At 59.0% G+C, this 230,686-nt stretch carries 202 protein-coding genes, 3 tRNA genes and 1 pseudogene (2 of these 206 running past the window's edge); 108 read left to right on the forward strand and 98 right to left on the reverse strand.

Annotation, left to right across the window (positions count from 1 at the left end):
- The 3 genes from secD to BLU25_RS19650 form a co-directional block, all read left to right on the forward strand.
- On the forward strand, positions 1-506 hold the end of the coding sequence (gene secD, locus BLU25_RS19640) for a protein translocase subunit SecD (protein ID WP_016779596.1). 1,363 nt of this gene lie to the left of the window's left edge; the window shows 506 of its 1,869 coding nt (coding positions 1,364-1,869); the start codon falls outside the window, past its left edge; the stop codon is at positions 504-506.
- 9 nt (positions 507-515) lie between these two features.
- Complete coding sequence (gene secF, locus BLU25_RS19645; protein ID WP_016779597.1) at positions 516-1,430, forward strand: protein translocase subunit SecF; 915 nt, start codon at positions 516-518, stop codon at positions 1,428-1,430.
- Between the two features lie 122 nt (positions 1,431-1,552).
- The gene (locus tag BLU25_RS19650) at positions 1,553-2,080 is read left to right on the forward strand and encodes a glycine zipper 2TM domain-containing protein (RefSeq protein ID WP_016779598.1); all 528 of its coding nucleotides are present in this window, start codon (positions 1,553-1,555) and stop codon (positions 2,078-2,080) included.
- A gap of 157 nt (positions 2,081-2,237) precedes the next feature.
- Here the strand turns inward: BLU25_RS19650 and suhB are convergent, their stop codons facing one another.
- Entirely contained in the window at positions 2,238-3,053 is an 816-nt protein-coding gene (gene suhB / locus BLU25_RS19655; protein ID WP_016779599.1) for a type III secretion system regulator SuhB, read from the reverse strand.
- 144 nt (positions 3,054-3,197) lie between these two features.
- On the opposite strand from suhB, the gene trmJ reads away from it, so the two are divergent.
- The 21 genes from trmJ (at position 3,198) to BLU25_RS19760 (ending at position 22,005) form a co-directional block, all read left to right on the forward strand.
- Positions 3,198-3,968 (forward strand): tRNA (cytosine(32)/uridine(32)-2'-O)-methyltransferase TrmJ, encoded by a 771-nt coding sequence (gene trmJ, locus BLU25_RS19660; protein WP_029611256.1) that lies wholly within the window; start codon positions 3,198-3,200, stop codon positions 3,966-3,968.
- A gap of 2 nt (positions 3,969-3,970) precedes the next feature.
- Positions 3,971-4,747, forward strand: a complete 777-nt coding sequence (cysE, locus tag BLU25_RS19665; protein WP_029611257.1) for a serine O-acetyltransferase — start codon at positions 3,971-3,973, stop codon at positions 4,745-4,747.
- 260 nt (positions 4,748-5,007) lie between these two features.
- A complete protein-coding gene (iscR, locus tag BLU25_RS19670) occupies positions 5,008-5,499 on the forward strand; it encodes a Fe-S cluster assembly transcriptional regulator IscR (RefSeq protein ID WP_003443378.1) in 492 nt (163 codons plus the stop codon).
- Positions 5,500-5,548: 49 nt separating this feature from the next.
- Positions 5,549-6,763 (forward strand): IscS subfamily cysteine desulfurase, encoded by a 1,215-nt coding sequence (locus BLU25_RS19675; RefSeq protein WP_016779603.1) that lies wholly within the window; start codon positions 5,549-5,551, stop codon positions 6,761-6,763.
- A gap of 96 nt (positions 6,764-6,859) precedes the next feature.
- On the forward strand, positions 6,860-7,246 hold the full coding sequence (gene iscU, locus BLU25_RS19680; RefSeq protein WP_007929523.1) for a Fe-S cluster assembly scaffold IscU: 387 nt from the start codon (positions 6,860-6,862) through the stop codon (positions 7,244-7,246).
- Positions 7,247-7,313: 67 nt separating this feature from the next.
- Entirely contained in the window at positions 7,314-7,637 is a 324-nt protein-coding gene (gene iscA, locus BLU25_RS19685) for an iron-sulfur cluster assembly protein IscA (RefSeq protein ID WP_016779604.1), read from the forward strand.
- Between the two features lie 8 nt (positions 7,638-7,645).
- Positions 7,646-8,167 carry a co-chaperone HscB gene (gene hscB, locus BLU25_RS19690; protein ID WP_029611258.1) on the forward strand — a complete coding sequence of 174 codons (522 nt, stop codon included), beginning with the start codon at positions 7,646-7,648 and terminating at the stop codon, positions 8,165-8,167.
- Positions 8,168-8,217: 50 nt separating this feature from the next.
- Positions 8,218-10,080 carry a Fe-S protein assembly chaperone HscA gene (gene hscA, locus BLU25_RS19695; RefSeq protein WP_083369790.1) on the forward strand — a complete coding sequence of 621 codons (1,863 nt, stop codon included), beginning with the start codon at positions 8,218-8,220 and terminating at the stop codon, positions 10,078-10,080.
- A gap of 3 nt (positions 10,081-10,083) precedes the next feature.
- Positions 10,084-10,425 carry an ISC system 2Fe-2S type ferredoxin gene (fdx, locus tag BLU25_RS19700; protein WP_016779606.1) on the forward strand — a complete coding sequence of 114 codons (342 nt, stop codon included), beginning with the start codon at positions 10,084-10,086 and terminating at the stop codon, positions 10,423-10,425.
- A gap of 12 nt (positions 10,426-10,437) precedes the next feature.
- Positions 10,438-10,638, forward strand: coding sequence for a Fe-S cluster assembly protein IscX (gene iscX, locus BLU25_RS19705; RefSeq protein WP_016779607.1), 201 nt, complete (start codon positions 10,438-10,440; stop codon positions 10,636-10,638).
- Between the two features lie 94 nt (positions 10,639-10,732).
- On the forward strand, positions 10,733-11,158 hold the full coding sequence (gene ndk / locus BLU25_RS19710; RefSeq protein ID WP_016779608.1) for a nucleoside-diphosphate kinase: 426 nt from the start codon (positions 10,733-10,735) through the stop codon (positions 11,156-11,158).
- 28 nt (positions 11,159-11,186) lie between these two features.
- Positions 11,187-12,335 (forward strand): dual-specificity RNA methyltransferase RlmN, encoded by a 1,149-nt coding sequence (gene rlmN / locus BLU25_RS19715; protein ID WP_016779609.1) that lies wholly within the window; start codon positions 11,187-11,189, stop codon positions 12,333-12,335.
- A 12-nt stretch (positions 12,336-12,347) separates the two neighbouring features.
- Positions 12,348-13,106, forward strand: a complete 759-nt coding sequence (gene pilW / locus BLU25_RS19720; RefSeq protein WP_016779610.1) for a type IV pilus biogenesis/stability protein PilW — start codon at positions 12,348-12,350, stop codon at positions 13,104-13,106.
- Positions 13,106-14,095: a RodZ domain-containing protein gene (locus tag BLU25_RS19725; RefSeq protein ID WP_083369791.1), complete on the forward strand. Its 990-nt coding sequence runs from the start codon at positions 13,106-13,108 to the stop codon at positions 14,093-14,095. The genes pilW and BLU25_RS19725 overlap by 1 nt, the downstream gene beginning before the upstream one ends.
- Before the next feature lie 3 nt (positions 14,096-14,098).
- The gene (gene ispG, locus BLU25_RS19730; protein WP_016779611.1) at positions 14,099-15,208 is read left to right on the forward strand and encodes a flavodoxin-dependent (E)-4-hydroxy-3-methylbut-2-enyl-diphosphate synthase; all 1,110 of its coding nucleotides are present in this window, start codon (positions 14,099-14,101) and stop codon (positions 15,206-15,208) included.
- Between the two features lie 22 nt (positions 15,209-15,230).
- Positions 15,231-16,520: a histidine--tRNA ligase gene (hisS, locus tag BLU25_RS19735; RefSeq protein WP_016779612.1), complete on the forward strand. Its 1,290-nt coding sequence runs from the start codon at positions 15,231-15,233 to the stop codon at positions 16,518-16,520.
- Between the two features lie 40 nt (positions 16,521-16,560).
- Complete coding sequence (locus BLU25_RS19740; protein ID WP_016779613.1) at positions 16,561-17,202, forward strand: YfgM family protein; 642 nt, start codon at positions 16,561-16,563, stop codon at positions 17,200-17,202.
- Positions 17,195-18,346, forward strand: a complete 1,152-nt coding sequence (gene bamB / locus BLU25_RS19745) for an outer membrane protein assembly factor BamB (RefSeq protein WP_016779614.1) — start codon at positions 17,195-17,197, stop codon at positions 18,344-18,346. The genes BLU25_RS19740 and bamB overlap by 8 nt, the downstream gene beginning before the upstream one ends.
- Positions 18,347-18,484: 138 nt before the next feature.
- Entirely contained in the window at positions 18,485-19,954 is a 1,470-nt protein-coding gene (gene der, locus BLU25_RS19750; protein WP_016779615.1) for a ribosome biogenesis GTPase Der, read from the forward strand.
- A 123-nt stretch (positions 19,955-20,077) separates the two neighbouring features.
- Positions 20,078-21,226: a pyridoxal phosphate-dependent aminotransferase gene (locus tag BLU25_RS19755; RefSeq protein WP_016779616.1), complete on the forward strand. Its 1,149-nt coding sequence runs from the start codon at positions 20,078-20,080 to the stop codon at positions 21,224-21,226.
- Positions 21,214-22,005 (forward strand): amidohydrolase, encoded by a 792-nt coding sequence (locus BLU25_RS19760; RefSeq protein ID WP_029611259.1) that lies wholly within the window; start codon positions 21,214-21,216, stop codon positions 22,003-22,005. Before BLU25_RS19755 ends, BLU25_RS19760 begins: the two co-directional genes overlap by 13 nt.
- 200 nt (positions 22,006-22,205) lie before the next feature.
- Here BLU25_RS19760 and leuA read toward each other — a convergent pair whose 3' ends face one another.
- Positions 22,206-23,885, reverse strand: a complete 1,680-nt coding sequence (gene leuA, locus BLU25_RS19765) for a 2-isopropylmalate synthase (protein ID WP_016779618.1) — start codon at positions 23,883-23,885, stop codon at positions 22,206-22,208.
- A 579-nt stretch (positions 23,886-24,464) separates the two neighbouring features.
- Here leuA and BLU25_RS19775 point away from each other — a divergent pair.
- The 7 genes from BLU25_RS19775 (at position 24,465) to BLU25_RS19805 (ending at position 32,825) form a co-directional block, all read left to right on the forward strand.
- Positions 24,465-25,214, forward strand: coding sequence for a hypothetical protein (locus BLU25_RS19775; RefSeq protein WP_029611260.1), 750 nt, complete (start codon positions 24,465-24,467; stop codon positions 25,212-25,214).
- A 59-nt stretch (positions 25,215-25,273) separates the two neighbouring features.
- A complete protein-coding gene (locus tag BLU25_RS19780; RefSeq protein WP_016779620.1) occupies positions 25,274-25,804 on the forward strand; it encodes a CS1 type fimbrial major subunit in 531 nt (176 codons plus the stop codon).
- Between the two features lie 145 nt (positions 25,805-25,949).
- On the forward strand, positions 25,950-28,457 hold the full coding sequence (locus BLU25_RS19785; protein WP_083369792.1) for a TcfC E-set like domain-containing protein: 2,508 nt from the start codon (positions 25,950-25,952) through the stop codon (positions 28,455-28,457).
- Positions 28,458-28,761: 304 nt separating this feature from the next.
- Complete coding sequence (locus BLU25_RS19790; RefSeq protein ID WP_228795875.1) at positions 28,762-29,820, forward strand: hypothetical protein; 1,059 nt, start codon at positions 28,762-28,764, stop codon at positions 29,818-29,820.
- A 176-nt stretch (positions 29,821-29,996) separates the two neighbouring features.
- Complete coding sequence (locus tag BLU25_RS19795; RefSeq protein ID WP_139803906.1) at positions 29,997-31,187, forward strand: hypothetical protein; 1,191 nt, start codon at positions 29,997-29,999, stop codon at positions 31,185-31,187.
- A gap of 298 nt (positions 31,188-31,485) precedes the next feature.
- Positions 31,486-32,304, forward strand: a complete 819-nt coding sequence (locus BLU25_RS19800; protein ID WP_016779624.1) for a winged helix-turn-helix domain-containing protein — start codon at positions 31,486-31,488, stop codon at positions 32,302-32,304.
- Positions 32,304-32,825, forward strand: coding sequence for a hypothetical protein (locus BLU25_RS19805; RefSeq protein WP_016779625.1), 522 nt, complete (start codon positions 32,304-32,306; stop codon positions 32,823-32,825). The genes BLU25_RS19800 and BLU25_RS19805 overlap by 1 nt, the downstream gene beginning before the upstream one ends.
- Here BLU25_RS19805 and BLU25_RS19810 read toward each other — a convergent pair.
- Together BLU25_RS19810 and xseA are read right to left on the reverse strand one after the other, a co-directional pair.
- Positions 32,822-33,646, reverse strand: coding sequence for a peptidoglycan DD-metalloendopeptidase family protein (locus BLU25_RS19810; RefSeq protein WP_016779626.1), 825 nt, complete (start codon positions 33,644-33,646; stop codon positions 32,822-32,824). The genes BLU25_RS19805 and BLU25_RS19810 overlap by 4 nt on opposite strands.
- 3 nt (positions 33,647-33,649) lie before the next feature.
- Positions 33,650-35,029, reverse strand: coding sequence for an exodeoxyribonuclease VII large subunit (gene xseA / locus BLU25_RS19815; protein ID WP_169716027.1), 1,380 nt, complete (start codon positions 35,027-35,029; stop codon positions 33,650-33,652).
- A gap of 80 nt (positions 35,030-35,109) precedes the next feature.
- Between xseA and BLU25_RS19820 the strand changes: the two genes are divergently transcribed.
- From BLU25_RS19820 to guaA, 4 genes are all read left to right on the forward strand, one after another.
- Positions 35,110-35,856 carry a sulfite exporter TauE/SafE family protein gene (locus BLU25_RS19820; protein ID WP_016779628.1) on the forward strand — a complete coding sequence of 249 codons (747 nt, stop codon included), beginning with the start codon at positions 35,110-35,112 and terminating at the stop codon, positions 35,854-35,856.
- Positions 35,857-35,950: 94 nt separating this feature from the next.
- A complete protein-coding gene (locus tag BLU25_RS19825) occupies positions 35,951-36,499 on the forward strand; it encodes a sugar ABC transporter ATPase (RefSeq protein ID WP_083369794.1) in 549 nt (182 codons plus the stop codon).
- A 294-nt stretch (positions 36,500-36,793) separates the two neighbouring features.
- Positions 36,794-38,263 (forward strand): IMP dehydrogenase, encoded by a 1,470-nt coding sequence (guaB, locus tag BLU25_RS19830; RefSeq protein ID WP_016779630.1) that lies wholly within the window; start codon positions 36,794-36,796, stop codon positions 38,261-38,263.
- A gap of 103 nt (positions 38,264-38,366) precedes the next feature.
- Entirely contained in the window at positions 38,367-39,944 is a 1,578-nt protein-coding gene (gene guaA, locus BLU25_RS19835; RefSeq protein WP_016779631.1) for a glutamine-hydrolyzing GMP synthase, read from the forward strand.
- Positions 39,945-40,103: 159 nt separating this feature from the next.
- Here guaA and BLU25_RS19840 read toward each other — a convergent pair whose 3' ends face one another.
- From BLU25_RS19840 to BLU25_RS19850, 3 genes are read right to left on the reverse strand one after another with little or no spacing between them, the layout of a single operon-like run.
- Positions 40,104-40,646, reverse strand: a complete 543-nt coding sequence (locus BLU25_RS19840) for a hypothetical protein (RefSeq protein ID WP_083369795.1) — start codon at positions 40,644-40,646, stop codon at positions 40,104-40,106.
- 25 nt (positions 40,647-40,671) lie between these two features.
- A complete protein-coding gene (locus tag BLU25_RS19845) occupies positions 40,672-40,998 on the reverse strand; it encodes a hypothetical protein (RefSeq protein ID WP_016779633.1) in 327 nt (108 codons plus the stop codon).
- Positions 40,999-41,022: 24 nt separating this feature from the next.
- The gene (locus BLU25_RS19850) at positions 41,023-41,334 is read right to left on the reverse strand and encodes a hypothetical protein (RefSeq protein ID WP_016779634.1); all 312 of its coding nucleotides are present in this window, start codon (positions 41,332-41,334) and stop codon (positions 41,023-41,025) included.
- 116 nt (positions 41,335-41,450) lie between these two features.
- Here BLU25_RS19850 and BLU25_RS19855 point away from each other — a divergent pair, with 116 nt between their 5' ends.
- Positions 41,451-42,008, forward strand: coding sequence for a hypothetical protein (locus BLU25_RS19855; protein WP_020467774.1), 558 nt, complete (start codon positions 41,451-41,453; stop codon positions 42,006-42,008).
- A 302-nt stretch (positions 42,009-42,310) separates the two neighbouring features.
- Positions 42,311-42,967, forward strand: a pseudogene (locus tag BLU25_RS23895) (trypsin-like peptidase domain-containing protein).
- A 123-nt stretch (positions 42,968-43,090) separates the two neighbouring features.
- On the opposite strand, the gene treR reads toward BLU25_RS23895, so the two are convergent.
- Complete coding sequence (gene treR, locus BLU25_RS19865; protein WP_016779638.1) at positions 43,091-43,795, reverse strand: trehalose operon repressor; 705 nt, start codon at positions 43,793-43,795, stop codon at positions 43,091-43,093.
- A gap of 197 nt (positions 43,796-43,992) precedes the next feature.
- Between treR and treP the strand changes: the two genes are divergently transcribed.
- The 7 genes from treP (at position 43,993) to tadA (ending at position 53,531) form a co-directional block, all read left to right on the forward strand.
- Positions 43,993-45,435, forward strand: coding sequence for a PTS system trehalose-specific EIIBC component (gene treP / locus BLU25_RS19870; RefSeq protein ID WP_016779639.1), 1,443 nt, complete (start codon positions 43,993-43,995; stop codon positions 45,433-45,435).
- Positions 45,436-45,555: 120 nt separating this feature from the next.
- Positions 45,556-47,202 (forward strand): alpha,alpha-phosphotrehalase, encoded by a 1,647-nt coding sequence (gene treC, locus BLU25_RS19875; protein ID WP_016779640.1) that lies wholly within the window; start codon positions 45,556-45,558, stop codon positions 47,200-47,202.
- A 142-nt stretch (positions 47,203-47,344) separates the two neighbouring features.
- Positions 47,345-48,568, forward strand: a complete 1,224-nt coding sequence (locus BLU25_RS19880) for a maltoporin (RefSeq protein WP_016779641.1) — start codon at positions 47,345-47,347, stop codon at positions 48,566-48,568.
- A gap of 59 nt (positions 48,569-48,627) precedes the next feature.
- Complete coding sequence (gene ptsP, locus BLU25_RS19885; protein WP_016779642.1) at positions 48,628-51,153, forward strand: phosphoenolpyruvate--protein phosphotransferase; 2,526 nt, start codon at positions 48,628-48,630, stop codon at positions 51,151-51,153.
- A 2-nt stretch (positions 51,154-51,155) separates the two neighbouring features.
- On the forward strand, positions 51,156-51,431 hold the full coding sequence (locus BLU25_RS19890) for a PTS transporter subunit EIIB (RefSeq protein WP_016779643.1): 276 nt from the start codon (positions 51,156-51,158) through the stop codon (positions 51,429-51,431).
- A gap of 235 nt (positions 51,432-51,666) precedes the next feature.
- The gene (locus tag BLU25_RS19895; protein WP_083369796.1) at positions 51,667-53,043 is read left to right on the forward strand and encodes a multicopper oxidase family protein; all 1,377 of its coding nucleotides are present in this window, start codon (positions 51,667-51,669) and stop codon (positions 53,041-53,043) included.
- A complete protein-coding gene (tadA, locus tag BLU25_RS19900) occupies positions 53,043-53,531 on the forward strand; it encodes a tRNA adenosine(34) deaminase TadA (RefSeq protein WP_016779645.1) in 489 nt (162 codons plus the stop codon). Before BLU25_RS19895 ends, tadA begins: the two co-directional genes overlap by 1 nt.
- Positions 53,532-53,638: 107 nt before the next feature.
- Here tadA and cmoB read toward each other — a convergent pair whose 3' ends face one another.
- The 6 genes from cmoB to lon all read right to left on the reverse strand — a co-directional run bounded on the left by cmoB (position 53,639) and on the right by lon (position 59,659).
- Positions 53,639-54,595 carry a tRNA 5-methoxyuridine(34)/uridine 5-oxyacetic acid(34) synthase CmoB gene (gene cmoB / locus BLU25_RS19905; protein ID WP_016779646.1) on the reverse strand — a complete coding sequence of 319 codons (957 nt, stop codon included), beginning with the start codon at positions 54,593-54,595 and terminating at the stop codon, positions 53,639-53,641.
- Entirely contained in the window at positions 54,592-55,335 is a 744-nt protein-coding gene (cmoA, locus tag BLU25_RS19910; RefSeq protein ID WP_016779647.1) for a carboxy-S-adenosyl-L-methionine synthase CmoA, read from the reverse strand. Before cmoA ends, cmoB begins: the two co-directional genes overlap by 4 nt.
- A gap of 84 nt (positions 55,336-55,419) precedes the next feature.
- Complete coding sequence (locus BLU25_RS19915) at positions 55,420-56,055, reverse strand: lysoplasmalogenase (protein WP_016779648.1); 636 nt, start codon at positions 56,053-56,055, stop codon at positions 55,420-55,422.
- 1 nt (position 56,056) lies between these two features.
- Positions 56,057-56,449: a protease inhibitor I42 family protein gene (locus tag BLU25_RS19920; protein WP_016779649.1), complete on the reverse strand. Its 393-nt coding sequence runs from the start codon at positions 56,447-56,449 to the stop codon at positions 56,057-56,059.
- A gap of 75 nt (positions 56,450-56,524) precedes the next feature.
- Complete coding sequence (locus tag BLU25_RS19925) at positions 56,525-57,019, reverse strand: hypothetical protein (RefSeq protein ID WP_016779650.1); 495 nt, start codon at positions 57,017-57,019, stop codon at positions 56,525-56,527.
- A 210-nt stretch (positions 57,020-57,229) separates the two neighbouring features.
- Complete coding sequence (gene lon / locus BLU25_RS19930) at positions 57,230-59,659, reverse strand: endopeptidase La (RefSeq protein WP_029611265.1); 2,430 nt, start codon at positions 59,657-59,659, stop codon at positions 57,230-57,232.
- Positions 59,660-59,984: 325 nt separating this feature from the next.
- Here lon and BLU25_RS19935 point away from each other — a divergent pair, with 325 nt between their 5' ends.
- Positions 59,985-62,327 carry a putative bifunctional diguanylate cyclase/phosphodiesterase gene (locus tag BLU25_RS19935; RefSeq protein WP_016779652.1) on the forward strand — a complete coding sequence of 781 codons (2,343 nt, stop codon included), beginning with the start codon at positions 59,985-59,987 and terminating at the stop codon, positions 62,325-62,327.
- A 67-nt stretch (positions 62,328-62,394) separates the two neighbouring features.
- Here BLU25_RS19935 and BLU25_RS19940 read toward each other — a convergent pair whose 3' ends face one another.
- From BLU25_RS19940 to BLU25_RS19950, 3 genes are all read right to left on the reverse strand, one after another.
- The gene (locus tag BLU25_RS19940) at positions 62,395-64,812 is read right to left on the reverse strand and encodes a glucose/quinate/shikimate family membrane-bound PQQ-dependent dehydrogenase (RefSeq protein ID WP_016779653.1); all 2,418 of its coding nucleotides are present in this window, start codon (positions 64,810-64,812) and stop codon (positions 62,395-62,397) included.
- A 130-nt stretch (positions 64,813-64,942) separates the two neighbouring features.
- The gene (locus BLU25_RS19945; protein ID WP_020467775.1) at positions 64,943-66,325 is read right to left on the reverse strand and encodes a carbohydrate porin; all 1,383 of its coding nucleotides are present in this window, start codon (positions 66,323-66,325) and stop codon (positions 64,943-64,945) included.
- Between the two features lie 266 nt (positions 66,326-66,591).
- A complete protein-coding gene (locus tag BLU25_RS19950) occupies positions 66,592-68,628 on the reverse strand; it encodes a TonB-dependent receptor (protein ID WP_016779655.1) in 2,037 nt (678 codons plus the stop codon).
- Between the two features lie 218 nt (positions 68,629-68,846).
- On the opposite strand from BLU25_RS19950, the gene BLU25_RS19955 reads away from it, so the two are divergent.
- Complete coding sequence (locus tag BLU25_RS19955; RefSeq protein WP_016779656.1) at positions 68,847-69,077, forward strand: VF530 family protein; 231 nt, start codon at positions 68,847-68,849, stop codon at positions 69,075-69,077.
- A gap of 7 nt (positions 69,078-69,084) precedes the next feature.
- Positions 69,085-69,723 (forward strand): Pr6Pr family membrane protein, encoded by a 639-nt coding sequence (locus BLU25_RS19960; protein WP_029611266.1) that lies wholly within the window; start codon positions 69,085-69,087, stop codon positions 69,721-69,723.
- Between the two features lie 117 nt (positions 69,724-69,840).
- Here BLU25_RS19960 and BLU25_RS19965 read toward each other — a convergent pair whose 3' ends face one another.
- The 3 genes from BLU25_RS19965 to BLU25_RS19975 form a co-directional block, all read right to left on the reverse strand.
- Entirely contained in the window at positions 69,841-70,623 is a 783-nt protein-coding gene (locus BLU25_RS19965) for a siderophore-interacting protein (RefSeq protein ID WP_016779658.1), read from the reverse strand.
- Complete coding sequence (locus tag BLU25_RS19970; protein WP_016779659.1) at positions 70,620-71,189, reverse strand: PadR family transcriptional regulator; 570 nt, start codon at positions 71,187-71,189, stop codon at positions 70,620-70,622. The genes BLU25_RS19965 and BLU25_RS19970 overlap by 4 nt, the downstream gene beginning before the upstream one ends.
- A gap of 198 nt (positions 71,190-71,387) precedes the next feature.
- Complete coding sequence (locus BLU25_RS19975) at positions 71,388-74,498, reverse strand: transglycosylase domain-containing protein (RefSeq protein WP_037000958.1); 3,111 nt, start codon at positions 74,496-74,498, stop codon at positions 71,388-71,390.
- A 394-nt stretch (positions 74,499-74,892) separates the two neighbouring features.
- Between BLU25_RS19975 and BLU25_RS19980 the strand changes: the two genes are divergently transcribed.
- Positions 74,893-76,299 carry an amino acid permease gene (locus BLU25_RS19980; RefSeq protein WP_016779661.1) on the forward strand — a complete coding sequence of 469 codons (1,407 nt, stop codon included), beginning with the start codon at positions 74,893-74,895 and terminating at the stop codon, positions 76,297-76,299.
- A 100-nt stretch (positions 76,300-76,399) separates the two neighbouring features.
- Here the strand turns inward: BLU25_RS19980 and BLU25_RS19985 are convergent, their stop codons facing one another.
- The 3 genes from BLU25_RS19985 to BLU25_RS19995 all read right to left on the reverse strand — a co-directional run bounded on the left by BLU25_RS19985 (position 76,400) and on the right by BLU25_RS19995 (position 84,456).
- Complete coding sequence (locus tag BLU25_RS19985) at positions 76,400-77,500, reverse strand: OpgC family protein (protein WP_016779662.1); 1,101 nt, start codon at positions 77,498-77,500, stop codon at positions 76,400-76,402.
- Positions 77,501-77,635: 135 nt separating this feature from the next.
- On the reverse strand, positions 77,636-82,627 hold the full coding sequence (locus BLU25_RS19990) for a dermonecrotic toxin domain-containing protein (protein ID WP_016779663.1): 4,992 nt from the start codon (positions 82,625-82,627) through the stop codon (positions 77,636-77,638).
- A gap of 209 nt (positions 82,628-82,836) precedes the next feature.
- A complete protein-coding gene (locus BLU25_RS19995) occupies positions 82,837-84,456 on the reverse strand; it encodes an FMN-binding glutamate synthase family protein (protein ID WP_016779664.1) in 1,620 nt (539 codons plus the stop codon).
- Between the two features lie 264 nt (positions 84,457-84,720).
- On the opposite strand from BLU25_RS19995, the gene BLU25_RS20000 reads away from it, so the two are divergent.
- From BLU25_RS20000 to BLU25_RS20010, 3 genes are read left to right on the forward strand one after another with little or no spacing between them, the layout of a single operon-like run.
- Complete coding sequence (locus BLU25_RS20000; protein ID WP_016779665.1) at positions 84,721-85,200, forward strand: NUDIX hydrolase; 480 nt, start codon at positions 84,721-84,723, stop codon at positions 85,198-85,200.
- Positions 85,200-85,838 (forward strand): LysE family translocator, encoded by a 639-nt coding sequence (locus tag BLU25_RS20005; protein ID WP_016779666.1) that lies wholly within the window; start codon positions 85,200-85,202, stop codon positions 85,836-85,838. The genes BLU25_RS20000 and BLU25_RS20005 overlap by 1 nt, the downstream gene beginning before the upstream one ends.
- 12 nt (positions 85,839-85,850) lie before the next feature.
- On the forward strand, positions 85,851-86,363 hold the full coding sequence (locus BLU25_RS20010; protein WP_016779667.1) for a GNAT family N-acetyltransferase: 513 nt from the start codon (positions 85,851-85,853) through the stop codon (positions 86,361-86,363).
- A gap of 577 nt (positions 86,364-86,940) precedes the next feature.
- On the opposite strand, the gene metR is transcribed toward BLU25_RS20010, so the two are convergent.
- The gene (gene metR, locus BLU25_RS20015) at positions 86,941-87,858 is read right to left on the reverse strand and encodes a transcriptional regulator MetR (RefSeq protein WP_016779668.1); all 918 of its coding nucleotides are present in this window, start codon (positions 87,856-87,858) and stop codon (positions 86,941-86,943) included.
- A gap of 107 nt (positions 87,859-87,965) precedes the next feature.
- Between metR and metE the strand changes: the two genes are divergently transcribed.
- On the forward strand, positions 87,966-90,275 hold the full coding sequence (gene metE, locus BLU25_RS20020; RefSeq protein WP_016779669.1) for a 5-methyltetrahydropteroyltriglutamate--homocysteine S-methyltransferase: 2,310 nt from the start codon (positions 87,966-87,968) through the stop codon (positions 90,273-90,275).
- 273 nt (positions 90,276-90,548) lie between these two features.
- Here the strand turns inward: metE and BLU25_RS23800 are convergent, their stop codons facing one another.
- Positions 90,549-90,818 (reverse strand): hypothetical protein, encoded by a 270-nt coding sequence (locus tag BLU25_RS23800; protein WP_228795950.1) that lies wholly within the window; start codon positions 90,816-90,818, stop codon positions 90,549-90,551.
- Between BLU25_RS23800 and BLU25_RS20025 the strand changes: the two genes are divergently transcribed.
- Positions 90,801-93,404: a Tc toxin subunit A gene (locus tag BLU25_RS20025; protein WP_324187941.1), complete on the forward strand. Its 2,604-nt coding sequence runs from the start codon at positions 90,801-90,803 to the stop codon at positions 93,402-93,404. The genes BLU25_RS23800 and BLU25_RS20025 overlap by 18 nt on opposite strands.
- Before the next feature lie 16 nt (positions 93,405-93,420).
- Positions 93,421-97,431 (forward strand): Tc toxin subunit A-related protein, encoded by a 4,011-nt coding sequence (locus BLU25_RS20030; RefSeq protein ID WP_083369798.1) that lies wholly within the window; start codon positions 93,421-93,423, stop codon positions 97,429-97,431.
- A gap of 136 nt (positions 97,432-97,567) precedes the next feature.
- Here the strand turns inward: BLU25_RS20030 and BLU25_RS20035 are convergent, their stop codons facing one another.
- The 5 genes from BLU25_RS20035 to BLU25_RS20055 all read right to left on the reverse strand — a co-directional run bounded on the left by BLU25_RS20035 (position 97,568) and on the right by BLU25_RS20055 (position 103,734).
- Entirely contained in the window at positions 97,568-98,959 is a 1,392-nt protein-coding gene (locus BLU25_RS20035; RefSeq protein WP_016779672.1) for a sigma-54-dependent transcriptional regulator, read from the reverse strand.
- Complete coding sequence (locus BLU25_RS20040; RefSeq protein ID WP_016779673.1) at positions 98,956-100,716, reverse strand: sensor histidine kinase; 1,761 nt, start codon at positions 100,714-100,716, stop codon at positions 98,956-98,958. The genes BLU25_RS20035 and BLU25_RS20040 overlap by 4 nt, the downstream gene beginning before the upstream one ends.
- A gap of 69 nt (positions 100,717-100,785) precedes the next feature.
- A complete protein-coding gene (locus BLU25_RS20045; RefSeq protein WP_083369799.1) occupies positions 100,786-101,655 on the reverse strand; it encodes an alpha/beta hydrolase in 870 nt (289 codons plus the stop codon).
- Positions 101,652-103,046 carry an aspartate aminotransferase family protein gene (locus tag BLU25_RS20050; protein ID WP_016779675.1) on the reverse strand — a complete coding sequence of 465 codons (1,395 nt, stop codon included), beginning with the start codon at positions 103,044-103,046 and terminating at the stop codon, positions 101,652-101,654. The genes BLU25_RS20045 and BLU25_RS20050 overlap by 4 nt, the downstream gene beginning before the upstream one ends.
- Positions 103,039-103,734, reverse strand: coding sequence for an MtnX-like HAD-IB family phosphatase (locus tag BLU25_RS20055; RefSeq protein WP_016779676.1), 696 nt, complete (start codon positions 103,732-103,734; stop codon positions 103,039-103,041). The genes BLU25_RS20050 and BLU25_RS20055 overlap by 8 nt, the downstream gene beginning before the upstream one ends.
- A gap of 218 nt (positions 103,735-103,952) precedes the next feature.
- Here BLU25_RS20055 and BLU25_RS20060 point away from each other — a divergent pair, with 218 nt between their 5' ends.
- Positions 103,953-104,711: a MipA/OmpV family protein gene (locus BLU25_RS20060; RefSeq protein WP_016779677.1), complete on the forward strand. Its 759-nt coding sequence runs from the start codon at positions 103,953-103,955 to the stop codon at positions 104,709-104,711.
- Between the two features lie 28 nt (positions 104,712-104,739).
- On the opposite strand, the gene BLU25_RS20065 is transcribed toward BLU25_RS20060, so the two are convergent.
- The 11 genes from BLU25_RS20065 to BLU25_RS20115 all read right to left on the reverse strand — a co-directional run bounded on the left by BLU25_RS20065 (position 104,740) and on the right by BLU25_RS20115 (position 117,209).
- Positions 104,740-105,066 carry a GlpM family protein gene (locus BLU25_RS20065; protein ID WP_169845903.1) on the reverse strand — a complete coding sequence of 109 codons (327 nt, stop codon included), beginning with the start codon at positions 105,064-105,066 and terminating at the stop codon, positions 104,740-104,742.
- 8 nt (positions 105,067-105,074) lie between these two features.
- Entirely contained in the window at positions 105,075-106,352 is a 1,278-nt protein-coding gene (gene aauR / locus BLU25_RS20070; protein ID WP_228795929.1) for a two-component response regulator AauR, read from the reverse strand.
- A gap of 44 nt (positions 106,353-106,396) precedes the next feature.
- Positions 106,397-108,301 carry a two-component sensor histidine kinase AauS gene (gene aauS / locus BLU25_RS20075; protein ID WP_083369801.1) on the reverse strand — a complete coding sequence of 635 codons (1,905 nt, stop codon included), beginning with the start codon at positions 108,299-108,301 and terminating at the stop codon, positions 106,397-106,399.
- A 168-nt stretch (positions 108,302-108,469) separates the two neighbouring features.
- The gene (locus BLU25_RS20080) at positions 108,470-109,204 is read right to left on the reverse strand and encodes an amino acid ABC transporter ATP-binding protein (RefSeq protein ID WP_016779681.1); all 735 of its coding nucleotides are present in this window, start codon (positions 109,202-109,204) and stop codon (positions 108,470-108,472) included.
- Positions 109,201-109,875 carry an amino acid ABC transporter permease gene (locus tag BLU25_RS20085; RefSeq protein WP_016779682.1) on the reverse strand — a complete coding sequence of 225 codons (675 nt, stop codon included), beginning with the start codon at positions 109,873-109,875 and terminating at the stop codon, positions 109,201-109,203. Before BLU25_RS20085 ends, BLU25_RS20080 begins: the two co-directional genes overlap by 4 nt.
- Positions 109,875-110,621: an amino acid ABC transporter permease gene (locus tag BLU25_RS20090; protein WP_016779683.1), complete on the reverse strand. Its 747-nt coding sequence runs from the start codon at positions 110,619-110,621 to the stop codon at positions 109,875-109,877. The genes BLU25_RS20085 and BLU25_RS20090 overlap by 1 nt, the downstream gene beginning before the upstream one ends.
- A 202-nt stretch (positions 110,622-110,823) precedes the next feature.
- Positions 110,824-111,753 (reverse strand): glutamate/aspartate ABC transporter substrate-binding protein, encoded by a 930-nt coding sequence (locus BLU25_RS20095; protein ID WP_016779684.1) that lies wholly within the window; start codon positions 111,751-111,753, stop codon positions 110,824-110,826.
- Between the two features lie 317 nt (positions 111,754-112,070).
- Positions 112,071-113,609, reverse strand: a complete 1,539-nt coding sequence (gene glpD, locus BLU25_RS20100; RefSeq protein WP_016779685.1) for a glycerol-3-phosphate dehydrogenase — start codon at positions 113,607-113,609, stop codon at positions 112,071-112,073.
- A gap of 273 nt (positions 113,610-113,882) precedes the next feature.
- On the reverse strand, positions 113,883-114,638 hold the full coding sequence (locus BLU25_RS20105) for a DeoR family transcriptional regulator (protein ID WP_016779686.1): 756 nt from the start codon (positions 114,636-114,638) through the stop codon (positions 113,883-113,885).
- A gap of 124 nt (positions 114,639-114,762) precedes the next feature.
- Positions 114,763-116,268: a glycerol kinase GlpK gene (gene glpK, locus BLU25_RS20110; protein WP_016779687.1), complete on the reverse strand. Its 1,506-nt coding sequence runs from the start codon at positions 116,266-116,268 to the stop codon at positions 114,763-114,765.
- An 89-nt stretch (positions 116,269-116,357) separates the two neighbouring features.
- A complete protein-coding gene (locus BLU25_RS20115; protein WP_016779688.1) occupies positions 116,358-117,209 on the reverse strand; it encodes an MIP/aquaporin family protein in 852 nt (283 codons plus the stop codon).
- Between the two features lie 369 nt (positions 117,210-117,578).
- Between BLU25_RS20115 and ybaK the strand changes: the two genes are divergently transcribed.
- Complete coding sequence (gene ybaK / locus BLU25_RS20120; protein WP_016779689.1) at positions 117,579-118,049, forward strand: Cys-tRNA(Pro) deacylase; 471 nt, start codon at positions 117,579-117,581, stop codon at positions 118,047-118,049.
- A 16-nt stretch (positions 118,050-118,065) separates the two neighbouring features.
- On the opposite strand, the gene BLU25_RS20125 is transcribed toward ybaK, so the two are convergent.
- Together BLU25_RS20125 and argF are read right to left on the reverse strand one after the other, a co-directional pair.
- Positions 118,066-119,175, reverse strand: a complete 1,110-nt coding sequence (locus tag BLU25_RS20125; RefSeq protein WP_083369802.1) for an ABC transporter ATP-binding protein — start codon at positions 119,173-119,175, stop codon at positions 118,066-118,068.
- Entirely contained in the window at positions 119,172-120,092 is a 921-nt protein-coding gene (gene argF / locus BLU25_RS20130) for an ornithine carbamoyltransferase (RefSeq protein ID WP_029611270.1), read from the reverse strand. The genes BLU25_RS20125 and argF overlap by 4 nt, the downstream gene beginning before the upstream one ends.
- Before the next feature lie 389 nt (positions 120,093-120,481).
- Between argF and grxD the strand changes: the two genes are divergently transcribed.
- On the forward strand, positions 120,482-120,823 hold the full coding sequence (gene grxD, locus BLU25_RS20135) for a Grx4 family monothiol glutaredoxin (protein ID WP_016779691.1): 342 nt from the start codon (positions 120,482-120,484) through the stop codon (positions 120,821-120,823).
- A 90-nt stretch (positions 120,824-120,913) separates the two neighbouring features.
- Here the strand turns inward: grxD and bfr are convergent, their stop codons facing one another.
- A complete protein-coding gene (gene bfr / locus BLU25_RS20140) occupies positions 120,914-121,384 on the reverse strand; it encodes a bacterioferritin (RefSeq protein ID WP_016779692.1) in 471 nt (156 codons plus the stop codon).
- A gap of 198 nt (positions 121,385-121,582) precedes the next feature.
- Positions 121,583-121,801, reverse strand: coding sequence for a bacterioferritin-associated ferredoxin (locus tag BLU25_RS20145; RefSeq protein WP_016779693.1), 219 nt, complete (start codon positions 121,799-121,801; stop codon positions 121,583-121,585).
- 219 nt (positions 121,802-122,020) lie between these two features.
- Here BLU25_RS20145 and BLU25_RS20150 point away from each other — a divergent pair, with 219 nt between their 5' ends.
- On the forward strand, positions 122,021-122,623 hold the full coding sequence (locus tag BLU25_RS20150) for a peroxiredoxin (RefSeq protein WP_016779694.1): 603 nt from the start codon (positions 122,021-122,023) through the stop codon (positions 122,621-122,623).
- A gap of 77 nt (positions 122,624-122,700) precedes the next feature.
- Here the strand turns inward: BLU25_RS20150 and rnt are convergent, their stop codons facing one another.
- Positions 122,701-123,375 carry a ribonuclease T gene (rnt, locus tag BLU25_RS20155; protein ID WP_016779695.1) on the reverse strand — a complete coding sequence of 225 codons (675 nt, stop codon included), beginning with the start codon at positions 123,373-123,375 and terminating at the stop codon, positions 122,701-122,703.
- A complete protein-coding gene (gene pyrC, locus BLU25_RS20160) occupies positions 123,372-124,418 on the reverse strand; it encodes a dihydroorotase (protein ID WP_016779696.1) in 1,047 nt (348 codons plus the stop codon). Before pyrC ends, rnt begins: the two co-directional genes overlap by 4 nt.
- Positions 124,419-124,573: 155 nt before the next feature.
- On the opposite strand from pyrC, the gene BLU25_RS20165 reads away from it, so the two are divergent.
- Positions 124,574-125,479 carry a flagellar protein MotY gene (locus BLU25_RS20165; protein WP_016779697.1) on the forward strand — a complete coding sequence of 302 codons (906 nt, stop codon included), beginning with the start codon at positions 124,574-124,576 and terminating at the stop codon, positions 125,477-125,479.
- Between the two features lie 127 nt (positions 125,480-125,606).
- The gene (locus BLU25_RS20170; RefSeq protein WP_016779698.1) at positions 125,607-126,824 is read left to right on the forward strand and encodes an argininosuccinate synthase; all 1,218 of its coding nucleotides are present in this window, start codon (positions 125,607-125,609) and stop codon (positions 126,822-126,824) included.
- 76 nt (positions 126,825-126,900) lie between these two features.
- On the opposite strand, the gene BLU25_RS23485 is transcribed toward BLU25_RS20170, so the two are convergent.
- Entirely contained in the window at positions 126,901-127,677 is a 777-nt protein-coding gene (locus BLU25_RS23485; protein ID WP_139803956.1) for a hypothetical protein, read from the reverse strand.
- 968 nt (positions 127,678-128,645) lie between these two features.
- On the opposite strand from BLU25_RS23485, the gene BLU25_RS20180 reads away from it, so the two are divergent.
- Positions 128,646-129,272: a response regulator transcription factor gene (locus BLU25_RS20180; RefSeq protein ID WP_029611271.1), complete on the forward strand. Its 627-nt coding sequence runs from the start codon at positions 128,646-128,648 to the stop codon at positions 129,270-129,272.
- Between the two features lie 85 nt (positions 129,273-129,357).
- Here the strand turns inward: BLU25_RS20180 and BLU25_RS20185 are convergent, their stop codons facing one another.
- The 4 genes from BLU25_RS20185 to metG form a co-directional block, all read right to left on the reverse strand.
- A complete protein-coding gene (locus BLU25_RS20185; protein WP_016779702.1) occupies positions 129,358-129,540 on the reverse strand; it encodes a PA3496 family putative envelope integrity protein in 183 nt (60 codons plus the stop codon).
- Between the two features lie 106 nt (positions 129,541-129,646).
- Complete coding sequence (gene nth, locus BLU25_RS20190) at positions 129,647-130,285, reverse strand: endonuclease III (RefSeq protein WP_016779703.1); 639 nt, start codon at positions 130,283-130,285, stop codon at positions 129,647-129,649.
- A 58-nt stretch (positions 130,286-130,343) separates the two neighbouring features.
- Positions 130,344-131,336, reverse strand: coding sequence for an electron transport complex subunit RsxB (gene rsxB, locus BLU25_RS20195; protein WP_016779704.1), 993 nt, complete (start codon positions 131,334-131,336; stop codon positions 130,344-130,346).
- Positions 131,337-131,541: 205 nt separating this feature from the next.
- Positions 131,542-133,593 carry a methionine--tRNA ligase gene (metG, locus tag BLU25_RS20200; protein WP_016779705.1) on the reverse strand — a complete coding sequence of 684 codons (2,052 nt, stop codon included), beginning with the start codon at positions 133,591-133,593 and terminating at the stop codon, positions 131,542-131,544.
- A 181-nt stretch (positions 133,594-133,774) separates the two neighbouring features.
- On the opposite strand from metG, the gene apbC reads away from it, so the two are divergent.
- Positions 133,775-134,869: an iron-sulfur cluster carrier protein ApbC gene (gene apbC, locus BLU25_RS20205; protein WP_016779706.1), complete on the forward strand. Its 1,095-nt coding sequence runs from the start codon at positions 133,775-133,777 to the stop codon at positions 134,867-134,869.
- Between the two features lie 234 nt (positions 134,870-135,103).
- Here apbC and BLU25_RS20210 read toward each other — a convergent pair whose 3' ends face one another.
- Positions 135,104-135,313, reverse strand: a complete 210-nt coding sequence (locus BLU25_RS20210) for a cold-shock protein (protein ID WP_002554837.1) — start codon at positions 135,311-135,313, stop codon at positions 135,104-135,106.
- A gap of 352 nt (positions 135,314-135,665) precedes the next feature.
- Here BLU25_RS20210 and dcd point away from each other — a divergent pair, with 352 nt between their 5' ends.
- Both dcd and BLU25_RS20220 read left to right on the forward strand, forming a co-directional pair.
- The gene (gene dcd, locus BLU25_RS20215) at positions 135,666-136,232 is read left to right on the forward strand and encodes a dCTP deaminase (protein WP_016779707.1); all 567 of its coding nucleotides are present in this window, start codon (positions 135,666-135,668) and stop codon (positions 136,230-136,232) included.
- Between the two features lie 93 nt (positions 136,233-136,325).
- On the forward strand, positions 136,326-136,532 hold the full coding sequence (locus BLU25_RS20220; RefSeq protein WP_016779708.1) for a hypothetical protein: 207 nt from the start codon (positions 136,326-136,328) through the stop codon (positions 136,530-136,532).
- A gap of 13 nt (positions 136,533-136,545) precedes the next feature.
- Here the strand turns inward: BLU25_RS20220 and BLU25_RS20225 are convergent, their stop codons facing one another.
- The 7 genes from BLU25_RS20225 to BLU25_RS20255 all read right to left on the reverse strand — a co-directional run bounded on the left by BLU25_RS20225 (position 136,546) and on the right by BLU25_RS20255 (position 143,010).
- Positions 136,546-137,667 carry a succinylglutamate desuccinylase/aspartoacylase family protein gene (locus BLU25_RS20225; protein ID WP_029611272.1) on the reverse strand — a complete coding sequence of 374 codons (1,122 nt, stop codon included), beginning with the start codon at positions 137,665-137,667 and terminating at the stop codon, positions 136,546-136,548.
- A gap of 165 nt (positions 137,668-137,832) precedes the next feature.
- Positions 137,833-140,295 (reverse strand): penicillin acylase family protein, encoded by a 2,463-nt coding sequence (locus BLU25_RS20230; protein WP_016779710.1) that lies wholly within the window; start codon positions 140,293-140,295, stop codon positions 137,833-137,835.
- Between the two features lie 165 nt (positions 140,296-140,460).
- On the reverse strand, positions 140,461-141,099 hold the full coding sequence (locus BLU25_RS20235) for a glutathione binding-like protein (RefSeq protein WP_016779711.1): 639 nt from the start codon (positions 141,097-141,099) through the stop codon (positions 140,461-140,463).
- 201 nt (positions 141,100-141,300) lie between these two features.
- A complete protein-coding gene (locus tag BLU25_RS20240; RefSeq protein WP_037000964.1) occupies positions 141,301-141,516 on the reverse strand; it encodes an SEC-C metal-binding domain-containing protein in 216 nt (71 codons plus the stop codon).
- 7 nt (positions 141,517-141,523) lie between these two features.
- Complete coding sequence (locus tag BLU25_RS20245) at positions 141,524-142,009, reverse strand: LEA/WHy family protein (RefSeq protein WP_016779713.1); 486 nt, start codon at positions 142,007-142,009, stop codon at positions 141,524-141,526.
- A gap of 22 nt (positions 142,010-142,031) precedes the next feature.
- Positions 142,032-142,508 (reverse strand): YchJ family protein, encoded by a 477-nt coding sequence (locus BLU25_RS20250; RefSeq protein ID WP_016779714.1) that lies wholly within the window; start codon positions 142,506-142,508, stop codon positions 142,032-142,034.
- 4 nt (positions 142,509-142,512) lie between these two features.
- On the reverse strand, positions 142,513-143,010 hold the full coding sequence (locus BLU25_RS20255) for a DUF6231 family protein (protein WP_016779715.1): 498 nt from the start codon (positions 143,008-143,010) through the stop codon (positions 142,513-142,515).
- A 157-nt stretch (positions 143,011-143,167) separates the two neighbouring features.
- Between BLU25_RS20255 and BLU25_RS20260 the strand changes: the two genes are divergently transcribed.
- From BLU25_RS20260 to BLU25_RS20270, 3 genes are all read left to right on the forward strand, one after another.
- A complete protein-coding gene (locus BLU25_RS20260) occupies positions 143,168-143,857 on the forward strand; it encodes an OmpA family protein (RefSeq protein ID WP_016779716.1) in 690 nt (229 codons plus the stop codon).
- Between the two features lie 126 nt (positions 143,858-143,983).
- The gene (locus BLU25_RS20265) at positions 143,984-144,262 is read left to right on the forward strand and encodes a DUF1145 domain-containing protein (RefSeq protein WP_016779717.1); all 279 of its coding nucleotides are present in this window, start codon (positions 143,984-143,986) and stop codon (positions 144,260-144,262) included.
- Positions 144,255-145,013 (forward strand): hypothetical protein, encoded by a 759-nt coding sequence (locus BLU25_RS20270; protein WP_016779718.1) that lies wholly within the window; start codon positions 144,255-144,257, stop codon positions 145,011-145,013. The genes BLU25_RS20265 and BLU25_RS20270 overlap by 8 nt, the downstream gene beginning before the upstream one ends.
- A 135-nt stretch (positions 145,014-145,148) precedes the next feature.
- Here the strand turns inward: BLU25_RS20270 and BLU25_RS20275 are convergent, their stop codons facing one another.
- Entirely contained in the window at positions 145,149-145,613 is a 465-nt protein-coding gene (locus BLU25_RS20275) for a CopD family protein (RefSeq protein WP_016779719.1), read from the reverse strand.
- A 98-nt stretch (positions 145,614-145,711) separates the two neighbouring features.
- Between BLU25_RS20275 and dinG the strand changes: the two genes are divergently transcribed.
- From dinG to BLU25_RS20310, 7 genes are all read left to right on the forward strand, one after another.
- Complete coding sequence (gene dinG / locus BLU25_RS20280) at positions 145,712-147,856, forward strand: ATP-dependent DNA helicase DinG (protein ID WP_016779720.1); 2,145 nt, start codon at positions 145,712-145,714, stop codon at positions 147,854-147,856.
- A 95-nt stretch (positions 147,857-147,951) separates the two neighbouring features.
- Positions 147,952-150,303, forward strand: coding sequence for a beta-galactosidase (locus BLU25_RS20285; protein ID WP_016779721.1), 2,352 nt, complete (start codon positions 147,952-147,954; stop codon positions 150,301-150,303).
- 112 nt (positions 150,304-150,415) lie between these two features.
- A complete protein-coding gene (locus tag BLU25_RS20290) occupies positions 150,416-151,561 on the forward strand; it encodes an EstA family serine hydrolase (RefSeq protein WP_016779722.1) in 1,146 nt (381 codons plus the stop codon).
- Between the two features lie 340 nt (positions 151,562-151,901).
- A complete protein-coding gene (locus BLU25_RS20295) occupies positions 151,902-153,047 on the forward strand; it encodes an EstA family serine hydrolase (protein ID WP_016779723.1) in 1,146 nt (381 codons plus the stop codon).
- Between the two features lie 108 nt (positions 153,048-153,155).
- Positions 153,156-154,280, forward strand: coding sequence for an OmpA family protein (locus BLU25_RS20300; RefSeq protein ID WP_029611273.1), 1,125 nt, complete (start codon positions 153,156-153,158; stop codon positions 154,278-154,280).
- Between the two features lie 23 nt (positions 154,281-154,303).
- On the forward strand, positions 154,304-154,951 hold the full coding sequence (gene pdxH, locus BLU25_RS20305) for a pyridoxamine 5'-phosphate oxidase (protein ID WP_016779725.1): 648 nt from the start codon (positions 154,304-154,306) through the stop codon (positions 154,949-154,951).
- A 190-nt stretch (positions 154,952-155,141) separates the two neighbouring features.
- Positions 155,142-155,606: an outer membrane lipoprotein gene (locus tag BLU25_RS20310; protein ID WP_083369803.1), complete on the forward strand. Its 465-nt coding sequence runs from the start codon at positions 155,142-155,144 to the stop codon at positions 155,604-155,606.
- 72 nt (positions 155,607-155,678) lie between these two features.
- On the opposite strand, the gene BLU25_RS20315 is transcribed toward BLU25_RS20310, so the two are convergent.
- The 5 genes from BLU25_RS20315 to BLU25_RS20335 form a co-directional block, all read right to left on the reverse strand.
- Positions 155,679-156,278: a hypothetical protein gene (locus BLU25_RS20315; RefSeq protein WP_016779727.1), complete on the reverse strand. Its 600-nt coding sequence runs from the start codon at positions 156,276-156,278 to the stop codon at positions 155,679-155,681.
- A gap of 111 nt (positions 156,279-156,389) precedes the next feature.
- Complete coding sequence (gene nhaA, locus BLU25_RS20320) at positions 156,390-157,568, reverse strand: Na+/H+ antiporter NhaA (RefSeq protein WP_016779728.1); 1,179 nt, start codon at positions 157,566-157,568, stop codon at positions 156,390-156,392.
- Positions 157,569-157,953: 385 nt separating this feature from the next.
- Entirely contained in the window at positions 157,954-159,564 is a 1,611-nt protein-coding gene (locus tag BLU25_RS20325; RefSeq protein WP_016779729.1) for an NAD(P)/FAD-dependent oxidoreductase, read from the reverse strand.
- A 91-nt stretch (positions 159,565-159,655) separates the two neighbouring features.
- The gene (locus BLU25_RS20330; protein WP_029611274.1) at positions 159,656-160,327 is read right to left on the reverse strand and encodes a COG3650 family protein; all 672 of its coding nucleotides are present in this window, start codon (positions 160,325-160,327) and stop codon (positions 159,656-159,658) included.
- Between the two features lie 168 nt (positions 160,328-160,495).
- Positions 160,496-161,095 carry a short chain dehydrogenase gene (locus BLU25_RS20335; protein ID WP_016779731.1) on the reverse strand — a complete coding sequence of 200 codons (600 nt, stop codon included), beginning with the start codon at positions 161,093-161,095 and terminating at the stop codon, positions 160,496-160,498.
- Positions 161,096-161,199: 104 nt separating this feature from the next.
- Between BLU25_RS20335 and BLU25_RS20340 the strand changes: the two genes are divergently transcribed.
- The gene (locus BLU25_RS20340; protein ID WP_016779732.1) at positions 161,200-162,108 is read left to right on the forward strand and encodes a LysR family transcriptional regulator; all 909 of its coding nucleotides are present in this window, start codon (positions 161,200-161,202) and stop codon (positions 162,106-162,108) included.
- 58 nt (positions 162,109-162,166) lie between these two features.
- On the opposite strand, the gene BLU25_RS20345 is transcribed toward BLU25_RS20340, so the two are convergent.
- The 5 genes from BLU25_RS20345 to BLU25_RS20365 form a co-directional block, all read right to left on the reverse strand.
- A complete protein-coding gene (locus BLU25_RS20345) occupies positions 162,167-162,868 on the reverse strand; it encodes an ABC transporter ATP-binding protein (protein WP_016779733.1) in 702 nt (233 codons plus the stop codon).
- Positions 162,869-163,636 carry a high-affinity branched-chain amino acid ABC transporter ATP-binding protein LivG gene (gene livG / locus BLU25_RS20350; protein WP_016779734.1) on the reverse strand — a complete coding sequence of 256 codons (768 nt, stop codon included), beginning with the start codon at positions 163,634-163,636 and terminating at the stop codon, positions 162,869-162,871.
- Entirely contained in the window at positions 163,633-164,889 is a 1,257-nt protein-coding gene (locus BLU25_RS20355; RefSeq protein WP_016779735.1) for a high-affinity branched-chain amino acid ABC transporter permease LivM, read from the reverse strand. The genes livG and BLU25_RS20355 overlap by 4 nt, the downstream gene beginning before the upstream one ends.
- Positions 164,886-165,809 carry a high-affinity branched-chain amino acid ABC transporter permease LivH gene (gene livH / locus BLU25_RS20360; RefSeq protein WP_016779736.1) on the reverse strand — a complete coding sequence of 308 codons (924 nt, stop codon included), beginning with the start codon at positions 165,807-165,809 and terminating at the stop codon, positions 164,886-164,888. Before livH ends, BLU25_RS20355 begins: the two co-directional genes overlap by 4 nt.
- A 248-nt stretch (positions 165,810-166,057) precedes the next feature.
- Positions 166,058-167,185, reverse strand: coding sequence for a branched-chain amino acid ABC transporter substrate-binding protein (locus BLU25_RS20365; protein ID WP_085984365.1), 1,128 nt, complete (start codon positions 167,183-167,185; stop codon positions 166,058-166,060).
- Between the two features lie 135 nt (positions 167,186-167,320).
- On the opposite strand from BLU25_RS20365, the gene BLU25_RS23490 reads away from it, so the two are divergent.
- Both BLU25_RS23490 and BLU25_RS20370 read left to right on the forward strand, forming a co-directional pair.
- Entirely contained in the window at positions 167,321-167,539 is a 219-nt protein-coding gene (locus BLU25_RS23490) for a hypothetical protein (protein WP_139803957.1), read from the forward strand.
- 5 nt (positions 167,540-167,544) lie between these two features.
- Entirely contained in the window at positions 167,545-167,850 is a 306-nt protein-coding gene (locus tag BLU25_RS20370; RefSeq protein ID WP_016779739.1) for a DUF2288 domain-containing protein, read from the forward strand.
- A 155-nt stretch (positions 167,851-168,005) separates the two neighbouring features.
- Here BLU25_RS20370 and BLU25_RS20375 read toward each other — a convergent pair whose 3' ends face one another.
- Positions 168,006-169,991: a bifunctional diguanylate cyclase/phosphodiesterase gene (locus BLU25_RS20375; protein ID WP_016779740.1), complete on the reverse strand. Its 1,986-nt coding sequence runs from the start codon at positions 169,989-169,991 to the stop codon at positions 168,006-168,008.
- Between the two features lie 263 nt (positions 169,992-170,254).
- The gene (rapA, locus tag BLU25_RS20380) at positions 170,255-173,101 is read right to left on the reverse strand and encodes an RNA polymerase-associated protein RapA (protein WP_083369804.1); all 2,847 of its coding nucleotides are present in this window, start codon (positions 173,099-173,101) and stop codon (positions 170,255-170,257) included.
- 172 nt (positions 173,102-173,273) lie between these two features.
- Here rapA and BLU25_RS20385 point away from each other — a divergent pair, with 172 nt between their 5' ends.
- The 3 genes from BLU25_RS20385 to ccoM all read left to right on the forward strand — a co-directional run bounded on the left by BLU25_RS20385 (position 173,274) and on the right by ccoM (position 174,090).
- Positions 173,274-173,591 (forward strand): hypothetical protein, encoded by a 318-nt coding sequence (locus tag BLU25_RS20385; protein WP_016779742.1) that lies wholly within the window; start codon positions 173,274-173,276, stop codon positions 173,589-173,591.
- Between the two features lie 79 nt (positions 173,592-173,670).
- The gene (locus BLU25_RS23615; RefSeq protein WP_016779743.1) at positions 173,671-173,832 is read left to right on the forward strand and encodes a hypothetical protein; all 162 of its coding nucleotides are present in this window, start codon (positions 173,671-173,673) and stop codon (positions 173,830-173,832) included.
- Between the two features lie 147 nt (positions 173,833-173,979).
- The gene (ccoM, locus tag BLU25_RS23900) at positions 173,980-174,090 is read left to right on the forward strand and encodes a cytochrome c oxidase subunit CcoM (RefSeq protein ID WP_016779744.1); all 111 of its coding nucleotides are present in this window, start codon (positions 173,980-173,982) and stop codon (positions 174,088-174,090) included.
- 260 nt (positions 174,091-174,350) lie between these two features.
- Here ccoM and BLU25_RS20390 read toward each other — a convergent pair whose 3' ends face one another.
- A complete protein-coding gene (locus BLU25_RS20390) occupies positions 174,351-175,823 on the reverse strand; it encodes an inorganic phosphate transporter (protein ID WP_083369805.1) in 1,473 nt (490 codons plus the stop codon).
- 352 nt (positions 175,824-176,175) lie between these two features.
- On the reverse strand, positions 176,176-176,376 hold the full coding sequence (locus BLU25_RS20395; RefSeq protein ID WP_016779746.1) for a hypothetical protein: 201 nt from the start codon (positions 176,374-176,376) through the stop codon (positions 176,176-176,178).
- 716 nt (positions 176,377-177,092) lie between these two features.
- Between BLU25_RS20395 and pcaR the strand changes: the two genes are divergently transcribed.
- The 9 genes from pcaR to pcaC all read left to right on the forward strand — a co-directional run bounded on the left by pcaR (position 177,093) and on the right by pcaC (position 186,577).
- Positions 177,093-177,935 (forward strand): pca regulon transcriptional regulator PcaR, encoded by an 843-nt coding sequence (pcaR, locus tag BLU25_RS20400; RefSeq protein WP_029611276.1) that lies wholly within the window; start codon positions 177,093-177,095, stop codon positions 177,933-177,935.
- A 288-nt stretch (positions 177,936-178,223) separates the two neighbouring features.
- Entirely contained in the window at positions 178,224-179,570 is a 1,347-nt protein-coding gene (pcaK, locus tag BLU25_RS20405) for a 4-hydroxybenzoate transporter PcaK (protein ID WP_016779748.1), read from the forward strand.
- 156 nt (positions 179,571-179,726) lie between these two features.
- Positions 179,727-180,584, forward strand: a complete 858-nt coding sequence (locus tag BLU25_RS20410; RefSeq protein WP_016779749.1) for a CoA transferase subunit A — start codon at positions 179,727-179,729, stop codon at positions 180,582-180,584.
- Positions 180,581-181,363 (forward strand): CoA-transferase subunit beta, encoded by a 783-nt coding sequence (locus BLU25_RS20415; protein WP_169846386.1) that lies wholly within the window; start codon positions 180,581-180,583, stop codon positions 181,361-181,363. The genes BLU25_RS20410 and BLU25_RS20415 overlap by 4 nt, the downstream gene beginning before the upstream one ends.
- Positions 181,360-182,565 (forward strand): 3-oxoadipyl-CoA thiolase, encoded by a 1,206-nt coding sequence (gene pcaF / locus BLU25_RS20420; RefSeq protein ID WP_169846300.1) that lies wholly within the window; start codon positions 181,360-181,362, stop codon positions 182,563-182,565. Before BLU25_RS20415 ends, pcaF begins: the two co-directional genes overlap by 4 nt.
- Before the next feature lie 117 nt (positions 182,566-182,682).
- Positions 182,683-183,975 (forward strand): MFS family transporter, encoded by a 1,293-nt coding sequence (locus BLU25_RS20425; protein ID WP_016779752.1) that lies wholly within the window; start codon positions 182,683-182,685, stop codon positions 183,973-183,975.
- A gap of 44 nt (positions 183,976-184,019) precedes the next feature.
- Entirely contained in the window at positions 184,020-185,372 is a 1,353-nt protein-coding gene (locus BLU25_RS20430) for a 3-carboxy-cis,cis-muconate cycloisomerase (protein ID WP_016779753.1), read from the forward strand.
- A gap of 11 nt (positions 185,373-185,383) precedes the next feature.
- Positions 185,384-186,175 carry a 3-oxoadipate enol-lactonase gene (gene pcaD / locus BLU25_RS20435; RefSeq protein WP_016779754.1) on the forward strand — a complete coding sequence of 264 codons (792 nt, stop codon included), beginning with the start codon at positions 185,384-185,386 and terminating at the stop codon, positions 186,173-186,175.
- Between the two features lie 9 nt (positions 186,176-186,184).
- The gene (gene pcaC / locus BLU25_RS20440; RefSeq protein ID WP_016779755.1) at positions 186,185-186,577 is read left to right on the forward strand and encodes a 4-carboxymuconolactone decarboxylase; all 393 of its coding nucleotides are present in this window, start codon (positions 186,185-186,187) and stop codon (positions 186,575-186,577) included.
- A gap of 211 nt (positions 186,578-186,788) precedes the next feature.
- Here pcaC and BLU25_RS20445 read toward each other — a convergent pair whose 3' ends face one another.
- The 3 genes from BLU25_RS20445 to BLU25_RS20455 are packed head-to-tail and all read right to left on the reverse strand — an operon-like array spanning position 186,789 to position 192,553.
- Complete coding sequence (locus BLU25_RS20445; protein ID WP_016779756.1) at positions 186,789-188,240, reverse strand: AdeC/AdeK/OprM family multidrug efflux complex outer membrane factor; 1,452 nt, start codon at positions 188,238-188,240, stop codon at positions 186,789-186,791.
- Positions 188,237-191,398 (reverse strand): efflux RND transporter permease subunit, encoded by a 3,162-nt coding sequence (locus BLU25_RS20450; RefSeq protein ID WP_016779757.1) that lies wholly within the window; start codon positions 191,396-191,398, stop codon positions 188,237-188,239. The genes BLU25_RS20445 and BLU25_RS20450 overlap by 4 nt, the downstream gene beginning before the upstream one ends.
- A gap of 3 nt (positions 191,399-191,401) precedes the next feature.
- Positions 191,402-192,553: an efflux RND transporter periplasmic adaptor subunit gene (locus tag BLU25_RS20455; protein WP_016779758.1), complete on the reverse strand. Its 1,152-nt coding sequence runs from the start codon at positions 192,551-192,553 to the stop codon at positions 191,402-191,404.
- A gap of 265 nt (positions 192,554-192,818) precedes the next feature.
- Between BLU25_RS20455 and BLU25_RS20460 the strand changes: the two genes are divergently transcribed.
- The 3 genes from BLU25_RS20460 to BLU25_RS20470 all read left to right on the forward strand — a co-directional run bounded on the left by BLU25_RS20460 (position 192,819) and on the right by BLU25_RS20470 (position 195,201).
- Positions 192,819-193,475 carry a TetR family transcriptional regulator gene (locus BLU25_RS20460; protein WP_029611277.1) on the forward strand — a complete coding sequence of 219 codons (657 nt, stop codon included), beginning with the start codon at positions 192,819-192,821 and terminating at the stop codon, positions 193,473-193,475.
- A gap of 395 nt (positions 193,476-193,870) precedes the next feature.
- Positions 193,871-194,569 (forward strand): CoA transferase subunit A, encoded by a 699-nt coding sequence (locus BLU25_RS20465; RefSeq protein WP_016779760.1) that lies wholly within the window; start codon positions 193,871-193,873, stop codon positions 194,567-194,569.
- Positions 194,570-194,571: 2 nt separating this feature from the next.
- A complete protein-coding gene (locus BLU25_RS20470; RefSeq protein ID WP_016779761.1) occupies positions 194,572-195,201 on the forward strand; it encodes a CoA transferase subunit B in 630 nt (209 codons plus the stop codon).
- 174 nt (positions 195,202-195,375) lie between these two features.
- Here the strand turns inward: BLU25_RS20470 and fdxA are convergent, their stop codons facing one another.
- Both fdxA and mutS read right to left on the reverse strand, forming a co-directional pair.
- Positions 195,376-195,699, reverse strand: a complete 324-nt coding sequence (gene fdxA, locus BLU25_RS20475) for a ferredoxin FdxA (protein ID WP_016779762.1) — start codon at positions 195,697-195,699, stop codon at positions 195,376-195,378.
- Positions 195,700-195,828: 129 nt separating this feature from the next.
- Entirely contained in the window at positions 195,829-198,408 is a 2,580-nt protein-coding gene (gene mutS, locus BLU25_RS20480; protein ID WP_083369806.1) for a DNA mismatch repair protein MutS, read from the reverse strand.
- 189 nt (positions 198,409-198,597) lie between these two features.
- On the opposite strand from mutS, the gene BLU25_RS20485 reads away from it, so the two are divergent.
- From BLU25_RS20485 to recX, 5 genes are all read left to right on the forward strand, one after another.
- Positions 198,598-199,323, forward strand: a complete 726-nt coding sequence (locus tag BLU25_RS20485) for a LexA family transcriptional regulator (RefSeq protein WP_081481022.1) — start codon at positions 198,598-198,600, stop codon at positions 199,321-199,323.
- 299 nt (positions 199,324-199,622) lie between these two features.
- On the forward strand, positions 199,623-199,967 hold the full coding sequence (locus BLU25_RS20490) for a phage holin family protein (protein ID WP_016779765.1): 345 nt from the start codon (positions 199,623-199,625) through the stop codon (positions 199,965-199,967).
- 23 nt (positions 199,968-199,990) lie between these two features.
- A complete protein-coding gene (locus BLU25_RS20495; RefSeq protein ID WP_186350406.1) occupies positions 199,991-200,521 on the forward strand; it encodes a CinA family protein in 531 nt (176 codons plus the stop codon).
- A gap of 83 nt (positions 200,522-200,604) precedes the next feature.
- Positions 200,605-201,711: a recombinase RecA gene (gene recA / locus BLU25_RS20500; protein WP_016779767.1), complete on the forward strand. Its 1,107-nt coding sequence runs from the start codon at positions 200,605-200,607 to the stop codon at positions 201,709-201,711.
- An 8-nt stretch (positions 201,712-201,719) separates the two neighbouring features.
- Positions 201,720-202,187, forward strand: coding sequence for a recombination regulator RecX (gene recX / locus BLU25_RS20505; RefSeq protein ID WP_029611278.1), 468 nt, complete (start codon positions 201,720-201,722; stop codon positions 202,185-202,187).
- A gap of 385 nt (positions 202,188-202,572) precedes the next feature.
- Here recX and BLU25_RS20515 read toward each other — a convergent pair whose 3' ends face one another.
- Positions 202,573-203,688 carry an LOG family protein gene (locus BLU25_RS20515; RefSeq protein ID WP_016779769.1) on the reverse strand — a complete coding sequence of 372 codons (1,116 nt, stop codon included), beginning with the start codon at positions 203,686-203,688 and terminating at the stop codon, positions 202,573-202,575.
- Between the two features lie 206 nt (positions 203,689-203,894).
- A complete protein-coding gene (locus BLU25_RS20520) occupies positions 203,895-204,305 on the reverse strand; it encodes a PA3611 family quorum-sensing-regulated virulence factor (protein WP_016779770.1) in 411 nt (136 codons plus the stop codon).
- Positions 204,306-204,552: 247 nt separating this feature from the next.
- Between BLU25_RS20520 and BLU25_RS20525 the strand changes: the two genes are divergently transcribed.
- The 3 genes from BLU25_RS20525 to BLU25_RS20535 all read left to right on the forward strand — a co-directional run bounded on the left by BLU25_RS20525 (position 204,553) and on the right by BLU25_RS20535 (position 206,699).
- On the forward strand, positions 204,553-205,308 hold the full coding sequence (locus BLU25_RS20525; RefSeq protein WP_083369807.1) for a tRNA-uridine aminocarboxypropyltransferase: 756 nt from the start codon (positions 204,553-204,555) through the stop codon (positions 205,306-205,308).
- 302 nt (positions 205,309-205,610) lie between these two features.
- Positions 205,611-206,261, forward strand: coding sequence for a response regulator transcription factor ErdR (gene erdR, locus BLU25_RS20530; RefSeq protein WP_016779772.1), 651 nt, complete (start codon positions 205,611-205,613; stop codon positions 206,259-206,261).
- A gap of 75 nt (positions 206,262-206,336) precedes the next feature.
- Positions 206,337-206,699, forward strand: coding sequence for a diacylglycerol kinase (locus BLU25_RS20535; protein ID WP_016779774.1), 363 nt, complete (start codon positions 206,337-206,339; stop codon positions 206,697-206,699).
- Here BLU25_RS20535 and BLU25_RS20540 read toward each other — a convergent pair.
- Positions 206,696-207,622 (reverse strand): LysR family transcriptional regulator, encoded by a 927-nt coding sequence (locus BLU25_RS20540; RefSeq protein ID WP_029611279.1) that lies wholly within the window; start codon positions 207,620-207,622, stop codon positions 206,696-206,698. The genes BLU25_RS20535 and BLU25_RS20540 overlap by 4 nt on opposite strands.
- A gap of 117 nt (positions 207,623-207,739) precedes the next feature.
- Between BLU25_RS20540 and fpr the strand changes: the two genes are divergently transcribed.
- A complete protein-coding gene (gene fpr / locus BLU25_RS20545; protein WP_016779776.1) occupies positions 207,740-208,519 on the forward strand; it encodes a ferredoxin-NADP reductase in 780 nt (259 codons plus the stop codon).
- Between the two features lie 126 nt (positions 208,520-208,645).
- Here fpr and tsaA read toward each other — a convergent pair whose 3' ends face one another.
- From tsaA to rimO, 5 genes are all read right to left on the reverse strand, one after another.
- Complete coding sequence (gene tsaA / locus BLU25_RS20550; RefSeq protein ID WP_016779777.1) at positions 208,646-209,341, reverse strand: tRNA (N6-threonylcarbamoyladenosine(37)-N6)-methyltransferase TrmO; 696 nt, start codon at positions 209,339-209,341, stop codon at positions 208,646-208,648.
- A gap of 133 nt (positions 209,342-209,474) precedes the next feature.
- A complete protein-coding gene (locus BLU25_RS20555; protein WP_016779778.1) occupies positions 209,475-209,936 on the reverse strand; it encodes a YehS family protein in 462 nt (153 codons plus the stop codon).
- Positions 209,937-210,012: 76 nt separating this feature from the next.
- Positions 210,013-210,723, reverse strand: coding sequence for an rRNA pseudouridine synthase (locus tag BLU25_RS20560; protein ID WP_016779779.1), 711 nt, complete (start codon positions 210,721-210,723; stop codon positions 210,013-210,015).
- Between the two features lie 71 nt (positions 210,724-210,794).
- Positions 210,795-211,259, reverse strand: a complete 465-nt coding sequence (locus BLU25_RS20565; protein WP_016779780.1) for a GNAT family N-acetyltransferase — start codon at positions 211,257-211,259, stop codon at positions 210,795-210,797.
- A gap of 104 nt (positions 211,260-211,363) precedes the next feature.
- Positions 211,364-212,704, reverse strand: a complete 1,341-nt coding sequence (rimO, locus tag BLU25_RS20570; RefSeq protein ID WP_016779781.1) for a 30S ribosomal protein S12 methylthiotransferase RimO — start codon at positions 212,702-212,704, stop codon at positions 211,364-211,366.
- 304 nt (positions 212,705-213,008) lie between these two features.
- Between rimO and BLU25_RS20580 the strand changes: the two genes are divergently transcribed.
- Positions 213,009-214,910 carry a potassium transporter Kup gene (locus BLU25_RS20580; RefSeq protein ID WP_016779782.1) on the forward strand — a complete coding sequence of 634 codons (1,902 nt, stop codon included), beginning with the start codon at positions 213,009-213,011 and terminating at the stop codon, positions 214,908-214,910.
- A 170-nt stretch (positions 214,911-215,080) separates the two neighbouring features.
- Here BLU25_RS20580 and BLU25_RS20585 read toward each other — a convergent pair whose 3' ends face one another.
- The 5 genes from BLU25_RS20585 to BLU25_RS20605 all read right to left on the reverse strand — a co-directional run bounded on the left by BLU25_RS20585 (position 215,081) and on the right by BLU25_RS20605 (position 219,988).
- Positions 215,081-216,361, reverse strand: a complete 1,281-nt coding sequence (locus BLU25_RS20585; protein WP_016779783.1) for a virulence factor family protein — start codon at positions 216,359-216,361, stop codon at positions 215,081-215,083.
- Positions 216,361-219,003, reverse strand: a complete 2,643-nt coding sequence (gene mprF, locus BLU25_RS20590) for a bifunctional lysylphosphatidylglycerol flippase/synthetase MprF (RefSeq protein ID WP_016779784.1) — start codon at positions 219,001-219,003, stop codon at positions 216,361-216,363. The genes BLU25_RS20585 and mprF overlap by 1 nt, the downstream gene beginning before the upstream one ends.
- A 259-nt stretch (positions 219,004-219,262) precedes the next feature.
- A tRNA-Met gene (locus BLU25_RS20595) sits at positions 219,263-219,339 on the reverse strand.
- 161 nt (positions 219,340-219,500) lie between these two features.
- Positions 219,501-219,577, reverse strand: a tRNA-Met gene (locus tag BLU25_RS20600).
- Between the two features lie 334 nt (positions 219,578-219,911).
- Positions 219,912-219,988, reverse strand: a tRNA-Met gene (locus BLU25_RS20605).
- Positions 219,989-220,276: 288 nt separating this feature from the next.
- On the opposite strand from BLU25_RS20605, the gene dinB reads away from it, so the two are divergent.
- On the forward strand, positions 220,277-221,338 hold the full coding sequence (gene dinB, locus BLU25_RS20610; protein ID WP_016779785.1) for a DNA polymerase IV: 1,062 nt from the start codon (positions 220,277-220,279) through the stop codon (positions 221,336-221,338).
- 103 nt (positions 221,339-221,441) lie between these two features.
- Here the strand turns inward: dinB and BLU25_RS20615 are convergent, their stop codons facing one another.
- The 4 genes from BLU25_RS20615 to BLU25_RS20630 form a co-directional block, all read right to left on the reverse strand.
- A complete protein-coding gene (locus BLU25_RS20615; protein WP_016779786.1) occupies positions 221,442-222,395 on the reverse strand; it encodes a hypothetical protein in 954 nt (317 codons plus the stop codon).
- Between the two features lie 17 nt (positions 222,396-222,412).
- Positions 222,413-224,128 carry a proline--tRNA ligase gene (locus tag BLU25_RS20620; RefSeq protein WP_083369808.1) on the reverse strand — a complete coding sequence of 572 codons (1,716 nt, stop codon included), beginning with the start codon at positions 224,126-224,128 and terminating at the stop codon, positions 222,413-222,415.
- 102 nt (positions 224,129-224,230) lie between these two features.
- On the reverse strand, positions 224,231-225,775 hold the full coding sequence (locus BLU25_RS20625) for an AmpG family muropeptide MFS transporter (protein ID WP_083369809.1): 1,545 nt from the start codon (positions 225,773-225,775) through the stop codon (positions 224,231-224,233).
- A gap of 42 nt (positions 225,776-225,817) precedes the next feature.
- On the reverse strand, positions 225,818-226,171 hold the full coding sequence (locus BLU25_RS20630; RefSeq protein ID WP_016779789.1) for an MGMT family protein: 354 nt from the start codon (positions 226,169-226,171) through the stop codon (positions 225,818-225,820).
- Between the two features lie 139 nt (positions 226,172-226,310).
- Between BLU25_RS20630 and BLU25_RS20635 the strand changes: the two genes are divergently transcribed.
- Entirely contained in the window at positions 226,311-227,324 is a 1,014-nt protein-coding gene (locus BLU25_RS20635; protein ID WP_029611280.1) for a DUF481 domain-containing protein, read from the forward strand.
- A gap of 163 nt (positions 227,325-227,487) precedes the next feature.
- On the opposite strand, the gene BLU25_RS20640 is transcribed toward BLU25_RS20635, so the two are convergent.
- On the reverse strand, positions 227,488-228,246 hold the full coding sequence (locus BLU25_RS20640) for an SDR family oxidoreductase (protein ID WP_016779791.1): 759 nt from the start codon (positions 228,244-228,246) through the stop codon (positions 227,488-227,490).
- 52 nt (positions 228,247-228,298) lie between these two features.
- On the opposite strand from BLU25_RS20640, the gene BLU25_RS20645 reads away from it, so the two are divergent.
- The 4 genes from BLU25_RS20645 to groL all read left to right on the forward strand — a co-directional run.
- Complete coding sequence (locus BLU25_RS20645) at positions 228,299-229,024, forward strand: HugZ family pyridoxamine 5'-phosphate oxidase (protein WP_016779792.1); 726 nt, start codon at positions 228,299-228,301, stop codon at positions 229,022-229,024.
- Positions 229,025-229,095: 71 nt separating this feature from the next.
- Positions 229,096-229,566 (forward strand): FxsA family protein, encoded by a 471-nt coding sequence (locus BLU25_RS20650; protein ID WP_016779793.1) that lies wholly within the window; start codon positions 229,096-229,098, stop codon positions 229,564-229,566.
- A gap of 241 nt (positions 229,567-229,807) precedes the next feature.
- Positions 229,808-230,101 (forward strand): co-chaperone GroES, encoded by a 294-nt coding sequence (locus BLU25_RS20655; RefSeq protein ID WP_016779794.1) that lies wholly within the window; start codon positions 229,808-229,810, stop codon positions 230,099-230,101.
- A 49-nt stretch (positions 230,102-230,150) separates the two neighbouring features.
- Positions 230,151-230,686 carry the 5' end (the start) of a chaperonin GroEL gene (groL, locus tag BLU25_RS20660; RefSeq protein WP_016779795.1) on the forward strand. The gene runs 1,105 nt beyond the window's last position, so the window shows 536 of its 1,641 coding nt (coding positions 1-536); it begins with the start codon at positions 230,151-230,153; its stop codon lies beyond the right edge, outside the window.

Here is a 230,686-nt window from a genome sequence, read left to right on the forward strand (position 1 = left end):
CTGACAACATCACCAAGGGTATCGATGCTTCCTTGTGGGGCATGCTGTTCGTGTCGATCTTCATCATCGCCATCTACCGTTTCTTCGGTGTGATCGCGACGGTGGCACTGGCGGGCAACATGGTCTTGTTGCTGGCGCTGATGTCGGTGCTGGGTGCAACCCTGACCCTGCCGGGTATTGCCGGTATCGTGTTGACGATGGGTATGGCGGTCGATGCCAACGTACTGATCTTCTCGCGTATCCGTGAAGAGATTGCCAATGGCATGACACCGCAGCGGGCGATCAATGAAGGTTTCAACCGTGCCTTTACGGCCATTGTTGACTCCAACCTGACAACCCTGCTGGTCGGCGGGATCCTTTTCGCCATGGGTACCGGGCCGGTCAAAGGCTTCGCGGTGACCATGTCGCTGGGTATCTTTACCTCGATGTTCACGGCCATTATGGTCACCCGCGCACTGGTCAACCTGGTGTATGGCGGTCGGGACTTCAAGAAGTTGTGGATTTAAGGGGCTGCCATGTTACGTACAATCAACTTCATGGGCGTTCGCAACGTAGCGTTCGGCGTCACTGTACTGCTTACCGTGCTGGCCTTGTTCAGCATGTTCCACAAGGGCATGAACTACGGCCTGGACTTCACCGGCGGTACGCTGATCGAGCTGACCTACGAGAAGCCGGCTGACCTGACCAAGGTGCGCAATGAGCTGGTTACGGCCGGTTTCCACGATGCCGTGGTGCAGAGCTTTGGTGCGACGACCGACTTGCTGGTGCGCATGCCTGGCGATGATCCGCTGCTGGGCAACAAGGTAGCGGCTGCGCTGGGCCAGGCAGATACCAGCAACCCGGCGGTGATCAAGCGCGTCGAGTTCGTTGGCCCGCAGGTAGGTGAAGAGCTGCGCGACCAGGGCGGCCTCGGCATGCTGATGGCGCTGGGCGGCATCATGCTGTACCTGGCGTTCCGCTTTCAGTGGAAGTTTGCGGTCGGCGCGATCGTGTCCCTGGTTCACGACGTAATCGTGACGATGGGTATCCTGTCGTGGTTCCAGATTACCTTCGACCTGACGGTATTGGCGGCGGTGCTGGCGATCATCGGTTACTCGCTCAACGACACCATCGTGGTATTTGACCGGGTGCGCGAGAACTTCCGGGTGCTGCGCAAGGCCAGCCTGATCGAGAACATCAACATCTCGACCACGCAAACCCTGCTGCGCACGATGGCGACCTCGATCTCCACCTTGCTGGCCATTGCCGCACTGCTGATCTTCGGCGGCGACAACCTGTGGGGCTTCTCGATTGCACTGTTCGTGGGTGTATTGGCGGGTACCTACTCGTCGATCTACATCGCCAACGTGGTGTTGATCTGGCTGAATCTCAGTGCAGAGGATCTGATCCCGCCTGCAGCGAGCGAGAAGGAAGTCGACGACCGTCCATAACTCATAGTTATCGACAGGCTGTCACCTAAAAGGCGCGAGTTATTGAACTCGCGCCTTTTTTTATGCTCCAACTCCAGGATTGGTGTGGGACTGTTCCCACTTAAGATGGTCTGGAGGTTCACGTGAACAAGTCATTGCTGGTGGGTGCTGTACTGGGTGCTGTCGGTGTTACAGCCGGTGGTGCTTTTGCCACTTACAGCTTGGTGAAAGGCCCTGAGTCTGCGCAGGTGCTGGCCGTTGTGCCAGTTAACCAGCAGGTCAAAACGCCGCGTGAGGTGTGCAAGGACGTGACTGTGACGCGCCAGGCGCCGGTCAAGGATCAACATCAGATCGTCGGCAGCGTGATTGGCGCAGTGGCTGGCGGTTTGCTGGGTAATCAGGTGGGTGGCGGTAACGGCAAAAAGATTGCCACGGTTGCCGGTGCGGTGGGTGGCGGTTATGCCGGTAACAAGGTGCAGGAAGGCATGCAGGAGCGTGATACCTACACCACGACCCAGACGCGCTGTAACACCGTCAATGACATCAGTAGCAAGGTCGTTGGCTACGACGTGCGCTATTCGTTGAATGGCAAGGAAGGCAAGGTGCGCATGGATCATGAGCCGGGCAATGAAATTGCCGTGGACAAAGAAGGCAAGCTGATCCTGAATTAAGTTCTTGTGGGAGCGGGCTTGCCCGCGATGCAGGCGGCGCGGTCTGTCAGGCAAATCGCGGTGATGCTATCGCGGGCAAGCCCGCTCCCACAGTGGGTTGAATTCAAGGCCAAAAAAAAGCACCCCGAAGGGTGCTTTTTTTGTCTGCGGTATTCGCTTAGCGTTTCAGCGAGGTTGGCAGGTGTGGCTGGATTGCAGTCAGAACGGCTTTGAAGCACTTGGTGTTACCGGCAACGATATGACCTTTTTCAAGGAAGTCGTGGCTACCGGTAAAGTCGCTGACCAGGCCGCCTGCTTCTTGAATCAGCAGTGCGCCTGCAGCCATGTCCCACTCGGACAGGCCCGACTCCCAGAATGCGTCGAAACGACCTGCAGCCACATAGGCCAGATCCAGGCTGGCAGCGCCTGCACGGCGGATACCGGCAGTCTGGCCAACCAGGCTGCGGAACATGCCCAGGTAGTTGTCCAGGTTGTCCATCTGGTTGTCGCGGAACGGGAAGCCCGTGCCCAGCAGGGCGCCTTCGAGGCTGGTGCGACCGCTTACACGCAGGCGGCGACCGTTCAGTTGTGCGCCACGGCCACGGCTGGCAGTGAATTCTTCCTGGCGAACCGGGTCGAGTACCACTGCGTGCTCAAGACGGCCACGGTATTTGCAAGCGATGCTGACGGCGAAATGTGGAACGCCGCGCAGGAAGTTGGTGGTGCCATCCAGTGGGTCGATGATCCACAGGTAGTCTTCACCTTCACCGCTGCCTGGGTGCATGCCGGTTTCTTCACCGAGGATGCCGTGCGTCGGGTAAGCCTTGCGCAGGGCGTCGATGATTTTCTGTTCAGCAGCACGATCGACTTCAGAGACGTAATCCTTGGCGTCTTTTTCGTCAACCTTGATGGTATCCAGGCGCTCGATGGAGCGGAAAATCAATTCACTGGCGCTGCGGGCGGCGCGCAGCGCGATATTCAGCATGGGCTGCATGGACGTTTCACCTAAGGTTGTTAAAGAAAGCCGAATATTCTATCAGAAAACTTTGGTAGATGAAGGTTTGCGTTAGCTTTCGTAGCTTATGACGTTTTGCTTAGGTAAGATTTGCTCCCTTTTGCTGGTCTGTGAGCGCTTCCATTGCTGCCTAATATTCGTGTCGTTCTGGTCAATACCAGCCATCCCGGGAACATCGGCGGTGCTGCGCGTGCCATGAAGAACATGGGGTTGTCGCGGCTGGTTCTGGTTGAGCCAAGGGTGTTCCCGCACCATGAAGCCGATGCGCGGGCCTCGGGTGCCGGCGATATTCTGGAAAACGCAGAGGTTGTCGCCAGCCTTGAAGATGCCCTGGTGGGCTGCAATCTGGTGCTCGGCACCAGTGCTCGCGACCGCCGTATCCCCTGGCCACTGCTGGACCCGCGCGAGTGCGGGCAAAAAGTGGTTGCAGAGGCGGCCCAGGGTGCTGAAATCGCGTTGGTGTTCGGTCGTGAAGATTCCGGCCTGACCAATGACGAGTTGCAGCGCTGTCACTTCCATGTGCATATCCCCTCGGATCCCGAGTTCAGTTCCCTGAATCTGGGTGCCGCCGTGCAGGTGCTCAGCTACGAAATCCGCATGGCCTGGCTGGCGGCCCAGGGTCAGCCGAGCAAGATCGAGAAAGAAGAAGTGGCGTCCACCAAGAGTGGCGAGCTGGCGACCATGGATGAGCTGGAGCGCTTTTACGAGCATCTGGAACAAACCCTGGTGGCCATTGAATTCATGGATCCGGAAAAGCCGCGTCACCTGATGGCGCGCCTGCGCCGGCTATATGGGCGCAGCGCTGTCAGCCGTGCCGAGATGAATATTTTGCGTGGCATTCTCACCGAAACCCAAAAAGCAGCCCGTGGCGAGCTGCTCAAGCGCAAGGATTAATGATGTTCGAGCGTCTGCGTGAAGATATCCAAAGTGTGTTTCATCGTGATCCGGCTGCGCGCAATGCTTTTGAGGTGCTGACGTGTTATCCGGGGATGCATGCGATCTGGATTCACCGCTTGTCGGCGCTGTTGTGGCATGCCGGCTGGAAGTGGCTGGCGCGCCTGGTGTCCAATTTCGGGCGCTGGCTGACCGGGATTGAGATTCACCCGGGGGCCAAGGTGGGGCGTCGCTTCTTTATCGATCACGGCATGGGTATAGTGATTGGCGAAACCGCTGAAATCGGTGATGACGTGACCTTGTACCAGGGCGTGACCCTGGGCGGCACCAGTTGGAACAAGGGCAAGCGCCATCCCACTCTGGAAAATGGCGTTGTTGTCGGTGCGGGTGCCAAAGTGCTGGGCCCGTTCACGGTGGGGGCGGGGGCCAAGGTCGGCTCCAATGCGGTGGTGACCAAGGCTGTGCCGCCGGGTGCAACCGTGGTCGGTATTCCGGGGCGGATCATTATCAAGAATGACGATGAGACCGAGGCCAAGCGCAAGGCAATGGCCGAGAAGATCGGTTTTGACGCCTACGGTGTCAGCGAAGACATGCCGGACCCGGTCGCGCGGGCCATTGGCCAGTTGCTCGACCACCTGCAGGCCGTCGACGGCAAGCTGGACGGGATGTGTGGCGCGCTGAAAGACCTGGGCAGTCCTTACTGTGCGAAAGATCTGCCTGAGTTGCGTGAAGAAGACTTCGCCAGCGTGAAGGACAAGGATGAAAGCAAGGCGGTGTAAGGCTCGTGGGCTGAATTAGCTGTGGGAGCGGGCTTGCTCGCGATGGCATCACGGCGATCCCCCTGAAGGGTTGCGTGGGCCCCATCGCGAGCAAGCCCGCTCCCACAAGATATGTGTCATGTGCCATTACGCCGCAGACCCTGCTACAATGCGCGCGCTCTTTTGCGGGTAATCCCGACTAAAGTACTAGGTCTAATAGTTGACTTAATTAGTCGGGTATAACATACTCGCCCTCATTCCGAATTCCGTGGTACCTGTCCATGAGACTGACTACAAAAGGCCGTTACGCCGTAACTGCAATGCTCGATTTGGCGTTGCACGCACAGCATGGGCCGGTGTCCCTGGCCGATATTTCCGAGCGCCAAGGCATCTCGCTTTCCTACCTTGAGCAACTGTTTGCCAAATTGCGCCGCAGCAGTCTGGTTTCCAGTGTGCGTGGCCCAGGCGGCGGCTATCAGCTGTCGCGCGACATGCAGGGCATCCAGGTAGCTCAGGTGATCGATGCCGTGAACGAGTCGGTCGACGCAACACGTTGCCAGGGCCTTGGCGACTGCCATGCCGGCGACACCTGCCTGACCCACCACCTGTGGTGCGACCTCAGCCTGCAAATCCACGATTTTCTCAGCGGTATCAGCTTGGCTGATCTTGTCACTCGCCGTGAGGTACAAGAAGTAGCCCAGCGTCAGGATCAGCGCCGCTGTAATGGCAAGGCGCCGCACCTGGATAAGATCGAAGCGTCCGCCGTCGAGTGATTGCATAAAAACGACGGTGCGCCAGCCAGCCTGATTTAGGAGATAGTCCATGAAGTTGCCAATTTACCTCGATTACTCAGCCACTACCCCGGTTGATCCGCGCGTTGCTCAAAAAATGAGCGACTGCTTGCTGGTTGACGGGAACTTCGGTAACCCGGCCTCGCGTTCCCACGTATTTGGCTGGAAAGCCGAAGAAGCGGTCGAGAACGGTCGTCGTCAGGTCGCTGACCTGGTCAATGCCGACCCGCGTGAAATTGTCTGGACCTCCGGTGCGACCGAAGCCAACAACCTGGCAATCAAGGGTGCTGCGCATTTCTATGCCACTAAAGGCAAGCACCTGATCACCGACAAGATTGAACACAAGGCCGTTCTCGACACCATGCGCCAGCTGGAGCGTGAAGGCTTTGAAGTGACTTACATCGAGCCGGGCACCGATGGCCTGGTAACACCCGCGATGGTTGAAGCCGCGATGCGCGACGACACCATCCTGGTTTCCATCATGCATGTGAACAACGAAATCGGCACCATCAACGACATCGCTGCCATTGGTGAGCTGACTCGCTCGCGCGGCGTGTTGTTCCATGTTGATGCGGCACAGTCCACCGGCAAGGTGGAAATCGACCTGGCCAAGCTGAAAGTCGACATGATGTCCTTCTCGGCACACAAGACCTACGGCCCTAAAGGGATCGGCGCACTGTATGTAAGCCGCAAGCCTCGCGTGCGTATTGAAGCTGCCATGCACGGCGGTGGTCACGAGCGCGGCATGCGTTCGGGTACGCTGGCCACCCACCAGATCGTGGGTATGGGCGAAGCGTTCCAGATCGCCAAAGAAGAAATGGCCGCTGAAAACATCCGGATCAAGGCGTTGAGCGATCGCTTCTTCAAGCAGGTTGAACACCTTGAAGAACTGTACGTCAACGGCAGCATGATCCACCGCGTACCGCACAACCTGAACCTGAGCTTCAACTACGTTGAAGGCGAGTCGCTGATCATGGCACTCAAGGATCTGGCGGTGTCGTCCGGTTCGGCCTGTACTTCGGCCTCCCTGGAGCCGTCCTACGTATTGCGTGCCCTGGGTCGCAATGACGAGCTGGCGCACAGCTCCATCCGCTTCACCTTCGGCCGTTTCACCACCGAAGAAGAAATCGATTACGCCGCGCAGAAGGTTTGCGAGGCTGTTACCAAGCTGCGCGCTCTGTCGCCGCTGTGGGACATGTACAAAGACGGCATCGACATCTCGAAAATCGAATGGGCGGCGCACTAACAATTTAAGTTGCCGTAAGTAGACGCTGTAAGCGCAGCGAACAGCAGCTTTTACAGCGTCTCAAGAGCAACTCTCTGATGAGTGAGGATTAGTACCATGGCTTACAGCGAAAAGGTCATCGACCACTACGAAAACCCGCGCAACGTCGGCAAGATGAACGCGGAAGACCCGGATGTCGGCACCGGCATGGTCGGCGCCCCGGCGTGCGGCGACGTAATGCGCCTGCAGATCAAGGTTAACGAGCAGGGCATCATTGAAGATGCCAAGTTCAAGACCTATGGTTGCGGTTCGGCAATCGCTTCCAGCTCCCTGGCTACCGAGTGGATGAAAGGCAAGACTCTGGATGAAGCAGAGACCATCAAGAACACTCAGTTGGCCGAAGAACTGGCTTTGCCACCGGTAAAAATTCACTGCTCGGTACTCGCTGAAGACGCCATCAAGGCCGCCGTTCGCGATTACAAGCAGAAGAAAGGTTTGATCTGATCCGTGCTGCCTGTGCCCTTGATGGCGCAGGCAAGGTGAAGAAACTGGCAAAAGGTAAGGAGTCACGATGGCTATCAGCATGACAGAAGCGGCTGCGCGACACATTCGCCGCTCCCTTGATGGGCGCGGCAAAGGTGAGGGGATTCGTCTGGGTGTTCGCACCACGGGCTGTTCCGGTCTTGCCTATGTGCTGGAGTTTGTCGATGAAGTGGGCGAAGAAGACCAGGTCTTCGAAACCCATGGCGAAAAAGTGATCATTGATCCAAAAAGCCTGACATACCTTGACGGCACCGAACTGGATTTCGTCAAGGAAGGCCTGAACGAAGGCTTCAAGTTCAATAACCCTAACGTGCGCGGTGAATGTGGCTGCGGCGAAAGCTTCAACATCTGAGGCTAGTCGTGGGTACTCCTTGTCATTTTGCTTTGTTTGAGCTGCAACCGGGTTTCAATCTGGACCTCGATCAGCTGGCTGTGCGTTATCGAGAGTTGGCGCGCGGTGTTCACCCGGATCGCTTTGCTGATGCTTCCGAACGCGAGCAACGTCTGGCGCTGGAACAGTCCGCCAGCCTAAATGAGGCCTACCAGACACTCAAAAGCCCTGCCAAGCGCGCGCGTTATCTGCTGGCATTGAAGGGTGGCGAGTTGCCGCTGGAAGTTACGGTGCACGATCCCGAGTTTCTGATGCAGCAGATGCAGTGGCGCGAAGAACTTGAAGATTTGCATGACAGCGCCGATATGGCCGGTATTGCAGCATTCAAGCGTCGACTGAAAGTCGCTCAGGAACAACTGAACGACAGCTTCGCTGCTTGTTGGGATGACGCTGCGCAACGCGAACAGGCCGAACGCCTGATGCGGCGCATGCAGTTCCTCGACAAGCTCACTTACGAAGTGCGCCAGCTAGAAGAGCGCCTCGACGATTAACTCCGTGCTTCCCTGATGGCACGCCTGATTACAGATAAGTCCTGATTACGATGGCCCTACTGCAGATCGCCGAACCCGGCCAAAGTCCTCAACCGCACCAGCGTCGTCTGGCTGTGGGGATCGACTTGGGCACTACCAATTCGCTGGTCGCTGCGTTGCGCAGCGGCCTTTCCGAGCCTCTGGCCGACGCAAATGGCAATGTCATTTTGCCGTCTGCGGTGCGCTATCACGCTGATCGCGTCGAGGTAGGTGAGTCGGCACGTCTGGCGGCCTCCAGCGATCCTTTCAACACCGTGCTGTCGGTCAAGCGCCTGATGGGTCGTGGTCTGTCCGACGTCAAGCAATTGGGCGAGCAGCTGCCTTACCGCTTTGTGGGTGGTGAGTCGCACATGCCGTTTATCGACACTGTGCAGGGCCCGAAAAGCCCGGTTGAAGTGTCGGCTGAAATCCTCAAGGTACTGCGTGAGCGCGCCGAAAAGACCCTGGGTGGCGAGCTGGTAGGGGCGGTAATTACTGTTCCTGCCTATTTCGACGATGCCCAGCGCCAGGCCACCAAGGACGCTGCCAAACTTGCCGGCCTTAATGTGCTGCGCCTGCTCAATGAGCCGACTGCTGCGGCGGTGGCCTATGGTCTGGATCAGTCTGCTGAAGGCGTTGTGGCTATTTATGACCTGGGCGGGGGCACGTTCGATATCTCGATCCTGCGCCTGACCGGCGGTGTGTTTGAAGTACTGGCCACCGGTGGCGACAGCGCCCTGGGCGGCGATGACTTCGACCATGCGATCGCCAGCTGGATGGTGGCAGAGGCCGGTTTGTCGGCCGACCTCGATCCGGGCACCCAGCGTACCTTGCTGCAAGCTGCTTGCGCCGCCAAAGAAGCGCTGACCGATGCGTCCTCTGTAACCGTTGCCTTTGGTGACTGGCAGTCAGAGCTGACCCGCGAAGCCTTCGATGCGCTGATCGAACCGATGGTGGCGCGCAGCCTCAAGGCTTGCCGCCGTGCCGTGCGCGACGCCAATATCGAGATTGATGACGTTCAGGCCGTGGTCATGGTTGGCGGTTCGACCCGCGTGCCTCGCGTGCGCGAAGCCGTCGCCGAGATGTTTGGCCGTGAGCCGCTGACCGATATCGACCCTGATCAAGTGGTCGCCATTGGTGCTGCGATCCAGGCCGACACCCTGGCGGGCAACAAGCGTGATGGTGGCGAGCTGCTTCTGCTTGATGTGATTCCCCTGTCCCTCGGTCTTGAGACCATGGGCGGCCTGATGGAAAAGGTCATTCCGCGCAATACCACGATCCCGGTGGCGCGTGCGCAGGACTTCACCACCTATAAAGATGGCCAGACGGCCATGATGATTCATGTGCTGCAGGGCGAGCGCGAGCTGATCAGCGATTGCCGTTCCCTGGCGCGCTTTGAATTGCGTGGCATTCCGCCGATGGTGGCCGGTGCCGCGAAAATTCGCGTGACCTTCCAGGTGGATGCCGATGGTCTGCTCAGTGTGTCGGCCCGCGAGCTGGGCTCGGGTGTTGAAGCCAATATCCAGGTCAAGCCGTCCTACGGCTTGACCGACGGCGAAATTGCCAAAATGCTCAAGGATTCGTTCCAGTACGCCAGCGACGACAAGGTTGCCCGCGTATTGCGTGAACAGCAGGTGGATGCCCAGCGTCTGATCGAGGCTGTGCAAGCAGCTCTCGAAGTCGATGGCGAGCGTTTGCTGGATGCCGAAGAGCGTATGGTCATCGAGCTGCAGATGCAGGAGCTGTCCGAATTGTTGAAAGGCACCGATGGTTACGCCATCGAGCAGCAGACCAAGCGTCTGTCGCAAGTGACCGATGCCTTTGCTGCCCGGCGCATGGACTTGACCGTCAAGGCCGCCCTGTCGGGTCGCAACCTGAATGAAATCGAGGAATAACTGATGCCGCAGATCATTTTTCTGCCACACGCCGAGCATTGCCCGGACGGTATGGTTGTAGAGGCTGAGACCGGCAAGACCATTCTCGAAGTGGCCCACGACAACCACATCGAAATCGAAAGTGCCTGCGGTGGCGTCTGTGCCTGCACCACTTGTCACTGCGTGATTCGCGAGGGTTTCGACTCGCTGAACGAGGCTGACGAGCTGGAAGAGGACTATCTTGATAGAGCCTGGGGCCTGGAAGCGACTTCGCGCCTGAGCTGTCAGGCCCGCGTTGGCACTGAAGACCTTACCGTCGAGATTCCGAAGTACTCGCTCAACCATGCTGCCGAAGCGCCGCACTGATAAGGAATTGGCATGAGCCTTAAATGGGTTGATGTGCAGGAAATCGCCATCCAGCTGGCTGAAGCTCACCCGGATGTCGATCCGCTCTCGGTGAATTTCGTCACGCTGCGCAATCTGGTCATGGCGTTGCCGGAGTTCGACGATATCCCTGATCGGGGTGGCGAGAAGGTTCTCGAAGCCATCCAGGGTTTGTGGATCGAAGAAGCCGACTAAGCTTGTAAACGACGTAATTATGCAACGCCCAAGAACCCGCGTATAATTCGCGGGTTTAATTTTTCGCTTAAATCACTGTTTCTGGAGTTACACCATGGCTGTTCAACGTACTTTCTCCATCATCAAGCCTGACGCCGTTGCTAAAAACGTTATCGGCAAGATCGTTACCCGTTTCGAAGACGCTGGCCTGAAGGTTGTAGCTTCCAAACTGAAGCAACTGTCCAAAGCTGAAGCTGAAGGCTTCTACGCTGAGCACAGCGAGCGCGGCTTCTTCGGCGACCTGGTTGCTTTCATGATCTCCGGTCCTGTTGTTGTTCAGGTTCTGGAAGGCGAAAACGCTATCGCTCTGAACCGCGAGCTGATGGGCGCTACCAACCCTAAAGAAGCAGCTGCCGGCACTATCCGCGCTGATTTCGCTGAATCCATCGACGCTAACGCTGTTCACGGTTCCGACTCGGAAGCCGCTGCTGCACGCGAAATCTCGTACTTTTTCGCAGCTACTGAAGTAACCACTCGCTAAGTATTGGCTTGTGAGTGAGGGTGAAGACATGATTGCAACGACTGGCAAAACCAACCTGTTGGGTTTGACTCAACCGGAAATGGAGAAATTCTTCGACTCAATCGGGGAGAAGCGTTTCCGTGCCGGTCAGGTCATGAAGTGGATTCACCACTTTGGCGTCGATGATTTCGACGCCATGACTAACGTCAGCAAGGCCTTGCGCGACAAGCTCAAGGCCATTGCTGAGGTTCGTGGGCCTGAAGTCGTCAGCGAGGACATCTCCAGCGATGGCACCCGTAAATGGGTGGTGCGCGTAGAGTCCGGCAGCTGCGTCGAGACCGTTTATATTCCCTCGGGCAAACGTGGCACCTTGTGCGTTTCGTCCCAGGCTGGCTGTGCCCTGGACTGCAGTTTTTGCTCCACCGGCAAGCAAGGCTTCAACAGCAACCTCACCGCCGCCGAAGTGATCGGCCAGGTGTGGATTGCCAACAAATCCTTTGGCAGCGTCCCGGCAACCATCGACCGTGCCATCACCAACGTGGTGATGATGGGCATGGGCGAGCCGCTGCTGAACTTCGACAACGTCATCTCTGCCATGCACCTGATGATGGATGACCTGGGTTACGGCATCTCCAAGCGCCGGGTGACCCTGTCTACCTCCGGCGTGGTGCCGATGATCGATGAGCTGGCCAAGCACATCGACGTCTCCCTGGCGTTGTCGCTGCACGCACCCAATGACGCATTGCGCAGTCAATTGGTGCCGATCAACAAGAAGTACCCGCTGGCCATGCTGCTTGATTCCTGCCGCCGCTACATGGCGACCCTGGGCGAAAAGCGCGTGTTGACCGTGGAATACACCTTGCTCAAGGACGTGAACGATCATGTTGATCACGCCCGTGAAATGATCGAGCTGTTAAAAGACACGCCGTGCAAGATCAACCTGATCCCGTTCAACCCGTTCCCGCATTCCGGCTATGAGCGCCCGAGCAACAATGCCATTCGCCGTTTCCAGGAGCTGTTGCAGCAGGCCGGCTACAACGTGACCGTGCGCACCACCCGTGGTGAAGACATCGACGCGGCGTGCGGGCAGCTGGTAGGGCAGGTCAATGACCGTACCCGCCGCAGTTCGCGCCTGATCGCGGCCCGTGAGCTGAGTGCCGACGCCGATACAGCGCAAAACGCTGCTTCTGCGCCCTGAGAGAGGACATTCATGATCCTGCGCGCTGCGCTTCCGGTCGTTTTGGTCAGCTTTTTGGCTGGCTGCGTGTCATCGGGTGATTCAGGCCCGATGGCTGGCGACAAAGGGCGTAACGAGGCGCGTCAGGCTTATGTTCAGCTGGGGCTGGGCTATCTGCAGCAAGGGCTGACCGAACAGGCCAAAGTCCCTTTGCGCAAGGCCCTTGAACTCGACAGGAACGACCCGGACACCAACGCCGCACTGGCCTTGGTGTTTCAGGCCGAAATGGAGTTTGCCCTGGCCGAACAGGCCTTCCGTACCGCGCTCAACGGTCGGCCTGGCGATGCCCGGATCCTCAATAATTACGGCAGTTTCCTGTTTCAGCGTCAGCGCTATCAGGAAGCCAGCGAGCAGTTTCAAAAAGCGGCGGCAGACAACCTTTACCCGGAACGCTCCCGTGTCTACGAAAATCTGGGTATAACGTCCCTTGAGTTGGGGCAGCGTGAAACGGGGCGCCAGCAGCTTGAAAAAGCCCTGCGCCTGAACCCTCGGCAACCCCGTGCACTGCTTGAAATGGCCGAGATGGCCTATCAGGACAAGCAATATGTGACGGCGCGAGACTTTTACGATCGTTTTAGCCTGCTTAGCGGGCAAAATGCACGTAGTCTATTGCTTGGTGCGCGACTGGCGAGTGTTTTCGACGAGCGTACCCCAACTGCCAACCATGGCCAGCAACTACAACGACTCTATCCCGGCACGCCGGAATATCAGCAATACCTGTCGGAGCAATGATGAAAGCGGCGCAACCCGAAGTTCTAGCAGCGACTCGTGTCAATCCCGGTGAGACCCTGCGTCAGGCCCGTGAAAACAATGGCTGGACGCTGGCTGAAGTCGCCTTGAAACTCAATCTCACGGCCAGCTCCCTGAGCAACCTTGAGACGGGCGCGTTCGACAAGCTGCCCGGGCATACCTTTGCCCGTGGCTACATCCGCGCCTATGCCAAATTGCTGGGCATGGACCAGGCAGCCCTGGTGCGTGAGTTTGACCTGTACACCGGCACTGATGCCAACGGCAGCAACGTGCACAGCCTGGGTCGCATAGAAGAGCCAGTGCGTGTGTCGCATACCATCTTGCGTATCGTTAGCCTGTTGCTGCTGATTGCCGTAATCGGTGGCGGCTTTATCTGGTGGCAAGACCAGACGTCGATGCGTGCCAAGGATCTGATTGGCCTGGCCCCGGAACACGTTGAAGTCGAAGGGGCTGACGGCACAACCCGCATTCATCCGCTGGACGAGCCTGAAGATCAGGCAGTCGCCGAGGCCAAGGCCGAAGGCGAAACCCCACCAGCGACCGAAACGCTGCCAGAGCAGGGCGCAACCACCGCACTGGCATTGCCGGGTGCTGCAATCGTTGAGCCCCAGGCGCCAGCCGCTGCTGCAGCTCAGCCTGCTCCTGTAGCAGCACCTGCACCTGTTACGCCGGTAGCCGCACCTGTTACGCCAGCCGCACCTGCAGCCACGGCTAGCGCCCCGGTTGCCGGTGCTGGCAAGGTAAGCGTGCAATACACCGCTGATTGCTGGACTCAAGTCACCGACGGCACGGGCAAAGTGCTGTTCGGCGGCTTGAAGCGCAAGGGCGAAAATCTAGAAGTGAGCGGCAAGCCTCCACTGAGCCTGCGTCTGGGTTATGCCCGCGGTGCGCAGGTTAGCTACAACGGCCAGCCTGTGGATGTCGCTCCTTTCACCAGTGGCGAGACTGCTCGCCTGAAGTTGGGTCAATAAGTCATGCACGGCGAATCACCAATCAAGCGTCGCGAATCGCGCAAAATCTGGGTCGGCAATGTACCCGTAGGTGGCGATGCCCCTATTGCTGTACAGAGCATGACCAACAGTGACACCAATGACGTCGCTGCAACCGTTGCGCAAATCAACCGTCTGGAAGCTGCTGGCGTCGATATCGTGCGGGTTTCCGTGCCGGATATGGACGCAGCCGAGGCGTTTGGCCGGATCAAGCAACTGGTCAAGGTGCCATTGGTCGCCGATATCCACTTCGATTACCGTATCGCCCTGCGCGTTGCGGAACTGGGTGTGGATTGCCTGCGCATCAACCCGGGCAACATCGGTCGTGAAGACCGCGTGCGCGCCGTGGTGGATGCCGCCCGCGATCGCGGCATCCCGATCCGTATCGGCGTCAACGCCGGTTCCCTGGAAAAAGACCTGCAAAAGAAATACGGCGAACCGACGCCGGCCGCTCTGGTCGAATCGGCACTGCGTCACGTTGAGCACCTTGAGCGCCTGAATTTCAAGGACTTCAAGGTCAGCGTGAAGGCCTCCGACGTGTTTATGGCGGTTGATGCCTATCGCCTGCTGGCCAAGGAAATTGTCCAGCCGCTGCATTTGGGCATTACTGAAGCCGGTGGTTTGCGCTCAGGCACAGTGAAATCTGCCGTGGGCCTAGGTATGCTGCTCGCCGAGGGGATTGGCGACACCATTCGTATTTCCCTGGCGGCAGACCCGGTTGAGGAAGTAAAGGTCGGTTACGACATCCTCAAGTCCTTGCACCTGCGCTCGCGCGGCATCAATTTTATCGCGTGCCCAAGCTGCTCGCGGCAGAACTTCGACGTGGTGAAAACCATGAACGAACTCGAAGTTCGCCTCGAAGACCTGCTGGTGCCGCTGGATGTTGCCGTTATCGGTTGTGTGGTCAACGGCCCGGGCGAAGCCAAGGAAGCCCATGTGGGGCTCACCGGTGGTACGCCCAACCTGATTTACATCGACGGCAAGCCGTCGCAGAAACTGACGAATGACAACCTGGTGGATGAGCTCGAAAGACTGATCCGGCAGAAGGCGGCCGAAAAGGTCGAAGCTGACGCAGCCGTTATCGCGCGCGGCTAACCAGACGAATAAAGGATTTATTGTGAGCAAGTCTTTGCAAGCCATTCGTGGCATGAACGACATCCTGCCGGAGCAGACGCCTCTGTGGCGTTACTTCGAGAGCAAGGTTTCGCGTTTGCTGGATAACTACGGTTACAAGCAAATCCGTATGCCTATCGTCGAATTCACCGAGTTGTTCAAGCGCTCGATCGGTGAAGTGACCGATATCGTCGAAAAAGAGATGTACACCTTCGAAGACCGCAACGGCGATTCGCTGACGCTGCGTCCTGAAGGTACCGCTGCGTGCGTGCGTGCGGTGCTTGAGCACGGCATCACCGGCGGTGGCCAGGTGCAAAAACTCTGGTACATCGGCCCGATGTTCCGCCACGAGCGCCCGCAAAAAGGCCGTTATCGCCAGTTTCACCAGATCGGTGTCGAGGTGTTCAACCTTGATGGTCCGGACATCGATGCCGAACTGATCGTGCTGACCTGGCGCCTGTGGGGCGAGCTGGGCATCCGCGATGCGGTCAAGCTCGAACTCAACAGCCTGGGCACCAGCGAAGCCCGTGCGCGCTATCGTGCCGCCCTGGTCGAGTATTTGTCCTCGCGTCTGAGCGAGCTTGACGAAGACAGCCAGCGCCGTCTCAAATCCAACCCGCTGCGTGTACTCGACACCAAGAATGCCGATACCCAGGCTGTTCTCGTCGATGCGCCGAAGCTGGTGGACTACCTGGACGAAGAATCCCGCGTGCATTTCGAGGGCCTCAAGGCGCGCCTCGATGCCGCCGGCATCCCGTACACGATCAACCCGAAACTGGTTCGTGGCCTGGATTACTACAGCAAGACCGTATTTGAATGGGTGACCGATAAACTGGGCGCCCAGGGCACTGTGTGCGCGGGCGGCCGTTATGACGGCCTGGTCGAGCAGATGGGTGGCAAGCCTACGGCCGGTGTCGGTTTTGCAATGGGCATCGAGCGTCTGATCCTGCTGCTTGAAACCCTTGAGCAGATCCCGGAAGAAATCGCACGTCAGGTCGATGTTTACCTGTGTGCTTTCGGTGAGGCTGCCGAACTGGCAGCGCTGGCGTTGAGCGAACGTGTTCGTGACCAGCTGCCGAACCTGCGCCTGCAGATCAATGCCGGTGCGGGCAGCTTTAAAAGCCAGTTCAAAAAGGCTGACAAGAGCGGCGCACTGTATGCGCTGATCCTGGGTGACGACGAATTGGCCCAGCAAGTGGTAGGTGTAAAACCCCTGCGTGGCCAGGGCGAACAACAAACGATTGCCTGGGATGCTCTAGCCGAGCACTTGGCCACCTGCATCGTGCAGGGTTGAAGCTGCAAAACAGCCGATTTAGCGAATAAGGAGTGTTGGGGTGTCGAGTAACGAAGATGATCAGCTGGGCGAGTTGAAAGACTGGTGGCAGCGCAACGGCAAACCCCTGCTGACTGGCGGCTTGCTTGCGCTGGTTGTGGTGTCCGGCTGGCAGCTCTGGCACAAATATCAGACGAATCAGTCGCAAGGTGCGTCGGTTCTCTACCAACAACTGCTGGAAACCACGCTCACCCCTGACGGCAAGCCTGATGTGGCCCGTGTGGCGGATCTGGCCAACAAGCTGAAAAGCGAATACGCAGGCACTGCCTACTCGCAATTTGGCGGCCTGTTCGTGGCCAAGGTGGCGGTGGACAACGGCAAGCTCGATGACGCAGCTGTCGAGTTGAAAGCCATTGTCGACAAGCCGGCCAATGCCACCCTGGGCGAAGTGGCGCGTCAGCGTCTGGCTCAGGTGCTGGCGGCACAGGGCAAGGTTGACGATGCCCTGAAGCTGCTGGAAGGTGATTCGGACAAGGCATTCCAGGCCAGCCGTGAAGAACTCAAGGGTGACCTGCTGGTGCAGCAGGGCCGTACTGACGACGCTCGTGCAGCCTACGAAAAGGCCAAGGCCGGATTGTCGGATGAAGCAGCAGTAGGCGGCTTGCAAATCAAGCTCGATGACCTGGCCAAAGGGGATGCGTGACGTGATGCGATGGAAACATGCGGCATTGCTGGCTCTGGTCGTTTTGGCCGCGGGTTGCAGCAGCAACAGCAAAAAAGAACTGCCACCGGCTGAGCTGACCGACTTCAAAGAAGAAGTCGTGCTGCAGAAGCAGTGGAGCCGCTCGATCGGTGACGGTCAGGGCAAAACCTACAACATGCTGGTGCCAGCGGTTGAAGGTAATAACATCTACGCCGCTGACGTAACGGGTGTAGTGATGTCTCTGGACCGCATGAACGGCGACGTTGAGTGGAAAAAAGACCTCGATCTGCCGGTATCCGGTGCAGTTGGCCTGGGCTATGGCCTGGTCATGCTCGGCACCTTGCAAGGTGACGTGATTGCCCTGGACTCCAGCACCGGCGAAGAAAAATGGCGCGCTCGCGTCAACAGCGAAGTGCTTGCACCTCCTGCGACCAACGGTGATGTGGTGGTGGTACAGACCCAGGACGATCGCCTGATCGGCCTGGATGCTGACACCGGCAATCAGCGCTGGACGTATGACAGCACGCCGGGCGTGCTGACCCTGCGTGGTACAGGGGCGCCACTGGTGACCAATCACCTGGCCATCGGCGGTTTGTCGACTGGTAAAGTGGTCGCCCTGGATACACGCAACGGCGTACCTGTGTGGGAGCAACGTGTTGCCATCCCGCAGGGTCGCTCCGAGCTTGAACGCATTGTCGATATCGACGGTGGCCTGCTGTTGTCTGGCGGTACACTGTACGTTGCCAGCTACCAGGGCCGCATGGCGGCACTGGAAATGGAATCGGGTCGTGTGCTCTGGCAACGCGATGCATCCAGCTATGCCGGTGTCGCCCAAGGTTTTGGCAGCGTCTACGTCAGCCTGGCATCGGGCACTGTAGAAGGCGTTGACGAGCGTTCGACCACCTCGCTGTGGAGCAATGATGCTCTGGCTCGCCGCCAACTGTCGGCACCGGAAGTCTTCTCCAGCTACGTGGCGGTCGGTGACATGGAAGGCTATCTGCACCTGCTGAGCCAGGTCGATGGTCGTTTCGTGGGCCGTACCCGCGTTGACAGTGATGGCCTTCGGGCACGTCCGCTGGTGGTCGGTGACATGATTTACGTGTTTGGTAACAGCGGCAAACTGGAAGCCCTGACCATTCGCTAAGGCGTCTATGCTTGAGGCTTCAGGGCCTCGGGCAGCCTTGCTCTGGCAAGGTTTGCGGCACATTTGTGCTGTTCCGAACTCTGGCCGCTGCCTTGCAGCGGCTTTTGTATTTTCTGAAATAACGAAGTGGAGAGCCGCATGGTTCCCGTAATCGCCCTGGTGGGCCGACCAAACGTCGGCAAGTCCACCTTGTTCAACCGCCTGACCAGGACTCGTGACGCCATCGTTGGCGACTTGTCCGGTCTGACCCGTGATCGCCAATACGGTGAGGCCAAGTGGCAAGGGCGTTCCTACATTCTGGTCGACACCGGTGGTATCTCCGGTGACGAGCACGGTATGGACGAAAAGATGGCCGAGCAGTCGCTGCTGGCCATCGAAGAAGCTGACGTCGTTCTGTTCCTGGTAGATGCAAAGGCAGGCTTCACTGCCGCTGACCAGATGATCGGCGAGCACCTTCGCAAACGTAACAAGCGTTCTTACGTGGTGGCCAACAAGGTCGACAATATCGACCCGGACATGGCTCGCGCCGAGTTCGCCCCTCTGGGCATGGGCGACGCGATCCCGATCGCCGGTGCCCACGGCCGTGGTATCACGCAGATGCTGGAAATTGCCCTGAGCAACTTCCCGCGTGACGAAGAAGAGCCGGAAGACGGTGAAGAAGAAGTCGTTCTCGAAGGTGAGGAAGCCAAGCGCATTCCTGGCCCTAGCGAAAAAGACGGCATCAAGATCGCCATTATCGGTCGTCCGAACGTCGGCAAATCGACACTGGTCAACCGCATGCTCGGTGAAGACCGGGTTATCGTGTATGACCAGCCCGGCACTACTCGCGACAGTATCTACATCCCGTTCGAGCGTAACGACGAGAAGTACACGCTGATCGACACCGCTGGTGTGCGCAAGCGCGGCAAGATCCACGAAGAAGTTGAAAAATTCTCCGTGGTCAAAACCCTGCAAGCGATCAAAGACGCCAACGTGGTGATCTTTGTGATGGACGCGCGTGAAGGCGTGGTTGACCACGACCTTAACCTGTTGGGCTTTGCCCTTGAGGCCGGTCGGGCTCTGGTTATCGCGATCAACAAGTGGGACGGCATGACCCCGAGCGAGCGCGAGTTCGTCAAGGTCGAGCTGACCCGTCGCCTGTTCTTCGTCGACTTCGCCGATATCCACTTTATCTCGGCGCTGCACGGCACTGGCGTGGGCAACCTGTACCAGTCGGTGCAGAACTCCTTCAAGTCGGCGGTCACCCGCTGGCCGACCAACCGTCTGACCCAGATTCTGGAAGACGCGGTCAGCGAGCACGCGCCACCGATGGTTAACAGCCGCCGGATCAAACTGCGTTATGCCCACTTGGGTGGTGCCAACCCGCCGATTATCGTGATCCACGGTAACCAGGTTGAGAAGGTTCCGAAGTCTTACGTCCGTTATCTCGAAAACACCTACCGTCGTGTCTTGAAGCTGGTCGGTACGCCGATTCGCATCGAGTTCAAAGGTGGCGAGAACCCGTACGAAGGCAACAAGAACTCGCTGACCGACCGTCAGGTCAACAAGAAACGCCGCATGATGTCGCACCACAAGAAAGCCGAGAAAAATCGCAAAGACAAGCGCTAACCGCGCAGGCTCAAAGCGTAATGAGAAAGGGTCCGAAAGGACCCTTTTTCGTGTCCGGCGTTTGGGCTATCCTCGGTGGGTCCTGTGCCGCAGTCAGTGCCGGGAACTCAACAGGGAACGGCCATGATCACCAGCAAGTTGCCGAACGTCGGCACCACCATCTTCACGCGCATGTCGCAGCTCGCGGCAGAAACCGGCGCAATCAACCTGTCTCAGGGGTTCCCTGACTTCGATGGCCCGCAGGCGTTGCGTGATGCAGTTGGCCAGCACATTGCCAGTGGCCATAACCAATATTCCCCAATGACCGGCCTGCCTGCATTGCGTACCCAAGTGGCGGCCAAGATCGCCCGCAGTTATGGCGTGCAGGTCGATGCCGATACTGAAGTGACCATCACCCCGGGTGCGACCCAGGCCATTTTCTGTGCGATCCAGGCCGTGATTCATGCAGGCGATGAAGTTATCGTGTTCGACCCGTGCTACGACAGCTACGAGCCTTCGGTCGAGTTGGCGGGCGGTCGTTGCGTGCATGTGCAGCTGGGGCTGGATGACTTTTCGATCGACTGGCAAAAACTTGAAGATGCGCTGAGTCCGCGTACGCGCATGATTATCCTCAACAGCCCGCACAACCCCAGCGGTGCGTTGATCAGCCGTGCCGAGCTGGACCAGTTGGCCCGCCTGATTGCAGATCGTGATATCTACCTCATCAGCGATGAGGTGTACGAACACCTGGTGTTCGATGGCGTGCCCCATGTCAGTGTTTTGTCCCATCCCGAACTGTACGATCGTGCCTTCGTTGTCAGCTCATTCGGCAAGACCTATCACGTTACGGGCTGGAAAACCGGTTATGTGGTGGCACCGCCGGCGCTGACTGCCGAATTGCGCAAGGTTCACCAGTACGTCAGTTTTTGCGGGGTGACGCCTCTGCAATATGCGCTGGCTGACTTTATGAGTGCCCACCCGGAGCATGTTGAAGAGTTGCCCGGGTTTTACCAGGCCAAGCGGGACCTGTTTTGTGATTTGCTGAGCCCATCGCGTTTTACCTTCAAACCGGTGGCAGGGACGTATTTCCAGCTGGTGGATTACTCCCGTATTCGTCCGGACCTGAATGATGTCGACATGGCTGTGTGGCTGACCCGCGAGCACGGCGTGGCGACCATTCCGGTATCGGTGTTCTACCAGACCCCGCCCGCAGGGCAGCGGCTGGTTCGCCTGTGTTTTGCCAAACGCGAGGAGACGCTGCGTGAAGCAGCAGAAAAACTATGCGTGATCTAAAGGGATTACCCGATTTAACTGTGGCGCTGGTGCAAACCACGCTGGCCTGGCATGACCGTCAGGCCAACTTCGATCATTTTGACGAACTGCTGGAGCAGGCTCGCGGCGCCGACCTGGTGGTGTTGCCGGAAATGTTCACCACCGGCTTCAGTATGGAATCCAGCACCCTGGCTGAGCCCGAGAGTGGCCCGACGACCGACTGGCTGCGCAAACAGGCAAAAAGGCTGAATGCCGTGGTGACGGGCAGCGTGATTGTCCTCGCGGCGGATGGCAGCCACCGCAACCGCCTGTTGTGGGCGCGGCCAGATGGCGAAGTGCTGCACTACGACAAACGCCATCTGTTCCGCATGGCTGGCGAGCATGAGCATTTCACCCCGGGTGAGCGTCAGGTGCAGTTTGAGGTCAAGGGCTGGCGTGTTCGGCCATTGATTTGCTACGACCTGCGTTTCCCGGTGTGGAGCTGCGACCCCCATGACACTGATCTTTTGCTGTACACCGCCAACTGGCCAGGTGCGCGACGGCTGCACTGGAACCGTTTGCTGCCTGCGCGGGCCATCGAAAATCTGTGTTATGTCGCTGCGGTAAACCGGGTGGGCACGGACGGTAAGGGTCTGGTGTATACCGGAGACAGTCATATCCTCGATTTTCAGGGCGAGTCGCTGCTTAGCGCAGGGGAGGCGGATGGCGTGTTTACCATGAGCCTGAACGCGGCCGACCTTGGCGCTTACCGTGAGCGGTTCCCGGCTAACCTGGATGCGGATGATTTTGAGCTGCGCTGATTTGTGGAAGCACTTATCAACGACGTAAAACCTGTGGGAGCGTGGCTTGCCCGCGATGGCATCACCGCGGTCTGCCTGCCAAATCGCGCCGCCTGAATCGCGAGCAAGCCCGCTCCCACAGGGGCTAGTGATTCCCGGTCAGGCAATAAAAAGCCCCCAAGGCTCTCACCTTGGGGGCTTTTGTGTTTCTGGCTGTGCGCTTACGCTGCTTTCGCCTCGGCTTCGCTCAGTGAGCGGTTCAGGGCGCTGAACAGGGCCTTGAAGCTTGCCGTAGTGATGTTTTCATCGATGCCCACGCCGTGTACGGCACGGCCGCCATTGACCCGCAGCTCGATGTAGGCAGCGGCCTTGGCGTTGGTGCCCGCGCCAATCGCGTGCTCGTTGTAGTCCATTATTTCGGCATTGACCGGCAGACCGGCCACCAGCGCTTCCAGTGCGCCATTGCCTTTGCCGCTCCAGCGCAGGTTGGTCTCGCCATCACCCTTGGCCGATACTTCCACCTCGACTGCACTGTGGCCGTTTTCTTCCTGCAAGCGATGGCTGACCAGCGCGTACGGGGTATTGGCCTGCAAGTATTCGGTGCGCAGCAAACTGTGAATCTGCTGGGCAGTCATTTCCAGGCCCAGGCGGTCGGTTTCGCGCTGTACCACCTGGCTGAATTCGATCTGCATGCGACGCGGCAGGCTGATGCCGTATTCCTGCTCCAGCAGGTAGGCAATCCCGCCTTTGCCGGACTGGCTGTTAACCCGGATCACGGCCTCGTAGCTGCGACCGATATCCGCCGGGTCGATCGGCAAGTACGGCACTTCCCACAGGGCGTCCGGTTTTTGCTGGGCGAAGCCTTTGCGGATGGCGTCCTGGTGCGAGCCGGAGAACGCGGTGTGCACCAGGTCGCCCACATACGGGTGACGCGGGTGAACCGGGATCTGGTTGCACTCTTCGACAACCTTGCGCACGCCATCGATATCCGAGAAGTCCAGCTGCGGGTCCAGGCCCTGGGTGTACATGTTCAGGGCCACTGTCACCAGGTCGACGTTGCCGGTACGCTCGCCGTTGCCGAACAGGCAACCTTCGACACGGTCGGCGCCGGCCATCAGGCCCAGCTCGGTAGCGGCCACGCCGGTGCCGCGGTCGTTGTGGGTGTGCAGGCTAATCAGCACGCTGTCACGGCGGTTGATATTGCGCCCGAACCACTCGATCTGGTCGGCATAGATGTTCGGTGTTGCGCACTCAACCGTGGCCGGCAGGTTGAGGATCATCTTGTGCTCAGGGGTCGGGTTCCACACCTCGATCACCGCGTCACACACTTCTTTGGCGAACTCCAGCTCGGTGGCGCTGAAGGTCTCTGGCGAGTACTCGAACGTCCACTGGGTTTCCGGCTGCTGGGCGGCGTATTTGACGAACAGCTTGGCCGCGCTGACCGCGATTTCCTTGATGCCGTCCTTGTCCTGGTTGAACACGATGCGGCGGAACGCAGGGCAGGTGGCGTTGTACAGGTGAACGATGGCTTTTTTCGCCCCGCGCAGCGACTCGAAGGTGCGCGCGATCAAGTCTTCACGGCCCTGGGTGAGCACCTGGATGGTGGTGTCGTCCGGGATATGGCCATCTTCGATCAAGGTGCGCACAAAGTCGAAGTCGGTTTGCGATGCCGCCGGGAACGATGCCTCGATTTCTTTAACGCCCACGCTGACCAGGGTCTTCCAGAAACGTAGCTTCTTCACCGCATCCATCGGCTCGATCAGCGACTGGTTGCCGTCGCGCAGGTCGGAGCTGCACCAGATCGGCGCGCTGGTGATGGTTTTCGACGGCCAGGTACGGTCGGGCAAATCAATGACCGGGAAGGCGCGGTATTTGGAAGACGGGTCTTTGAGCATGGTCATCAGGCAATCCTTAATATGCAGGCCGACGATTCAAACGCGGCCAGCCGGAAAAATACAAAGCAGAAGGCGAGGCACCGCAACTAGCTTTGCAGTCGTGCGCTGACGAGGCAAAGGCTGCGATGTTGGCGAAGCAGAAAGAGGGTATGTGATGTGTTCATGACCTCAACCCTAACCATTGGTGAGAAGGATGGCAAGCCAACAAAAAAGATTGAGAGGACTGCTCGTATATGGCGCGTATTTGGGTTTTTATTGCGCCTTACGGTTAGCGACATAGCATTAATTGCGCAGCTAAACAGCTGGGCGTATGTCGGGTGCTGTTGGCTTGATGGCATTTATGCCTGGGCAGGTTCAATCAGCAAGAGCCCCTGGCAGCTCGACAGGGTTTTTCGCCGGTGAAGCTGTGAGCCGCTGCTGTCACAAACCGTGAAAACCTGTGAAAAGCCCTGTTTTAAAGTGCTTGGGCATGAGCACTGATGAGGGTTTTCACTTCACCATACAAACCGTCGTAATACTTGGCCCCGCTTCCACAGCAGCGAAACACGCTCTGTAGAGAACAGTTATCAGCAGCCGGGTATTACGATGCGTATTTATAGCTATCTCTTTCTGATGATGGGTTGCCTTGGGGGGGCAAGCGCTTCACCTGCGATCAATCCAGGGCCGATGTTCGGCTTTCTGGATGACGGCAAAAGCGCGGTCCTCAAGCGTATTTACAATTCTGGAACCAGTACCGCATTTGTCAAAGTGGTGGTTCAGGAAATCACCTATGACGCCAGTGGCCAGCCTGTAGAGCAACCGCCCAAGGCCCTGTCGGCGGCGCCCCTGGCGCAGCAGAACACCTTGCTGGCCAGCCCGGCACGGATGATTATTCCAGCCAACGGCATGCAATCCACCCGGTTGTTGTTTATGGGCAGTCGGGCACAAGAGCGCTATTACCGGGTTCGTTTTATTCCTGTGCTGCCGTCCAGTGCCGACAGTTTTGATCAAAGTGCAGATGATCAGCAGGCCTACAAGAACACCCTGGCGGCGCAAGTCACGTTATTAACCGGCTTTGGCACGCTGTTGTTTGTTCGCCCGGACAAGGTTGTTTTTGATACGCGGTTAAAAGACGAAAAAGATACTTACAGTGTTCACAATGCCGGTAACAGTGTCATTGCACTGGACTTCGTTAAAACCTGCCACGTTGAAATAACCACGCAGTGTTCGGCCATTGCCCAACATTATGTCTTGCCGGGCAGAACTTATACGTTCACTAAAGAGCCTGACAAGGTCCACAGTTTTGTCCTTCAAGAAGGCCGTGCCGAGCGCACGATATCGTTCAGCACGACCTGAGAGTTGATCACCGATAAATGTTTCACCCCTAACTATAAACCTGAAAAAAGGAAGTAAAAATGCAACGCACTTTTATGGCTACTGTGAGTCCATTGGCTCTTGCCTTGTTTGCCACCCTGGGCGCTACACATGTTTCGGCGGCTGACCCTGTCGAAGTGCAAGTTCAGTTGGTCGCGAGTGTTCCATCGAGCTCGTTCTATGTTGTACCCGCTGATACTGGCTGGATCGGCGTGCCACAGCGCATGGAGTGGACGCCTGATCCGGTCTCGCCCGGTGGCGGCAAGTTGAGCACCTTGCGTAAAGCCTTTGATGTAAAAAACAGCTCAGGGGCTATTGCTGCGCGCTTGACCGACAGCGGCGGCGCTTACCTGTATGCAGGGACCGGCATGGTGCCCCTGGAAGTTAAATTCAATAATATGGAACTTAATTCCACCGCCAATCAGGAAGTTGTCAGCGCCACTGAAGCGGCCGCCGGTAAACGTGTGGATCTGACCATTGCAACGGTTTATACCGGCAGTGCAATCCCGCCCGGCGAATATACCGGTATCGTCAATATGACGTTTGATGCAGTTGCCCCTGCGGCCATTTAAAACGTCTCTGCTCACTGACACGTTCTAACGCTCTCTTTTCAGGCAGTCGACTGGCGCTTGACGCTTGCGCCTGCCTGGAAATAGAGGTGTGCAGTTTTATATAAACGATGTCCGTTCGTTTGGATAACTACAATTGAACTCTGCAATGGCTCGTGCCCTGATAGTGTGCTGCTCGATATTAATGACGGGCGGCGTTATGGCTGAAGTTAAAGCGCCGTCAACCCTGGGAGTGTTAAGTCAGGCAGAACAGTTGCCGGCCGGCTTTCAGGAACACTTCTTTGATGTGCCTCTGGCGGTGCGTGTCGATGTCAACGCACAGTTGCTCGGGGATGCACTGGTGGTGCTTGGTCGCGATGAAACCATCCGCCTGCTGAGCTTTACCGATACCCAGGCCAGCGCCTTGCCCGAGGCCGATCGTGCCCAGTGGCTGGCGCAATTGTCCACGCCGACGGCTCTGGGCAGTTGCACCGCGAACTGTGGCAATGGCCTGGTGGCCTTGCATTACAACCTGCAGGACTCGCAGTTTTCGATTTTGACCGACGCGGTAGAGCGGGAGCGCGCACCCGCCCAGTACCATGCCCTGCCCGAAGACGGCAGTGATGGCCTGATTTTGCACAATCAGTTGAACATCGCCCGCAGTGGCGGCTCCCAGGCTGGCACGGCAGCACGCTATAACGTCCAGGCCTCGAGCAGCCTCGGCAACTGGACCCAGGTGGCTTCGGCCGAACTGGCGCGAACCGGTGAACCCGGTGCCCCCACCTATCACTCCCTGAACCAGCTTTACGGCCAGCGCGAGTTCGCCGGCAACTTTTTCCGCCTGGGCTATTTCACCCCCGACGCACTGGGTGTGTATCGCCGGCCCCGCAATTTTGGCGCCAGCCCGGACACCACGCTGGGTTTCATGTATGGCACCAGCGACAGCCTGGCGGTCAGCAACGCCAGCCCCAGTACCTACCCCATTTATGTCACGCCAAGCCGGCAGGGCCTGGTCGAGGTGTACCGCGACGGCGTGCTGATTTACAGCCAGGCGGTTGCCAGCGGCTTGCAGACCCTGGACACCCGGCGTTTGCCCGGTGGTATCTACCCGGTGCAGGTGCGTCTGCTCGAGGATGGCCAAGTGACGTCCACGACCGAAGAAATGATCTACAAACCCACCAACTGGCGTAATGCCGATCAACCCTGGCGTTACAGCGTTTTTGCCGGGAAACGCCGCCAGTTGTTGAACAACTGGGGTGATGACGTGCAATACGATCAGGGGCTGACTTACGGTGCCCTGGTCAATTACCTGCTGCACCCGCGAGTGATTCTGGGGGTTGATGCCCAGCGCGTCGCGCAAAAAATGCAATACGGCAGCTCGCTCGACTGGGGCCTGTCAGACCATTTCAGCCTCTACAGCAATGTGTATCAAACGGCTGGCTACGGCACAGGCATGGACCTGCAGGCGCGTTACCAATATCACGGCGGCAGTGCGATGTTTTCTCACTCGCGGTCCTGGCTGGATACGCGCAACGATATTGATTACCTGGACACCGTCGCGGTTCGCCCCAGGAGCCGCTACAACGGCCGTACGCAAAACACGGCGGTGTCCTTGACCCAGCGCCTGAGCGCGAGCAGCAGCCTGACCGGCCGGGTCAGCCACAGCAGTGGCAACACCAACGGTACCGGCGTTGATCTGAGCTGGATCCGCAGCAGCAAGTTGTTTGGCAGTGATGTGCACTGGCAGGTATCGCTGTTCGACCGCCCGGCCACCCTCAGCACCGGGAACCAGCGTAACCGCGGCATCGACCTGAGCATCAACCTGGCGCTGGGCAAGCCGGCCGGCAGCCTGTCGGCCAGTATCGGCAGCCGTACTGCGCGTGATGGCGCACGCGAACTCAATGGCTCGCTGGGCTACAACAAGACCCTTGAAGGCGACTTCTTCAAAAGCTATTCCACCGGCCTTACCGCCGACAGTTATGGCGTGGGCCTCAATGCCTCGACCCAGTTTGAAACCCCTGAACTCAACGGCGATGCCTACGCCCAGCGGTCGTCCTATGACGGTGAGTTCAGCGGTGGCTTGAACATCAACAGTACCGTGGCCGCTGGCGCGGGCGCCCTGGCGGCCAGCGGCAGTTTTTACGGCGGTGACGGGGCAATGATTGTCGACCTCGACTCGGATATCGACAACCTGGTGTTGCGTGCCGATGACATGGGCGGCAGCTATGGTGCCCAGCTCAAGCCCGGTCGCAACATGGTGCCGGTGGCGGCTTACAAAAGTGGCACGGTGCACTTCGATTTTACGGGCAATGATGCCCATGCCGCGTCCATCCAGCCGCCACACGCGCGTTATCACCTCAATAAAGGCGGTGTGCTGTACCAGCAGGTGCGGGTGCTTAAAACCGTGTCGGTACTTGGCCGGGTGGTCGACCCCCAGGGTCGCCCGATGGCGGGCGCTCATATTCTCAATCACGCCAGCAGCGGGGTCAGCGAGGCCGACGGGTTCTTTGTGCTGGAGATGAGCGAGTCGTCACCCAGCCTGCAAATACATCATCGGGGGCAACCGGCCTGCAATGTTGTGCTGGAACCCGACCGGCACAAGCGGGAAAACAATGTGTTGCTGGTGGCCGATATCGTCTGTCGCGCAGCTTCACTGGGGGTCGCCAAGGGGGCATGAGGGGCGCCACCGGGGGCTGTGTACGAGGGAGGATGCCGGGAACACAAGGAGGGTGTGATTATTATTTTCGAGACGAGTAATCATTATGCGGATGTCACGACTGTTTGAATCAACACGCCTCCTGTACTACGCACTGGCGCTGCTGTTGATGGGCCATGCGTTACAGGCTTCAGGCTACGATAAAACCATCGAGGCGGTGTACAAGCCCGACCCGAACAACCCGAGCCAAAAAACCTTTGTCATCGTCACGCCTGGGGAAGGCCATTGCGGAGGGCGGCCTACGCCTTGCCCAGGAGCCCTGGGCGTGAGTTTACCCATTGTGTTTGAGTCTGCGGCGGGAATTGATGCGTCAACCAACGCGCTCAACCCAAGGCAGGGAGCCTATTTAAAGATCCCCCTGAGTTGGCGCAGCGTCATGCTCACCAACACCCGGACGGGCTCGCAGGCAGAGTTGAAAGTGCGTGCGATGGCATTTGGCGCCCGCTATGTGTTGATCAAACCGGCAGCCGAATTGTCCCCCGGTGGTCCGACCGCGCCTTATCTGGGGCACGGCCTGCTGTGGCAGGGCGGTACCTGGCATGAATCCGTGCAGCCGTGCTATTCGTCCCGACTGTGGTATCTGGCTGCCAAAGTGCATGAGTTTTTCTGGCGTTATTCCAGTAATGATACCTGTACTAAAAAAGCACTGTTCGATATCCCCGGCCCTTTTATTTATAACCGGGCCGAAACCGGTTTTGAGTTTGCAATGCCCAACCCGCTGGAGATGGAGCCCGGTGAGTATACGGCCACCACGCTATACAGCCTGGGGCCGGGCCAGGATTTTGATATGGGCGACCTGATGCTGCCCTCCGACAACCAGATCGCGCTCAACTTCAAGTTTGTGGTGCACAGTGCGTTGACGGTGGACTTCCCCCCGGGTGCGCAACGGGCAGTTCTGCAACCGCGCGAAGGCTGGCAGGGCTGGCTGAACTCGGGGCGGCGGCCGCCAGCCTTGAGTGCCTGGCAAGACTTCAGGTTGTCGGCGTCCAGTAACTTCAGGATGTATCTGGACTGTCAGTATTTGATAGGGACCGACTGCGGCATTTACGCCGAATCGGCCACGCAAAATACCAAGGTGGCGGTCAATACCACGGTGAGTTTTCCGGCCGGCATCACCCTGATGCCGGGCAAGCAACCGGCGTTCAAGGTGCCCTTGGCGCAGGGCATCCACAATGCGGTGAGCTTTGCAGTCGATGGCGTGCAAATGTCGCAGCGGGCCATGCTGAACTATGAAATCACACCTGAGGTGACGGCGTTGATGGTTGAAAACCCCGGCAGTACTTACAGCGGCGTCGTCACGATTGTATTTGATGCCAATACCTGAGGCCGCATTGGCCTTGCACGTCGGCCGCCGTAATTGCACCGTTGCAGCGGCCGTGTCGCCCTGGCGTTGAGCGCAGGGCATTTATCGTTATTCGCCATGGGAGAACGCACACCGTGCGAGCGTTGATTTTTTTTAAGTTGCCGGCCTTTTTTTTTACAACGGTTACCAGTGTGTGCGTGCAACTGCTGTTTGCGGGTACGCCTTTGGCGGCGGCGGAGCAATTGATTACCGCCGTGTTTAGCCCCGATCATCACAACCCTTCCCACAACCGGTTTATCAACACCACTCCGGTCGCCGGGTATTGCCTTATCTTGCCTGGCCAATGCGCCGCCAACGGTTTTTCCAGTGTCAATTTCCCGGTGGATTTTGATGCCTCGCAAGAACTCGACCCGCAGGAGGCGCTGGCTGACAGGCGTAAAGCGGCTTATATGCGGGTGCCGTCGAACTTTCGCAATGTGACCATCACCCACGATCAAACCGGGCAGAGCGCACAGGTGCAATGGCGGATTTCCGGGTTTGGCGGGCGGTATATCCTCAGTAGTGGCACCTGGCATGGTCACCTGTGGGGCTCCTCCTGGGTCACGGCGCCCAGCCCCTGCACTTATGGCGGGGTGGGCAGTGGCAACGCCACGTTTTACGACTACTTCTGGAAAGTGCCGCAGAGTGCGACAACGGCCTGCGTAAAACTGCCCAAGGTGCAGATCCCGACACCGTTTCGATACCGCAACATGAACATCAGCTACGAGCTACATACCCCCAACCCCCTGAGCATGGAGATGGGCACTTATTCGGGCAGCATCACCTATGGCATCGGCCCCGGCCAGGACTTTGATTTCGGCGACCGCATGGTGGCCAGCGATGACCGCATCACGTTCACGTTCAAGCTCACGGTCAACCACCTGCTCAGCCTTGATTTTTCCCCCGGTGCGCAGCGAGCCGTGCTGCAACCCGCGCAGGGCTGGCAAGGCTGGCTGGCCAGCGGTCGAACAGCACCTGCGCTGTTTGCCGACCATGATTTCAAGATTTCTAGCTCCGGGCGCTTCAAGGTCTACCTGGAGTGCAAGTACGCCTTTGCGCAGACCTGCGGTATTCGTGCGTCAGCCCAGCAACAGCTGACGGCGGGGGTTGATATTCAATTGTCCCTGCCCGCCGGCATTGCGCTCGAGGCCAGTGGCCAGCCTGCACGGCGGATTCCGCTGCAGGCCGGGGCGCACAACGCCGTGGTGTTCAAGACCCTGAGCAGCCAGTTTGATCGCAAGGCCACCCTGCACTACAGGGTGCAAAGTGCCTCCACCGAACAGATGGTCAAGTACCCCGGCAGTACATTCACGGGCAATGCCACAATCATTTTTGATGCCAATATTTAAGTACTTTGCTTGCGGGGGGGTACCTGCAAGCAAATTTATATTGATCAGGTGATTCCTGCCCGCCATTCACCCGGCATTCTGCACTCCGACAACGCCTGCATTAACGCAACTGTTCAAGGTGTGAAACCGTTGTGCCAGTGTTTAATAATCGTAGGAATACATGTGTTTAAACCGTGCGTCATACGCGGTTATGAGCGCATGCAACCATGACTAAGCGAGGTGCATTGTTTATTTAAATCGGTGTTTGGAATGACGGAAGATGGCACTTCATCTACTCGTTTTATAAGGCTGTAATACGATGGCCCGTTACTTGATAGCTGGCGTGATGTTATTTGATGATGAGTTGTATGAAGTTTCAGGGCTGGACACTGCTGTCGCCCCGGTGGTGCTGGGAGCGGCAGCCAGTCGCTGCTTTTCGACATTGCTTGAAGCCCAGGGTGCCATTGTCACCAAAAAGCAACTATTGCATGCGGGTTGGGAGCGTTATGGGCAGCAAGTATCTGCCAACAGTGTCAATCAATCCATCGCCCAGATCCGTCGTTGCCTGTCTACCGTAGGGCATTGTGACTATGTGGTTACAGTGCCGCGCATTGGCTACAAAATCAGCGATGCCCTGTCGATTGAACGGCTGGGCGACAGTGCCTTGCCGCCAGGAGGCGAGGGTGTGAGAGGAGGGCGAGATGTCGCGCCGTTGCCGATCACGCTCAACGATGACGTTGCACTGGTTTCGACCAAGGTGAGCCGTTGCCGGCGCTATCTGACCGTTATGGCCGGGGTTTTATTGCTCAACGGCTTTCTGGCCTTTGCCTGGCAGGCCGCGCAATTGAGCTCGCCGCTGGCGTCGGCAATAGAACTGCACTACTCGCCGCTGCCCGATACCTATAAACAACATCTGTTTTCGGCGCCGGGTTTAAACATCACGCCTGAGCGAATCAATGCCCATATGTTGAAGTTGAAGAATAAACCGCCTGCGTTTACGGCCCTGGCGAGTTATGCGTATGTGTATTTGAATGGTGCGCTAAGGGATAACGCGTATGGCTACTTCTTATGCCGCGACCCGATTGAAGTCAGTGTGTCGGGGTGTATTTCCTATTTTGTCCTGGATGAGTCCGAGTAATGGTGGCGGCAAAATGGAGCGCTCGCGGTCTGATTGTAGCCCTGTTGGTGGTTTTGCCCTGGCTGGCGGCCTCGTGGTTGTACTCGGCTGACCGGGTCGTGTGGGAATGCCATCTGGACTTTGAAATGCTGGCCATTTCAGCGGACCACACGGCTGAGCGCACCCTGGGTTCGTACAGTCAGTTCTTTCGCGGCAATGACCTGGGTTTTTCACGAATCGGCGGCCGCAAGGTGCAGGTAGCGAAGGGCGGCGATACCCATGTGTACAACTTCCACCGCTTTGTCGACTTCAAGTATGTACAGGCTGGGCCCTACCTGAAAAATACCGTCACCAAAATCACGCGCAAGAAGGGCGACACCCTGGATGATGACCAGGACCTGGCCTTTATGAACGCCCCGGGGGAGGACGTTTATGTTCAGGTATTGAAACTGGGCCCCAGTACCTATTCGTTCGGACGGCTGGGCATGCCCTTGCAGATTTGCCAGGGCCGCCAGGGGTGGCTGATGCCGCGTTTGCGCTAGGGCTGGAACGCGCCGATAAAGATCGCCGGGTCAACCCGCGCATCATTGAGGCTGACGTTCCAGTGCATGTGCGGGCCTGTGGCACGGCCCGTCGAGCCAACCTTGCCCACCACATCACCGCGGGCCAGTTGCTGGCCCACTCGGGTGTCGATTTTCGACATATGGCAGAACATGCTGATAAAGCCCTGGCCGTGGTCGACAAACACGGTATTGCCATTGAAGAAGTAATTGCCGATCAGGATCACCTTGCCCGCTGCGGGGGTCTTGATCGGTGTGCCAGCAGGCACTGCGAAGTCGAGACCGGCGTGAGGGTTGCGCTCTTCGCCATTGAAGAAACGGCGCACGCCGAACTTGCTCGACAGCGGCCCGTTGACCGGCTTGTCCAGCAACAGGTTGCTCGGCGTGTTGGGGCTGAAGGTGCGGTAGGCCTTGATCTGGATGGCCAGTTCGTTGTCGATGCGCTTGATATCGGCCGGGTCGGGGTTAACCTGACGCTTGTTTTTCAGGGTGATGTGTTGCTCGGGGTATTTCTTGCTGCCCACGGCGAAGCTCAGGTCGCGCCCACCAGAACTGATCCGTTGGGTGCCCGGCTTGACCGTCAGCGGAATGCCGACAATGGCCCGCCAGGTGTCCTGTTCCTTGATGACCATGACCGGCTTGCCGTCATAGCTGGCCTTGGGCGCCTGGGCGCCGGTGCCCAGTTCGATCACGGCGACGCCGCCGGGTACCGGTTTGTTCAGCAGGCGGGTGATATAGCTGTCAGCTGCCTGAGCATTGAGGGTCAGGCACAGCAACAGCGCAGCAGAGAAAAAACGCGGCATCAGTTAATCCAGTAAAGAAAGGGTGACGGGCGTGAGGTGATTATCCTCGACGCGCACTTGCAGTTCGCCTTCGCCCAGCCTGGCCTTCAAGCGTTGACCGTTTTGAGTTTGCGCAGCGCTGCGGATGGCATTGCCCTTTTCATCGAGCAGAATGCTGTAGCCACGACCCAGGGTGGCCAGCGGGCTGACCACATGCAGGGTCTGCATCTGGCTGTGCAGCTGCATGCGGCGCGCCTTGAGGCCTTCACGCATGGCTCGGGGCAAGCGCTCGGCGAGGCTGTCCAGGCGCTGGCGCAGCATGGCCAGCTGGCGGCCCGGATGCTGGGCGGCCAGGCGCGTTTCCAGGCGGATCAGGCGTTCGCGGCGGGTGTTGAGGCTGCGCTCGAAAGCCCGGCGCATGCGCATGTCCAGGTCATCCAGGCGCTGGGCCTGCTGGCGCAGACGTTCGCCGGGGTGGCGCAGGCGTCGCGCCAGGCCGTCGAGGCGCAAGCGGTCGCGCATCAGGCGGTCGCGGATACGCATCACCAGCCGGCGGTGCAGGCTGTCGATACGCCGTTGCAGGTCGCTGGAGTCCGGGGCCAGCAACTCGGCTGCGGCTGACGGGGTAGGGGCGCGTACATCCGCGACAAAGTCGGCGATCGACACGTCGGTTTCATGGCCGACAGCGCTGACGATGGGCGTGACGCAGGCATCGATGGCGCGGGCCACGGCTTCTTCGTTGAAGCACCACAGGTCTTCCAGCGAGCCGCCGCCGCGGGCCAGGATCAGTGCATCAAAGCCCCGTGCATCGGCCAGCTTGAGCGCCCGGACGATCTGCGCCGTGGCTTCGCGGCCTTGTACGGCGGTGGGGATCAGGGTCAGTTCGACTTGCGGCGCCCGGCGGCGGAACACGCTGATGATGTCGCGAATCACGGCCCCGGTGGGCGAGCTGACAATGCCGATGCGCTGCGGGTGAGCGGGCAGGGCGACCTTGCGCTCGGGGCTGAACAGGCCTTCGGCGCTGAGTTTTTCCTTCAGCGCATCGAAGGCCAGGCGCAGCGCGCCGTCGCCAGCGGGTTCCACGGTATCGAGGATCAACTGGTAATCGCCACGGCCTTCAAACAGCGAGACCTTGCCGCGTACCTTGACCGCCAGGCCGTCCTTGAGCGCCTGACGCACCCGTGCTGCGTTGTTGCGAAACAGTGCGCAACGCACCTGGGCACCGCTGTCCTTGAGGGTGAAGTACACATGGCCAGAGGCCGGGCGGGCGAGGTTGGAGATTTCGCCTTCTACCCAGATATTGCTGAATACGTCTTCGAGCAGCACCCGCGCCCGGCCATTGAGCTGGCTGACGGTCAGGACTTCCCGGTCGAGATTGAATCTTGCAAAGGGGTCTTTAATCATGCGGGCCATCATAAGGGCGGATTGTTATCACTGCACCTGTCTGATAGAAGTCTGCGCACTTAAAACAAGGAAGCAGAGCAATGGAGTTGCCGTTCAGTGGTGGTGAGTGGGTGTTGCTGGAACTGGCCATTGCCCTGGCCTATATCGTCTTTGGTGTGGCCGGGTTCGGCACGGCGCTGGTGGCCGGGCCACTGCTGATCCTGTGCCTGCCGCTGTCGAAAATCATCCCGCTGCTGGTGCTGCTGGATTTTGTCGCGGCATTTGGCAACTGGCTGCCGTCGCGTCGGGATGTGGCGCGGCCCGAGTTGCTGCGCTTGCTGCCGTGCATGGCGATTGGTTGTGTGATCGGCGTAGGGTTTTTGCTGAACCTCAAGTCCGACCTGTTGCTGCTGTTGATGGGACTTTTTATCACGGCTTACGCCTTGTACAGCCTGGCAGTCAAGGTGAAACCGACACAGGTCGCTGCTGGCTGGGCCATCCCCACGGGGATCACGGGTGGATTGTTTGGGGCGTTGTTTGGCAGTGGCGGTTTTTTGTATGCGCTTTATCTGAATGCACGCTTGCCCAAGGACGCAGCCCGCGCCACCCAGAGTGCGTTGATCAGTTGCAGCACCATGGTGCGCCTGACGCTGTTTGTACTTGCGGGCGTATATGCCGACGGCGCGTTGCTGTTGCTGGGCGCCTGCCTGTTGCCGGCGATGGCACTGGGGCTGTGGATTGGCCGACGGCTGACGCGCAAATTGTCCCGCGAGGCGTTTGTGCGGCTGGTAACGTGGCTGGTGCTGGCCAGCGGCATTGCGCTGATCGCGCGCTACCTGAGCGCTTGACCTTGTGGGGTGAGGCTTTAAGCTGCGCGCTTGATCCTGCCCGCTCCCACAGATCCAGTGTGTTGCTCTTATCTCACGTACATGTGCCGTCCCCATGAATTCGCAAAGCATCATCGTTCCCAAAATCTCCACCTTGCCGGTGCATGAGCCGCGTGCCCGGGCCATCGTGCGCTGGCTGGTGCGCAAGAACATCATCGAAGAAGAGCTCACCACCTGCGGCCGTACGGGCAATGGCATGGCCTATGCCATCGCGCCCGGTGCCCGTGAGGTGGTGTTGCACCCCGAGGCGCTGCCATTCGGTGAGCCGGTCAATGGCCTGGAGATCATCACCAAGCGTTGCATCTATACGCCGGCCAAAGGCTTTCTTGAAGAAGCCGGTTGCGCCGAGTGCCGCAAGGAAGTGGGCGAGGCGCTGTTCGACAGCCTCGAAGACTGGATGCCGGGGCGTACCGACAACTTCATCTGCCCGCTGTGCGCCCATGAAGACGACATCAACGGTTTTCTGTTTTTGCAGGCGTGTGCGTTCTCCAATTTGGGTTTTATTTTCAACAACTGGGCCGAAGCGGGCTTCAAGCAAAGCTTTCTCGACGAGTTCGCCGACTGGCTCGACCAGCCGGTGGCGTGGGTGAAGGTCGAACTGTGACCGATGGTGTGGGAGCGGGCTTGCTCGCGATGGTCGTTAACGATGACGCGTATTTACTGAGTAAATGCGGTGCTCTGAAGACCATCGCGAGCAAGCCCGCTCCCACACTTGAACTGCGTTCCTCTTAAGTGAACTGTATTGCGCTCCCACAGAGGGTTTTTTGCCCACTTGCTGTCCTGAGAGTCAATAAATCATTGGCCCTTAGCGCAAAACTCTCTAAAGGTTTCCGTTGAGAGAGCCGGGTGTTTTGAGTACAATGGCGCGCTTCCATTTTCCCGCTCGGGAGCCCCAGCGATGCTGCGTATCAGCCAAGAAGCACTCACATTCGATGACATCCTTCTCGTCCCCGGTTATTCCGAGGTTCTCCCGAACGAAGTCAATCTAAAGACTCGTTTGACCCGTGGCATTGAACTGAATATTCCGCTGGTTTCCGCTGCAATGGACACCGTAACTGAAGCCCGTCTGGCAATCGCCATGGCTCAGGAAGGCGGTATCGGTATCATCCACAAGAACATGACCATCGAGCAGCAAGCTCACGAAGTTCGCAAGGTCAAGCGTTTCGAAGCCGGCGTGGTTAAAGAGCCGATCACTATCGAGGCGGATGCCACGGTACGTGAACTGCTTGAACTGACCCGCCAGCACAACATTTCCGGCGTTCCGGTACTGCACAATGGCGACCTGGTCGGCATCGTGACGTCCCGTGACGTACGCTTTGAAAACCGTCTGGAAGCTACCGTTCGTGACGTGATGACGCCAAAAGAGCGTCTGGTCACGGTCAAGGAAGGCGCCGACAAGGAAGAAGCCCGCGAACTGTTGCACAAGCACCGCATCGAGCGCGTGCTGATCGTCGACGACAACTTTGCCCTCAAAGGCATGATGACCGTTAACGACATCGAAAAAGCCAAGGCTTACCCGTTGGCCAGCAAGGACGACCAGGGTCGTCTGCGCGTGGGCGCTGCGGTCGGCACCGGCAAGGACACCGCTGATCGTGTGGCCGCCCTCGTGGCTGCCGGCGTTGACGTGGTGGTAGTCGATACCGCCCACGGTCACTCCAAAGGCGTGATCGACCGCGTACGTTGGGTCAAGCAGAACTTCCCTGAAGTTCAGGTCATTGGCGGCAACATCGCCACTGGCGCTGCTGCCCTGGCCCTGGCTGAAGCCGGCGCTGACGCAGTCAAGGTCGGTATCGGCCCTGGCTCGATCTGCACCACCCGCATCGTTGCCGGTGTTGGCGTTCCGCAAATCAGCGCAATTGCCAATGTGGCCGCTGCCCTTGAGGGCACTGGCGTACCGTTGATCGCCGACGGCGGCATCCGTTTCTCGGGTGACCTGTCCAAGGCCATTGTTGCCGGTGCGTCCTGCGTGATGATGGGTTCGATGTTTGCCGGTACTGAAGAAGCACCAGGCGAAATCGAGCTGTACCAGGGCCGTTCGTACAAGGCTTACCGTGGCATGGGTTCGCTGGGTGCAATGTCGCAGTCCCAGGGCTCCTCTGACCGTTACTTCCAGGACTCCTCCGCGGGTGCCGAGAAGCTGGTGCCGGAAGGTATCGAAGGTCGCGTGGCGTACAAAGGCTCGCTGACGGCGATCATTCACCAACTGATGGGCGGTCTGCGTTCCTCGATGGGTTACACCGGCTGTGCCGACATCGAGCAAATGCGTACCAAGCCTGAGTTTGTGCGTATCACCGGCGCTGGCATGGCTGAATCCCACGTCCACGACGTGCAGATCACCAAGGAAGCACCCAACTATCGCGTAGGTTGATAGTGGTCGCGCCCGGGTTCACGCCCGGGTGCGATACGAATTAAATCACCGGGGCTGTTTGATTCAGCCCCGTGTCGTTTCTGAAATTAATCGAGATTTTGTCATGGCCCTCGACATTCACGCTCACCGCATCCTGATCCTGGACTTCGGTTCCCAGTACACCCAGCTGATCGCTCGCCGCGTGCGCGAAATCGGCGTTTACTGCGAACTGCACCCGTTCGACATGGACGACGCAGCGATCCGCGAATTCGCCCCTAAAGGCATCATCCTGGCCGGTGGCCCGGAGTCGGTACACGAAGCCGGCAGCCCGCGCGCCCCACAAGCTGTATTTGACCTGGGCGTACCGGTTTTCGGTATCTGCTACGGCATGCAGACCATGGCCGAGCAACTGGGCGGCAAGGTTGAAGGTTCCGAGCTGCGCGAGTTCGGTTATGCCCGCGTCGACGTGGTTGGCAAAAGCCGCCTGCTGGACGGCATCGAAGACCATATCGACGCCGACGGCCTGTTCGGCCTGGACGTGTGGATGAGCCACGGTGACAAGGTCACCAAGATGCCGTCCGACTTCCACATTCTGGCCAGCACCCCAAGCTGCCCGATTGCTGGCATGTTCAACGACGAGCGCGGCTACTACGGCGTGCAGTTCCACCCGGAAGTGACCCACACCAAGCAGGGCGGTCGCATCCTGTCGCGCTTTATCCTCGACATCTGCGGCTGTGAAGCCCTGTGGACACCGTCGAAAATCGCCGAAGACGCCATTGCCAACATCCGTGCCCAGGTCGGTACCGACAACGTATTGCTGGGCTTGTCCGGCGGCGTTGACTCCTCGGTTGTTGCAGCTTTGCTGCACAAGGCCATCGGCGACCAGTTGACCTGCGTTTTCGTGGACAACGGCCTGCTGCGCCTGCACGAAGGTGAGCAAGTGATGGCCATGTTCGCCGAGAACATGGGCGTCAAGGTGATCCGCGCCAACGCTGCCGACCAGTTCCTGAACAACCTGGCTGGCGAAAGCGACCCGGAGAAAAAGCGCAAGATCATCGGCCGTACCTTTATCGACGTGTTCGATGCCGAATCCTGCAAGCTGGAAAACATCAAGTACCTGGCCCAGGGCACCATCTACCCGGACGTGATCGAGTCGGCTGGCGCCAAGAGCGGCAAGGCTCACGTGATCAAGTCGCACCACAACGTGGGCGGCCTGCCGGATGAAATGAACCTCAAGCTGGTTGAACCGCTGCGTGAGCTGTTCAAGGACGAAGTCCGTCGTCTGGGTCTGGAACTGGGCCTGCCGTACGACATGGTCTACCGTCACCCGTTCCCGGGCCCGGGCCTGGGCGTGCGCATCCTGGGTGAAGTGAAAAAGGAATACGCCGACATCCTGCGTCGTGCTGACCATATCTTTATCGAAGAGCTGCGCAAGGCCGACTGGTATCACAAAGTCAGCCAGGCATTCGTGGTGTTCCAGCCGGTTAAATCGGTTGGTGTTGTAGGCGATGGCCGTCGTTACGCCTGGGTTGTTGCCCTGCGTGCCGTAGAAACCATCGACTTCATGACCGCACGTTGGGCGCACCTGCCTTACGAGCTGCTGGAAACCGTCAGCGGCCGGATCATCAACGAAATCGAAGGCATCTCCCGCGTGACTTACGACGTGTCGAGCAAGCCGCCGGCAACGATCGAGTGGGAATGATCGGGAGTCAGGCATAGTCCGGCACCCGTGAGCAAGAACACCCTGAAGCCCGCTTAATTGCGGGCTTTTGGCTTTTTGGGCCTGGCAAATCCTGGCAGCTTTGGGCATTGCCAGGCACTGTGTTCAGGTGGCTTGGTATGGAGCCGCGCTGATTACGGGCTAGAAGTTATCCATCGCGTTACACATCGACACCTTGCCCTCAGGCTTCGGCTCGACAGCTACCCATTGCTTGCCGTCAGCTGAAAGCTCATCCAGCAGGAATGAACAGTCTGCCGACATTGATGCCTGCACCCGGTAATCCACCCCGGGCCGAGGTACGAAGGTCATGGTTTTGGCGCACTGCCGGGCATATTGCAGGCGCCCCAGGTAATGGAGCGCAATCGGTTTGTTCGCCGGCACTACCAGCTCTGACGAGACCGAACCTGCCAACGAATAGATCGGCCCGCCAATGCCGAGGTTTTCGCCGTTATGGTCGGGGAAGCCGGATTTCGCCGACGCCATCACCCCCGCACCCGGCACATTCCAGTCCAGGCAGTCACGCCCCGGCACGGCGCGCACCAGGCCGTCGGTGAGCAGACGAATACGGGCCGTCTCGCCGCTCTGCGGGGGGATGTAGCCGGTGGACAGCGAACGCACGTTTGCCACCTGGCCGCAGCCGCTGAGCGCCAGCAGAACGGCGGGGATTACAGTGAACAGTCTCATCAGGCAATCGACTCGCAGGGGCAGGTTAAGGCTGGCGGCAGTTCTGGCTGACTGACAGGTGCGGTGCAGGTTCATAGGACACGCGCTGCAAACCATCGCCGTCCTGGAACAGGAAGTACTTGGTGCGACAGTCCTTGAACATTGCCGAGTAACCCTCGGCCCGGAAGCCTTGACCCTCCACCTGCTTGGTCACGGTATTGTTGCGGCTGACCACTTCAAGCACCTTTTGATAGCTGTCCCCCATGTTGACACCGGGTTCGCCGGTGATGGCGGTCGAGGAGGCGCAGCCGCCCAGTGCTGTTGCCGCCAGGGCCAATGCGGCACCATACAGTCCGTTGCGTAGATTGTTCATTCCCTGTGTCCTTTTGGTGACGGATTAACGGCGGCCGTCGCACACCGGCGATTCTCCAATACGACCGAGCTTGCACATGTCCAAATTATCTTTGCGTTTGTAGCCTGCGTCTTTCATGCAATAGAAGTTCAGTAACCTCACATCGATTGGCGACCTGTCTCCTGCACCATCAACATTGGTATATCCGCACGCCCGCATCGCAGCAATGATCCCGGTCTGCGATACGCCCTCCTTGTACCATTTTGTGTAATCCGGAGCCGGCGGTTGAAAGCCCCTTCCCGTGCAGCCAACCAGTAACACAGCGCAAACACTCAGCAGCAGGCTCTTGGTGTACATGGCGTTATTCCTTGGGATTTGACGCGGGTAGAGAGCGATGCGCCGATATCGTATAGGGAACTTTCGTTCAACCAATGGTTCCATACGATCCCTCTCATAGACTGTTCAAGGATCGAATGAAAACATATCTGGCAGTTCCGTTAGCAATCACGCTCGCCCTTGTGATGACCGGTTGCAGTAGCCGTAAGGCGGGTGATCTCACTTCAGCGCCGGTAGTGCCACTGGCCATGAGTGACCATCAAGCCAGCGTGACTTTCCGCACCATTGGCGGAGAGGGTGACCACCCTGTCAGTTACATGTACGGGTATTCCGACGGTCGAATGGATGACGCGGGTGATCGTGTGTATGACACTGCTTACTTCAAACGCATACCGGCCTATCTGAAGAGAATTGGCGGTGGCACTGACAGCATCAGCAAGCTGGTCGATGCAGACAAAGTGGTGCACGTGGAAGGGACGGTCAAGGCCAAGCAGTTCACCTTCAACGGTATTCCAATGCCTACGCCGTTCGACAAAGAGCAGCCTGTTGCGCAGCAATTCACGCCACAAGCCAAGAAGAATTATGTGGTTGAAACCGTGATCGCCGACACTTGGGTTATGAGCGTGTATGAAGTTTCCCCAGCCGGTGAGCGCAAAAACGTTGGCGTTGGAAAAAATGAGGCGGCCGCAAACTGACTGCGCTGAAAAAAGCCTGAGTCCGGTGTGATGTGAAAAAGGCGATCAGCCCCTGGGGTTGATCGTTTTTTTTGTGGCTGGTGTTGGACACCCACGAACTTCCGGCGCCAATTTTTTGGAACTTCAAATTGATCGAAAAGCGATTGAGCCTAGTTCGATTGATTCATACGCGTTATTAAAACCTCATCCATAAATAATACAGCGCCTTGCGAAAACAACTGCTTAGGTGCGCTGTTTTTGCCGTAGTCAAAATACTGACAAGCACAGCCAGTTACATTCATCCTATAAGACGGTGACTTCTCATGATCAAGATCATGGCCTTCTTGTTAATAGGAGTTGTTACTGCAGGATGCAATGGATTCGTGAAGCCCGACTTGTCGGGGCCGCTCAATGATGCGTATTTCTCGGTCTTTTCAGGCTTTCCCTTGCCATTGATGTACATGGCTTCGGCTGTGCAGTGGAATGAAGATTACGCCGTCACCACAGGGCATACTCCGTTTATTCCCAATGTGGCCTACCGTTGCAGCACCCACTGCGATCTGGTCTTTATCAAGCACAAAGCTAACGGCCGCTATCCGGCATGGCGTGCATAGCGCGTGGGCGAGAGCATCACGGCGGTGGGTGTGAGCCCTTACCTTGTGACCACCACGGGTAAGGGGCGGGTGTATAAAACGCCCTTTCGCAACACTGAAGAACACAGTGGCGACCTGTATGCCATCCATGATGCCCCGCTGGTCAAGGGCATGTCGGGTGGGCCGGTGATCGCCAGTGACGGTTGTGTGGTGGGGATCAATGCCGGTTTTTATTCGACCAGCCTGAACAGTGCGATTACTTTGCCCGAGTTGAAGGGCGCGCAGAGGGTGAGCATCTTTATTCCGTACTCGATCATTGCGCGGGAATGGGGGATGTTGCAGGCACAGCTTGATGGAGGGCGTGGTTCGAAGTTTGTGGTCAAGTAATTCAAGAGCCCCTCACCCCAGCCCTCTCCCGGAGGGAGAGGGGGCTAAAAGCCAAAGCAGATCTGTGCAGCACCACCAGCCGGCGCCCCCTCCCTCCGGGAGAGGACTGGGGTGCTTTTGATGTCAGCGCCGCGCCACATCCGAAAAGTAGAACTTGTCCAGCGTATGCCGTGACTCGGTGTACTCGAACTGGCGCCCATCCTGCAAAAACGTCTGGTTGCTCACCACGATCACATGGCTCTGACCATCGAGGTCCAGATGCTGCTGGTCGTCCTTGCTGCGCGGCACCGCTTCGATGGTGCGCTGGGCATAGCTGATCTGCAGGTTGAGGGTCTGCTCGATATAGGCATAGATCGAGTGCTCGGCAATGGCCTGATCCAGCCCCGGGATCAGGTCGCTGACAAAATGGTTGATGTCCAGAATCACGCGCTTGCCATCTATATGGCGTACCCGCTTGATCCGGGTGATCAGGCTGCCCGCTTCAACATCGAACTTTTCGCACAGCGCCCCTTCGAGCGGAAATCGGGTGAATTCCACCACCTCGGTACTGACGTTGCCACCCAGGCGCGGGTAGGTCTCCTGAAAACTGACGATACCGCCCAGCTGGAACTCGATCGGGCTGGATGACAATACAAAGGTGCCCTTGCCGTGGATTTTCTGGGCAAAGCCACGCTCCTGCAGTTGTTCGATGGCCTTGCGCACCGTGCCGCGGCTGGCCCCGTAGCTGGCCATCAACTCGGTTTCGGACGGCAGGCGGGCACCACGGGCCAGGCGTTCAGTGGTAATGCTGGCAAGCAGATCGGTGTAGATCTGATTGTATTTGGTCATGACGAAGGCTCTATGCCGATTGGGCTCGGGGCCCGGAACCTTAAGGGCTGGAGGGAAGGCAGCGCAAGCCCGCGGAAGAAAAATCACCAACTCGTCTGTACCAGTTGTTGCTTTAACTCGTACAGACGAGTATTTTTTTGCTTCGGCGGTGCTGCCACAGCGACGCTCCATAATAAAAATTCAAGCGGAGACCACGCATGAGCCACGACTACTCCCAGATCGCCAGCGAGTTGCTGCACAGCCTCGGTGGTGCCGCCAACGTTGAGCAGGCCGCACATTGCGTGACGCGTTTGCGCCTGGCGCTCAAGGACCCGAGCCTGGTGGACAGCGCCAGCCTTAACCAGATCGATCTGGTGAAAGGTTCCTTCTTTACCGGCGGCCTGTACCAGGTGGTGATCGGCCCCGGCGAAGTCGAAAAGGTCTACGCTGCCCTGCGCGAGCAGACCGGCCTGGCCGCCGCCACCATCGCCGACGTCAAGCAGCAGGGCGCCGACAAGGCCAACGCCATGCAGCGTCTGGTGCGCGTGTTCTCCGATGTGTTTATGCCTATCCTGCCGGCGCTGATCATTGCCGGCCTGCTGATGGGCGTGAACAACCTGCTCGGCGCCAAGGGCATGTTTATCGATGGCAAAACCCTGCTCGATGCCTATCCGCAACTGGACGGGGTATGGAGCCTGATCAACCTGATGGCCAACACCTCTTTCGTATTCCTGCCTGCCCTAGTGGGCTGGTCGGCGGCCAAGCGCTTTGGTGGCAGCGAAATCCTCGGCATCGTCCTGGGCCTGATGCTGGTTCACCCCGACCTGCTCAATGCCTGGAACTACGGTAAGGCCGTGGCCGGGCTGGAGGGCCAGAGCCTGCCGTACTTCAATATCCTCGGCCTGTTCCAGATCGAGAAAGTGGGCTACCAGGGGCAGATCCTGCCGATCCTGTTGGCCGCCTATGTGATGAGCGTGATCGAAAAATGGCTGCGGGCGCGGGTACCCAATGCCATTCAACTGCTGGTGGTGCCCATCACCACCATCGTCATTACCGGCGTGCTGGCGCTGGCGATCATCGGCCCGGTGACCCGTCACCTTGGCATCCTGATTACCGAGGGCGTGGTGCTGTTGTTTGATGTGGCCCCGGTGCTTGGCGGGATGATTTTCGGGCTGTTGTACGCACCGCTGGTGATCACCGGTATGCACCACATGTTTCTTGCCGTGGACCTGCAGCTGATTGCCAACCACGGCGGCACCTTTATCTGGCCAATGATCGTCATGTCCAACCTGGCCCAGGGCAGCGCGGCGCTCGGCGTGTTCTACATGAGCCGCAATGTGCGTGAGCGCAGCATGGCTTCGACCTCTGCGGTATCGGCGTATTTCGGTATCACGGAACCGGCGATGTTCGGGATTAACCTGCGCTACAAGTTTCCGTTTTATGCAGCGCTGGTCGGTTCGGCGCTGGGCAGCATTTTTCTGTCGTTGAACAAGGTGCTGGCCTCGGCCATCGGGGTTGGCGGTCTGCCCGGCTTTATCTCGATCATTCCGCAGTACATCCCGATGTTTGTGATCGGCATGCTGATGGCCATTGTCGTGCCGTTTGTCCTGACCTGTGCCCTGAGCCTGAAAATCATTCGTCCCGGTTATCGCGTGGCGTAGCACATCCATTTTCTGTAGCTGCTGCCGAAGGCTGCGAAGCAGGCCCCTCTTGATTGAAGGTCCTGCGGCCCTTATCGCAGCCTTCGGCAGCGGCTACAACGTCCAAGCAAGGAACACCCCATGCAAGACTGGCAGCGCTCGGTGATCTATCAGATCTACCCAAAAAGTTTTTACAGCCACGCGGGCAACGCCACCGGTGACTTGCTCGGGGTGGTCGACAAGCTCGATTACCTGCAGTGGCTGGGTGTGGACTACCTGTGGCTGACGCCGTTTTTACGCTCGCCCCAGCGTGACAATGGCTATGACATCAGCGATTACTACGCCATCGACCCGAGCTACGGCAGCATGGCCGATTGCGAGTTGCTGATCCGCGAAGCCGGTGCCCGCGGCCTCAAGCTGATGCTCGATATCGTGGTCAACCACACCTCCATCGAGCACGAATGGTTCCAGCAGGCGCGCAGCAGCCTCGACAACCCGTACCGCGACTTCTATATCTGGCGCGACCAGCCAAACAACTGGGAATCCAAGTTCGGTGGCTCGGCCTGGGAATACGAGGCGCAAACCGGCCAGTACTACCTGCACCTGTTTGACCACACTCAGGCCGACCTCAACTGGGACAACCCCAAGGTGCGTGCCGAGGTCTACAAACTGATGTGTTTTTGGCGGGACAAGGGCGTGGGCGGTTTCCGCCTGGACGTGATCAACCTGATCTCGAAACCGGCGCACTTCCCCCAGGACGACAGCGACGGCCGCCGCTTCTATACCGACGGCCCCAACGTGCATGAGTACCTGCAGGAGATGCACCGCGAAGTGTTTGCCGGCCACGATCTGGTCAGCGTCGGCGAGATGTCGTCCACCAGCCTTGAGCACTGCATCCGGTATTCGCGGCCCGACAGTGAGGAGCTGTCGATGACCTTCAACTTCCATCACTTGAAAGTTGATTACCCGAACATGCAAAAGTGGCAGCGGGCTGATTTCGACTTCCTGCAGCTCAAGGGCATCCTGTCGCACTGGCAAACCGGCATGCAGGCGGGTGGCGGCTGGAACGCGCTGTTTTGGTGTAACCACGACCAGCCCCGTGTGGTCTCGCGTTTTGGTGATGACGGCGAACACCGCGTGGTCTCGGCCAAGATGCTGGCCACCGCGTTGCACTTTCTGCAAGGCACGCCCTATGTCTACCAGGGCGAAGAAATCGGCATGACCAACCCGGGGTTCGAACATATCGAGCAGTACCGCGATGTCGAAACCCTGAATATCTATCGCCTCAAGCGTGAAGCGGGTGTGCCTCACGACGAATGCATGGCTGCGATCAAGCAAAAGTCGCGGGATAACGGCCGCACGCCGATGCAATGGGACCATCAGCCCAACGCCGGTTTCAGCAGCGCCGAGCCGTGGCTTGGCATCCCCGCCAACGCGGCTTTTATCAACGTTGAAGACCAGCGCAATGACCCGGCTTCAGTGCTGCATCACTACCGTCACTTGATCGCCTTGCGTCGCGCAGAGCCGTTGCTGAAACACGGTGAATACCGTCTGTTGTTGCCCGAGCACAAGCAGGTGTGGGTCTATGTGCGTGAGGGCGCTGGCGAGCGTCTGCTGGTGATCAATAACTTCTACGGCACGCCCTGCGACTTCGAATTACCGGAAGGGGTGATTGCCGCGGACATGAGCCAGCGGCTGCTGATCAGCAACTACGACGACTGCCCGGTGCGCAGCAACAGGATCTCGCTGCGGCCCTATGAGTCTTTCGTGCTGCACCTGAACACCTGAAGCTGGATTCCTCTGTGGGAGCGGGCTTGCTCGCGATTCAGGCAACTCGACAGGCCTGAATCAACACGGTGTGACCATCGCGGGCAAGCCCGCTCCCACAGAAATATGGCTGTAATCACATAACAATAAAAAAGGTCGTGCAATGAAATCTTCACTCAACCACAGCATTTGTATCGCCAGCCTGTGCCTGCTGGCGCCACTTTCTGTCAACGCCCTGGAGTTTGCCGGGTACCTGCGCAGTGGCGTGGGCAACTCGCTCAACGGCGGCAAGCAATCCTGCTTCAAGCTGCCCGGCGCCGAGGCCAAGTACCGGTTGGGCAACGAGTGCGAACAATACGCCGAGCTGGAACTGCGCCAGGACGTCTACAGCTTCGACGATGGCTCGGTGCTGAGCGTCGATGGCATGGCCTCGTTGTACAACCAGTACGATCGCCAGCTGACGTTTCAGGGGGACAACGGTTCGGCACGCCTGCCGCAGTTGTATGCGCAATGGTCCAATCTGCCGAGCCTCAACGGCGGTTCGCTGTGGGCCGGACGTCGTTACTACAAGCGTAACGATATCCATATTTCCGACTTCTACTACTGGAACCAGAGTGCGACCGGTGCCGGTATCGAGGACGTGTTGATCGGCGGCCTCAAGTACAGCTACGCCCTGTCGCGCAAGGACAACCTCTACCAGGAAAACTACGTCACCCGTCACGACTTCAACGTCGCCGGTTTCAACACCAACCCTGGCGGTCAGCTGGAGTTGGGCCTCAGTTATCTGGACAAGCCCGAGCGCACCGATGCCCACAGTGGCTGGGCCATTACCGCGCAGCATGTGCAAAGCGAGTTCCTGGGGGGCAAGAACAAATTTGCCGTGCAGTACGGCGAAGGGTCGGGCACCGGCCTGGGTTATACCGGCGACTTTCGTCTGGATAACAGCAGCAAGCGCTACCGGATTGTCGAGTTTTTCGACTGGCAAGTGACGCCGCGTTTCGGCGGGCAGGTCGAGGCGGTGTACCAGAAGGATTTTCGCCCCGACGGCGGCAATCAGGAGTGGCTGTCGTTGGGCGTGCGCCCCACCTATGCGATCAGCGAGCAGTTCAAGCTGGTTACCGAGCTGGGCCATGACCAGGTCAAGGCCGCAGATGGTACGCGCAAGCTGAGCAAGTTCACCTTTGCGCCCACCTGGTCACCCAAGGGCCCGGGTTTCTGGACGCGCCCGGAAGTGCGCCTGTATTACACCTATGCCAGCTGGAACGCTGCCGCGCAACGTGCGGCCAATGAGTTCGACGCCGGCTCGGCGCTGTCCGACAGCGGTGCATTTGGCTCGGCCCGACACGGTTCCAACGCCGGTTTGCAAGTCGAGTACTGGTGGAAGTAAGCGAGCTGTCGGGGCTCGCGCTCCATCGGCATTTAACTGAATCAACTGCAGGTGAAGTCATGGTCACATCCCCACAAGTGGAATTGCTGGCACCGTTGTCCGGTGTGTTGATGGCGCTGGATAACGTGCCCGACCCGGTGTTTGCCAGTCGCCTGATTGGCGACGGCCTGTGTATCGACCCGACATCGCAGGTGCTCTGTGCGCCGCTGGCCGGGGTGGTCAGCAACCTGCAGCACACCGGCCACGCCATCAGCATCACGGCGGCCGACGGTGTGCAGGTGTTGCTGCATATCGGTCTGGATACGGTAAATTTGGGCGGCAAGGGCTTCACGGCGCTGGTCGAGGAGGGCCAGCAGGTGACCGCGGGGCAGGCGTTGATCGAGTTCGATGCTGACTACATCGCCCTGCATGCCCGCAGTTTGTTGACCCTGATGCTGGTGGTGAGCGGCGAACCCTTTGTGGCCCCGTCAGCGGGTAGCGTTCTGGTCGAAACCGGCCAGCCGCTGCTGCGCCTGCAACTGCAGCAGGCCCCGGCGCAAGCCGAGGTGCAAACCGGCAGCGCACAGCACTCGCCGCCGCAGCTTCTGCCCAATCCCAACGGCTTGCATGCCCGTCCTGCAGCAGTATTGGCCCAGGCGGCGAAAGGCTTTGCGGCCACCATCCAATTGCACAAGCAGGGCGAGAGCGCCAATGCCAAGTCGCTGGTAGCGATCATGGCCCTGCAGACGGTGTGCGGGGACAGCGTTCACCTCAGTGCCACCGGCCCTGATGCCGGGCAAGCACTCAAGGTACTGGGCGAACTGCTGGCGAGCGGCTGCGGTGAGACGGTCGCCGTTGTGGCGGTCGAAACCGCGCCGGTGGCAGCGCCTGAACCTGAAGCCAGTGACGAGTTGCGTGGGGTCTGTGCATCACCTGGCTCGGCATTCGGGCATGTGGTGCAACTGACCGCAAGCGCGTTGCAGATCAGCGAGCTGGCAACCGACCAGCCCCGCGAGCGCGAGCAGTTGCAACAGGCGTTGGCAAGTGCCTCGGCGCAGTTGCAAGTGTTATGTGACAACGCCGCGGGCAAGGCGCAAGGCGAGATTTTCAAGGCTCACCAGGAGTTGCTGGAAGACCCGGGCTTGCTGGAGCAGGCCTTCGGGTTGATCGCGCAGGGCAAGAGCGCAGCCTTCGCCTGGCAAAGCGCTACCCATGAGACGGCGACCCTGTTCAAGGGCCTGGGCAACCGCCTGTTGGCCGAGCGGGCGCTGGATCTGGAGGATGTTGGCCAGCGTGTGCTCAAACTGATCCTCGGGGTGCAGGACAGCGCGCTGGAGTTGCCGGAGCAGGCTATCCTGATTGCCGAACAACTGACCCCGTCGCAGACCGCAACTCTGGATACGTGCAAGGTCGCAGGCTTTGCCACGGTCGGTGGCGGTGCCACCAGTCATGTGGCGATTCTGGCCCGGGCGCTGGGCTTGCCGGCGCTTTGCGGTATGTCACCGCAGGTGCTGGCGCTGGCCAACGGTACGGCGGTGTTGCTTGATGCGGATCAGGGGCAGTTGCATCTGCAACCGGATCCGCAACGGGTCCAGCAGCTCACAGCCCGGCGTGCCTTTGAGCACCAGCGCCAGCAGCAGGATTTGCAACAGGCGGCATTGCCGGCCTGTACCCGGGACGGGGTGCGCATCGAAGTCAGCGCCAATATCGCCTCCTTGGCCGAAGCCGAACAAGCGATGAACCTGGGCGCAGAAGGGGTTGGTTTACTGCGCTCCGAGTTTCTCTATCTGGAGCGCAGCAGCGCCCCCGGCCATGCCGAGCAGGTTGCCACCTACAGTGCCATCGCCCGCGCCGTGGGTACCGGGCACAACCTGGTGGTGCGCACCCTGGATGTGGGCGGTGACAAACCCCTGGCCTATGTGCCGATGGAGCATGAGGCCAACCCGTTTTTGGGCCTGCGCGGAATTCGCCTGTGCCTGGATCGCCCGCAACTGTTGCGTGAGCAGTTCAGCGCGATTCTGGCCAGCGCCGACCTGACTCGCCTGCATATCATGTTGCCGATGGTCACGCAGTTGTCCGAGTTGCGCATGGCCCGCCAGTTGCTCGAAGAGCAGGCGCTGGCGCTGGGGATCACGACCCTGCCCAAGCTGGGGATCATGATCGAAGTACCGGCAGCGGCGTTGATGGCGGACCTGTTTGCCCCCGAGGTCGATTTTTTCTCCATTGGCACCAACGACCTGACCCAGTACACCCTGGCGATGGACCGTGACCATCCGCGTCTGGCCAGCCAGGCCGACAGCTTGCACCCGGCGGTGTTGCGCCTGATCGCCAGCACCGTCAAGGCCGCCCATGCTCACGGCAAATGGGTGGGGGTATGTGGCGCGCTGGCCTCCGAGACGCTGGCGGTGCCAGTGTTGCTGGGGCTGGGGGTGGATGAGTTATCGGTGAGCGTGCCCTTGGTTCCGAGTATCAAGGCGCGGGTTCGGCAGCTGGATTATGCCGAATGCCAGGCCCTGACGCAGCGTGTGCTCGGCCTGGAGTGTGCAGGGCAGGTGCGGGCTGCATTGCAGTCAATGGTGCAACCCATGACCGAGTTGGAGTATTGAACATGTTCGATAAAGTGCTCAAAGCTTTCTGGAAGGCCCTGACCCCCGATCTGGTGGCGGATGAACCGGGCAAACCGGCGTCGACCCTGGATAAAACAGTGCTGGCCGCGCTGGGCGGTGCCGGCAATATCAAGACCGAACAGCGGGTGGCCTTGACCCGGATCCGTGTGGAGCTGGCCGATATCACCCGTCTGGATCCGCAAGCCCTGCGTGTGGCGGGGGTGCCGGGCATCTTGAGTCTGCCGGGCGGGGTGGTGCATTTGGTGGTGGGGGTGTAGACCCAGTCCAACGGCCCTTGGGTGGGAGCGGGCTTGCTCGCGATAACAGCGCTGCGGTGTACCTGTAACACCGCAGTGATCCCATCGCGAGCAAGCCCGCTCCCACAGGGGGGGTGTTTGCCTGCCGACTGTGACCCTTCGCCACCCCGCCCTTACTGTTTCGCAACTGCAGGTGTATCGTATTCGCCTTTTGCGGGCCCAACGCCCGCGCCGGATACGAGAGGTAGTTGAATCCATGTCCTTTACCCGTCGACAAATACTCGGTGGTCTGGCCGGCCTGGTAGTGGTGGGTGTTGGCGCAGGAGGCGCTTCGCGTTACTGGCTGGGCAAGGTGGCCGCCGAGAACGCCAGCCACGATTACGAACTGATCAGCGCGCCACTGGACGTTGAGCTGGTGCCTGGTCATATCACCCAGGCCTGGGCCTTTGGCCCTTCGGCGCCCGGCACCGAGCTGCGGGTGCGCCAGGGCGAGTGGCTGCGGGTACGCTTTATCAACCACCTGCCGGTGGCGACCACCATCCACTGGCACGGTATCCGCCTGCCCCTGGAAATGGACGGCGTGCCCTACGTCTCGCAATTGCCGGTATTGCCGGGTGAATACTTCGATTACAAGTTCCGCGTACCCGATGCGGGCAGCTACTGGTATCACCCCCACGTCAACAGCAGCGAAGAACTGGGCCGTGGCCTGGTCGGCCCGCTGATTGTCGAAGAGCGCGAACCCACCGGTTTCAAGCACGAGCGTACCCTGAGCATCAAGAACTGGCATGTGGACGAAGAGGGTGCCTTCCTGCCGTTCAGCATCACCCGCGAGGCGGCCCGCGGCGGTACGGCGGGGCGGCTGTCGACGATCAATGGCGTGCATGTGCCGACCATTGACCTGCCTGCCGGGCAGATCACCCGCGTGCGCATTCTCAACCTCGACAACACCCTGACCTATCGCCTGAATATTCCCGGCGTGGAAGCGATGATCTACGCCCTGGACGGCAACCCCATCGCGCCACGGCCGCTGGGCAAGGACTACTGGCTGGGCCCGGGCATGCGCATTTGCCTGGGGATCAAGGCCCCGGCTGCAGGCGAGGAGCTGTCGTTGCGTGACGGCCCGGTGCGTCTGGGTACCCTGCGCTCGGTCGCCAGCGCCGATGCGCCGGCTGAGTGGCCACCGGCGTTGCCCGCCAACCCGATTGCCGAGCCTGACGTGGCGAATGCCGAGAAGATCAACTTCAACTTTGAGTGGGTCGGTTCGGTGTCCGAAGACCTGGGGCCCGATCAGCCGCCGAGCCTGTGGCAGATCAACGGCGTGGCCTGGGATATCAAGGACAAGACCTGCGCCGACCGGCCGATTGCCAAACTCAAGCTGGGGCAGAGCTATATCTTCGAGTTGAAGAACATGACCCAGTACCAGCACCCCATCCATTTGCACGGCATGAGCTTCAAGGTGCTGGCGTCCAACCGCAAAAAGATCATCCCGTATTTCACCGACACCTACCTGCTGGGCAAAAACGAACGTGCCCGCGTGGCGCTGGTGGCGGATAATCCCGGCGTGTGGATGTTCCACTGCCATGTGATTGATCACATGGAAACCGGCCTGATGGCCGCTATTGAGGTTTCCTGATGCGACAAGGGCGTCAACCCCGGATCATCGACCGCAGCCGCGATCAAGACTTTATGCGTGAAGCCCTGGCCCTGGCGGCCCAGGGTGCGGCACTGGGCGAAGTGCCGGTGGGCGCGGTGCTGGTACAGGACGGTGAAATCATTGGCCGTGGCTTCAACTGCCCGATCAGCGGCAGCGACCCCAGCGCCCACGCCGAGATGATGGCCATTCGCGCCGCCGCCACGGCCGTCAACAACTACCGGCTGCCGGGCAGTACCCTGTATGTGACGCTGGAGCCGTGCAGCATGTGTGCGGGGCTGATCGTGCATTCGCGGGTGGCGCGGGTGGTGTACGGCGCGCTGGAGCCCAAGGCCGGGATTGTACAAAGCCAGGGGCAGTTTTTTACCCAGGGCTTTCTGAATCACCGGGTGCTGTATGAAGGCGGGGTGTTGGCTGAAGAGTGCGGGGCGATCCTCAGCGAGTTCTTCAAGGCCAGAAGAGCTCGCTGAACCTGTGGGAGCGGGCTTGCTCGCGATAGCATCACCTCGGTGTATCAGACATATCGAGGCGTCTGCATCGCGAGCAAGCCCGCTCCCACAGGGGTGAAGGGGGTGTGTTACTTCCTCGCCACTATCACCGCCCGCATCGGCGCCGGCAGGCCTTCGATGGTTTTGCTGTGGTCGTTCGGGTCCAGGTAGTCGCTCAGCGACTGGTATTTCATCCACTCGGTGGCACGCTGCTCTTCAACCGTGGTGACGCTCACGTCCACGCAGCGCACATCGCTGAAACCGGCACGGCGCAACCAGCGCTCCAGCGCCGGGATCGAGGGCAGGAACCACACGTTGCGCATCTGCGCGTAGCGGTCTTCCGGTACCAGTACCTGGTTCACGTCGCCTTCGATCACCAGGGTTTCCAGCACCAGTTCGCCGCCCTTGACCAAGCAGTCTTTCAACGCCAGCAGATGCTCGATGGGCGAACGGCGATGGTAGAACACGCCCATGGAAAACACGGTGTCGAAGCCTTCCAGGTTCGGCGGCAGGTCTTCGAACGGGAACGGCAGGTGCCATGCCGCTTCCTGTTGCAAAAAGCGCTGCACGGCCTGGAACTGGCAGAAGAACAGCCAGTTGGGGTCTACGCCAATCACGCTGTGGGCGCCGGCGCCGAGCATGCGCCACATGTAGTAGCCGTTGCCGCAACCCACATCGAGGATGCGCTTGCCCTTGAGGTCGATATGCGGCGCGACCCGTGACCACTTCCAGTCCGAGTGCCATTCGGTGTCGACGTGTACGCCAAACAGGTCGAACGGGCCTTTGCGCCACGGCGACAGGCCCATCAGTGCCTCGCGCATCTGCGCTCGGGTGGCGTCGTCGCAGTCGGTGTCCAGGGTCAGGCCATTCAACAGGTCGATTTCGCTCGGTTTAACGTCGGGCAAGGCATCCAGCGCGCTTTGCCAGCGCTCCAGGTCGCCGTGGCCTTTTTCCATTTTTACGTCGAGCTGGGCTTGCAGGGTATTGGCCCATTCAGCCAGTGGAGTACCGGCCAGACGCCGGGCAAGAGGGGACAGATCAATCATGGCAAGGCAATCAACGAGGCAAAGTTAAGACACTGGAACCACGGCACGACTTTCGAGAACCCGGCCGCCAGCAGGCGTTCGCGGTGTTCTTCGAGGCTGTCGGGCTTCATGACGTTTTCAATGGCGCTGCGCTTTTGTGCGATTTCCAGTTCGCTATAGCCGTTGGCCCGCTTGAAGGCCACATGCAGGTCGGTGAGCAGGCCGTGCTCTTCGGGATCACTGAAACGCAGCTTTTCCGAGAGGATCAGGGCGCCGCCCGGCAGCAACGACTGACGGATACGGCCCAGCAGCGCCAGGCGCTGTTCAGGGGCGATAAATTGCAGGGTGAAGTTCAGCGCCACCACCGACGCGGGTTCAAATTCCAGCGCCAGGATATCGCCCTCGATCACCTCGACCGGCAACAGCTCCTGAAACATCGAGTTCTGCCCGTTGAGGTATTCGCGGCAGCGCTCGACCATCGCCGCCGAGTTGTCCACGGCAATCACCTTGCAGCCGTCCGTGCGCACATGGCGGCGCAGGGCCTGGGTCACCGCGCCCAGTGAGCAGCCAAGGTCGTACAGCACGCTGTCGGGCCGGGCGAACTGGGCGGCGAGTACGCCGAGGTTCTCGACGATGGTCGGGTAGCCGGGCACCGAGCGCTTGATCATGTCCGGGAACACCCGCACCACGTCTTCGTTAAAGGCGAAGTCCGGCACCTGGGCCAGGGGCTGGGCGAATATACGGTCAGGTTCTTTGCTCACGACGGTTCCGGCGCTGGAAATTTTAAAAGGGGCGGCATTTTAGCCAAGTTGGCGCCGGGATGCGCGGTCTGTCTGATAAACCGTTCAGCGCCTGCCCTGGCTGAACGTCGAGGCGGCGATACCCCATTGGCCCAGCCAGTAACTGAGGATGATCAGGTAGGGCGCGGCGGCGAACGGCTGCACAAAGCGGTCGATGCCAATCAGGCTGTCCGAGACCACAAATGCCAAGGCGCCTGCCGCGGCCAGCCAGGCCGAACGTTTGGCCACGCTGCTGCCCAGGCGGGCGAGGGCGCGCCAGAGCATGGCGCTGATGGCCAGGGCATAGACACTCACCGGCACCAGCAAATCGCCCAGGCCCTGACTGGCCATGACGCTCAACAAGCTGCCACCGGCAAGCAGTGCCAGGATCAGGGCCGGCACGGCAGGGCGGCGGCAGTCCACAAGGTAGGCCTTGAGATAGGCCAGGTGGGCGAACAAAAACGCCCCAAGGCCAAATACAAACAGATCTTGTGGCCAGGCCAGCAGGATGTCGCCCAGCAGGGAAAACCCCAGGCCAATGCTGATCCAGCGTCGATAGGGGCTGACAGGTCCGCTGTGCAGCCAGCCGAGCAACGCCAGTACCGGTACGGGCTTGGTCAGCAGGCACAGCATTATGGCGTGCGTGCTGACGCCATAGAGGTAGGTGGCAGCGCCCAAGATCGCAAGGATCAGCCACGTCATATCAGTTCACCGTGATCGGGCAGTCGAACACCTGTGCCGGTTCGGCTTCAGGTTCCCACGGTTGCTGAGAGGTCAGGCGCAGGCGGCCGCTGCCAGGGGCAAATACCTGAAAGCGCCAGGTCGATTGGCCGCCGCTGCCCAGTAGCTGGCCGTTGTCGCTGCTGGTGTAGACCTCCGGCCCCAGGCTGCGCAGCACGCCGCCAGCAGAGTCCTGAATAGACCAGCGGTAACCGGTAGTGGGGTTGCTCGGCAGTGACACGATCAGCTGTTGGCCCACATGCAGTTGCTGGGGGCAGTCGCTTTGGTCTTCGAGGGTAACGTTGTGTGCAGGCTGTTGCGCACAGGCCGTCAGCAGGCTGAGGGCGAGCAGGGGGATAAGGCGTACTGGGGGCATTGAAGGCTCCGGTCGGGCAAACACAATGGCGCAGCATACCCCATGACGGGTGCTGTGCCATTTGTCCTCGGCCGGCTAAAAAGACGCGTGGGGCGGGCTGATGCTGAAGTCGCCGCACATCTCCATGCTGTTGCCGTTGTGGTCCAGGCCTTCCATTGTGAACAGGCGGGCGCTGTAGCAACTCTCGACCACACTCAGGTGCAGGGTGCCGACATCGGCCTGGTTCAAGTGATAGACCTGGCGGCCATCGACTTCAACACATTCGATATAGGACATGGACTGGATGGGGCCGTGCTCGTCTTTTTTGAACAGGTAGATGCCTGACTGGATATTGATATCCAGCGTGAAGGCCACCGCGCGATAAGCGGTTGAGCCAAAGTCATCGAACTCGCCGGTAATGACGATTTTTTTCTGGCTGCTGGCAAAGGTCATTTCCTGCGCGGTAAAAGCAGGACGGTCCAGCAGCTCGGCCTTGAGTTCTCCCCGGGTTCTGGGATTGAAGATTTTTTGTCCTGACTCCTTGAGCCTCAGGACATCCGGGTTCTCATATACAGGATGATGAAGTGCCATATTCTTTTCCTGCATTATTTTTGTGGGAATTGTCTCTATTAAGGATGGGAAATGGGCAATCGTCTACTGTCATAAATGACAGTAGACGTGTCTAGTTGGCGACTTGCACGGTATTTTGGATCCAATGTGCGAGTGCCGAAGCAGGCAGCCCGACTGGCCTGTTGGATCGCGGTGAAGCCATCCCGGGCCAGTCAGGGCTAACAAACAGTTTTAAAACAGCACCTTGGCCACATCGGTAAAGCGCTTGGCAAAGTGTACGGTGATGCCTTCTTTCAGATAATCGGGCAGTTCTTCGAAGTGACCGCGGTTCGGTTCCGGCAGGATCAGTTCGTTGATTTTCTGCCTGCGCGCCGCAATTACTTTTTCGCGCACGCCACCAATTGGCAATACATGCCCGGTCAGGGTCAGTTCGCCGGTCATGGCGATGCCTTTTTTCGGTGGCTGATTGCGCGCCAGCGACAGCAGGGCACTGGCCATCGTCACGCCCGCGCTTGGGCCATCTTTCGGCGTAGCGCCTTCAGGCACATGCAGGTGGACAAACGCCTCATCGAAGAACTTGGGATCGCCGCCAAATTGCTTCAGGTTAGAGCTGATATAGCTGTAGGCGATTTCAGCTGACTCTTTCATAACTTCGCCCAGTTGCCCGGTCAGCTTGAAGCCGCGATTGAGGGTGTGAATGCGGGTTGCCTCGATTGGCAACGTCGCGCCCCCCATGCTGGTCCAGGCCAGGCCGGTTATCACCCCGGTGCCGCTGATCACCTGTTCGTTACGGAACACCGGCATGCCCAGCGAGGCTTCGAGGTCTTTGGGGCCGATCTTGATCACGGCTTTTGGGTCGGCAAGCAACTTGACCACGGCCTTGCGCACCAGTTTGCCCAGCTGTTTTTCCAGCTGGCGCACCCCGGCTTCGCGGGCATAACCGTCAATCACGGCGCGCAGGGCGCTGTCACTGATGCTCAGCTTGTCTTTGGCCACGCCGGCTTTTTCGAGCTGTTTGGGCCACAGGTGGCGTTTGGCGATCGCGACTTTCTCTTCGGTGATATAGCCCGAAAGGCGGATCACTTCCATACGGTCGAGCAACGGGCCGGGGATCGAGTCCAGGGTGTTGGCAGTACACACAAACAGCACTTTGGACAGGTCCAGGCGCAGGTCGAGGTAATGGTCGAGGAAGTCGACGTTCTGTTCCGGGTCCAGGGTTTCGAGCAGGGCCGAGGCAGGGTCGCCCTGGAAGCTCTGGCCCATCTTGTCGATCTCGTCGAGCATGATTACCGGGTTCATCACTTCGACATCCTTGAGCGCCTGCACCAGCTTGCCCGGCTGGGCGCCAATGTAGGTGCGGCGATGGCCCTTGATCTCGGCCTCGTCGCGCATGCCGCCGACACTGAAGCGATAGAACGGACGGCCCAGCGATTCGGCAATCGACTTGCCGATACTGGTTTTACCCACGCCCGGCGGGCCCACCAGCAGCACGATCGAACCGCTGACCGAGCCTTTGTAGGCACCCACAGCGAGGAATTCGAGGATGCGCTCTTTAATGTCATCGAGCCCCGCGTGGTGGGCGTCGAGCACTTTGCGCGCGTGCTTGAGGTCAAGTTTGTCCTGCCCCAGCACGCCCCACGGCAGCGCCGAAGCCCAGTCCAGATAGTTGCGGGTAACGGCGTATTCCGGCGACCCGGTTTCCAGGATCGACAGTTTGTTGAGCTCGTCATCAATGCGCTTTTGCGCCTGGGCCGGCAGCGTCTTGCCTTCAAGGCGCTGCTTGAACTGCTCGATATCGGCGCTGCGGTCGTCCTTGGTCAGGCCGAGTTCCTGCTGGATCACCTTGAGTTGTTCCTTAAGGAAGAACTCGCGCTGATGTTCGCCGATCTTGAGGTTAACTTCGGCTGAAATTTCTTTTTGCAGCCGCGCAACCTCGACTTCCTTACGCAGCATGGGCAGGACTTTTTCCATGCGCTTGAGCATCGGCACGCAATCGAGCACCTGCTGCAGCTCGTTGCCTGTGGCCGATGTCAGGGCTGCCGCGAAATCGGTCAGCGGCGACGGATCATTTGGGCTAAAACGGTTGAGGTAGTTTTTCAGCTCTTCGCTGTACAGCGGGTTGAGCGGCAGCAACTCCTTGATCGCATTGATCAGGGCCATGCCGTAGGCCTTCACCTCGTCGGTGGGCTCCTTGGGTTGCTGCGGGTATTCGACTTCAACCAGATACGGCGGGCGGTGGTGCTTGAGCCACATGCTGATACGCACGCGGCTCAGGCCCTGGGCCACGAACTGCAGTTTGCCGTTTTCGCGGCTGGCGTGATGCACTTTTACCAGCGTGCCGTATTCAGGGAGGCTTTTGGTATCGAAATGCCGGGGGTCATCAGGTGGCGTGTCGACAAAAAACAGCGCCAGGGAATGATGAGGGGATTTGCTGACCAGTTCCAGGGTTTCGGCCCAGGGTTCTTCATTGACGATGACCGGCAGCACTTGTGCCGGGAAGAACGGCCGATTGTGGATCGGGATGATGTAAACCTTGTCCGGCAGATTCTGCTCCGGCAATGCCAATTCAGTCCCTCCAGAATGGGGTTGGTGTTCGGATTCAGTGTGTTCTACATCGGTGTACTCGGTTGTATTGTCCGGAAACTCTTGCTGGTCGCTCATGGGGCACCTGCGCAATTGGGTATGTGGTTTAGATGGGGCGCGGTGCCAGTGGTTTCAATGGTGAACAGATTTTCATGTGTAAGCAGAAGCTGCCTGGTAGCGGCTGCAAGGATTACATGCCCGGCAACCCCCGTGCGCTAGGGGGTTGTCGCCAATATCTTGACTGTAGACGGCCAGCATTTATTAGGTGATCTTCTGTTTTGCAACTGGGCTGTAACAAAAAATAAAAAGATGGAACTGAAAGTCATTTATTTGACTTTTGTCAGGGTGCAGAGGGAATGCTTATGTGGAAGTTGAGCTTCACTCAATGGATTGAGGGCGCAGCATGAAGCTGCGCAACAGTTTTCAGGCGCGTATCAGCCTGTTCCTTGCCTTGCTCCTGTTGCTGGTCATCGGTGCGGTGTACTTCGCCGTTAAAGCCGTGACCATTACCGTGGCCAGCGATCAGGCGCAAGAGCAGCTCAAGACCGGTACCCGGGTGTTCGAGCGGTTTATGGATCTGCGCTGGCGGCGTATCCAGTACGGCCTCAACTGGCTGACCAATGACTCGGATTTTCGTGAGGCGACCATCAATGGCAGCCCTTCGCTTATAGAGCGCGCCCTGCAGGAGTTCGAGTCGAGCCTGCATGGCAGTGAGCTGTTTGTGCTGGACCTGGACGGCAATATCATCACCAGCACCCTCAAGGGCCTGCCCCCCGGTCAGGCGTTTCCTTATGCCAAGGCCCTGCGGCTGGCCCGTCGCAATACGCAAACCATGGTCATCGGCATCCTCGCGGGGCGCCCCTACATGCTGGTGCAAGGGGTGGTGCTGGCGCCTTTGCCCGTGGTGCGCGTGGTCTCGGGGATGCCGATGGACGACGTGTTTGCCCATGAGTTGAGTTCCCTGAGCAACCTTGAAGTGTCGTTCATGACGGTCAAGCCAGGTGAAAGCGGCATACTGAGCAGCACCCAGCCGGACTTTATGAGCGCCAGCATCATTGAGTTCGTGCAGGAGCACACGCCGGGCGCGGCGATCCACTTCAGTGAATTCAACGGCCAGCGCTTTCTGGGCCAGATGCTGCAACTGGCCAACTCCGGCGACCCGGACAACGGCCAGGTCATGGCGGTACTGCAAAGCCCGCTGGATCAGACGATGCAGGCCTTCAACTCGCTGGATCGCAAGTTTCTGTGGATATCCCTGGGGGCCTTGCTGGCTTCATTGTTAGGCGCCTTGTGGCTGGCACGGGCAGTGTCGCGCCCGGTCAGCCTGTTGGCAGAGGCGGCGCAGCGCATTGGTCGGGGCAACTACGAAACACGGGTGGAGCTCACACGCAGGGACGAACTGGGGTTTCTGGCCCGGGCGATCAACGCCATGCAGAGCGGGATTGCCGTGCGCGAGCAGCAACTGGCGCATAACGCCCTGCACGACCCGCTGACCGGCTTGCCCAACCGTGCCCTGGCCATGGAGCGCCTGGGCAGCGCCATCAGTGCAAGGCGCAGTGTGGTACTGATTTACCTGGGGATCGAAAACTATCGGGTGATCAATGAAGGCTTCGGCCCCGAGGGGGTGGAGCTGATCATGCGCGAATCGGCCCGCGTGATGCTCGACGCCCTGCGTGAACGCGATACCGCGGCACGCATCACCGGCAACGAGTTCTTGTTACTGCTTGAAAGCACCCAGATCGATGTGGGCGTGGCGATGGCTGATCGTTTGTACGCATTGCTCAAGCGTCCGCTGAGCATTGACGGGCATGAGGTGGCGCTGGAAGTCTGTATGGGCATTGCGGTGTACCCGCTCAATGGGCAGAGCGCCGAAGAACTGATCAACCGGGCCGCAATTGCCCGCCGCGATGCCGCTGCCTTGCCGGGTTATTTGCAGGTGTACCAGCAGGACCGCGACCTCGCCCATCAACGGCACATCCAGCTGATCAGGGATTTGCGCAGTGCCGCCAGCGAAGGCCAGTTGCAGTTGCATTACCAGCCCAAACTGGATATCCGCAGTGGCCATGTGCGTCAGGCCGAAGCGTTGTTGCGCTGGCAACACCCGGAATTGGGCATGGTTTCACCGGCGGAATTTATCCCCCTGGCTGAGCGCACGGGCAGCATGTTCCTGCTCACGGGTTGGGTCATCGAGGAAGGAATCCGCCAGTTGGCCGAGTGGAACCGCAAAGGTATGCACCTGCAGCTATCGCTGAATATTTCGGCGGAGGATTTGCACGGTGAAAACCTGTTGCTGACCGTTGAGCGCCTGCTCAAGCGTTATCAGTTATCGGCCGAGCAACTGATCTTCGAAATCACCGAAAGCACGGCCATGCGCGACCCCGAACACTCGCTCAGCGTGCTTGAAAAGCTGCGTGACGGGGGGATCAGCTTGTCGGTGGATGACTTCGGCACTGGTTACTCGTCGCTGGCGCACCTCAAGCGCCTGCCGGTGCAGGAGCTGAAAATCGATCAGTCGTTTATCCGCAACCTCGACGAAACCAGCGAAGACGCGGTGATCGTGCGCTCGACCATCGAAATGAGCCACAACCTGGGGCTCAAGGTGGTGGCGGAAGGCGTGGAGTATCAACATACCCTTGAACTGCTGGAGCGCTGGCACTGTGATACGGCCCAGGGCTATCTGATCAGTCGGCCGATGGATGCCGTGGCGTTCGAGGCCTGGGTGTGGGAGTTGCGGGCTACGGTCTGATATACAACACCCACAAAAAAAGCGGCTATCTCTCGATAGCCGCCTTTTTCACAAACCGCTGTAAAGCTTACTCAGCCAGTTTGAACGCCATGACATAGTCACCTTTTTTGGTGCCCAGGCCGCCGTGACCGCCCGCCATGACCAGCACATATTGAGTGCCGTCCTTGCCGGTGTAGGTCATCGGGGTGGTCTGGCCGCCAGCAGGCAGGCGACCTTCCCACAGTACTTTACCGTTGCTTACGTCGTAAGCACGCAGGTACTGGTCAAGTGTACCGCTCAGGAAGGCCACACCACCTGCGGTGGTGAAGGTCCCGCCCAGGCTTGGAACACCCATGGACAACGGGATCGGAACCGGCGAGCTGTCACGCACGGTACCGTTTTTGTGTTTCCAGATCACTTCGTTGTTGGTCAGGTCGACTGCAGCAACATAACCCCACGCCGGTGCCTGGCAAGGCAGGCCCAGTGGCGACAACAGTGGCTCCAGAATCACGCCGTAAGGTGCGCCTTTGTTCGGTTGAACGCCTGAGGTTTCGCCTTTGCGCGGGCCCATTGCAGCCACGTCGGCCTGCGGAACCAGCTTGGAGGTGAACGCCATGTAGCTCGGGTTCAGGAAGGCAATCTGGCGAACCGGGTCAACCGAGATGCCGCCCCAGTCGAACACGCCGAAGTTGCCTGGATAAACGATCGAACCTTGCAGCGATGGCGGGGTGTACATGCCGTCATAACGCAGGGATTTGAAGTTGATCCGGCACAGCATCTGGTCGAATGGCGTCACGCCCCACATGTCACGTTCGGTCAGCACCGGCGGGATCATGTTCAGGTCCGAACGAGGCTGTGTCGGTGCAGTGTGGTCACCTTCTACAGCGCCGCCCGGTGCAGGGATCTCGGTGATCGGCACAATGGCTTCGCCAGTGCGACGGTCCATGACGTAGATGCTGCCTTGTTTGGTGGAAGCCAGCAGGGCCGGTTTCACGCCATCGGCGGTTTTCAGGTCCATCAGGGTTGGTTGACCACCTACGTCCATGTCCCACAGGTCATGGTGAGTAAGCGGACGGTACCAGCGGACTTTACCAGTGTTGATGTCCAGGGCGGTGATGCCAGCGGCATAACGCTCGGAATCTTCGGTACGATCGCCGCCAAATTGGTCAGGGGTCTGGTTGCCCATCGGCAGGTACAGCATGCCGAGGTCTTCGTCGACAGCGAACATCGACCACATGTTTGGCGAGTTACGGGTGTAGGTTTCGCCTTCAGCAATCGGAGTGGTTTTCTCCGGGTTGCCGCTGTCCCAGTTCCAGACCAGCTTGCCGGTACGTACGTCGTACGCACGGATCACGCCCGACGGCTCGTCGTTGGAGATGTTGTCGGTCACGTGGCCGCCAATCACTACCAAGTCTTTGGTCACGGCAGGTGGCGAAGTGGAGTAGTAACCACCTGGAGCAAAGCTGCCGATGTTGTGACGCAGGTCTACCGAACCGTGGTCACCGAAGTCTTCACAAGGTTTGCCGGTGTCGGCGTTCAAGGCGATCAGACGGGTGTCGGCAGTCGGCAGGAACAGGCGACGCGGGCACGAGTTGCTGGATGTGGCAGCAGCAGGCTCGGCAGCGCTTTGTTCAGTGCTGGCTTTGGCGTAGGCATTTTCGTCGTGATAAGTCACGCCGCGGCAGGTCATGTGTGCCCAGCCTTTGAAGTTCTCAGCGTTCTGCGTGCTGATCTTCGGATCGTAACGCCAGATTTCCTTGCCGGTGTCCGGGTCAAGGGCAATTACCTGGCTGTGTGGGGTACACACATACAGCATGCCGTTGACTTTCAGCGGGGTGTTCTCGGCGGTTGTTTCGCCGGGATCGCCTTCACCTGGCATGTCACCGGTGCGGAATGTCCAGGCTGGAACCAGCTTGTGGGCATTCTCAGGGGTGATTTCTTTCAGCGGCGAGTAACGGTCACCAAAAGCGGTGCGGCCGTAGGACTGCCAGTCGCCATCGGGCATGGCCGGTGCGGCGTTGGTCATGCCGGGTACGGCATCACGATCCAGTTGGCCTTTGATTTCGCCCGGGCTGGTGAACTGGCTGGCCAGTGCAGCAGCACCTGCCAGAACCACGGCAACGCTCAGTGCGCCGGTAGCCAAAGGTGCCGACTGACCGCGCAGAACCGGACGACGGAACCATGGCAGCAGCAGAACGATACCGATGGCGAACCACATGGCCAGGCGCGGCACCAGTTGCCACCAGTCCAGACCCACTTCCATCAGTGCCCATACGGTGCTGGCGAACAGCGTCAGCGCGTATAGAGCCAGTGCAGCGCGGCGCCCGGCAATCAGCAGTGCGCCCGACAAGCCAAAACCGATCCCGGCCAGCAGGTAGTACCACGACCCGCCCAGCGTGACCAGTTTGATACCCCCGGCCAACATGGCCAGGCCCATTAGCAGCAGCAAGATACCGAGAAGGCTCGGTAGCAGGCGGCTTCGACTGAAAGCACCTTCAGTGCTCATAGTGTGGTTCTCCGTTACGTTAGAGGTGTTCCCGCGAGAGTGGGTCTTTAAGGGACGAACTGGCACGGGAGTGAATCAGCTAAATAGGTTCTTGATGGCAACCTTCAAGGTTGCCGTTGCAGTCCGTTTGTCAGAACGCACTTTGAATTTTCAGACCGCCAATCAGCGCGTCATCCAGTTGGCTGACGCCGCCCGGGTGACGGATGTATTGCAGGTTCGGTCGAACGGTCAGCCAGTTGGTCACATGAACGCCGTAGTACAGCTCGGCGCTGTATTCAGTGTCCTGGGGTGGCAGGTAGTCGGGGTTGTCGAAATCGTAGATGGCCCGGGCCTGGTTGGTCGCCTGGGCGTTTTTGCGGTAAGCCGGGTTGACGTGCACGCGGGCCATGGCAAAGCCGATGTCGTCTTTTGGTCGTGCATCGAACACGCCTTTATAGACGACGCCCGCCTGGACATAGTTGTCCACGGCATTGGTTTTCTTGTCGTGCATAGTGGCATTGGCGAACACACTCAAGCCCCTCGACTGATCGCTGGCGCGGGTTGTGAGCTGCTGTTGCACACCCAGCCACATCCCGTGTTTGCTTGAACTGCTGCGATACGCTTCACCCGTCAGCGCGGCGGGCTGGCCATTGGCATCTTTGTAAACATCTGTTGCCTTGGCATTACTGTAGTAGTAACCCGCGCGGTATTCCCCTGGCAGGCCATTAATTTTTGGCGTCCACACCAGTTCGATCGGCAGCACCGCGCCCTGGGTGCCGCTGCCGCTAAGCTTGAAGCCGTTGCCGCGATCCAGGTTGGACGGGTTTTGCTCATAGGCGCCGACCTGTGCGTACAGCTCGGGGGTCAGGTGATACTTGACCCGCAGGGCCCACTGGCTGACGGGCCAGTTGTACCAGATGCTGCCCGCCCAGTTACCGACCTGCGAGCCGCAGAACGCCAGGTTCTGGAAGTCGCAAGGGAAGGTGTTGAAATCCTCGCCCTGGCCAAAGCGGCCGACCTTGATGTCGAGCTTCTGGTCGAAGAACTTCTGCTGGTACCACATTTGCGTCAGGCGCGTGGTCTGGCCGCGGCCCCAGACTTCCTGGGCCGATGTGAAACCGCCCACCCGCGGATCGTTGATGCGATCGTTGCTGATGTTGTTGCCGCTGCGGTGGGTAATGGTCAGCTGAAATTCAGCGTCGTCCCAGCCCAGGATCTTTTGCAGATCCAGGTGCGTGCCCAGGCCGAACTGGTCGCTGTAGCGCGCCGTACGATCATGGTCATAGCCGCCGTGCAGGTTGGAGCCGACTTCGCCTACATAGTCGAGGGAAAAGGAGTAACCCTGCTTTTCCAGTTCACTACGGGTACCGCCCCAATCGCCGAGCATCCATTTGGAGTCGGCGTCAAAAGCGGGGGCCGCCTGCACGCAAGTAGCCAGGCCCAGAGCGGTAATGCCGCCGATCAGCGCCAGGGCTTTTTGCCCGGCAACAGGAAGCATCGCGCTGTGTTTGCGCATATTCAGGAATGTGGACATAGGTCGAGATGCAAGTCTTTATAGGTATGGCTGTGGCAGTGGGTAGCGCTGTCTTGAGAGGCAGGACTAACCCTTCAGGATAAGGGCAGAATGAATCGTTTCAGCCCTTTATGCGGAAATGATAAAGCCCCGAAACGTTTAGAAACAGCACTTTAAGTGACATGGATCATTTCTGATTCCGTAACAGTGTGCTGCGACGGTTCGTCCCAGGGCTCTTTTGTCGCGCCCCACCTTGGTTGCAGGCCGCGTATTTACTGCTGTGCAGCTTAGAACGTGGTGCGCAGGCCGACCTCAATACCGCGTCCTGGTGCGGGGGCGATGTCGCGCAAAATAGAACTGGCATATCGCACGGTCTGGTTGGTCAGGTTGTCGCCTTTGACAAACGCCAGCCACTGGCTGCTGCCCACATCGAAGTGATAGCCGGCGCTGGCGCCCAGGGTTGTGTAGCCATCGGTGCCCGATTCATTGGCCGGCACACGGCCCTGATTACTGGCGTGCTCGACATCAATGCGCGCCTGCCAGCGCTCCAATTCCCACAGCAGGCCGCTGCTTAGTCGCAGGGGGGCGATGCGAGGCAAGGCTTCGCCAGTGTCGAGGTTGGTGGCGCGGGTGTAATCGCCGGACAACTCCAGGGCAAATTTGCCGTAGGCGTTTTCGCCGAGCTTCCAGTGATCCTTGGCTTCAAAGCCGGTGAAGCGTGCCCTAACCCCGGAGTAGGTGTATTCCGGAATACCGTCGGCGTCAGGCTCGCCTTCGTCGTTCAGTGTACGACCTGTGCCCAGCAGGCCGATGTAATTGGAGAAATGGCTGTAGAACACGCCGACGCTGCCTTTGTGGGTGCCATTGTCAAAGCGCAGGGCCAGGTCGCTGGACACGGCTTTTTCCTTCGACAGATTGGCGTTGCCCACTTCGTAGGTGCCGGTGGCGACGTGGGCGCCATTGGCGTACAGCTCGTAGAACGTCGGGGCGCGTTCGGTGTAGCCCAGGGTGGCGGCCAGCGACCAGATCGGGGTGAGGGTAAATACGGCACCCGAAGACAGGCTGCCCGCGGTGAAGCTTTTGGAGCGGTCGGCCGCGGCAAAGCGTTCGTTGCCCTTGGCATCCGGGTCGACCACGGTGCGTTCAAGACGCCCGCCGAGGCTGAGCTTGAGGCGTTCAGTGGCTTGCAGCTCTTCGAGCACGAACAGGGCGCCGCTGTTGGTGTCGGTCTGCGGCACAAAGGCTTCTTCGCCCAGGGCCGAGAACTCGTTGCGATTGACCTGCGCGCCAATCACCCCCTCAACCGGGCCAATCGGCACATGGCGCGCCTCGACGCGGGCTTCGTAGCCTTTGTTCTTGAACGTGGTGCCAACTTCGCCACCCTCGATTTCACGGTGTTCGTAATCGGTGTAGCCGGCGTCTATTTTCAGCGAGCTGAACGGGCCTTGCAGGTTGCGGATTTCGGAGGCGAAGGCGTAGTGATCCTGCTTCATGCGGATGCGTACATCCTGCTCCGCCGGTGAACCGTAGTTGGCGTCGTACGTGCTGTACGACAAGCCTGCGTAACCATCCTCCCATGTGTAGGAACCGCCCACGGCACCGCCGTCCTGACGACCATTGCTGTTGCCCAAACGGCCTTTTTTCTCGTCAGCGTCTTCGCTTTCAGGCGCATGACGGCTACGCGCATAACCCGGGATTTTCAGGTCATTGAACTCGCGGGCGTTGGCATCCAGATGCAGCGCGAAGGTGCCATCACCGGCTTCAAGTTTGCCCGCGCTGCTGCGCGTGGTGTCGGCGCCGCCGTAGCGCAGTTCGCCTGCACCGTGAATGCCGTCGATGGCGGCAGTGGGGATGCGGTTGTCAAAGGTATTGACCACGCCGCCGATGGCGTTGCCGCCGTACAGCAGGGCGGCCGGGCCACGGACGATTTCGATGCGCTCAACGTTGACCGGGTCCAGCGGCACGGCGTGATCGTAAGACAGCGACGAGGCATCCAGCGCCCCGACGCCGTTGCGCAGGATGCGAATGCGGTCGCCATCTAGGCCGCGAATGATCGGTCGGCTGGCGCCCGGGCCGAAGTAGGACGAAGACACGCCCGGTTGTTTATTGAGAGTTTCGCCCAGGCTGCCTTGCTGTTGCAGGGTCAGGTCGTCGCCTTCCAGTACGGTGGTGGGCGACGCCAGTTGGGTGTTGCCCAAGGGGTTGCCGGTAATAACTTGCTCCGGCAGGTCGAGGGCGTAGGCCGGGGAGGCGAGCAGCAGTGCGGTGGCGAGCGGCGTTAGACGAAGGCGTCGCAAGTGACGCGGGAAGGCAGGGGAGGACATTGCAAGTTCCTTGGCAAGGTGACGAAAGAAAGTGGCGCTGAGCGCTCTTCGATTGGATAGTAATGGTTACAATATAACATCACTTTAATCTGGCAAAGCGGAACTTTCATTTCGACCCCGGGTCACGGCTAGACTTGCTGGATTGCGAATGCACTTCCCCCTGAGCAGGTGCTCGGCTAAGGTGCGCGGCTTTCTCTCTTTTGCTTTAAAGGCCCGTCATGACTGAACCCAACAACAACCCATTGCACGGCGTGACGCTGGAACAGATCCTCACTGCGCTGGTGGCGCATTACGAGTGGCAGGGGCTGGCCGAGCGCATTGATATTCGTTGCTTCAAAAGCGACCCGAGCATCAAGTCGAGTTTGACGTTCCTGCGCAAAACCCCCTGGGCGCGGGAAAAGGTCGAAAAACTCTATGTGAAATACGCGCGTACCAAACGCGAGCTGTGACCGGCCGATGAGTGCTTTGTCAAAGCACCGGCTTTGCTTGCTGTTGGCGATCCTGGGCTGGACTGGCCTGGGGATTCAGCTTGAGCTGGTGCTGCTGGCCCGCTGGGAAAGCGGGGCGAGTGTGGTGGGTGGGCTGCTGAGTTACTTCAGCTTTTTCACTATTTTGACCAATACCCTGGCTGCCTGCGTGCTGACTTATGCGGCGGATAACCGCCCGTCAAAAGGCAGGGCGTTTTTCTTGCAGCCGTGGGTCAGTAGCGGTATTGCCGTGAGCATTATCGTGGTGGGCGCAGCGTACAGCCTGTTGCTGCGTCAACTCTGGCAACCCGAAGGCCTGCAGTGGCTGGCCAATGAAATACTGCATGACGTGATGCCAGTGCTGTTTGCGTTGTACTGGTGGTTTTGCGTGCCCAAGGGGCTGTTGCGCCTGAGTCATATCGGGCTTTGGGTGCTGTATCCGTTGCTGTATTTCGCCTACATCCTGCTGCGCGGGCACCTGCTGGGTGTGTACCCGTATCCGTTTGTCGATGTCGAAAAGCTGGGTTATGGGCAGACGTTTATCAATGCGGGCGGGATTCTGGCGGGGTTTGTGGCGGTGGCAGTGGCGGTGGTGGCGGTGGATCGCTGGCGGGGGGCGCGATCTTGATGCTTCCAGCTTTTGTGGGAGCGGGCTTGCTCGCGAAAGCATCCCCCCGGCGCATCAGGCAATCCGGGTTGTTGCCATCGCGAGCAAGCCCGCTCCCACGGGATTTAGCGGTGTGTCTTACTCTTCGGTACTGTCATCCAGGCGCCAATAGCCCACAGCCTTGACGAACTCTTCATTCAAACCATGAGTGTCGAGCAATACCCGGCGCACCTTGCGCGACAGTGCGCTTTCGGTGGCTACCCAGGCGTACAGTTCACCCTCAGGAATGCTCAGCAGTTCGACGGTCTTGAGCAGGTCCTCGCCCGGCACATCCCGATGTACCCAGATCACTTCGACCGACGCGGCACTGTGCAGGGGCTGCTCCTCAAGAGCGTTTTCCACCTCTACCACCACTAAAGCGCGGCGATTGGCGGACAGCTCTTCCAGTCGACGGGCGATGGCCGGCAGCGCGGTCTCATCGCCGATCAGCAGGTAGCTGTCGAAGATGTCCGGTACGACCATCGAGCCGCGCGGTCCGCCGATATGCAGGTATTGCCCGGGCGTGGCCTGGGCGGCCCAGGTGGCGGCAGGGCCGTCACCGTGCAATACGAAATCGATATCCAGTTCAAGAGTGTCCAGGTCAATGCGGCGCGGGGTGTAGTCGCGCATCGGTGGCATGTTGCCCTTTTGCCCGGCACCCAGTTCCAGGGTTTCCAGCGCGGTTTGCTCTTCGGCAGTCTGGGGGAAAAACAGTTTTACATGGTCATCGCTGCCCAGGCTGACAAACCCCGCGAGCTGCGGGCCACCCACGGTTATGCGGCGCATGCGCGGGGTCAGGTCGACCACGCGCAGCACTTCAAGTTTACGACGTTTGATTTCATGCATGACCCGGTGGATGACCTGGGGGTTGGCAGCATTCATTGCGCGTTCTCCTGGGCGGCAGCGGGGCCGTCGACGATGGCTTTGGCGGTGTTGTTGAGCAAGTCGCGCACCCGCAGGATTTCGGCCGGGTTCCAGCGGCCGTGGTGCATTTGCAGGGCGTGACGCAGGTTGTGGATGGCTTCGTGGATCTCGGCCGGGCGGTCATGGCCGCGCAGGGAGCGCTTGCTCACATCGATGCGCATCCGCACGCCGTCCAGCGCCACGGCCTGATCGCTAAGGAACTGGCGACCAGCGTCGGTCACGGTATAGCGTTTTTTCCCGCCTTCGGCGTCGCCCTGGATCAGCTCGCTCTCTTCAAGGAAGGTGAGTGTGGGGTAGATCACACCGGGGCTGGGGCTGTAGGCGCCGTCGAACAGGCCTTCGATCTGGCGGATCAGGTCGTAGCCGTGGCAGGGCTGCTCGGCGATCAACGCCAGCAGCAGCAATTTCAAATCACCCGGGGCAAAGACCCGGGGCCCGCGGCCACCGCGTTCGCGACCGGGGCGTTTCTCGAAGCCGTCTTGACCCGCGCCATGTTCGCGGTGATGGGGATGATGGTCTCTCATTGTCTTTTCGCTCTCTCATTAAGTTAGACATAACTTAAGATATATCTTAAGAAATGTAAAAACCCAATCGACGAACGGTAATGATTCTCATCAGGCGCTAAAAACTGTGGGAGCGGGCTTGCTCGCGATGGCATCGACGCGGTTTAACTGAAATACCGCGCTGCCTGGATCGCGAGCAAGCCAGCTGCCACAGGTTGGCTATTTTGCTGCGGTTTTTACCGGCGCTGGCGCCTGGCACAAGGTGTTGGTACCCGGTTGCAGGTAGGGTGTGAGGATCGGGGCCATGCCCTTGAGCACTTGCACCGGCAGGGCAGAAGTGAATTTGAAGGCCTCGGCCGAGCGCCCCGGGACGAACGCGGTCAAGGTGCCGAAGTGATGCTCGCCGATATAAAACACGAATGTGGCTGTGCGATTGATCGACTTGGAGCTGAGGATACGTCCGCCAGCGCCCATGCTTTCGATACGGTTGTCGCCGGTGCCGGTTTTGCCGCCCATGGCCAGCGGTGTGCCGTCATCGAGTTTGAAGCTGCCCGACACCCGCCGCGCCGTACCGGCATCCACCACTTGTGACAGGGCCTCGCGCAGGGCTGTGGCCACTTCGCTGGGCATTACCCGCACGCCAGCGTCGGGGTCGTTGATCAAGCGGGTTTCGTAGGGGGTATCGGCGGCGAAATGCAGGGTATCGATGCGCAACACCGGCAAACGCACGCCATCGTTGAGGATGATGCCCATCAGTTCGGAAAGCGCCGCCGGCCGGTCTCCCGAGCTGCCCAGTGCCGTTGCAAGGGAAGGTACCAGGTGGTCAAAGGGGTAGCCGACCTTTTGCCAGCGCTGGTGGATATCCAGGAAGGCTTCGATTTCCAGCATGGTGCGGATGCGGCTGTCGCGGGCACTCTTGTGCCGGCTTTTAAACAGCCAGCTGTAAACTTCCTGACGTTCATGTTCGCTGGCGCTTACGGCTTGCTGGAAGGTGGCCTGCGGGTTGTTGAGCAAATACCCCAGCAGCCACAGATCCAGCGGATGGACCTTGGCGATATAGCCCTGGTCAGGCAGGTTGTAGGCGCCGGGGCCATAGCCTTGGTAAAGCTTGGTCAGGCGCTCGTCGGTAATTTTGTCGCTGGCCAAATGCGAGCGTACAAAGCGGTTGAAGGTGGCCTGGTCGGCATGGGGGAACAGGTAGCGATGCACTGCGGACATGCGGATGGCGGTGGGGTGCATGCTGTCCAGGAATGTGTCGAGGCGGGCCTTGGAGTCCTTGCCGCGGTATTTCTTCCAGAACTTGAGCATGAATGTGGTGCCTTCGCGGTCAGCGAATCGGCTCAGGTATTCCTGGCGCAGCGGGTTGCGGTCGTCGCTGAGCAGGTCGGCGTTGTTGCTCGGTGATTGATAACTGGCGTAGCGCACCACGTCGCGCATCAGGCGCACAAACGGCAGGTTGATCGATTCGCGGATGGCATCGCGCAACGTGGCAACGCGGTTGTTGTCCTGGCTGCGGAAGTTGTGGAAGTGATGCATGCCACCACCGGTAAAAAAACCTTCGCCGGGGTTGGCGGAATACTGACGGTTGAGCGCGGCATCCAGCATGGGGGCCAGTTGTGCCTTGGGGTTTTCGAGCAGGTACGCCAGCGCCCAGCGGGTGATCGGGTCCTGGTTGGTGGCGGTGATTTTTTTCAGCGAGGCACTGGATTGGCCGCCATAGCGGTCATGCAGTTCGGCAATGATCTGCAGATAGGTGGTCAGCACCCGCAGCTTGGCAGTGGAGCCCAGCTCCAGTTTGCTGCCTTCATTGATATCGAAGGGCTGGTCGGTGCTGTCGGTCTGCACCCGGGCCCTTGCGCCGTCCGGGGTCAGCTCGAACAGGGTGAAGCTGTAGCGTACCTGTGCGGTGCTGGTGGGGGTCAGGAGGTAGGGGCCGAGCAGGCCGATTTTGCCGGCAAAAGCGGGATCTGCCAGCTGTCGCAGATAGTCGCTGACCTGGCTTTGCAAGTCGCCCTGCAAGGTGCTGGTGGCTGACAGGTCAAGGCGGTCAAGGTCATACAGGGGGCGTTTGAGGAGCACCGAAAGACGGCTGCGGGCCACACTGATGCCCTTGTTGGTTTCATTGGGTTGCAGGGTGGGCGCTTGCGCCCAGTCACGGTAAGTCACGCGGCTGGCCAGCGCGGCGGCGGTCAGTGGCGGGTCGATCACATTGTTTTGTGCCAGCAGGCGGATATGGCTGTCGGTCAGTTGCGCCAGTTCCTCGCGGCCCTTGGCCAGATAGTGTGACGGCCTGCGCTGGGCGATCATCAGCGACAGCACCTCGCGCAGGGCCAGGCCTCTTGACTCCAGGCTTTTGGCATCCGTGGCGGTGCTGCTCAACTGTTCATTGACCTGATTGAAGTCGGCGCCGTACCACACCCGCAACCCTTCGGCCATGCCGTGGACTTCGCCGTGGCCGGGCACAGCCGACAGCGGCACGCTGTTGAGGTAATCACGCACCACCTTTTGCCGGGCGGGCAGGGTTTGCGGGCCGCCCTGATAGGCGCGCACGCTGGCCGAAATCATCTGGCGCAATTTTTCACCGCCCGACAGGGTCAGGCCATCGGGGGAGTGCCGGTATTTTTCCAGTTGGGTGGCCAGGGTGCTGCCGCCCGCAGATTGCCCCGGCAGGTGCAGCAGTTTTGCCGCCTGGGAGTAGGCTGCCACTGCAAAGCGCGGCCAGTCCACGGCAGGGTTGGCCTGCGGTTGCTGGGGGTCGAGCAGGTCGCGGTTTTCAATAAACAGCAAGCTGTGCACCACCAGCGGGGGGATGCTGGCAAAGCTCGAATAAAGCTGCTGCGGGTAGTTGTACTGATACAGCGCGCTGCCTGCGCAGTCGGTGATCGATAGTCCGGTCTGAATTTTTTCTGGATAGGGTACGAAAAAGCCTTTCTCGCTATAGCTCATCAGCGCTGGTGAAAAGCGGTTTTGTTCGGTGATGACGTAGTCACGTTTTTGCAGGCGCGGCAGAAAGTCGCCCAGAGCGCTGTAACCCAAGCGTTTATCGAAGGGCCCTTCGCCCGGGTAAAACATCGCATCGCTGGGCCCTGCATGCATCGAGTAGCTCAGGGACGCGGCAAAGCGGCTGAACTCGCGGGCTTGCAGTCTGGAGCTGCGCACCTCCTGGGCAATCACAAACCCCAGCACAACCAGTGCGCCGAGCACGATCAGGCCGAACACAAACCAGCCATAACGCCTGGGTTTTGGCACGTTGGGCGTCGGTACAGAATCGTCCTTGGTTGCTGATGCTGCCCTTGTCTTGCTGGTGCCGGAATTCCACTGTACGCCCATAGTCGACAGATCCACGTACGCATATTGGTTGCGCTTGATAGAAGCGTAGACGCTGGCGGATGTAGGCGAAAAATTTGTGGGGCTTATCTGATGATTCTGTAAGCAAGGTCTATTGAGTAAGGCTCAAACCTGCAAAACCGAGGTACAGGTCTCGCGGGGCATTTGCGTGTAAGTGCAGGAATAGAGCCCTTACGGCGGGTAAATAGGTCCTAGGTAGGGGCATGACTGTGCACCAACCCTGTGCAATACTCGCCGCCGATCTCAGCAGGGCATTTCTCTTTTGATCCAACGGCCTACAAAGCCAGGGCTGATCAAAAGGCAGGACGGGTGATCCGCCGGTCTTTTCGAACGCTTTGTTGATGTATACCCAATAACAATACGAGGTTGTACTTTTATGCCAGTCGGCAACCACCAGCCCCACGCAGACAGCGTGCAAGGCGGCCCACTCAAGCGTGAACTGGGCGAGCGCCATATTCGCCTGATGGCACTTGGCGCCTGTATCGGCGTAGGCCTGTTCCTGGGCTCGGCCAAGGCTATTGAAATGGCCGGCCCGGCCATCATGCTGTCCTATATCATCGGTGGCCTGGCCATTTTGGTGATCATGCGCGCACTGGGCGAAATGGCCGTGCACAACCCGGTGGCCGGCTCGTTCAGCCGCTACGCCCAGGATTACCTCGGCCCGTTGGCCGGCTTTTTGACCGGCTGGAACTACTGGTTCCTGTGGCTGGTGACCTGCGTCGCAGAAATTACCGCCGTGGCGGTGTACATGGGCATCTGGTTCCCCGATGTACCGCGCTGGATCTGGGCCCTGGCGGCGCTGATCAGCATGGGCTCGATTAACCTGATCGCGGTCAAGGCATTTGGCGAGTTCGAGTTCTGGTTTGCCCTGATCAAGATCGTCACCATTATTGCGATGGTGTTCGGCGGTATCGGCATTATCGCGTTCGGCTTCGGCAATGACGGCGTCGCGCTGGGTATTTCCAATCTCTGGACCCACGGCGGGTTCTTGCCCAATGGCATCCAGGGCGTGTTGATGTCCCTGCAGATGGTGATGTTCGCCTACCTCGGCGTGGAGATGATCGGCCTGACTGCAGGCGAAGCCAAGAACCCGCAAAAGACCATCCCGAGTGCGATCGGCTCGGTGTTCTGGCGCATTTTGCTGTTCTACGTCGGCGCATTGTTCGTGATTCTGTCCATCTACCCGTGGAACGAGATCGGCACTTCGGGCAGCCCGTTTGTGATGACCTTCGAGCGTCTGGGCATCAAGACCGCGGCCGGCATCATCAACTTTGTGGTGATTACGGCGGCCCTGTCGTCGTGCAACGGCGGTATTTTCAGCACCGGGCGCATGCTTTACAGCCTGGCGCAAAACGGCCAGGCCCCGGCCAACTTCGCCACCACCGCGAAAAACGGGGTGCCGCGTCAGGCCTTGCTGCTGTCGATCGCCGTGCTGTTGCTGGGCGTAGTGCTCAACTATATGGCACCGGAGAAGGTGTTTGTGTGGGTGACGGCCATTGCCACTTTCGGCGCGATCTGGACCTGGCTGATGATCCTGCTGGCGCAACTGCGCTTTCGCAAGAACCTGAGCCCGCAGGAAGCCGCAGCCCTGAAATACCGTATGTGGCTATACCCGTATAGCTCCTACGCGGCACTGGGGTTCTTGCTGATGGTGGTAGGTCTGATGGCCTACTTCGAGGAAACCCGAATCGCACTGTTTGTGGGGCCGGCCTTCCTGATCCTGCTGACCGTGCTGTTCTACGTTTTCAAGCTGCAGCCTACGCAGCGCACGCAGACCAACTGACAAGGCGGGAGCGGGCTTGCTCGCGATAAAGACACCGCGGTGGGGCAGACCCACCGCGGCGTTAACATCGCGAGCAAGCCCGCTCCCACAACAGCTATCGCTATTTGCGGTTCAGATGCTTGTTCCAGTCCAGCCAGGCCGCCAGTACGGCCATGATCCCGACGCCCATCAGGGCGCTGAACACTTGCATCACCAACCTGTCACCGCCCAGTGCATTGAGCATGTCGGCCAGCGGTGCCAGGATCACCCCCAGGCAGAACACTTCCAGCGAATACCGACCCATGCGGCAAGCCTGGCGGGCAAACCAGTTGTTTAGCCAGTCGCCGTGGGGCACCACCTTGGCCACGACATAGGCCAGCGCCAGAAAATGCAGCAAGCGCACCGGGGACAGGTTGGTCTTGCTGATCGGGTACAGGTGTTCGCCCAGCCATAGCGGCATGATGGCATCGTGAAGTTGCGGCCATCGCCATGACAACGCCAGCAATCCGGTGATCAGTAGATAAACCGTGGCCCCCACAAACAGCGGCTGGCGCCATAACGGCCGGCTTGCAGGTGCATTGCTGCGCTGCGCATGGAGCGCCGCCGCTCCGCCCAGAATAAACAGGAACTGCCAGGCCATCGGGTTGAAAAACCACACCCCGCCTTCCTGCGCGGCCAGGTTCCACACCGGCGCCAGCAAGTACAGGGCCAGGGACACGGCAACCACATAGCCAGCTTTGCGCAGCAGCATCGGCAGCACCAGCGGCAGGCCGAGCAACAGCACGATATACAGCGGCAGCGGGTCCATCAGGTTGGGTTTGAAGCGCAGCAGCAGTTCGTCGGTGAGCGCCTGTTGCGGGTTGCTCAGGAAGTACTGCAAGCCCATTTCCTGCACCAGGTCACGGGTTTCGACGTGGCTGTTGGCAAAAAACACGATGCCCATCAGCACCGCGAGCAGGAAGATATGCACCACATACAGCACCCAGGCGCGGCGCAGGATTTTTACGCTGGCAAGCAGGAAACCGTCGCGCCGGGCGATTTTGCCGTAGGCCAGCACGGCGGCATAACCGGCCAGAAACACAAAGATCTCCGCCGCATCACTGAGGCCGAAATTGCGCACGGTCAATTCGGCCAGCGGGTTGTGCGGGATGTGGTCCCAGAGAATAAAAATCAGCGCCAGCCCGCGAAAAAAATCAATGCGCTGGTCGCGTCCGGTCTGCATCACGGCGAGTACTCAAACAAGAGGTTTAATTAAGACCGAATGGCGCAGCAGAGGTTGCGCGCCGGGTATCGGCGGCGCGCAGGGTGCGGGTATTGCGGAGCAAATGCAAAGGTTGGCTATTACATAATGTCTCAACTACTGCCCGGGGCTGCCCGGCAGGGCTTTGCGCTCCAGAATCCGCTGGGTGATCAGCTCCAGGGTGCGCCTTTTCATGCGTTCTATCTGGACAAGTTCTTGCTGGTAGGTGGCTTCGGTCATGGGTTGGCCGGTGAAGACCTGCTGCTCATCGATATCCAGCGTGCGGGCCAGGGCCTGAAGCTCGCCCTGCAGGCGCTCGCGGGCCAGGGTATCGGTGCTGTCGTGGCTGTCTGCCCAGGCTTGCTGTTTTTCCTGCAGGGTCTCGATGTTTTCATAGCGCTGCGTGTAGGGCGTGTTATCACGCTGGATCTCGTCGTTGTAGGCTGATTCCAGATAGTCACGCCAGGTGCCTTCCTGCACCAGTTTATTGGCCAGGTAGCCGGGCCGGGATTCATTGTTGAGCACAATCTGGCAGGCCTCTTCGACCTGTTGCGCCGAGGTCCTGGCCTGGGCACGGAACTGCATATGGCTCGGCTGCCAGGGCAGCTCAAGGCGTTGCCCCAGATCGACCTGATAGATCAGTTGCACTTCGAGCAGGTCGGGCTTGAGCCGCGACCGCTGCGCCGGTGTCAGCTCGGGGTTGGCCAGGGCTTCGTGGTAGGCCAGGGTCTGCAGATCGAACTGGCTGCGGGCGATGTCATCCAGCTCCAGCAGGCGCACCCGGCCTTTCATGAGTTTCAACAATGCAGCCTCCCTGGCTGCGCCCTGCAATGATTCGGCTTCTCGCAGCAGCAGCTTGAAACCGAAGCGGCTGAATACCGTGGAGGCGCGGTCAACGCAGTTGTCATGCTGGGTGGCGCCGACAAACAGCTCTTCGCGAAATTCCTCGTCCCGGGCAGCTTCGAGGATGCGCCAGACCTTGTCGGTCAGTACCTGGCGGTCATGGACAAAATCGGCACTGGCCACCAGATCATTGATCACCCTGAAAAACGGCGTGTGGCAGGGGCTGGCTTGCAGTGCATGCCACAGTTGCGTCCTGGCTGCGCGCTGGGGTGCAGGCAAATCGATGCTCAGCCAGTTGTTCACCGGTTGTGCCACAGGCGCGCCGTGGTCGCGTATCTCCCGGGGCAGGCCCAGGCGCTCGCGCAGTTCGTCCACCCGCTCGGCGCTGCTGGCCTGCAGCGGATTATCGTGCAGCCGGGTACCTGCCAGGCGCTCGCGGGGCATTGTGTAAAAGCCGTCGGGCAGCGCGACAATGGCGTTTCCGCGCAGGTCCAGCGAGTTGAGTTGCGCCAGTTGCTCAAGCCCCGCAGGCCATTGCGAGAGCCCGGTGTCGCGCAGGTTGAGGCTGCGCAGTTGGGCGAAACGGGTGAAGTCCGGAACCGCGGTCAGGGTGTTGCGGCTCAGGTCGATCACATTAAGCTGGGTCATTTCACCCAGCCTGGCAGCGACCCGGGGCGTCAGGCGCAAACGGTTGTTGCCCAGATGCAGTTGCTGCAGGTGTTCCAGGTCGAACAGGGTTTCGGGGAGCTGGCGCAGGTACGCCGACTCAAGGCGCAACACTTTCAGGTTCGGGAAGTGGCTGAGGAATGCGCCAATGCTGGCGTCCAGATATACGTTGCTGATGTGCAGCGAGGTGACATGGCTGAAATCGGCGCTCAGGGCGGGCAGCCGGCCCAGATTGAAACCGCTGAGGTTGAGTGCGTAATCCACGGATAACTGGCCGCCCTCGACAGAGCGCCGCCAGCATTTCATCAGTTTTTGTGCCACCCGCTCCTTGTCGCGAATATGCACGGGGCGCGAGTGGCCCTCGGATACCCGGATCAGCTCCAGGGGCTCGGCGATCCATTGCCTGAGCAGGCCGATCTGGGTTTTGTACTCAAGGTTGAGTGCTTCTAGGCGCGCGATGCCAGCGCGGCTGTTGAGGTTTTCAAGGCCCAGAAAGTCCTCCACCACTTGGGGGTGGTGCATGGGAAACATTTTTTGCAGCAGGTAGCGGATCCTGCGCGGCTTCGATTGCAGGCAGCCGATGGGCGCGCGGGCACACAGCCGGGCTTCGCGGGCAAAGGGCGGATAACCCGGGCGGCCCTGGGCCAGGCGCAAAGGCGAGGGGCCACGGGGTTCGGGCATGCCCAGCAGGGCTCGGAGCGCCTGGCGATTGGCGGGCCGTTGCAACAGCGCATCCTTGAGCGCCCGGCCCTGGCCGGTATGGGGGAAGCCCAGCGCTGCCCGTTCCGGGTCCGGCAAGGCATGCAGCACCGAGGCGTAGATATCGTCCAGCCCGTGCAGCATCTGCTCGTGGCCGTTGTAGGTCTGGTAGTGGCTGCCCTGCTTGACCAGCACTTTGCGGATCGGTGCATCCTGCGCACCGATGTGATCCAGCAAGAGGCCGCCCGGGGTGTGCTCGCGGATCTCGATCCGGGTGTTTGCCGGCCACCCGGGCATGCGCTCCAGGCTGTGCATGATCAGCTTCTGGGTATCCGGGCTGATGCCGTAATCAAAAAACCAGCCGTCATAGGCGTGGGCCAGGCGGGCCTGGTCGACCAGACGCCGGGCTTCTTCGGCCAGCCGCAACGGAATGCCGACGCCCTCCTGCAAGGCTTCGCGCTCGGCCGAGGTGGCGGCATCGATTATTTCCCTGGCTGCTGGGGCGGGCAGGTTCGGCCAGGCCGTGGTCAGTTGCCTGGCCAGCGGGTCGTGGCTGCGGTTGGCCCTGGCATAGTGGGCACTGAACAGTTGCTCGCGCTGCTGCCGGGCACGCCGGGCAATCTTGCTGCCGAGTTTTTGCGCCTTTTGCGCCAGGGTATCGGCAAAATCACGGCCAATCAGTGCCTCTACCTCGTGTTCGTCCAGGGCCAGGAGCACTGTCTGCAGCAGCTCGCCGCGCTGGACCTGGCTGTCGAGCACCTGAATCACCGGCACCTTGGCCGTGCCGCCATTACCGTATTCGATGATGGTCCGGCCCTCGCTGTCCAGGCAGCGCAAGGCCTTGGACGCGGGCCAGAACTCGACATCCACCAGCACTTGCAGTTGCAGCAACGGGTCGGCGGAGCCATCGTGGGCCTGCATTTTGTCGATAAAGATGTCCAGGTCGCGGTTGACCCTGAAGCGGTTGATTCCGTCGGCCAGCAAGCCGGGCGGCGGTTCCAGTTCGCTGTGGGTGCGGCGCAGGTGCGACAGGTCAGTGTCGCTGGCAAACAGCAGGGCATGCGCCTGTTCGTCGCTCAGGCCGTGCAGAGCCGGGTCCAGGCGACGGACAAAGCTGGTGTCGGGCCATTGTGCGAGTTCTTCGGCTTCATGGATCCAGGCTCCGTGGCCGTTGGTAGCGATATGCGGCGCATAGTGGCCTGGGTCGGTAGGGTGTGGCAGGCGCCAGCGGCTGTCTGCGGTCTTTTGCACCTTGTAGTGCTTGCCTTCGAGCGCCAGCCAGGATTCGCCGTTGCGGGTCAGCAGGCCCATTGCATCGGCACTGGCTGATGGTTCGAAGTGGATAGCGCTTTCAAAAGGCCCGAGGTCAGGCTTCCACAGATGTTTACGGCCATCCGCCAACTCGATTAACTGCAGTTCCTCGACAAACGGCGACACCGTCACCGGCGCCGGCCGGGGCACACCGCTGGCCAGCTTGCCCGCTGCTGCGGTAAAGGCCAGGTTCAACAGCACGTCCTTTGTGTAGCCCCAGGCCAGGCCTTTTTCCGATTGTTCCCAGGCTTCGATGCCGTGATAAATCTCGGTCATCATTTGCGCCGCAAAAACCACCATCATCACCTCGCCGAGCCCTGGCACAAACAACGCCTCGATATTGAGGATGTTGAGGGCGGCATCCAGATAGTGCTCCAGCCGGTCGAGCAGCGTCAGGCGATTGATCTGCGCGGTGGGCACGGCGAGAAATTGCGCATCGGCCAGTAACTGGCGACACCTGCGCTCATGCAGGTGCTGGAACAGGCTGCCCTGGATCGGCGAGGGTTGCATATAGAACGGGTCAGCGGCCAGTTCCCGGAACCCTGCATCAAGGCGTTTTTTCAACGCCAGTTTTTGCGCCTGGGGCGCCAGATGGAGAAAGAACTGCCGATAACCGTCCAGTTGCATTTTTGCCTTCAGATCGGCGCCGGCGGCACGCAGGGACGCGTATTGCTTGACGCAACTGACGGGATCGCCGGGGATATACACCACACAGCGCGGATCCTCTTCAAGTGCAGGGGCGTGCAGAATGACCAGGGCGTTCAATTCAATGGCGTCCAGGGTCATGGACTCAAAGGCCAGCGCCCGGCCATTGAACAGTGCGCCTTCATTGCCCCGGCAATAATCAACCAATGTGGCGTGGGTGCTGGCAGTTATATGGTTTTTCATCAGTGCAATATCGGCCTGCACCCGCAGCGTATTGCGTTCATGTTGAATGAATAGTTGGTCCAGCCGGTACTTATCCACGACCCTGGGCGGGCTGAAGATGGATTCCAGGTGCTGCTGGTAGCGCCCGCCGATATCCAGCCTGCGGCACAGGCTGGCAAAGGCCGTGGGCTCGATGGCCAGGGTTCTGGGCAGCGGGTCGCGAAAGCTGCTGGATTGATGGCTCCACAGGTACGAACCCCGGGGGATGCCGCCGGGGCTGGCCTGCTCCTGCGCAAAGTTGTGCAAGGCCGCCTGCAGCAAGGTCAGGGTGTCTGTGCGCTCTACCTCGTCGGTAAAGGCATTGAGGGTGGTAAGGCCGATGACGTTCTGCCTGACGTTGCAGGCGATGCCGAATTCCTTGAGCAGTGCCTGCTCCAGCAAGGGCACGGCAAATGACTCGACCGAACCGATCTGCTCCAGCACCTTTTGCACCGCTTGCAGGGACTGCTGGCTGAGGGCGCGGGAGGCATGCAACGCCTGGCGCTGCGCCAATGGTGCGTCGGTATACCAGCCCGGCAGTTGCAACTGATGGCTGCTCAAGCGCCGGGCGAAGTCTGCAGACAGCGCCGGTAATGTTGCGCTGGAACGGCTGGCTATAAAGTCATGATGAATGCCGAGTTCATGCAAGTTCGCAGCAGACTCGGCCAGTGAGGGTGTGGGCATGGAATAACATCCTTGAGTTGAATACCAGACTCAGTCTAGAAAGGATGAAGTTGCGCTGAAAGTTCAAAAACTTGATCTAGAAAGAGCAGAAGCAACGGTTATTCAAGTGCAAGTATTAGTTATGTAGTGTTGTTGGATCAGTTTAAGGGTGTAAGGCGTTGGCAGGTTGCCTGGCAGCACCGTAGTGCAGCGCTGCCAGGGGCGGTTTGTCAGGCGGCGGCGATTTCGTTGGCTTCGAAACTGTCCGCCCTGGCCATTTGCCACATGCGCGAATAGAACTCGCCATTCACCTCGCCGGTCAGCAGCTCACCGGGCTTGAGGAACACATGCAACTGCGAGAACAGTTTGATTTCGGTGGCCGACATGCGTCGCACCAGGTGCTTGGCCTTGAGCTGCGCCGGGTGTTCCAGGCCTGCCGCCGCGAGCATTTCGGCCAGGGCTTTGAGGGTGTTGCGGTGGAACTGGAACACTCGCTGGGCCTTGTCCGGTACTACCAGGGCGCGCTGGCGCAAGGTGTCCTGGGTGGCCACGCCGGTGGGGCATTTGTTGGTATGGCAACTCTGCGACTGGATGCAGCCAATGGCGAACATAAAACCGCGGGCCGAGTTGGCCCAGTCCGCACCGATGGCCAGTACGCTGGCAATATCGAAGGCACTGACAATCTTGCCGCTGGCGCCGAGTTTGATCTTGTCCCGCAGATTGAGGCCCACCAGGGTGTTGTGCACGAACAGCAAACCTTCGCGCAGCGGTGCGCCGATATGGTCGGTGAACTCTACTGGCGCTGCGCCGGTGCCGCCTTCCTTGCCATCAATGACGATAAAATCCGGCAGGATGCCCGTCTCCAGCATGGCCTTGGCAATGCCCATGAACTCCCACGGATGGCCCAGGCAAAACTTGAAGCCTACGGGTTTGCCACCCGACAGCTCACGCAACTGTGCGATAAATTGCATCAGTTCGATGGGGGTCGAAAATGCGCTGTGGCGCGAAGGCGAAATGCAGTCTTCGCCCATCGGTACACCGCGGGTTTCGGCGATTTCCTGGGTGACCTTGTGCTTGGGCAAGATGCCACCGTGGCCCGGTTTGGCACCCTGGCTCATCTTGATTTCGATCATGCGCACTTGCGGGGTGCGGGCCTGGGCGGCAAAGCGCTCAGGGTCGAAACGCCCGTCAGAGGTGCGGCAGCCGAAATAGCCACTGCCCAGTTCCCAGGTCAGGTCGCCGCCATGTTCGCGGTGATAGGAACTGATACTGCCTTCACCCGTGTCGTGGGCAAAATTACCGAGTTTTGCACCCTGATTCAGGGCGCGGATCGCGTTGGCACTCAATGAACCAAAGCTCATGGCCGAAATATTGAAAATCGACGCCGAATACGGCTGGCTGCATTGCGGGCCACCGACCACCACGCGAAAGCTGGCGGGGTCGGTCAAGGGGGCCGGGCGCATGGAGTGGCCGATAAATTCGAAACCCGGCTGGTACACGTCAACCAGAGTGCCAAAAGGCTTGTCGGCGCTTTCGTTTTTGGCGCGGGAGTACACCAGCGAGCGTTGTGCCCGTGAGAAGGGTAGCGCGTCGCTGTCAGACTCCAGCAGGTATTGGCGAATTTCCGGGCGGACGGCCTCCACCAGATAGCGAATGTTGCCCAGGATCGGGTAGTTGCGGCGTACCGCATGGGGACTTTGCAGCAGGTCGAAAATCCCTAGCAGGCTCAAGGCCAGAGTGATGGCGGTAAAGGGCCATAACCACTCGTGGTGCATAAAGGGCAGGCTGGCGAGGGTGAAGATGACGCAGAATGCAAAAAACGCATAACGGCTTAGCAGTGACAGGCTCATACGGTTTCCTGTTTCAGGCGGGTCTGTTCCGTCAGGCGGCGATGCCTGACGTGGTCAAGAACAGAAAAAGGACATTGGCACCCTCTCTTCAGGTCGGAGGTTTGCAGGGGGAGTGTTGGTCATGTATCACGCAAATGCCATCTCCCTGTCAGATTATTCATTGAACGGGATTTCATCTGTGGCGGCATCCCGACCAAAGTCGGGCACTTCATACAGATGGCTCGGGTAAAAGTGACATCTGTGTATTTTCAGGGGTCTCGGGTCGTGCAATCCTTCCAGGCCTTCCTGTTCTGTTGGCCGACATCCGTGACTTCTTTTGAACCTGTAACCTGCAACATCATCCGTATTGCCGCTGCTGTATTGATCGGCCCCGATGGCCGAACCCTGCTGGTGCGTAAACGCGGCACCCAGGCCTTTATGCAGCCCGGCGGCAAGATCGATGCCGGTGAGCAGCCGGTTGAAGCCTTGGCCCGCGAGCTGGAAGAGGAACTGGCGCTGGTGATCGACCCTGCCAGCGCCACCTGGCTGGGCCATTTCGCCGCGCCGGCGGTCAATGAGCCAGGTTTTGAAGTGCAGGCCGAGCTGTTTCTGGTACATATCAGTCAGCCAGTAGTTGCCGCGGCAGAAATTGAAGAAGTGCAGTGGATCGATCCTCAAGGCGATGGCGGCCTGGTTCTGGCGCCCTTGACCCGGGATCTGGTCCTGCCGTTTTATCGCCAAACCTTGCAAACCCGGATGGCCTGATGATTCCAGCCCATGATCTGCTGATTTTTACTGCGGCCTGCCTGCTGTTGGTGCTGACGCCGGGGCCGAACATGCTCTACCTGATCTCTCGCTCCATCTGTCAGGGGCGCAAGGCCGGGGTCACGTCGTTGATCGGTGTGGTTACGGGTTTTTTCGTGCACATGTTTGCCGCCGCTGCGGGGCTGACGGCGGTATTTATGGCTGTACCTATGGCCTATGAGGCGCTCAAGTGGGCCGGCGCCCTTTACCTGTTGTGGATGGCCTGGCAAGCGGTGCGTCCGGGTGCCCGATCGCCGTTTCAGGCTCAGGAACTGGCGCCCGATTCCACCTCGAAATTGATGACCATGGGCTTTATGACCAGCGTATTGAACCCCAAGGTAGCGGTGTTCTATCTGTCGGTCTTCCCGCAATTCATCACCCCGGAGCACGGTTCGATGTTCACACAGAGTATTGTGTTGGGCCTGACGCAAATCAGCGTCAGTTTCACGGTCAACCTGCTGATCGCCCTGTTCGCCTCCGGTATCGCCGTGTGGTTTGTGCGCAACCCGCTATGGCTGGCGGTGCAGCGCTATGTGATGGGCTGCGTGCTGGCTGCACTGGCGGTGAGACTGATGCTGGAACAACGTAAAACCGTATGATCTGGACCCGTAATGGCTATAGAACTGCTTGAACCTGCAAACGCCAAGGCTTACCGCCAGTTGATGCTGGAGGCCTATGCGCTGCACCCTGAAGCTTTTGTGTCGACCATTGCCCGACGCGAGCAATTACCCCTGAGCTGGTGGGAAGCCAAACTGGATGATGAGCTCAGCGCCCTGTTTGGTGCTTTTGTCGATTCGCAGCTGGTGGGCATGGTCGGATTGGCCTTCGAGCCCTGGGAAGATGCCCGGCACAAGGCCACGTTGTTTGGCCTGTATGTGACCGGTGCTTTTCGCGGCCAGGGGCTGGGCGAGGATCTGGTGCAGGCGGTGCTGTCGCTGGCAGAGCAAGAGCCTGAAATCAAGGTGATCGAACTGACCGTCAGTGCCGGCAGCGATGCGGCGCTGACGTTGTACCAGCGCTGCGGGTTTGAGCAGTCGGGTCTGGAAGACAGTGCGATCCGGGTGGGGGAGGCGTACTACGACCGCGTGCATATGCGTCGGTTGGTTAATGTAGAAGAGAACTGACCGAGGCTTATGGTGGGAGCGGGCTTGCCCGCGATGGCCAGACTTGGACGTACCTGTTGCACCACGGCGCTCTTATCGCGAGCAAGCCCGCTCCCACAGGGGGTTGGGCTTGGCAGAGGATTGAGTGGGCGCACCATAATCGGTGGGAGCGGGCTTGCTCGCGATGTCCAGAACTGGACGTACCTGTTGCACCGCGGCGCTCTTATGCGAGCAAGCCCGCTCCCACAGGGGGTTGGGCTTGGCAGAGGATTGAGTGGGCGCACCATAATCGGTGGGAGCGGGCTTGCTCGCGATGTCCAGAACTGGACGTACCTGTTGCACCGCGGCGCTCTTATCGCGAGCAAGCCCGCTCCCACAGGGGATTGGGCTTGGCAGAGGATTGAGTGGGCGCCCCTTAATCGGTGGGAGCGGGCTTGCCTGCGATGGCCAGACCTGGGCGCACCTGTTGCGCCGCGGCGCTCTTATCGCGAGCAAGCCCGCTCCCACAGGGGGTTGGGCTTGGTAGAGCATTGAGTGGGCGCCCCTTAATCGGTGGGAGCGGGCTTGCCCGCGATGCAGGGGCTTCGGTCAGGTCTGGTTAACGCACCGCACTCACCCCATCCAGCGTCGAGAACGAGGTGTCCTTGGCGGTCAGCAAGAAGTCGCGCATGTACGGGGCATCCAGCATGTCGGCGCGGATTGCGGCGTACAGCGTCGCAAACAGGCCTTTCTCGCCCAGGCGCTTGGCCTTCACATAACCCCGCGAGCTGTATTCATGCAGCGCCCAGTGCGGCATCCCGCACACACCACGGCCGCTGGCTACGAGCTGCATCATCATCACCGTCAGCTCCGAGGTACGAACCTGGGCCGGTTCCACATCGGCCGGTTCCAGGAATCGGGTAAAGATATCGAGCCGGTCGCGCTCCACCGGGTAGGTGATCAGGATTTCAGTACTCAGGTCTTCAGGCACGATAAACGGCTTGCTGGCCAACGGATGCTGATTGGCCACTGCCAGCATGGCTTCGTAGGTAAATAGCGGCACATAGGTCAGCCCGGCGATTTCCTGCGGGTCGGACGTCACCACCAGGTCCAGATCACCCCGGGCCAGTGCCGGCAACGGGGCGAAGGCGAAGCCGGACGCCAGATCCAGCTCCACCTCAGGCCAGGCATCACGGAACTGGTCGATGGTCGGCATCAACCACTGGAAGCAACTGTGGCATTCAATCGCCATATGCAGACGCCCGGCCGTACCGCCCACCAAGCGGGCGATATCACGCTCGGCCCCGCGCAGCAACGGCAGCATGGCATCAGCCAGTTGCAGCAGGCGCAAGCCGCCGCTGGTGAAGCGTACCGGTTTGGTCTTGCGCACAAACAGGGGCATGCCCATGCGCTCTTCAAGCTCTTTGAACTGGTGGGACAACGCGGACTGGGTCAGATGCAGGCGCTCGGCTGCTTCCACCAGGCTGTCTGATTCGCGCAACGCGTGCAGGGTTTTGAGGTGACGAATTTCCAGCACAGTGGCTCCATGAGTAATTTTGATGATCAACACGAAAACGTTGAGTTTGTCTCATGTTGCTGTGGCTGTCGATAATTGCGTCATTACTTACACGAAGGAATGTCGTTATGGCCCTGGCACACAATCTTGGTTTCCCCCGTATCGGCGCAGACCGCGAGCTGAAAAAAGCCCTCGAAGCCTACTGGAAAGGCGATATCGACCAGGCCGCGCTGAAAGACGTTGGCCGCCAATTGCGTGCCACACACTGGCAACTGCAAAAAGACGCCGGTATCGACTTGCTGCCGGTGGGGGACTTCGCCTGGTACGACCAGGTGCTGACCCACTCGTTGACCTTCGGCGTGATCCCTCCGCGTTTCGTCGCCACCCTCGACGAGCAGCGCCGCCCGACCCTGGACACCCTGTTCGGCATGGCCCGCGGTGCCAGCCATAGCTGCTGTGGTGAGCACGGCAAAGGCCAGCACGCCCAGGAGCTGACCAAGTGGTTCGATACCAACTACCACTACCTGGTACCTGAATTCAGCCTCGACCAGCGCTTTGAACTGAGCTGGCACGAGCTGTTCGAAGAAACCGCCGAAGCCCTGGCCCTGGGCCACAAGGTCAAGCCCGTGATCATCGGCCCGCTCACCTACCTGTGGCTGGGCAAGGCCAAGGGCAATGCATTCGACAAGCTTGAGCTGCTGGAAAACCTGCTGCCGGTGTACGCGGACATCCTCTCCCGTCTAGCGGAGCAGGGCGTGGAATGGGTACAGCTGGATGAGCCGATCCTGTCGCTTGACCTGCCCCAGGAGTGGAAAAACGCCTTCGAGCGTGCGTATCACATCCTTCAGTACTCGCCACTGAAGAAACTGGTAGCCACGTATTTCAGCGGCCTGGAAGACAACCTCGGCCTGGCCGTGGGCCTGCCGGTCGATGGCCTGCATGTAGACCTGGTGCGGGCTCCCGACCAGTTGCATGCCATTCTAGATCGTCTGCCTACTTACAAAGTGCTGTCCCTGGGCCTGGTCAATGGTCGCAACGTATGGCGCTGCGACCTGGAAAACGCCCTGGCGCAACTGCAGGAAGCCGAAGAGCGGTTTGGCGACAATCTGTGGGTGGCGGGCTCCTGCTCGCTGTTGCACAGCCCGGTGGATCTGGATCGCGAAACCAAACTGGATGCCGAGCTGATTAGCTGGCTGGCCTTTGCCAAACAGAAGTGTGCGGAAATCGCCGTGCTGCGTGACGCCCTGAATATCCCGCAAGCCCCGGGCGTGCAAGCGGCACTGGCCCAAAGCCGCGCCGTACAGCAAAGCAGGGCCAACTCGCCGCGCATTCACAAGGCAGCCGTGCAGGCCCGGCTTGACGCCATCACCGAGGCCGACAGCCAGCGCCAGTCGCCGTTTGCCACGCGCATTGAATTGCAGCGTGCCCGTCTGAATTTGCCGGCTTTTCCGACTACCACTATTGGTTCATTCCCGCAGACTGCTTCGATTCGTCTGGCGCGTCAGTCGTACAAGCAAGGCAAATTGTCGACCAGCGAATACACCGACGCGATGCACAGCGAAATCCGCAATGCCGTACAGGTACAGGAGCGTCTGGGCCTGGATGTACTGGTACACGGCGAGGCCGAACGCAATGACATGGTCGAGTACTTCGCCGAGCAGCTGGACGGCTACGTGTTCACCCAATACGGCTGGGTACAGAGCTACGGTTCGCGTTGCGTCAAACCGGCGATCATCTTCGGCGACCTGAGCCGCCCGCAGGCCATGACCGTGGAGTGGATCAAATACGCCCAAGGCCTGACCGACAAAGTGATGAAGGGCATGCTGACCGGCCCGGTGACCATGCTGATGTGGTCCTTCCCCCGCGAAGACGTGTCACGCAAGGTGCAGGCGCAACAACTGGCGCTGGCCATCCGCGATGAAGTGGTGGACCTGGAACAAGCCGGCATCAAGATTGTGCAGATCGACGAAGCCGCGTTCCGCGAAGGCTTGCCGCTGCGTCGCGCACAATGGCAGGAATACCTGGACTGGGCGGTAGAGGCCTTCCGCCTGTGCGCATCAGGTGTAGGTGACGAAACCCAGATCCACACCCACATGTGCTACAGCGAGTTCAACGACGTGATCAAGTCGATTGCCGAAATGGACGCCGACGTCATCACCATCGAAACCTCCCGCTCGGACATGGAATTGCTGGAGGCCTTTGAAGCGTTCGACTACCCCAATGACATCGGCCCGGGTGTGTATGACATCCACTCACCGCGGGTGCCGGACACGGCTGAAATGGTCAAGTTGCTGAGCAAGGCTGCCCGGCGCATTCCGGCCGAACGCCTGTGGGTCAACCCCGACTGCGGCCTTAAAACCCGCGCCTGGGCCGAGACGGAAGCAGCGCTGATCAACATGGTCGCGGCGGCACGGCAGTTACGCACGCAAGCAGCCTGAACGGCGATTTAAGTTAACCCTCTACAAGCTGCACGCTGCAGGTATTGACCTGCGGCTTGCAGCTTTTTTCTCGTTTCCTCCCTGCTTTTTTCATTGCCATAAATGCCTACTAGTGCGTCGGTGTTTTCTGACAAGCGGACTTCATCTCTGTCAGTTATGACAGTAGGCAGCCTCCCTTTCCAAGCGCGTAATTGACCTCAACAGAGCCAGTCCTTGGCTCAAAAAAACCGATGATCTGTCCACTTCTGCGGCGGATGGTCGGAGTGATTCCTGTCACAACGAATCAGCAATCAGCTTGAGGTTATGGTCATGGCAATCAATAAATCTACCGATACAACTGATAGCCCACCACCCGAGGGGGAACTGCCGCCAGAGGTCATCGTGATCGGCGGTGAACCACCTGTCGACGACAAGCCTCCCGTGGGCGATGAGCCGCTTGAAGACCTGGAAAATGAAAGCGATATCGCCGCGCGCGAGGCCTTGCTTACGCTGCATCAACAGCTTGTAAGTTTCGGTTTCAGCTCCGTGTTCGAGGTCGTCCAAGATGGGCCCTCAGGGTTGAATGCTCGAATACAAGAGCAGACGGGGCTGACAATAACGGAGGAAGAGGCAAACACTTTCTTCAATCAGGCAGAGGCTCGTGCCGCGGGCCTGACCCGGCTTTATACGCAACTGAGCGCGCGCGGCGATCCTGCCGTGTGTTCGGTAACCAAACTCGAAGCCATCGTGGATGACACCCTCCTGGTAGCGCGCTCCCTGGGCAGTGGCGGTAACTACGAACAATGGTTCAGCAGAACCATTCCCAACGGCTTTTCCCATCCGGATTCGGCGGGCTCCTTGTTTTCCCCGGCCAGTTATCTGACCGATCTGTATCGCGCTGCCAAGCCGCTGCACCCGTCCTCTAACGGCTTGCAATTGAACCAGCGACGCCCCGATTTGGGCGCGCTGGTGCTGAGTGATGCCAACCTGAATGAAGAAATCAGCACACTGGAATTGACCCTGGAGGTGTTGAAAGCCGGTGTCACGGGCAACGTTGACGATTTGCTGCGCACGTCTATTTATCCGATGGGCTTACCTTACAACCATGCAAACGAACAAATCCGCCAAGGGTTACAAGCTCGCAAAAGCAGCTCTGCTGAATTGTGGTCGGTGCTGGGTGATTTCGAGGGGAAGGCACTAAGGCAGGAAAATAATCTGAGCAGTTGGGCAGGCTTGATGCCCGCTGCTTATGCGCAGAATGCGCTGGGGGTATCCCCAGAGTTGTTCAATATCCTGACTGAGGCATCCAATAGCAGTTACGGAAGTGTCAGTCGTTACTACGGAAAATCCTACACTGATTACATGTTCAAAGAAACAAATCTGCGTGGTGCCGTTAAGCTATCGACGAATACCATTCTGACAGCGTTGGGGGCAGGGCCTTACTATGATGCCTCTAATCGGTCTGGGGCTTCACCGGAGATTGTTTCATGCCAAGTTTATGGCGCTCGTTATATCAACGGTTGGGCTGGTGGCGATCAAACGGTAAAACCATTTTACTGGTATATAGGCGCTACGCTAGGCCATCCAGTACCGCGCCCGGTCAACGACCCAACGGACAGTCAGTTGTTCAACCGCAGCAATGCGGCCTTTGATCGTCTTAATCGTATCCTGCGCCTGCACCGCCATGTGAATGTGCTGTCTTTCGAGGAACTGGACTGGCTGATCGCTCAAGCCTGTACCGATATCAGTACTTACCCGCTGACACAACCCCTGCAAGCACTGGCGGTTTACCTGCCTTTACGCCAGCGCTATGGCATGACGGTCGACAATTTCGGCGCCTGCCTGGGCGTACTTAACACTTTTCACAGCGCTGGCAAATCCTCGTTCTATACATCCTTGTTTGGCAGCAGTGACCTGATCGGCCAGACCAATGTCGACTTCCAGCAAACCACGCAAAACCAGGGATCACTGCGAATACGGGCACAGCTGTGCCAAGGTTTGAAGATTGACGATGGCACACTGATCGTACTGGCGCAGTTCCTGCCAGGCATGAACGCCAACAGGGTGCTGGCGACGTTGGGGCTGGAGCAGATTTCGGCGTTGTACCGGATAGTAGCTATCCCTCGCCTGTTCGGCTTGAGTGTGGCCGAAGCCCTGCATTTCTGGGATTTGTTCGCCGCCCCCGATGCGATTGTCCGCGCGCTGGCCGAGCCGCGACCAAACCAGATCGCCCTGGGTGTGTTGATCCGCACCGGTTACCTGGTGGACTGGATGCGCACAGCCGAGCTGGAGCCGGGGCAACTGGTCGCCCTGACCAGCCGTCGCTACCCGGTGCAGGGCACACCTGAACTCAAAGTGTTTATCGAAAATATCTACAGCACCCTGACCGGCCGCGCGCCAGTGGATACGGCGCGCCAGGCCAGCGAGATCGCCGAACTGCGGGCACTTATGGCACGCCATATCGGTGCCGAGTTCAACCTCAAGGCCAATATCGCCGCTGCTGCCCTGCATTGGGTCGATGCGGTTGCCAAGGATATGACCCCCACGCTTGAGGGGTATGACCTGATGAGCTTCTGGGCAGATATTGAACGTATCTGCCAAGGGGTGACGACACTGGACGGCCAGCCCCGGGCCGTCCAGTACGCCTACCTGATACGCCAATTCGCTCAGGTGTGCCACTGGGCACAGTTGGGTGAGCAGGATCTGGGCGTGTTGCTGCCCGTGAGCTCTGCCATTCCTTCTGCACTGACGGGCGAACAAAAATCCCCTCCCTTGACCCTGGCGTTGCTGCTGTTGCTGTCGCGCTATGGCAAGTGGTTGCGCACGCAGGTCGCAGACACCGCCGAAGCCCGCAGTTATCTGCGGCGCGCCGCGGCCCTGGACCCGACGCTGACCCTGGACGTCGCTGCACAACAGATCAGCGATCTGCATGGCTGGGATGTGGCGCAAACCCTTGTGTTGATGAAGGGCAACGTACCGCGCAGCTTTGCGGCGCTATTGCCCTTGCTGCAAAAAATGCAACTAGGCCAGCGCCTTGGCCTGTCCCCGAGCGATTTGTCCTGGGTCGGCAAACTCACTGAATCTGCCACTGTTGATCAGGCCACGCTCACCTTGATCGCCGCCAAAGTCATGGCCGCCGCACACGGCTAACCCGAGAGAAACCGCTATGAACAAGAAATTACTGGCCGGTCTTAACGAAGGCCAACGTGATGCCCTGGTTCCCTATTACCTTCATCATGTGATCCCCGGGCGCGGCCTGGGCGCTCTGGCGAGCAAAATCAAGACTGCCGAGGACTTATACGAATACCTGTTGCTCGACCCCAATGTGTCTGGCCAGATCAAGACCAGCCGCATTGCTGAAGCCGTGGCCAGTACCCAACTGTATTTGCACCGTTGCCGCGAGCAACTGGAGCCCGAAACGGTTCAGTCAGCGATGGAAAACGCTTCACGCGAAAATGGTTATTTAAGTCGCTGGAATGCCTATAACAAGCGTTATTCAACATGGGCCGGTTTGCAGCGGTTGTTGTACTACCCGGCCAGTTATATCGATCCCGAGCTGCGCTACAGCAAAACCCAGTTGTTTGAAGAGCTTGAGACTGCCATCAATCAAGGCCGGATCACCGAGGAACGAGTCGAGCAAGCGTTCAGCCAATATGTCAGCGGCCTGCGCAAAGTGCTGGATATCCGCTATGACACGGGTTATCAAGTTGAGCCTGCCGGTGAGCAGGGCGTGGCGTATTTCCTGGGCAGTATTCCTGGCACCCCCGGTGAATATTACTGGCGCCGTGTCGATAAAACCGATCACGGCAACAATTCAAGAGTTCGAAATCCGGCCTCGTGGAGCCAATGGCTCAAAATTGATGCGCCGTTGCAATCGATGCCCGACACGGTGCCGTCGATTGTGTACTTTGCCAATCGCTTGCATGTGGTGTGCATCCATGAGTTTTCCAGCGGTGCAAAAGCAAGCGGCACCGCAGAGGTGACTGAGGCTGATGTAGTGATGAGCTATGAGTTGCAGATCGCCACCTTGCGACCAAGCGGGCAATGGTCGCTGCGCAACTGGAAACTTCTGGACAAACCCAATCGAGTGTTTGCAGTTGAATTGCGGGAGGCTGCGCCAAACAGCGAACGTATGTTGGGTGTTTTTGTTGAGGTGAATGGCGAAATTGATCTGTTGCGTTTCAATAAACTTTTGCAGATGTTTGACTCGGTCGGCAGTGACGTGGTTATTAATGCTGTTTATAACGATAAAAAGTTCGCAATGTATGTGGATTTTCTTGTCCAGCAACCACTTGTATATGTGCCTGCTGTACCGCCAGCTCAACTGTCGGTTACAAGTAATTTTGACTATAATGCTTTGGCTAGTCATGGCTTTAGAGTGAGTCAATTTATATTTATCAATGCGTCAGGTTTGTTGAGTATTACGTTCGTTGGATCGGCTAGCAAGCCGAACCGTACTATGTATGTGCTGCGAGTCAAAAAGGGTGAGGAACTTGTATTTGTTACTCAAGTTACACTGGATCTTGTGAGTGATCGCACATACAGAGTTAATACGAGCGTGTCATTTTCTGATTTTGTAAGAGATGCTTCTTATCGTATTGAGATTAGTTTTCATCTGACCGACAGCTTTATGGATTTGCATAGAAGTGCTCCTGCTGTTCTGGCACAAGTATCCAACTTCGATACCTCGAAAAATTTATGGATTCCCACTAGCTTTACCAGCGCCGGCCGCACCCAAATGCTATATTCGAAACCAGCCGGTGCTAAGGAGTACGTGCTCACCACACTGGCCTGTCCAATGCTCGAACAAAAAATGCTCACTGGTGTGGATTCACTGTTGTCATGGGATGTGCAGCAGGTGCTGATCGATCCGAACGGGTACGAAGGAGGGACAACAAATCGTGCTATCAGCTTCGAGGGCGGTGTGGGGCTCTACACCTGGGAGCTGTTCTTCCATGCGCCGTTTCTGATTGCCAACCGCCTGTTGGCCGAACAGCGCTTCGACGAGGCCGATCTCTGGTTCAAGCGTATTTTCGACCCGGCGGGTTATCGAAATGCTGACGGTGTATTGCAAAAAGTTGACAGTAACACGCGCTATTGGAATGTAAAACCTCTGCAGAGTGACGCGGCCTGGAACTCGTCATCCCTGATCGATACCGATGACCCGGACGCGATCGCTACAGCCGACCCGATGAATTACAAATTGGCAGTGTTCCTGCGCGGACTGGAGCTGTTGGCAGCACGCGGTGACCAGCTGTATCGCCAGCATACCCGTGACAGCCTGAGCGAGGCGAAAATGTGGTACGTGCAGGCCCTGCAATTGCTCGGGGTACGCCCTGAACTTCCGTTAGCGCAGGCATGGAACGCACCGACACTGCAGGCAGCAAGCACTACGTCCAATGTGCGATTGCTTGATCTGGAAGGTGTGGCCGAAGAGCAACTGGCTGTGCTTGCCCCCGCTTCCCCCCGGCAGATAGCTATTACCAACGGGCCATTTCGGCCACCGGTCGATACTGCGGTGCTGGCCTACTGGGATCGTTTTGAAGGGCGGCTCTACAACTTGCGACGTCATCTGTCCATTGATGGTCAACCGCTGGCGCTGGAGTTATTCGAGGCCCCTGCGGACCCCAAAGCGCTGCAACTGGCACGTCAGGCTGGAGATGGCGCAGGTGGCCTGCAGGCAGGCGGTACACAGGCCCTGTGGCCGCAACGCTTTATGGTGTTGCTCGAGCGCGCGCGTAATGCGGTGCAGCAGGTGATCCAGTTTGGCTCCAATTTGCAGGGTGTACTTGAGCGCCGCGACGCCGATGCCTTGAGCGTGCTTCAACAAACCCAGCAGGGCGGCTTGCTGGCCTTGATGGGCGAAGCCCATTCAGCCAATCTGGCCTCGCTGCAACACACCCTGAGCGGGTTGCAAAACACCCGAGCCACGACCCTTGCGCGTCAGCAACATTATGATGCGCTGTACCTGGAAAATATTTCCGTGCAAGAGCAACTGGCAATGGATTTGCGCAGTCAGGCGACATTCCTCGAGGACTCGGCGGGCGTCTTGCGGGTAGTCGCCGGGGGGCTGAATCTGCTGCCCAATATGGCCGGGATGGCCGTCGGATGGGGTGAAGTAGGTGGCCTTGTCGATGCCTACAGCGATGTGTTGCGTGTAAAGGCAGGCATGAATCAGGGGCAGGCGGCCAAGATAGATGCGTCCGAGATGTACCGTCGCCGGCGCCAGGAATGGGACTTGCAGCGCGACCAGGCGCGGCGTGAAGGTGAAGTCATCAGCACTCAGATCGACTCGCTCAACGAGCAGATCGCGATGGCTGATAAACAACGCCAGCAAACCGAGATGGAACAAGCCTGCAACGATGCGGTGCTTGAAGTAATGACCACCCGCTTCACCGGTCAGGCACTGTTCAACTGGCAGGCCGGGCGCATGTCCACGCTGTATTACCAGCTTTACGACACGGTGTCCTCGCTGTGCTCACAGGCCCAAAAAAGTTATGGCTGGGAAACCGGTGACAACCGTAAATACCTGCGCCCCGGCAACTGGAGCGACCTGTATCAAGGCTTGCTGGCAGGCGAGAGCCTGTTACTTAGCCTGCAACAGATGGAAGCGGCCTACCTGAGTTGGGATCAGCGTGCGCTGCAAGTGCGCAAAACGGCTTCGCTGCGCACCCTGGAGCCCACGCTGATCGACACCATCAAACAATTGCTGACGTCTGATAATGTGGCCATCATGGCCGCTGAAAAAACCGCACAGTGCGTGGAGGTTGAACGGGACAGCGACAATAACCTGGTGCTGACCTTCAAGCTTGAAGACCTGAATATTCAGGCCGACTACCCATCGAGCCTCAACCTGGGCAATAGCCGTTTGATCAAGAGCATCAGTGTGTCCCTGCCAGCACTGCTGGGCCCTTATGAAAACGTGCAGGCGCTGCTGCGTTACAACAGCAACAAAGAGTTGGCAAATGGCTGCAAGGCGGTAGCGTTGTCCCATGGTCTGGATGACAGCGGGCAGTTCCAGCTGGACTTCAACGATGGGCAGTACCTGCCGTTTGAAGGCTTACCGATCAATACCGGCACGTTTTCTCTGGTATTCCCAAATGCTCACAGTAGCCAGAATGCGATGTTGCTTAGTTTGAACGACATTATTCTGCACATTAATTACACGATTCGTTAACCGCAAATACAGGAGGGCAAGGGTTGTAAACGCTGTTCATGTGGGAGCGGGCTTGCTCGCGACGGGAACGCCGCGGTTCAACCAGATAACCGCGGCGAGCTTTTCGCCAGCAGGTTCGCTCCCACTCTTTTTGGCTTTAGCGCACGATTTTATCGACATGAATGTCGAGCTTTTTCAGGCGATACCAGAAGCTGCGTTCTGAAATCCCGATCAGTTGCGCTGCCGCCGCCTGTACGCCATTGGCTTGTTGCAGGGCGCTTAAAATGTAGGCTTTTTCGACTTCGGCCAGGGCTGCCTCCAGATCGGGGGGAACGCCCGGCCCTGGAGCGAGCAGGGCACTGCCCTGGCCAGGTTGCGCGCTGAACAGGTAGGGCGGCAGATCGCTGTCCTGGATGGTACTGCTGGTGGCTACGATGATGGCGCGTTCGACGCAGTTTTGCAGTTCGCGAATATTGCCCGGCCAGTGGTATCGGGCCATCGCCTGCAGGGCGCCGGGGCTGAAGCCGCTGATGCGTTTGCCCGCAGTCGCCCCCAGGTTGTGGGCAAAGTGCCGCGCCAGCGGGGTGATGTCTTCCACCCGCTCGCGCAAGGCGGGCAGGGGAATGGGGAATACGTTCAGGCGATAGTACAAGTCTTCGCGAAACTCTTTGTTGGCCACCGCCTGCAGCAGGTTTTTATTGGTGGCCGCGATAACCCGCACATCCACCTTGCGCTCACGCGGGTCGCCCACGGGTTCGATCACCCGCTCTTGCAGCGCCCGCAGGATCTTGGCCTGCAACGCCAAGGGCATATCGCCGACCTCATCGAGAAACAGCGTGCCCTTGTCGGCCTGCATAAAGCGCCCGACACGGTCCGCCACCGCTCCGGTAAACGCGCCTTTGCGATGGCCGAACATCTCGCTTTCCAGCAGCCCTTCAGGAATCGCCGCACAGTTGACCGCGACAAAAGGTTTGTCGGCGCGGCTGCCGTGTTTGTGGATGGCGCGGGCGACCATCTCTTTGCCGGTGCCGCTTTCGCCGGTCAGCAGGATGGTGGCATTGCTCTCGCGCACCGAGTCGATGGCCTGCAGCACCCGACGAAAGCTGGCGCTGTCGCCCACCAGGCTGTCGATATGCTGGTGCTCGTCCAGTTCGGCACGCATGCGCGCGTTGTCGCACAGGATGTCGCGAAACTGCAGGGCCTTGCTGACGGTGATATCCAGTTCGTCGATATCAAAGGGTTTGGATATGTAGTCGTAGGCACCGTTCCGCATGGACTGCACGGCATTTTTTACCGTGCTGTAGGCCGTCATTACGATCACTGGCACATGGGGGTAACGCAGCTTGACCTCGGCCAGTAGCTGCGGGCCATCCATGCCGGGCATGCGCCAGTCGCTGATCACCAGGTCGATAGCTTCCTGCTCCAGAATGGCCAGTGCCTGTAAACCGTTGCCTGCGGTGTAAACCTCGATCTCGTTCTGGCTCAGTGCCGAACTGAGCAGGTCGCAGAGTTTCGGTTCGTCGTCGACCACCAGCACGTTATGACTCATGTCAGATCCCCTCCGTGGGCCGGGATATACAGGTTGAAGGTAGCGCCGGCGCCTTTTTCGCTGATGCATTCGATACGGCCATCATGGCTGTCCATGATGGAAAAGACCTTGGCCAGCCCCAGGCCTGTGCCTGACGCCTTGGTGGTTACAAAGGGGGTGAAAATACGTTCAAGCATATCGGCTGCGATCCCTTCTCCGGTGTCGGCAATACCAATGATCGTGTAGTCATCTTCACGATTGATGCGTACGGTCAGGTGCCCGCCGTCGGGCATGGCGTCGATGGCATTCAGGATCAGGTTCAGGCACGCCTGTTTCAACTGGCCAGCATCGGCATACAGGGTGGCACCGGGTGCCTGATCGTCGATATGGGCCTCGATGCTGTGGCTTTCCAGCTCCGGTTTGCAGAAGCCCAGGATGTCCTCCACCAGAGGCCGTGCGGCCTGTTGCGCACGCACCGGGGCGCTGGGTTTGGCGAAGTCGAGAAACTCGGTAATCAGGTCGTTGATGCGGGTGACTTCGCTGACCACATATTCAAGATGGCGTTTGTCGGTTTCGCCCAAGTCGGCACGACGGTGCAGCAGCTGGGTCGCGGTCTTGATAATGCCCAGCGGATTGCGGATTTCATGGGCCAGGCCCATAGCCACTTCGCCCAGGGCATGCAGGCGGTCGCGGCGGCGCAGTTGGGCTTCAAGATGATGCAGTTGGCCCAGACGCGCCGTCATATGGTTGAAGGTGCTGCTCAGTTCGGCCAGCTCGTCGTTGCCCGACACTGCCACGCGCTGGTTGTAGTCCCCGGCAATCACCGCGCGCACGCCTTCGGACAGACCGCGCAACGGCCGGGTAAGGCGCTCGGAGACCAACCAGCCAACCGTCAGGGACAGCACCGAGCCGAGCAGGAAGATCAGCGCGAACAGGTTGGTCTGGTTGACCAGCCCCACCAGGCTGGTATGGCGTAGCAAACCGCTGTAGATCACGCCTTGCAGCTCGCCGGTGTCGTTGAGGATCGGCCAGTACAAGCCGCTGTAGCGGCTGGTGAACTGCTCGCTGGGCTGGCGCGTGGTGCGCAGGATTTGCTCGATGGCATGGGGCACCACGGGCTGGCGGTCTTCGAAGCGCTGGCTGGAGAATATTTCGGCAAAACCCTTGGGGTTGGACAGGTACAGGCGCAAGTCGAGGGAGTGCACGTCAGCCACGCTGGTCAGGAAGCTGCTGTCCATGTAGGTGGCGACCAGCAGTTGATAGTCCTCGCCATCCTGGCGGGTGGCAAAGGTTGATACCACGATGCCGGTAGGTACGCCGTCCACATCGATGGTTTGCAGCACAGCGTTGGGTGCAAGGCTGATCTGCCCGACGATATTGTCGCTGACGGTGCTGTACACCACCTTGTGGTCGCTGTCGCGAATCAGTGCCACCACGTCGATGCCCATGGCGTCGGCAATATCTGTGCTCAGCCGGTCATGGCGCACGGCTTTGCTTGAGGATGGCGGGTGGGTGTATTGCAGAAACAACTTGGCGGCACGGGCGTTGTCCGCAAGGGTCTCGCTGATCTCGTCCTTGACGATTTTGGTCGACTCCTGCAGCCAGACCCGCACGTTGCTGTCGAAAATCTGCGACAGGGTGGTCGCCGCCAGTTCGGCGGCGATCATGGTCGGGATCACGCTGACCAGCCAGAACGCCAGCACCAGTTTGCGCTGTACGGTCCAGCGCGACACTTTGAAGGGATGGGGCTGGCGTGATGGATCTGGGGTATTGGGCATCAATGATCTCTGGGTGCAGCCGCAAGGGCGGATCAACAGTGTGTATTGATCCGCAGGTGCCCGTCGAGTCTAGACCGCATGCGCAACCTCCGGGAGACGGGCAGTGGCCACGCTGCTGTTGTTCTTGATAAAGGCATCGCTCAATTCGATCACGCGGCGGTATTGCAGGTCGACGGTGATCATGTGGTAGCAGTTGTCGAGCAGCACCTTGGTTACTGGCCCGCCCAGATGGCGTTCGACGTAATCAGCGTTCCAGCGGCTGGTGATGTCATCCTCGATGGAGTGCACCACCAATGCCGGGGTGGTGATGGATGGCATGCGTTTTTTCACCACCGCGTTCATCCGGTGCAATTCGCGCACGGTGATGCCTTGCATCGTCAACAACCCGGCATTGCTGCTTTCACCGGCTTTCATCTGGCGTTCGACAACGGCTCTTAATCGCTGGTTTTTAATGCCGTACGGCGGTTTTTCCGCAAAACTGCACAGGTGCACACCAAAGGGGATCTTCATCAGCAGTGGGGTCATAAAGGCCAGTTTGTTGATGCTCCAGCCGTCGTAACGCAAGGTGGTGGAGTACATCAGCAACCCGGTGACCTGGCCCTGGTGTTCGGATGCCAGATACATCGACATTACAGCGCCCATCGACAGCCCGCCGACGAACACCTGCCGGTGGCGCTGGCGGATCCCGGCAAAGGTTTTGCGCACCCCCTCGTACCAGTCCCGCCAGCCGGTGGCTTGCAGGTCGCTGTTGTCACCGCAGTGCCCGGCCAGGGTGGGGACGTACACCGTACATGTCCCGTCCCTGGCCAGGCCCTGGGCCACCCGGCGCAATTCCGTCGGGGTGCCGGTGAGGCCGTGGATCAACAGGACCCCGACCTCACCCGTGCCGAGAACGAAACCGGCGTCGCCTTCGCCCAGATCGATCTCGGCGCTGTTCATCGTTTCATGGCCCGGGCCAGCAGGCGATCGAGCAGGGCGATGCCCAGGTCGATTTCGGCGTAGCTGATTTCCAGCGACGGTGCCAGGGTGATCACGTTTTTGTAATAGCCGCCCACGTCCAGAATCAGGCCCAGGCGCTTGCCGTCGATTTCGATATCGCCCTTCATGCCTTCTTCAACCATATAGTCGAGGGTGGCCTTGTCCGGGGTGAAACCGTCCGGGCCGCAGATTTCGCAGCGCAGGGCCAGGCCCAGACCGTCGACGTCGCCAATGATCGGGTAACGTTTCTGCAGGTCTTGCAGGCCGTCGAGGAAGTATTTGCCCTTGGCCATGACCATCGCGCCATAGTCGACTTCGCTGGTCATCTTGAACATTTCCAGGCCCACAGCGGTACCCAGCGGGTTGGAGGCGAACGTGGAGTGGGTCGAGCCTGGCGGGAATACTTTCGGGTTGATCAGCTCTTCACGCGCCCAGATGCCGCCCAGCGGGTTGAGGCCGTTGGTCAGCGCCTTGCCGAACACGATCACGTCGGGCTTGACGTCGAAGTGCTCGATCGACCACAGCTTGCCGGTGCGCCAGAAGCCCATCTGGATTTCATCGACCACCATCAGGATGCCGTGCTGATCCAGCACGTGCTTGAGTTCGCTGTAAAAGTTCATCGGCGGAATCACATAGCCGCCGGTGCCCTGGATCGGTTCGACGTAAAACGCGGCGTACTCGCTCTGGCCGACTTTCGGGTCCCACACACCGTTGTATTCGGTCTCGAACAGGCGGGCGAATTGCTGCACACAGTGGCTGCCGTATTCTTCCTTGGTCATGCCTTTTGGCCCACGGAAGTGGTAAGGGAACGGGATGAAATTGGCGCGCTCGCCAAAGTGGCCGTAGCGCCGACGGTAGCGGTAGCTGGAGGTGATCGACGAGGCGCCGAGGGTACGGCCGTGGTAGCCGCCTTCGAAGGCGAACATCAGGCTTTTGCCGTTGCTGGCGTTGCGCACCACCTTGAGCGAGTCCTCGATGGACTGCGAGCCGCCGACGTTGAAATGCACGCGACCGTCAAGGCCGAACTTGTTTTTGGCGTCGACCGCGATGCGCTCCGACAGCTCGATCTTGCCCTTGTGCAGGTACTGGCTGGCGATCTGCGGCAGGGTGTCGATCTGTTGTTTCAGGGCGTTGTTCAGGCGCGGGTTGGAGTAGCCGAAGTTGACCGCCGAGTACCACATTTGCAGGTCGAGGTAGGCCTGGTCTTCGGTGTCCCAGACGTAGGAACCTTCGCAGCGGCTGAAAATACGTGGCGGTTCGATGTAGTGAACGGTGTCGCCGTAGGAGCAATACTTGGCTTCTTTTTCCAGAAGAGTCTGGTCTTCAGGGGTAGCGATTCGAATATCAGACATGATTGAAGAGTTCCTGCTGTTCACGAGAATAGTGGGGAGCGTTGGCGGCGTGGCTCGGCAATTTGGCGAGCAGAGCCGGGAGTTCGGCGAATGAGTCGAAGCGCGCGTAAGGGATGCCATTGCGTTCGCAGTGCTCGGCCAGGCTGTCCTTTGCAAAGACGAAATCGGCGCTGGCGGCCACGCACATGTCGGAGCGGCCATCGCCAATCACCAGCACGCGTTTGCCGCCGGGGGTGGATTTGCATTTGCAGTTGCCCGAGGCCGCGCGGCAGGCGTCGCTGGAGTAGGGGAAGTCGATGCGCCAGCTGTTGTGGTCGACCTGGCGCAGGCGATTGGCCAGGATCGGCAGCAGGCTCACATAGTTGCGGGCCAGGATGCGGGCGATACCTTGCTCGATGCCGTCGCTGACCACTTCGAGGGAGGCGCCCAGGCCAATCACGTGGTCGACGAAATCCGGGAAGTCGGGGTCAATCTCGACCGTGTCGAAATAGGCCAGCAGCTCGGCCGGCGTAGCCTTGACCAGCGACAGCTGGCGACTGAGGCATTTCCGCGAGCCGATTTCACCCTGCAGCCATTGTTCTTCAATCGCTTCCCAGTCGGGGTCGGCGAAGCGTTGAAGAATGTTGTCGATGACGTCGGTGCGGGTAATGGTCCCGTCGAAATCACACACGATATGCCATTGCATCATCTGCATTGTCCTGTCGAAAAGACGCGCCTTTTTGCGCTTGCGACAGGTCTTTGCATTGACTGTGCCAATCGGCCAGGCCCCCCTGTTTACGGGGTTTCACGAATATTTCGGCGGGTGAAGCTACAAAATTTGTAGCTTGCTACAAACAACATCAGTGCTTGCGCAAAGGGTATGAAAAAGGGATTGATGCGCGCATGAATCCCTGTGGAACCCTGGCCATGAAAACCTCTGTCTGTGCTTTTTTGCTGCTCGTAGTGTTGGGGGCCGGCGCCCAGGCTGCGGACGGCCCGCGTGGTGAGGCGGGGGTTGGGTTTGGCTATCAGCCCTACGATCCCAGTGGCAGTCGCTATCAGACAGTGCCGCTGCCGTACTTCGATGTGGACTGGGGGGATGTCAGCCTCGATACCGATGATGGCCTGACCTGGAGCGCCCTGAAGGTTGATGGCTGGAGCGCGGGGCCGTTTCTCAACTACCTGTCGGGCCGCAATGCCAATGGTTCGTTGCGCGGGTTGCGTGATGTGCCGGACATGGCGCAGGTCGGCGGCTTTGTGCAGTACAGCTCTGCCGAGTATTGGCGTGTGTACGCGCAGCTTGGCCAGGCAGTGGGTGGTGCAGGCGGTCAGGGCGGGTTGTTGGGGCAGGTGGGCGGGGAGTTGGGCTACCCGTTGGGGCGGGGCATTGTCGGCAGCAGCCAGTTGGCAGCGCACTTTGCGGATGGGCGGCAGATGTCGACATTCTTTGCGGTGAGTGACACTGAGGCGCAAGCGTCGGGTATTTCAGCCTGCAAGGCGGGGGGTGGCTTTCAGAGTTTGACCCTGACCCAGAACGTTGAAATCCCGTTGGCGCAACACTGGTCATTGGTGGCCAGCGCCGGCTTGACCCATCTGCTGGGTTCGGCGGCGCAGAGCAGCATTGTCAAAGAGGTCGGGGAGGTGAATCAGGGAGCAGTACAAACGGCAGTGAGTTACAAGTTCTAACGCTGCCCCGCAGGTGATGGGGTGGCTGTCAGTGCAAGCGCACCCACACACTGACCAGTACCGTCGCCGCCATCAGCCAGGCCACCGCGGCCAGCGCCAATGACGCTTCAAGGCGCATGCGGTCGACCAGTACATACAGCGCGGCAAGGTAGACAAAGTAGGGAATGATCGACCACATGCCGAACACAATGGTGGTTTTCAGGTCTTCCACCGATCGGCCTTTGCCGACAATGTAGTGGGCAATCAGGGCAAAGGTCGGGAACAGCGGCACAAGGCCGGCAATGTAGTAGTTTTTGGTCTTGGCCAGCATCGCCAGAATGATCACCACGCCAGCGCCCAGGGCCGCTTTGAGTATCAGGTCCATTAGTGTGTCAGCCCGTATTTTTTGACTTTGTCGAAAAGGGTGGTCTTGGCCATGCCCAGCTCCTGGCTGGCCTGGGTCAGGTTGCCGCCGCTGCGTTGCAGGGCATCGGTGAGCAGGTTGCGTTCAAAGGCCTCCACCGCCTCGGAAAATCCCAGCCCCTGGGCTACGTTGCTCCCCGATTTCTTGAAAGCAGGCAGGCCCAGGGCGAAGCGCTCGGCCACGTTGCGCAGTTCGCGCACATTGCCCGGCCAGTCGTGGCTCATCAGGCTGGAGACCGTCTGGTTGTCCAGCTCAGGGGCGGTGCGGTCGAATCGCAGGGACGATTGCTGCAGGAAGTACTCGAACAGTTGCAGGATGTCTTCGCGACGTTCGCGCAACGGTGGCAGCTCCAGTGTGACCACGTTCAGGCGGTAATACAGGTCGCTGCGAAACTGGCTGGCCTTGCTCAGTTGGTCGAGGTCGGACTTGGTCGCCGCGATCACCCGGCAGTCAACGTCGATGCTCTGGTTGGAGCCCAGGCGCTCCAGGGTGCGCTCCTGCAATACCCGCAGCAGTTTGATCTGCAGGTTGAGGGGCATGCTTTCGACTTCGTCGAGAAACAGCGTACCGCCATGGGCGTGTTCGATCTTGCCGATACGGCGTTTACCAGCGCCGGTAAAGGCATTGGCTTCGTGGCCGAAAATTTCGCTTTCAAACAGGTTTTCTGGCAGGCCGCCGCAGTTCAGGGCGACAAACTGCTGGGGCTGGCGGCGGCTGAAGTCGTGCAGGCAGCGGGCAACCAGCTCCTTGCCGGTGCCGGTTTCGCCTTCAATCAGCACGTTGGCCGAGGTATCGGCGACGTTGGCGATCAATTCGCGCAATTGTTGCATGGCTGGCGAGCGACCGATGATGCGCCCCTCCAGGGAGTCGCGCTCGGCCAGCTGACGGCGCAGCGACCAGACTTCCCGCGCCAGGCTGCGTTGCTCCAGCGCGCGTCGGGCCACGTCCACCAGGCGCTCGGGCGAAAACGGTTTTTCCATGAAGTCATAGGCGCCATCACGCATGGCCCCAACGGCCATGGAAATGTCGCCGTGCCCGGTAATCAGTACCACCGGCAGGGTGCGATCGCGACCCTTGAGCTGCTTGAGCAGCTCAAGGCCGTCCATCCCTGGCAGGCGAATATCACTGATAACGATGCCGGGAAAGTTATCGCCCACCAGCGCCAGGGCCTGTTCGGCACTGCCGACGCCTTCGCTGCGAATATCTTCGAGTGCCAGCGCCTGCTGGCAGCCGAGCAGAACATGGGGATCGTCTTCAACAATCAGGACGGTCAGGTCGTTATTCATATCGGCTCGGCCTTGGCGGGTTGCACCAGCGGTAAAAGAAGGACAAATGCGACACCACCAATGACCGGGAACTCGACGCTCAGGCTGCCGCCGGCAGCAGCGGCCAGGCTGGCCGACAAGGTCAGGCCAAGGCCAAGGCCCTGTTCGCCGGGTTTGGTGGTGAAAAAGGGTTCGAAAAGATGCTTGCGTGCTTGCGGCTCGATGCCGGGGCCGTTATCGCGCACACGCAGGCGGTATTTGGCGTCGCTGAATTCTCCCGTCAGCCACAGTTGCGGCGGCGTAGCCTGGCCCTGCATGGCGTCCAGGGCATTGCCAATCAGGTTGACCAGGATCTGCTCAAGTCGGGTCTGATCAATTTTGAGCTGCACATCAGTAAAGTCGCGATGCAGTTGCACTCCCGACTCTTCCAGGCGACTGGCAAGCAGTTGCAGGGCGGCGTCGACAGCCTTGCCCAGGCTGGCCTGGCCTTGATCGTCACCACGACGGGCAAATGAACGCAGGTTGGCGGTGATACGCCCCATGCGGTCGACCAGATTGTTGATGGTGCTGAGGTTGTCTGCGGCAACCTTGAGATCGCCCCGTTCAAGAAAGCGTACGGTATTGCCTGACAGCGTGCGCAAGGCTGCCAGCGGCTGGTTCAGTTCATGGGCAATGCTGGTGGACATTTGCCCGATGGCGGCCAGTTTGCCTGCCTGCACCAGTTCATCCTGGGCACGGCGCAGCGTGTCTTCAGCCTGGCGCCGTTCGCGAATCTGCCCCTTGAGCCGTTCGTTGCTGGCGCGCAGGTGGGTAGTGCGTTCGGTGATCTTGCGTTCCAGCTGGTTGTTGGCCTCTTGCAGGGCTTCGCGTGCGGCCAGGCGGGTGGCGATTACTTTGCGCCGCTCGTTCCAGGCAATCAGCAAAAAGGCCAGCAAGGCAAAGGCCACCGCCACCAGGGTTCCCTGATTCGCCGCTTCCCGGCGCAGGTCCTGCAGGGGGGTGAGCAGGGTGATGTCCCAGGGGGTGTCGTTAAGCCTGCGGGTTTGCGCCAGGTAGCTGACTTCCTGGTGGTCGGTCACCACTTCGCTGCTGCTGGCGAAGGTGACTTTTTCGACACCGTCGGCCAGGTTTTCCCGCTCCAGCGGCTCCAGCTCGTTAAGTGGCCACCAGTAATACTGCAGGCTGCGGGCCAGGCGCTCCTTGGTGTCGGCGCTGAGCGGGCGGATTGACTTGAGCCGCCGGGTCGGGTCGCTGGACAGAATGATGATGCCGTTCTCGTCGCTGACGTAGGCTTCGAGACGGGCGCGTTGCCAGCGTTCTTCAAGGGCTTCGAGGCGCACCTTGATCACGGCCACGCCAATGATCTTGCCCTGCTCTTCAAGGCCGTGGGCCAGGTAGTAGCCGGGTTCGCCCGAGGTACTGCCGATGCCATAGAAACGTCCGGGCTGGCCGCGCACGGCATCCTGGAAGTAGGCGCGAAATGACAGGTCTTCACCCAGGTAACTGTCGGTATCCCGCCAGTTGCTGGTGGCCATTACGCGGCCAGTGGTGTCGAGCACATAGATGGCCCGGCTGCGGCTGCGGCGGTTGAGGCCTTCGAGGTATTGATTGACGGTGACCCGGTTCTGCACGGAGGGGTCGGCCAGCAAGCGCGAGACGCTGGATTCCAGTTCCAGCAGGCTGGGCAGGTAGGTGTATTTGCCCAGTTCACTCTCGACGGTGCGGGCATGCAGTTCCAGCTGGCGTTCGCCGGTTTCGCTCAGGGTGCGAATACCGAAGTGTTCACTGATGCGATAGCCCGCGTAACCCAGGCCGATCGTCAGCAGGATGATCAGCAGCGGCAGCAGGAAATGACGGAGCAGACGGGGTTTCACGGCAAGTGAGGGCGGAGCACCGCGATAAAGAGTGGGGTCGCATTTCATCACAGATGCCTTGAGTCAACCACTGTGCAGTGGTTGGCCGTTCACGGAGATCCACTGTGGGAGCGGGCTTGCTCGCGATGGGAGCGGCGCGGTTGATCAGTTAAACAGGATCGCTGCCATCGCGAGCAAGCCCGCTCCCACCCGAGCCGGTGGGAGCTGAGCGGGTGTTTAGTGCTGCAGGATCTTGGCGAGGAAGTGCTGGGCACGCTCGGAGCGGGCCGATACATCACCGAAGAACTCTTCTTTCTCACAGTCTTCGACGATTTTGCCCTGGTCCATAAAGATCACCCGGTTGGCCACCTTGCGCGCAAACCCCATTTCGTGGGTCACGCACATCATGGTCATGCCTTCGTTGGCCAGTTGCACCATCACGTCGAGCACTTCGTTGACCATTTCCGGGTCGAGGGCCGAGGTTGGTTCGTCAAACAGCATGACGATCGGGTCCATGGCCAGGGCACGGGCAATCGCTACACGCTGCTGCTGACCACCGGAAAGCTGGCCTGGGTGCTTGTGGGCGTGTGCCGACAGCCCGACGCGTTCCAGCAGCTCGAGGCCTTTTTTGGTGGCTTCGGCCTTGCTGCGGCCCAATACCTTGACCTGGGCAATGGTCAGGTTTTCGGTGATGGTCATGTGCGGGAACAGTTCGAAGTGCTGGAACACCATGCCAACCCGCGAGCGCAGCTTCGGCAGGTTGGTCTTCGGGTCGGCAATGGATGTACCGTCAACCACGATGTCGCCTTTCTGGAACGGTTCAAGGGCGTTGACGCACTTGATCAGGGTCGATTTGCCCGAGCCGGACGGTCCGCAGACTACAACCACTTCGCCTTTTTTGACTTCGGTACTGCAATCGGTCAGTACCTGGAAGTCCCCGTACCACTTGTTGATGTTCTTGATCGAGATCATACGGCAAACCTTTTTTGCAGACGCTTGACCAGCAGCGAGGCGGAAAAGCTGATGATGAAATACACCAGACCGGCGAAGATCAGGAACTCATTGGAGCGGCCGATGATGTCGCCACTGGAACGCGAAGCATTGAGGAAATCCACCAGGCCTACGGTGTACACCAGCGAGGTGTCCTGGAACAGGATGATGCTCTGTTGCAGCAGCAACGGGGTCATTTTGCGAAAGGCCTGGGGCAGGATGATCAGGCGCATGGCCTGGCCGTAACTCATGCCCAGGGCCTTGGCGGCACCCATCTGGCCTTTCGGGATGGCCTGTACGCCAGCCCGCACGATTTCGCAGAAGTACGCCGCTTCGAACATCACGAATGCGACCAGGCACGACTCGAAAGCCCCGATCGGGGTGTCCTTGCCGGTGATCCAGCGCAGCACGAACGGTACCGCCAGGTAGAACCAGGTAATCACCAGCAGCAGCGGAATCGAACGGAAATAGTTCACATAAGCGCCGGCCAGGTTGGCCATCCACTTGCTTGACGACAAGCGCATCAGGGCCAGTACGGTACCCAGCGCCACGCCACCGACTACGCCCATGACCATCAGCTTGAGGGTCATGACCATGCCGTTCCACAGGCCAGGCAGGGCAGGGACAATCCCGCTGAAATCGAAGAAGTCCATTATTTGCCCCCCAGAGACATAAGGCCGGGTACGGCTACTTTTTTCTCGATCAGGCGCATCAGCAACATCAGGCTCATGTTCAAGGTGAAGTAGATCAGCGTGGCCAGGGTGAAGGCTTCAAACAGGTTGGCGGAGAACTCGGCGGTCTGCTTGGTTTGTGCCAGCAGTTCCATCAAACCGATCAGCGAGGCCACGGACGAGTTCTTGAACACGTTGAGGAACTCGGAGGTGAGCGGCGGGATGATGATCCGGTAGGCCTGGGGCAGCAGCACGTTCCAGTAGATCTGCGCCATGCTGAAACCCATTGCGCGGGCCGCAGCTTCCTGGCCGCGCGGCAGCGCCTCGATACCAGTGCGTACCTGCTCGCAAACCCGTGCGGCGGTGAACAGGCCCAGGCACACGACAACGCTCAGGTAGGCCGAGGTGGTCGGGTTGAGGTCCTGTTTGTACCATTCCTGCAGGTTGGGCGGCAGCAGATCGGGCACCAGGAAGTACCAGATAAACAGCTGCACCAGCAGCGGAACGTTACGGAAAATTTCGACATAAACCGTGGCAATGCCCGCGATAAAGCGGTTCGGCAGGGTGCGCATCACGCCCAGCAGCGAACCCAGGATCAGCGCGACAATCCAGGCGACAACAGCAATAGCGATGGTCCAGCCCAGGCCGGAAATAAACCAGTCGAGATACGTCTCGCTGCCTACGCCGGTGGACTTGAAGAACACGCTCCAGTCCCAGTTGTAATTCATGCAGGGTCTCCCCTCAGGTGGGTCTATAAACAAGCACTTGCTGCAGGGAATCCGTTCTCACCCGGCAGGGTCGCCGGGCACACAAAACCCGCTCGATAACCAGCGGTTCGAGTGCTCTCTAATGCAATAAGAAGCTTAGTCCAAAGGTGGTCGACACCCCCGGGCGCAATGGCTCGCGCCCGGGAGTTTCAGACGGCTGAAATCAGGATTTCTTTTCTTCAGCCGGCTTGTCGTCTGCTGCCTTGTCGGTAGGGTTGGCAATCAACGCCTTGAGCTCATCGCTCATGGGGAACATCAGGTTCAGGCCCTTTGGCGGGATTGGCGACTCGAACCAGGTTTTGTAGGTGTCGTTGATCTTGCCCGACTTGTAATAGGCAACGATGGCGTCATCCACGGCCTTTTTGAAGTCCGGGTCGCCCTTGCGCAGCATGCAACCGTAGATTTCGTAGGACTGTGGAGTGCCGGTCACGGCCCAGTCGGTTGGCTTCTTGGCCTTGGCCATTTCACCTGCCAGCAGGGCGTCGTCCATCATGAACGCGACAGCACGGCCCGACTCCAGCATGTTGAAGGCTTCACCGTGGTCTTTTGCCGAGATCACGTTCATGCCCATCTGCTTGTCGGCGTTCATCGCCTTGAGGATGCGCTCGGAGGTGGTGCCGGCGGTGGTCACGACGTTCTTGCCTTTCAGGTCAGCGAAGTCCTTGTAAGGCGAGTCCTTTTTGGACAGCAGGCGTGTGCCGATCTCGAAGATGCCGACCGAGAAGTCGACCTGTTGCTGGCGTTCAACGTTGTTGGTGGTGGAGCCGCACTCAACGTCAACGGTGCCGTTCTGCACGAGCGGGATGCGGGTCTGGGAGGTAACCAGGTTGTACTTGATTTTCAGGTCCGGCATGTCGAGCTGTTTTTTCAGCCCTTCAACGATTGCCAGCTGTACATCGTGGGAGTAGCCAACCGGCTTGCCGGAAGCGTCCGCGATGTAGGAGAACGGAATGGAGGAGTCACGATGCCCAAGGGTGATGGTGCCGGATTCTTTGATTTTCTTCAGTGTGCCGGTCAATTCGGCTGCAAAAACTGGAGTGCTAATCAGAGCTGCAGCAATTGCTGCGCCCAAAAGTTGCGGAACGATGCGCATCGATGTTTCCTCGACATTGTTTTTTTTATTGAACCCGTTTGTGGGCCCTTTTGTACTCAGAACGTCTCAACAGGCTAAACGCTCTGTTTAAGCATTCGGCTCTGAGTGTAGAGCATGAGTCGTGCCAGACCCGAAACTTAAGTCTAAGTTTATGATTTTAAAAGAGTTATATTTTTTGATCAGGGTCGGGCCGACATGATTGGGCCGGAAAGCCGAATCATTGAGGGGTAGTGCGTTCGGAAAACCGAATGAAATGCGGGGGGAGCCATGAAGGCCTGCAGGAGCGGGTGCACGCCTGCAGGCCATGTAAACGCGGCTTAAGCGGCCTGTACCTTGCGGTGTTTCAGGTCAAGGGTGGCCATGTACTGGCTCAAATGCGCCTGCTCCTCTGCGGTGGTGAACAGGCCCAGCTTGGTGCGGCGCCACAGGATGTCCTGTGCATCCAGCGCCCATTCCTGGTTGCACAGGTAGTCGACTTCGCGGCTGTAGAGACCGCTGCCGATGTGCTCGCCCAGATCGCTCAGGCCTTGCGCGCCCTCCAGCAAGCTCCAGGAGCGATTGCCATAGGTGATTGCCCAGCGTTTGGCAATCGCGGCATCCAGCCAGCTGTACTTGCTGACAAGGGCCTCGCCCAGGGCTTTTGGCGTGGTCATGTTCTCGCCGCCCGGCAGGGTGGCGCTGGCGGTCCAGCTTGGCTTGATCTGGGTAAAGTACGGCGTCAGTTGGGCCATGGCCGACTCGGCCAGCTTGCGGTAGGTGGTCAGCTTGCCACCAAACACCGACAGCAGCGGGGCTTCGCCCTGTGCGCCAGACAATGCGAGGGTGTAGTCGCGGGTCACGGCCGAAGGGTTGTCGGACTCGTCATTGCACAGCGGGCGCACACCGGAGTAGGTGCGCAAAATGTCGCTGCGACTCACTTGCTGCTTGAAGTGGGCATTGACCACATTGAGCAGGTAGTCGGTTTCTTCCTCGGTGATGCTGACCTTGGCCGGGGCGCCGGTGTACTCGCGGTCGGTCGTGCCGATGATGGTGAACTGATCCATATACGGAATGGTGAACACAATCCGCTGGTCTTCGTTCTGCAGGATAAAGGCATTGGGTGCGTCATACAGTTTGGGCACGATCAGGTGGCTGCCCTGGATCAGGCGGATACCGTACGGTGAATCCAGCTTCAGGTCGTCCTTGATGAACTTGGCGACCCAAGGGCCGGCAGCATTGACCAGGGCTTTGCTGCGAATGGAAAACAGGCTGCCATCAGCGCGCTCCAGATTCAATTCCCACAGCCCTTTGTTACGACGCGCACCGACGCAGCGTGTCTGGGTGTGAACATGGGCGCCTTTTTCTCGCGCAGCCATTGCGTTGAGTACCACCAGGCGTGCGTCATCTACCCAGCAATCGGAGTATTCAAAGCCTTTGGTGATTTCTGCTTTCAACGGGCTGTCGGCGCCGAACTTGAGGCTGGTGGAACCTGCGAGTTTTTCGCGCTTGCCCAGGTGGTCATAAAGGAACAACCCGGCACGGATCATCCACGCCGGGCGCAGGTGCGGGCGGTGCGGCAGGACAAAACGCATCGGCTTGACGATATGCGGGGCCTTGGCCAGCAGCACTTCGCGTTCGGCCAGGGCTTCGCGCACCAGGCGAAATTCGTAATGCTCAAGGTAACGCAGGCCACCGTGGATCAGCTTGCTGCTGGCCGAGGAAGTGTGGCTGGCCAGGTCGTCCTTTTCGCAAAGGAACACAGACAGGCCGCGACCGGCTGCGTCTGCCGCAATCCCGACGCCATTGATTCCGCCGCCAATAACGGCAACGTCGTAGACCTCAGCGAGGGGAGTGGCAGGCAAGGTGGTCAGGGGCATGGAGTGGCCTCGCGTTCTTTACGCATATTTGAATGTGAACATTAATGTTCATTTTCGAAAATATTAGCGGATTAAGGCGCGCACAGCCAGCACCCTTCGATTGAAAAAACTCATCGAAGGGGGGTGAAAGGAAGAATTTCGAACATTTTAGTACGGGTACATTGATTTTGTGGGAGCGGGCTTGCTCGCGATGCAGGCGCTGCGATTCACCTGTCAGATTGCGCTGATGCCATCGCGAGCAAGCCCGCTCCCACAGGGGCGGGCGCGGGAGGCTTACACCACTTCCAGGCGGATCTTGTTTTGGGCCAGCAGTTGCACCAGTTCCGGCACGGGCGGCTGGTCGGTGACCAGGCAATCGATCAGGGTGATCGGGCCAAGGCGAACCATCGCATTGCGGCCAAACTTGCTGGAGTCCGCTGCCAGGATGGTTTGTCGGGCATTGGCGATAATTGCCTGGGAAACCCGGACTTCCTGGTAGTCAAAGTCCAGCAGGCTGCCGTCGGAATCGATACCGCTAATACCCACCAGGGCGAAATCGAACTTGAACTGATTGATAAAGTCGACGCTGGCCTGACCCACGATACCGCCATCGCGGCGTACATTGCCGCCGGCGATCAGCACTTCGAAATCGTCTTTTGCGCTCAGAATCGAAGCGACATGCAGGTTGTTGGTGATGATTTTCAGGTGGCTGTGGTTGAGCAGCGCCCGGGCAATCGACTCGGTGGTGGTGCCGATATTGATGAAGATCGAGGCGTGGTCAGGAATTTGGGCGGCGATGGCTTCGCCGATACGGCGTTTTTCATCGCGCATCTGGTCGGCGCGCATGGCGTAGGCAGTGTTTTCAACGCTGGAGTCATAGGCCGCCCCGCCGTGGTAACGGCGTAACAGATCGGCTTCTGCCAATTGGTTGATGTCTCGGCGAATGGTCTGCGGCGTGACAACGAACAACTGGGCCATTTCCTCGATGCTGACATAACCGCGCTCGCGAACGAGTTCGAGGATCTGCTGTTGGCGTGGAGGCAGATTCATGGAGTTTCCTTTGGGCGGCGAAGCAAATTCACCCATGATGCCGCAGGAATGCGCCGCCTGCTACTCGCAGGTGCCTCAAGCAACTGCGGGCGCCCAGGGCGCCCGCAGTTGTCATTGCACATACTTAGTTGCTTTCTTCGTGGGGTTCCCAGTCGCGGGTACGGCTCACGGCCTTTTTCCAGCCGGCATAGAGCTTCTCTTTGCTGGCTTCGTCGAGTGCAGGTTCGAATTCGCGCTCTACGACCGCCTTGCCGCGCAATTCATCCAGGCTGCCCCAGAAACCGCAGGCCAGACCGGCCAGGTACGCAGCACCCAATGCAGTGGTTTCACGCATTTGCGGGCGCTCAACCTGAGTGCCGAGGATGTCGGCCTGAAATTGCATCAGGAAGTTGTTGGCCACGGCGCCACCGTCCACACGCAGGGCTTTGAGGCGTTCACCAGAGTCCTGTTGCATGGCGTCCAGAACGTCGCGGGTCTGGTAGGCAATCGACTCCAGTGCTGCACGAATAATGTGATCAACGCGTACGCCGCGAGTCAGGCCGAACAGCGCGCCACGGGCATACGGGTCCCAGTAGGGAGCGCCGAGGCCGGTGAAGGCAGGTACCAGATACACGCCGTTACTGTCTTTGACTTTATTGGCGAAGTACTCGGTGTCGTGGGCGTCGTTGATGATCTTCAGTTCGTCGCGCAGCCATTGCACGGTGGAGCCGCCGTTGAACACGGCGCCTTCCAGGGCGTAGGCAACTTCGCCGCGTGGGCCGCAGGCGATGGTCGTCAGCATGCCGTGGGTCGATTTGACGGCATTGGCGCCGGTGTTCATCAGCAGGAAGCAGCCAGTGCCGTAGGTGTTTTTGGCCTGGCCCGGCTCGACGCACATTTGGCCAAACAGTGCAGCCTGCTGGTCGCCGGCAATACCGCCAATGGCGATACCGCTTTTGGTACGGCCGTAGATTTCGGAAGACGACTTCACTTCCGGCAGCATTTCGCGCGGGATATCCAGCACCTCCAGCATCTTGGCATCCCACTCCAGGGTGTGGATGTTGAAGAGCATGGTGCGTGAGGCGTTGGTGTAGTCGGTAACGTGGGTTTTGCCGCCGGTAAATTTCCAGATCAGCCAGCTGTCGACGGTGCCGAACAGCAATTCGCCCTTGCGTGCGCGCTCGCGGCTGCCTTCGACGTTGTCGAGGATCCACTTCAGTTTGGTGCCGGAGAAGTACGGGTCGGTTACCAGGCCAGTGGTGTCGCTGATGTATTGCTCGTGGCCGTCGCGCTTGAGCTGTTCGCAAATTTCGGTACTGCGACGGCACTGCCAGACGATGGCGTTGTAGATCGGGCGACCGCTTTCCTTGTCCCAGACCACAGTGGTCTCACGCTGGTTGGTAATGCCGATGGCGGCAACCTGGTCGTGATGCAGGCCGGCCTGGGCCAGGGCCTCGACCATGACCGCGCTCTGGGTGGCGAAGATTTCCATCGGGTCGTGCTCGACCCAGCCCGGTTGCGGGTAGTGCTGCTGGAATTCGCGTTGCGCCGTACACACCACGTTGGCGTCACGATCAAAGATGATCGCTCGCGAACTGGTGGTGCCTTGGTCCAGCGCAATAATGTAGTTCTTATTCTGAATATCGGTCATTTGGAAGTGCCTTGCAGAATGAGGGAGGTTGCGGGCGCCCGACAAGTAACGGGCAGTAGGTCTTGGGCGCCCCGTTTCATGATCGGGTGTCAGGATGCCTGGGTTTTCACCTGTGCTGCAGTCTCGGTGGCTGCAGCCGCAGGGGCTACATCAGGCAAGTGGCGCGCAATCAGCCCGCGATAGATCGCTGCGCCCAGGCAGGCGCCAACAATCGGTGCAAAAATCGGAATCAGGAAATAAGGAATATCGCGCCCGCCGGTGAACGAAACTTGACCCCAGCCAGCGAAGAAAGTCATCAGCTTGGGGCCGAAATCACGCGCAGGGTTCATCGCAAAACCGGTCAGTGGCCCCATCGAGCTGCCGATGACCGCGATCAGCAAGCCGATCAGCAACGGCGCCAGGGCACCGCGCGGCAAGCCGTTCTTGTCATCGGTCAGGGCCATGATGACGCCCATAAGGATAGCGGTAATCACCACCTCGACGAGGAAGGCCTGCAGGGTTGTCAGCGATGGGTGAGGGTAGGTGGAGAATACCGACGCCAATTCCAGGCTTTCCTGACTGCCGCGAACCATTTGGTGGGCTTGTTCGTAATCGAAGAACAGGTTGCTGTAGAGCGTGTAAACCAACGCCGCGGCGCAGAAGGCTCCCGCGACCTGGGCAAGGATGTAGAAAGGCAGTTTGCGTTTTTCAAAGTCGGTGAACAGGCACAGCGCGATGCTGACTGCCGGGTTCAGGTGTGCCCCGGAAACGCCTGCCGTCAGGTAAATCGCCATGCTGACGCCAATGCCCCAGATGATGCTGATTTCCCATAAGCCAAAACTTGCGCCCGCGACCTTGAGGGCTGCAACGCAACCGGTACCGAAGAAGATCAAAAGTGCGGTGCCGAGAAACTCGGCCAGGCACTGGCCTGAAAGTGTGGGGTGCTGCGATGCAGTCGACATGTAAAACCTCGTTATTGTTGTTTTTTGACGTCATCAATCAGGGTGGCAGTGCGTCTGAGCCAGGACCGTAAGTTGCGTTTTGGCATTTTATGCGGTCAGGCAAAGTCGTGTGAGTATATTCAGATTCGAAAAAATATAGACAAGAAACACTGCTGTCAAAGGTCGAAAGTGAACGGGCATTCATATTCTGACTACAGAAGCGTGATTTGGTATTGGTTTTTATGTAAGAAAACACTACAAATTGGTAGGCGTGCTTGCAACGTTTCAGCTAAAAATACGCCGCAAAGCCCCGTGCCAGCGCCTTTTTACCGGTTAATAGCCTAAAATTGGCCATCGGTTTTCCTACACTCATTCAAGACTGGAGCTGCCATGACGCCTGCGCTGGATCTGCTGAAAAAAGTTCGCGCCGAACATCGGGTACATAGCTATGAACATGACCCCAAGGCGGCTTCCTATGGCCTTGAGGCTGCAGAGAAGCTCGGGCTGGAGCCGGCACAAGTGTTCAAGACGCTGTTGGCCAGCAGTGAAAAGGGCGAGTTGCTGGTGGCTGTTGTACCGGTCGTCGGAAGTCTTGATCTGAAAGCGCTGGCCCATGCTGCCGGGGTGAAGAAAGTCGAAATGGCCGACCCTGCGGCTGCTCAGCGAGCAACCGGGTATCTGCTGGGCGGGATCAGCCCGCTGGGGCAAAAGAAGCGCCTGCGTACTTTTATTGATAAAAGTGCCGAGGGCTTTTCGACTATTTATGTCAGCGCCGGACGACGCGGGCTTGAGGTGGAACTGGCGCCTGCGGTGCTGGCAGAGCACACGCAGGCAACGTTCGCAGAAGTAGGCAGGGCGTAAGCGCTACCACTGGTTTTTAATGCGCTGCGCTGAAACGCCTTACACCTGATTCGGATTGAGGAATTTGCGCCGCGATGCTGCCGCTGGTTTGAAACATGACCAGGTGCTCGGCGGCCACGCGAATGCCTACGTCCGTTCCCGGCAAGTGGTCGGCATGGCTCGGGAAAATCGACTCCAGCTGGCTGCCTGTGGGCAGTTGCAGGCGATACAGGGTCGATGCGCCGAGGAAGGTCTTGCCGATGATCCGCGCTTTCAAATCGCTGTCGGGTGCGTAGACGATATCGTCCGGGCGCAGCAATACATCCACTGCACCGCCCGTTGGCCAGGTGTAGGCACGGTTGCCACGCAAGACCCCCAGTTCAGTTTGTACCGACTCGGGTGTGAGCAACTGACCGCGAATAAAGTAGCCCTGGCCGATAAAGCTCGCCACAAAGGGCGTCTGAGGTTCATGGTAGAGGTTGTAGGGCGTATCCCACTGCTCAAGACGGCCTTCCTTGAACACGCCAACATGGTCGCTGACAGCGAAGGCTTCTTCCTGATCGTGTGTCACCAAAATGGCACTGGTGCCACGGGCTTTCAGGATATCGCGCACTTCGTGGCTGAGCTTGCGGCGCAGCTCGCCATCCAGGTTGGAGAATGGCTCATCCAGCAACAACAGTTGCGGCTCGGGCGCCAGGGCGCGGGCGAGGGCAACGCGTTGTTGCTGGCCACCGGATAACTCGTGGGGGAAGCGCTTGCCGAGGTTTTTGAGGTTGACCAGCTCAAGCAGCTCTTCGGTCACCCGGTCTTTGTTCGGATGCTTGCGAATGCCGAAGGCAATGTTGTCAGCCACGCTCAGGTGCGGGAACAGGGCGTAGTCCTGAAACACCATGCCGATACGGCGCTTCTCGGGTGCCAATGTGAAGCCGGCGCTGGAGATCACTTCGCCTGCCAGGCTGATTTCGCCCTGGTGTACGGGTTCAAAACCGGCAATAGCGCGCAAGGTAGTGGTTTTGCCACAGCCCGACGAGCCCAGCAGACAGCCAATATCGCCGGCATTGAGGTGCAGGTTGAGGTTCTGCACCACGCTCTGGCCCTGATAACCACAGGCCAGATCACGAAGGTTAAGCAATAGCGGCTGACTCATGCGGGTTGGTACGCCGGTTGGACAAGGAATTCGAGCAGCGCTTTCTGCGCATGCAGGCGGTTTTCGGCCTGGTCCCAAGCCACGGAGCGTGGATCGTCCAGCAGGTCGAGGCTGATCTCTTCGCCACGGTGCGCCGGCAGGCAGTGCATGAACAGCACATCGTCGGCCGCCAGGTCGAGCAGGGCGCGGTTGACCTGGTAGGGAGCGAACAACTCAAGGCGCTTGGCGGTTTCTTCTTCCTGGCCCATCGATGTCCACACGTCGGTGCTGACCAGATGAGCGCCAATCACGGCATCACGCGGGTCGCGCACGATGGTTACGCGCTCGCCTGCCAGGGCCACGAATTCTGGGTTGGGCTCATAGCCTTCGGGGCAGGCCACACGCAGGTTGAAGTCAAACTGGATGGCGGCCTCTATATAGCTGTTGCACATGTTGTTGCCGTCGCCGATCCAGGCAACGGTTTTGCCTTTGATCGATCCGCGGTGCTCAAGGAAGGTTTGCATGTCGGCCAGTAACTGGCATGGGTGCAGATCATCCGACAGACCATTGATAACCGGTACGCGGGAATTGGCCGCAAACTCGGTCAGGGTGCTGTGGGCGAAGGTGCGGATCATGACGGCGTCGAGCATGCGCGACATCACGATGGCGCAATCGCCGATCGGCTCGCCGCGGCCAAGCTGGGTATCGCGAGGCGAGAGGAAAATGGCCTGGCCACCGAGCTGGATCATGCCGGCTTCAAATGACAGGCGGGTACGGGTTGATGACTTTTCGAAAATCATGCCCAGTACGCGACCTTTCAGAGGTTCGAACAGCACGCTGCGCTGGCGCAGGTCCTTCAGCTCGATACCGCGACGAATCACGCTGACTAGCTCTTCGGGAGTGCAATCCATCAGGGAGAGAAAGTGCCTTGCGCTCATCATTAACTACCTTTTATTGCAACGATCGCAGATGCTCAAAGCCGGAGTTTTCGGAAAAACGGGCGAGACCTGCGGCGAAAGCCGCACGCGGCGACGAAATAGGGGAAGGCGCGATCTTATAAGGAAATGTCGCGTCTTGCCAACAAGGGTCATGTGTTGAGAGGTGTGAGCGGGTCTTGCGCTGCATCAGCCACATCAGGCAATTTGCCTTACCTCAGCTGCCCATTTGTACACTGCCGCAGCGCTGCTTGGCAATTGCGAGGGGGGATTTGTAGAGTGATGAGGGGCAGACTATTGTCTGTCGGGGAGACCGAGCGTGACGCTCGGCTTTCCGTTACAATGCGCCACCGTGCCGACATCTGCGTCGGAAAGTTCAGCCGAGGTGCTCCATGGATATCATCGAAACTATTAAAGACCAGATTGCCAACAACACCATTCTGCTCTACATGAAAGGCTCCCCGAATGCCCCGCAGTGCGGCTTTTCGGCCAAGGCTGCTCAGGCAGTGATGGGCTGTGGCGAGAAGTTCGCTTACGTGGACATCCTGCAGAACCCGGAAATCCGCGCCAACCTGCCAAAGTACGCCAACTGGCCGACGTTCCCGCAACTGTGGGTAGGTGGTGAGTTGGTTGGCGGTAGCGACATCATGGCTGAAATGGCCGCCGATGGTTCTTTGCAGGCTCTGATCAAAGAAGCTGTCGAGAAAGCCGCTGCAAACAAGACTGAAGCTTGATATCAGTCGCGTAGTTACAGTCTTTATGTAACACGCATAAAAAGCCCCGCCACTGTGATGAACAGGGCGGGGCTTTTTAATGGGGATTAGTTACTCGCCCATTTGCGATTGCAGGTAATTCTCAATACCCACTTTGTCGATCAGGCCCAACTGGGTTTCCAGCCAGTCGATATGTTCTTCTTCCGACTCAAGAATATCTTCGAGCATTTCGCGGCTGCCAAAGTCACCGACAACTTCACAATGGGCAATGGCGGCCTTGAGGTCGGCATGGCCGGTCTTCTCGATGCGCAGGTCACACTCCAGCATTTCCTTGGTGTGCTCGCCGATATGCAGCTTGCCCAGGTCCTGTACGTTTGGCAGGCCTTCCAGGAACAGGATGCGTTTGATCAGCTTGTCCGCGTGCTTCATCTCGTCGATGGACTCGTGGTACTCATGCGCGCCCAACTTCTCCAGGCCCCAATCCTGATACATGCGGGCATGCAGGAAGTATTGGTTGATTGCCACCAGTTCGTTGCCGAGAATTTTGTTGAGGTGCTGAATAACTGAAATGTCGCCTTTCATGGCTGGGGCCTGCCTTAATTAACTGTATATAGGGCAGAGTTTGATCCGCACCTGGCAGACTGTCAAACCTAAGTATTTGAATAATAAATGAAAATTAATCGGAATAAGAATGTTTGTGTTCCGCGTCTTGAAGCTAAGCACTTGAATTTTGGGCATAAAAAAACCGGACGCTATGTCCGGTTCTTTGGAATTTGTTAATCAGGCGACTGAAAATTCTGCCGGGAAACTCATCACGGCCTGGCTGGCTTGCAGCGAGGAGAGGGTTTCACGAACCACTTGCTTGGCCAGGCAGGCACATTTGCCGCATTGGCTGGCAACACCTGTCGCTTCGCGCACTTCACGGTAGCTGCAGCAACCGTCATAGATTGCGTCGCGGATTTTTCCATCGGTGACGCCAGTGCAAAGGCAAACGTACATAAATAAGAACCATCGCTGGTTGGGATTCAATGAGCAGATCTTAATGTTAACGAGAATGATTGTCAAAGTACCTTGAGTCTCAATTGAGGGGCTTGCGCACTGTGCTGACGAACGGTCTGGGGTGTCGGGTTTTTGGACCCTGAAAAAGGGTTAAGGCCCGATCCGACGAGCGGTGTATGATGGCCGGTCATTTTCATGCAGCACACCAGGAGATATCCAATGAGCGTACTCGTAGGCAAACAAGCCCCAGACTTCACCGTCGCCGCCGTACTTGGCAATGGCGAAATCGTTGACGGCTTCACGCTGTCCACCGCCATCAAAGGCAAATATGGCCTGGTGTTCTTCTACCCGCTGGACTTCACTTTCGTTTGCCCGTCCGAGCTGATCGCTCTGGATCACCGCATCCCTGATTTCCAGGCGCGTAACGTTGAAGTGGTTGCCGTGTCCATCGACTCCCATTTCACTCACAACGCATGGCGCAACACCCCGGTGAACAATGGCGGCATCGGCCAGGTGAAATACACCATGGCTGCCGACATCAACCACGCCATCTGCAAGGCTTACGACGTTGAAACCGAAGGCGGCGTTGCGCTGCGCGGCGCGTTCCTGATCGACGACAAGGGTGTTGTACGCTCGCAGATCGTCAACGACCTGCCACTGGGCCGCAACATGGACGAGCTGCTGCGTCTGGTTGATGCCCTGCAATTCCACGAAGAGCACGGCGAAGTTTGCCCGGCCAACTGGAAAAAAGGTGACAAGGGCATGACTGCTTCGACTGCAGGCGTTGCTGCTTACCTGACCGAGAATGCTGACCAGCTGTAATCGTCAGTTTCAGGCATAAAAAAACCGGACCCAGTGTCCGGTTTTTTTATGCTGCGCTGTAAGCCTTTACGACAGGATCAGTCGTTGAAGTCTTTCCAGCCGCCCATTTGTTTCCAGCTGTTGACGATGCCACAGAACAGCTCGGCGGTTTTCTCGGTGTCGTAACGTGCCGAGTGTGCTTCACGTCCATCAAAATCGATGTCAGCGGCCTGGCAGGCTTTTGCCAGGACGGTCTGGCCATAGGCCAGCCCAGCCAGGGTCGCGGTGTCGAAGCTGGAGAACGGGTGGAACGGGTTGCGCTTCATGTCCAGGCGCGCGACAGCGGCATTCAGGAAGCCCAGGTCGAAGCTGCTGTTATGGCCCACCAGGATGGCGCGTTTGCAGCCATTGGCTTTCAGGGCCTTGCGTACACCGCGGAAGATATCGGTCAGGGCGGTCTCTTCACTGACGGCCATGCGCAGCGGGTGATCGAGCTTGATCCCGGTGAACTCCAGGGCGGCGGCTTCGATATTGGCGCCTTCAAACGGCTCTACACGGTGGAAGTAGGTGTGCTCGGGGAACACGAAGCCTCTTTCGTCCATGCCGATCGTGACGGCAGCAATTTCCAGCAAGGCATCGGTAGCGCTGTTGAAACCGCCGGTTTCAACATCGATTACGACCGGCAGATAACCGCGAAAGCGCTCTGCCATCGGGTGGCGTGGTCCGCCGCCGTGGCCGCCTTCGTGTTCGTCATCATAATGGTCGTCACTCACAGCTGTTCCTCCAGCAGGCGCCAGCGCAGTGTTTCACCGGCGCGCAGCGGAATTACGGTCAGCGCGCCGAAAGGCAGGCTGGTTGGGGCAGTCCACTCCTGGCGAACCAGGGTGATGTGTTCGGTGCTGACGGGCAGACCGTAGAAGCGCGGGCCATTCAAGCTGGCAAAGGCTTCCAGTTTGTCCAGCGCATTGCGCTGTTCGAAAGCTTCGGCATACATCTCGATGGCAGCGTAGGCGGTGTAGCAACCGGCGCAACCGCACGCGGCTTCCTTGGCGTGCTGGGCGTGAGGTGCCGAGTCGGTGCCCAGGAAGAACTTCGCGCTGCCGCTGGTGGCCGCATCCAGCAGGGCTTCCTGATGGGTGTTGCGCTTGAGGATCGGCAGGCAGTAGAAGTGCGGACGAATGCCGCCAACCAGCATGTGATTGCGGTTGTACAGCAGGTGATGAGCGGTAATGGTTGCGCCGACGTTGGCCGAAGCCTCGTTGACGAACTGCACCGCGTCCGCGGTGGTGATGTGCTCAAACACGACTTTCAGTGTTGGGAAACGCTCTACAACGCGGCGCATATGCTCGTCGATGAAGATCTTTTCGCGGTCAAAGACGTCTACGCCGGCGCGGGTGACTTCACCGTGGATCAGCAAAGGCATGCCGACTTCAGCCATGACCTCCAGAACCGGGAAGATCGCATCGATGCTGGTTACACCGGAGTCGGAGTTGGTCGTTGCCCCTGCCGGATACAGCTTGGCAGCATGGACGAATCCGCTGGCCTTGGCCGTGCGAATGTCTTCTGGCTGGGTACGGTCGGTGAGGTACAGCACCATCAGCGGCTCGAAGCGGCTGCCGGCGGGGCGAGCAGCGAGGATGCGCTGGCGATAAGCGTCGGCCTCGGCAGCATTACGCACCGGAGGTACCAGGTTTGGCATGATGATGGCGCGGCCAAAAGTGCGCGCTACATCCGCGACAGTGTGAGGCAACACGGCACCATCGCGAAGATGTATATGCCAGTCGTCGGGACGCAGCAGGGTCAGGCGGTCAGACATTGGGGATTCCAGGCGGGTCGAACTGAAGTGAATGCTACCGGAAAAGACTCTGTCAGGCACTCGCTATCAAGTTTTGTGATTGCTGACCGATAGCTGATGAGTATGCCGTAAATCTGTGGCCTGTTTTTTTGCAGTACAAGCCTGTGGAGCCTCCCGTGCGCCAGTGTTATCTCATCCTGCTCAGTATGTTTGCCAGCCTGCCGGCCACGGCCCTGACTTTTCAGACGCGGCTGGAGAATATCGAATGGAAAGTGGAAGGTGACAAGTTCGAGTGCCGTCTGATTCAGCCCATCACCGATTTTGGTTCTGGCGCTTTTGTAAGACGTGCAGGCGAACAGGCTGTGTTTCGTCTTAATACCTACAACGGCATGTTGGGCGAGGGCTCTGCCAAGCTCTTGGCCGCCGCCGCGCCGTGGCAACCGGGCCGTGGCGATATTGACCTGGGCTCGGTGCGCATTGGTCGTGGGCAAGTGCTTTTCAACAGTTCACAGGCCCAGGCCGCCAATTTGTTTCGCGGCTTGATTGAGGGACGCAGCCCTTTGGTCAGGCATTACTCCCGTGAGGGTAATGTCTCGGAAGTACGCCTGCTGCCTGCCAGGTTTCGCCAGGCTTACGGCGATTACGAGGCCTGTACCGCCAAGCTGTTACCGAAAAACTTTGAGCAGGTCAGACAAAGCCAGATCGGTTTCCCCGGAGGCGGGACCGAACTGGACGCGCAGGCCCGGGCCAACTTGCAGGTCATGGTCGACTATTTGAAGGCAGACCCTGGCGTCAACCATGTCATTCTCGACGGGTATTCCGATAACCAGGGCAATCGCCTGACCAATCGTGAACTGTCACGACGCCGGGCATTGGCGGTTATGGAGTATTTCAAGCAGAACGGCCTGCAGGAATCGCAGATCACGGTGCGCTTCCACGGTGAGCAATACCCCTTGGCGGCGAATACCAGCCGGGCAAACCGTGCGAAAAATCGCCGGGTTAGCGTCCGGCTGGAGCGGTTACCAGTGCCTGAAAAAGCTGCGCCTTCTGTAGGCGTCAGTAACCCTGCGGCCATTTCCTGAGGCAACGGCCTCGTCGCGTCTTTGATATAAACTGTCGCTTTGTCGTCTTAAGCTGTCGCGCCTCTGTAAATTCATGGATATGGGCGGTAGACTGTTCGGCTTTTCGAACAACCCGTGGAGTGATGGCATGGCGGACGTAAACAAGGTCGTTCTGGCTTATTCGGGCGGCCTGGACACTTCGGTGATCCTGAAGTGGCTGCAGGATACTTATAACTGTGAAGTCGTAACCTTTACTGCTGACCTGGGTCAGGGTGAAGAGGTCGAACCTGCACGCGCCAAGGCGCAAGCCATGGGCGTCAAGGAAATCTACATTGATGACCTGCGCGAAGAGTTTGTTCGTGACTTCGTTTTCCCGATGTTCCGCGCCAACACCGTTTACGAAGGCGAGTACCTGCTGGGTACTTCCATTGCACGTCCGCTGATTGCCAAGCGCCTGATTGAAATCGCCAACGAAACAGGCGCAGATGCCATTTCCCACGGTGCAACGGGTAAAGGTAATGACCAGGTTCGTTTCGAACTGGGCGCTTATGCCTTGAAACCAGGGGTGAAGGTGATTGCTCCTTGGCGTGAGTGGGACTTGCTCTCGCGTGAAAAGCTGATGGATTACGCTGAAAAGCATGCAATCCCGATCGAGCGTCACGGCAAGAAAAAATCCCCGTACTCGATGGATGCCAACTTGCTGCACATCTCCTACGAGGGCGGTGTGCTGGAAGACACCTGGACCGAGCACGAAGAAGACATGTGGAAGTGGACCGTCTCTCCAGAGAACGCTCCTGACAAGCCGCAGTACCTGGAACTGACCTACCGTAACGGCGACATCGTTGCGCTGGACGGTGTTGAGATGACACCTGCGACTGTTCTGGCAACGTTGAACCGCATTGGTGGCGAACACGGCATCGGCCGCCTCGACATCGTTGAGAACCGTTATGTCGGCATGAAGTCCCGTGGTTGCTACGAAACCCCGGGCGGCACCATCATGCTGCGTGCTCACCGCGCCATTGAGTCGATTACTCTGGACCGTGAAGTGGCTCACTTGAAAGACGAGTTGATGCCCAAGTACGCCAGCCTGATCTACACCGGCTACTGGTGGAGCCCTGAGCGCATCATGCTGCAGCAGATGATTGATGCTTCCCAGGTTCACGTTAACGGTGTTGTTCGCCTCAAGTTGTACAAGGGTAACGTGATTGTTACCGGTCGCAAGTCTGATGAATCGTTGTTTGATGCCAACATCGCAACCTTTGAAGAGGACGGCGGCGCTTACAACCAGGCTGACGCAGCCGGCTTTATCAAGTTGAATGCATTGCGCATGCGCATTGCTGCAAACAAAGGCCGCAAGTTGTTCTGATTCGCGCCCGTACAGAAAAACCCCGGCCAATTGGCCGGGGTTTTTTTTGCCTGGAATTGCGGTACTGAGGAGCGTCTCAGGCAGGGTTGAGTATGGCCAGCCTGTGGGCGTCGGTGTTGTAGCTGATAATGGTTGTATGGGCAATGACTGACGTATATTTGAAGTTGTCGATGGCCAGTTTAAAGGCCTGTGGTGCGATGTGGGAGTGCTGGTTGGTGAGCAGTAGCAGTACGTCATGCTTGTGGTTGTGTTTGTCCTTGCGGGTGGCTTTGTAATAAATGTGCAGCACCTGTTCGGGGGGGCTTTGCTGAGGGGCGCGCAAGTGGGGATGATTCAGGTCAATAAGATGAAGTTTCTTAAACTCTGTTGCTTCCATGACCGCATGACTTTTTGCAGCGAGCGTTGCACCGGGTTTCTCGGAGCCAGGGAGTGGGGGTGGGTCGCTGTCATAAACTCTGTGGCCTTGGGGGAGAAATAACAAGTTTGGCGGGCTATATGCGTTATACGGGAAGCCTGAAAAGTGGAGGGGGGGAGAAAACTGTGCGGCTATTGCTGTGCCCCCAGGCAAGCGGGTTTGTTCCGCTGGGGGGCCGCAAGAGCGTGTCGCTCCCCCATGAGTGTGGTCGGCCTTGGACAGGTCTGCAGGGGTGTAAAGCGTTTTGTTGTTGAAGTTCAGGGTCAGGAAAAACAAGATGATCAGCAATGTTGGAAAAACTATAAGAAACCAGACATATATTTTTTGATGTTCACTGTCGATATAGGGCAACGATACTGCCGCAGAAGCCTCCGTTAACATTGAGAAAATCGCGATAACGGTGAGTGGGTTATTGGCTTTTATGCTGTTTTTGATCATGGGCGTACCTGCAAGTGAAAGGTGGCGTGGGCAGGAAAAAGACGTGGGTGGTGGTATAGGGCAATCGAGGAATCCACTGCTGGCAATACGCAAGCCTGGCGATTGAACCGGTAGTGTGGTGGGTGTCGGGTAATATTTTTCAAATTAGCCGTGTTTTTTTGAACCCGCAAATCAATGGCAGGCGCTTGAAGGTTGCCCGATGAACAGCGTTGACGATTGCTTGGTTAATAATGCTTTGTGTGTAGGAAAGATGTCGCCATTTCAGAGGGTTTAATGAAGGGTTAAGTTTTTTCTGTAGGTATATGTAAGTTTTTTAGTCGGGTGAGTCAATAAAGCGCTCGAGTGTGGCGAGTTGCGGGTTGTGGCTGCCCCTGTCGACTTATTGTTTTGGCTGGTGTGTATTGCACTTGGCTGGAGAATACCGGGTTTTGTTTGGATATGATTTTATGTTTGGGGATTTTCCTAATGATTTGTAGTCCTATTCTGTAAGTATGAAATTGTAATATTTTCCCGTCGAAAAATAGTAGATTTCAGTTTGGGCAACTATTGGTGTGTGACTCCGTGGTTTTATGTGTTTTATGGTGGTTGATAGATCTTTGTAGTATTTTTTGCTAATTGGAGGTGAGTGGTGTAGTTGGATCAATCTGTTTTCGGCGAGTTATGGGTTCGCGTTATATCTTTACTTTGGTTTTGTTTTTGCGCGCTTTTTACAGGTCAGGTGAACACAGTGCTAGTGTATGCCGGGGTTTGTTTTTGTGGTCCAGGAGCAGCCTTGAATGCAGCGGCTCAACTGCGGAGTAAGTATGGATCTTTAGTTTATATGGGTGATTTCTGTAGGTTGAATCTTCAATATTTGTAGGAATTGTCTTTGGTTATTAATGCTTGGGGGGGGTGCTATGCCCAGTCTGTTACGACTAGGCTATGGTGCTGGTTCAGATAATTCGAATAGCTATAAATTGGAATGGCCCATGAATAAAGTGCTGATCGTGGATGATCATCCTGTAATTCGTCTTGCTGTACGTATGCTCATGGAACGACATGGCTACGAGGTCATTGCCGAGACGGATAATGGAGTGGATGCTTTGCAACTAGCGCGTGAATATGCGCCTGATATTGTAATTCTGGATATAGGGATACCAAAGCTTGACGGGCTTGAAGTTATAGCACGGTTGTCTACGCCGGCAGTGCCTATCAAGGTGCTGGTATTGACCTCGCAAGCACCCGGTCATTTTTCCATGCGGTGCATGCAGGCGGGTGCTGCTGGTTATGTCTGCAAGCAGCAGGACCTGACCGAGCTGTTGAGTGCAATCAAGGCAGTGCTGTCTGGTTACAGTTATTTCCCCAATCAAGCCTTGCACTCGGTGCGTTCAAGCTTGGGGAATGCCAGTGAAGCCGATATGGTCAATCGCCTTTCTGGGCGAGAAATGATGGTGTTGCAGCAGTTGGCGCGAGGCAAGAGTAACAAGGAAATTGCGGATGGCATGTTTCTGAGCAATAAAACGGTAAGCACCTACAAAACGCGACTTTTACTGAAACTCAATGCCCGTTCACTTGTAGATTTGATTGAGCTGGCACAGCGCAATGGGCTGGTGTGAAGAGAGGGGCATGAAGATGTGATACCCAAAGCCCCCAGAATAAAAAGCCTCCGCTACAGGAGGCTTTTAATATCGTGTCTGCGGGTTACAGGTCGTAGCCATAATCTTCCAGCTCTTTTCTGAGCCGTTTTTCTTCCAGCAGTGCGTCAATGGTGCGGCGTTTGGCCAAATTGGTTTTGGCAACCTCTACAACAGGTTCTACGACTTCGTCCGAATCGACGACTGCAAAATCTTCCTCTACTTCCAGTTCTTCTTTGCCAGTGCTCATTCAGTTCACTCCAGGCTAAGACAGTCAATGGCGCCCCTTATAGCGATAATCGCGACGCGGGTAAAAAAGATTTTCTCAATCGATCAGTCTATAAAATCTCTATCGCTCAATCATCAGAGGTTTTTTCTTTGAAATCGCACAAGTCCTCTATGCGGCAGCTGCCGCAGCGTGGCTTGCGCGCCTGGCACACATAACGCCCGTGCAGGATAAGCCAGTGATGGGCGTCCAGCAGGTAAGGTTTTGGAACGAATTTCATGAGGTTTTTTTCGACCTCCACTACGTTTTTACCGGGGGCAATACCGGTTCTGTTACTGACCCTGAAAATATGGGTGTCTACGGCCATTGCCAGTTGCCGGAACGCGGTATTGAGCACAACGTTTGCTGTTTTACGCCCTACTCCGGGTAAGGCTTCAAGCTCTTCACGGGTCTGTGGGACCTGGCTGTGATGGCGCTCAATCAATAAGCGACAGGTTTCAATGACGTTCCTGGCCTTGCTGTTATACAGGCCTATGGTCTTGATGTACTGCGACAGCCCATCTACTCCCAGAGCGTAGATGGCTTCTGGGGTATTGGCGACCGGAAACAGTTTGGCCATTGCCTTGTTGACGCTGACGTCAGTGGCCTGTGCCGACAGGATCACGGCGATAAGCAGTTCAAAAGGCGATGTGTAGGCCAGTTCAGTTTTAGGTTCAGGATTGTCTTCGTGAAACCGGCGAAATATTTCAAGGCGCTTTGCGGCGTTCATGGTTAAAAACGTTCCTGAAGAGCTGTCTGTTAAACGGTGGGGCGCTTATATGAATTTTTCAAGCCTTGCCAGGATCCAGCGCATTGAGCCTGGACTCTGCCTGAGTAACAGCGTCAGTCAAAAGGCTCAGCTCGGTGCTGGAAAGCGCTTGGTTAATGGCTTTTTTGAGTTCGGCGCGGCGCATGGCCAGCTGGATTTTGGCGCGCTTGAGTTCAGCTGTATTGGCGAGCGGCGCGGGTGCCAAGGCTTGCGGGGTTGACTCCAGTTGCGCCAGTGCCTGCTGCGCAGACTCAAACTGCTGTTGCAGTATCACCAGTTGGGATTGCTGCTGGGCGATCGGGGGATGCCCGAATGCCTTGAGCGATTTGTTCAGTTGCGCGCGGGCCATAGCCAGGGTGACCTTGGCCTTTTTTAGCGCGGCGTCATGGGGGGTATCACTGGCTGCCCCGCCGACTTCGGCTTGCATGCCGCTGATGGCCTCTGCAGGTGGGCGCTGGGCACGGGCAAGGCGTTCGGCTTGCCGGTGTTGCTCTTCGCGGCGCAGGCGTTCGTCGCGCCGCTCATAGCGCCTGCGGGCATGCTCGCGTTTCTGGTTGCGGGCGCTGAACTGCTCTGCAGTTTGAGCGAGGCCTCCGACAATCGGGATGACATTGGCAGGCAGCGGGCGCATTTCAATGCAGTCCACCGGGCAGGGCGCTACGCAGAGGTCGCAGCCGGTGCATTCATCGACAATCACGGTGTGCATCAGCTTGGCGGCGCCAAGAATGGCATCGATCGGGCAGGCCTGAATGCATTTGGTGCAGCCGATGCATTCGGCCTCGCGAATATAGGCCACTTGCGCCGGAGCCTGGCCGCGCTCAGTGTCCAGTTGCAGCACGGGAACCCTGAGCAAACTGGCCAGTGCAGCGATGGTCTCGGCCCCGCCAGGCGGGCACTTGTTGATGGCTTCGCCTTGGGCAATGCCTTGCGCATAGGGTTTGCAGCCGGGGTGGCCGCATTTTCCGCATTGAGTTTGCGGCAATAATGCATCAATACGTTGAATCAGGCTCATGGTGTGATCAGTCCAGTTACAGCGGGTCGCAACCGGGCGACGCTCAACATGCGCAGAGATAAATAGGGGGCGTTACGGTCAAGCATGCGTGCAGGATCGTTCAGCTTGGCAAATGCTGCTGATTATCCGGCATGACGGGAAGGGCGGCTACTGATCAACAGCGTCTGGTGGCCTGCAGGCCACCAGACGGTGCAAAGGGGCGGTGTTACTTGATACGTTGACCAGGCTTGGCGCCGCTGTCCGGGCTGAGCAGGTAAATTTCTTCACCGCCAGGGCCGGCAGCCATCACCATGCCTTCAGACATGCCGAAGCGCATTTTACGCGGCTTCAGGTTGGCGATCATCATGGTCAGGCGACCTTCGAGCTCGGCCGGGTTCGGGTAGGCACTCTTGATTCCCGAAAACACGTTGCGTTGTTCGTCGCCAATATCCAGGGTCAGGCGCAGCAGCTTGTCGGCGCCTTCAACCGCTTCAGCCTTGAGGATCAGCGCTACGCGCAAATCCACGGCAGCAAAGGTATCAAACTCGATCTCTGCGGCCAGCGGCTCCTTCACCAGCTCGCCATTACCTTGTGGCACAGCGCTCCCGGTGTCGGTCTGGCTGGCGACCAGGTCTTCTTTGGAAGCGTCGGTCATGGCCTGGACCTTGACCGGGTCGATACGGGTCAGCAGTGGCTTGAAGGCGTTCAGCGAGTGGTTGGCCAGCAGCGTCTTGTGGTCGTCCCAAATCAGTGGTTCAACATTCAGGAACGCTTCTGCATCGGTTGCCAGTACAGGCAGGACCGGCTTGAGGAAGATGATCAACTGGCGGAACAGGTTGATGCCCAGGGCGCATACCGCCTGGACTTCCGCTTGCTTGCCTTCGACCTTGGCCATTGCCCACGGCGCCTTGTCGGCGATCCAGGCGTTGGCGCGGTCGGCCAGGGCCATGATTTCGCGCATGGCACGGGCAAAGTCACGGGCTTCATACGCTTCGGCAATGCTGGGTGCAGCGGCCAGGAAGGCTTCGGTCAGTTCGGGAGCCGCATTGCCCTCGACCATGACCCCGGCGTTGCCCTTGTGGATAAAGCCTGCGCAACGGCTGGCAATGTTAACCACTTTGCCCACCAGGTCCGAGTTGACCTTCTGAACGAAGTCTTCCAGGTTCAGGTCCAGGTCATCGACGCCACGACCCAGTTTGGAGGCGTAGTAGTAGCGCAGGTATTCCGGGGCCAAATGGTCCAGGTAGGTGCGGGCCTTGATGAACGTGCCGCGGGACTTGGACATTTTCTGGCCGTTAACGGTCAGGTAGCCGTGAACGTTGATGGCGGTTGGCTTGCGATAGCCCGCGCCTTCGAGCATGGCTGGCCAGAACAGGGCGTGGAAGTTGACGATGTCCTTGCCGATAAAATGGTACAGCTCGGCGGTGGAGTCTTTGGCCCAGTACGCGTCAAAGTCCAGTTCAGGACGGCGTGCGCAAAGGTTCTTGAAGCTGGCCATGTAGCCGATTGGCGCGTCCAGCCATACGTAGAAGTATTTGCCGGGTGCGTCCGGAATCTCGAAGCCGAAGTACGGCGCATCACGGGAGATGTCCCACTGTTGCAGGCCGGTATCCAGCCATTCGGCGATCTTGTTGGCGACGGCATCTTGCAGGGCACCGCTGCGCGTCCAGCTTTTGAGCATGGCGTCGAAGTCGGGCAGCTTGAAGAAGAAGTGTTCGGAATCCTTGAGCACCGGGGTGGCGCCGGAAATCGCCGATTTCGGGTTCTTCAGGTCGGTTGGCGCGTAGGTGGCGCCGCATTTTTCGCAGTTGTCGCCGTACTGATCCTCAGTGCCGCATTTCGGGCAGGTACCCTTGATGAAGCGGTCGGCCAGGAACATTTTCTTTTCCGGGTCGAAATACTGGGTGATCGAACGAGTGGCAATGTGTCCGGCTTCGCGCAACTTGATGTAGATCGCACTCGACAGCTCACGGTTTTCTTCGGCGTGGGTCGAATGGAAGTTGTCGAAGTCGACCAGGAAATCGGCAAAGTCGGCGCTGTGTTCAGCCTGGACGTTGGCGATCAGCTGTTCGGGGGTGATGCCTTCTTTCTCGGCGCGCAGCATGATGGCCGAGCCGTGGGCGTCGTCTGCGCAGACATAGGTGCACTGATTGCCGCGAAGTTTCTGGAAGCGCACCCACATATCAGTCTGGATGTACTCAAGCATATGGCCAAGGTGAATGGAACCATTGGCATAGGGCAGGGCGCTGGTGACTAAGATATTGCGTGGCTCGGACATGGGGCTCGGCTACTTGATGAGACGGTGGTCGGCCACTATAAAGCGCCGGGCAATATATTTCACCCCGTGGCGGTGTATCTGATTGTTTGTGCTGTTTTTGACCGACTCAAAAGCCTGCTGCGGGTGGTTTATTACAGGTACGATAGCGGCCTGTTTTACTCAGTCTTTACGGGAGTTGCTCATGAGCGCAGTCAATCGCGCAGCAGTGGAGGCCGTCCTTCGCCAATACACCGACCCTTACATGAACCAGGATCCGGTCAGTGCCGGGTGCGTGCGCGCCATTGAGGTTCAGGGCGAGCGCGTCAGTGTTCAGCTTGAGCTGGGTTATGCCGCCGGTTTGTTCAAGAGCGGTTGGGCGCAAGTGTTGCAAATGGCCATTGAAAACATGGATGGCGTGACCTCGGCAAAGGTCGAGATCAGCTGCGTGATTGCCGCGCACAAGGCGCAGGCGCAAATTCCGGGCCTGGCCAATGTGAAAAACATCGTCGCCGTTGCCTCTGGCAAGGGTGGGGTCGGTAAATCCACCACTGCCGCCAACCTGGCGCTGGCACTGGCGCGTGAAGGCGCGCGAGTGGGCATCCTGGATGCAGACATCTACGGGCCAAGCCAGGGCGTAATGTTCGGTATTGCCGAAGGTACGCGGCCGAAGATCCGTGATCAGAAGTGGTTTGTGCCGATTGAGGCCCACGGTGTTGAAGTGATGTCGATGGCCTTTTTGACTGACGACAACACGCCGATGGTCTGGCGCGGCCCGATGGTCTCGGGGGCATTGTTGCAGCTGGTTACGCAGACGGCCTGGAATGATCTCGATTACCTGGTCATCGACATGCCGCCGGGTACCGGTGATATCCAGCTCACCCTGGCGCAAAAAGTCCCGGTGACCGGTTCGGTGATTGTCACCACGCCGCAGGACCTGGCCTTGCTGGATGCGCGCAAGGGTGTCGAGATGTTCCGCAAGGTGAACATTCCGGTGCTGGGTGTGGTGGAGAACATGGCAGTCCATATTTGTTCGAACTGCGGTCATGCCGAGCATCTGTTTGGCGAGGGCGGTGGCGAGAAGCTGGCGACGCAATATGGCGTTGAGGTATTGGCCTCGTTGCCGCTGTCGATGGAAATCCGCGAGCAGGCCGATAACGGCAAGCCGACGGCGGTTGCCGATCCGAACAGCCCGATTGCCTTGATTTATCAGGAGCTGGCCCGTCAGGTGGGGGCGCGTATTGTCCTGCAGGAGGCGGCTTCGCAGGCGATGCCAACCATTACGACCAGCGATGATTGATATTTAACAGGGCGCAAGGCCTCGTAGCAGCTGACGAGCTCTGCGAGGCTGCGTTCGGCTGCGCAGCAGTCGTTAATCCGATGCATGGGATATGGCTGAAACACCGAGGCTGAATGGTTTTGCGAGCGCTTCGCACTCGGACGTAGCCTCGCACTGCTCGTCAACTGCTACAAATGTGCAGGCATAAAAAAACCCCGCTTTTGAGGGCGGGGTTTTTTACTGGATCAGTACAAGTTAGATAACTTGAACTTCCTCAGCTTGCATGCCTTTCTGACCGCGAGTAGCGATGAAAGAAACCTGTTGGCCTTCTTTCAGGCTTTTGAAGCCGTCGGATTGGATTGCTTTGAAGTGAACAAACAGGTCGTCACCGGATTGTGGAGTGATGAAGCCGAAGCCTTTTTCATCGTTGAACCACTTAACGGTACCAGTTTGGCGATTAGACATGGTGTAACTCCTTGAACAAAGATAACTGCGACGCAGGAAAAGCCCTGGCCGAGACTGAGTGCAAAGAGCAGGAAAAATTCTTGGAGATGGTTGGATCGAAATTCAACATATCGTGTAGAGATTCTCAGTGACACAAGCAACACAGTGGCGCCACCTTAACGCTTTTTTCAGAACGTGCAAAGGGTCTTTGCGAAGGTTTCTCTAAAAACGTGACTGACGGTTACCCTCACACCCTGTATTCAGGGGATCCAACGCTATTTTCGATATTTTTTCCGCAGATTTTTGAACCGGGCCTTGGGGGGCGGTAAGATGCCCAACAGAATTTTCTACCTCGCTATTCAGGACACCCGCCATGAGCATCAAACCAGACAAGTGGATTCGCCGCATGGCGCAAGAGCACGGCATGATCGAACCTTTCGTCGAGCGTCAGGTGCGTGAAGAAGGCGAGAACCGTCTGATTTCCTACGGCGTATCGAGCTACGGCTATGACGTTCGTTGCGCAAACGAGTTCAAGGTCTTCACCAATATCAACTCGGCGACCGTTGATCCGAAGAATTTCGATGCGGGCAGCTTTGTCGATGTCACCAGCGACGTATGCATCATTCCGCCCAACTCCTTCGCCCTGGCGCGTACCGTTGAATACTTCCGTATTCCTCGTAACGTGCTGACCATCTGCCTGGGTAAAAGCACCTACGCACGTTGCGGCATCATCGTTAACGTGACGCCGCTTGAGCCTGAGTGGGAAGGTCATGTGACCCTGGAGTTTTCCAACACCACTACATTGCCGGCCAAGATCTACGCCAATGAAGGTGTGGCACAAATGCTGTTCTTCGAATCTGACGAAGAGTGTGAAGTGTCGTACAAGGACCGTGGCGGCAAGTATCAGGGCCAGCGCGGCGTGACCTTACCTCGCACCTGACGAACAGCGGGAATTCTTGAGCGAAAATGCACTCTATGGAGTGTATTTCCGGTTACGCATCCAGCGAGCCGGATCATCGCTCAGGAGTGCCTCATGAAGATTGATCCGAGTATCCGCGCCCAACTGGCAAACCTTGAGCCCAATCAGGTAGGGCTGCTGGCGTGGTCTCTGCTGGCCTTTCCCCAGTTGCATGCAGGTGGCATCCCCGGCCAGCCTGACCCCGATACCCCACAACCGATCGAACCCGAACCGGGCGTGCCGACGCTGCCTGATGAGCCGCCACCTGCCCCGGTGGCCTGAGCCTGTCATGGCATCAAGGCGATAGCAGATAGCCGCTACGGTAGGCCTCACGGCCTGCCACATGGGCAATCACCATGCCGGCGGTGGCCATTCGCCTTTGAGAACGGGCGTATAGCAACCCTGCGCTGGAGCAATAAACCGGCGTGAGCTTGTCGCTGATCGGGTCAATGATTTCGGCTATCAGCTGGCCTGCGCAGAGATATTCCCCGGGCCTGGCATTGAATACCAGCAGTCCGCCCACAGGCGTGGCCACCGGTTCTACACCGGCCAGGGGCGTCGCAGGGTAGAGGAGGGGCGGCAACGGCCTGGACTCTGCGTCAATCGCGCCAAAATCAATCAGGTAATCGATCAGCGCCTCACAATCGTGCTGCGCATGGCTGTGGTTGACGTCTGCCAGGCCGCGCAACTCGACGGTGACGGAAAAACTGCCCTGGGGAATAGGGTAACAATGGCCGAAACGTTGCTGTAATTGCCACCACAGCAGGGTGAAACACTCATCAAACGACAGCCCGCCGGAATCCGTGGCCAGCAGGCTGGCCTGGGCGCCCAGGTGGCGCGCCAACGGTTCGACCTGCAACCAGGCTTGCGGCGTGGTGTACAGGTGGACGACGGCTTCGTAGTCGCAATGCAGGTCCAGCACCATATCGGCATCGCAGGCCAGTGTTTGCAGGGTCAGGCGTTGCGAGTGCAGCTGTGTGCCCGGCACTTGTGCGCTGAGCAATTCTCGCAACTGGCGGCGAATCAACTGCAGGTTTTGTGCGGGATCGTCGCTGAGCTGGCTTTCAAGGGCGTCACCAATCTGCGTGCTCAGGTCCAGGAAGTTGCGGTTGAAGTTCTGCCCGCTTTGCAGTTCGTAGCGGCCCAGCGGGATATCCATCACTATCTGCTCGAGGCCAGCCGGGTTGGCCACTGGCACGACGACGATCTCACTGAGCAAGCGCCCGGCCGCCTCCAGTTCTGCAAGGCGCTGCTTGAGGTGCCAGGCAACCAGCATTCCGGGCAACTCGTCCGCATGCAGTGAGGCCTGGATATAGATCTTGCCGCGTGGCCGGGCTGGCCCGTAATGAAAGCTGTGAATCAGCCGCTCAGTGCCTGGAACCGGTGCCAGCAAGGGATGAATTTGATGTCGCTGCATGGGAACGTCCTTGTGAGCCAGGGGGCTGGCCAGGCAGTGGTGCGCGAGCCCATCGCCCCAATCCAGGCACATGATGGGTGTCATGCAACTAAAGAATTACGCCGTATCAGCAAGCATAATCCCTCTCCCGACTTTGTGCAGGAGAGGGCTGCCAGTGGTTGGCGGTTACTTGCCTGGAACCAGGGTCAGGCGGGTTTTGCCGTAGGTTTTGTCGAAGTTTTGTGGCTGCATCGGGAAGCTGATGTACTGCCCTTTAAGCCACGGGTCAATGCCGTCGGTGTAGTGCGGGCTGGCCGGGTTGCTTGATTGGCCGGTGCTGTTTTGCCCGATCATCGGTTCGACCTGGCCAAAGTCGATGATCATGCGCATGGCCGGGATCTGCGTGACGGCGAAGTTTGTGCCGGCGAGGTTGTAGGCCGCCGTGTTGAGGGTGGTGTGATCGCCGCCGGCCATGACCGGGCCTCGCACGGTTTGGCCACTGGCGTTGCGCCACAGGTACTGATGCAGTTTGCCCCACTGCCAGGCCTTGTGATCGCTACCCATCAGGCTGTCACCGGTACTGATGGCAGCGGCGAGGGTGCGAGCGAGAATCGCTGGCTTGTCTTCTTTTTGCGCGGTGCGGATATCGTCCCAGAAAGGGCTGTCTTCGCGGCCCAGCAAATGATCGGCCACGGCCGGGTAAGACAGGTTGCTGTTGGCCACAAAGGCCTGCCAGCTGGCGCTGTTCTCGGGGCCGAGTTTATCGAGGAAGATCTGCCGGGTGCTTTCCTGCAAAAACAGTTCATAGAGCGCAGCATCCGCTGAGCCGGGGCTGAGCTTGCCATCAAAGCCCAGCAGTCGGCCGAGGGCTTCGCGGGCCTTGGCCTGGTCTGCTGCGGGCAAGGCAGCGATGGCCTGCTTGAGCGGCTGGGCCATGCCGGGGGCGGTGAACATGGTTTTCAGCTTGGCCGCGAACAGGGTGGTCTGGTCGTACTGCATGGCAATCATGCTGCGGGCGTCCTGCTTGCCGCTGCCTGCCAGTTGCGCAAGGCGTTCGCTGCGCTCAGGGGACAGCCACGAGTTGGACAGTTGCATACCGTAGCCATAAGCGGCTGTACGTTGGTTGGCGGCACCCAGCCAGCCCTGGACCGGGTCCTGGTCGTAGGGATGCAGCATCGGGTCGGCGTAACCTTCCCAATCGTAGCGGCCCTCCCAGCCCGGTGACGGGAACAGGCCAAGGCCTTCGCGGCGGTTGGGGTACAGTCCGGTCACTTGCCAGCCGATATGGCTGGCGTCGGCGTACAGCAGGTTCAGTGCCACAGCGCGGATTTCGCGGCTGGCATCCGAGGCTTTTTCGCTGTTCTGCGCACGGGACAGGTCAAAAAACGCGTCGAGGGTTTTGTCGTCTTGCAGGTCCGGGGTTTGCAGGGCAAGCCCCAGGCTGCTGTTCAGGGCATTGGGGCTGCCCAGGGCGCTGTTGAGCAACGGCCCGTGGCGGGTTTCGTATACGACTTCGCGAATCGGCCGCTGGCCTTTGACGAAAAAGGTTTCGTTGCGCACTGTCGCTGGCAGCCACTTGCCGTTCGCCATGTAGTACAGGCTGCTGCCCTGGCGTTTGAGCTTCTCCAGGAATACATCCTGGTTATCGCCCATCGCCAGGCTCATGCCCCATGCCACCTTGCCGTTAAAGCCGGCAAACAGCGTCGGCAAGCCCGCAATGGTTGCCCCGGCAGCCTGGTATTTAGGGGCGCGAATCTGCACATAGCTCCATGCCGAAGGCACGCCTATGGGCTGATGGATATCGTTGGCCAGCAGGCTCTTGCCGCTGCGGCTGCGCTGTGGGCCAATGGCCCAGTCGCTGGATGCCGTAACGCCTGGCAGGCTCAGTTGTTTAACCTGCTCAAGGGCCTGGGTCACGCCGCTCAAGCCTTGCAGCTGGCTGCCCAGGGCCAGGCCCTTGAGCTTGTCGGCTTCGCTGGCGGGCAAGGCTTCGTTGGGGTAAGTGGGCATCAGCCAGGGCAGTTTGTCGGTGCCGACTTTTTGCGCCAGCGCCAGGGCGTTGAGCTCTTCTTGCAGGTTGGCTGACATGCCGAAGTTCAACAGGCTGAAAATCAGCGCCGAATCCTCGGGTTTCCAGTACTCGACCTTGTAGCTGGCCTGCGCCAGATCGGCCGGCAGTTTGTCGCGGTAGCGGAACAGGTAGGCGTTGACCCCGCGGGCGTAGACTTCGAAAAACTTTTTCAGGCGCGGTGATGCGCTTTTATAAAGCTCATCAGCGCTCTTTTTCAGATTGATGGTGCGCATCAACCGGTCGCTTTCCAGGGCGTCGACGCCGTTGAGTTCGGCCAGTCGGCCCTGGGCCAGCAAGCGCAAGCGCACCATCTGGCTGATACGGTCACCGGCATGCACATAACCCAAAGTGAACAGGGCGTCATGGAAGCTGCTGCTTTCGATCAGCGGCATGCCCTGGCTGTTGCGGCGTACCGATACATTCTGCGCCAGGCCCTTGAGCGGTTGCACGCCGGAGGCTGGCACCAGGCTTTCAGAAGCAGGGTTGTTTATCTGGCAACCGGTCAGGCCCAGCAGGCTGACCACTGCCGCGGCAACGCCGAACCGGGGTAGATAGTGAATAAGGGCTGGCGAGGCCATGGCAAAGCTCCTGCGGGGGTGGTGTCATCGAAAGCCGCTACGTTAGTGAGGCCGATGACACCGTGCAAGCGCTATCTGCAGGCGTTGTCGCGGGCTGCGACAAGGTCTGCGGGGGCTTTAAAATCCCGGGGCCGCTGCGCGACCCATTGCAGCCTGCGGCAGCGGCTACATAGGGTTGATTTTATCCACCAGTGCGTAGGCACGTTGTGTAGCCGGGCGCGCCTTGACCCGCTGGAACCACGCTTTGAGCGCCGGGAAGTCATCCAGGTTCTGACCCTGCCATTCATGGGGCACGATCCACGGGTAAATTGCCATGTCGGCGATGCTGTATTCGGCGCCTGCAACAAACTCGCGGCCTTCCAGCTGTTTGTTCAACACGCGATACAAACGGGCTGTTTCTTCGGTGTAGCGCTTGATCGCATACGGGATTTTTTCCGGCGCGAAGCGGTTGAAGTGATGGTTCTGCCCGGCCATTGGCCCCAGGCCGCCCATCTGCCAGAACAGCCATTGCAGGGCCATTTGCCGACCGCGCAGGTCCTTGGGCAGGAATTGCCCGGTTTTTTCCGCGAGGTAGAGCAAGATCGCCCCGGATTCGAACAAGGACAGCGGCTCGCCGCCGTCGGCAGGGGCCTGGTCGACAATGGCCGGGATGCGGTTGTTGGGGGCTATTTTCAAAAAGTCCGGAGCAAACTGTTCGTTCTTGCCGATATTGATCGGATGAACCTTGTAGGGCAGGCCAGCTTCTTCAAGAAACAATGAGACTTTGTGGCCGTTGGGCGTGGTCCAGTAATAAAGATCGATCATGAAGGGCTCCAGAAGGGAATGTTCACCCAGCGACTGACGGCCAACAGTGGCGCTTGTCGACTGTGGGCTGTCAGTTTTACTCCCAAAAGCGCGTCGGATGAAAGCCGCTCATGGCCTGTGAAGCGGATTTTTCATAAAGCAAAAACACAAACGCCGCACTGGCTCAAGGCAAGTGCGGCGTTTGCACAGCGTCCCGAGGGATCAGGCGCCGTGGCACTTCTTGAATTTCTTGCTGCTGCCGCACGGGCAAGGATCGTTGCGGCCAACGTCTTTCAGCTCGTTGCGCACTGGCTCCTGAGGCGCATGGCCGCAATGCGGGCCATGTACATGACCGTGATCGTGATCGTGGTCATGGGTGTGGCCATGATCATGATCGTGGTTGCAGTCGGGGCCATGAACGTGGGGTTGTTGGGTCATTGCTTAATCACTCTGGAATAAAATCGCCGGGGATTATCTCGCCTTTGCGCGTCAGGTGCACGTCGTAACCGTAGAACAGGCCGGTTTGCAGTGTGCCTTCGAGCCGGTAGGGGATGGGCTGGTCGGGTGTTTCAAGCAATTTGACCAGCGGGCGCACCTGCGGCCAGAGGTTGGTGCGCACCGGGATCACATAGTCGGCGCTGCTTTTGGGTTGCACGCTGAACCAGTGCTCATTCTCGCCTTCAGTCAGCTTGATGCTACCCAGATACAGGGTATAGCTCAGGCCGCGCACAGTGAGGGTCGAGTCATTGGGGTTGTCGACCCGCATGTGCAGCTTGAAGCGCTGCTCCAGCAGTTTGGCCTGCACCAGCTCGACCTTGACCAGGTGTACGTCCGGGTCCTTGTCGGCCGAGTCGAACCAGGAGGTGCATCCCGACACCGTCAGCAGCATGGCCAGGGCGATGGTTTTTATTGTTCGAGCCCGCACGTCCATTGTTTAACCCTCAGAGTCCAGCCTATTGGCCGAAAAAGCCGGCACAGCATTTTTTGAATTTCAGCCCGCTGGCGCATGGGCAAGCATCGTTGCGTCCGACCTTGAGCGGCACGGTGGGGTCGATGAAGTACCAGCGCCCGGCGCTTTGCACAAAGGATGAGCGCTCGCGGTGGCTGTGCTCGCCATTGGCGTCGTGCCAGCGTGCAGTAAAGGTCACAAAGGCGTGTTCCGGCTGGCCGCCGAACACTTCGCTGCTTTCAACAGTCAAGCCCAGCCAGGTGCTTTGCGCACTCCAGTCAGCCATAGCCTGGCGATCCAGCCCGGCTTGCTGCACAGGCAGCGTAGTGGCCACCAGGTAGTCGACAAGCCCCAGTACATAGGCGCTGTAGCGTGAGCGCATGAGGGTTTCTGCGCTGGGGGCCGGGTGCCCTGCATGGTAGTGGCCGCAACAGGCGTCCAGCAGATTACCGCTGGCGCAGGGGCAAATGGATGTGCTCATCGGGTTACCACCAATACTTGCCAAAGTTTTCCGGGTTGGCCCAAAACCTGGCATTGAGCCAGTCGGGTACTTGTTTGTATTCGCGCAAGTCATAAGTAAAGAGTGTCAGTACTTGGTCGTCACGCTGAAAACGCTCATTACTTTGTAGGGCTAGGGCGAAAAAGTCGGTTTCTTTCCAATTGCAGGCTGTGAGATCCGCCAGCACGGCAAGGCGGCTGGCATTCAGGTTGCGAATGCCGCCCAGCAATTGCAGCCCGCTGTTTTTGGGCAAGTGTTCCAGGCAGTCGATCACCAGTGCCAGGTCAAAGCGCTGTGCTGCAAGATCTGCGGGCAACGGGCCGGGCGCGGCGCGGGCCACCTTCGCCTCGGGGTGTGCTGCCTCAAAGGCGGCCAGGGCCGGAAAGCTGCCGGCGCCGACCACGAGCAGGCGCTGTGGCGCATAACGGTCAAGCAATGCCGCCAGTGCTTGCTGGGGCGTGCGTGTAGAAATACCGGGGGTCATTGAAGGTCCTCACTTGGAGCGTCCAAGACTAGCCTGCGCAAGCCGCGCGGCCTAGTGGGCAGTTGCCGCTACGGTCACTTTGCTGGCGCATACCCTGAGCGCAGTCTTTACTTTGCGTTGCATCGGCCAAACGCCGACCCTCAGGAGAGACCCCTTTATGAGCATCATCAGAACAGCAGTACCTCTGGTTGTTCTCACCAGTGTATTAACGGGCTGTGCCGGGTTGCAAAAAACCGACTGGCCCACCTGTGCCGCAGTCGGCGGCGTGGGCGGGGCGGCGTTGGGCGCGATAAACAGCTCGGCCTGGGCCGGGGGCGGGGCCTTGTTTGGTGCAGGCATGGCGGCGGCGTACTGCTGGGTTCACGGTGATGGCGATGCGGATGGCGATGGCGTCATGGACAGTCGCGACAAATGCCCCGACACCCCTAAAGGCGTGGCAGTCGACGCGACGGGTTGTCCGATAGTGGCGGTGGTAGTGGTTGAAAAGGTAGTGATCAAGGAAGAACTCATCGTCGTGCGTGATGTGAATTTCGAGTTCAACTCCGCTCGCTTGACGGCTGCCGACAAGGACAAACTCAATGCCCTGGCCGCCCGCCTGAAAAAGGACGCTGCCAATGCCCGCCTCAAGGTTACCGGCTACACCGACAGCGTGGGCAACGAAGCCTACAACCTGAAGCTGTCCAAAGAACGCGCTCACTCAGTGGTCGAGTACCTGATCGACAGCGGTGTGCCGCGCAGCCAGTTTATTGCCGTAGAGGGTGGCGGTGAGTCGAACCCTGTGGCCAGCAACCAGACCCCTGAGGGTCGCGCCCAGAACCGGCGTACCGAGATTCTGATCATTCGTTGAGCCTGGGGGCGCCGCGGTTTTGTCCTGGCATGGCGAAATCGCGGCGAATCTTTTTATAACGGTCTATGGCGCCTTGCTTGTACAAGCCGTTAATGTGCGCTCAAAGAACAGGCTAAAGGCGGATATATGAAGGTGCTCTGGGGGCTGGGTAAGGCATTGACCCTGATTTTTTGGGCCGTAGTGCTGAGCAATCTGTACCAGCCGTTGATCAACCCGTTCGATGTGTTGGTCAACCTGGTTGCCAGCCTGTTGCTGCTGACCCATGTGCTTGAGGTGCTGTTTTACACGACCCGCCTGCAGGGCCGTCGCCATCCCTGGCGTGACCGTTTGTTGATTCTTGTGTTTGGTTTTTTTCACGCCCACAGCCTTTCTGCCTCCCACGAACGAGATGCCAGCCATGCGTAAGTTATGTTTGTTGGCTGCCTTGTGCAGCCCTTTTGCTCACGCCGAGGTGGTCTCGGTTGAAGCCAACTCGATGATGCGCCTGCCCGCGAACGCCAGTGCATTGCGCCTGGAAAAACTCGATGTGGCCGACTACGGCACGTTATTGATTCCGGCCGGCATTACCCGGGTCGAGATCGACCAGTTGCATCTGGGCCGTGAAGCCCGTATCACCATTGTTCCTGCCGAGCGCGGCATCGAGCTGCGGGTGGCGCGTGCCGATCTGGGCGAAGGCAGCCAGATCAATGCGCGCGGCGCCAGCGGAACCTTCGAGAAGCCTGCGCGGCCAGCGCGGGACCTGAACCTGCGCATCGAGTCACTGCAAGCGCCGCAATTGTCCATCGATGCGCGTGGCGGTACGGGCGCGCCGGGGTTTGCCGGGCTTGATGGCGGCAATGGCGAAGAGCCAGGCTGCACCTGGGGCGCGGCGGGCTCCGGAGCCAATGGCGACAATGGTGGCAACGGACAACCCGGTGCTGCGGGCGGGCAGGTGCGGGTTGAACTGCCTCGCGACTACCCGGCCGAGCAGGTCAGTGTGCGGGTTGACGGCGGTGCCGGTGGTAAACCGGGCGAGGCCGGACGCGCAGGTGCAGGCGGCAAGGCCAAGGGCTGTGTGGTGTATCGCACCGATGGTGGCAAGTCCGGCAAGCCGGGCCTGGCCGGGCAGCCGGGGGAAGCGGGTACGGCAGGTGCAGTGACTATCCAGCGGTTGTAGCTTTCTCGCTCTCTTTGTGGGAGCGGGCTTGCTCGCGATACAGGCGACGCGGTCTGATAGACAAATCGTGGTGATGCCATCGCAGGCAAGCCAGCTCCCACAGGTTTCGCGGCGCCTATAGAATCCGAGCCCTGCTCAAAAAGTCGGCCGTGCCGCCGCAATCGCCACCAATACCAGTCCCACAATCAGGTTGCACCCCACCAGCCGGCGAATCCGCCCCATCACCGCTGCACCCGCCGCCCATTCCTGGGTTTCGACGGCTTTGCGCAACTCAGGCAACTGCAGCGATTGAATGCGGATAAACAGCGCCATCATCACGATGTACAAGCCCATCATGATCTGCACATAGCGTGGCGCCGTTTCAAAACCGTTGAAGCGCATTTGCAGAAGACCCACACCGCTGATCGGTAAAACCACTACCGCGATCCACACCCACACAAAAAAACGCTGAAACACTTCTACCCACAGTTTTAACCGTGCCGGGCCTTCAAGGGCCTTGATAGCCGCCGGGCGCAGGATCATCCAGGCGAAAAACATGCCGCCTACCCAAATCAGGGCAGCCAATACATGCAGACTGTAGGCAAGGGCAAAGGCGGTCATTGAGGTACTCCGTTCGGCGCGGGATGAATTAGCGGGGTATGATAGCGGTCATTCGAACCACTGAAAATTTATCCAGCGTTTCTTGCGCCCGAAGAACCATGATTAGTACCGAACTCAAAACCCAGATCCAGGGCGCATACTCGCGTTTTCTCGAATCCAAGAGCCTCAAGCCCCGTTACGGTCAGCGTTTGATGATCGCTGAAGTGGCCAAGGTGCTGGGCGATATCGACACCGACGAAGAAAACCACCGCAGTGGCGACCCGGCTGTGGTCGCTGTAGAAGCGGGCACTGGCACCGGCAAGACCGTGGCTTACTGCCTGGCCGCCATTCCGGTGGCCAAGGCCGCAGGCAAGCGGTTGGTGGTAGCCACCGCGACAGTCGCCCTGCAGGAGCAGATCGTCTACAAGGACCTGCCCGACCTGATGCGCAACAGCGGGCTGAACTTCAGCTTTGCCCTGGCCAAGGGGCGCGGGCGCTACATGTGCCTGTCCAAACTCGACATGCTGCTGCAAGAGGGCCACGCGCAAACCGCGACGGCGCAGCTGTTCGAGGAAGAAGGCTTCAAGATCGAAGTCGATGAAGCCAGCCAGAAGCTGTTTACCAGCATGATCGAAAAGCTGGCCGGCAATAAGTGGGACGGCGACCGCGACAGTTGGCCCCAGGCCCTTGAGGATCAGGACTGGGCGCGCCTGACCACCGATCACAGCCAGTGCACCAACCGCCATTGCCCCAACTTTGGCCAGTGCGCCTTCTACAAGGCCCGCGAAGGCATGAGCAAGGTCGATGTGATCGTCACCAACCACGACATGGTCCTGGCTGACCTTGCCCTGGGCGGCGGCGCGGTATTGCCCGACCCCCGTGACACGGTCTATGTGTTCGACGAAGGCCATCACCTGCCAGACAAGGCCATTGGCCATTTTGCCCATTACACCCGCTTGCGCTCCACCGCCGACTGGCTGGAGCAAACCGCCAAGAACCTCACCAAACTGCTGGCCCAGCACCCGTTGCCGGGCGACCTGGGGCGTTTGCTGGAGCAAGTGCCGGAGCTGGCCAAGGAGATCAAGGCCCAGCAACAGTTCATGTTCAGTGCCTGCGAGCAAATTGCCGACTTCAAAGTCGGTGAGGAGCCCGAAGGCCGCGAGCGTCCGCGCCACCGCTTTATTGGTGGCTTGATTCCCGATCACTTGCGTGAAATGGGCATCGAGCTGAAAAAAGGCTTCTCGCGCCTGACTGACCTGTTCACCCGCCTGACCGAGATTCTCAAGGACGGCATGGACGGTGAGGTGAATATCGGCATCACCAGCAACCAGGCTGAGGAGTGGTATCCGCTGTTTGGCAGTTTGCTGTCCCGTGCCCAGGGCAACTGGGAGTTATGGACCGCCTTTACCGTTGAAGACCCGGAGGACAACCCGCCGATGGCGCGCTGGCTGACCCTGGCTGAAAGCGGTTCGTTGTTCGATATCGAGGTCAACGCCAGCCCTATCCTGGCCGCCGAGATGCTGCGTCGCAATTTGTGGAACGTAGCCTACGGCGTGCTTGTCACCTCGGCCACCCTGACGGCGCTGGGCACCTTTGACCGCTTCCGCATGCGCGCGGGCCTGCCCAAGGCCGCCGTGACGGCCGTGGTGCCAAGCCCGTTCCATCACGCTGATGCAGGTGTGCTGCGGGTGCCGGACCTCAAGGCTGACCCCCGTGACGCCACCGCCCACACGGCGGCGATCATTCGTGAGTTGCCCGCCCTGGTCGAAGGCTCGCGGGGCACGCTGGTGCTGTTTTCATCGCGCAAGCAAATGCAGGATGTGTTCGACGGCCTGGAGCGCGACTGGCGCAAGCAAGTGTTTATCCAGGGCAACCTGTCCAAGCAGGAAACCCTCAACAAACACAAGGCGCGGGTCGATGGCGGGGAGTCCAGCGTGTTGTTTGGCCTGGCCAGTTTTGCCGAAGGCGTGGATTTGCCCGGTGCCTACTGCGAGCATGTGGTGATTGCCAAGATCCCGTTCTCGGTGCCCGATGATCCGGTTGAAGCGGCACTGGCCGAGTGGATCGAAGCCCGGGGCGGCAACCCTTTCATGGAGATCTCGGTGCCCGATGCCTCGCTCAAGCTGGTACAGGCATGCGGGCGTCTGCTGCGTACCGAACAGGATCGCGGCACCATTACCTTGCTGGACCGGCGCCTGGTCACCCAGCGCTATGGCAAGGCGATCCTGAATGCACTGCCGCCGTTTCGGCGCGAAATTTCTTAAGTGCGAGTCGGCGTTATCGCCGGCTTTGCTGTCTATGCTTTGACTTTCACCACCTCACAGGCCGGTTTTCGGCCGTTTGGGAGAACCAGATCCATATGATTCGCCGTTCGCTGTCTGCTGTTTTTGCGTTGCTGGTCACGACTCCGCTGTTGGCGGCGCCGGCTGGCCAACAAACCCTGTTCAATTTCGTTCGCCCCGCCGATGTGGTGCAAGTGGCGACCACGGATGCGAGCCTGCCGCAATACAATGCGGAGCAAACGGCCGAAGGCGAAGTGCTGCGTCGCGTCACCTTCAACCCGGCGGCTGCGCCCAGCCTGCGCCTGACGCCGCAAACCGGGGTGTGGGACTGGTCGCAGTCGGGGATGATGACCCTGCGTATTCAGAACGCCATGAACTGGGCGCTGACGCTCGATGTGACCGTGCAAAGCAGCAACGGCAAAACCCTGACCAGCCGGGTCGACCTGCCTGCCGGCCCGGCGCAAACCCTGTTGTTGCCATTGAAAGCCAACTCGCCCCACAGCCAGGGCATGCGCGCCGGGCCACCGATGCCGATGACGCTTGATGGCCAGCGCATCCTGCTGGCCAGCAGCCAGGGTGAAATCGACCTGAGCCAGGTGGTCTCGGTGAGCCTGTCGATACCGCAACCGAATGCTGCGCAGAGCATTCTGCTGGAGCGCTTTGGCGTGCAGGACGGTGAAGGTGTCATCAAGGCTGTGTACGGTGCGATCGTCGACGGCTATGGCCAATCGACCCGCGCCAGGTGGCCGGAGCGTGTTGCCAATGACGAGCAACTCAAGGCCGCGGCCGCCAAAGAACAGCAGCAACTCAAGGGCTGGCTGGCCGGGCGTGCGGACCAGGACAAGTACGGCGGCTGGCTCAAGGGTGCCGGGTTCGAGGCGACCGGGTTTTTCCGCACGGAAAAGCGCAATGGCCGCTGGAACCTGATTACCCCCGAAGGCCACCCGTTCTACTCCCTGGGCCTGAATGCCGTGACGGCCAATGACAGCCAGACCTATGTGGCTGGCCGCGAATGGATGTTCACCGATTTGCCCCATGACGGCGCCCCGCTGGCCAGTTATTACGGCAAGGCGAACAACAACAGCGGCAATGCCTCGACCCAGGGGCGTGGCTTTGATGCCGGGCGCTGGTATGACTTCTATGGCGCCAACCTGCAACGGATTTACGGCGAACCCTGTGCCGATGCGCCAGCCGGGGCGGCCACTCAACCTGCCAGCCCGTGTGCGGCGCAAGCCTTTGATGCCAAGCGTTGGCAAACCCGTACCCTGGACCGTCTGCAGGCCTGGGGCTTCAACACCATCGGCAACTGGAGCGACCCCGAACTGGGCCTCAATGACCGCGTGCCTTACACCCTGCCGCTGTCGATTGTCGGTGACTACACCAGCATCAGTACCGGCACCGACTGGTGGGGCGGCATGCCCGACCCGTTTGATCCGCGCTTTGCCATGGCTACCGAGCGTGCCGTGGCCATTGCCGCCCGCGACCACCGCGATGATCCCTGGCTGATTGGTTACTTTGCCGACAACGAACTGGCCTGGGCCGGCCCCGGTAATGATGCAAAATCGCGCTATGCGTTGGCCCTGGGCACTTTGCGCATGACCACCGATGTACCTGCCAAGCGTGCCTTCCTCAAGCAACTGCGCGACAAGTATCGCAACCAGCAGGGCCTGTCCAAGGCCTGGGGTGTTGAAATCCCGGCGTGGGAACTCATGGAAGACCCGGGTTTCGAAGGGCCTTTGCCCAACGCCGAGCACCCGGAAATCGAAGCGGATTACCAGTACTTCCAGAAAGTCTTCGCCGATACCTACTTCAAGACCATTGCCGACTCGCTGAAGTGGCATGCGCCCAACCACTTGTTGCTGGGCGGGCGCTTTGCTGTCAGTACCCCGGAGGCCGTGGCCTCCTGTGCCAAATACTGCGATGTACTGAGCTTCAACTTCTACACCCTGCAACCGCAGGACGGTTATGACTTCGCCAAACTGCGCGAACTGGACAAGCCGGTGATGATTACCGAGTTCAACTTCGGCTCCCGTGACCGTGGCCCGTTCTGGGGCGGCGTTACTGAGGTGGCCAATGAAGAGGCGCGTGGTCCGGCCTACAGCAAGTTCCTCAAGCAGGCAGTGGCAGAACCTTCGATTGTCGGCGTGCACTGGTTCCAGTACCTGGACCAGCCGGTCACCGGGCGCTTGCTCGATGGTGAAAATGGCCATTTCGGCATGATCGGCATCACCGATTTGCCGTTTACCGGTTTTGTCGACAGCGTGCGCAAGGCCAACTTGCAGGCCCTCGACCAACTGGGCCAGGAGGCCGCCAAGGCCCAGGCCGAAGCCGAGAAGTCAGTTAAAGCCCCGGTGCATGCAACCGACGACGGCAGCGGCGGGCGCTCTGGCGCAGGGCATGCAGGCGGTCACTCCGGTAAGGGGCACTGATTTTCCGACCCGATAGGCGGCGGTGTATTTCGTCGCCCATCGGGGCGTTCTTCCTGTTCAATTCCCACTTTAAAACTAAGGTCTTCCATTCCTACTGAATGGAGTCTTCGAGATGGAAGCGAAAGGAAAGTGTGCAAGTGGGTTCGAAGCCGTTCAGCAAGCCTTTGAGGCGATCTTTGATGATCCTCAGGAGCGTGGAGCCGGGGTATGTGTGCAGGTCGGCGGCGAAACGGTTGTCGATTTATGGGCGGGCGTGGCGGATCTTGAGGGCAACAAGCCCTGGCATCATGACACGCTGGTTAACACCTATTGCTGCATCAAACCCTTCACCGCCATCGCGGCGCTGATGCTGGTGGAAGAGGGCAAGCTGGAGCTGGACCAGACCGTTGCCCATTATTGGCCGGAGTTTGCCCAGGGCGGCAAGCAGCACATCACCTTGCGCCAGGTGCTGTGCCATACCTCCGGTATCCCGGCGCTGCGATTGCCCAGTCGCACGCCCATCATGTACGACTGGGATGCAATGGCCGACGTCGTGGCGGCCGAGCCCTTGTGGTGGGAGCCGGGTACTGACGTCGGCTACGGCGCTACGACCTATGGCTGGATTATTGGCGAGCTGATTCGCCGGGCCGACGGGCGCGACCCCTGCACCTTTATTCGCCAGCGCATTTCCGAGCCCAACAACCTTGAGGTGCATATGGGCGTTGATGCCGAGCACTTCCACCGTATTGCCTGTTTCGAGCGTGCAGACGGGCGGGTAGGCGACCAGTACGCCCAGGACTTGCGCACTGTAATGGTCGACGAGCCCGAGCATGTGGCGACCCTTGCCTTTACCAACCCTTCTATCTCTTCACGACTAACCGCCGTCCCGCGCTGGTGGGCCTATCGCCAGCCAGGGGTAAATGGCCACGGCACCGCCCATGGGCTGGCCGGTTTTTACAGCGCGTTGATGGGCGGGCGCCTGGTGGGGCCTGAGTTGCTCGCGGAATTCACCCGCGAGCACAGTAACGATATGGACCGCACGCTGCTGCGGCCCATGCGCTATGGCCTGGGCTGCATGATGGAGCAACCGGCGGACCCGGGAGCGTCCCATCGCATGGGGTCAAAAGCATTTGGCCATGTAGGGCTGGGCGGGCCGATTTCCTTTGCCGACCCTGAGCGTGACGTGAGCTTTGGCTTCGTCACCACCACCATGGGCAGCCATGTGCTGATGGACCCAAGGGTGCAGAAACTGGCGCCTTTGGTCTACGCGGCGCTGTAGGCACCATCTTTGTAGCCGCTGGCGAAGGAACGAGGCTGCGTTCGGCGGCGAAGCCGTCGCGAAATCAGACCCTGTGGTATGTCAGTTATACCCGCAAGTCAGGTTTTACGACGGCTTCGCCGCCGAACGCAGCCTCGCTTCGCGAGTCAGCTGCTACGAGATTGTTGCGATGCTTTTTTGCCTTTTTTCACAAAAAAACCACTCCCGTACTGATACTTTGCCCGCCGACTCCGCAGCGCACAAAAATTGTGCGCCCAGAGCGCGTTGCTCTGTTTCAAAATCCTACTGGTGCTGGAACAATGCACGCCTTGTAGAGCCATGCTTTAACCAGGAGGTGCGGGTGCAGATTCAGGGTTTTCACGACCTCAAGTTCGAAACAGTGCGCGAGGCATTTGCCGATCTTTTCAATGATCCGCAAGAGCGCGGCGCGGCGCTGTGCATCCAGATCGGTGGCGAAACCGTACTCGACCTGTGGGCGGGTACGGCAGACAAGGACGGCGAACAGCCGTGGCATACAGACACCATTGTCAATCTGTTTTCATGCACCAAACCCTTTACCGCCGTCACCGCGCTGCAACTGGTGGAAGAGGGCAAGCTGGAACTCGATGCCCCCGTGGCTCGCTACTGGCCCGAGTTTGCTGCTGCGGGCAAGGAAACTGTGACCCTGCGCCAGTTGCTGAGCCATCGCGCAGGCTTGCCGGCACTGCGTGAGCTGATGCCGGCCGAAGCCTTGTATGAATGGCAGACCATGGTCAATGCCCTGGCCGCCGAAGCTCCCTGGTGGACGCCGGGCGAAGGTCATGGCTATGCCGCGATCACCTATGGCTGGCTGGTGGGCGAGTTGATTCGCCGCGCCGACGGTCGCAGTGCGGGCCAGTCGATCATGGCGCGCACCGCCAGGCCGCTGGGGCTGGACTTTCATGTCGGCCTGGCTGATGAAGAGTTTTACCGGGTGGCCCATATCGCCCGCACCAAGGGCACGATGGGCGATGAGTCGGCCCAGCGGTTGTTGAAAACCATGATGAACGAGCCCTCCTCCATGAGTACTCGGGCATTCACCAATCCGCCGTCTATCATGACCAGTACCAATAAACCTGAGTGGCGTCGTATGGAGCAGCCTGCAGCCAATGGGCACGGCAATGCCCGCAGCCTTGCCGGGTTCTACAGCGGTTTGCTCGACGGCCACCTGCTGGAGGCTGAAATGCTCGAGCAGTTGACCCGCGAGCACAGCGTTGGCGAGGATAAAACCTTGCTCACGCAAACCCGGTTTGGACTGGGCTGCATGCTGGATCAGCCGACCGTGGCCAACGCGACATTCGGCCTGGGGCCAAAAGCCTTCGGTCATCCGGGGGCTGGGGGTTCGATTGGCTTTGCCGACCCGGATCGTGAGGTGGCCTTTGGTTTTGTCACCAACTCCCTGGGGCCTTATATTCTGATGGATCCGCGGGCGCAAAAGCTGGTCGCAGCGCTGGCTGAGTGCTTATAAAAGGGGATTTGTAGGCCGTAGGTCGGAACTCTGTAGCTTTTCTGTATCCAATACGTTTTTTTATGGGCTTAGTGCCTCTTTATTCTTAATTCATTGTGTGGATATTCAATGTCATCTAATAAGACCCTCGCCCTGGCTCTGTGCCTGGCTATTACCGGTTGCGCACAAACTCCACAGAATGACGCCGAAGGTGGCCACAAATGGTGGCAGATGGGCTCTTCTGATCAAACATCGACTCCGGCGGATAAAAACGCCACTGCTGCGGCCAAGCCTGCAGATGCCAAGACCACGCCGCCGGTTGCCAAAACTGCCGCGGCTCCTGCCCCTGCTGGCGCAGCAGCCAAAGACAGCGGCTCCAGCTGGTGGCCTTTTGGCTCTGATGCCGCGAAAAAAGACACCCCGGTCGAGAAAGAAAAAGTGGCCGTCGTTGCCGCGCCAGCCGCTGCTGCTTCTAGCAAAAACTGGTGGTGGCCATTTGGTAGTGATGCCAAGGATTCCAAGACCGCGCCGGTCGGCGTGATCCCGATGCCGGACCCGAAAATCACCCAGGCCTGGCTGGACGAATACGAGCCACGCCTGCGTGTTGCGATCAAAGACACCAACCTGCAGCTGGAGCGTCGCGAGAACCTGCTGATTATCGTGGCTTCGGCTGACAGCTCGTTCAAGGCCACCCGCCCGGACTTGCTGATGCCGTCCATGCTGGGCCCGTTCACCCGGGTGGCCAAGGTGGTGGAAGGCGATCCAAAAACCGCCGTGCTTGTTCTGGGCCATGCTGACTCGTCGGGCGCAATGGCAGCCAATACCCGCCTGAGCCTGGACCGTGCCAAGTCGGTGGCCGCCATCTTCCGCATGAGCGGTTTGCAAGGTAACCGCCTGACCCTGCGTGGCATGGGTTCGGTGATGCCGCGCGCAGCCAACGACAGCAACGAAGGTCGTGCCTTGAACCGTCGGGTTGAAATCCTGATGACCCCGCAAGCCACCATGGTGGCCCTGGTCAGCAAATACAGCCAGCCAGCCCTGACCCCGGCCGAACTGGTTGCGGTGCAACCTGCCGTTGCCCCTTCCGTTGCCAAAAAGAACGCAGCAGCACCCGCCAAGAAAGGCGTTGTGGCCAAAAAAGCTGCACCAGCCAAAAAAGCCGCCAAGCCTGCGCCTGCCAAAAAGCCGGTAGTGGCTAAAGCCAAGGCCGCTGCAGACAAGAAAGTTGCCGCCAACGATCAGGCCAAGAACTGACAGACGCAAGGAAGGATTGGGGCATGACTCAAGCACTGGCGGATATGCGGCGTGACTACACCCGTGACGGGCTGGCCGAGGCTCAGGCCCCGGCCGAGCCTTTCGCGTTGTTTCATCAGTGGTTCGGCGACGCGGTCAAGACCGAGCAACCTCCGGTCGAGGCCAATGCCATGACCCTGGCCACGGTGGATGCCCAAGGGCGCCCGCATTGCCGGGTGCTGCTGCTCAAGGGTCTGGATGAACAGGGTTTTACCTTTTTCACCAATTACACCAGCGCCAAGGGCCAGCAATTGAGCGAGCGCCCGTTTGCGGCCATGACTTTTTTCTGGCCTACCCTGGAGCGTCAGGTACGCATTGAAGGGCAGGTGGTCAAGGTCACGGCGCAAGAGTCCGATGCCTACTATCAGGTGCGCCCCCTGGGCAGCCGGATCGGGGCCTGGGCTTCGCCGCAAAGCCAGGTGATTGCTGATCGTGATGAGCTGGTCGAGCTGCTCAAGGCCACCGAAGCACGCTTCAGTGACAGCCAGCCCCATTGCCCCGAACACTGGGGTGGCTACCGTTTGTTGCCGGAACGTATCGAGTTTTGGCAGGGGCGCCCCAGCCGCTTGCACGATCGCCTCAATTACCGGCGCCAAGGTGCTGACTGGGTGCGTGAGCGCCTGGCACCCTGAGGGCACCCTCGGCACCAGGGCGCGTCAAGCAAAATGGCTATTACGCGCTACGCTTTGCTAAGTTTTGAAATGGCCTGCAGCGTTGGTTTTACTGTACAGATGCTGAATAAAGGCCTTTTATCCGCGCTGTACCGTGACAGGTTTGCGGCGGCGGAGTTTAATGAATCCCTGATATTTTGGAGTTGATCCTATGCGTAAGTCCGTACTGTTGGTTGCTGCTTTTTCTACCATGACCGTCTTGTTGGGCGGCTGCACCTCCAACTTGACCGGCGACAGCTATTCGCGTGACGAAGCCCGACGTGTGCAGACCGTTCGTATGGGCACCATCGTTGCCCTGCGCCCTGTACAGATCGAAGGCACCAAGACCCCAATCGGCGCTGCAACCGGTGCGGTCATCGGCGGCGTGGGTGGCAGCGCCATCGGTGGCGGCCGTGGCAGCATCGTTACCGCCGTTATCGGCGCAGTGGCGGGTGGCCTGCTGGGTTCGGCAGCCGAGTCGGGCCTGACCAAGACCCAGGGTGTGGAAATCACCGTGCGTGAAGACGACGGCAGCACCCGCGCCTATGTGCAGCAGGTTGAGCCGAACCAGGTGTTCCGTACCGGTGAGCGCGTGCGCATCATGACCGTTGACGGCACCAGCCGCGTTACCCAGTAAAACCGGGACAGCGCACAAACAAAACCCCGGCCAGTGCGAACTGGCCGGGGTTTTTTATGCCTGCAAAACAGCTCAGGACGAGTGCCTGAAGGCCTGTGGTGCCCCTGACAGGGTGATGGCGATATGGTCCAGCAAGCGCTCTGCCGTGTACTTGGGCATGCAGCTGAACGCAATGACCACGGCCAGCCCCAGTGTCAGAGCGGGCCGCGGAACGTGACTGACGTTGTACTGCCTGAGGTTGTACACAAATACACAGGCGGCGATCGAGCCTATCAGGGCTCCGGCGATGGCTTCCGGCAAGGGGTGGATGGTGTGGGCGACGTAATTGATGGCGAACCACCAGGTCGCCAACAGCCCGGCCACGAGCGCAGGCCAGCGCAAGCGCTGGTCGATCTGTTGGCACAGCAGGTTGAGCATTACGGTGAAGACCAGGCAAGCGTTCATGGCGTGACCACTGAACACGGCAATACCCAGGTCATGCAGACCAATGCCCCAGCCCTTGAACAGGATCTTGCTGGCGCCCACCACCAGGTAGGCCGTTACCAGCACGCCCATCCACAGCAAGGCGATTTTTCGGGAGGCACCCAGCCACAGCCATACCGCAATCACCAGTGCTGCCGGGAACATCACCGTGATGCCGGCGTATTGCACAATCTGCATTTTATCGACCACGTTTATCTCTATTGGCGATTCACTCAAGCGAGCTGTGCCTCTGTGGGAGCGAGCCTGCTCGCGATGCTCTGAGACCTTCGTGAGCAGGCTCGCTCCCACAGTAGGGTGGGGTTACGCCACCGCTTGTTTACGGCTGAAGAACAGCGTAACGCCATAGCCGAGCAGTGCAGCGAGGATTGAGCCGGTGAGGATGCCCATGCGGTCCATGCCCACATAATCGCTCCCTGCGACGAACGCCAGTGAGCCGACAAACAGGCTCATGGTGAAGCCGATACCGCACAAGATGGCCACGCCAAACACCTGGCCCCAGTTGGCGCCTGCGGGCAGGGCGGCCATGCCGGTTTTGATGGCGATCCAGGTCAGGCCGAACACGCCAAGGGTTTTGCCGATCAGCAAGCCTGCGGCAATGCCCATGGGCACGTGGCTGACAAAACTGTGCATGCTGACCCCTGCCAGTGATACGCCGGCATTGGCGAAGGCAAACAACGGCAGAATCGCGTAAGCCACCCAGGGATGCAGGGCGTGCTCAATGCTCATCAACGGTGAAGTTTCGGAGTTTTTGGTGCGCAGCGGGATGCAGAACGCCAGCGTTACACCTGCCAGCGTGGCATGCACACCACTTTTGAGCACACACACCCAGAGGATCAGGCCGACGATCATATAAGGCGCGACCTTGATCACCCCCATGCGATTCATGGCAATCAGCACGATCAGGCAGGCTGCCGCCAGCAGCAGGGACACGCCCGACAGCTCGCTGGAGTAGAACACCGCAATCACGATGATCGCCCCCAGGTCGTCGATAATCGCCAGGGTCATCAGAAACAGCTTGAGCGACACCGGCACACGCTTGCCCAGCAGAGCCAGCACGCCGAGAGCGAAAGCAATATCGGTGGCCATCGGGATGGCCCAGCCGCCGAGTGCGTCCGGATAATCCTTGTTGATAAACCAGTAGATCAGTGCCGGTACCACCATGCCGCCAATGGCCGCCGCGCCGGGCAGCACCACCTGCGAGGGCTTGGACAGCTGGCCTTCGAGCAATTCGCGTTTGACCTCAAGGCCGATCAGCAGAAAGAACAAGGCCATCAGGCCATCGTTGATCCACAGCAGCGAAGGCTTGGCAATTTGCAGGGCGCCGATTTGCACCGCTACCGGCACGTCCAGAAAGGCCGTGTAGTAATGGGAAAGCGGTGAGTTATTGACGATCAGAGCCAGAGCGGCCGCGGCAATCAACAGCAGACCGCTGGCAGCTTCCAACTGAAAGAAACGAGTGAAAGTGCTACGCAGAGGCAAGGTCGCTCTCCATCAATTAGGTAAAAGGTGCGACACCCTAACCCGTGGGGTTAGTGGTTAAAACAAAAACTATATTCTTTTTTGTTATAAGCACGGGCGTGCTCACACACCGCTCAAGAGCCTAGCAGTTGTGTGTCAAATTGAGTCTGTTTTGTGCCTGTGGGATCTGTAGGAAATATCCCGATTTTGTTGGTTTTTACTAGTTTTTCCGCAGGCTTCAAGCCTGTCCTCTTGCTCACGCTCGAGCAAGAGGAGGCCGATAATGATGTGGGAGCGGGCTTGCTCGCGATGCATACACCACGGTTTGCCAGGCAGACCGCAGCGTCTGTATCGCGAGCAAGCCCGCTCCCACATCTCAGGGGTACAGCCCCTGCCGTGTCAAAACCTAGGCTTCGATACCCAGAATGTCGCGAGCCACGGCTTCGGCAATGCGGATGCCGTCAACACCAGCCGAGAGAATCCCGCCAGCGTAGCCAGCACCTTCACCCGCCGGGAACAGGCCCTTGACGTTGAGGCTCTGCATCGACGCATCACGGGTCATGCGCAGCGGCGACGAGGTACGGGTTTCGATGCCGGTGAGAATGGCGTCGTGCATCGAGAAGCCCTTGATCTGCTTCTCGAAGGCCGGCAAGGCTTCACGGATGGCTTCAATGGCGAAGTCCGGCAAAGCCAGGGCCAGGTCGCCCAGGGACACGCCCGGCTTGTAGGACGGCTCGACGCTGCCCAGGGCCGTTGACGGTTTGCCGGCAATGAAGTCACCGACCAGTTGCGCCGGAGCTTCGTAGTTGCTGCCGCCCAGCACATAGGCGTGGGATTCGAGGCGCTCTTGCAGCTCGATGCCGGCCAATGGCCCGCCCGGATAGTCTTCCGGCGTAATGCCGACCACGATGCCCGAGTTGGCATTGCGCTCGTTACGCGAGTACTGGCTCATGCCGTTGGTCACAACACGGCCTGGCTCGCTGGTGGCCGCAACCACGGTGCCACCCGGGCACATGCAGAAGCTGTAGACCGAGCGGCCGTTTTTTGCGTGGTGCACCAGCTTGTAATCGGCAGCGCCCAGTTTCGGGTGGCCGGCGTACTTGCCCAGGCGTGCGCTGTCGATCAACGACTGCGGGTGTTCGATACGGAAACCTACCGAGAACGGCTTGGCTTCCATATAAACGCCGCGATCGTGGAGCATGCGGAACGTGTCGCGAGCGCTATGGCCCAGCGCCATGATGACGTGGCGGGAGTTCAGTTGCTCACCGTCGGCCAGCACCACGCCGGTCAGTTGACCGTTATCGATCAGCACATCGGTGACCCGTTGCTGGAAGCGCACTTCGCCGCCCAGGGCGATGATCTGCTGGCGCATGTTTTCCACGACGCCGGTCAGGCGGAAGGTGCCGATATGCGGCTTGCTGACGTAGAGGATTTCGTCTGGCGCACCGGCCTTGACGAACTCGTGCAGCACCTTGCGACCGTGGTGCTTGGGGTCCTTGATCTGGCTGTAGAGCTTGCCGTCGGAGAACGTGCCCGCGCCGCCTTCGCCGAATTGCACGTTGGACTCGGGGTTGAGCACGTTTTTACGCCACAGGCCCCATGTGTCCTTGGTGCGCTGGCGCACTTCGGTGCCGCGCTCAAGAATGATCGGTTTGAAGCCCATCTGGGCCAGCAACAGCCCGGCGAAAATACCGCAAGGGCCAAAACCGACCACAATCGGGCGTTCGCTCAGATCCTGCGGCGCCTGGCCTACCACTTTGTAGCTGACGTCCGGTGCTGGATTGACGTTACGATCGTCGGCGAACTTGAGCAGCAACGGCGCTTCATCGCGCACGCTCAGGTCTATGGTGTAGATAAAGCACAGTTCCGACGATTTTTTACGCGCATCGTAGCTGCGCTTGAACAAGGTGAAATCGACCAGGTCATCACTTTCGATGCCCAGGCGCTGCAGGATGGCAGGGCGCAGGTCTTCTTCGGGATGGTCGATCGGCAGCTTGAGTTCGGTGATTCGTAACATTGACAGTGTCCAGTATCGGGGGGCCAGGTAAACCCTGGCAGAACCGGTAATTGTAAGCTGCTTTGGGGAAATTTGCGGTAACAGTTATCGATCAGTCGTTACGCGCGCCACCAAAATAACCGCAGCCGCGCTGCACTTGTCCGTTGATCCGTAGCTCGGCGCCCAGGTGCTGCACGCTGCCATTGGCACTGTCGGTGCAACGTTGCGGCGCCACCCATAGCTCGATTCGTTGGTTGTTGGCCTCGGTGGACAGGGAGAAGCGGCCATCGCCAACCTGTTCTTCAACGTAAGGCAGGGCCAGGTCCGGCTGGCCTTCGCGCTTGAGCACCATGCCCTTGCCGCCGGCTTGCACTTCCCAGGCCGGGCCATTGCCGTTGGCGTGTACGGTCAGTTGCTTGAAATTGGGGTCCTGGCAGGCGCTGCTGTTGCGCTCCAGGCGGTAGAGCTGTTGCACCAGTACTTCGCCCTCTGCGCCAGGTGTTTTGCTGGCCACAAAGTTGCCGCGCAGATCGGCGAACAATTTGCCCGGTTTATTAGGCATGTAAGACGCGTCCTGCACCAGGGTGGTGTTGGCGCTGTCACGCACCACATAGCGCTGTTGGCCGACACACGGCTGGAACACCAACTGGTCATTGGCCGATACCAGCTCGCCCTGCAGGCGGGTTTGGCCGGCGGTGGTGTCGACGGGTTTGCTGCTGAACATCTGGCAACCGGCAAACACGGGCAGCAAGGCGAACAAAACTAAGGGACGGGCAACACGCATCATGGGCACTCCTGAAGGGTGCCGCCACGTTACTCAGCCTGGCGATGCATCACAAGAGGGCTGGCCCGATTGATGTGGGAGCGGGCTTGCTCGCGATGCAGGCGGCGCAGTTTGTCAGCCGGACCGCATCGAGACTATCGCGAGCAAGCCCGCTCCCACAGGTTTTGCTCAGCCCACGATATAGGTTTGCCCGGTTTGCAGGCCTTCGACACTTTTGGCGTAGGCCAGGGCTACATCGGCACCGGCCACAGGCTTGAACCCACGGAAGTAGGGCGCGTATTTGTCCATCGCCTCTTCCAGCACCGTCGGGCTCACCGAGTTGACCCGCAACCCGCGTGGCAACTCAATGGCCGCCGCTTTGACAAAACCGTCCAGTGCCGCGTTGACCAGTGCCGCCGAACTGCCGGTGCGAATCGGTTCGCGGTTGATCACGCCACTGGTGAAGGTGAACGAGGCGCCATCGTTGGCATATTCGCGGCCGATCAACAGCAAGTTGACCTGGCCCATCAACTTGTCCTGCAGGCCCAGGGCAAAGTCGTTCTCGCTCATTTCAGCCAGGGCGGCGAACTTGACGTTGCCCGCAGCACAGATCAACGCATCGAAGCGCCCGGTTTGTTCAAAGAGCTGGCGTATGGAGGCACTGTCGCTGATATCGACCTGATAATCGCCGCTTTTTCGCCCAATTTCGACGATCTCATGGCGTGGCGACAATTCGCGGTGAATGGCTGAACCGATGGTGCCTTGGGCGCCGATCAACAGGATTTTCATGGTGCGTGCCTATTTGGATAAGAGAAGTACTCAGTCTAGTAGTGGTTTTTTGCTGCGATAAGCGCACTAATAGGCAACCTTTGGTTTTCATATGGAAACAATCCATGAGCGAAATGGATGACCTGGCGGCGTTTGCGGTGCTGATTGACGCCGGCAGCTTTACCTTGGCCGCCCAGCAGCTGGGGTGTAGCAAAGGGCAGTTGTCCAAGCGCATCAGCCTGTTGGAAGCGCAGTTTTCCGTGGTGTTGTTGCACCGCACCACCCGGCGCTTGAGCCTGACTGCCGCAGGCGCGGCGTTATTGCCGCAGGCCCGGGCGCTGGTGGTGCAAGTGGAAAGGGCACGTCAGGCATTGGCCCGGTTGAAGGACGATATGGTCGGCCCGGTACGCATGACGGTGCCGGTATCCTTGGGCGAAACCTTTTTTGATTCGCTGCTGATGGAGTTCTCCAGTGAATACCCGCAGGTGCAGATCGAGCTGGAGCTCAACAACAGCTACCGTGACATGGCGCGGGAAGGGTTTGACCTGGCGATCCGCTCGCAGGTGGCCAGTCACGAGCGGCTGGTGGCCAAACAGGTGCTCAACTGGCACGAAATCACCTGTGCCAGCCCTGAGTATCTGCTGCAATACGGCGAGCCGACTGCACCGCAACAACTGGCCGAGCACCGTTGCCTGCTCAACAGCCACTACAGCGGCCGCGAAGAATGGCAGTACCACCGTCAGCATGAGCTGCACCGGGTACGGGTCTCGGGGCCGTTTGCCAGCAACCATTACAGCCTGCTGAAAAAGGCCGCAGTGATCGGTGCCGGTATCGCCCGCTTGCCGTCGTATATGCTCAGCAGTGAATTGGCCGATGGGCGCTTGCGCGGGTTACTGCGTGACTATCAAACCCGCAGCAACCCCATGTACCTGGTGCATCCCTATCAGGGTGGGTTGCCCAAGCGCACGCAGGTTTTGGCGGATTACCTGGTAGGCTGGTTCCAGCGCAGTGGTGAGGCCATCGACCAGCTTTAACCCGAACTCCCGGCACAAAAAAACGGCCCCTAAGGGCCGTTTTGTTATACAGGCAGCTTTAGCCGCCCAGGTAAGCGTCACGCACTTTCGGGTCGTTGAGCAATTGCTCACCGGTGCCTTGCATCACCACCCGGCCGTTTTCCAGCACATAGGCGCGATCGGCAATTTTCAGTGCCTGGTTGGCGTTTTGCTCCACCAGGAACACCGTTACACCCTCTTTACGCAGTTGCTCGATGATGTCGAAGATCTGCTGGATGATGATCGGTGCCAACCCCAGGGATGGCTCATCAAGCAACAGCAGCTTGGGCTTGCTCATCAGCGCCCGGCCAATGGCGAGCATTTGCTGCTCGCCACCGGACATGGTGCCGCCGCGCTGGGTAAAGCGCTCCTTCAGGCGTGGGAACAAGTGCAGGACCTTGTCCATTTGCTCCTCATATTCCCGTTTTTCGGTAAAGAACCCGCCCATGGCGAGGTTCTCTTCCACGGTCAAACGAGCAAACACCCGACGCCCTTCGGGTACAACGGCGATGCTTTTGCGCATGATCTGCGCCGAACTCAACCCCACCAGCTCTTCGCCCAGGTAACGGATGCTGCCGCTATGGGCTTGTGGCGAGCCGCACAGGGTCATCATCAGGGTCGATTTGCCCGCACCGTTGGCGCCGATCAGGGTGACGATTTCGCCCTGACGTACTTCCACATTGACACTGTGCAGGGCCTGGATCTTGCCGTAAAAGGTCGAAACGTTTTCAAATTGCAGCATTTACGCTTCCCCCAAATAGGCTTTGATCACTTCAGGGTTGTCGCGGATCTGTTCCGGCGTCCCGTCTGCCAAAGGCGTGCCCTGGTTGATCACCACGATATGGTCGGAAATGCTCATGACCAGTTTCATGTCGTGCTCAATCAGCAGCACGGTGGCGTTGTGTTCGTTGCGCAAGACGCTGATCAGGGCCTTGAGGTCTTCGGTTTCCTTGGGGTTCAGACCTGCCGCCGGTTCATCGAGCATCAGGATCCGTGGGCGGGTCATCATGCAGCGGGCGATTTCCAGGCGGCGTTGCTGGCCGTAGGCCAGGGTGCCCGCCGGGCGGTTGGCGAACTCGGTCAGGTTGACCTTGTCCAGCCAGTACGCGGCGTAGTCCAGGGCGTCACGTTCGCTTTTGCGAAATGACGGGGTCTTGAACAGGCCCGACAGGAAGTTGGTGTTGAGGTGGCGATGCTGGGCAATCAGCAGGTTTTCCACCGCTGTCATGTCCTTGAACAGGCGCACGTTCTGGAAGGTACGCACCACGCCCTTGCGCGCAATTTCATGGCCCGGCAAGCCTTCGATGGACTCGCCATCGAGCACGATGCTGCCGGCTGACGGCTTGTAGAAGCCGGTCAGGCAGTTGAATACGGTGGTCTTGCCGGCGCCGTTAGGGCCGATCATCGACACCACCTGTTTTTCCTTGACGGTCAGGGCTACGCCGTTCACCGCCAACAAGCCGCCAAAGCGCATGCTCAGGCCGCTGACTTTGAGTAACTCGCGGCTCATTTTCGCAGCTCCAGGTGAGGACGTTGCATAGGCAGCAAACCTTGTGGACGCCAGATCATCATCAGCACCATCAGGGCTCCGAACAGCAGCATCCGGTATTCGCTGAATTCACGCATCATTTCCGGCAGCAGGATCATCACCACGGCGGCCAGGATAACCCCCAGTTGCGAGCCCATGCCGCCCAGTACCACGATGGCCAGAATGATCGCCGACTCAAGGAAGGTGAACGATTCCGGTGTCACCAGGCCCTGGCGTGCAGCAAAGAAGCTACCGGCGAAACCTGCGAAGGTCGCGCCCAGGGTGAAGGCCGAGAGTTTGATCACGGTCGGGTTCAGGCCCAGGGCGCGGCAGGCGATCTCGTCTTCACGCAGCGCTTCCCAGGCGCGGCCGATTGGCATGCGCAGCAGGCGGTTGATCACGAACAGCACCAGCAACACCAGCACCAGCGCGATCAGGTACAGGAAGATGACCTTGTTGATCGAGTTGTAGGCGATACCGAAGTATTCGTGGAACGTTTGCATGCCCTCGGCGGCGGTCCTGTCGAAGCTCAGGCCGAACAGGGTGGGTTTGGGAATGTTGCTGATGCCGTTTGGCCCGCCGGTGATATCGGTCAGGTTACGCAGGAACAGGCGGATGATTTCACCGAAGCCCAGGGTCACGATGGCCAGGTAGTCACCGCGCAGACGCAGCACCGGAAAGCCCAGCAGCAGGCCGAAGGTGGCGGTCATCATCCCGGCCAGCGGCAGGCAGACCCAGAAGCTCCAGCCGAAGTAATGCGAGAGCAGCGCGTAGGTGTAGGCACCCACGGCATAGAAGCCCACATAACCCAGGTCGAGCAGGCCCGCCAGGCCGACCACGATGTTCAGGCCCAGGCCGAGCATCACATAGATCAGGATCAGCGTGGCGATGTCCACCGCGCCGCGCGAGCCGTAGAACGGCCAGACCAGTGCCACCACGACCAGGCCGAGAATGATCCAGCGCTGGGTGCTGGGCAGGGTCAGGAAGTTGGTGGCCTTGGCAGGCACTTTTGGCAGGCTGGGGGAGTTCTTCCAGGCCGTGCTCAGTTGCTGGTTGAAGAACACGCGCACAAACATCAGCAGGGAGCAGATCGCGATCACGCTCAGGATCAACGGGCTGGTGTTGTGAACTTCGATGTTGATCCCGACAATCGTCAGTTTCAGACCGAGTACCGGGTAGGCGACGGCCCAGACCAACAGGGCGCTGAAGAGCGCCGACTTAAGATTCCTAGTCATACTTTTTCAATCTCCGGACGCCCCAGAATGCCGGTCGGACGGAACAGCAACACCAGCACCAGCAAGCCAAAAGCCACAACGTCTTTGTACTGGTCGCCGAAAATATCGGCACCAAAGGCTTCCGCTACACCCAGTACCAGGCCACCGAGCATCGCCCCGGGAATACTGCCAATGCCGCCCAGTACCGCAGCGGTAAAGGCTTTGAGGCCTACCAGGAACCCCGCGTTGGGGTTGATCACGCCGTATTGCACGCTGATCAGTACCGCGGCAACAGCTGCCAGGGCCGCACCGATCACGAAGGTGAGGGCAATCACGTTGTTGGTGTTGATGCCCAGCAGGTTGGCCATCTTCATGTCTTCAGCGCAGGCGCGGCAGGCGCGACCCATGCGCGAGCGAGAGATGAACAGGGTGAGGCCGAGCATGGCCAGGAACGTGACGACGAAGACCACGATTTGCATGTAGGAAACGATAACTTCGCTGGCGCCTCCAGGACCAAAGGTGAAGCCGCCGGGGATCAGGTTGGGGATCGATTTGTCTTTGGAGTCTTGTGCCAGTAGCACGGTGTTTTGCAGGAAGATCGACATGCCGATCGCGGAGATCAGCGGGATCAGGCGATTACTGCCGCGCAGGGGACGGTAGGCAACCCGTTCGATGCTGTAGCCGTAGGCACTGGTGACCACGATGCTGGCGATAAACGCGGCAGTCAGCAGCAGTGGCACGCTGTCCAGACCCATCATGGTCAGGCCGGCGATGGCGATAAACGCAATATAGGAACCAATCATGTACACCTCGCCGTGGGCGAAGTTGATCATTCCAATAATGCCGTAAACCATCGTATAGCCGATGGCGATCAGGGCATAGGTGCTGCCAACGTTGAGGCCGTTAACCAGCATTTGGAAGAAGTGATAGATGTCAGGCATTACAAAGCTCCTAAAAACCTGAGACGCATTTCACTGGTGGAGTCATTTTCCGGCCCGGGCCGTATGGGTTTTCACCCACTTGGAGCACAGGTCTTCTGCCAGCGAACCGCTGGTGACGGTTTTAAAGATTTTCAGGTGGGCAGGCTTTCGGATCACGAAAGCGCGGCCCCATTTCCATGAACCGCAGGCCTGTAAAACAAAACCCACCGCTTGAGCAGTGGGCTTGTTTTCAGGTCAGGAACCGACCCTTACTGAGGGCTTACTTCAGTTTTCGGCTTGCCGAAGTGCCATTCGTAGACCACGAACTTGAAGTCTTCCACGTCACCTTTGGTGTCAAACTTCAGGTTGCCGGTAGGCGTCTTGAACGTACCTTTGTGGATGGCTTCAGCGACTTTGGCCGGGTCTTCGCTTTTCGCCTGCTCGATACCGCCGGCAATCACTTCAACTGCGGCGTAGGCCGGGAACACGAATGGACCGGTAGGGTCCTGCTTTTTGGCGGCGAAGGCGTCAACCAATGCCTTGTTTTCCGGATCGGCGTCGAAGGCTTTTGGCAGGGTAACCAGCAGGCCTTCGGAAGCGCCCTGGGCGATTTGCGAGATGGACTCGTTGCCCACACCTTCAGGGCCCATGAACTTGGCGTTCAGGCCTTTCTCTTTGGCCTGACGCAGGATCAGACCCAGCTCAGGGTGGTAGCCGCCGTAGTAGACGAAGTCGACGTTGGCTTGCTTGAGCTTGGCGATGACCGAGGAATAGTCTTTTTCACCCGCGTTGACGCCTTCAAAGACAGCAACCTTGATGCCTTTGTCTTCGAGGGTCTTTTTAACGGCGCTGGCGATGCCTTCACCGTATTGCTGTTTGTCGTGCAATACCGCAACGACTTTCGGCTTGACGTGATCCGCGATGTAGTTGCCAGCGGCAGGGCCCTGGGCGCTGTCCAGACCGATGGTGCGGAAGATCATCTTGTAGCCACGAGCGGTGATTTCCGGGCCGGTGGCGGCCGGGGTAATCATGATGATGCCTTCGTCTTCGTAAATGTCCGAAGCAGGCTGAGTGGAGCTGGAGCACAGGTGCCCGACAACATACTTGATACCGTCATTGACCACTTTGTTGGCCACGGCAACCGCTTGTTTCGGGTCGCAGGCGTCATCGTAGTCAACGGCTTCAAGTTTTTTGCCATCAACGCCGCCCTTGGCGTTGATTTGTTCGATGGCCATTTTTGCGCCTGCGAACTGCATGTCGCCGTACTGAGTCAGAGGCCCGGTTTTAGGGCCGGCAATACCGATCTTGATGGTGTCTGCGGCAAATGAATGGCTGGCAAACCCGGCCAAAACCATAGCGGCAAACAGTTTAGTAATCTGCTTCGTAGCCATCTTTATTGGTGCTCCACTCTTCTGTTGTAATTTTTATAGTCCTGGAAGCCAAGGCAGCCGGACCGGGTCTTCTTGTTGCGAAATTCCCGGTCAATCCCCCCTGCAACTGTACCGGTACAGTGTAGAGCGCCGATTCAGCGCTTGAATAGCTGGCTGGCGGGGGAAAAAACAGGAAATGTCGCTATAACGAAAGAAAAAGACATAAAAGCGGCGCGTTTGGCGGTTGATAGTTATCAGAATGTTGCCACATCAACACTGCCGCCTCGGGCCCTCTGCTCTTTCCTCGCGACTTACCTGAAAAGCCGGGTTTTTCAACCGGGTGTGCAGCGTTATCATGACGCCGATTTTTTTCCCCGGTGAAACCCATGAATCAAGAACCTAGCACCCTCTATGCCAAGCTGCTTGGCGAGACCTCAACTATTGAATGGAAAGCCCTGCAGCCCTTCTTTGCCAAAGGTGATTTGCTGTGGGTCGAACCCGGGCTGGACTTGATCGAGGCGGCGCAGGCCGTGACTCAGGATGATGCAGAGAAAGTCTCGGCCTGGATGGCGTCCGGCTTGCTTGGCAAGATGACTGAAGCTCAGGCGCTAGACGTTCTTGAACGCGACCCGCAGCTGTGGGCTGTAGTGGTTTCGCCTTGGGTGATGGTCCAGGAAAGGGCGCAAAAATAACCCTGCGCACCAAACCGGCGCATTTGTTTGCACTGCTGTGAAGAGCCCGGAGTGTGTAGCTCAGTAACCCGCCTTCGCGTAGTGGCAATATGCCGTAGAGAAACGCCACAGTTACCCCTGTGGCGTTTTTTTGTGCCTGTGTTCCGGCGGTATCGCTATTGGCTGGTCAGCACAAAGGTGGCGTGATCGGGTGCGGGTATCGGGCGTTTGTCGAGCTGTAGAAGAATCTCTGGCAGCGCCTCGCAAGGTACGGGGCGGCTGAGCAGGTAGCCCTGGATGAAGTCGCAGCCCAGCTGGTTGAGAAACTCGAACTGGCGGGTGGTTTCGACGCCTTCGGTGACCACCTGCAGGTGCAGGGTATGGGCCATGAGGATAATGGCCTGGACGATTTCCATGTCCTGGCTGGATGCCGGGATGTCTTGAATAAAAGAACGGTCGATTTTCAGGGTATTGAGCGGCAGGCGCTTGAGGTAAGCCAGGGACGAATAGCCGGTGCCGAAATCGTCGATGGACAGTGACACGCCCAGCGCGCGGATCTGGCGCAGCAACTGCGAGGTGCTGTTCAAATTGCACATCAGGGCGTTTTCCGTGACTTCCAGCTCCAGTCGTTGGGCACTAATGCCGGATGTGCGCAGGGCGTTTTCGATTTCGTCGGCCAACTCAATGCGCACCAGGCTCAGCGCCGAGCAATTTACGGCAATGCCCAGGTGCTGCCAGCCCAGGCGGGAGAGGGCGGCGAGATCATGGCAGGCTCTGCGCAACACCCAATGGTCGAGCCTGGCGATCAGCCCGTTGGCCTCGGCGATGCTGATAAAACGCTCCGGGCCCAGCAAACCGTGTTCAGGGTGCTGCCAGCGCACCAGGGCCTCCAGCTTGGCGACCCGGCCACTCTTGAGGTCGAAGATGGGCTGGTAATGCAGGAGCAGCCCCTTGTCCTCATTCAGCGCATTGCGCAGCTCCTCTTCAATTTGCAGCTCCAGGTAAGCCCGGGTTTTCAGGTTGGAGCTGAAAAAATTCAGGGTGTTACGCCCGCTGCCCTTGGACTGATACAGCGCCAGATCGGCATGCTTGAGCAGTTCTGCACTGGTTGTGCCGTCTTCAGGGAATACGCTGATGCCGATGCTGGTGGTCATTACCATCTGGCGTCCTGACAGCTCGATGGGCTCTTTGAGTTTGAGCATGATGCGCTGGGCCATGCTTTGCGCTTCATCGCGCTGGCTGAGGTTGATCAGAATGCAGAACTCGTCACCGCCAAACCGTGCAACCACGTCATCGTGGCTGCGGATGGCGTGCTTGATGCGCGTGGCTATGGTCTTGAGCAGTTCATCCCCGGCGTCATGCCCCAGGCTGTCATTGATGCGTTTGAAGTGGTCAATGTCGAGGAACATCACGGCGAGCCTGGTGTTCCTGGCGGCGCAGTCGATGAGTTTTTCAGCAAACAGCTGATTGAAACCACGACGGTTGATCAGATTGGTCAGCGGGTCGAAATGCGCCACTTGCTGCAAGGACGCGCGAGCCTGGTCGAGCTGGCTGAGTAAGGCGTTGACGCGCCTCAGATCGTGCTCCTTGAGTTGCAGCTTCTTGTCGACAATCGTGGCGCTGATGCAGCTGCCAATCAGCAGCAGGGCGATGACGGCTACCACAAGGGCCAGTTGCCAGTTATTGCTGGCTGTATCCGGACTGCCCGCCAGTGTGTCGCCAATGATGAAGTGAGCGCCGAGCAGGCCGCTTGCAGCAAGCATGCACAGGGCATATTTGTAAAATTGATGGAGCAGGCCGCCGGTGGAGCGCCAGGCGGTGGTGCTGTTGAGCGTTTGCACAATGATCAGGGCAATCAGTAATGAGCCCAACGCGATAACAGCGTTGTAGCGCGAGTCGAGCGGAGAGTAAAAAGCCAGCATGCAGATGCTGTGCATGGCCCAGATACCGATGGTCAGGCAACTGACACCTATCCATCGCCAAACGGTTTTGGCTGCTGCTTTTTCTGCATTGGCCGCGCGGTCGAGCAGATTCAGCGTGGCCACGCAGGCAGTGCAGGCAACCAGCCAGGCCAGAAACAGCAAATAGGGGTTATAGCCGCCGATCAACAGCAGTTGGTTGTCTGCGGGTTCAGCCAAAAGTTGCAACCCCGAACTGTCCATTGCACGCCTCGGCGATCCAGATGCGCTAGTCGTAGGGTGCTAGCTTGGGGTCGAGTATAGAAGCTGGATTGAGGGAGGCAGGGGTGATGGCAAAATGATGGTGATCATTTTGTTATTAGGGTGGGGGTTTATAGTTAGTTACGTTAGATCGGGACTGTCAGAAATGTGGGAGCGGGCTTGCTCGCGATAGGATTAACGCGGTGATTCAGTTTCACCTCATTGATCCTATCGCGAGCAAGCCCGCTCCCACAGCTCATGGGTTTTTAACCCGCTACCAGCACCCGAATGGCTTCCAGGCGCAGGGCAGCTTTTTCAAGCATGGCCAGGCTTTGTTCGCGCTGCTTGCGCAAGGCAATCAGTTCGCTGTCACGCACGCTCGGGTTGACGGCCTGCAGGGCGGTCAAGCGGGCCAGTTCTTCTTCGGTGTCGGCTGCCAGGCGGCGCTGGGCTTCGGCCACGCGCTCGGCGTGACGTGGCGCAATCTTGGCTTCACCGGCGTTGATCTTCGGCGTCAGTTGGTCGCGCTGGGCCTGGACGAACTTGTTGGCGCTGGCGCGGGGTACGCTTTCCAGCTGCTCGTTCAGGGTGTCGAAGGCCACGCGGGACGACAGGTCGTTACCATTGGCATCGAGCAGGCAGCGCAGGGCGGCAGGCGGCAGGTAGCGACCCAGTTGCAGGGAGCGCGGGGCAACCACTTCACTGACGTAAATCAGTTCAAGCAGTACGGTGCCTGGCTTGAGCGCCTTGTTCTTGATCAGGGCGACGGCAGTATTGCCCATCGAACCCGACAGCACCAGGTCCATGCCGCCTTGCACCATCGGGTGTTCCCAGGTGATGAACTGCATGTCTTCGCGCGACAGCGCCTGGTCGCGATCGTAGGTGATGGTCACGCCTTCGTCGTCGCCCAGGGGGAAGCTGGCGTCGAGCATTTTTTCGCTCGGTTTGAGGATCAGCGCGTTCTCCGAATGGTCTTCGCTGTCGATGCCAAAGGCGTTGAACAGGGTTTCCATGTAGATCGGCAGGGTGAACTGATCGTCCTGCTCAAGAATCGCCTCAACCAGCGCTTCACCTTCACCCGAACCACCGGAGTTAAGCTCCAGCAGACGGTCGCGGCCAGTGTGCAGCTCTTGCTCCAGACGCTCGCGCTCAACCCGGGCTTCGTCGATCAGTGCTTGCCACTCTTGATCGTCCGCCGCTTCAAGCAACGGCAGCAGGCGCGGGCCGAACTGATGTTGCAGGGCGTTGCCGGTCGGGCAGGTGTTGAGGAACGCGTTCAGCGCTTCGTGGTACCACTGGAACAGGCGCTGTTGCGGGCTGGTCTCAAGGTACGGCACATGCAGTTCGATCACGTGCTTCTGGCCGATCCGGTCCAGACGGCCGATACGCTGTTCCAGCAAGTCCGGGTGGGCCGGCAGGTCGAACAGCACCAGGTGATGGGCAAACTGGAAGTTGCGACCTTCACTGCCGATTTCGGAACAGATCAGTACCTGGGCGCCGAATTCTTCGTCTGCGAAGTAGGCCGCAGCACGGTCGCGCTCAAGAATGTTCATGCCTTCGTGGAACACCGTCGCAGGAATACCGGAACGCACACGCAGGGCGTCTTCCAGGTCCATCGCGGTTTCAGCGTGGGCGCAGATCACCAGCACTTTGGTGCGCTTGAGCATTTTCAGGGTGTCGATCAGCCATTCGACGCGCGGGTCGAAGTTCCACCAGCGTTCTTCATCGCTGGCGTCCGGCTGGGCCTGGAAGCTGACTTCAGGGTACAGCTCGGCGTGTTCGCCCAGCGGCAGCTCAAGATATTCGGCCGGGCACGGTAGCGGGTAGGCGTGCAGCTTGCGTTCCGGGAAGCCCTGGATCGCGGCGCGGGTGTTACGGAACAGCACGCGGCCGGTGCCGTGGCGGTCAAGCAGCTCACGCACCAGGCGGGCGCTGGCCTCGGCATCGCCATCATTGACGGCGGCCAGCAGGGCATCGCCTTCGGCACCGAGGAAACCGTGGATGGTTTTGTGGGCTTCAGGGGACAGGCTGCCTTTATCCAGCAGCTCCTGTACGGCCTGGGCCACCGGGCGATAGTTTTCGCTTTCGGCGCGGAAGGCGGCCAGGTCGTGGAAACGGTTCGGATCCAGCAGGCGCAGGCGCGCAAAGTGGCTGTCCTGGCCCAGTTGTTCCGGGGTGGCAGTGAGCAGCAACACGCCGGGGATTACGCCAGCCAGTTGTTCTACCAGACCGTACTCGGGGCTGACGTTGTCTTCGTGCCACACCAGGTGGTGCGCTTCGTCGACCACCAGCAGGTCCCAGTCGGCATCAAACAGCGCGGCCTGGGCCTTGGGATCGTCCACCAGCCATTCCAGGGCAACCAGCGCCAGCTGGCAGTCTTCGAACGGGTTGCTGGCGTCGCTTTCGATAAAGCGCTCTTCGTCGAACAGCGCCACTTCCAGGTTGAAGCGGCGACGCATCTCGACCAGCCATTGGTGCTGCAGGTTTTCCGGGACTACGATCAATACACGGTTGGCGCGGCCACTGAGCAACTGGCGGTGAATCACCAGGCCTGCTTCGATGGTTTTACCCAGGCCCACTTCGTCGGCCAGCAAAACCCGTGGGGCGATACGGTCAGCGACTTCACGGGCAATGTGCAATTGGTGCGCGATAGGCTGCGCACGCACGCCACCCAGGCCCCACAGCGGCGATTGCAGCTGACGGCTGGTGTGTTCGAGGGTGTGGTAGCGCAGCGAGAACCAGGACAGCGGGTCGATTTGCCCGGCAAACAGGCGGTCACTGGCCAGACGGAACTGGATAAAGTTCGACAGTTGGGTTTCTGGCAGGGTAACGGCTTCGTTTCGCTCGTTGAGGCCGTGGTAGACCATCAGACCGTCGACGTCCTCGACTTCGCGCACGGTCATCTTCCAGCCTTCGAAGTGGATGATGGTGTCACCCGGCGAGAACCGTACACGCGTGAGCGGTGCGTTGCGCAGCGAATATTGGCGGGTTTCGCCAGTGGCCGGATAGAGCACGGTCAGCAAGCGACCGTCCTGTGCCAGAACGGTGCCCAAACCTAGCTCTGCTTCGCTGTCACTAATCCAGCGTTGCCCCGGTTGATACTGCTGCGCCATGCTGCCTGACTCCCGCTTTGAAAAAGCCGAGTATATTAACGGATCAAGGGCCTCAGTCCAAAGGACTCTCACAAAAAGCTGTGCGGTTTGCCAGGATCCCAACGCAGTTATCGACCAGTGGCCAGTGACCACTGGCTGGCACCGACAGTCTGCCGACAGGAGAACAATAACGATGCTGCCGTCCATTTTGCCGCTTGGCGTTGTCCCTGTGACCTCAGGGCAGGACCCGGTTCGCCCGCGACCGGACATCCCTCCTGTTGCGTCTACGCAGGCCACTTCCAGCGAGAGTGCGATTGACCTCAAACACAGCGATGCCGATCAGGCCACGTTGTTATTGCGCGAAGAGCAGCAGCGCCAGCACGATAAGCGCCGTCGTGAGGCTCTGGAGCAGGGCGATGAGGCAGCGTCGGGCAGTGATGACATTGCGCCAGACAAGCCCCAGGTTGATGCCACGCAGCGCCAGGGTGTGTGGGTCGATATCAAGGTCTAGGTGGTTTTTTCTGGTCAGGGCCGGATGTGCGTCGCATTATTGGCGTACTGAAACATACTGATAGTGGTCTGATTTGCTTATGAGCCAAGACACCAAGCTGGTTGACCTGGGCGCCGAGCGCGCCAAACGGGTACATGACCTCAATGAAAAACGCCTGAACGAAGTGCGCAAGGCATTCGAACAGGCAATGCCGTTGGCAAAAGCGGCGAAAAAGCCGAAGAAAAAACCGAAAAAGCGCTGAACTGCCGCGTTTTCGATGACCTGCGTCAACTAATCCCCTCAACTGCGAACTGGCCGTGGATCACTATTGATCCCGGTCAAGTTGTGCGCCTGCGCCAGTGGTTAATCTAGCTTCAACAGACAAACAAACAGAGCGCAGGAGGCCGTCATGTTTCTCGATAATGTGGTTATCGCCGGAGTACTAACGGTCGGCCTTATGGTGTTGTTCTTCGCTGGTCTGGGCATTTTTATCTGGAAAGACTCGCAGAAGCGCAAATAGCGCTAGGTCTTTTTATGGCATGAGCACGCAAGGCATTTTGGGCGACTTCGGTCGCCTATTTTTTTGCCTGTGAAAAACGAGTGTTACGCAAATGCTGTGGGAGCGGGCTTGCTCGCGATGCGGGCGGCGCGATCTGTCAGGTACTTTGAGTCGATGCCATCGCGGGCAAGCCCGCTCCCACAATTTTTTGCATATAAGCTGCGGGCATAAAAAAAGGTACGACCCGCGAGGGTCGTACCTTCTTTTTTGCAGCGCAGTTATCAGGCAAGCACTTTGGAAGCCAGCCAGAACAGCGTCGCAGACAGTGCGATGGTGGCCGGCAAGGTCAGCACCCACGCCATCAGGATGGTCTTGATCGTACCGCCCTGCAGGCCGCTCTTGTTGGCGACCATGGTGCCCGCCACGCCCGACGACAGAATGTGCGTCGTCGATACCGGCAGGGAGAACACGTTGGCCATGCCGATGGCAAAGGCTGTGGTGATCTGTGCGGCCATGCCCTGGGCATAAGTCATGCCCTGCTTGCCGATCTTCTCGCCGATGGTTTTAACCACTCGCTTCCAGCCCACCATGGTGCCCAGGCCCAGGGCCAGGGCAACCGCCAGAATTACCCAGAACGGGGCGTATTCGGTGGTAGCTGTCAGGTCTTTGCGCAGTTTTTCGAGGTCCGCTTTTTCGCGGGAATCAAGCACTGGCAATTTGCTGACTTTCTTTGCCGTGTCGTCCAGGCACAGCAGGTAGCGACGGATCTCGATACGCTTTTCAGCCGGGATCGAGTGGTAGTCCGCCACGCCCTTGAGCGAGCTCAGCAGGGCTGCGATGGTCGGTTCGGTCTGCTGCGGGTTGCAGCTGAACTGATCCGGCAGGTCGCCTTTGACGCTTTTGCCCAGGGCCAGGAACTCGGTCAGCGAGGCGTTGTTGCGCTCGTAGAACTGGCTCAGGTGCAGGGTGGCGTCACGGGTACGCTCGATCTGATAAGTGGTGCTGTTCAGATCCAGAACGAACGCGCTTGGCACGATGCCGATCAAGACCAGCATGATCAGGCCAATGCCTTTCTGGCCATCGTTGGAACCGTGCACAAAGCTGACCGCCATGGCCGAGATCACCAGAACCAGACGGTTCCAGAACGGCGGATGCTTCTTGTCATCCAGCTTGCGGCGCTGCTCGGGGGTCTTGTGCATCTTGGACCCCGGGCGCCACCACTTCAGGCCGACCAGCACCAGGCCCGCAACCACGAAACCGGCGATTGGCGAGAACACCAGCGAGGCACCGATATCGATAGCCTTCTGCCAGTTCACCCCGTCACTGACCGGGATGCCGCTGATCAGGGCATTGGCCAGGCCCACGCCCAGGATCGAACCGATCAGGGTGTGCGAGCTTGACGCCGGAATGCCGAAGTACCAGGTGCCGAGGTTCCAGGTGATGGCGGCTGCAAGCAACGAGAACACCATGGCCAGGCCATGTCCGGTGTTGACATTGACCAGCAGCTCTACCGGCAGCAGGTGAACGATGGCATAAGCCACGCCGACCCCGCCCAGCAGAACGCCGAGGAAGTTGAACACACCGGAAAAGAACACCGCCAGGTGAGGCGGCATGGCTTTGGTGTAGATGACAGTCGCTACCGCGTTTGCGGTGTCATGAAAGCCGTTGATGAACTCAAACGCGAGAACAAAGGCTAGGGCGAAGAAGAGGCTGATAAGAACCCAGGCGTCCAATCCGCTTAATAGATCGATCATGAAGGTTTTCTGACACGGTCATAAAGGGGGGCGGATTATGCCAGAAAACCCCGCTAATCAATGCACTAGCTGCCCGTTGGTAACATCTATAAATGAAAAAACCTGTAAGAATCCTCCGCTAGCTAGCGTAGGGAATCCCCTTCAAGCCACTGATAGCAAAGGCTATAGGGCTTTTTCAGGGGCGCACGCAGGCCGTGGCGCAGGTCTGATTTGGATAGATGAAATTTCTTAAATCAGAGGGCGCAACGGTGCAGCTTCAGGTTCAGGCATAGCAAACAGCCATATCGGCTAATGCAAATGGCGAGCACGCAAGGGGCCGCAGGGGCAGTGCTGGCAGATTTTCAGGTGCAGGTCAGGGCTCTTCGGCCTTGAGCTCTTTTTCGATCTTCTGGATTTCTTGAGTGAACGCCTGGTCGAGCAAACTGGCCCGTTTGCGCCAGGGTTTGCGCCCGGGTTCGGGTTTGGCAGCGTAGGTGGTCACTTCACCACCGTAAACATCCTTGAATCGTTGTTCCTGTCGCTCAAGTTCTGCGCGCAGTTCGTCTTTTGTCACTGTCTTACCTAATTGAGTTGAGTTTGAACCGGGTGAATCACCGTGCGTGGAGGTTGATTCATTTGACGAATGACAGGCAATAAGACAAAGGCCTACAACTAACGTCATGCTTACATACACCACACAATGCACTCGGCCACGTCATGGATACAAACATGGACGTCGCCGTTTCAAGTGTCCACCCCCGGGGTAAACAACACGCGATGCACTTGCCGGGCAAGCTGCGAGTGCTCATTGAACGCAACACCATGGTTGGATCCAATCTGCTGCACAGGCTTGACCTTGTGCTCTCAATAACTTGGGCATTCTCAATAGTCGAGAAGTGCAGCTACTATCGCCGAATAACTTCACACGCGTCAACTTCCTGATGTGTGATCTGTTATGAATAATGGTGAATTAGCCTGCGCCTTGCCCCGGGCAATTGCACCCACTGAGTCTATTAGTGCTGCCCCTTCGGTTATTGATCCTCAAGTTATTTAAGGCTGAAGCTGAACTTGGCCTGAATACATATAAAACAGACGTTTTCTATCATTTATCGCAGGCGTCTGATTGTAATAAACCCCAAGTGAAAGAATTGTCACCCAACTAGAATGATTCAAGATCGTACAAAAGCATGTGCACATCGCCCGGTGCGCGACGCATTGCGATTATCGGCCAGCAGTTCGATAATCGGCCGACAAGGCATAACTATAAATAGCTGAAGCTGGGGGTTGGGAATGAATGATCGATTGCACAATGCCGTTGCCAGTATCGCGCCACCGATTGTGGCGTCGCCGGCCAAGCGCATTCAGGCGTTTACCGGTGATCCTGACTTTATGTCCTCGCTGGCCCGGGGCCTGGCGGTGGTGCAGGCGTTTCAGGAGCGCAAGCGGCATCTGACCATCGCACAGATCAGCCATCGCACCGAAATCCCCCGGGCAGCCGTTCGACGCTGTTTGTACACCCTGATCAAATTGGGTTATGCGACCACTGACGGGCGTACCTATTCGCTGCTGCCCAAAGTACTGACCCTGGGCCATGCCTACCTCTCATCCACGCCGCTGGCGGTCTCGGCCCAGCCCTATCTGGACCGCATGAGCGAGCAATTGCACGAGGCGTGCAACATGGCCACCCTCGAAGGCGATGACATTCTTTATATCGCCCGCTCGGCCACCACCCAGCGCCTGATTTCGGTTGATCTGTCGGTCGGCGGCCGCTTGCCGGCGTATTGCACGTCAATGGGCCGCATCCTGCTGGCGGCGCTGGACGATGTGACCCTGCACGAGTATCTGGCCCACGGCGAATTCCAGGCCAAGACCAGCCGCACCTTGCACACTCCCGAGGCGTTGCTTGAATGTTTGCAGCAGGTTCGCGAGCAAGGCTGGTGTGTGGTCGATCAGGAGCTGGAACAAGGCCTGCGTTCGATTGCCGTGCCGGTCTACGACGCCTCGGGGCAAGTGCTGGCCGCCCTGAACGTCAGCACCCACGCCGGGCGGGTTACGCGCCCGGAGCTGGAGCAGCGTTTTTTGCCGATCATGCTTAACGCCAGCCGCGAGCTGAGCACCCAGCTGTTTAGTTGATGAGGGAAAACTAAGCGTTCGATAAACGCACAGTTAAGCGTTTATCGAATTGCATGGCGGCAGTGGGCTGATTAATGTCGCCTCAGCGCCGCCTTGCAAGTCCGCTCAAGCGTCCTTGCCGGGCAGGCCAAATAATAATGAGAAGAGGCAACATGCCATGACTGTTCCCCTGACGCTGCCATTGCGCAGCCGCCCACCGACTTTCTGATCCCCCGATAGCTATTAATGTGAGCCGCTGGCCCCCGGCCGGTTTTCGTTCGCCCTGGTTTTTTACCCGGTATAAAAATAATGAATTCACCCCAGTCTTCTGTCGGCAACTGCCTCGATGTGCAGGCCTTTATCAATGCCCAACCCCTGTCGCGTTACCAATGGCGGGTGGTGATCCTGTGTTTTCTGATTGTCTTCCTCGATGGTCTGGACACAGCGGCAATGGGCTTTATCGCGCCTGCCCTGTCCCAGGACTGGGGGATTGACCGCGCCAGCCTGGGCCCGGTGATGAGCGCCGCGCTGATCGGCATGGTGTTTGGCGCCCTGGGCTCCGGGCCATTGGCGGATCGCTTTGGTCGCAAAGTGGTGCTGGTGTCGGCTGTGGTGGTGTTTGGCGGCTTCAGCCTGGCCTCGGCCTACGCCAGCAACGTCGATCAGTTGCTGGTACTGCGCTTTTTGACCGGGTTGGGGCTGGGCGCCGGCATGCCCAATGCCACCACCTTGCTCTCGGAATACACCCCCGAGCGCCACAAGTCGTTGCTGGTGACCAGCATGTTTTGCGGCTTCAACCTTGGCATGGCGGGCGGCGGGTTTGTCTCGGCCAAGTTGATCCCGATGTTCGGCTGGCACAGCCTGTTGCTGATTGGCGGGGTACTGCCGCTGATACTTGCCGTGGTGTTGCTGTTCTGGTTGCCGGAGTCGGCGCGCTACCTGGTGGTGCGCAACCGCAGCGTCGAACGTATCCGCAAGACCCTGGCCCCGATCGACCCTGCACAGGTGGCCCGGGCGTCGAGCTTCAGCGTGCCGGAGCAGAAAACCGTGAAGGCGCGCAACGTGTTTGCGGTGATCTTTTCCGGTACCTACAGCACCGGCACCCTGTTGCTCTGGCTCACCTACTTTATGGGGCTGGTGATTGTTTACCTGTTGACCAGCTGGCTGCCGACGCTGATGCGTGACAGCGGCGCGAGCATGGAGCAGGCGGCGTTTATCGGTGCCTTGTTCCAGTTCGGCGGGGTACTGAGTGCGGTAGGGGTGGGCTGGGCAATGGACCGGTTCAATCCGCACAAGGTGATCGGCATTTTCTACCTGCTGGCCGGGGTGTTTGCCTACGCAGTGGGCCAGAGCCTGGGCAATATCACCGTGCTAGCCACCCTGGTGCTGGTGGCGGGTATGTGTGTCAACGGGGCGCAATCGGCCATGCCGTCACTGGCGGCACGCTTTTACCCCACTCAGGGGCGTGCCACCGGTGTGTCGTGGATGCTCGGCATCGGCCGCTTCGGCGCCATTCTGGGGGCCTGGATGGGCGCAACCCTGCTCGGCCTGGGCTGGAACTTCGAGCAAGTGCTGACCGCGCTGGTGATTCCGGCCGCCCTGGCGACTGCTGCTGTGTTGATCAAAGGCATGGTCAGCCATGCCGATGCAACCTGATAGGCAGCAGGCTAACTATGTGTTCGATTAACGAACACATAGTCGATTATCGGATTGTTTGGGCCAAAGCTGCGGCTTAATCTGCTGAACATCCGGTGCCGCTCTGGCGCACCTTCTTCAACCGCAGTGGCCTACAAGAAACGGGAGCTACCCCAGATGGCAGACATCATTTCGTTACACGACGCGGTGAAACAATTTGTGAGCGATGGTGACACCGTTGCTCTTGAAGGTTTCACTCACCTGATTCCGACTGCAGCGGGTCATGAAATCATCCGCCAGGGCAAGAAAGACCTGACCCTGGTGCGGATGACGCCTGACCTGGTTTATGACCAGTTGATCGGTGCCGGTTGTGCGCGCAAATTGATTTTCTCCTGGGGCGGCAATCCGGGCGTGGGCTCCCTGCACCGTCTGCGCGATGCCGTGGAAAAACAGTGGCCGCAAGCGCTGGAAATTGAAGAACACAGCCACGCCGACCTGGCCAATGCCTACGTTGCGGGTGCTTCGGGCCTGCCGTTTGCCGTACTGCGTGCCTACGCAGGGTCTGATTTGCCCAAGGTCAACCCGCTGATCAAGACCGTCACTTGCCCCTTTACTGGCGAAGTACTGGCCGCAGTGCCGGCGGTGCGCCCGGATGTCACGGTGATTCACGCGCAAAAGGCCGACCGCAAGGGCAACGTGCTGCTGTGGGGCATCCTGGGGGTGCAGAAAGAAGCGGCCCTGGCGGCCAAGCGCTGCATCGTCACCGTTGAAGAAATCGTCGACGACCTGCAAGCGCCCATGAATGCCTGCGTACTGCCAACCTGGGCCTTGAGCGCAGTGTGTCATGTGCCGGGTGGGGCGCATCCTTCCTACGCTCATGGTTATACCGAGCGCGATAACCGCTTCTATCAAGCGTGGGACCCGATTGCCCGCGACCGTGAGACCTTTACTGCCTGGATCAATGAATACATCCACGGCACTGCGAATTTCAGTGAGTTCCAGGCCAAGCTGGCCCGCGCTTCGGAGGCTAAATAATGACCTACACCACCAATGAAATGATGACCGTTGCGGCGGCCCGCCGTTTGAAAAACGGTTCGGTGTGTTTTGTCGGCATTGGCTTACCTTCCAAGGCGGCCAACCTGGCGCGTCTGACCTCGTCTCCGGATGTGGTGCTGATCTACGAGTCCGGCCCGATTGGGGCCAAGCCTGATGTGCTGCCGCTGTCGATTGGCGACGGTGAACTGGCCGAAACGGCTGACACCGTGGTCTCCACCAGTGAAATCTTCCGTTACTGGCTGCAGGGCGGCCGGGTCGATGTCGGCTTTCTGGGCGCCGCCCAGGTCGACCGCTTCGGCAATATCAACACCACGGTCGTGGGTGATTATCACCAGCCCAAAGTGCGTCTGCCAGGGGCGGGTGGGGCGCCGGAGATCGCCGGTTCCGCAAAAAGCGTGCTGATTATCCTCAAGCAGTCGGCCCGTTCATTTGTCGACAAACTGGACTTCATTACCTCGGTGGGCCACGGCGAGGGCGGCGACTCACGCAAACGTCTGGGGCTGCCGGGTGCGGGGCCGGTGGGCATCATTACCGACCTGTGTACGATGGAACCTGAAGAACAGACCAACGAATTTGTAGTCACCGCACTGCACCCGGGCGTGACCCGTGAGCAGGTCATTGCTGCCACCGGCTGGGCCATTCGCTTCGCCGATAACGTGCAAGAAACCGCCGCCCCGACTGACGTCGAACTCGGCGCCTTGCGTGACCTGGAAGCGCGCACTGCGCTGGCACACGGTCAGGCTCCGGGAGAAGCATGATGCGTGACGTCTATATCTGCGACGCGATTCGTACCCCCATCGGCCGTTTTGGCGGTGGCCTGGCCGCCGTTCGTGCTGACGATCTGGCTGCCGCGCCAATCAAGGCGCTGATCGAACGCAACCCGGGAGTGAACTGGAACGAAGTCGACGAAGTGTTTTTCGGTTGCGCCAACCAGGCCGGTGAAGACAACCGCAACGTGGCACGCATGGCCGCGCTGCTGGCGGGGCTGCCGGACACCATTCCCGGCGTGACCCTAAACCGCCTGTGTGCCTCGGGCATGGACGCCATCGGCACGGCGTTCCGCGCCATTGCCAGCGGCGAGATGGAACTGGCGATTGCCGGTGGCGTCGAGTCCATGTCCCGTGCGCCGTTTGTGATGGGCAAGGCCGATGCGGCGTTCTCGCGCAATATGAAGCTGGAAGACACCACCATTGGCTGGCGCTTTATCAACCCGCTGATGAAAGCCCAATACGGTGTCGACCCGATGCCGCAAACGGCAGACAACGTGGCGGACGATTACAAAATTTCCCGCGCCGATCAGGACGCTTTCGCCTTGCGCAGCCAGCAACGGACTGCTGCTGCCCAGGCCGCAGGCTACTTTGCCGAAGAAATCGTGCCGGTGCGTATCGCCCATAAGAAAGGCGAGACCGTGGTTGAACAGGATGAACACCCGCGTGCCGACACCAGCCTGGAAACCCTGGGCAAGCTCAAGCCGGTCAACGGCCCGGACAAAACCGTCACTGCTGGCAATGCGTCAGGGGTGAATGACGGCGCCGCAGCGATGATCCTGGCCTCGGCCGAGGCGGTCAAACGTCATGGCCTGACTGCCCGCGGCCGTGTACTGGGCATGGCCAGCGCCGGTGTGGCACCGCGAGTGATGGGTATCGGCCCTGTGCCGGCGGTGCGCAAACTGGTGGAGCGCCTGGGTTTGGCCGTGAGCGATTTTGACGTGATCGAACTCAACGAAGCCTTCGCCAGCCAGGGTCTGGCGGTTATGCGCGAGCTGGGGCTGGCAGATGACGCGCCGCAGGTGAACCCCAATGGCGGGGCCATTGCCCTGGGCCATCCACTGGGCATGAGCGGCGCACGTATCGTCATGACGGCTTTGCATCAGCTGGAAAAAACCGGCGGCAAGAAAGGTCTGGCAACCATGTGCGTAGGCGTTGGGCAAGGTCTGGCATTGGCTATCGAACGGGTCTGATAGAGCTACAGTTAAAGCTGAACGACTGCTGCCTCAGTCGTTCGGCTTATTGCGGTTGCGGCGTTACATGTTGCAAGGTGTGTCTGATTGCAACTAAAACCTGATGAGTAAATAAAGATGACAACAGCAACTCACTACACGGGAGAGGAACGCAAAAAAAGGATTTTTGCGATTGTCGGTGCGTCCTCCGGCAACCTGGTCGAATGGTTCGACTTCTACGTTTACGCCTTCTGTGCAATCTACTTTGCACCGGCGTTTTTCCCTTCCGATGACCCGACCGTGCAGTTGCTGAACACTGCCGGGGTCTTTGCTGCCGGCTTTTTGATGCGCCCCATCGGTGGCTGGCTGTTTGGCCGGGTAGCCGACAAGCACGGGCGAAAGAATTCCATGATGATCTCGGTGCTGATGATGTGCGCCGGCTCACTGGTGATTGCCTTTTTGCCGACCTACGCCTCGATTGGCGCCTGGGCTCCCGCCTTGCTATTGATGGCGCGCCTGTTTCAGGGCCTGTCAGTGGGTGGCGAATACGGCACCACAGCGACCTATATGAGTGAAGTGGCACTCAAGGGCCAGCGCGGCTTCTTTGCCTCCTTCCAGTATGTGACGCTGATCGGCGGGCAACTGCTGGCGGTGCTGGTGGTGGTGATCCTTCAACAGTTCCTGTCAGAAGATGAACTGCGGGCCTGGGGCTGGCGCATCCCCTTTGTGATCGGTGCCATTGCGGCGCTGATTTCGTTGTTGCTGCGTCGCACCCTGAAAGAAACCACCAGCGCCGAAACCCGTCAGGACAAGGACGCCGGCAGTGTGAGGGCGTTGTTTCGTGACCATAAAGCGGCGTTTATTACCGTGCTGGGTTACACCGCAGGCGGCTCGCTGATTTTCTACACCTTTACCACCTATATGCAGAAATACCTGGTGAACACCGCCGGTATGCACGCCAAGACGGCCAGTTACATCATGACCGGCGCGCTGTTCCTTTATATGTGCATGCAGCCGTTGTTCGGCATGCTGGCGGACAAGATCGGCCGGCGTAACAACATGCTCTGGTTTGGCGCGCTGGGTACGCTGTGTACGGTGCCGATCCTGCTGACCCTGAAAACCATCAGCAGTCCGTTCCTGGCCTTTGTCCTGATTACCCTGGCGCTGGCGATTGTCAGCTTCTACACCTCGATCAGCGGCCTGGTCAAAGCCGAGATGTTCCCGCCCCAGGTGCGGGCGCTGGGTGTGGGCCTGGCCTATGCCGTGGCCAACGCGATCTTTGGTGGCTCGGCGGAATACGTGGCACTGGGGCTTAAATCGATGGGCATGGAAAACAGCTTCTACTGGTATGTGACGGTGATGATGGCCATCGCGTTCCTGTTCAGCTTCCGTCTGCCCAAGCAGCCCAAGTACCTGCACCACGATTTGTGATGTTGCCGCGCGCGCCAGTGGCGCGTGCCTTCCAAGGAAGTTTTATGAGTGATCTGCTGTTCGATGCGTACTTTACGGCCGAGGCCATGGGGCAAGTGTTTTGCGATCATGGCCGGGTACAGGCCATGCTCGACGTCGAAGCGGCACTGGCCCGGGCGCAAGCCCGGGTCGGGGTGATTCCTCACTCTGCGCTTGCCCCGATTGCAGCGGCGTGTCGCGCAGAACTCTACGATTTCGAAGCGCTGGGCATGGCGATCGCCAGTGCCGGCAACTCTGCGATCCCGTTGGTCAAGGCGCTGGGCAAGCAGATTGCCAGCAGCGCCCCCGAAGCTGAGCGCTATGTGCATTTGGGTGCCACCAGCCAGGATGTGATGGACAGCGGTCTGGTCCTGCAATTGCGCGCCGCCCTGGGGTTGATCGAGCGTGACATGACGCAGCTGGCGGATGTGCTCGCCGCGCAGGCCCAGCGCTATGCCACGACGCCTTTGGCCGGGCGCACCTGGCTGCAGCAGGCTACTCCGGTGACCTTGGGCATGAAAATCGCCAGCTGGCTGGGGGCCGTGACCCGTAGCCGCCAGCGTCTGCACGAGCTCAAACCGCGTTTACTGTGCCTGCAGTTTGGCGGTGCTTCCGGCACCCTGGCCGCCCTTGGCGATCAGGCCATGCCGGTGGCACAGGCACTGGCTGATGAACTGGGCCTGGGCCTGCCTGAGCAGCCCTGGCATACCCAGCGTGATCGTCTGGTGGAATTTGCCGCAGTTCTGGGCTTGATCGCCGGTGGCCTGGGCAAGATTGGCCGGGATATCAGCCTGCTGATGCAGACCGAGGCGGCGGAAGTATTCGAGCCGTCGGCGCCGGGCAAGGGCGGCTCCTCGACCATGCCGCACAAGCGCAATCCGGTGGGTTCGGCGGTATTGATCAGCGCCGCGACGCGAGTACCGGGGTTGCTGAGCATTCTGTTCAGTGCCATGCCCCAGGAACACGAACGCAGCCTGGGCTTGTGGCATGCCGAATGGGAAACCCTGCCCGAGATTTGCTGTGTGGTGTCCGGTGCGCTGGTTCAGGCATTGAATATCGCCCGTGGCCTGGAAGTGGACGCCGCACGCATGGCGCGCAACCTCGACCTGACCCACGGCCTGGTGCTGGCTGAAGCGGTGAGCATTGTGCTGGCGCAGCGGGTAGGGCGCGAGACTGCGCACCATTTGCTGGAGCAGTGCTGTAAACGCGCGGTAGCCGAACAGCGCCATTTGCGTGCCGTGCTGGGCGATGAGCCGCAGATCACCGCGCACTTGAGTGCGCACGAGCTGGATCGTCTGCTTGATCCGGCCCATTACCTTGGTCAGGCGACGACGTGGGTGGAGCGCGCGCGGGCCGAACATTTTGCGTTGGTCCTCTAAAGGAGAAGCTCGTGGGACGTGTACAACTTGCTGAAGGTGAACTCAACTACCGCCTGGATGGCCCGCAAGGCGCGCCGGTACTGGTGTTGTCCAACTCGCTGGGCACCGATCTGGGGATGTGGGACACCCAGGTGGCGGCGTTCGCCGAGCATTTTCAGGTGCTGCGTTATGACACCCGCGGGCATGGCCAGTCGCTGGTCACCGAGGGGCCGTACAGCATTGAGCAACTGGGTGGCGACGTACTGGCGCTGCTCGATGCACTGCATATAGAACGGGCGCATTTTTGCGGGCTATCGATGGGTGGGCTGATTGGCCAGTGGCTGGGTATCCATGCCGGTTCGCGGCTGCACAAGCTGGTGGTGTGCAACACCGCCGCCAAAATTGGCGAGCCTGCGATATGGAACCCGCGCATCGAGATGGTCCTGCGTGACGGTGCTGCGGCGATGGCCGGGTTGCGCGACGCCTCCATTGCCCGCTGGTTTACCCCTGATTTTGCCCAGGCCAATCCTGACCAGGCCAAGCGGATTACCGACATGCTTGCCGCGACTTCGCCGCAAGGGTACGCCGCCAACTGTGCTGCCGTGCGTGATGCGGATTTTCGCGACCAGTTGGGTTCCATAGAGGTGCCCACGCTGGTGATTGCGGGTACTGAAGATGCCGTCACGCCGCCTGCGGGCAGCCACTTTATCCAGGAACATGTGCGTGGCGCGCAGTACGCCGAGTTTTACGCCGCGCACCTGTCCAACGTGCAGGCAGGCGATGCCTTCAGCCAGCGCGTAGTGCAATTCCTGTTAACGGCCTGAGGATTTTTTGTGGACGAGAAACAACGATACGACGAAGGCATGCAGGTACGCCGTGCGGTACTGGGTGATGCCCATGTCGACCGCAGCCTCAATGCCCTGACCGAGTTCAACAGTGAGTTCCAGGAAATGATCACCCGCCACGCCTGGGGTGATATCTGGACCCGCCCGGGTTTGCCGCGCCATACCCGCAGCCTGATTACCATCGCGATGCTGATTGGCATGAACCGCAATGAAGAACTCAAACTGCACCTGCGCGCTGCGGCCAACAATGGCGTGAGCCGGGCCGAGATCAAGGAAGTGATCATGCAAAGTGCCATTTACTGTGGTATCCCGGCGGCCAATGCGACTTTTCACCTGGCTGAATCGGTGTGGGATGAGTTGGGGGTTGAATCGCGGGAGTGAGGGGCCTCACCCCAGCCGTTTCCCGGAGGGAGAGGGAGCTGACCGAGTCGATTCCGGATTCACCTTGATGCCTGCAGACCGCAGAAATTATCAAACATCCCCCAATCAGTCTCCTCTCCCTCTGGGAGAGGGCTAGGGTGAGGGGCTTTTAATGCTCTGCCACACACAACAAACCCGCCAAAAGGCGGGTTTGTTGTTTAACCGATACGCATCAGGCCTTCGGCGGCTGATCCGAAACCGGGCGGTTTTGCCCGGTCTGCTCATACCAGCCACCACCCAACGCCTTGTACAGCGTGACTTCACTGGTCAACTGCGAGAGACGGTCGGTGATCAACGATTGCTGCGCGCTGAACAACGAGCGCTGGGCATCGAGGAAGGTCAGGTTGCTGTCGATGCCAATCCGATAGCGACGCTCGGCCAACCGGTAGTAATCCTGGTTGGCGTTGACGAAGTCGGTCTGGGCCTGCAACTGCTGGTTGTAGGTTTGACGTGCTGCCAGGCCGTCAGAAACTTCCTGGAAGGCGGTCTGGATCGTTTTCTCATACTGAGAAACGGTGATTTCTTTCTGGATCTTCGCGTAGTCCAGGCTGGCGCGCAAAGCCCCTGCGTTGAAAATCGGCAGGTTGATTTGCGGCGAGAACAGCCAGGTGCCCGAGCCACCCTTGAACAGACCCGACAGGTCGGGGCTCAAGGTCCCGGCATTGGCCGTGAGGCTGATGCTCGGGAAGAACGCTGCCCGCGCCGCGCCGATGTTGGCGTTGGCGGCCAGCAACTTGTGCTCGGCTTCGAGAATGTCCGGGCGACGTTGCAGCAAGTCCGATGGCAAGCCTGCCGGTACTTCGCTCAACAGGTCGGCTGCCAGCGGTTGGGCCGCCGGCAGGTTGTCCGGGATGGTGCTGCCCAGCAACAGCGCGAGGCTGTTCTGGTCTTGCGCCACCTGACGGGTGTAGCGGGCCAGCTGGACCTTGGCGTTTTCCACCGAGGTACGCGACTGGCTGACTTCCAGGGCCGAAGCCACACCGACTTCATTGCTGCGCAGGGTGAGCTTGTAGCTCTCGTCAAACGCCTTGAGGGTGTCTTCGGTGAGCTTGAGCAGTTCCTTGTCAGCCTGCCAGGTCAGGTAGGCATTGGCGACACTGGCCACCAGACTGATCTGGGTGCTGCGTCGGGCTTCTTCGGTTGCAAAGTAGTTCTGCAACGCCTGATCGCTCAGGCTGCGAACCCGGCCAAACAGGTCCAGTTCATACGCGCTGACCCCAAGGGTCGCCGAATAAGAGCTGGTGATGCTCGACTCGCCGGTTTGCGACATGTTGGCTGGCGTACGTTGACGGCTACCGCTGCCAGAGGCCGAAACCGCCGGGAACAGATCAGCGCGCTGGATACGGTACTGCGCGGCATAGGCGTCAATGTTCAGCGCCGCGACCCGCAGGTCGCGGTTGTTGACCAGCGCGGTCTGGATCAGCTGTTGCAGTGCCGGATCATGGAAAAACTGGCGCCAGCCCTGTTCCGCGGCGGCCTTGCTGGCCGCCTCGGTTGGCGAGTAGGCCGGGCCTTGCGGGTACTGCGCCGCTACCGGCGCTTCAGGGCGCTGGTAGTCGGGGATCAGCGAGCAGCCGCCGAGCGTAAACGCCGCAACAGCTACTGCGAGAAGCGACTTGCTCATTGGCCAGCCTCTTGGTTTGGAGTTTTAGTCAGATCCACTTTCTTTTCCGTGTCTTTATTCTTGCCGCCGCCAATGGACGATACGGCCACAAAGAACAGCGGTACCCAGAACACGGCCAGTACGGTGGCGGTGATCATGCCACCGATAACACCGGTACCAATAGCGTGCTGGCTGCCCGAGCCTGCGCCCGTGGAGATAGCCAGTGGAACCACACCCAGTACGAACGCCAGGGAGGTCATGATGATCGGACGCAGACGCATGCGGCACGCCTCGATCGCAGCATCCACCAGGCTTCGTCCCTGTTCATGCAGTTCCTTGGCAAATTCGACGATCAGAATGGCGTTTTTCGAGGCCAGACCGATGGTCGTAAGCAAGCCCACCTGGAAGTACACGTCGTTGGACAACCCGCGCAGGCTGGTGGCCATAAGCGCACCGATGATCCCCAGTGGTACGACCAGCATTACCGCAATCGGGATCGACCAGCTTTCGTACAGTGCTGCAAGGCACAGGAACACCATCAGCAAGGAAATAGCGTACAGGGCAGGCGCTTGCGAACCTGACAGACGTTCCTCGTAAGACAACCCCGTCCAGGAAATACCGACACCTGCTGGCAGCTTCTTGGCCAGGGCTTCGACTTCAGCCATGGCTTGACCGCTGGTATAGCCCGGTGCCGGAGCGCCGAGAATTTCCATCGCTTCTACGCCGTTGTAACGCGACAGCTTGGGTGGGCCGTAGATCCACTCGCCCTTGGCGAAGGCCGAGAACGGCACCATGGTTCCCTGATCGTTGCGCACATACCACTTCTTCAGGTCTTCGGGGTTCATCCGCGAGTCAGCTTCGCCTTGCAGGAAAACCTTTTTGACCCGGCCGTGGTCGATGAAGTCGTTGACATAACTGGCACCCAGACCAATGGACAGGGTGTTGTTGATGTCCGAAATGCTCAGGCCCAGGGCGCGAGCAGCCTCATCGTCGATCAGCAGCTTGTATTGCGGTTCATCGTTCAGACCGTTCGGACGTACGCCCGCCAGGATCTTGCTCTGAGCCGCCATCCCCAGGAACTGATTGCGCGCAGCCATCAGTTTCTCGTGGCCAATGCCGGAACGGTCTTGCAGGTATACGTCGAAACCAGTGGCGTTACCCAGTTCCATTACAGCAGGCGGGGCAAAGGCGAACACCATTGCATCGCGGTAGCTGGAGAACACCTTCTGCGCCCGTGCAGCCAGTGCAAATACACTGTTGTCCGAATCGCGCTCGCCCCACGGCTTGAGCATGATGAACGCCAGGCCAGAGCTCTGGCCACGGCCGGCAAAGTTGAAGCCGTTCACGGTAAACACCGAAGACACAGCGCCCGACTCATCGGCCAGCAGGTATTCACGCATCCGGTCGATCACTTGCTGTGTGCGTTCTGCAGTGGTGCCCGCAGGTGTTTGAACCTGTGCAAACAGTACGCCCTGGTCTTCTTCCGGGAGGAAGGAGGTAGGGATACGGGTGAACAGGAACACCATGCCAACCACAATCAGCACATAAGCCAGCAGGTACGGAGCCTTGTGACGCAGAATGCTGCCGACACCTTTTTCATAGCGCTTTACGCCATTGTCGAAGGTGCGGTTGAACCAGCCGAAGAAACCGCGCTTGTTCTCGCCGTGATCACCCTTCTGGATCGGCTTGAGCATGGTGGCGCACAGGGCCGGGGTGAAGATCAGGGCAACCAGTACCGACAGGCCCATCGCCGAAACGATAGTGATCGAGAACTGGCGATAGATCACACCCGTGGAGCCGCTGAAGAAGGCCATCGGCAGCAATACCGCCGACAGTACCAGGGCAATACCCACCAGGGCACCCTGGATCTGCTCCATGGATTTCTTGGTGGCTTCCTTGGGCGGCAGTCCCTCTTCGGACATGACCCGCTCAACGTTTTCAACCACCACGATCGCATCGTCCACCAGCAAGCCGATGGCCAGTACCATACCGAACATGGTCAGGGTGTTGATGCTGAAGCCTGCAGCGGCCAGGATCCCGAAGGTACCCAGCAGTACGACCGGTACTGTCATCGTGGTGATGATGGTGGCGCGGAAGTTTTGCAGGAACAGGAACATCACCAGGAACACCAGGACAACAGCTTCGACCAGGGTGTGCACCACACCTTCGATCGAGGCCGAAACCACAGGCGTGGTGTCGTACGGGTAAACGACTTTCATGCCTTCCGGGAAGAAGGGCTCCAGGCCGTTGATGGTTTCACGCAATGCCTTTGCCGTGTCCAGGGCGTTCGAGCCCGGGGCCAGCTTGATCGCGATACCCGATGCCGGTTTACCGTTGAATTGCGCGCTGACGCTGTAGTTTTCACCACCCAGGGCAACATCTGCGACATCGCTCAGGCGTACCTGGGAGCCGTCGGTGTTGACCTTGAGCAGGATCTTCTTGAACTCTTCAGCCGTTTGCAGACGGGTTTTGCCGATGATCGTCGCGTTCAGCTCCTGACCCTTGACGGCAGGCAGGCCGCCCAGCTGCCCGGAGGACACCTGCACGTTCTGTGCGCTGATGGCCGACTTAACGTCCACCGGCGTCAGGTTGTACTTGTTCAGCTTGACCGGGTCGAGCCAGATACGCATGGCGTACTGGGCGCCGAACACCTGGAAGTCGCCCACACCTTCGGTACGGGAGATCGGGTCCTGCATGTTGGAAACGATGTAGTTGGACAGGTCGTCCTTGTTCATGCTGCCGTTTTCAGACACCACACCAATAACCATCAGGAAGTTTTTCACTGCCTTGGTTACACGGATACCTTGCTGCTGTACCTCTTGCGGTAGCAGGGGGGTCGCCAGGTTGAGCTTGTTCTGTACCTGGACCTGTGCGGTGTCAGGGTCAGTGCCTTGCTCGAATGTGGCGGTGATGCTCATGCTGCCGTCGGAGTTACTTTCCGATGACACATAACGCAGGTGGTCGATACCGTTGAGCTGCTGCTCGATCACCTGGACCACGGTGTCCTGCACGGTTTGCGCCGAAGCGCCCGGGTAGGTCACGGAGATCGAGATGGCCGGCGGTGCGATGCTCGGGTACTGGTTGATCGGCAATTTGAGGATCGATAGAGCCCCGACCAGCATGATCACCAGGGCTATAACCCAGGCGAAAATCGGACGGTCGATAAAAAATTTCGACATGGTTTACTCCCCTTTACTGCCTGCAGCTTTTTCTGTTGCCGGGGCAGATGCCGGGGTTTCGCCTTGTGGCTTGTCCATGATCTTGACTTCAATGCCAGGCTTGATGAATTGCAGGCCATCAGTAATCAGGCGGTCGCCAGGGTTCAGGCCTTTCTCAACCAGCCAGTTGCTGCCAACGGTGCGCGAGGCTTGCAGCACACGCAGTTCAACCTTGTTGTCCGGCCCGACGATCATCGCGGTCGGTTGGCCCTTGAGGTTGTGGGTCACGCCGATTTGCGGTGCCAGGATCGCATTGCTGTCGATGCCCGCTTCCAGCTGTGCGTGGACAAACATGCCCGGCAACAGGGTTTCATCCGGGTTCGGGAACACGGCACGCAGGGTTACGGAGCCGGTGGTCTCGTCAACCGAAACTTCGGCGAACTCAAGGCGACCTTCCTGGCCGTACTCGCTGCCGTCAGGCAGGGTCAGCTTGACCTTGGCGGCGTTTTCACCGGCCTTCTTCAAGCGGCCACTGGCCAGATCGCGGCGCAGTTCGAGCATTTCTACCGAGGACTGGGTCACGTCAACGTAGATCGGGTCCAGTTGGGTGATCACGGCCAATGCGTTGGCCTGGCCACTGGTGACCAGTGCACCTTCGGTGTACAGCGAGCGACCGATACGACCGGTCAGCGGTGCCAGCACCTTGGTGTAGCGCAGGTTGACCTGGGCGGTGTTCAGCGCGGCTTCAGCTTCAAGGCGGGCGGCTTGAGCGTTGTCGTATTCCTGGCGGCTTACGGCTTGCTCTGCGACCAATTGCTTGTAGCGCTCAGCCAGGGATTTGGCCGATTGTAAGGTCGCGCGGGCGCTGAGTACGGCGCTTTCATAGATGGCCGGATCGATTTGATACAGCTGCTGGCCGATCTTGACGTCACTGCCTTCTTTAAAGAAGCGCTTGAGGATGATGCCGTTTACCTGCGGGCGCACTTCTGCCGAACGATAGGACGCGGTACGACCTGGCAGATCAGTGGTCAAGGTAAAGGGTTGGGTTTTCAGCGTGACAACGCCGACCTGAGGGATTTGCGGGGCAGGTGCTGCCTCTTCCTTTTTGCATCCGCTGAGCAGCGAAGCAAGGGCGATGGCAGCAACCAGAGCGGTAACAGCTGGCTTGAATTGCATGAAGATCCTCGGGTCAGGCACGCGAAAGCGCACAAGAATAGTGGAAAGGTATAGAAAGCTGTTCCGGGTGGATAAATAGCTTGCTAAGGAATATACTTACATTCATGGCTGTTTGTAAATAGCGGGAGCGACTCTCGCCAGTGACTTCAGCGCCATTTTTCAAGCGTGTAGCAGACCGGGATAAGGCACAACAAACGCCACCCGATGTTGGTTCGGACGAGTGATTGAAACCGCCCGAATCCTCCTGATTGAGGTTTTTATTGCCATGGTGCGTCGTACCAAAGAAGAAGCTCTTGAGACCCGGAGCAAAATCCTCGCCGCGGCCGAACAGGCCTTTTACGAGCGAGGGGTTGCGCGCACGACGCTGGCCGATATCGCCACGTTGGCAGGTGTCACCCGTGGTGCGATTTACTGGCACTTCAGCAACAAGGCCGAACTGGTGCAGGCCATGCTCGACAGCCTGCATGAACCCCTGGATGAGCTGGCCAAGGCCAGTGAAAATCAGAACGAGATTGATCCGCTCGGCTGCACGCGCCAATTGCTGATTCATTTGTTTCGCCAGGTTGCCATTGATCCAAAAACCCGGCGTATCAATGAAATTCTGTTTCATAAGTGCGAATTCACAGACGAAATGTGTGATTTTCGGGCTCAGCGCCAGGTCGCGATGGTCGATTGCAACAGCAGGATCGAGTTGGCCCTGAGCAATGCCATTCACCGTCAACAACTCCCTGAAACGCTGGATGTGCGCCGCGCTGCTATCAGTCTGCATGCCTATATCGACGGAATTCTCGGACAATGGCTGCTGGTTCCCGACAGTTTCGATCTCTACCAGGGGGCTGAGTCCTGGGTCGATACTGCCCTGGATATGCTGCGTTTAAGCCCGTCCTTGCGAATCTGCGGCAATATCCGAGAGGGAGTCTAGTAGGCTCGAGCAATAAGGCGAGTGAAGATTTTGCCCTCTGGGCCAATTAATGGCACTCGGCATTTATATACGTCTGGCCCGCGGGTTTAAAGTTAGCGAGCTAAGTATTTTGTAGCTAAATTGTGATCGTTTAGTGAATGGCCCTGCAGACCGCGGTAAATAAGCTATTGGCACAGCGGTTGAAAGGCCGCAAGGCTTCTACATCTTTCCCTGTAACTCACTTCCCAATTCCTCCTTCCTGCGTCGTCATCCCCTACACTTGAGCAGTGCTTTGGCCACTCGCCAGAGCTGCCAGAGTCGGGTAGAGGGTGGCTGCCAAGGTGTAAGCCTCCTTCCGACTGAAGCAAACCGACCGCGATGGTGTGGTGTGTCGTGGGCAATTCGAGGAATAACAGGTGAACAAGATTTACTCGAGTGCTGAATCCGCGTTGCAGGGGCTGGTTGAGGATGGCATGACCCTGGCTGTGGGTGGCTTTGGCTTGTGCGGTATTCCGGAGGCGCTGATCGGGGCCTTGCGCGACACCGGCAAGCGTGAATTGACGGTGATCAGCAACAACGCCGGGGTCGACGGTTTTGGCCTGGGGCAACTGCTGGAAACGCGCCAGATCCGCAAAATGATTTCTTCCTATGTAGGCGAGAACAAAGAGTTCGAGCGTCAGTACCTGGCCGGCGAACTTGAGCTGGAGTTCACCCCCCAGGGCACCCTCGCCGAGAAACTGCGGGCAGGCGGGGCGGGTATCCCGGCATTCTTCACCAAGACCGGCTACGGCACCCTGGTGGCCGAAGGCAAGGAAACCCGTGAGTTCGATGGCGAGTGGTATGTCATGGAGCGCTCGCTTCGCGCCGACGTGGCCCTGGTCAAGGCCTGGAAAGCCGACAAGTCCGGCAACCTGCTGTTCAACAAGACCGCGCGCAACTTCAACCCGCTGGCGGCGATGGCGGCCAGGGTGTGTGTGGTGGAAGTGGAAGAGATTGTTGAAATCGGCCAGATCGAGCCTGATCAGGTGCATTTGCCCGGGATCTACGTGCAACGGTTGGTGCTCAATGCCACGCCGCAAAAACGTATCGAACATCGCACTGTGCGGAGCGCCTGACCATGGCCTGGACTCGTGAAGAAATGGCGCAGCGCGCCGCTCAAGAACTGCTGGACGGTTTCTACGTCAACCTCGGTATCGGTTTACCTACCCTGGTGGCCAACTACATTCCTGAAGGCATGGATGTGTGGCTGCAAAGTGAAAATGGCCTGTTGGGTATTGGCCCGTTTCCCACAGAGGATGAGGTGGATGCCGACCTGATCAACGCCGGCAAGCAAACCATCACCACCTTGCCGGGCAGCAGTTTTTTCAATAGTGCCGACTCGTTCGCGATGATTCGCGGCGGTCATATCAACTTGTCGATTCTGGGGGCGATGCAGGTGTCCGAGAAGGGCGACCTGGCCAACTGGATGATCCCCGGCAAGATGGTCAAGGGCATGGGCGGGGCGATGGACCTGGTGGCCGGGGTCAAGCGCGTGGTGGTGCTGATGGAGCACACGGCCAAGGGCGGCGTTCATAAACTGCTCAGGCAGTGCGACTTGCCGCTGACCGGCGTGGGCGTGGTTGACCGCATCATTACCGACCTGGCGGTGCTGGATGTCACCGGGCAGGGGCTCAAGCTGGTTGAACTGGCGGCGGGCGTAACCCGCGAGCAGCTTCAAGAGGCTACAGGCTGCGCAATCAACGACTGAATATTAACTGGGCCTTTGGTGGGAGCGGGCTTGCTCGCGACGGCATCGCCGCGGTTGGTCTGGCAGACCGAAGCGCCTGCATCGCAGGCAAGCCAGCTCCCACAGGTTTTGTGGCGCTTTAAAACGCAAAAAGCCCCGGCTCGCAGGAGACGGGGCTTTTTGCTTAAACGTGAATCAGCGTTCCAGGTCGACGATCTTGCCTGGTTTGCCATCCCACTCGGCCGCGTCCGGCAGAGGGTCTTTGCGTTCAGTGATGTTTGGCCAGATTTCAGCCAGCTCGACGTTCAACTGAATGAAGTTCTCCATGCCGGCAGGTACTTCATCTTCAGAGAAGATCGCCTGTGCAGGGCATTCAGGCTCACAAAGCGCGCAATCAATGCACTCATCCGGGTGAATCACCAGGAAGTTCGGGCCTTCGTAAAAGCAGTCCACCGGACAGACTTCTACGCAGTCGGTGTACTTGCACTTGATGCAGTTGTCGGTGACGACGAAGGTCATTTCTAATTCTCTCCTCAGGCGGCGGCAGCGAAGCCCTTCCAGAACGGGTTCGCCGGGTTCGGGAGTGATATCTAAAGACCAGGCTAAAAGGTCAGTAGCATCCCGAACCGCGCGCGATTCTAGCAGCTTTTAAAGGCGTGTCTTTAATGTGTAGAGAAAATCAAGCGCTTTACGTGGCGTCATGTTGTCCAGATCCAGCCTGGAAAGGTCGTCCAGCACCGGGTGCGGCAGGCTGGCAAACAGGTCGCTTTGCTGCGGCGCAGGCTTTTTGCCGGGCTTGGCAGGTGGCACTTCATGGGGCAGGCTGGTGGTCTCCAGGCGGCTCAAATGCTCGCGGGCGCGGCGGATAACTTCACTCGGTACGCCCGCCAGTTGCGCTACGGCCAGGCCATAGCTCTGGCTGGCCGGGCCTGGCAGCACATGGTGCAGGAACACGATGCGTTCGTTGTGCTCGGTCGCGCTCAAATGCACGTTGGCGACCAGCGGCTCGTTCTCGGGCAGTACCGTCAGCTCGAAGTAGTGCGTGGCAAACAGGGTGTAGGCGCGCAATTGGGCGAGACGTTCTGCCGCAGCCCAGGCCAGCGACAAACCGTCGAATGTGCTAGTGCCGCGGCCCACTTCGTCCATCAGCACCAGGCTGCGTTCGGTGGCATTGTGCAAGATATTGGCGGTTTCGCTCATCTCGACCATAAAGGTCGAACGGCCACCAGCCAGGTCATCGCTGGAGCCGATCCGGGTGAAGATGCGGTCCACCAGCGACAGTTCACAGCTGGCCGCCGGTACAAAACTGCCGATATGGGCCAGCAGCACGATCAATGCGGTTTGGCGCATGTAGGTCGATTTACCGCCCATGTTAGGACCGGTGATCACCAGCATGCGGGTGTTGTCGTCCAGCCCCAGGTCGTTGGCCACAAACGGCGTGGTCAGTACCTGCTCGACCACAGGGTGGCGACCCTGGCTGATACGCATGCACGGCTCTTCAACAAAGCGCGGGCAGTTCAGGTCCAGGTTCAGTGCACGCTCGGCCAGGTTGCTCAGCACATCCAGCTCGGCCAGTGCGGCGGCGGTGTCCTGCAGCGGCGCGAGGTGGCCGATCATTTCTTCGAGCAAAGCCTCATACAGCATCTTCTCGCGGGCCAGGGCGCGGCTTTTCGCTGAAAGGGCCTTGTCTTCGAAGGCTTTGAGTTCCGGGGTGATAAAGCGCTCGGCGCCCTTGAGCGTCTGGCGCCGGATGTAATCGGCCGGTGCCTGCTCGGCCTGTTTGCTTGGCAGCTCGATAAAGTAACCGTGGACGCGGTTGTAACCGACCTTGAGGTTGGACAACCCGGTGCGGGCCTTTTCCCGGGCTTCGAGGTCAATCAGGAACTGGCCGGCGTTTTCGCTCAGAGCTTGCAGCTCATCCAGCTCGGCGTCATAGCCGGTTTTCAGTACACCACCATCGCGGATCACCGCTGGCGGGTTGTCATTGATAGCCTTTTCCAGCAGGGCGCCCAGCTCGGGGTAAGTGCTGGTGGTCATGGCCAGTTGCTGCAAGTGCGGTGCTTCGAGGCCGAGCATGGCGTCTTGCAGTTCTGGCAGCGCGTTCAAGGCATCACGCAGGCGTGCCAAGTCGCGGGGGCGGGCATTGCGCAGGCCGATACGGGCGAGAATCCGCTCCAGATCGCCGATTTCCTTAAGCTGAGGCTGCAGCTTTTCAAAGCGATAGCCATCGAGCAGGCAAGTGATCGACGACTGGCGTGCCAGCAGCACGCTCAAATCGCGCAGCGGGCGGTTCAACCAGCGGGTCAGCAAGCGGCTGCCCATCGAGGTCTGGCAGCGGTCGACCACCGATTGCAGGGTGTTGTCGCGGCCACCGGCCAGGTTGGTGTCCAGTTCCAGGTTACGGCGGCTGGCACCGTCGAGCACCACGGTGTCGTCCAGGCGCTCATGGCGCAGGCTGCGCAAATGGGGCAGGGCAGTGCGCTGGGTTTCCTTGGCGTAACTGAGCAGGCAACCGGCTGCGCCAATGGCCAGGGTCAGGTTTTCGCAGCCAAAGCCCTTGAGGTCCTGGGTCGAGAATTGCTGGCACAGGCTTTTGAGCGCCGAGTCGCGCTCAAAGTCCCACGGCGCACGGCGACGAACGCCACGACGTTTTTCCGCAGGCAAGCCTTGCGGCCAGTCATCCGGGATCATCAGCTCGACCGGGTTGATGCGCTCAAGCTCGGCCAGCAGGTTTTCCCAGCCCTTGATCTCCAGCACCGAGAAATTGCCGCTGGTGATATCCAGCACGGCGAGGCCAAACAGGCGCTCATCGCCCAGTACGGCGGCAATCAGGTTGTCGCGGCGCTCATCCATCAGCGCCTCGTCACTCACGGTGCCCGGGGTGATGATACGAACTACCTGACGCTCAACCGGGCCTTTGCTGGTGGCCGGGTCGCCGACCTGCTCGCAGATCACCACCGACTCGCCCAGCTTGACCAGCTTGGCCAGGTAGCCTTCGGCCGCATGATAAGGGATCCCGCACATCGGAATCGCCTGGCCGGCAGACTGGCCGCGTGCCGTGAGGGTGATATCCAGCAACTTGGCGGCTTTCTTCGCGTCTTCGTAGAAGATCTCGTAGAAATCGCCCATGCGATAGAACATCAGCTGGTCAGGGTGCTGGTTCTTCAGGCGCCAGTACTGCTGCATCATCGGCGTGTGGCTGGACAGGTCGGAGGTATTTTTACTCATCAGGGCTTGGGCGGATTCGTTCAGAAGTGGGGGAAAGGCAGGCGCGTGGCCTGAGGTTTTCGCAATGGGCGCAAGGTTAACATGCCAGCCCCCTGCATCTACAGGTGCGCACCGGGCGCACTGACACGTTGCTATAAATAGAAGAAATAGCATTTGCCATCAATAAACACGGCCAGCACTATTGCCGCCATGTCCAAACGAACAGTTTCAACCGTCCTTAAAGAGCTGCTGGCCCGGCACGGCATCAGTGCGATGACGCTGCACCGCAGCACCGGGGTGCCGCAACCTACGTTGTCGCGGATTTTGAGCGGCAAGATTGCCGATCCTTCCGACAGGCATATCTCCAAAATCGCCGAGTACTTCCACATCAGTACCGATCGCCTGCGCGGGCGGGACGATGTGCGTGTGTCAGAAATCGAGCTATGTCACCCAGAGTTGCGTGATATTTGCCTGTGGGATGACGACACCCCAGTGGCGGACGATGAAGTGTCCATTCCGTTTCTGCGTCAGGTTGAACTGGCCGCCGGCTCAGGGCGCTTTGCCATTGAAGAGAGCGAACGCGCCAAGTTGCGTTTCGGCAAGCGCAGCCTGCGCCATAACGGTGTGGAGTTCGATCATGCCAAGTGCGTGACCGTACGCGGCGACAGTATGCTGCCAGTGCTGCGCGATGGCGCAACGGTGGGGGTCAATGCGGGCAAGCGCACGCTGGACGAAGTCATTGATGGCGACCTGTATGCGGTCAATCATAACGGCCAGCTACGGGTCAAACAGTTGTATCGCCTGGCGGGCGGCATTCGTTTGCGCAGCTTCAACCGCGACGAGTTCCCGGATGAGGATTATGCCTACAACGATCTGGAGGATGAACAGCTGGTCATTCTCGGTCATGTCTTCTGGTGGGGCATGTACGCCCGCTAGCCACAAGATTCTGAAAATCCTGCGGGAGCCAGCCTGCTCGCGAACAAGCCTTCGTGAGCAGGCTCGCTCCCGCAGCAGTATTGGCTACGCCATCAAGCAGACAATTCCCACCGTATTTGCAGGTCCTGGCCGGCTTGTTGAAATTGTGCGAATAAATATATGCACTGGTGCATTGACTGTATATCCATACATGCATAGTCTTTGTTCCATTGCCGCCAACGATGGATCTCGGGCAGGGGTATGACGTTTCAGTCAGGCCGGAAATTGGCGCTTATCAATAAGGACACAGGAGTGATCACATGATGAATGAACCGCAAGTCTTGCTGGAAATGCCGGTTTTACTGGTCATCCTCCTTGCGTTGGTGGGCGGCGTTTTTGGCGAGATGTGGCGGGCAGACAAGGATGGCGCCAGCGGCTGGCCGCTGATGCGGCGCCTGGCGTTGCGGTCGGGAGCCTGCATGGTGTGCGGCGTATCGACCTTTATGTTGCTGTACTCGGCCGGGATGTCGGTTTTGGCGGCCGGTGCCCTGGGTTGCCTGACCGCCCTGGCAGGTGCGGATGCAGCCATCAGCCTGTACCAGCGCTGGGCTGCGAAGCGGCTGGGGGTCGACGGTTCGCCCGGCGATTCGCGGATCGAGCCGTAGAACACGGCTTTTTGGTGTAGGTTATGACCCGGACCCGCGATCAGGAGAGGACAGTGGATCAGATTTCTCAACGTGCAGCTGAACTCGGGCTGCTGTTAAAGGCTCTTAATGCCCAGGTGACGACCGCCGAGTCCTGTACCGGTGGCGGCATTGCCGAAGCCATCACCCGTATTGCCGGCAGCTCCGCCTGGTTCGAGGCGGGGTTTGTGACCTACTCCAACCAGCAAAAGACCCGGCAATTGCTGGTTCCCGAGGCCTTGTTCACACAAGTGGGGGCCGTCAGTCGCGAGGTGGTCGAAGCGATGGTGCGCGGTGCGCAGGCGCAAAGCGGGGCGCAGTTCGCTGTGGCGGTGAGCGGTGTGGCCGGGCCGGGTGGCGGTTCGCCCGAGAAGCCGGTCGGTACCGTGTGGCTGGCCTGGGGCGCTGGCGATGAGGTGTCCAGCGAGCGCAGGCACTTTGCGGGCAATCGCGATGAAGTCCGCCAGCAAACCGTGATTGCGGCCCTGGAAGGCTTAATACGCCGAACGGTACGAGAAATAAAAAATCAGGGGTAGGCGATCTTCTAACCCTGTGGAATAATACTGGCTACTTATACAGTTATCGGCCGTCGGGCCTTATTGATTACGAGAGGACTTTAATGGACGACAACAAGAAGAAAGCCTTGGCTGCGGCCCTGGGTCAGATCGAACGTCAATTCGGCAAGGGTGCCGTGATGCTGATGGGCGACCAGGAGCGCCAGGCCGTACCGGCAATCTCCACCGGTTCGCTGGGTCTGGACATCGCGCTGGGCATTGGCGGCCTGCCAAAAGGCCGTATTGTTGAAATCTACGGCCCTGAGTCGTCGGGTAAAACCACGCTGACCCTGTCCGTGATTGCCCAGGCACAAAAGGCCGGTGCTACCTGCGCCTTCGTCGATGCCGAGCACGCCCTTGACCCTGAATACGCCGCCAAGCTGGGCGTAAACGTCGACGACCTGCTGGTTTCCCAGCCGGACACCGGCGAACAGGCCCTGGAAATCACCGACATGCTGGTGCGCTCCAACGCGGTTGACGTGATCATCATCGACTCCGTGGCCGCACTGACGCCAAAGGCTGAAATCGAAGGCGACATGGGTGATACCCACGTTGGCCTGCAAGCCCGTCTGATGTCGCAAGCACTGCGTAAAATCACCGGTAACATCAAGAACGCCAACTGCCTGGTTATCTTCATCAACCAGATCCGCATGAAGATCGGCGTGATGTTCGGCAGCCCGGAAACCACCACCGGTGGTAACGCCCTGAAGTTCTACGCGTCGGTACGTCTGGATATCCGCCGCACTGGCGCCGTGAAAGAAGGCGATGTGGTGGTAGGTAGCGAAACCCGCGTCAAAGTGGTCAAGAACAAGGTGGCACCGCCGTTCCGTCAGGCTGAATTCCAGATCCTGTACGGCAAGGGCATCTACCTGAATGGCGAGATGATCGACCTGGGTGTGTTGCATGGCTTTGTTGAAAAAGCAGGCGCCTGGTACAGCTACAACGGCAGCAAGATCGGTCAGGGCAAGGCCAACTCCGCCAAGTTCCTGGACGATAACCCGGACATCAAGGACGCGCTGGAAAAGCAGCTGCGTGAAAAACTGCTGGGGCCAAAAACTGACGCTGAACTGGCAGAACTCAAAGTCATGCCAAAAATGAGCAAGGCTGCCAAAGAAGCTGCAGCACTGGCTGAAGCCGAAGAAATGGAAAACGCTACCGACGGCGATAACTGATAGCCATCATGATTGCCGTCCTGGATACTCCCGTCGCGGTGCGACGGACTGCAATGGACCTGCTCGCGCGACGCGAGCACGGTCGGGTCGAGCTGACGCGCAAGTTGCGTCAGCGCGGCGCTTGCCCCGACATGATCGACGCTGCCCTTGACCGTCTCACGGAAGAGGGGCTGTTGTCCGAGTCCCGTTATCTCGAAAGCTATATCAACTACCGTGCCGGTTCCGGTTATGGCCCTTTGCGTATTCGCGAAGAGCTTAGCCAGCGAGGCCTTGCGCGCGGCGATATTGAAGAGGCGTTACGCGAATGTGACTTCAACTGGCAAGAACGGTTGGAGGAAACCTGGCGTCGCAAGTTTTCCGGGCAGGTGCCTGTCGATGCCAAGGAGCGTGCCCGCCAGGGGCGCTTCTTGAGCTATCGCGGCTATCCGCTTGAAATGATCGGCCGCCTGTTAAGCGGCCGAGAGTTTGACGACTGAAACGGTTGGCGGTCGTACCCTGTGGGCGCCGCAAACCTGTGGGAGCTGGCTTGCCTGCGATGGCAGCAATGCGGTTTGCCTGCCAGACGTGCCGCCCGCATCGCGAGCAAACCCGCTCCCACAGTAACAGCCCGCTTACCCATTCCGGCTTACGCCAGGGGCGCTTCTTGAGCTATCGCGGCTATCCGCTTGAAATGATCGGCCGCCTGTTAAGCGGCCGAGAGTTTGACGATTGAAACGGTTGGCGGTCGTACCCAGTGGGCGCCGCAAACCTGTGGGAGCTGGCTTGCCTGCGATGGCAGCAATGCGGTTTGCCTGCCAGTCGTGCCGCCCGCATCGCGAGCAAGCCCGCTCCCACAGTAACAGCCCGCTTACCCATTCCGGCTTAATCAGCCAGTGACTCGCGCACCTGCGCAGTGGACACGCTGTCAGCTGTCGCCCAGTTGTGCGGCAGGTTGATAAAGTCGACCAGTTCGCGCAGCCGTCCCTGATTACGCCCGCTGAATGCAAAGCCCAGGCAGGTGAGGTGGTTGAGCTTCGGGTCGTCATGCTCAAAGCTGCAATAAGCCTGTTGGTGGAAGCCATCGTTAAGGCAAATGTCCGCAAAATCCTGTTGTATCTGCTTGAGAGCCAGCGCACTGACGGGTTTCTTCATGCGGATCACAAAAGTTTTGTTCAGCCAGCGGCTTGAATGGAAGTTGCTGTAGAACTGGTTGATTTCAGCCAGTGCCTCTTCGGCGCTGTGAACCAGGCGCATCAGCTTCAAGTCGTTGGGCAGAATGTAGTGGTTGGCTTCCAGTTGGTTATGGATAAAGTCCAGTGCGCCTTGCCAAAACGATCCGCCGGGCACATCGAGCAAAACCACCGGTACCAGCGGGGTTTTACCGGTCTGCATCAATGTCAGCACTTCCAGCACTTCATCCAGCGTGCCAAACCCGCCCGGGCACATCACCAATGCATCGGCTTCCTTGGTGAAGAACAGTTTGCGGGTAAAGAAAAAGTGAAACGCCAGCACATTGGGCGTGCCATTGATGGTGGGGTTGGCCCGTTGCTCAAATGGCAGGGTGATATTGAACCCCAGGCTGTGGGCCAGGCCCGCGCCTTCATGGGCCGCGGCCATGATGCCTGCGCCGCCGCCGGTGATGACCATCATGTCGTCTTTTGCCAGCACGGCCCCCATTTCCCGGGCTAGGGCATACAGCGGGTGCTCAATCGGGGTTCTTGCCGAGCCGAAGACCGTGACTTTGCGTCGGCCCTTGAACTGCTCCAGCGTGCGAAAGGTCTTTTCCAGTTCGCGAATGGCCTGCAGGGTGATCTTGGCATTCCAGCGATCAAGGTCGTCATGGGCCATGCGCAGCACGGTCAGCAACATCTCGCGATAGAGTGCGCGGTTCGGGCTGTCGGGGGCTACCCGTTGCAGTTGTTCGTCGACCTCATGAGCAAGATCCAGCCCCTGCTCCTGCAAATGCAGCGCCAGGGAATCATTGGATTGGTCAGGCATGTACTTCTCCTTCTGCACAACATCCTTGAAGGCGCCGCAACCTGGGCTGGCGCCGAGACACAGAGTGTCCAACACGATGCCTTGATGATGGTCCCGGGATGTCGTGGCTGGCAACAGCTAATTGCCTGACGTACATGAAGTTTGGCGAGGGTGGCGCAAGCCGCAGGCATGATCTGCGCCGTACCGGGTACGGCGCGGCAGGGGTGTTACTGTTTACGCTGGCAGTTTTCAGCACGGAAATCCTGGGTCAGGACCGGGCTGTTGGTTTTGTACTCGCGAAAGCTGTAGCGCAACGTCGCGCCTTGAGCCATCAGGGTGCGGAAACCTGCGTTGCTGCACACGCTGCGCCCCAGTTGCGGCACGGTTAGTTCCGGGTTGGAGCGTATTTGGGCCGCCAGTGTCGGGCTGGCCTCCAGGTTGTTGATCAGGACAGTGCCGTCTACGGTGAAACCTTTATCCAAAAGGTCCGCATTGATTGCGCGCGGTTTGCCTTCGTTGCTTTTTTCGGCAACCTTGAGCAGGGTTTTGTTCAACTCAAAATCTTTGAGAGAAGCCGCTTGTGCCGCCAGTGGCAGTGCAAGCATTAGAGCGACGGTCGGAATGATATGGCGCAGCATGAAACTCTCCTGATTTCAGTGACCCAGGCCTGGACCGGCCACATATGTGTGCGTTCAGTGATGCAGCCTTGGACAAGCCGGCTATCTGTGCGTTCAGTGGCGCGGGAGTATAGGTCAGCATGACCGCACAGGAAATGCCAAAGGCTATGGTTTCGCGCCTCTGGTAAACTGGCCGCCTTTCTATTGTGAATCCGTTTATGCGCCAATTCTGGCGAATGGACGCTTGGCGCCTTTTAAGTAAAAAATCATGACCCTGACGACCTTTTCCCCGAATGCTGTAGCCCGTTTACGAGACGAGCGTGAGGAGGAGAGCACCAAGCCCTACCTGGCCCGCGGTTCCCGTGCTCCGCGTTGCCATACTTGCCGCGTGATCGAGAGTCACTGCCTGTGCAACTGGCGGCCCAGGGTGACGACGCGTTCGGGTGTGTGCCTGGTCATGACCAAAAAGGAAGTGTTCAAGCCCAGCAACACCGGCTGGTTGATCGCTGATGTGGTGAGTGACAACTTTGCATTTATCTGGTCGCGTACCGAAACCGACGATGCACTGCTGGCGTTGCTGGCCGACCCGCAGTGGCAGCCGTATCTGGTGTTTCCTGGCGAATACGTGGCGCCGGAGCGGGTAACGCACACGGTGGATCTGGACAGCAGCAAGCGCCCGCTGTTTATCCTGCTGGACGCCACCTGGACCGAGGCACGCAAGATTTTTCGCAAAAGCCCGTACTTCGATTCCCTGCCCATTTTGAGCCTGCTGCCTGAAAGGCTTTCGCGCTACCGCTTGCGCCGCTCCACCCGCAGTGAACATCTGTGTACCGCTGAAGTGGCCAGCCTGTGCCTTGAGCTGGCTGGTGACACCCAGGCCTCCAGTGCGCTGGATGCCTATTTCGATGTCTTCAGCCAGCATTATCTGGATGCGAAAAATCAGCTGCCCATGAACGAATCCAGTGTGGCGCACCAGGAACTGGGCGTTTTTGTAAAAGACCTTCCCCAGAATCGGGCTCAATAGACTAAAGAAGTAGCGCTACAATTTTCGAACAGATGCAAGTGCGCAGCATTGCCGTTTTTTCGATGATGGCGCTGTAATGGCTAGCACATGGACCCGGGCGTCAGGTTTTCGACTTGACCACCCTTGCTTCGCTGGGCATGCTTGGCGCCGATTCGGCTATGCAGCTGTCAAAACACTTATATTTGCCGACGTTTCGCGTAAATCGCGCCCTTTGACGCACAGTCTTTGAGCTTTTGCTCGAGTTGCCTTAGCGAGTGCTGGAATTGATCAGTGCTCGCCTGAAAAACGGGATCATTTAAACAATGGCCACATACGAAATCCTGATTGCCGACGACCATCCACTGTTTCGCAGTGCCCTGCACCAGGCCGTAAGCCTTGGCCTGGGGTCTGATGTTCGCCTGGTAGAGGTCGCCAGTATTGCCGAGCTTGAAACACAGCTGGCAGTAAAGGCTGATTGGGATCTGGTGCTGCTCGATTTGAACATGCCGGGTGCTTACGGTTTCTCCGGGCTGGTGTTGCTGCGTGGTCAATACCCGCAAATCCCGGTGGTGATGGTATCGGCCCAGGAAGAAGCCTCGATCATGGTGCGCTCCCGCGAGTTCGGTGCCAGCGGCTTTATCCCCAAATCCAGCTCGCTGGAAGAGATTCAGAAGGCCGTGCGTGCCGTACTGGATGGCGATGTCTCCTGGCCGCCCCAGGCGTTTGAGGATGTTCAGGTGTCGGCCGAGGCCAAGGCCGCCAGCGAAGGCCTGGCCAGCCTCACACCCCAGCAGTTCCGGGTGTTGACCATGGTCTGCGAAGGCTTGCTGAACAAACAGATCGCCTATGAACTGAGCGTTTCGGAAGCGACCATCAAGGCCCATGTGACGGCGATTTTCCGCAAGCTGGGGGTTCGCACGCGCACCCAGGCCGCGCTACTCTTGCAGCAACTTGAATCAATTTCGAGTCATTAATCTGCGAACCTTCACGCTTTTTTGACGAAGCGTGAACTAGCGTTCCCCTCTCATTTTTTGCGCAGTTGCCTATCTATGTCGCCTTTCAAGGGTAAAACCGGTTTTAAACGGATTTTGAATGCTGGCGGTTACTCGCTGGACGGTTTGCGCGCAGCCTTTACGGGCGAGGCGGCTTTTCGGCAGCTGGTGCTGCTTAACGTGATCCTGATCCCGCTGAGCTTCCTGCTCAATGTGAGCCGGGTCGAGCGCGCCTTGCTGATCGCCGTGTGCCTGCTGGCCTTGATTGTCGAGTTGCTGAACTCGGCGATTGAAGCGGTGGTTGACCGTATTTCCCTCGACCTGCACCCCTTGTCGAAAAACGCCAAGGACATGGGCAGCGCCGCCCAGTTTGTGGTGCTGACCATGATTGCCGTGGTGTGGGCGGTAATCCTGCTTTAAGCGATAGTCGGCAGTACGATCTCGTCGCTGCGCTGCACCCCGGCGGTGAAGGCGCGGCAAAGCTCCAGAAATTCGCGCATGGCGGATGTCTGATACTTCTTTTTGTGCCAGATAAAGAAGAACTGCCGGGCCAGATCCAGCTCGGGTGTCTCTACCGCTACCAGGCTGCCGCGCCGAAAGGCGTCGCGCAACGCCAGGCGTGAGATGCAGCCAATGCCCAAGCCCGACTCCACGGCGCGCTTGATCGCCTCGGTATGTTCCAGCTCCAGGCGGATATTGAGCGACGTTTGATGATGGCGCATGGCCTGATCAAAGGTCAGGCGCGTTCCCGAGCCCTGTTCACGCAGGATCCAGGCTTCACGGGTGAGCTCTTCCAGTGTGGCGTGACCACGGGCTGCCAGTGGATGCTGCGGGGCGCAAAACACCACCAGTTCATCCTCGACCCAGCTCTGCACCTCGATATCGGGGTGAGCGCAATCGCCTTCGATCAGACCCAGATCAATTTCGTAGTGGGCGACTTGTTGCACGATATGAGCCGTGTTCTGAACCACCAGCTTGACCTGACTTTCCGGGTGCTGCTGCATAAAGCTGCCGATCAGCAGGGTCGCCAGGTAGTTGCCGATGGTCAGCGTCGCGCCTACGGTCAATGAGCCGAAGCCGGACTTGCCGTTGAGCAGGTCTTCGATCTCCTTGGCCTGGTCCAGCAGCGCGACAGCCTGGGGCAACAGTTGCCGGCCCAGGGCGTTGAGGCTCAGGCGCTTGCCGGCACGGTCGAACAGCTGGCAACTGGTCTGGCGCTCCAGCTCGGTGATCGAGGTACTGGCCGCAGATTGTGAAAGGGCCAACAAGCCGGCAGCGCGAGACACGCTCTCTTGTTGGGCGACGGCGACGAAAACCTGGAGTTGTCTGAGAGTAAATCGCATATCGATATAACCGATAACCCTTATCTTGATAATTCAGTTAACAGATATTGTCGCCGCCATTAGAATGCTGTGCAATCGCGCCCATAGTCAGCGCAGGCGAATTTAGGAGCCCCGTACATGAGCAACATGAACCACGAACGTGTCCTCAGTGTTCATCACTGGAATGACACCCTGTTCAGCTTCAAGTGCACCCGTGACCCGGGCCTGCGCTTCGAGAACGGTCAGTTCGTGATGATCGGCCTGCAACAGCCCAATGGCCGTCCGCTTATGCGTGCCTACTCGATTGCCAGCCCGAACTGGGAAGAGCATCTGGAGTTCTTCAGCATCAAGGTGCCAGACGGCCCGCTGACCTCCCAGTTGCAGCACTTGAAGGAAGGCGACGAGATCATCATCAGCAAAAAACCTACGGGTACGCTGGTGCTGGACGACCTGAAGCCGGGCAAGCATCTGTACTTGCTCAGCACCGGTACCGGTCTGGCGCCCTTTATGAGCATCATCCAGGATCCGGAAACCTACGAGCGTTTCGAAAAAGTGATCCTGTGCCACGGCGTGCGTTACGTCAATGAAGTCGCCTACCGCGAATTCATCACCGAGCACCTGCCGCAGAACGAGTTCTTCGGCGAAGCGCTGCGTGAAAAGCTGATCTACTACCCGACCGTGACCCGCGAGCCGTTCGAGAACGAAGGCCGCCTGACCGACCTGATGCGCAGCGGCAAGCTGTTCAGCGACATCGGCCTGCCACCGATCAACCCGCAGGACGACCGTGCCATGTTGTGCGGCAGCCCGAGCATGCTCGACGAGACCAGCGAAGTGCTGAACAGCTTCGGCCTGAAAGTTTCGCCACGTATGCGTGAGCCGGGTGATTACCTGATCGAGCGTGCCTTCGTCGAGAAGTAAACCGCACCGATCAAAAAATGTGGGAGCGGGCTTGCCCGCGATTGAGGAGTGTCAGCCACCGTATGGGTGACTGACAGGCCGTAATCGCGAGCAAGCCCGCTCCCACATTTGTCTATGCGTTTCAGGTTACGGCTTGGGAATCACTTCAAGCACGCGGATCAAGCCGGGCTCGGGGTAGTGCCAGCGAACGTCCAGATCCCAGAACTGCGCGCCGTATTCTCGTTCGGCGGTGGGCGTCTGGTAAGCAGGGCGTGGATCTTGCGCCAGGCATTGCTCGATCAGCTCCACCAGCGGCTCCTGAAGGCGTAGGGCTTCCCTGTGCGCCTGTTGCAGGGCACTGTCGGCCCATTGCACGGGGATCAATACCGGTGCGGCGCTGGCCATGCCATTGCTGGCATCGCTGATGATATCGGCGTAGGGCACATAGGGCTTGATATCGAGAATCGGCGTGCCATCGAGCAGGTCGATACCGGAAATCCACAGGCGATTGGCCTCGACCTTGTCCAGCTTGACCACTGACTGGCCGATGCCGTTCGGGCGATGGGTGGCGCGGGTGGCAAACACGCCCATCGACTTGTTGCCGCCCAGGCGTGGGGGGCGCACCTTGAGGCGGGGCTTGTCTTCCAGTGCCTGATGGAACACAAACAGCAGCCACACATGGCTGACCTGCTCCAGGCCTTGCACCGCATCGCCCTGATCGAACGGCGCGACCAGCTCCAGCACGCCACGCGCGGCCGGTGCCAGTTGCGGCTGACGGGGGATGGCGAATTTCTCCTTGAAGCAGGAGCGGACAAAGCCGATGGGGGAGACGGTGTAGGTCATGGGAGTATTGTACTGGTGGGGCCGATCAGACTCTTGTGGGGGCGGGCTTGCTCGCGATAGCAGCGCCGCGGTGATTCAGATTGACCGAGTCGTCTGAATCGCGAGCAAACCCGCTCCCACAGGAGGCGTGTTTTCAGTCGCGAACGCGCAGGGTCAGGCCCTTGAGGAAGTTGCGCAGCAACTGGTCGCCACAGGTGCGGTAGTTGGTGTGGCCAAACTTGCGGAACAGGGCGCTCAGCTCAGGCTTGGACACCGGAAAGCCGGCCGCCTTGAGGATGGCGTGCATGTCGTCTTCCTTGAGTTCGAAGGCTACGCGCAGTTTTTTCAGGATGATGTTGTTGGTCACCGGCAGCTCGACAGGCATCGGCGCACGGCTTTCGTCCTTGCCGCGCTTGAAGATCACCAGGCCATCGAGGAAATGCGCCATCACCTCGTCCGGGCAACGTACAAAGCCTTCTTCCTCGTCCTTTTTCAGGTAGGTCAGCACGTCTTCCTTGGTGACGTCGAGGCCACCAAGCTTGATGATTTCGACAACCTTGTTGTCGCTGATGTCGAGCATGTAGCGCACGCTGCGCAGTACGTCGTTATGAATCATATGGGTAATCCTGATATTCAGCAGTGAGCACCGCAGGCATTGCTGCGGTGTCGAAATGTTCGGGGCAGGGCTGCAGTTAGAACTTTTCTTTGGCGCTCATGTAGCGCCACTGGCCAACAGGCAACTTGCCCATCGACACGCCGCCAATACGAATCCGGCGCATGGAAATCACGGTCAGGCCTACTGCCTGGCAGAACAGGGCGATTACACCCGGTTGCGGGTTTTTCATCGCAAAGCGCAGGCGGTTTTCACTCTGCCAGCTGGCCTTGACCGCAGGCAGCTCGCGACCCTTGTAGGTCATGCCATGGTTGAGCCGGTTCAAGCCGTGGGGTGCCATCTCGCCAGAGACCTCGACCACGTATTCCTGCTCGATCTTGCTGGCGTCGGCCGTCAGCTTGCGCACGATTTTCCAGTCCTGGGTAAACACCAGCAGGCCGCTGGCGTTGGCCTGCAGCTCGTTGCCAACGCTCAGACGCAGGAAGTGGCCCTTGAGCGGGCGCTTGCCGAAGCGGTGCTCTTCGCTCAGGGTGTCCGGGCCGATCAACGCCAGGGCGCTGTCGGTGTCCAGGCCCGCCGGGGCATTGAGCAGAATGGTCACTGGCTCGGGCGCGGTGGCCTTGGCTTGCGGGTCCAGCTCGACTTTCTGGTTGTCGACCTTGAACTGTGGCTCGTCGATGACTTCGCCATCTACCGTGACCCAGCCACCTTCAATGAACAGTTCGGCCTCACGGCGGGAGCAGCCGACGAGTTCGATGAGGCGTTTGGAGAGACGTATCGGTTCAGACATGACAGGGGCCGTAAAGGAATTGGGCGAACATTGTACCCGCCTGGCGCCGGTTAAGCCCGGCTACATTTGCCTTATGCGCGTGCTGGGCGTTTATACCGCAGGTGCAGCAGCGGGTAAGGCTGGCCCATGCCGTCCTTTTCGCAGCGTCCCGCAGCCACAAAGCCCTGCTTGAGGTAAAAACCGACGGCTTGCAGGTTTTGCTCATTGACGTCGAGGCGCTCGGCATTCAGCTCATTGATGGCGAACATCAACAGACACTTGCCGATGCCCAGCCCGCGGTAATCGGGGTGAATAAACAGCATCTCGACCTTGCCGGCCGCGACCCCGGCAAAACCGGTAATGCGCTTGCTGGTCGGGTCCTTGCAGCAGATCAGCATCACGGTATCCAGGTACTGCTCCAGGACCAGACCGCGCAACAGCTCGATATAGCTGTCCGGCAAAAAGTCATGGGTGGCACGCACCGATGCTTCCCATACGTTGGTCAGTTCTGCAAAGTCCGTGAGGCGTGGCGTATGGATGGCCCATGTGTGTTGCATCGTGCGTGTCTCCTGACACTGATGATGGAAGCAATGCCATAACGATAGCCGTAAAAAAAGCCCTGACGCCAGAGCGGCAGGGCTTTTTGCGCAGCAGTCGCGATTTAGATCACTTCAGCCCACAGGTCATACTCGTCGGCGTCGGTGACGCGGCACATGATCTTGTCGCCCGGCTTGATGTCTTTCTCGGTGGCGATAAATACATTGCCGTCGATTTCCGGGGCGTCGAAGAAGCAACGGCCTACTGCGCCTTGCTCGTCGACTTCGTCGATCAGCACTTCGATTTCCTTGCCGATTTTCATCTGCAGGCGGGCAGCGCTGATGGCCTGCTGGTGGGCCATGAAGCGGTCCCAGCGATCCTGCTTGACGTCGTCCGGCACGATGGCCGCATCCAGCAGGTTGGCCGGTGCGCCTTCTACCGGCGAGTACTGGAAGCAGCCTACGCGGTCCAGTTGGGCTTCGGTCAGCCAGTCGAGCAGGTACTGGAAGTCTTCTTCGGTTTCACCCGGGAAGCCGACGATAAAGGTCGAACGGATGATCAGTTCCGGGCAGATTTCGCGCCAGTTCTTGATCCGGGCCAGGGTCTTGTCTTCAAACGCAGGGCGTTTCATGGCCTTGAGCACTTTCGGGCTGGCGTGCTGGAACGGGATGTCCAGGTACGGCAGGATCTTGCCGGCGGCCATCAGCGGGATCAGCTCGTCAACGTGCGGGTACGGGTAGACGTAGTGCAGGCGCACCCATACGCCCAGCGAGCTCAAGGCTTCGCACAGTTCGGTCATGCGCGTCTTGACCGGCGCGCCGTTCCAGAAACCGGTGCGGTATTTGACGTCAACGCCATAGGCGCTGGTGTCCTGGGAAATCACCAGCAGCTCTTTTACGCCGGCCTTGACCAGGCGCTGGGCTTCGTCGAGCACGTCACCCACCGGGCGGCTGACCAGCTTGCCGCGCATCGACGGGATGATGCAGAAGCTGCAGCTGTGGTTGCAGCCTTCGGAAATCTTCAGGTAGGCGTAGTGGCGTGGTGTCAGCTTGACACCTTGTGGCGGTACCAGGTCGATCAGCGGGTTGTGATCCTGGCGCGGCGGCACTACCTGGTGCACGGCGTTGACCACCTGCTCGTACTGCTGCGGGCCGGTCACGGCCAGTACGCTCGGGTGGACGTCGCGAATATTGCCTTCTTCGACGCCCATGCAGCCGGTCACGATGACCTTGCCGTTTTCCTTGATGGCTTCGCCGATCACTTCCAGGGATTCTGCCTTGGCGCTGTCGATGAAACCGCAGGTGTTGACCACCACGACGTCAGCGTCCTGATAGGTCGAGACGACGTCATAGCCTTCCATGCGCAGTTGGGTAAGGATGCGCTCGGAGTCGACCAGTGCTTTCGGGCAACCCAGGGAAACAAAGCCAACCTTTGGGTTGGCTGGCTTGGTGGTAACGGTGGACATGGCGAACCTCGGTATGTAGTGACGTTACATGCCCGTAAAGGCTGCACGACGAACGGGCGCTTATTGCGCCTCTGATCAAAAAAAGTGCGCAATTTTAGCTATGGTCAACGCACTTGACCAGCGTTATACGGGGATTTGCGACGAGTGCTGCGCTATGCTGCGCGCCGTTGCGAAAGCAGGGTTTTTAACTAACGTGATTTTGTAGGCAGGAGCCGTAGCTAACACTCGGGAAATCAGCGCATGCTGCTGATCAAATGTAGCGCAAGCCATTAAGAAACGCGGTCAATGGTCGTAGGAGTGGTTGATGGGGCAGGCAAGCAGTCAGGCGGCAGAAGACGGTCACTCCAAGGCAAAGCCCATCGGGATGCTGGTTGCAGCAGTGGGTGTGGTGTACGGCGATATCGGTACCAGCCCGTTGTACACCCTTAAAGAGGTGTTTTCCGGCGGGTATGGTGTTCAGGTCAATCACGACGGTGTGTTCGGGATATTGGCGCTGATCCTGTGGTCGCTGATCTGGGTGGTTTCGATCAAGTATGTGCTGTTTATTCTGCGGGCCGACAACGAAGGCGAGGGCGGCATCATGGCCCTCACCGCACTGGCCAGGCGGGCGGCGTCGCCTTATCCGCGGTTGCGTTCGGTGCTGGTGATCCTGGGGTTGATCGGCGCGGCGCTGTTTTACGGCGACAGCATGATTACCCCGGCGATCTCGGTGCTTTCCGCCGTAGAAGGGCTTGAGCTGGCATTTGACGGCCTGGAGCATTGGGTCGTGCCGCTGGCCTTGATTGTGCTGGTGCTGCTGTTTCTGATTCAACGCCATGGCACGGCCAGTATCGGCAAGCTGTTCGGGCCGGTGATGGTGGTGTGGTTTGTGGTGTTGGGCGGGCTGGGGATTCACGGCATCGTGCAGCACCCTGAAGTGCTCAATGCGCTGAACCCGATATGGGGTGTGCGCTTCTTTGTGTCTCACCCGGGCATGGGCGTGGCCATTTTGGGCGCCGTGGTGCTGGCGCTGACCGGTGCCGAGGCGCTGTATGCCGACATGGGCCACTTTGGCCGCAAGCCGATTGCTCGGGCCTGGTTCATTCTGGTGTTGCCGGCGCTGGTGCTGAACTATTTCGGCCAGGGTGCCTTGCTGCTGGAAAACCCGGAGGCGGCGCGCAACCCGTTCTACCTGCTGGCACCGGCCTGGGCGCTGATTCCCTTGGTGGGGCTGGCCACGCTGGCGACGGTGATTGCCTCCCAGGCAGTGATTTCCGGGGCTTTCTCCCTGACCCATCAGGCCATTCAACTGGGCTATATCCCGCGTATGCATATCCAGCACACGTCCAGCGCCGAGCAGGGGCAGATTTACATTGGCGCGGTGAACTGGTCGCTGATGGTCGGGGTGATCTTGCTGGTGCTGGGCTTTGAGTCTTCTGGCGCCCTGGCTTCGGCCTACGGGGTGGCGGTGACCGGGACCATGCTGATTACCAGTATTCTGGTGTCGGCAGTGATGCTGCTGCTGTGGAAGTGGCCACCTGTTCTGGCCGTGCCAGTGTTGATCGGCTTTCTGCTGGTGGATGGCCTGTTCTTTATCGCCAACGTGCCGAAAATCTTCCAGGGCGGGGCATTCCCAGTACTGGCGGGGATTGTGCTGTTTGCCCTGATGACCACCTGGCGGCGCGGCAAGCAACTGCTGGTGGACCGTCTGGATGAAAGCGCGCTGCCACTGCCACTGTTTATCAGCAGCATCCGGGTGCAGCCGCCCCATCGAGTCAAGGGTACCGCCGTGTTTCTGACCGCACGCCCGGATGCCGTGCCCCATGCGCTGTTGCACAACCTGCTGCATAACCAGGTGCTGCACGAGCAGGTGGTATTGCTGACGGTGGTCAACGAAGATTCGCCACGGGTACCGGCTTCACGGCGCTTTGAGGTGGATGCCTATGGTGACGGGTTTTTCCGGGTGATCCTGCACTTCGGCTTTATGGACGAGCCGGATGTGCCTGAGGCGCTGAAGCTGTGCCATCTCGATGAGCTGGATTTCAGCCCGATGCGCACCACTTACTTCCTGAGCCGGGAGACCGTGATTGCCTCCAAGCTTGTGGGTATGGCCCGTTGGCGTGAGGGGTTGTTCGCCTTTATGCTCAAGAATGCCAACAGCAATCTGCGCTTCTTCAAGCTGCCGCTGAACCGGGTGATTGAGTTGGGGACGCAGGTCGAGATGTAGCCCCATCCAGGTACCATGAAAAAGCCCCGGCTCGCGAGAGTCGGGGCTTTTTTGCTGATAGCGGGGCGTATGACTGTGGGAGCGGGCTTGCTCGCGATGCAGGCGGCTCGGTGCATCTGACACACCGAGTAGAGGCTATCGCGAGCAAGCCCGCTCCCACAAAGGCTGGCTTATTGGGCAGTCACCTGATGCTTCTTGATCAGGTCCACCAGGCGCTGGGCCAGGGCCGGGTAGTTCTCGTCGAAGTGATGGCCGCCAGGCAGCTTGAGGCTTTCGCCGACTGCTGTCTTGGCAGTACAGCCACTTTCATCGACCTCTTCTGCACCATAGATGCACACCACTTTGCTGGCCGGCAGTTTGGACATTTCTTCGCCGGTATCCGCTTCTGCGCCGGCCTTGCCCAGCCAGCCATCAACATGGATCTCAAAACTGCCACTGCGGGCAAAGGCCAGCAACATGATCGAGTCGACGCGCTTTTGCTCGGCCTCAGGCAGGCGGTTATAGGTGGCTGGCAACACATCGGCGCCAAACGAATAACCCACCAGCACAAAGCGCTGGGTGCCCCATTTCTGCCGGTAGTGCTGCATCAGCTCGGTGAGGTCGGTGGCGCTTTGCTCAGGTGACTTGTGCTGCCAGTAGTAGCGCAGCATGTCGATGCCCACCACCGGGTAGCCGATCTTGGCCATTTCGCCCGCCACGTCGCGGTCCAGGTCGCGCCAGCCGCCATCACCGGAGAGGAACAGGGTCACGGTGCTGTTTTGCTGGCCGGCAGGCACTTCGACCACCGGCATGCTCAGCCCGCCGTTCTCATCGCCCACCAGGATCTTGCGCAACTCGTTGCTCAGCACTTGTGGGTAGTGAATGTCGTAGTCGCTGATGCTGGTCTGCGCGTTCGGCTGATCGCGAACGAAAGCGGCGCTCGGGTCGTCAGGGTTGTCGTTCCAGGCCACCAGCCAGTTACCGTGAGTCGCGGTTTTCGGAACGGGCAGGGCGCAGCCGGGTTCTTCCAGCTTGAAACCGACCGACACGGCCTGGGCCTTGTCATTGGTTTGCTCGGCCAGCCAGCGCCAGGCCAGGGTCGCCCCGGGGCCGATACCGCTGACCAGGGTAGCCGGGCCCTTGAGTTGTTGCAGCGCAGTTTGCAGGGCTTGCTGTTGCAGGGTGCAGTCGTCCTTGGGCAGGATCACCTGGACGACTTGCGCCTTGCCGCCACGGCTCAGGGCCATCAGTTGCTTATCGTTGAGGGCCTCTTCGGCCGGAGTGGCAATAACCACCCGGGCCTGGGCTTTCTGGCCGGGAATGACATTGGTCAGGGTCGAGCCATCAGTTTGGCTCAGGTGTTCAACCGTTGGCTGCGGTGCGGGGCGATTCCACCACCAATAGCCGCCTGCAGCAAGCGCGACCAGAACTATCAAGGCAAGCAACAAAAACCGCCAGGAACGATGTTTCATTAACGTTTCACCAATCCAGTCAAGCCGCCTGCAATCAGGGCGGCGGTATCAGCCAGTGCCACCAGCGGATCAAGTCCGGCGGGCACGGCCATGTAACGAGGTTCCCAGTCGGGCTGGAATTTGTCTTTAAAGCGGCGCAAACCCTGGAAGTTGTACAGGTGCTCGCCGCGCTGGAACAACATCGAGCCCAAACGCTGGGTCAAGGGTGCGCCGCGACGCGGTTGCAGGCCGGACAGAGGTACCATCCCCAGGCTGAAACGGGCGTATCCATGCTTTTTATAATGCTGAATCAGGCCGACCATCATAAATTCCATGGTCAGTTTCGGCGCGTCCGGGTGGGCACGCATCAGGTCCAGGCTCGACAGCTCATGGCTGTGGGTCTCAAGCAGGTTGGCAAAGGCCACCGGTTTGCCTTCAAAGCGAATAATGGCCACGCGAAAGTGCTTGATGTAGTCCTCGCTGAAACGTCCCAGGGAGAAGCCTTTTTCCCGCACGTTCTTGCCGGTGAGCCAGGCGTCGGAGATGACCTTGAGCTCATCCATCGGCGCTTCGCCCGGCTCGTGGATTTCCAGTGACAGGCCGTCACGGGTGCCACGGTTCCAGGTGTAGCGCAGGTCTTTCATCTCTTTGCCCTTGGATTCGAGATCAAAGCGGTGTAAATCGACGCGGGCTTCTTCGCCCAGCTTGATCGCGGTGAGGCCGATGTCCATGTAGAACGGCAGGTTCTCGGCGCGTACCTGATAGAACACAGGGCGGGCGTGGACGGTGTCGCACAGGTCGCGAAATTGCCAGATCAATTCGGCACGTTGCTGGGGCGGACCGATCGGGTCGTACAGCGCCACCAGGCTGCGCCCGCGACGGGCGTACATCAGGAAGGCGTTGTCGTCGGGGTGGAACAGCAGGGCCTTGTCGCCGGTGAGTGCGAGGCCGCCGTCGGGCTGGTCGGAGGCGAGGATGATCTTGCTGGCCTTTTCCAGTTCAGCGGCATCGGGCAGGTGGATCACCGGGCGGGCGGTGCGCAGCAGCCAGGTCAGGGACACGACCACCAGCAGCACGGCTGCACCCAGCAGCGAGCGCAGGCCCCGTGGCGCGTCCGAGTCGAGGGTGAACTGCCACCACAGTTGATGGCTGTACGGAACATCCTGATAGGCGAACAGCAGCAGCCAGATCGAGGCACCCAGTACGCAGATGCTGGCGACCAGATACAACGGCGAAAATGGCAGCTCGGTCAGGCGGCTCGGGCGGTAGAAAGAACGGCGGAACAAGCCCAGCAGGCTGGCGGTCAGGACCAGGACGGTTGCCTCTTCCCAGTCGAAGCCTTTAAGCAGGGACAGTACGGCGCCGACCAGCAGCAGGATCGTGGTCAGCATCCAGGCGGCGGACAGGCGCCGGCGCAAGCCCTGGGCCAGCAGCAGGCAGAGCACGCCGATCAGGCTGGCGCCAAAGTGCGAGGCGTCGACCAGGCGGTGGGGGATCAGGAAGCCGATGTGTTCAAGGCGCGTGTCAATCTCGGGTGTGGCGCCGGAAAACAGCAGGACCACGCCAGACATGAATACCAGCACGGCCAGCACCGGAGCGGCCAGACCGGAGGCTACCCGCAGGCTTTGCCGGGTCTGGATCAGGCGCTGGGCTTCGTTCATCAGCAGCATCAGGCAGGCAATCAGCAGCGGCAGAATCACATAGATCATGCGATACAGCAGCAGGGCGGCGGCCAGTGGCGCGGCCCCGAGCTTGTCGGCGAAGGCGGCCAGCAATATTGCCTCGAACACCCCGACACCGCCGGGTACATGGCTGAGCACGCCGGCCGCCAGGGCCAGCAGGTAAACCAGCATAAATGCGCCAAAGGGCGGTGCTTCAGGCAGCAGCAGGTACAGCACGGTGGCGGCGGCTGCGACGTCCAGCGCGGTAATGACCAGTTGCAGCAAGGTCAGGCGCGGGCTGGGCAGGCGCAGGGTTCGGCGTCCGGCTTTGACCAGCAGGTTGTCGGGGATCGGTTGCTCGGGCAGGCGCCGGCGGTAGATGCCCAGCGCCAGCAAGGCAAACAGAGCCAGCACCGCGAAAGCAATAGCACCTAATATCCAGGCCGGCATATGCAGGGCGGCGGAAGCTGCTGGCAGGTTGCTTAGAGTGGCCAGTGCCGCCAGGGGTGGCAAGGCGCAGCCCAGCGACAGGCTGGCAAACAGCGTCATATGGGCGACTTCGGAAGCCCCCGCGCCGTATCGTGCGTACAAGCGATAGCGCACGGAGCCGCCAGACAGCAGCGACAGGCCGATGGCATTGCCAATGGCAAAGGCGGTGAAGCCGCCCAGTGCCAGGGTTTTGGGTGGCAGTTTTACCCCCGCATAGCGGCTGGCTGACCACTCGTAACCGAGCAGAATTACAAAGCCCACGGCTGTAGCTGCCACTGCACCGAAGAGGGCGGGCTTGGGGACTTCCAGGATCGAGTCATGCAGGGCGTAGAGGTCAAGCTCGCTTAACAGATGGCGACAGGCAATCAACGCTATGGCAAACAGCAGCAGCGTCAATGCGAGGCCAATCGGTTGGCGGTACTTGCTCAGCAAATCCAGCCAGCGCAAACGGGTCGCGGCAATGGGGTGGGCTGCTGTAACGGCTTCTTTGGGTTCTGGCGAGTTATCGGGCATCAATCACCTCGTGGATCGTGCGCGATAGGATGGAGGCATAGGCTCAAGTTACCAATCCTTTTGGTCAAAATATTTCTAAATGTGTTCAGCCGTTTGCCTGAGGTTCAGGATTGGTCTGAGAAAAAAGGGTAATTGCTGGCGGACAGCATAGACGAGGGGACTTTCAGAAATATGACGTTTAATGTCAATAAACGCCTGATAGAGACTTTTCGAGCACGCACAAAAAAGGCCACTCTTTCGAGTAGCCTTTTTTGATGTTTGGTTGCGGGAGCCGGATTTGAACCGACGACCTTCGGGTTATGAGCCCGACGAGCTACCAGACTGCTCCATCCCGCGTCTGTGTGGTGGATTCTACAGCGGATCGTACAGGTGTCAACCCTTAAATCACGTAAGCGCTTGAAATACCCGGTTTTAATCCATTTCCTGCAATTGCCAGGAGAAGGGCAAAAACACTCGGGCACAAAAAAGGCCACTCTTTCGAGCAGCCTTTTAATGTTTGGTTGCGGGAGCCGGATTTGAACCGACGACCTTCGGGTTATGAGCCCGACGAGCTACCAGACTGCTCCATCCCGCGTCTGTGGGGCGCACTCTACAGTGATGAGCGGGGGTGTCAACCTTTAATGCGTAAATGAGCTAAATAAGATCAAAGCAGGCATGATTTTTGGATATGGCAGTTCGGTCTGTAGCCGCTGCCGAGGTACGAGGCTGCGTTGGCGTGGTGCGGCACTCCGACGAAGCCGTCGTAAGTCAGGCGCTATGGAGTGTCAGGTTTGTTGAGTGCCAGGGCTTGGCGACGACTGCGTCGCCGATCGCAGCCTCGTACCTCGGCAGCGGCTACAGGTTGGGTGGCAGCACAAAACACGCGCGCACAAAAAAGGCCACTCTTTCGAGTAGCCTTTTTCGATGTTTGGTTGCGGGAGCCGGATTTGAACCGACGACCTTCGGGTTATGAGCCCGACGAGCTACCAGACTGCTCCATCCCGCGTCTGTGGGGTGGATTCTACAGCGATACGCTGGGCTGTCAAACGTTAATTTAGAAAAATTCGTTATGCGTCAATTGCTTAGCTAGAAAATACAGCGATAAAAAGCCCTGCAGGCCCTGTTCTGTATGGGGTGTAGCTCTATTGGGGCTATAGATTCGATTGAAAAAAACAATTCAGCGGCGTTTTTCCCGCGTCTGTCGGGGAGAATCAAGACTACTGGTGCTATATACAGTTCGCGGTGACATACTTGCGCGATGTATTGCCTACTCCATTGAAGAACACTGCCCTACATGACGCAGCGCAAAATCATCCACGTCGACTGTGACTGTTTCTACGCCGCTATTGAGATGCGCGATGACCCGAGCCTGGCAAACAAGCCGATGGCGGTCGGGGGCTCTTCTGATCGACGTGGGGTGATCGCCACCTGCAATTACGAAGCGCGCGCCTATGGTGTGCGCTCGGCAATGTCATCCCGGCATGCCCTCAAGCTGTGTCCGGACCTGGTCATCGTCAGCGGCAGGATGGATGCCTATAAAGAAGCGTCCAGAGAAATCCACGGCATCCTGCGTGATTACACCGAGCTGATCGAGCCGCTGTCCCTGGATGAGGCTTACCTGGACGTGTCCGACAGCCCGCACTTTGCCGGCAGTGCCACGCGCATCGCCCAGGATATCCGCCGACGCGTGTCCAATCAGTTGCATATCACCGTGTCGGCCGGGGTGGCACCCAACAAGTTTCTGGCCAAGATCGCCAGTGACTGGCGCAAGCCCAACGGTTTGTTCGTGATTACCCCGGACCAGGTCGATGATTTTGTCTCGGCGTTGCCGGTCAATAAACTGCATGGCGTGGGTAAGGTCACGGCCGACAAGCTTGGGCGCCTGGGCATCGAGACCTGCCTGCAGCTGCGGGACTGGAACAAACTGGCGCTGGTGCGGGAATTTGGCAGTTTTGGTGAGCGGTTATGGGGGTTGGCGCGGGGGATTGATGAGCGGCTGGTGCAAAGTGACAGTCGGCGTCAGTCAGTCAGTGTGGAAAACACTTACGATACGGATTTGCCTGATCTGGCCAGTTGCCTGGAGAAGCTCCCGGAGCTGCTCGAGACCTTGAACCGGCGTATTGACCGTATCGACAGCAGTTATCGTCCCGGCAAGCCATTCGTCAAAGTGAAATTCCATGACTTTACCCAGACTACGCTGGAGCAGTCCGGTGCAGGGCGCGATCTTGAGAGTTATCAGGGGTTGTTGAGCCAGGCGTTTGCACGCGGCGCCAGGCCCGTGCGATTGCTCGGGCTTGGCGTGCGTTTGCATGATTTGAACAATGGGTTCGAGCAGCTGGAGCTGTTCAAGGGGTAGGTCGGTTTGCTTGTTGTGGGAGCGGGCTTGCTCGCGATGCAGGCACTGCGGTCTGTCAGGAAAACTTCAGCGATATCATCGCGGGCAAGCCCGCTCCCACACGTCAGCTGACGCCCGGGTCCGCCACCAGTCGCCCGGCATTTTTGGTCAAGGACTGCACGAATTCACGTTGTAGCTCCGGGTCGTTGCGCGTGAGTTCGATCAGGCTTTGTTCCAGTTCGCTGGCTTCTTCTTCCAGCCCCAACTCCGACAAGCGCTTGACCCGATGCACCCACTGGTTCACGTCGTCACCTTCCAGGTCGTCGTAGATCAGGTTGTGCGCTTCAAGCAACTTGCCGCGCAGGTTGCTGCTGATCGACAGGGTCGAGTCCGAATGGGTTTCGTCCTGGGCGTCTTCCACCATGATGGTCAGCTTGCCGATGTGATTGAGGTCCTGCTCGGCAAACGGGCTGTCCAGCAGGTTGAGGCGCAACACGCCATTACGGTCTGTGGTCAGCTCGTGGGCCTGCTTGCCCGCCTTGACCACCACCGGCCGCTCAGCCCAGGGCAGGCTTGAATATTCCAGGCGCTTGTCGCGCTGAACGTCATCAATGCCCGCCAGGTTCTGCTCGGCGCGGCCGTGGGACTGCACGTTCATTGCCGGGTTAATGCCGGCAAAGCCGTAGTTGATCCAGTCCTTGGTCACGCTGTCCGGTAGTTGCCCGAACATGAACACGTTCAGCACATTGGCGCCTACCCCCGCGACAATAGCCACCGCGCCCAGCGGAATCTCATAGACTTCGCGCCAGGGCTGGTAGGGGGTATAGCGGTCGTAATGGCGGGTGACATCGAACTCGGTGACCTCGAAGGTCTTTTGTTCATTGATGCGCACACGCCGTTGCGGCAACTCAAGCACGGCTGGCGAGCCCACATCGATCTGCAGGCTGTGGGCGAGCAGTTTGCGCTCGATGCGTTCCTCGTGCTCGCTGCGTTGCGACATGTGATTGGCACAGCCGCTCAGCAGCAGGGCGCCGCACATGGCGGCGCCCCCGAGGGTCAAGGTGTTTCGAGTGAACATGGCGTCTCTATCTGGGTTCAGCGAGCGATACGGGCCTGAAGGAAGGCAAGCACATCAGCAACGGGCAGGGCTTGCGGCTCTGCTTCGGTGCGGCTCTTGTATTCCAGATTGCCTTCAGCCAGGCCGCGGTCGCTGACCACGATCCGGTGCGGGATGCCGATCAGTTCCATGTCAGCGAACTTGATGCCGGGGCTGGTTTTCTTGTCGCGGTCGTCCAGCAGCACTTCAAAACCTGCTGCCGTCAGTTCGGCATACAGTTTGTCGGTGGCTTCGCGCACGGCTTCGGTTTCGTAGCGCAGCGGTACCAGGGCAATCTGGAACGGTGCCAGGGCATCGCTCCAGATAATTCCGCGCTCGTCGTTGTTCTGCTCGATGGCTGCAGCCACCACGCGGGAAACACCAATACCGTAGCAGCCCATTGCCAGGGTGACCGGCTTGCCGTTTTCGCCCAGCACCTGGCACTTCATGGCTTCGCTGTACTTGGTGCCCAGCTGGAAGATGTGACCCACTTCGATGCCGCGCTTGATTTCCAGGGTGCCCTTGCCGTCCGGGCTAGGGTCGCCGGCAACCACGTTACGCAGGTCGGCAACGGTCGGTACTGGCAGATCGCGCTCCCAGTTCACGCCGAAGTAGTGTTTGTCGTCGATATTGGCGCCCACGCCGAAGTCGCTCATCAGCTCGACCGAGCGATCGATGATGCAGGGCAGTGGCAGGTTCAGCGGGCCCAGGGAGCCAGCACCGGCGCCGATGGCGTCACGCAGTTCTGCGTCGGATGCCATGACCAGCGGGCTGTGTACCAACGGATGGTTGGCAGCCTTGATTTCGTTGAGTTCGTGATCGCCACGGATCACCAGGGCGATCAGCTTGCCGGCTTCGGCAGCGTGAACGATCAGGGTCTTGACGGTCTTTTCGATCGGCAGGTCATAGCCGTCGACCAGTTGCGCGATGGTCTTGGCGTCCGGCGTATCGATCAGGCGCAGTTCCTGGGTGGCCGCTGGGCGCGAGGTTTCAGCGGGCACGGCTTCGGCTTTTTCGATGTTGGCCGCGTAGTCGGAACCATTGCTGAACACGATATCGTCTTCACCGGATTCAGCCAGCACATGGAACTCGTGGGAGCCGGCACCGCCGATGGAGCCGTTGTCGGCTTCAACCGGGCGGAAGTTCAGGCCCAGGCGGGTGAATACGTTGCAGTAGGCCTGGTGCATGCGGTCATAAGTGACCTGCAGCGAAGCGTTATCGGCGTGGAACGAGTAGGCGTCCTTCATGATGAATTCGCGGCCGCGCATCAAGCCGAAGCGTGGGCGGATCTCGTCACGGAATTTGGTCTGGATCTGGTACAGGTTGATTGGCAGCTGTTTGTAGCTGTTCAACTCATTGCGGCACAGGTCGGTGATCACTTCTTCGTGGGTCGGGCCCACGCAGAACTCACGACCGTGGCGGTCTTTAAGGCGCAGCAGCTCCGGGCCGTATTCTTCCCAGCGCCCCGATTCCTGCCACAGTTCGGCTGGCTGGATGCTCGGCATCAGCACTTCCAGAGCGCCTGCAGCGTTCATTTCTTCACGAACAATGGCTTCGGCCTTGCGCATGATCCGCAGGCCCATGGGCAGCCAGGTGTACAGGCCCGAAGCAAGTTTGCGAATCATGCCGGCGCGCAGCATCAGCTGATGGCTGATAACGACCGCATCTGAAGGCGTTTCTTTCTGTGTGGCGAGCAAATATTGACTGGTGCGCATGGTTAGCCGTTGCCGTGCTGGTGACTAGATATGACTGAGCATTGTACGGGCGAGACGTGCCTGCGTACAGGGTGGGCGGGGGAGAGGGGCTCCCCCCCGTGTTTACGGGTGTTTTTCCAGGTCTACCGCTGGCTTGTGGCGGGCCCGGCGGCTCTCCTGGTACCAGTGCAGGCTGATCAGCAGCAGTGTGGGGATGCCCATCACCGCGGTGATGATAAAGAAGTTGTGATAACCGAACTTCTCCACCATGACCCCCGAGTATCCTCCCATCAAACGCGGCAGCAGCAGCATGATCGAACTGAGCAGGGCGTACTGGGTGGCGGAAAACTTGAGGTTGGTCAGGCTGGACAGGTAGGCCACGAACGCCGAAGTGGCGAGGCCGGAGCTGAAGTTGTCGAGGGAAATGGTGACAATCAGCATCTGCAGATTCGGCCCCATATCGGCGAGCAGCATGAACAGCAGGTTGGTGCCTGCCGATGCTGCGCCGCCGATAAGCAGGATCGGCAGTATGCCGAAACGCACAATCAGCAAGCCGCCCATGCCCGCCCCGACAAGGGTCATGATCAGGCCGAAAATCTTGCTGACCCCGGCAATCTGGTCCTTGGTAAAGCCCTGGTCGATATAAAACACGTTGGCCATGACGCCCATGACCGTGTCTGACATCCGGTAGGTGGCAATCAACCCCAGCAGCAGCAGGGCTTGCCAGCGATAGCGCACAATAAAGTCGTTTACCGGCGTTAGCACCGGCGCCAGGCCGCGTCGGCCAATGGATGACAGGCACAATACCGTCAGCAGGGTGTACAGGATGGCACGCAGAAAGGCCCGGTCTTCCAGCACCAGGGTGATCGGGCTCACGCCTTCGAATAACACGCCGGCAAAATCGGTGTTGTAGAGCTGGGTGAACATGGCCGGCACGGATACCAGCAATACGATCAGGACGAAAACCGACGCCAGCTGGTGGCCGAAACTGTAGCGCCCGGCTGACAGCTGGGTACGCAACGGCACGGGTGGTTCGCGCATAAACAGGGTGGTGAGCAGCGCGGGCACCATCAACAGGCCGAACAGCACGTAGGTGCCGGTCCAGGCCGAGTGCTTGTAGTTGAAGCCCGTCGAACCAAAGCCCTCGGCAAAGAACAGGGCGCCCGCCGTGGCCAGCAGGGCGGCCACGCGATAGCCGGACATGTAACTGGCGGCGAGCGCGGCCTGACGGTTGTCTTCGGCGATTTCCAGGCGATAGGCATCGACGGCAATGTCCTGGGTGGCCGAAGCGAAGGACACCACAACCGCAATGGCAATCAGCCAGGACAGATGTTTTTGCGGGTCACAAAAGCCCATGCCGATCAGGCCCAGAATGACCAGCGATTGCGACAGCACCAGCCATGAGCGACGCCGGCCCAGTTTGCCGAGCAATGGCAGGCGCCACTGGTCCAGCAGCGGCGACCACACCCACTTGAAGGCATAGGCCAGCCCGATCAGGCTGGCATAACCAATGGTTTCGCGGGCCACGCCGGCTTCGCGCAACCATACGGAGAGCGTTGAAAACACCAGCATGTACGGCAAACCGGCGGCAAAACCGAGCAGCAACAGCACGAGGGTCGAGGGGCTGGAATACGCAGCTAGCGCTTCGCGCCAGGTTTTACGGGGCATGGACTGGAGTCTGCCTCTGGTTGCGGAAACAAAGGGCGCACTCTAACCGCAGTGCTCTATCTGGCGCCAGCCATGACGGTGCATATCCACGCGATTATTCATGATGCTCACCCCTTCAGCGCGCAAACGCGCCCGTTGCTCATCACCCGAAGGACTGCCTGCTGGCAAACTGATACGCCCGCCGGCAGCGAGAACCCGGTGCCAGGGCAGGCGCGTACCTTCCGGGAGCTGGCTCAGGGTGCGCCCGACCCAACGCGCTGCGCGCCCCAGCCCGGCCGCTTCGGCAAGTTGACCGTAAGTAACCACATAACCTGCGGGCACCATCATCAAGGTTGAGTACAGCGCCGTGCGCCGAATCTCGGCAGGGGTTTGAAGGATGTCTGGCGGTGTATTCAAGGTGCACTTCTGGGTAAGAGGGGGGGTTACAGAACTATAGAATGAACTCCGGCACAATGAGCCGGTCTTTCTTCCTCAAGGGCGTGTCCATCGGGATAATGCCGGCATTCTTTCGCTTTTCTGAGTCTCGCACCTGCTTATGTTGTCCAGAACCCTGCTATGCCTTGTTGCCATGTGCCTTGCCACACCTGTGTTTGCCGATACGGTGTGGTTGAAAAACGGCGACCGCCTGAGCGGCAAGATCAAAGTCTTTGATGGCGGCAAGCTGCTGATCCAGACCGACTATGCCGGTGCCGTGCCGATTGACTGGAAACAGGTCAAAACACTCGAAAGCGATCAGGAGCTACTGGTCAAACAGGATGCCTGGACCGGTGAAAAGGCCAAGTCGTTGCAGGCGGCCGAAGACGGCAGCGTCACCCTGGCCAACGGCGAAGCACCAAAAACCGTAGCACTGGCCAGTATCCAGCAAATCATCAAGCCCAAGCCGCTGGTTGAAGACATGGTCTGGAAAGGCAATGTTGACGTGGCGATGGACTACAAGCGGGCGGACAAGGATACCGACGACTACGATCTCGATTTCAAGACCACTGCCCGCCACGGCGCCTGGCGTCATCACGCAGAGGGTGAATACAACCGCGAGTTTCAGAACGATGTTGTCACCACGGACAACTGGACTGCCGAGTACGCGCTCGACTACTTCATCGATGAAAAGTGGTACTGGCAAGGTCGCTTGACCTACAACCGCGATCGGGTCGAAGACATCTCCCGCCAGCGCACGGTCGGTACTGGCCCTGGCTATCAGTTTTGGGATGACGAACTGGGCGCGTTCTCGCTCGGCTCACTGCTCAATCGCACCGACTACGAATACTCTGACGGCAAGAAAGACAACTTCTACTCGCTAGCCATGAAATGGGACTACAACCGCTACCTGATGGGCAAAACGGTCTCATTCTTTACCAATGGTGAATTGGGCAAGTCGCTGGAAGGGGAGTCGGACTACAGTCTCGATTCCGAAATCGGCTTGCGCTACAAGGTGACGGAATGGGCATCGCTGAACCTCAAGGCCGAGAAAGACTTGATCGGCAGCTCGACCGGTTCCGATAACTCCCTTAACAAAACCCGCTATACCGTGGGGTTTGGGGTGGTCTGGTGATCACTCACGCCGTAGCAGCTGCCGAAGGAACGAGGCTGCGTTCGGCGGCGAAGCCGTCGTAAAACCTGTGAACTCAATAAATCTGGCACACCGAGTTGCCTGATTCACGACGACTGCGTCGCCGAACGCAGCCTCGTTCCTCCGGCAGCTGCTACAGTTTGCTCTAGATCCGCAGCCCGCCATCGAGCTCCAGTATCCGCCCGGTGTAGTAGTCGTTTTCAAAAATATACGCCGCCGAATGGGCGATTTCTTCAACCTTGCCCATGCGCTTGAGCGGGATGCCCGAGGTCATTTTTTCCAGGGCTTCGGGCTTCATGCCCAGGGTCATTTCGGTTTCGATAAAGCCAGGTGCAATCCCGGCTACCCGAATGCCGTAGCGCGACAGCTCCTTGGCCCAGGTCACGGTTGCCGCCGCAACCCCGGCCTTGGCCGCCGAGTAGTTGGTCTGGCCGACATTGCCGGCACGGGATATCGACGAAATATTGATGATCGCGCCCTGGCTGTTGAGCTCGATCATTTTCGCCGCCACCTCACGGGTGCACAGGAACACCCCGGTCAGGTTGACGTCGATCACTGCCTGCCATTGCGCCAGGCTCATCTTGGTCATGACGCCATCCTTGACCTTGAGCAGCAGCCCGTCACGCAAGATTCCGGCGTTGTTGACAAGACCATTGATCGCGCGAAAATCTTCTGCAATCTGGGCCACGGTTTGCGTAACCTGTTCTTCGTCAGCGACATTGCACAGGTAAGCGCGAGCCTCGACACCGTGTGCCTGACAGGCCGCAACGGCCAACTCGAGCTTTTCCGGGTTGAGGTCGACCAGTGCCAGTTTGGCGCCCTTGGCCGCCAGGTACTCGGCCATTGCACGGCCCAGGCCCTGGCAGCCGCCAGTGATAATGATTACTTTGTCTTTTAGTTGCATGTGTGCCCTGATCTCGACCGTTAAATGCGGATTTTTATTAAGGAGTCATAAGTTGAGCGTTGAAGCTGCCAAGCATGCCCGAGAATTATTGCTCAAGGAATACCGTGGCGCCCTGGCTACCCAGTCCAAGGCCATGCCGGGTTTCCCGTTTGGCTCCGTGGTGCCGTACTGCCTGGACGAGCAGGGGCGGCCGCTGATCCTGATCAGCCGCATTGCCCAGCACACCCATAACCTGCGCAAGGACCCCAAGTGCTCCCTGATGGTGGGCGAGCGCGGGGCTGAAGATGTGCAGGCGGTCGGCCGCCTTACCGTGCTGGCCGAAGCCGAACAACTGAGCGATGCCGCCGCCATTGCCGCCGCCGCCGAGCGTTACTACCGCTATTTCCCCGAAGCGAAGGGCTATGACATTGCCCATGATTTCGACTTCTGGGTGCTCAACCCGGTGCGTCACCGTTACATCGGCGGCTTTGGTGCCATTCACTGGCTGGACCAGGTCACGCTGGCCAACCCCTTTGCCGGGCAGGTCGAGGTGCGCATGGTCGAGCACATGAACAGCGACCACGCCAATGCCATCGAACACTATGTCGAAATGACCGGGCTGCCCCGCACAGCGCCAGCTACGCTGGTGGGCATCGACAGCGAAGGCATGCACTTGCGCATCGGCGAAGGGCTGCACTGGCTGGCCTTTCCTGAGCCTTGCAACACTTCGACACAGGTGCGCGAAGCTCTGGTTTTGCTGGCCCGAGCCAGTGAATGGCCGAAAAAACAGACGGTCTGACCTTGAATTTGTACAGGCGCGCCGTCATCTAGTCTTGGTTGGAAGATATTCTTCCGGAGAGGAATCATTTGATGCGCGCTTTTCTATTGCTCTTTCTGTTGTTTCCAGTGCTAGAGCTGTACGTCTTTTTCAAGGTCAGCACCGCTATCGGGTTTTTCCCCGCGTTGTTGCTGATCATTGCCGGCTCCATGCTCGGTGTACTGGTTGTTCGCGTCGCAGGCCTGGCCACGGCGCTCAAGGCGCGTGAAAGCCTTAACCGCGGCGAACTGCCTGCCCAGCAAATGCTTGAAGGCCTGATGCTGGCGCTGGGTGGTGGCCTGTTGGTTCTACCAGGTTTTATCAGCGATGCGGCCGGTCTGCTGTTGCTGTTCCCGCCAGTTCGCCGGTTTCTGGTCAACCGCCTGCGCAAGCGTGCTGAAGAACAGGCGATCCGCCAGCGTGCGTTTGCCGAAGATTTCGAAGCCGCACGACCACGCTCCCATCAGCCTTTGGGGCGTGAGCCCAATGTGATCGAAGGCGAGTTCGAACACCGCGACAAATAAGGCTTTGGCATGAACAACACGGCACCCAGGGTGCCGTGTTTGTTTTTGGCGAGGCGCCAGGTTAAAAAATTCCTGGGCGTGCCCTTGTAATAAGTGGATGCGCCCTTATGTAACGGACACCGCAGGGTTTTACTGGCAACAGCAAAACTCCAACCGCGAATCGCCCCCGGCATTTCCGGACTCGTAAACCCAGCCGGTATTGACACCGGCCGATGAACACCTCAATTAGGAGAGATCGACAATGAAGCTTCGTCCTCTGCATGACCGCGTCGTAATCCGTCGCAGCGAAGAAGAAAAGAAAACCGCTGGTGGTATCGTTCTGCCGGGTTCTGCTGCTGAAAAAGCTAACAGCGGTGAAGTGATCGCCGTTGGTACGGGTCGCGTTCTGGACAACGGTGAAGTGCGTGCACTGGCCGTTAAAGTGGGTGACAAGGTTGTGTTCGGCCCTTACTCCGGCAGCAACACTGTAAAAGTCGACGGCGAAGACCTGCTGGTTATGGCTGAGAACGAGATTCTCGCTGTAATCGAAGGCTGATTTCCCGCTCCTTTTCCCGTTACTACAAAGTATTTAAGGAAGAACGAACATGGCTGCTAAAGAAGTTAAATTCGGCGACTCCGCCCGTAAAAAAATGCTGGCCGGTGTAAACGTCCTGGCTGACGCAGTAAAAGCGACCTTGGGCCCTAAAGGCCGTAACGTGATCATCGAGAAGAGCTTCGGCGCTCCGACCATCACCAAGGACGGCGTGTCCGTTGCCAAAGAAATCGAGCTGAAAGATCGCTTCGAAAACATGGGCGCGCAGCTGGTTAAAGACGTTGCCTCCCGTGCCAACGATGACGCTGGTGACGGTACTACCACTGCAACCGTTCTGGCTCAGTCGATCGTCAACGAAGGCCTGAAAGCCGTCGCTGCCGGCATGAACCCGATGGACCTGAAGCGCGGTATCGACAAAGCGACCATCGCTATCGTCAAAGAGCTGCGTCAACTGGCCAAGCCATGCGCTGACGGCAAGGCAATCGCTCAGGTAGGTACCATCTCTGCCAACTCCGACAGCTCCATCGGCGAAATCATTGCCGAAGCCATGGAAAAAGTCGGTAAAGAAGGCGTGATCACCGTTGAAGA

The sequence above is a fragment of the Pseudomonas fragi genome, from assembly GCF_900105835.1.
Classification (GTDB): domain Bacteria; phylum Pseudomonadota; class Gammaproteobacteria; order Pseudomonadales; family Pseudomonadaceae; genus Aquipseudomonas; species Aquipseudomonas fragi.

Bases quoted from the DNA above. Each gene is read 5' to 3' on its own strand.
- secF (WP_016779597.1), top strand. From the start codon at position 516: ATGTTACGTACAATCAACTTCATGGGCGTTCGCAACGTAGCGTTCGGC.
- suhB (WP_016779599.1), bottom strand. From the start codon at position 3,053: ATGCAGCCCATGCTGAATATCGCGCTGCGCGCCGCCCGCAGCGCCAGT.
- cysE (WP_029611257.1), top strand. From the start codon at position 3,971: ATGTTCGAGCGTCTGCGTGAAGATATCCAAAGTGTGTTTCATCGTGAT.
- iscR (WP_003443378.1), top strand. From the start codon at position 5,008: ATGAGACTGACTACAAAAGGCCGTTACGCCGTAACTGCAATGCTCGAT.
- BLU25_RS19675 (WP_016779603.1), top strand. From the start codon at position 5,549: ATGAAGTTGCCAATTTACCTCGATTACTCAGCCACTACCCCGGTTGAT.
- iscU (WP_007929523.1), top strand. From the start codon at position 6,860: ATGGCTTACAGCGAAAAGGTCATCGACCACTACGAAAACCCGCGCAAC.
- iscA (WP_016779604.1), top strand. From the start codon at position 7,314: ATGGCTATCAGCATGACAGAAGCGGCTGCGCGACACATTCGCCGCTCC.
- hscA (WP_083369790.1), top strand. From the start codon at position 8,218: ATGGCCCTACTGCAGATCGCCGAACCCGGCCAAAGTCCTCAACCGCAC.
- fdx (WP_016779606.1), top strand. From the start codon at position 10,084: ATGCCGCAGATCATTTTTCTGCCACACGCCGAGCATTGCCCGGACGGT.
- iscX (WP_016779607.1), top strand. From the start codon at position 10,438: ATGAGCCTTAAATGGGTTGATGTGCAGGAAATCGCCATCCAGCTGGCT.
- ndk (WP_016779608.1), top strand. From the start codon at position 10,733: ATGGCTGTTCAACGTACTTTCTCCATCATCAAGCCTGACGCCGTTGCT.
- rlmN (WP_016779609.1), top strand. From the start codon at position 11,187: ATGATTGCAACGACTGGCAAAACCAACCTGTTGGGTTTGACTCAACCG.
- pilW (WP_016779610.1), top strand. From the start codon at position 12,348: ATGATCCTGCGCGCTGCGCTTCCGGTCGTTTTGGTCAGCTTTTTGGCT.
- BLU25_RS19725 (WP_083369791.1), top strand. From the start codon at position 13,106: ATGAAAGCGGCGCAACCCGAAGTTCTAGCAGCGACTCGTGTCAATCCC.
- ispG (WP_016779611.1), top strand. From the start codon at position 14,099: ATGCACGGCGAATCACCAATCAAGCGTCGCGAATCGCGCAAAATCTGG.
- bamB (WP_016779614.1), top strand. From the start codon at position 17,195: ATGCGTGACGTGATGCGATGGAAACATGCGGCATTGCTGGCTCTGGTC.
- der (WP_016779615.1), top strand. From the start codon at position 18,485: ATGGTTCCCGTAATCGCCCTGGTGGGCCGACCAAACGTCGGCAAGTCC.
- BLU25_RS19755 (WP_016779616.1), top strand. From the start codon at position 20,078: ATGATCACCAGCAAGTTGCCGAACGTCGGCACCACCATCTTCACGCGC.
- BLU25_RS19760 (WP_029611259.1), top strand. From the start codon at position 21,214: ATGCGTGATCTAAAGGGATTACCCGATTTAACTGTGGCGCTGGTGCAA.
- leuA (WP_016779618.1), bottom strand. From the start codon at position 23,885: ATGACCATGCTCAAAGACCCGTCTTCCAAATACCGCGCCTTCCCGGTC.
- BLU25_RS19775 (WP_029611260.1), top strand. From the start codon at position 24,465: ATGCGTATTTATAGCTATCTCTTTCTGATGATGGGTTGCCTTGGGGGG.
- BLU25_RS19780 (WP_016779620.1), top strand. From the start codon at position 25,274: ATGCAACGCACTTTTATGGCTACTGTGAGTCCATTGGCTCTTGCCTTG.
- BLU25_RS19785 (WP_083369792.1), top strand. From the start codon at position 25,950: ATGGCTCGTGCCCTGATAGTGTGCTGCTCGATATTAATGACGGGCGGC.
- BLU25_RS19800 (WP_016779624.1), top strand. From the start codon at position 31,486: ATGGCCCGTTACTTGATAGCTGGCGTGATGTTATTTGATGATGAGTTG.
- BLU25_RS19805 (WP_016779625.1), top strand. From the start codon at position 32,304: ATGGTGGCGGCAAAATGGAGCGCTCGCGGTCTGATTGTAGCCCTGTTG.
- BLU25_RS19810 (WP_016779626.1), bottom strand. From the start codon at position 33,646: ATGCCGCGTTTTTTCTCTGCTGCGCTGTTGCTGTGCCTGACCCTCAAT.
- xseA (WP_169716027.1), bottom strand. From the start codon at position 35,029: ATGATTAAAGACCCCTTTGCAAGATTCAATCTCGACCGGGAAGTCCTG.
- BLU25_RS19820 (WP_016779628.1), top strand. From the start codon at position 35,110: ATGGAGTTGCCGTTCAGTGGTGGTGAGTGGGTGTTGCTGGAACTGGCC.
- BLU25_RS19825 (WP_083369794.1), top strand. From the start codon at position 35,951: ATGAATTCGCAAAGCATCATCGTTCCCAAAATCTCCACCTTGCCGGTG.
- guaB (WP_016779630.1), top strand. From the start codon at position 36,794: ATGCTGCGTATCAGCCAAGAAGCACTCACATTCGATGACATCCTTCTC.
- guaA (WP_016779631.1), top strand. From the start codon at position 38,367: ATGGCCCTCGACATTCACGCTCACCGCATCCTGATCCTGGACTTCGGT.
- BLU25_RS19840 (WP_083369795.1), bottom strand. From the start codon at position 40,646: ATGAGACTGTTCACTGTAATCCCCGCCGTTCTGCTGGCGCTCAGCGGC.
- BLU25_RS19845 (WP_016779633.1), bottom strand. From the start codon at position 40,998: ATGAACAATCTACGCAACGGACTGTATGGTGCCGCATTGGCCCTGGCG.
- BLU25_RS19850 (WP_016779634.1), bottom strand. From the start codon at position 41,334: ATGTACACCAAGAGCCTGCTGCTGAGTGTTTGCGCTGTGTTACTGGTT.
- BLU25_RS19855 (WP_020467774.1), top strand. From the start codon at position 41,451: ATGAAAACATATCTGGCAGTTCCGTTAGCAATCACGCTCGCCCTTGTG.
- treR (WP_016779638.1), bottom strand. From the start codon at position 43,795: ATGACCAAATACAATCAGATCTACACCGATCTGCTTGCCAGCATTACC.
- treP (WP_016779639.1), top strand. From the start codon at position 43,993: ATGAGCCACGACTACTCCCAGATCGCCAGCGAGTTGCTGCACAGCCTC.
- treC (WP_016779640.1), top strand. From the start codon at position 45,556: ATGCAAGACTGGCAGCGCTCGGTGATCTATCAGATCTACCCAAAAAGT.
- BLU25_RS19880 (WP_016779641.1), top strand. From the start codon at position 47,345: ATGAAATCTTCACTCAACCACAGCATTTGTATCGCCAGCCTGTGCCTG.
- ptsP (WP_016779642.1), top strand. From the start codon at position 48,628: ATGGTCACATCCCCACAAGTGGAATTGCTGGCACCGTTGTCCGGTGTG.
- BLU25_RS19890 (WP_016779643.1), top strand. From the start codon at position 51,156: ATGTTCGATAAAGTGCTCAAAGCTTTCTGGAAGGCCCTGACCCCCGAT.
- BLU25_RS19895 (WP_083369796.1), top strand. From the start codon at position 51,667: ATGTCCTTTACCCGTCGACAAATACTCGGTGGTCTGGCCGGCCTGGTA.
- tadA (WP_016779645.1), top strand. From the start codon at position 53,043: ATGCGACAAGGGCGTCAACCCCGGATCATCGACCGCAGCCGCGATCAA.
- cmoB (WP_016779646.1), bottom strand. From the start codon at position 54,595: ATGATTGATCTGTCCCCTCTTGCCCGGCGTCTGGCCGGTACTCCACTG.
- BLU25_RS19915 (WP_016779648.1), bottom strand. From the start codon at position 56,055: ATGACGTGGCTGATCCTTGCGATCTTGGGCGCTGCCACCTACCTCTAT.
- BLU25_RS19920 (WP_016779649.1), bottom strand. From the start codon at position 56,449: ATGCCCCCAGTACGCCTTATCCCCCTGCTCGCCCTCAGCCTGCTGACG.
- BLU25_RS19925 (WP_016779650.1), bottom strand. From the start codon at position 57,019: ATGGCACTTCATCATCCTGTATATGAGAACCCGGATGTCCTGAGGCTC.
- lon (WP_029611265.1), bottom strand. From the start codon at position 59,659: ATGAGCGACCAGCAAGAGTTTCCGGACAATACAACCGAGTACACCGAT.
- BLU25_RS19935 (WP_016779652.1), top strand. From the start codon at position 59,985: ATGAAGCTGCGCAACAGTTTTCAGGCGCGTATCAGCCTGTTCCTTGCC.
- BLU25_RS19940 (WP_016779653.1), bottom strand. From the start codon at position 64,812: ATGAGCACTGAAGGTGCTTTCAGTCGAAGCCGCCTGCTACCGAGCCTT.
- BLU25_RS19945 (WP_020467775.1), bottom strand. From the start codon at position 66,325: ATGTCCACATTCCTGAATATGCGCAAACACAGCGCGATGCTTCCTGTT.
- BLU25_RS19950 (WP_016779655.1), bottom strand. From the start codon at position 68,628: ATGTCCTCCCCTGCCTTCCCGCGTCACTTGCGACGCCTTCGTCTAACG.
- BLU25_RS19955 (WP_016779656.1), top strand. From the start codon at position 68,847: ATGACTGAACCCAACAACAACCCATTGCACGGCGTGACGCTGGAACAG.
- BLU25_RS19960 (WP_029611266.1), top strand. From the start codon at position 69,085: ATGAGTGCTTTGTCAAAGCACCGGCTTTGCTTGCTGTTGGCGATCCTG.
- BLU25_RS19965 (WP_016779658.1), bottom strand. From the start codon at position 70,623: ATGAATGCTGCCAACCCCCAGGTCATCCACCGGGTCATGCATGAAATC.
- BLU25_RS19970 (WP_016779659.1), bottom strand. From the start codon at position 71,189: ATGAGAGACCATCATCCCCATCACCGCGAACATGGCGCGGGTCAAGAC.
- BLU25_RS19975 (WP_037000958.1), bottom strand. From the start codon at position 74,498: ATGGGCGTACAGTGGAATTCCGGCACCAGCAAGACAAGGGCAGCATCA.
- BLU25_RS19980 (WP_016779661.1), top strand. From the start codon at position 74,893: ATGCCAGTCGGCAACCACCAGCCCCACGCAGACAGCGTGCAAGGCGGC.
- BLU25_RS19985 (WP_016779662.1), bottom strand. From the start codon at position 77,500: ATGCAGACCGGACGCGACCAGCGCATTGATTTTTTTCGCGGGCTGGCG.
- BLU25_RS19990 (WP_016779663.1), bottom strand. From the start codon at position 82,627: ATGCCCACACCCTCACTGGCCGAGTCTGCTGCGAACTTGCATGAACTC.
- BLU25_RS19995 (WP_016779664.1), bottom strand. From the start codon at position 84,456: ATGAGCCTGTCACTGCTAAGCCGTTATGCGTTTTTTGCATTCTGCGTC.
- BLU25_RS20005 (WP_016779666.1), top strand. From the start codon at position 85,200: ATGATTCCAGCCCATGATCTGCTGATTTTTACTGCGGCCTGCCTGCTG.
- BLU25_RS20010 (WP_016779667.1), top strand. From the start codon at position 85,851: ATGGCTATAGAACTGCTTGAACCTGCAAACGCCAAGGCTTACCGCCAG.
- metE (WP_016779669.1), top strand. From the start codon at position 87,966: ATGGCCCTGGCACACAATCTTGGTTTCCCCCGTATCGGCGCAGACCGC.
- BLU25_RS20030 (WP_083369798.1), top strand. From the start codon at position 93,421: ATGAACAAGAAATTACTGGCCGGTCTTAACGAAGGCCAACGTGATGCC.
- BLU25_RS20035 (WP_016779672.1), bottom strand. From the start codon at position 98,959: ATGAGTCATAACGTGCTGGTGGTCGACGACGAACCGAAACTCTGCGAC.
- BLU25_RS20040 (WP_016779673.1), bottom strand. From the start codon at position 100,716: ATGCCCAATACCCCAGATCCATCACGCCAGCCCCATCCCTTCAAAGTG.
- BLU25_RS20045 (WP_083369799.1), bottom strand. From the start codon at position 101,655: ATGAACAGCGCCGAGATCGATCTGGGCGAAGGCGACGCCGGTTTCGTT.
- BLU25_RS20050 (WP_016779675.1), bottom strand. From the start codon at position 103,046: ATGTCTGATATTCGAATCGCTACCCCTGAAGACCAGACTCTTCTGGAA.
- BLU25_RS20055 (WP_016779676.1), bottom strand. From the start codon at position 103,734: ATGATGCAATGGCATATCGTGTGTGATTTCGACGGGACCATTACCCGC.
- BLU25_RS20060 (WP_016779677.1), top strand. From the start codon at position 103,953: ATGAAAACCTCTGTCTGTGCTTTTTTGCTGCTCGTAGTGTTGGGGGCC.
- aauS (WP_083369801.1), bottom strand. From the start codon at position 108,301: ATGAAATGCGACCCCACTCTTTATCGCGGTGCTCCGCCCTCACTTGCC.
- BLU25_RS20080 (WP_016779681.1), bottom strand. From the start codon at position 109,204: ATGATCTCGATCAAGAACATCAACAAGTGGTACGGGGACTTCCAGGTA.
- BLU25_RS20085 (WP_016779682.1), bottom strand. From the start codon at position 109,875: ATGGACTTCTTCGATTTCAGCGGGATTGTCCCTGCCCTGCCTGGCCTG.
- BLU25_RS20090 (WP_016779683.1), bottom strand. From the start codon at position 110,621: ATGAATTACAACTGGGACTGGAGCGTGTTCTTCAAGTCCACCGGCGTA.
- BLU25_RS20095 (WP_016779684.1), bottom strand. From the start codon at position 111,753: ATGCGCATCGTTCCGCAACTTTTGGGCGCAGCAATTGCTGCAGCTCTG.
- glpD (WP_016779685.1), bottom strand. From the start codon at position 113,609: ATGCCCCTGACCACCTTGCCTGCCACTCCCCTCGCTGAGGTCTACGAC.
- BLU25_RS20105 (WP_016779686.1), bottom strand. From the start codon at position 114,638: ATGAATCTGCCTCCACGCCAACAGCAGATCCTCGAACTCGTTCGCGAG.
- glpK (WP_016779687.1), bottom strand. From the start codon at position 116,268: ATGACCGATATTCAGAATAAGAACTACATTATTGCGCTGGACCAAGGC.
- BLU25_RS20115 (WP_016779688.1), bottom strand. From the start codon at position 117,209: ATGTCGACTGCATCGCAGCACCCCACACTTTCAGGCCAGTGCCTGGCC.
- ybaK (WP_016779689.1), top strand. From the start codon at position 117,579: ATGACGCCTGCGCTGGATCTGCTGAAAAAAGTTCGCGCCGAACATCGG.
- BLU25_RS20125 (WP_083369802.1), bottom strand. From the start codon at position 119,175: ATGAGTCAGCCGCTATTGCTTAACCTTCGTGATCTGGCCTGTGGTTAT.
- argF (WP_029611270.1), bottom strand. From the start codon at position 120,092: ATGAGCGCAAGGCACTTTCTCTCCCTGATGGATTGCACTCCCGAAGAG.
- grxD (WP_016779691.1), top strand. From the start codon at position 120,482: ATGGATATCATCGAAACTATTAAAGACCAGATTGCCAACAACACCATT.
- bfr (WP_016779692.1), bottom strand. From the start codon at position 121,384: ATGAAAGGCGACATTTCAGTTATTCAGCACCTCAACAAAATTCTCGGC.
- BLU25_RS20145 (WP_016779693.1), bottom strand. From the start codon at position 121,801: ATGTACGTTTGCCTTTGCACTGGCGTCACCGATGGAAAAATCCGCGAC.
- BLU25_RS20150 (WP_016779694.1), top strand. From the start codon at position 122,021: ATGAGCGTACTCGTAGGCAAACAAGCCCCAGACTTCACCGTCGCCGCC.
- pyrC (WP_016779696.1), bottom strand. From the start codon at position 124,418: ATGTCTGACCGCCTGACCCTGCTGCGTCCCGACGACTGGCATATACAT.
- BLU25_RS20170 (WP_016779698.1), top strand. From the start codon at position 125,607: ATGGCGGACGTAAACAAGGTCGTTCTGGCTTATTCGGGCGGCCTGGAC.
- BLU25_RS23485 (WP_139803956.1), bottom strand. From the start codon at position 127,677: ATGATCAAAAACAGCATAAAAGCCAATAACCCACTCACCGTTATCGCG.
- BLU25_RS20180 (WP_029611271.1), top strand. From the start codon at position 128,646: ATGAATAAAGTGCTGATCGTGGATGATCATCCTGTAATTCGTCTTGCT.
- BLU25_RS20185 (WP_016779702.1), bottom strand. From the start codon at position 129,540: ATGAGCACTGGCAAAGAAGAACTGGAAGTAGAGGAAGATTTTGCAGTC.
- nth (WP_016779703.1), bottom strand. From the start codon at position 130,285: ATGAACGCCGCAAAGCGCCTTGAAATATTTCGCCGGTTTCACGAAGAC.
- rsxB (WP_016779704.1), bottom strand. From the start codon at position 131,336: ATGAGCCTGATTCAACGTATTGATGCATTATTGCCGCAAACTCAATGC.
- metG (WP_016779705.1), bottom strand. From the start codon at position 133,593: ATGTCCGAGCCACGCAATATCTTAGTCACCAGCGCCCTGCCCTATGCC.
- apbC (WP_016779706.1), top strand. From the start codon at position 133,775: ATGAGCGCAGTCAATCGCGCAGCAGTGGAGGCCGTCCTTCGCCAATAC.
- BLU25_RS20210 (WP_002554837.1), bottom strand. From the start codon at position 135,313: ATGTCTAATCGCCAAACTGGTACCGTTAAGTGGTTCAACGATGAAAAA.
- dcd (WP_016779707.1), top strand. From the start codon at position 135,666: ATGAGCATCAAACCAGACAAGTGGATTCGCCGCATGGCGCAAGAGCAC.
- BLU25_RS20220 (WP_016779708.1), top strand. From the start codon at position 136,326: ATGAAGATTGATCCGAGTATCCGCGCCCAACTGGCAAACCTTGAGCCC.
- BLU25_RS20225 (WP_029611272.1), bottom strand. From the start codon at position 137,667: ATGCAGCGACATCAAATTCATCCCTTGCTGGCACCGGTTCCAGGCACT.
- BLU25_RS20230 (WP_016779710.1), bottom strand. From the start codon at position 140,295: ATGGCCTCGCCAGCCCTTATTCACTATCTACCCCGGTTCGGCGTTGCC.
- BLU25_RS20235 (WP_016779711.1), bottom strand. From the start codon at position 141,099: ATGATCGATCTTTATTACTGGACCACGCCCAACGGCCACAAAGTCTCA.
- BLU25_RS20240 (WP_037000964.1), bottom strand. From the start codon at position 141,516: ATGACCCAACAACCCCACGTTCATGGCCCCGACTGCAACCACGATCAT.
- BLU25_RS20245 (WP_016779713.1), bottom strand. From the start codon at position 142,009: ATGGACGTGCGGGCTCGAACAATAAAAACCATCGCCCTGGCCATGCTG.
- BLU25_RS20250 (WP_016779714.1), bottom strand. From the start codon at position 142,508: ATGAGCACATCCATTTGCCCCTGCGCCAGCGGTAATCTGCTGGACGCC.
- BLU25_RS20255 (WP_016779715.1), bottom strand. From the start codon at position 143,010: ATGACCCCCGGTATTTCTACACGCACGCCCCAGCAAGCACTGGCGGCA.
- BLU25_RS20260 (WP_016779716.1), top strand. From the start codon at position 143,168: ATGAGCATCATCAGAACAGCAGTACCTCTGGTTGTTCTCACCAGTGTA.
- BLU25_RS20265 (WP_016779717.1), top strand. From the start codon at position 143,984: ATGAAGGTGCTCTGGGGGCTGGGTAAGGCATTGACCCTGATTTTTTGG.
- BLU25_RS20270 (WP_016779718.1), top strand. From the start codon at position 144,255: ATGCGTAAGTTATGTTTGTTGGCTGCCTTGTGCAGCCCTTTTGCTCAC.
- BLU25_RS20275 (WP_016779719.1), bottom strand. From the start codon at position 145,613: ATGACCGCCTTTGCCCTTGCCTACAGTCTGCATGTATTGGCTGCCCTG.
- dinG (WP_016779720.1), top strand. From the start codon at position 145,712: ATGATTAGTACCGAACTCAAAACCCAGATCCAGGGCGCATACTCGCGT.
- BLU25_RS20285 (WP_016779721.1), top strand. From the start codon at position 147,952: ATGATTCGCCGTTCGCTGTCTGCTGTTTTTGCGTTGCTGGTCACGACT.
- BLU25_RS20290 (WP_016779722.1), top strand. From the start codon at position 150,416: ATGGAAGCGAAAGGAAAGTGTGCAAGTGGGTTCGAAGCCGTTCAGCAA.
- BLU25_RS20300 (WP_029611273.1), top strand. From the start codon at position 153,156: ATGTCATCTAATAAGACCCTCGCCCTGGCTCTGTGCCTGGCTATTACC.
- pdxH (WP_016779725.1), top strand. From the start codon at position 154,304: ATGACTCAAGCACTGGCGGATATGCGGCGTGACTACACCCGTGACGGG.
- BLU25_RS20310 (WP_083369803.1), top strand. From the start codon at position 155,142: ATGCGTAAGTCCGTACTGTTGGTTGCTGCTTTTTCTACCATGACCGTC.
- BLU25_RS20325 (WP_016779729.1), bottom strand. From the start codon at position 159,564: ATGTTACGAATCACCGAACTCAAGCTGCCGATCGACCATCCCGAAGAA.
- BLU25_RS20330 (WP_029611274.1), bottom strand. From the start codon at position 160,327: ATGCGTGTTGCCCGTCCCTTAGTTTTGTTCGCCTTGCTGCCCGTGTTT.
- BLU25_RS20335 (WP_016779731.1), bottom strand. From the start codon at position 161,095: ATGAAAATCCTGTTGATCGGCGCCCAAGGCACCATCGGTTCAGCCATT.
- BLU25_RS20340 (WP_016779732.1), top strand. From the start codon at position 161,200: ATGAGCGAAATGGATGACCTGGCGGCGTTTGCGGTGCTGATTGACGCC.
- BLU25_RS20345 (WP_016779733.1), bottom strand. From the start codon at position 162,868: ATGCTGCAATTTGAAAACGTTTCGACCTTTTACGGCAAGATCCAGGCC.
- livG (WP_016779734.1), bottom strand. From the start codon at position 163,636: ATGAGCCGCGAGTTACTCAAAGTCAGCGGCCTGAGCATGCGCTTTGGC.
- BLU25_RS20355 (WP_016779735.1), bottom strand. From the start codon at position 164,889: ATGACTAGGAATCTTAAGTCGGCGCTCTTCAGCGCCCTGTTGGTCTGG.
- livH (WP_016779736.1), bottom strand. From the start codon at position 165,809: ATGCCTGACATCTATCACTTCTTCCAAATGCTGGTTAACGGCCTCAAC.
- BLU25_RS20370 (WP_016779739.1), top strand. From the start codon at position 167,545: ATGAATCAAGAACCTAGCACCCTCTATGCCAAGCTGCTTGGCGAGACC.
- BLU25_RS20375 (WP_016779740.1), bottom strand. From the start codon at position 169,991: ATGGACAGTTCGGGGTTGCAACTTTTGGCTGAACCCGCAGACAACCAA.
- rapA (WP_083369804.1), bottom strand. From the start codon at position 173,101: ATGGCGCAGCAGTATCAACCGGGGCAACGCTGGATTAGTGACAGCGAA.
- BLU25_RS20385 (WP_016779742.1), top strand. From the start codon at position 173,274: ATGCTGCCGTCCATTTTGCCGCTTGGCGTTGTCCCTGTGACCTCAGGG.
- BLU25_RS23615 (WP_016779743.1), top strand. From the start codon at position 173,671: ATGAGCCAAGACACCAAGCTGGTTGACCTGGGCGCCGAGCGCGCCAAA.
- ccoM (WP_016779744.1), top strand. From the start codon at position 173,980: ATGTTTCTCGATAATGTGGTTATCGCCGGAGTACTAACGGTCGGCCTT.
- BLU25_RS20390 (WP_083369805.1), bottom strand. From the start codon at position 175,823: ATGATCGATCTATTAAGCGGATTGGACGCCTGGGTTCTTATCAGCCTC.
- pcaR (WP_029611276.1), top strand. From the start codon at position 177,093: ATGAATGATCGATTGCACAATGCCGTTGCCAGTATCGCGCCACCGATT.
- pcaK (WP_016779748.1), top strand. From the start codon at position 178,224: ATGAATTCACCCCAGTCTTCTGTCGGCAACTGCCTCGATGTGCAGGCC.
- BLU25_RS20410 (WP_016779749.1), top strand. From the start codon at position 179,727: ATGGCAGACATCATTTCGTTACACGACGCGGTGAAACAATTTGTGAGC.
- pcaF (WP_169846300.1), top strand. From the start codon at position 181,360: ATGATGCGTGACGTCTATATCTGCGACGCGATTCGTACCCCCATCGGC.
- BLU25_RS20425 (WP_016779752.1), top strand. From the start codon at position 182,683: ATGACAACAGCAACTCACTACACGGGAGAGGAACGCAAAAAAAGGATT.
- BLU25_RS20430 (WP_016779753.1), top strand. From the start codon at position 184,020: ATGAGTGATCTGCTGTTCGATGCGTACTTTACGGCCGAGGCCATGGGG.
- BLU25_RS20445 (WP_016779756.1), bottom strand. From the start codon at position 188,240: ATGAGCAAGTCGCTTCTCGCAGTAGCTGTTGCGGCGTTTACGCTCGGC.
- BLU25_RS20450 (WP_016779757.1), bottom strand. From the start codon at position 191,398: ATGTCGAAATTTTTTATCGACCGTCCGATTTTCGCCTGGGTTATAGCC.
- BLU25_RS20455 (WP_016779758.1), bottom strand. From the start codon at position 192,553: ATGCAATTCAAGCCAGCTGTTACCGCTCTGGTTGCTGCCATCGCCCTT.
- BLU25_RS20460 (WP_029611277.1), top strand. From the start codon at position 192,819: ATGGTGCGTCGTACCAAAGAAGAAGCTCTTGAGACCCGGAGCAAAATC.
- BLU25_RS20470 (WP_016779761.1), top strand. From the start codon at position 194,572: ATGGCCTGGACTCGTGAAGAAATGGCGCAGCGCGCCGCTCAAGAACTG.
- fdxA (WP_016779762.1), bottom strand. From the start codon at position 195,699: ATGACCTTCGTCGTCACCGACAACTGCATCAAGTGCAAGTACACCGAC.
- mutS (WP_083369806.1), bottom strand. From the start codon at position 198,408: ATGAGTAAAAATACCTCCGACCTGTCCAGCCACACGCCGATGATGCAG.
- BLU25_RS20485 (WP_081481022.1), top strand. From the start codon at position 198,598: ATGTCCAAACGAACAGTTTCAACCGTCCTTAAAGAGCTGCTGGCCCGG.
- BLU25_RS20490 (WP_016779765.1), top strand. From the start codon at position 199,623: ATGATGAATGAACCGCAAGTCTTGCTGGAAATGCCGGTTTTACTGGTC.
- BLU25_RS20495 (WP_186350406.1), top strand. From the start codon at position 199,991: ATGACCCGGACCCGCGATCAGGAGAGGACAGTGGATCAGATTTCTCAA.
- recA (WP_016779767.1), top strand. From the start codon at position 200,605: ATGGACGACAACAAGAAGAAAGCCTTGGCTGCGGCCCTGGGTCAGATC.
- recX (WP_029611278.1), top strand. From the start codon at position 201,720: ATGATTGCCGTCCTGGATACTCCCGTCGCGGTGCGACGGACTGCAATG.
- BLU25_RS20515 (WP_016779769.1), bottom strand. From the start codon at position 203,688: ATGCCTGACCAATCCAATGATTCCCTGGCGCTGCATTTGCAGGAGCAG.
- BLU25_RS20520 (WP_016779770.1), bottom strand. From the start codon at position 204,305: ATGCTGCGCCATATCATTCCGACCGTCGCTCTAATGCTTGCACTGCCA.
- BLU25_RS20525 (WP_083369807.1), top strand. From the start codon at position 204,553: ATGACCCTGACGACCTTTTCCCCGAATGCTGTAGCCCGTTTACGAGAC.
- erdR (WP_016779772.1), top strand. From the start codon at position 205,611: ATGGCCACATACGAAATCCTGATTGCCGACGACCATCCACTGTTTCGC.
- BLU25_RS20535 (WP_016779774.1), top strand. From the start codon at position 206,337: ATGTCGCCTTTCAAGGGTAAAACCGGTTTTAAACGGATTTTGAATGCT.
- BLU25_RS20540 (WP_029611279.1), bottom strand. From the start codon at position 207,622: ATGCGATTTACTCTCAGACAACTCCAGGTTTTCGTCGCCGTCGCCCAA.
- fpr (WP_016779776.1), top strand. From the start codon at position 207,740: ATGAGCAACATGAACCACGAACGTGTCCTCAGTGTTCATCACTGGAAT.
- tsaA (WP_016779777.1), bottom strand. From the start codon at position 209,341: ATGACCTACACCGTCTCCCCCATCGGCTTTGTCCGCTCCTGCTTCAAG.
- BLU25_RS20555 (WP_016779778.1), bottom strand. From the start codon at position 209,936: ATGATTCATAACGACGTACTGCGCAGCGTGCGCTACATGCTCGACATC.
- BLU25_RS20560 (WP_016779779.1), bottom strand. From the start codon at position 210,723: ATGTCTGAACCGATACGTCTCTCCAAACGCCTCATCGAACTCGTCGGC.
- BLU25_RS20565 (WP_016779780.1), bottom strand. From the start codon at position 211,259: ATGCAACACACATGGGCCATCCATACGCCACGCCTCACGGACTTTGCA.
- rimO (WP_016779781.1), bottom strand. From the start codon at position 212,704: ATGTCCACCGTTACCACCAAGCCAGCCAACCCAAAGGTTGGCTTTGTT.
- BLU25_RS20580 (WP_016779782.1), top strand. From the start codon at position 213,009: ATGGGGCAGGCAAGCAGTCAGGCGGCAGAAGACGGTCACTCCAAGGCA.
- BLU25_RS20585 (WP_016779783.1), bottom strand. From the start codon at position 216,361: ATGAAACATCGTTCCTGGCGGTTTTTGTTGCTTGCCTTGATAGTTCTG.
- mprF (WP_016779784.1), bottom strand. From the start codon at position 219,003: ATGCCCGATAACTCGCCAGAACCCAAAGAAGCCGTTACAGCAGCCCAC.
- dinB (WP_016779785.1), top strand. From the start codon at position 220,277: ATGACGCAGCGCAAAATCATCCACGTCGACTGTGACTGTTTCTACGCC.
- BLU25_RS20615 (WP_016779786.1), bottom strand. From the start codon at position 222,395: ATGTTCACTCGAAACACCTTGACCCTCGGGGGCGCCGCCATGTGCGGC.
- BLU25_RS20620 (WP_083369808.1), bottom strand. From the start codon at position 224,128: ATGCGCACCAGTCAATATTTGCTCGCCACACAGAAAGAAACGCCTTCA.
- BLU25_RS20625 (WP_083369809.1), bottom strand. From the start codon at position 225,775: ATGCCCCGTAAAACCTGGCGCGAAGCGCTAGCTGCGTATTCCAGCCCC.
- BLU25_RS20635 (WP_029611280.1), top strand. From the start codon at position 226,311: ATGTTGTCCAGAACCCTGCTATGCCTTGTTGCCATGTGCCTTGCCACA.
- BLU25_RS20640 (WP_016779791.1), bottom strand. From the start codon at position 228,246: ATGCAACTAAAAGACAAAGTAATCATTATCACTGGCGGCTGCCAGGGC.
- BLU25_RS20650 (WP_016779793.1), top strand. From the start codon at position 229,096: ATGCGCGCTTTTCTATTGCTCTTTCTGTTGTTTCCAGTGCTAGAGCTG.
- BLU25_RS20655 (WP_016779794.1), top strand. From the start codon at position 229,808: ATGAAGCTTCGTCCTCTGCATGACCGCGTCGTAATCCGTCGCAGCGAA.